Annotated in this window: 211 protein-coding genes, 4 tRNA genes, 1 other RNA gene, 2 pseudogenes and 1 riboswitch (1 of these 219 running past the window's edge); of the genes and pseudogenes, 103 read left to right on the plus strand and 115 right to left on the minus strand. The window is 73.1% G+C overall.

Going from position 1 to position 223,660, the window contains the following annotated elements:
• Positions 1–187: 187 nt before the first annotated feature.
• Positions 188–838: a TetR/AcrR family transcriptional regulator gene (locus tag ACIQVZ_RS00475; RefSeq protein WP_402445894.1), complete on the minus strand. Its 651-nt coding sequence runs from the start codon at positions 836–838 to the stop codon at positions 188–190.
• A 164-nt stretch (positions 839–1,002) separates the two neighbouring features.
• Positions 1,003–2,613, minus strand: coding sequence for an MFS transporter (locus ACIQVZ_RS00480; protein ID WP_402445897.1), 1,611 nt, complete (start codon positions 2,611–2,613; stop codon positions 1,003–1,005).
• A gap of 279 nt (positions 2,614–2,892) precedes the next feature.
• Between ACIQVZ_RS00480 and panB the strand changes: the two genes are divergently transcribed.
• Positions 2,893–3,762, plus strand: a complete 870-nt coding sequence (panB, locus tag ACIQVZ_RS00485) for a 3-methyl-2-oxobutanoate hydroxymethyltransferase (protein WP_350885090.1) — start codon at positions 2,893–2,895, stop codon at positions 3,760–3,762.
• 143 nt (positions 3,763–3,905) lie between these two features.
• On the opposite strand, the gene ACIQVZ_RS00490 is transcribed toward panB, so the two are convergent.
• From ACIQVZ_RS00490 to ACIQVZ_RS00505, 4 genes are all read right to left on the minus strand, one after another.
• Positions 3,906–4,751: a GNAT family N-acetyltransferase gene (locus ACIQVZ_RS00490; protein WP_363622313.1), complete on the minus strand. Its 846-nt coding sequence runs from the start codon at positions 4,749–4,751 to the stop codon at positions 3,906–3,908.
• Between the two features lie 84 nt (positions 4,752–4,835).
• Entirely contained in the window at positions 4,836–5,033 is a 198-nt protein-coding gene (locus ACIQVZ_RS00495; protein WP_363622315.1) for a hypothetical protein, read from the minus strand.
• A 2-nt stretch (positions 5,034–5,035) separates the two neighbouring features.
• Positions 5,036–6,154, minus strand: a complete 1,119-nt coding sequence (locus ACIQVZ_RS00500) for a radical SAM protein (protein WP_402445901.1) — start codon at positions 6,152–6,154, stop codon at positions 5,036–5,038.
• A 73-nt stretch (positions 6,155–6,227) separates the two neighbouring features.
• Entirely contained in the window at positions 6,228–6,872 is a 645-nt protein-coding gene (locus ACIQVZ_RS00505; RefSeq protein ID WP_363622319.1) for an ATP-binding protein, read from the minus strand.
• A gap of 547 nt (positions 6,873–7,419) precedes the next feature.
• Between ACIQVZ_RS00505 and ACIQVZ_RS00510 the strand changes: the two genes are divergently transcribed.
• Positions 7,420–8,355, plus strand: a complete 936-nt coding sequence (locus ACIQVZ_RS00510; RefSeq protein ID WP_402445904.1) for a hypothetical protein — start codon at positions 7,420–7,422, stop codon at positions 8,353–8,355.
• On the opposite strand, the gene ACIQVZ_RS00515 is transcribed toward ACIQVZ_RS00510, so the two are convergent.
• The gene (locus tag ACIQVZ_RS00515) at positions 8,356–8,889 is read right to left on the minus strand and encodes an NUDIX hydrolase (protein WP_350885084.1); all 534 of its coding nucleotides are present in this window, start codon (positions 8,887–8,889) and stop codon (positions 8,356–8,358) included. It lies immediately after the preceding gene.
• 346 nt (positions 8,890–9,235) lie between these two features.
• On the opposite strand from ACIQVZ_RS00515, the gene ACIQVZ_RS00520 reads away from it, so the two are divergent.
• Both ACIQVZ_RS00520 and ACIQVZ_RS00525 read left to right on the plus strand, forming a co-directional pair.
• Positions 9,236–10,258 carry an ATP-binding cassette domain-containing protein gene (locus ACIQVZ_RS00520; protein WP_350885082.1) on the plus strand — a complete coding sequence of 341 codons (1,023 nt, stop codon included), beginning with the start codon at positions 9,236–9,238 and terminating at the stop codon, positions 10,256–10,258.
• The gene (locus ACIQVZ_RS00525) at positions 10,255–11,067 is read left to right on the plus strand and encodes an ABC transporter permease (protein ID WP_350885080.1); all 813 of its coding nucleotides are present in this window, start codon (positions 10,255–10,257) and stop codon (positions 11,065–11,067) included. The genes ACIQVZ_RS00520 and ACIQVZ_RS00525 overlap by 4 nt, the downstream gene beginning before the upstream one ends.
• Before the next feature lie 108 nt (positions 11,068–11,175).
• Here the strand turns inward: ACIQVZ_RS00525 and ACIQVZ_RS00530 are convergent, their stop codons facing one another.
• Positions 11,176–14,568 (minus strand): AfsR/SARP family transcriptional regulator, encoded by a 3,393-nt coding sequence (locus ACIQVZ_RS00530; RefSeq protein WP_402445909.1) that lies wholly within the window; start codon positions 14,566–14,568, stop codon positions 11,176–11,178.
• A gap of 181 nt (positions 14,569–14,749) precedes the next feature.
• On the opposite strand from ACIQVZ_RS00530, the gene ACIQVZ_RS00535 reads away from it, so the two are divergent.
• Entirely contained in the window at positions 14,750–15,565 is an 816-nt protein-coding gene (locus ACIQVZ_RS00535; RefSeq protein WP_350885076.1) for a site-2 protease family protein, read from the plus strand.
• A gap of 23 nt (positions 15,566–15,588) precedes the next feature.
• On the opposite strand, the gene ACIQVZ_RS00540 is transcribed toward ACIQVZ_RS00535, so the two are convergent.
• A complete protein-coding gene (locus tag ACIQVZ_RS00540; RefSeq protein ID WP_063347357.1) occupies positions 15,589–15,786 on the minus strand; it encodes a hypothetical protein in 198 nt (65 codons plus the stop codon).
• Between the two features lie 114 nt (positions 15,787–15,900).
• Positions 15,901–16,593 carry an NADPH-dependent F420 reductase gene (npdG, locus tag ACIQVZ_RS00545; protein ID WP_350885074.1) on the minus strand — a complete coding sequence of 231 codons (693 nt, stop codon included), beginning with the start codon at positions 16,591–16,593 and terminating at the stop codon, positions 15,901–15,903.
• 47 nt (positions 16,594–16,640) lie between these two features.
• On the opposite strand from npdG, the gene ACIQVZ_RS00550 reads away from it, so the two are divergent.
• Positions 16,641–17,246, plus strand: a complete 606-nt coding sequence (locus ACIQVZ_RS00550) for a hypothetical protein (RefSeq protein WP_402445913.1) — start codon at positions 16,641–16,643, stop codon at positions 17,244–17,246.
• A gap of 137 nt (positions 17,247–17,383) precedes the next feature.
• Complete coding sequence (locus ACIQVZ_RS00555; RefSeq protein WP_402445916.1) at positions 17,384–18,751, plus strand: MFS transporter; 1,368 nt, start codon at positions 17,384–17,386, stop codon at positions 18,749–18,751.
• Between the two features lie 105 nt (positions 18,752–18,856).
• Here the strand turns inward: ACIQVZ_RS00555 and ACIQVZ_RS00560 are convergent, their stop codons facing one another.
• The gene (locus ACIQVZ_RS00560; protein WP_063347360.1) at positions 18,857–19,090 is read right to left on the minus strand and encodes a hypothetical protein; all 234 of its coding nucleotides are present in this window, start codon (positions 19,088–19,090) and stop codon (positions 18,857–18,859) included.
• Positions 19,091–19,194: 104 nt separating this feature from the next.
• On the opposite strand from ACIQVZ_RS00560, the gene map reads away from it, so the two are divergent.
• The gene (map, locus tag ACIQVZ_RS00565; RefSeq protein WP_063347361.1) at positions 19,195–20,040 is read left to right on the plus strand and encodes a type I methionyl aminopeptidase; all 846 of its coding nucleotides are present in this window, start codon (positions 19,195–19,197) and stop codon (positions 20,038–20,040) included.
• 18 nt (positions 20,041–20,058) lie between these two features.
• On the opposite strand, the gene ACIQVZ_RS00570 is transcribed toward map, so the two are convergent.
• Positions 20,059–20,760: a bifunctional DNA primase/polymerase gene (locus ACIQVZ_RS00570; RefSeq protein WP_350885067.1), complete on the minus strand. Its 702-nt coding sequence runs from the start codon at positions 20,758–20,760 to the stop codon at positions 20,059–20,061.
• Positions 20,761–21,175: 415 nt separating this feature from the next.
• Between ACIQVZ_RS00570 and ACIQVZ_RS00575 the strand changes: the two genes are divergently transcribed.
• Both ACIQVZ_RS00575 and ACIQVZ_RS00580 read left to right on the plus strand, forming a co-directional pair.
• Positions 21,176–21,406, plus strand: a complete 231-nt coding sequence (locus ACIQVZ_RS00575; protein ID WP_350885065.1) for a hypothetical protein — start codon at positions 21,176–21,178, stop codon at positions 21,404–21,406.
• Positions 21,407–21,458: 52 nt separating this feature from the next.
• Positions 21,459–21,656 carry a hypothetical protein gene (locus tag ACIQVZ_RS00580; protein ID WP_350885114.1) on the plus strand — a complete coding sequence of 66 codons (198 nt, stop codon included), beginning with the start codon at positions 21,459–21,461 and terminating at the stop codon, positions 21,654–21,656.
• A 40-nt stretch (positions 21,657–21,696) separates the two neighbouring features.
• On the opposite strand, the gene ACIQVZ_RS00585 is transcribed toward ACIQVZ_RS00580, so the two are convergent.
• Entirely contained in the window at positions 21,697–22,353 is a 657-nt protein-coding gene (locus tag ACIQVZ_RS00585; RefSeq protein WP_350885063.1) for a PadR family transcriptional regulator, read from the minus strand.
• A gap of 187 nt (positions 22,354–22,540) precedes the next feature.
• Here ACIQVZ_RS00585 and ACIQVZ_RS00590 point away from each other — a divergent pair, with 187 nt between their 5' ends.
• Both ACIQVZ_RS00590 and ACIQVZ_RS00595 read left to right on the plus strand, forming a co-directional pair.
• Positions 22,541–22,939 (plus strand): ACT domain-containing protein, encoded by a 399-nt coding sequence (locus tag ACIQVZ_RS00590; RefSeq protein WP_350885061.1) that lies wholly within the window; start codon positions 22,541–22,543, stop codon positions 22,937–22,939.
• Positions 22,940–23,039: 100 nt separating this feature from the next.
• Positions 23,040–23,297 carry a Prokaryotic metallothionein gene (locus ACIQVZ_RS00595; protein ID WP_402445923.1) on the plus strand — a complete coding sequence of 86 codons (258 nt, stop codon included), beginning with the start codon at positions 23,040–23,042 and terminating at the stop codon, positions 23,295–23,297.
• A gap of 212 nt (positions 23,298–23,509) precedes the next feature.
• Here ACIQVZ_RS00595 and ACIQVZ_RS00600 read toward each other — a convergent pair.
• A pseudogene (locus tag ACIQVZ_RS00600) lies at positions 23,510–23,647 on the minus strand (3-oxoacyl-ACP reductase); the annotation flags it as partial.
• On the minus strand, positions 23,644–24,546 hold the full coding sequence (locus tag ACIQVZ_RS00605; protein WP_402445925.1) for an NAD(P)H-binding protein: 903 nt from the start codon (positions 24,544–24,546) through the stop codon (positions 23,644–23,646). The gene ACIQVZ_RS00605 and the pseudogene ACIQVZ_RS00600, both read right to left, overlap by 4 nt.
• A 68-nt stretch (positions 24,547–24,614) precedes the next feature.
• Here ACIQVZ_RS00605 and ACIQVZ_RS00610 point away from each other — a divergent pair, with 68 nt between their 5' ends.
• On the plus strand, positions 24,615–25,424 hold the full coding sequence (locus ACIQVZ_RS00610; protein ID WP_402445927.1) for a LysR family transcriptional regulator: 810 nt from the start codon (positions 24,615–24,617) through the stop codon (positions 25,422–25,424).
• 463 nt (positions 25,425–25,887) lie between these two features.
• On the opposite strand, the gene rnpB is transcribed toward ACIQVZ_RS00610, so the two are convergent.
• From rnpB to ACIQVZ_RS00630, 4 genes are all read right to left on the minus strand, one after another.
• Positions 25,888–26,284: RNase P RNA component class A (gene rnpB, locus ACIQVZ_RS00615), an RNA gene on the minus strand.
• 13 nt (positions 26,285–26,297) lie between these two features.
• Positions 26,298–27,785: an MFS transporter gene (locus tag ACIQVZ_RS00620; protein WP_402445929.1), complete on the minus strand. Its 1,488-nt coding sequence runs from the start codon at positions 27,783–27,785 to the stop codon at positions 26,298–26,300.
• 102 nt (positions 27,786–27,887) lie between these two features.
• Positions 27,888–29,345: an RNB domain-containing ribonuclease gene (locus ACIQVZ_RS00625; protein ID WP_402445932.1), complete on the minus strand. Its 1,458-nt coding sequence runs from the start codon at positions 29,343–29,345 to the stop codon at positions 27,888–27,890.
• Positions 29,346–29,456: 111 nt separating this feature from the next.
• The gene (locus ACIQVZ_RS00630; protein ID WP_402445935.1) at positions 29,457–29,837 is read right to left on the minus strand and encodes a Fic family protein; all 381 of its coding nucleotides are present in this window, start codon (positions 29,835–29,837) and stop codon (positions 29,457–29,459) included.
• Positions 29,838–29,849: 12 nt separating this feature from the next.
• Between ACIQVZ_RS00630 and ACIQVZ_RS00635 the strand changes: the two genes are divergently transcribed.
• On the plus strand, positions 29,850–30,212 hold the full coding sequence (locus ACIQVZ_RS00635) for a DUF3995 domain-containing protein (protein ID WP_402445937.1): 363 nt from the start codon (positions 29,850–29,852) through the stop codon (positions 30,210–30,212).
• Positions 30,213–30,297: 85 nt separating this feature from the next.
• Positions 30,298–31,083 (plus strand): peroxide stress protein YaaA, encoded by a 786-nt coding sequence (gene yaaA / locus ACIQVZ_RS00640; protein ID WP_402445939.1) that lies wholly within the window; start codon positions 30,298–30,300, stop codon positions 31,081–31,083.
• A gap of 38 nt (positions 31,084–31,121) precedes the next feature.
• Here yaaA and ACIQVZ_RS00645 read toward each other — a convergent pair whose 3' ends face one another.
• The 3 genes from ACIQVZ_RS00645 to ACIQVZ_RS00655 are packed head-to-tail and all read right to left on the minus strand — an operon-like array spanning position 31,122 to position 33,866.
• The gene (locus ACIQVZ_RS00645) at positions 31,122–32,258 is read right to left on the minus strand and encodes a bifunctional RNase H/acid phosphatase (protein WP_350885038.1); all 1,137 of its coding nucleotides are present in this window, start codon (positions 32,256–32,258) and stop codon (positions 31,122–31,124) included.
• A 4-nt stretch (positions 32,259–32,262) separates the two neighbouring features.
• On the minus strand, positions 32,263–33,006 hold the full coding sequence (locus ACIQVZ_RS00650) for a C4-type zinc ribbon domain-containing protein (protein WP_350885036.1): 744 nt from the start codon (positions 33,004–33,006) through the stop codon (positions 32,263–32,265).
• A 23-nt stretch (positions 33,007–33,029) separates the two neighbouring features.
• Positions 33,030–33,866, minus strand: coding sequence for a Nif3-like dinuclear metal center hexameric protein (locus ACIQVZ_RS00655; protein ID WP_350885034.1), 837 nt, complete (start codon positions 33,864–33,866; stop codon positions 33,030–33,032).
• A gap of 624 nt (positions 33,867–34,490) precedes the next feature.
• Between ACIQVZ_RS00655 and ACIQVZ_RS00660 the strand changes: the two genes are divergently transcribed.
• The 6 genes from ACIQVZ_RS00660 to ACIQVZ_RS00685 all read left to right on the plus strand — a co-directional run bounded on the left by ACIQVZ_RS00660 (position 34,491) and on the right by ACIQVZ_RS00685 (position 44,135).
• Complete coding sequence (locus tag ACIQVZ_RS00660) at positions 34,491–37,691, plus strand: lanthionine synthetase LanC family protein (RefSeq protein ID WP_402445943.1); 3,201 nt, start codon at positions 34,491–34,493, stop codon at positions 37,689–37,691.
• Positions 37,688–39,685: an alpha/beta fold hydrolase gene (locus tag ACIQVZ_RS00665; protein ID WP_350885030.1), complete on the plus strand. Its 1,998-nt coding sequence runs from the start codon at positions 37,688–37,690 to the stop codon at positions 39,683–39,685. Before ACIQVZ_RS00660 ends, ACIQVZ_RS00665 begins: the two co-directional genes overlap by 4 nt.
• Before the next feature lie 251 nt (positions 39,686–39,936).
• Positions 39,937–40,080, plus strand: coding sequence for a VenA family class IV lanthipeptide (locus ACIQVZ_RS00670; protein WP_159398410.1), 144 nt, complete (start codon positions 39,937–39,939; stop codon positions 40,078–40,080).
• A gap of 145 nt (positions 40,081–40,225) precedes the next feature.
• Complete coding sequence (locus tag ACIQVZ_RS00675) at positions 40,226–41,881, plus strand: ATP-binding cassette domain-containing protein (protein ID WP_402445946.1); 1,656 nt, start codon at positions 40,226–40,228, stop codon at positions 41,879–41,881.
• Positions 41,882–42,087: 206 nt separating this feature from the next.
• Positions 42,088–43,794, plus strand: a complete 1,707-nt coding sequence (locus ACIQVZ_RS00680; protein WP_402445948.1) for an ATP-binding cassette domain-containing protein — start codon at positions 42,088–42,090, stop codon at positions 43,792–43,794.
• Positions 43,795–43,961: 167 nt separating this feature from the next.
• The gene (locus tag ACIQVZ_RS00685) at positions 43,962–44,135 is read left to right on the plus strand and encodes a hypothetical protein (protein ID WP_350885024.1); all 174 of its coding nucleotides are present in this window, start codon (positions 43,962–43,964) and stop codon (positions 44,133–44,135) included.
• A gap of 92 nt (positions 44,136–44,227) precedes the next feature.
• Here ACIQVZ_RS00685 and ACIQVZ_RS00690 read toward each other — a convergent pair whose 3' ends face one another.
• Positions 44,228–45,319 (minus strand): alcohol dehydrogenase catalytic domain-containing protein, encoded by a 1,092-nt coding sequence (locus tag ACIQVZ_RS00690; RefSeq protein WP_402445950.1) that lies wholly within the window; start codon positions 45,317–45,319, stop codon positions 44,228–44,230.
• Positions 45,320–45,495: 176 nt separating this feature from the next.
• Here ACIQVZ_RS00690 and ACIQVZ_RS00695 point away from each other — a divergent pair, with 176 nt between their 5' ends.
• The 4 genes from ACIQVZ_RS00695 to ACIQVZ_RS00710 all read left to right on the plus strand — a co-directional run bounded on the left by ACIQVZ_RS00695 (position 45,496) and on the right by ACIQVZ_RS00710 (position 49,623).
• Positions 45,496–46,152 carry a class I SAM-dependent methyltransferase gene (locus tag ACIQVZ_RS00695; protein ID WP_350885020.1) on the plus strand — a complete coding sequence of 219 codons (657 nt, stop codon included), beginning with the start codon at positions 45,496–45,498 and terminating at the stop codon, positions 46,150–46,152.
• A gap of 167 nt (positions 46,153–46,319) precedes the next feature.
• Complete coding sequence (locus ACIQVZ_RS00700) at positions 46,320–47,510, plus strand: hypothetical protein (RefSeq protein ID WP_402445952.1); 1,191 nt, start codon at positions 46,320–46,322, stop codon at positions 47,508–47,510.
• 7 nt (positions 47,511–47,517) lie between these two features.
• Positions 47,518–48,516 (plus strand): N-acetylmuramoyl-L-alanine amidase, encoded by a 999-nt coding sequence (locus ACIQVZ_RS00705; protein WP_402445955.1) that lies wholly within the window; start codon positions 47,518–47,520, stop codon positions 48,514–48,516.
• A 195-nt stretch (positions 48,517–48,711) separates the two neighbouring features.
• The gene (locus tag ACIQVZ_RS00710; protein ID WP_402445956.1) at positions 48,712–49,623 is read left to right on the plus strand and encodes a hypothetical protein; all 912 of its coding nucleotides are present in this window, start codon (positions 48,712–48,714) and stop codon (positions 49,621–49,623) included.
• Between the two features lie 111 nt (positions 49,624–49,734).
• On the opposite strand, the gene ACIQVZ_RS00715 is transcribed toward ACIQVZ_RS00710, so the two are convergent.
• The 3 genes from ACIQVZ_RS00715 to ACIQVZ_RS00725 all read right to left on the minus strand — a co-directional run bounded on the left by ACIQVZ_RS00715 (position 49,735) and on the right by ACIQVZ_RS00725 (position 52,977).
• The gene (locus tag ACIQVZ_RS00715) at positions 49,735–50,796 is read right to left on the minus strand and encodes a prenyltransferase (RefSeq protein WP_350885009.1); all 1,062 of its coding nucleotides are present in this window, start codon (positions 50,794–50,796) and stop codon (positions 49,735–49,737) included.
• Positions 50,793–51,542 carry a methyltransferase domain-containing protein gene (locus tag ACIQVZ_RS00720; protein ID WP_363372252.1) on the minus strand — a complete coding sequence of 250 codons (750 nt, stop codon included), beginning with the start codon at positions 51,540–51,542 and terminating at the stop codon, positions 50,793–50,795. The genes ACIQVZ_RS00715 and ACIQVZ_RS00720 overlap by 4 nt, the downstream gene beginning before the upstream one ends.
• A 124-nt stretch (positions 51,543–51,666) precedes the next feature.
• The gene (locus ACIQVZ_RS00725) at positions 51,667–52,977 is read right to left on the minus strand and encodes a glycosyltransferase family 4 protein (RefSeq protein ID WP_402445958.1); all 1,311 of its coding nucleotides are present in this window, start codon (positions 52,975–52,977) and stop codon (positions 51,667–51,669) included.
• 254 nt (positions 52,978–53,231) lie between these two features.
• Here ACIQVZ_RS00725 and ACIQVZ_RS00730 point away from each other — a divergent pair, with 254 nt between their 5' ends.
• From ACIQVZ_RS00730 to ACIQVZ_RS00755, 6 genes are all read left to right on the plus strand, one after another.
• Positions 53,232–53,861, plus strand: a complete 630-nt coding sequence (locus ACIQVZ_RS00730; RefSeq protein ID WP_063351068.1) for a TetR family transcriptional regulator — start codon at positions 53,232–53,234, stop codon at positions 53,859–53,861.
• A gap of 92 nt (positions 53,862–53,953) precedes the next feature.
• Positions 53,954–54,028, plus strand: a riboswitch (cobalamin riboswitch).
• Positions 54,029–54,145: 117 nt separating this feature from the next.
• The gene (locus tag ACIQVZ_RS00735; protein ID WP_402445960.1) at positions 54,146–55,387 is read left to right on the plus strand and encodes a prenyltransferase/squalene oxidase repeat-containing protein; all 1,242 of its coding nucleotides are present in this window, start codon (positions 54,146–54,148) and stop codon (positions 55,385–55,387) included.
• A complete protein-coding gene (locus ACIQVZ_RS00740) occupies positions 55,384–56,208 on the plus strand; it encodes an SCO2322 family protein (protein ID WP_402445963.1) in 825 nt (274 codons plus the stop codon). Before ACIQVZ_RS00735 ends, ACIQVZ_RS00740 begins: the two co-directional genes overlap by 4 nt.
• A gap of 48 nt (positions 56,209–56,256) precedes the next feature.
• Positions 56,257–57,360 carry a CbiQ family ECF transporter T component gene (locus ACIQVZ_RS00745; protein ID WP_350884997.1) on the plus strand — a complete coding sequence of 368 codons (1,104 nt, stop codon included), beginning with the start codon at positions 56,257–56,259 and terminating at the stop codon, positions 57,358–57,360.
• Positions 57,357–58,967, plus strand: coding sequence for an ABC transporter ATP-binding protein (locus tag ACIQVZ_RS00750; protein WP_402445966.1), 1,611 nt, complete (start codon positions 57,357–57,359; stop codon positions 58,965–58,967). The genes ACIQVZ_RS00745 and ACIQVZ_RS00750 overlap by 4 nt, the downstream gene beginning before the upstream one ends.
• Positions 58,964–59,872: an ECF transporter S component gene (locus ACIQVZ_RS00755; protein ID WP_402445969.1), complete on the plus strand. Its 909-nt coding sequence runs from the start codon at positions 58,964–58,966 to the stop codon at positions 59,870–59,872. Before ACIQVZ_RS00750 ends, ACIQVZ_RS00755 begins: the two co-directional genes overlap by 4 nt.
• A gap of 26 nt (positions 59,873–59,898) precedes the next feature.
• Here the strand turns inward: ACIQVZ_RS00755 and ACIQVZ_RS00760 are convergent, their stop codons facing one another.
• Positions 59,899–60,726 (minus strand): helix-turn-helix domain-containing protein, encoded by an 828-nt coding sequence (locus ACIQVZ_RS00760; RefSeq protein WP_402445970.1) that lies wholly within the window; start codon positions 60,724–60,726, stop codon positions 59,899–59,901.
• A gap of 428 nt (positions 60,727–61,154) precedes the next feature.
• On the opposite strand from ACIQVZ_RS00760, the gene ACIQVZ_RS00765 reads away from it, so the two are divergent.
• Positions 61,155–61,547, plus strand: a complete 393-nt coding sequence (locus tag ACIQVZ_RS00765; RefSeq protein WP_402445972.1) for a hypothetical protein — start codon at positions 61,155–61,157, stop codon at positions 61,545–61,547.
• 186 nt (positions 61,548–61,733) lie between these two features.
• Here ACIQVZ_RS00765 and ACIQVZ_RS00770 read toward each other — a convergent pair whose 3' ends face one another.
• Together ACIQVZ_RS00770 and ACIQVZ_RS00775 are read right to left on the minus strand one after the other, a co-directional pair.
• On the minus strand, positions 61,734–62,018 hold the full coding sequence (locus ACIQVZ_RS00770) for a hypothetical protein (protein ID WP_402445975.1): 285 nt from the start codon (positions 62,016–62,018) through the stop codon (positions 61,734–61,736).
• 101 nt (positions 62,019–62,119) lie between these two features.
• The gene (locus ACIQVZ_RS00775; RefSeq protein ID WP_402445978.1) at positions 62,120–63,334 is read right to left on the minus strand and encodes a helix-turn-helix domain-containing protein; all 1,215 of its coding nucleotides are present in this window, start codon (positions 63,332–63,334) and stop codon (positions 62,120–62,122) included.
• 288 nt (positions 63,335–63,622) lie between these two features.
• Between ACIQVZ_RS00775 and ACIQVZ_RS00780 the strand changes: the two genes are divergently transcribed.
• From ACIQVZ_RS00780 to ACIQVZ_RS00795, 4 genes are all read left to right on the plus strand, one after another.
• A complete protein-coding gene (locus ACIQVZ_RS00780; protein WP_402445981.1) occupies positions 63,623–64,174 on the plus strand; it encodes a flavoprotein in 552 nt (183 codons plus the stop codon).
• Positions 64,175–64,737: 563 nt separating this feature from the next.
• Entirely contained in the window at positions 64,738–65,913 is a 1,176-nt protein-coding gene (locus ACIQVZ_RS00785; protein WP_402445983.1) for a macrolide family glycosyltransferase, read from the plus strand.
• A 118-nt stretch (positions 65,914–66,031) separates the two neighbouring features.
• Complete coding sequence (locus ACIQVZ_RS00790) at positions 66,032–66,679, plus strand: M15 family metallopeptidase (RefSeq protein ID WP_402445986.1); 648 nt, start codon at positions 66,032–66,034, stop codon at positions 66,677–66,679.
• Between the two features lie 145 nt (positions 66,680–66,824).
• Positions 66,825–66,953: a hypothetical protein gene (locus tag ACIQVZ_RS00795; protein ID WP_402445988.1), complete on the plus strand. Its 129-nt coding sequence runs from the start codon at positions 66,825–66,827 to the stop codon at positions 66,951–66,953.
• Between the two features lie 76 nt (positions 66,954–67,029).
• Here ACIQVZ_RS00795 and ACIQVZ_RS00800 read toward each other — a convergent pair whose 3' ends face one another.
• Positions 67,030–67,359, minus strand: coding sequence for an antibiotic biosynthesis monooxygenase (locus ACIQVZ_RS00800; protein WP_350878069.1), 330 nt, complete (start codon positions 67,357–67,359; stop codon positions 67,030–67,032).
• 228 nt (positions 67,360–67,587) lie between these two features.
• Entirely contained in the window at positions 67,588–68,343 is a 756-nt protein-coding gene (locus tag ACIQVZ_RS00805) for a helix-turn-helix domain-containing protein (RefSeq protein ID WP_402445991.1), read from the minus strand.
• Between the two features lie 370 nt (positions 68,344–68,713).
• Here ACIQVZ_RS00805 and ACIQVZ_RS00810 point away from each other — a divergent pair, with 370 nt between their 5' ends.
• The 3 genes from ACIQVZ_RS00810 to ACIQVZ_RS00820 all read left to right on the plus strand — a co-directional run bounded on the left by ACIQVZ_RS00810 (position 68,714) and on the right by ACIQVZ_RS00820 (position 69,781).
• Positions 68,714–68,854, plus strand: coding sequence for a hypothetical protein (locus tag ACIQVZ_RS00810; RefSeq protein WP_402445992.1), 141 nt, complete (start codon positions 68,714–68,716; stop codon positions 68,852–68,854).
• Complete coding sequence (locus ACIQVZ_RS00815) at positions 68,841–69,044, plus strand: hypothetical protein (RefSeq protein WP_402445995.1); 204 nt, start codon at positions 68,841–68,843, stop codon at positions 69,042–69,044. The genes ACIQVZ_RS00810 and ACIQVZ_RS00815 overlap by 14 nt, the downstream gene beginning before the upstream one ends.
• A gap of 548 nt (positions 69,045–69,592) precedes the next feature.
• Positions 69,593–69,781 (plus strand): hypothetical protein, encoded by a 189-nt coding sequence (locus ACIQVZ_RS00820; RefSeq protein WP_363580777.1) that lies wholly within the window; start codon positions 69,593–69,595, stop codon positions 69,779–69,781.
• A gap of 84 nt (positions 69,782–69,865) precedes the next feature.
• Here the strand turns inward: ACIQVZ_RS00820 and ACIQVZ_RS00825 are convergent, their stop codons facing one another.
• On the minus strand, positions 69,866–70,276 hold the full coding sequence (locus ACIQVZ_RS00825) for a cupin domain-containing protein (protein ID WP_402445997.1): 411 nt from the start codon (positions 70,274–70,276) through the stop codon (positions 69,866–69,868).
• Between the two features lie 63 nt (positions 70,277–70,339).
• Here ACIQVZ_RS00825 and ACIQVZ_RS00830 point away from each other — a divergent pair, with 63 nt between their 5' ends.
• The gene (locus ACIQVZ_RS00830; protein WP_402446000.1) at positions 70,340–70,864 is read left to right on the plus strand and encodes a MarR family winged helix-turn-helix transcriptional regulator; all 525 of its coding nucleotides are present in this window, start codon (positions 70,340–70,342) and stop codon (positions 70,862–70,864) included.
• 40 nt (positions 70,865–70,904) lie between these two features.
• Positions 70,905–71,945: a S41 family peptidase gene (locus ACIQVZ_RS00835; RefSeq protein ID WP_402446002.1), complete on the plus strand. Its 1,041-nt coding sequence runs from the start codon at positions 70,905–70,907 to the stop codon at positions 71,943–71,945.
• Between the two features lie 22 nt (positions 71,946–71,967).
• Here the strand turns inward: ACIQVZ_RS00835 and ACIQVZ_RS00840 are convergent, their stop codons facing one another.
• Positions 71,968–74,040 (minus strand): MFS transporter, encoded by a 2,073-nt coding sequence (locus tag ACIQVZ_RS00840; protein WP_402446005.1) that lies wholly within the window; start codon positions 74,038–74,040, stop codon positions 71,968–71,970.
• A gap of 378 nt (positions 74,041–74,418) precedes the next feature.
• On the opposite strand from ACIQVZ_RS00840, the gene ACIQVZ_RS00845 reads away from it, so the two are divergent.
• Complete coding sequence (locus tag ACIQVZ_RS00845; protein WP_402446008.1) at positions 74,419–75,540, plus strand: peptidoglycan-binding protein; 1,122 nt, start codon at positions 74,419–74,421, stop codon at positions 75,538–75,540.
• Between the two features lie 17 nt (positions 75,541–75,557).
• Here the strand turns inward: ACIQVZ_RS00845 and ACIQVZ_RS00850 are convergent, their stop codons facing one another.
• The 4 genes from ACIQVZ_RS00850 to ACIQVZ_RS00865 form a co-directional block, all read right to left on the minus strand.
• Positions 75,558–76,148, minus strand: coding sequence for a TMEM165/GDT1 family protein (locus ACIQVZ_RS00850; protein WP_350878273.1), 591 nt, complete (start codon positions 76,146–76,148; stop codon positions 75,558–75,560).
• A 294-nt stretch (positions 76,149–76,442) separates the two neighbouring features.
• Positions 76,443–77,204 (minus strand): ABC transporter permease, encoded by a 762-nt coding sequence (locus ACIQVZ_RS00855; protein ID WP_402446010.1) that lies wholly within the window; start codon positions 77,202–77,204, stop codon positions 76,443–76,445.
• A gap of 5 nt (positions 77,205–77,209) precedes the next feature.
• Positions 77,210–78,826 (minus strand): phospholipid carrier-dependent glycosyltransferase, encoded by a 1,617-nt coding sequence (locus ACIQVZ_RS00860; RefSeq protein ID WP_350878080.1) that lies wholly within the window; start codon positions 78,824–78,826, stop codon positions 77,210–77,212.
• Between the two features lie 232 nt (positions 78,827–79,058).
• Positions 79,059–80,363, minus strand: a complete 1,305-nt coding sequence (locus tag ACIQVZ_RS00865) for an MFS transporter (RefSeq protein WP_402446013.1) — start codon at positions 80,361–80,363, stop codon at positions 79,059–79,061.
• Between the two features lie 147 nt (positions 80,364–80,510).
• Between ACIQVZ_RS00865 and ACIQVZ_RS00870 the strand changes: the two genes are divergently transcribed.
• Positions 80,511–81,071, plus strand: coding sequence for a MarR family winged helix-turn-helix transcriptional regulator (locus ACIQVZ_RS00870; protein ID WP_402446016.1), 561 nt, complete (start codon positions 80,511–80,513; stop codon positions 81,069–81,071).
• Between the two features lie 160 nt (positions 81,072–81,231).
• On the opposite strand, the gene ACIQVZ_RS00875 is transcribed toward ACIQVZ_RS00870, so the two are convergent.
• The 3 genes from ACIQVZ_RS00875 to ACIQVZ_RS00885 form a co-directional block, all read right to left on the minus strand.
• Positions 81,232–83,061: a glycosyl hydrolase family 18 protein gene (locus tag ACIQVZ_RS00875; RefSeq protein ID WP_363580760.1), complete on the minus strand. Its 1,830-nt coding sequence runs from the start codon at positions 83,059–83,061 to the stop codon at positions 81,232–81,234.
• 350 nt (positions 83,062–83,411) lie between these two features.
• The gene (locus ACIQVZ_RS00880) at positions 83,412–84,047 is read right to left on the minus strand and encodes a hypothetical protein (protein WP_402446019.1); all 636 of its coding nucleotides are present in this window, start codon (positions 84,045–84,047) and stop codon (positions 83,412–83,414) included.
• Between the two features lie 159 nt (positions 84,048–84,206).
• Entirely contained in the window at positions 84,207–84,767 is a 561-nt protein-coding gene (locus ACIQVZ_RS00885) for a DoxX family membrane protein (protein ID WP_350878085.1), read from the minus strand.
• Positions 84,768–84,967: 200 nt separating this feature from the next.
• Between ACIQVZ_RS00885 and ACIQVZ_RS00890 the strand changes: the two genes are divergently transcribed.
• Positions 84,968–85,600 (plus strand): MarC family protein, encoded by a 633-nt coding sequence (locus ACIQVZ_RS00890; protein WP_350878086.1) that lies wholly within the window; start codon positions 84,968–84,970, stop codon positions 85,598–85,600.
• Between the two features lie 31 nt (positions 85,601–85,631).
• On the opposite strand, the gene ACIQVZ_RS00895 is transcribed toward ACIQVZ_RS00890, so the two are convergent.
• Together ACIQVZ_RS00895 and ACIQVZ_RS00900 are read right to left on the minus strand one after the other, a co-directional pair.
• Positions 85,632–86,177, minus strand: a complete 546-nt coding sequence (locus ACIQVZ_RS00895) for an NADPH-dependent FMN reductase (RefSeq protein WP_350878087.1) — start codon at positions 86,175–86,177, stop codon at positions 85,632–85,634.
• An 83-nt stretch (positions 86,178–86,260) separates the two neighbouring features.
• Entirely contained in the window at positions 86,261–86,704 is a 444-nt protein-coding gene (locus tag ACIQVZ_RS00900; protein WP_350878088.1) for an Lrp/AsnC family transcriptional regulator, read from the minus strand.
• A gap of 215 nt (positions 86,705–86,919) precedes the next feature.
• Here ACIQVZ_RS00900 and ACIQVZ_RS00905 point away from each other — a divergent pair, with 215 nt between their 5' ends.
• From ACIQVZ_RS00905 to ACIQVZ_RS00915, 3 genes are all read left to right on the plus strand, one after another.
• On the plus strand, positions 86,920–87,750 hold the full coding sequence (locus ACIQVZ_RS00905) for a tryptophan 2,3-dioxygenase family protein (RefSeq protein WP_350878089.1): 831 nt from the start codon (positions 86,920–86,922) through the stop codon (positions 87,748–87,750).
• Positions 87,751–87,764: 14 nt separating this feature from the next.
• Positions 87,765–88,991 carry a kynureninase gene (gene kynU / locus ACIQVZ_RS00910; protein ID WP_402446025.1) on the plus strand — a complete coding sequence of 409 codons (1,227 nt, stop codon included), beginning with the start codon at positions 87,765–87,767 and terminating at the stop codon, positions 88,989–88,991.
• Positions 88,992–89,117: 126 nt separating this feature from the next.
• The gene (locus ACIQVZ_RS00915) at positions 89,118–89,348 is read left to right on the plus strand and encodes a hypothetical protein (protein WP_350878091.1); all 231 of its coding nucleotides are present in this window, start codon (positions 89,118–89,120) and stop codon (positions 89,346–89,348) included.
• A gap of 197 nt (positions 89,349–89,545) precedes the next feature.
• On the opposite strand, the gene ACIQVZ_RS00920 is transcribed toward ACIQVZ_RS00915, so the two are convergent.
• Entirely contained in the window at positions 89,546–90,994 is a 1,449-nt protein-coding gene (locus tag ACIQVZ_RS00920; RefSeq protein ID WP_402446027.1) for a choice-of-anchor A family protein, read from the minus strand.
• Between the two features lie 284 nt (positions 90,995–91,278).
• Here ACIQVZ_RS00920 and ACIQVZ_RS00925 point away from each other — a divergent pair, with 284 nt between their 5' ends.
• The 3 genes from ACIQVZ_RS00925 to ACIQVZ_RS00935 all read left to right on the plus strand — a co-directional run bounded on the left by ACIQVZ_RS00925 (position 91,279) and on the right by ACIQVZ_RS00935 (position 93,594).
• A complete protein-coding gene (locus ACIQVZ_RS00925) occupies positions 91,279–91,986 on the plus strand; it encodes a 4'-phosphopantetheinyl transferase family protein (protein WP_402446030.1) in 708 nt (235 codons plus the stop codon).
• Positions 91,987–92,139: 153 nt separating this feature from the next.
• Positions 92,140–92,622, plus strand: coding sequence for a DUF2269 family protein (locus ACIQVZ_RS00930; protein WP_063347418.1), 483 nt, complete (start codon positions 92,140–92,142; stop codon positions 92,620–92,622).
• Positions 92,623–92,757: 135 nt separating this feature from the next.
• Positions 92,758–93,594, plus strand: coding sequence for a helix-turn-helix domain-containing protein (locus ACIQVZ_RS00935; RefSeq protein WP_402446035.1), 837 nt, complete (start codon positions 92,758–92,760; stop codon positions 93,592–93,594).
• Between the two features lie 7 nt (positions 93,595–93,601).
• Here the strand turns inward: ACIQVZ_RS00935 and ACIQVZ_RS00940 are convergent, their stop codons facing one another.
• From ACIQVZ_RS00940 to ACIQVZ_RS00965, 6 genes are all read right to left on the minus strand, one after another.
• On the minus strand, positions 93,602–94,072 hold the full coding sequence (locus ACIQVZ_RS00940; protein ID WP_402446037.1) for a hypothetical protein: 471 nt from the start codon (positions 94,070–94,072) through the stop codon (positions 93,602–93,604).
• Between the two features lie 172 nt (positions 94,073–94,244).
• Complete coding sequence (locus ACIQVZ_RS00945) at positions 94,245–95,123, minus strand: amidohydrolase family protein (RefSeq protein ID WP_402446040.1); 879 nt, start codon at positions 95,121–95,123, stop codon at positions 94,245–94,247.
• Positions 95,120–96,754 carry an acyl-CoA dehydrogenase family protein gene (locus tag ACIQVZ_RS00950; RefSeq protein ID WP_402446042.1) on the minus strand — a complete coding sequence of 545 codons (1,635 nt, stop codon included), beginning with the start codon at positions 96,752–96,754 and terminating at the stop codon, positions 95,120–95,122. The genes ACIQVZ_RS00945 and ACIQVZ_RS00950 overlap by 4 nt, the downstream gene beginning before the upstream one ends.
• Entirely contained in the window at positions 96,738–97,529 is a 792-nt protein-coding gene (locus ACIQVZ_RS00955) for a TetR/AcrR family transcriptional regulator (RefSeq protein ID WP_402446045.1), read from the minus strand. Before ACIQVZ_RS00955 ends, ACIQVZ_RS00950 begins: the two co-directional genes overlap by 17 nt.
• A 140-nt stretch (positions 97,530–97,669) precedes the next feature.
• Positions 97,670–99,160, minus strand: a complete 1,491-nt coding sequence (locus tag ACIQVZ_RS00960; RefSeq protein ID WP_402446048.1) for a S28 family serine protease — start codon at positions 99,158–99,160, stop codon at positions 97,670–97,672.
• 280 nt (positions 99,161–99,440) lie between these two features.
• On the minus strand, positions 99,441–100,355 hold the full coding sequence (locus ACIQVZ_RS00965) for a serine protease (RefSeq protein WP_402446051.1): 915 nt from the start codon (positions 100,353–100,355) through the stop codon (positions 99,441–99,443).
• Between the two features lie 225 nt (positions 100,356–100,580).
• Here ACIQVZ_RS00965 and ACIQVZ_RS00970 point away from each other — a divergent pair, with 225 nt between their 5' ends.
• The gene (locus ACIQVZ_RS00970; protein ID WP_402446053.1) at positions 100,581–101,456 is read left to right on the plus strand and encodes a metallophosphoesterase family protein; all 876 of its coding nucleotides are present in this window, start codon (positions 100,581–100,583) and stop codon (positions 101,454–101,456) included.
• Positions 101,457–101,510: 54 nt separating this feature from the next.
• Here ACIQVZ_RS00970 and ACIQVZ_RS00975 read toward each other — a convergent pair whose 3' ends face one another.
• The 5 genes and pseudogenes from ACIQVZ_RS00975 to ACIQVZ_RS00995 form a co-directional block, all read right to left on the minus strand.
• A complete protein-coding gene (locus ACIQVZ_RS00975) occupies positions 101,511–104,084 on the minus strand; it encodes an ATP-dependent Clp protease ATP-binding subunit (RefSeq protein WP_402446383.1) in 2,574 nt (857 codons plus the stop codon).
• A gap of 89 nt (positions 104,085–104,173) precedes the next feature.
• Positions 104,174–104,869 (minus strand): VIT family protein, encoded by a 696-nt coding sequence (locus ACIQVZ_RS00980; RefSeq protein ID WP_350878105.1) that lies wholly within the window; start codon positions 104,867–104,869, stop codon positions 104,174–104,176.
• A gap of 167 nt (positions 104,870–105,036) precedes the next feature.
• Complete coding sequence (locus tag ACIQVZ_RS00985) at positions 105,037–105,363, minus strand: putative quinol monooxygenase (protein ID WP_350878106.1); 327 nt, start codon at positions 105,361–105,363, stop codon at positions 105,037–105,039.
• A gap of 440 nt (positions 105,364–105,803) precedes the next feature.
• Positions 105,804–106,082 (minus strand): annotated as a pseudogene (locus ACIQVZ_RS00990) (transposase family protein); the annotation flags it as partial.
• Positions 106,083–106,154: 72 nt separating this feature from the next.
• Positions 106,155–107,900: a peroxidase family protein gene (locus tag ACIQVZ_RS00995; RefSeq protein WP_402446058.1), complete on the minus strand. Its 1,746-nt coding sequence runs from the start codon at positions 107,898–107,900 to the stop codon at positions 106,155–106,157.
• A gap of 279 nt (positions 107,901–108,179) precedes the next feature.
• Here ACIQVZ_RS00995 and ACIQVZ_RS01000 point away from each other — a divergent pair, with 279 nt between their 5' ends.
• From ACIQVZ_RS01000 to ACIQVZ_RS01020, 5 genes are all read left to right on the plus strand, one after another.
• On the plus strand, positions 108,180–109,220 hold the full coding sequence (locus ACIQVZ_RS01000) for a ferritin-like protein (protein WP_402446061.1): 1,041 nt from the start codon (positions 108,180–108,182) through the stop codon (positions 109,218–109,220).
• A 161-nt stretch (positions 109,221–109,381) separates the two neighbouring features.
• Positions 109,382–109,717 (plus strand): hypothetical protein, encoded by a 336-nt coding sequence (locus ACIQVZ_RS01005; protein WP_402446064.1) that lies wholly within the window; start codon positions 109,382–109,384, stop codon positions 109,715–109,717.
• A 100-nt stretch (positions 109,718–109,817) separates the two neighbouring features.
• On the plus strand, positions 109,818–110,147 hold the full coding sequence (locus ACIQVZ_RS01010) for a hypothetical protein (RefSeq protein WP_402446067.1): 330 nt from the start codon (positions 109,818–109,820) through the stop codon (positions 110,145–110,147).
• Entirely contained in the window at positions 110,144–110,875 is a 732-nt protein-coding gene (locus ACIQVZ_RS01015) for a hypothetical protein (protein WP_402446069.1), read from the plus strand. The genes ACIQVZ_RS01010 and ACIQVZ_RS01015 overlap by 4 nt, the downstream gene beginning before the upstream one ends.
• Positions 110,876–111,105: 230 nt before the next feature.
• Complete coding sequence (locus ACIQVZ_RS01020; protein WP_402446071.1) at positions 111,106–111,402, plus strand: hypothetical protein; 297 nt, start codon at positions 111,106–111,108, stop codon at positions 111,400–111,402.
• 825 nt (positions 111,403–112,227) lie between these two features.
• On the opposite strand, the gene ACIQVZ_RS01025 is transcribed toward ACIQVZ_RS01020, so the two are convergent.
• Positions 112,228–112,299: transfer RNA gene (locus ACIQVZ_RS01025), tRNA-Val, on the minus strand.
• 162 nt (positions 112,300–112,461) lie between these two features.
• Here ACIQVZ_RS01025 and ACIQVZ_RS01030 point away from each other — a divergent pair.
• Positions 112,462–113,829: a hypothetical protein gene (locus ACIQVZ_RS01030; protein ID WP_402446074.1), complete on the plus strand. Its 1,368-nt coding sequence runs from the start codon at positions 112,462–112,464 to the stop codon at positions 113,827–113,829.
• An 85-nt stretch (positions 113,830–113,914) separates the two neighbouring features.
• The gene (locus tag ACIQVZ_RS01035) at positions 113,915–114,145 is read left to right on the plus strand and encodes a zinc ribbon domain-containing protein (RefSeq protein ID WP_063347431.1); all 231 of its coding nucleotides are present in this window, start codon (positions 113,915–113,917) and stop codon (positions 114,143–114,145) included.
• Between the two features lie 16 nt (positions 114,146–114,161).
• On the opposite strand, the gene ACIQVZ_RS01040 is transcribed toward ACIQVZ_RS01035, so the two are convergent.
• The 3 genes from ACIQVZ_RS01040 to ACIQVZ_RS01050 form a co-directional block, all read right to left on the minus strand.
• Positions 114,162–115,019 (minus strand): HAD family hydrolase, encoded by an 858-nt coding sequence (locus tag ACIQVZ_RS01040; RefSeq protein ID WP_402446078.1) that lies wholly within the window; start codon positions 115,017–115,019, stop codon positions 114,162–114,164.
• Positions 115,019–117,457: a phosphoribosyltransferase gene (locus tag ACIQVZ_RS01045; protein WP_402446080.1), complete on the minus strand. Its 2,439-nt coding sequence runs from the start codon at positions 117,455–117,457 to the stop codon at positions 115,019–115,021. Before ACIQVZ_RS01045 ends, ACIQVZ_RS01040 begins: the two co-directional genes overlap by 1 nt.
• 133 nt (positions 117,458–117,590) lie before the next feature.
• On the minus strand, positions 117,591–118,787 hold the full coding sequence (locus tag ACIQVZ_RS01050; RefSeq protein ID WP_350878111.1) for an HpcH/HpaI aldolase/citrate lyase family protein: 1,197 nt from the start codon (positions 118,785–118,787) through the stop codon (positions 117,591–117,593).
• Between the two features lie 373 nt (positions 118,788–119,160).
• Here ACIQVZ_RS01050 and ACIQVZ_RS01055 point away from each other — a divergent pair, with 373 nt between their 5' ends.
• On the plus strand, positions 119,161–120,342 hold the full coding sequence (locus tag ACIQVZ_RS01055) for a TerD family protein (protein ID WP_402446083.1): 1,182 nt from the start codon (positions 119,161–119,163) through the stop codon (positions 120,340–120,342).
• 14 nt (positions 120,343–120,356) lie between these two features.
• Here the strand turns inward: ACIQVZ_RS01055 and ACIQVZ_RS01060 are convergent, their stop codons facing one another.
• Positions 120,357–121,103 carry a Tellurium resistance gene (locus ACIQVZ_RS01060; protein WP_350878113.1) on the minus strand — a complete coding sequence of 249 codons (747 nt, stop codon included), beginning with the start codon at positions 121,101–121,103 and terminating at the stop codon, positions 120,357–120,359.
• A 373-nt stretch (positions 121,104–121,476) separates the two neighbouring features.
• Between ACIQVZ_RS01060 and ACIQVZ_RS01065 the strand changes: the two genes are divergently transcribed.
• Complete coding sequence (locus ACIQVZ_RS01065) at positions 121,477–122,640, plus strand: DUF2637 domain-containing protein (RefSeq protein ID WP_350878114.1); 1,164 nt, start codon at positions 121,477–121,479, stop codon at positions 122,638–122,640.
• Positions 122,641–122,710: 70 nt separating this feature from the next.
• Here ACIQVZ_RS01065 and ACIQVZ_RS01070 read toward each other — a convergent pair whose 3' ends face one another.
• The 5 genes from ACIQVZ_RS01070 to ACIQVZ_RS01090 all read right to left on the minus strand — a co-directional run bounded on the left by ACIQVZ_RS01070 (position 122,711) and on the right by ACIQVZ_RS01090 (position 126,788).
• On the minus strand, positions 122,711–123,814 hold the full coding sequence (locus tag ACIQVZ_RS01070) for a DUF475 domain-containing protein (RefSeq protein WP_350878115.1): 1,104 nt from the start codon (positions 123,812–123,814) through the stop codon (positions 122,711–122,713).
• Between the two features lie 157 nt (positions 123,815–123,971).
• Positions 123,972–124,550 (minus strand): TerD family protein, encoded by a 579-nt coding sequence (locus tag ACIQVZ_RS01075; protein ID WP_350878116.1) that lies wholly within the window; start codon positions 124,548–124,550, stop codon positions 123,972–123,974.
• A gap of 265 nt (positions 124,551–124,815) precedes the next feature.
• Positions 124,816–125,391: a TerD family protein gene (locus ACIQVZ_RS01080; protein WP_350878117.1), complete on the minus strand. Its 576-nt coding sequence runs from the start codon at positions 125,389–125,391 to the stop codon at positions 124,816–124,818.
• Positions 125,392–125,599: 208 nt separating this feature from the next.
• On the minus strand, positions 125,600–126,058 hold the full coding sequence (locus ACIQVZ_RS01085) for a peroxiredoxin (protein WP_402446088.1): 459 nt from the start codon (positions 126,056–126,058) through the stop codon (positions 125,600–125,602).
• Positions 126,059–126,347: 289 nt separating this feature from the next.
• A complete protein-coding gene (locus tag ACIQVZ_RS01090) occupies positions 126,348–126,788 on the minus strand; it encodes a DUF3052 domain-containing protein (RefSeq protein ID WP_350878118.1) in 441 nt (146 codons plus the stop codon).
• Between the two features lie 517 nt (positions 126,789–127,305).
• Between ACIQVZ_RS01090 and aceE the strand changes: the two genes are divergently transcribed.
• Entirely contained in the window at positions 127,306–130,056 is a 2,751-nt protein-coding gene (gene aceE / locus ACIQVZ_RS01095) for a pyruvate dehydrogenase (acetyl-transferring), homodimeric type (protein ID WP_350878119.1), read from the plus strand.
• 193 nt (positions 130,057–130,249) lie between these two features.
• Here aceE and ACIQVZ_RS01100 read toward each other — a convergent pair whose 3' ends face one another.
• Positions 130,250–131,854, minus strand: coding sequence for an MFS transporter (locus ACIQVZ_RS01100; protein WP_350878120.1), 1,605 nt, complete (start codon positions 131,852–131,854; stop codon positions 130,250–130,252).
• Between the two features lie 213 nt (positions 131,855–132,067).
• On the opposite strand from ACIQVZ_RS01100, the gene ACIQVZ_RS01105 reads away from it, so the two are divergent.
• The 7 genes from ACIQVZ_RS01105 to ACIQVZ_RS01135 all read left to right on the plus strand — a co-directional run bounded on the left by ACIQVZ_RS01105 (position 132,068) and on the right by ACIQVZ_RS01135 (position 139,299).
• On the plus strand, positions 132,068–132,757 hold the full coding sequence (locus ACIQVZ_RS01105; RefSeq protein WP_402446092.1) for a TetR family transcriptional regulator: 690 nt from the start codon (positions 132,068–132,070) through the stop codon (positions 132,755–132,757).
• Between the two features lie 138 nt (positions 132,758–132,895).
• Entirely contained in the window at positions 132,896–134,200 is a 1,305-nt protein-coding gene (locus tag ACIQVZ_RS01110; RefSeq protein ID WP_402446095.1) for a sensor histidine kinase, read from the plus strand.
• Positions 134,197–134,871, plus strand: a complete 675-nt coding sequence (locus ACIQVZ_RS01115; protein ID WP_063347446.1) for a response regulator transcription factor — start codon at positions 134,197–134,199, stop codon at positions 134,869–134,871. Before ACIQVZ_RS01110 ends, ACIQVZ_RS01115 begins: the two co-directional genes overlap by 4 nt.
• 199 nt (positions 134,872–135,070) lie before the next feature.
• Entirely contained in the window at positions 135,071–136,204 is a 1,134-nt protein-coding gene (locus ACIQVZ_RS01120; RefSeq protein ID WP_402446099.1) for an alpha/beta hydrolase, read from the plus strand.
• A gap of 32 nt (positions 136,205–136,236) precedes the next feature.
• A complete protein-coding gene (locus ACIQVZ_RS01125) occupies positions 136,237–137,466 on the plus strand; it encodes an acyltransferase (protein WP_350878123.1) in 1,230 nt (409 codons plus the stop codon).
• Between the two features lie 110 nt (positions 137,467–137,576).
• On the plus strand, positions 137,577–137,924 hold the full coding sequence (locus tag ACIQVZ_RS01130; protein ID WP_350878124.1) for an MmcQ/YjbR family DNA-binding protein: 348 nt from the start codon (positions 137,577–137,579) through the stop codon (positions 137,922–137,924).
• A gap of 160 nt (positions 137,925–138,084) precedes the next feature.
• On the plus strand, positions 138,085–139,299 hold the full coding sequence (locus ACIQVZ_RS01135) for an alpha/beta hydrolase (RefSeq protein ID WP_402446103.1): 1,215 nt from the start codon (positions 138,085–138,087) through the stop codon (positions 139,297–139,299).
• 8 nt (positions 139,300–139,307) lie between these two features.
• On the opposite strand, the gene ACIQVZ_RS01140 is transcribed toward ACIQVZ_RS01135, so the two are convergent.
• Entirely contained in the window at positions 139,308–140,291 is a 984-nt protein-coding gene (locus ACIQVZ_RS01140) for a WYL domain-containing protein (RefSeq protein ID WP_350878126.1), read from the minus strand.
• A 101-nt stretch (positions 140,292–140,392) separates the two neighbouring features.
• On the opposite strand from ACIQVZ_RS01140, the gene ACIQVZ_RS01145 reads away from it, so the two are divergent.
• Positions 140,393–140,971: a TIGR03086 family metal-binding protein gene (locus ACIQVZ_RS01145; protein ID WP_402446107.1), complete on the plus strand. Its 579-nt coding sequence runs from the start codon at positions 140,393–140,395 to the stop codon at positions 140,969–140,971.
• A gap of 52 nt (positions 140,972–141,023) precedes the next feature.
• Here the strand turns inward: ACIQVZ_RS01145 and ACIQVZ_RS01150 are convergent, their stop codons facing one another.
• A complete protein-coding gene (locus ACIQVZ_RS01150; RefSeq protein WP_350878128.1) occupies positions 141,024–142,037 on the minus strand; it encodes an aldo/keto reductase in 1,014 nt (337 codons plus the stop codon).
• 39 nt (positions 142,038–142,076) lie between these two features.
• Positions 142,077–142,553 (minus strand): MerR family transcriptional regulator, encoded by a 477-nt coding sequence (locus ACIQVZ_RS01155; protein WP_350878129.1) that lies wholly within the window; start codon positions 142,551–142,553, stop codon positions 142,077–142,079.
• Positions 142,554–142,674: 121 nt separating this feature from the next.
• Here ACIQVZ_RS01155 and ACIQVZ_RS01160 point away from each other — a divergent pair, with 121 nt between their 5' ends.
• Entirely contained in the window at positions 142,675–143,508 is an 834-nt protein-coding gene (locus ACIQVZ_RS01160) for a serine hydrolase domain-containing protein (protein ID WP_402446112.1), read from the plus strand.
• Positions 143,509–143,518: 10 nt separating this feature from the next.
• Here the strand turns inward: ACIQVZ_RS01160 and ACIQVZ_RS01165 are convergent, their stop codons facing one another.
• Positions 143,519–144,295, minus strand: a complete 777-nt coding sequence (locus tag ACIQVZ_RS01165) for a pirin family protein (protein WP_350878131.1) — start codon at positions 144,293–144,295, stop codon at positions 143,519–143,521.
• A 228-nt stretch (positions 144,296–144,523) separates the two neighbouring features.
• Between ACIQVZ_RS01165 and ACIQVZ_RS01170 the strand changes: the two genes are divergently transcribed.
• The 5 genes from ACIQVZ_RS01170 (at position 144,524) to fabF (ending at position 149,545) form a co-directional block, all read left to right on the plus strand.
• Positions 144,524–145,699 carry a CdaR family transcriptional regulator gene (locus ACIQVZ_RS01170; RefSeq protein WP_063347457.1) on the plus strand — a complete coding sequence of 392 codons (1,176 nt, stop codon included), beginning with the start codon at positions 144,524–144,526 and terminating at the stop codon, positions 145,697–145,699.
• A gap of 90 nt (positions 145,700–145,789) precedes the next feature.
• Positions 145,790–146,740, plus strand: coding sequence for an ACP S-malonyltransferase (locus ACIQVZ_RS01175; RefSeq protein WP_402446116.1), 951 nt, complete (start codon positions 145,790–145,792; stop codon positions 146,738–146,740).
• Positions 146,737–147,768 (plus strand): beta-ketoacyl-ACP synthase III, encoded by a 1,032-nt coding sequence (locus ACIQVZ_RS01180; RefSeq protein ID WP_350878134.1) that lies wholly within the window; start codon positions 146,737–146,739, stop codon positions 147,766–147,768. The genes ACIQVZ_RS01175 and ACIQVZ_RS01180 overlap by 4 nt, the downstream gene beginning before the upstream one ends.
• Positions 147,769–147,850: 82 nt before the next feature.
• Complete coding sequence (locus ACIQVZ_RS01185; RefSeq protein ID WP_063347460.1) at positions 147,851–148,099, plus strand: acyl carrier protein; 249 nt, start codon at positions 147,851–147,853, stop codon at positions 148,097–148,099.
• Positions 148,100–148,279: 180 nt separating this feature from the next.
• Entirely contained in the window at positions 148,280–149,545 is a 1,266-nt protein-coding gene (gene fabF / locus ACIQVZ_RS01190) for a beta-ketoacyl-ACP synthase II (RefSeq protein ID WP_350878135.1), read from the plus strand.
• A gap of 102 nt (positions 149,546–149,647) precedes the next feature.
• Here the strand turns inward: fabF and ACIQVZ_RS01195 are convergent, their stop codons facing one another.
• Together ACIQVZ_RS01195 and ACIQVZ_RS01200 are read right to left on the minus strand one after the other, a co-directional pair.
• The gene (locus tag ACIQVZ_RS01195; protein WP_063347462.1) at positions 149,648–150,142 is read right to left on the minus strand and encodes a DUF3145 domain-containing protein; all 495 of its coding nucleotides are present in this window, start codon (positions 150,140–150,142) and stop codon (positions 149,648–149,650) included.
• 351 nt (positions 150,143–150,493) lie between these two features.
• Complete coding sequence (locus ACIQVZ_RS01200; protein WP_402446122.1) at positions 150,494–151,519, minus strand: NADP-dependent oxidoreductase; 1,026 nt, start codon at positions 151,517–151,519, stop codon at positions 150,494–150,496.
• A 105-nt stretch (positions 151,520–151,624) separates the two neighbouring features.
• On the opposite strand from ACIQVZ_RS01200, the gene ACIQVZ_RS01205 reads away from it, so the two are divergent.
• Both ACIQVZ_RS01205 and ACIQVZ_RS01210 read left to right on the plus strand, forming a co-directional pair.
• On the plus strand, positions 151,625–152,089 hold the full coding sequence (locus ACIQVZ_RS01205) for a MarR family transcriptional regulator (RefSeq protein ID WP_350878138.1): 465 nt from the start codon (positions 151,625–151,627) through the stop codon (positions 152,087–152,089).
• Between the two features lie 120 nt (positions 152,090–152,209).
• Positions 152,210–153,751, plus strand: a complete 1,542-nt coding sequence (locus ACIQVZ_RS01210) for an LCP family protein (RefSeq protein WP_402446125.1) — start codon at positions 152,210–152,212, stop codon at positions 153,749–153,751.
• A gap of 22 nt (positions 153,752–153,773) precedes the next feature.
• Here the strand turns inward: ACIQVZ_RS01210 and ACIQVZ_RS01215 are convergent, their stop codons facing one another.
• The 9 genes from ACIQVZ_RS01215 to ACIQVZ_RS01255 form a co-directional block, all read right to left on the minus strand.
• Positions 153,774–154,682, minus strand: a complete 909-nt coding sequence (locus ACIQVZ_RS01215; protein ID WP_402446128.1) for a 1-aminocyclopropane-1-carboxylate deaminase/D-cysteine desulfhydrase — start codon at positions 154,680–154,682, stop codon at positions 153,774–153,776.
• Between the two features lie 66 nt (positions 154,683–154,748).
• Positions 154,749–155,399, minus strand: coding sequence for a response regulator transcription factor (locus tag ACIQVZ_RS01220; RefSeq protein ID WP_350878143.1), 651 nt, complete (start codon positions 155,397–155,399; stop codon positions 154,749–154,751).
• 4 nt (positions 155,400–155,403) lie between these two features.
• On the minus strand, positions 155,404–156,681 hold the full coding sequence (locus ACIQVZ_RS01225; RefSeq protein WP_402446131.1) for a sensor histidine kinase: 1,278 nt from the start codon (positions 156,679–156,681) through the stop codon (positions 155,404–155,406).
• A 2-nt stretch (positions 156,682–156,683) separates the two neighbouring features.
• On the minus strand, positions 156,684–157,469 hold the full coding sequence (locus tag ACIQVZ_RS01230) for an ABC transporter permease (protein WP_350878144.1): 786 nt from the start codon (positions 157,467–157,469) through the stop codon (positions 156,684–156,686).
• A 62-nt stretch (positions 157,470–157,531) separates the two neighbouring features.
• The gene (locus ACIQVZ_RS01235; RefSeq protein WP_350878145.1) at positions 157,532–158,434 is read right to left on the minus strand and encodes an ABC transporter ATP-binding protein; all 903 of its coding nucleotides are present in this window, start codon (positions 158,432–158,434) and stop codon (positions 157,532–157,534) included.
• A 229-nt stretch (positions 158,435–158,663) separates the two neighbouring features.
• A complete protein-coding gene (locus ACIQVZ_RS01240) occupies positions 158,664–159,308 on the minus strand; it encodes a GPP34 family phosphoprotein (RefSeq protein WP_350878147.1) in 645 nt (214 codons plus the stop codon).
• Between the two features lie 37 nt (positions 159,309–159,345).
• Positions 159,346–159,573 carry a hypothetical protein gene (locus ACIQVZ_RS01245; RefSeq protein WP_063347470.1) on the minus strand — a complete coding sequence of 76 codons (228 nt, stop codon included), beginning with the start codon at positions 159,571–159,573 and terminating at the stop codon, positions 159,346–159,348.
• Between the two features lie 9 nt (positions 159,574–159,582).
• Positions 159,583–160,536: an SPFH domain-containing protein gene (locus ACIQVZ_RS01250; protein WP_350878149.1), complete on the minus strand. Its 954-nt coding sequence runs from the start codon at positions 160,534–160,536 to the stop codon at positions 159,583–159,585.
• A 282-nt stretch (positions 160,537–160,818) separates the two neighbouring features.
• Positions 160,819–160,892: transfer RNA gene (locus ACIQVZ_RS01255), tRNA-Ile, on the minus strand.
• Positions 160,893–161,081: 189 nt separating this feature from the next.
• Between ACIQVZ_RS01255 and ACIQVZ_RS01260 the strand changes: the two genes are divergently transcribed.
• Together ACIQVZ_RS01260 and ACIQVZ_RS01265 are read left to right on the plus strand one after the other, a co-directional pair.
• Positions 161,082–161,960, plus strand: a complete 879-nt coding sequence (locus ACIQVZ_RS01260; RefSeq protein WP_402446138.1) for a trypsin-like serine peptidase — start codon at positions 161,082–161,084, stop codon at positions 161,958–161,960.
• 107 nt (positions 161,961–162,067) lie between these two features.
• Complete coding sequence (locus tag ACIQVZ_RS01265; protein ID WP_350878153.1) at positions 162,068–162,820, plus strand: trypsin-like peptidase domain-containing protein; 753 nt, start codon at positions 162,068–162,070, stop codon at positions 162,818–162,820.
• 116 nt (positions 162,821–162,936) lie between these two features.
• Here the strand turns inward: ACIQVZ_RS01265 and ACIQVZ_RS01270 are convergent.
• Positions 162,937–163,009, minus strand: a tRNA-Asn gene (locus tag ACIQVZ_RS01270).
• 61 nt (positions 163,010–163,070) lie between these two features.
• Positions 163,071–163,143 (minus strand) — tRNA-Asn (locus ACIQVZ_RS01275).
• Positions 163,144–163,377: 234 nt separating this feature from the next.
• Here ACIQVZ_RS01275 and ACIQVZ_RS01280 point away from each other — a divergent pair.
• The 4 genes from ACIQVZ_RS01280 to ACIQVZ_RS01295 all read left to right on the plus strand — a co-directional run bounded on the left by ACIQVZ_RS01280 (position 163,378) and on the right by ACIQVZ_RS01295 (position 168,279).
• Positions 163,378–163,683, plus strand: coding sequence for a hypothetical protein (locus ACIQVZ_RS01280; RefSeq protein ID WP_350878155.1), 306 nt, complete (start codon positions 163,378–163,380; stop codon positions 163,681–163,683).
• 107 nt (positions 163,684–163,790) lie between these two features.
• Positions 163,791–165,224 (plus strand): FGGY family carbohydrate kinase, encoded by a 1,434-nt coding sequence (locus tag ACIQVZ_RS01285; protein ID WP_350878157.1) that lies wholly within the window; start codon positions 163,791–163,793, stop codon positions 165,222–165,224.
• 142 nt (positions 165,225–165,366) lie between these two features.
• Positions 165,367–166,770, plus strand: a complete 1,404-nt coding sequence (locus ACIQVZ_RS01290; RefSeq protein ID WP_402446143.1) for a glutamate decarboxylase — start codon at positions 165,367–165,369, stop codon at positions 166,768–166,770.
• A gap of 420 nt (positions 166,771–167,190) precedes the next feature.
• Positions 167,191–168,279 (plus strand): DUF2690 domain-containing protein, encoded by a 1,089-nt coding sequence (locus ACIQVZ_RS01295; RefSeq protein WP_402446146.1) that lies wholly within the window; start codon positions 167,191–167,193, stop codon positions 168,277–168,279.
• A gap of 13 nt (positions 168,280–168,292) precedes the next feature.
• Here ACIQVZ_RS01295 and ACIQVZ_RS01300 read toward each other — a convergent pair whose 3' ends face one another.
• The 5 genes from ACIQVZ_RS01300 to ACIQVZ_RS01320 form a co-directional block, all read right to left on the minus strand.
• Positions 168,293–169,465, minus strand: coding sequence for an RNA polymerase sigma factor (locus tag ACIQVZ_RS01300; RefSeq protein ID WP_402446149.1), 1,173 nt, complete (start codon positions 169,463–169,465; stop codon positions 168,293–168,295).
• 136 nt (positions 169,466–169,601) lie between these two features.
• Entirely contained in the window at positions 169,602–171,506 is a 1,905-nt protein-coding gene (gene dnaG / locus ACIQVZ_RS01305) for a DNA primase (protein WP_350878164.1), read from the minus strand.
• 103 nt (positions 171,507–171,609) lie between these two features.
• Positions 171,610–172,923 carry a deoxyguanosinetriphosphate triphosphohydrolase gene (locus ACIQVZ_RS01310; RefSeq protein WP_402446152.1) on the minus strand — a complete coding sequence of 438 codons (1,314 nt, stop codon included), beginning with the start codon at positions 172,921–172,923 and terminating at the stop codon, positions 171,610–171,612.
• 126 nt (positions 172,924–173,049) lie between these two features.
• Entirely contained in the window at positions 173,050–174,015 is a 966-nt protein-coding gene (locus ACIQVZ_RS01315; protein WP_402446155.1) for an SGNH/GDSL hydrolase family protein, read from the minus strand.
• Positions 174,016–174,190: 175 nt separating this feature from the next.
• On the minus strand, positions 174,191–175,135 hold the full coding sequence (locus ACIQVZ_RS01320) for a PAC2 family protein (protein ID WP_350878170.1): 945 nt from the start codon (positions 175,133–175,135) through the stop codon (positions 174,191–174,193).
• Between the two features lie 645 nt (positions 175,136–175,780).
• Here ACIQVZ_RS01320 and ACIQVZ_RS01325 point away from each other — a divergent pair.
• Both ACIQVZ_RS01325 and ACIQVZ_RS01330 read left to right on the plus strand, forming a co-directional pair.
• Positions 175,781–176,509, plus strand: a complete 729-nt coding sequence (locus ACIQVZ_RS01325; RefSeq protein ID WP_350878172.1) for a GNAT family protein — start codon at positions 175,781–175,783, stop codon at positions 176,507–176,509.
• A gap of 277 nt (positions 176,510–176,786) precedes the next feature.
• Positions 176,787–177,782: a hypothetical protein gene (locus ACIQVZ_RS01330; RefSeq protein WP_402446159.1), complete on the plus strand. Its 996-nt coding sequence runs from the start codon at positions 176,787–176,789 to the stop codon at positions 177,780–177,782.
• 44 nt (positions 177,783–177,826) lie between these two features.
• Here ACIQVZ_RS01330 and ACIQVZ_RS01335 read toward each other — a convergent pair whose 3' ends face one another.
• From ACIQVZ_RS01335 to ACIQVZ_RS01360, 6 genes are all read right to left on the minus strand, one after another.
• Entirely contained in the window at positions 177,827–178,342 is a 516-nt protein-coding gene (locus ACIQVZ_RS01335) for a ribonuclease (protein ID WP_402446162.1), read from the minus strand.
• Positions 178,343–178,608: 266 nt separating this feature from the next.
• Entirely contained in the window at positions 178,609–181,317 is a 2,709-nt protein-coding gene (gene ppdK / locus ACIQVZ_RS01340) for a pyruvate, phosphate dikinase (protein WP_402446164.1), read from the minus strand.
• 564 nt (positions 181,318–181,881) lie between these two features.
• Entirely contained in the window at positions 181,882–183,051 is a 1,170-nt protein-coding gene (dusB, locus tag ACIQVZ_RS01345) for a tRNA dihydrouridine synthase DusB (RefSeq protein ID WP_402446167.1), read from the minus strand.
• Between the two features lie 114 nt (positions 183,052–183,165).
• Positions 183,166–183,954, minus strand: coding sequence for a DUF4097 family beta strand repeat-containing protein (locus tag ACIQVZ_RS01350; protein ID WP_402446169.1), 789 nt, complete (start codon positions 183,952–183,954; stop codon positions 183,166–183,168).
• Between the two features lie 2 nt (positions 183,955–183,956).
• Complete coding sequence (locus ACIQVZ_RS01355; protein ID WP_350878186.1) at positions 183,957–184,601, minus strand: response regulator transcription factor; 645 nt, start codon at positions 184,599–184,601, stop codon at positions 183,957–183,959.
• Positions 184,589–185,815, minus strand: coding sequence for a histidine kinase (locus ACIQVZ_RS01360; RefSeq protein WP_402446173.1), 1,227 nt, complete (start codon positions 185,813–185,815; stop codon positions 184,589–184,591). The genes ACIQVZ_RS01355 and ACIQVZ_RS01360 overlap by 13 nt, the downstream gene beginning before the upstream one ends.
• A 135-nt stretch (positions 185,816–185,950) precedes the next feature.
• Between ACIQVZ_RS01360 and ACIQVZ_RS01365 the strand changes: the two genes are divergently transcribed.
• Positions 185,951–186,595, plus strand: a complete 645-nt coding sequence (locus ACIQVZ_RS01365) for a hypothetical protein (RefSeq protein ID WP_402446176.1) — start codon at positions 185,951–185,953, stop codon at positions 186,593–186,595.
• Complete coding sequence (locus ACIQVZ_RS01370) at positions 186,592–186,978, plus strand: hypothetical protein (protein WP_350878192.1); 387 nt, start codon at positions 186,592–186,594, stop codon at positions 186,976–186,978. The genes ACIQVZ_RS01365 and ACIQVZ_RS01370 overlap by 4 nt, the downstream gene beginning before the upstream one ends.
• Positions 186,979–186,993: 15 nt before the next feature.
• Here the strand turns inward: ACIQVZ_RS01370 and ACIQVZ_RS01375 are convergent, their stop codons facing one another.
• Entirely contained in the window at positions 186,994–187,881 is an 888-nt protein-coding gene (locus ACIQVZ_RS01375; protein WP_402446179.1) for a helix-turn-helix transcriptional regulator, read from the minus strand.
• A gap of 102 nt (positions 187,882–187,983) precedes the next feature.
• Here ACIQVZ_RS01375 and ACIQVZ_RS01380 point away from each other — a divergent pair, with 102 nt between their 5' ends.
• Positions 187,984–189,453 carry an MFS transporter gene (locus tag ACIQVZ_RS01380; RefSeq protein ID WP_402446182.1) on the plus strand — a complete coding sequence of 490 codons (1,470 nt, stop codon included), beginning with the start codon at positions 187,984–187,986 and terminating at the stop codon, positions 189,451–189,453.
• Positions 189,454–189,614: 161 nt separating this feature from the next.
• On the opposite strand, the gene ACIQVZ_RS01385 is transcribed toward ACIQVZ_RS01380, so the two are convergent.
• Positions 189,615–190,205, minus strand: coding sequence for an alpha/beta hydrolase (locus tag ACIQVZ_RS01385; RefSeq protein ID WP_402446185.1), 591 nt, complete (start codon positions 190,203–190,205; stop codon positions 189,615–189,617).
• A gap of 104 nt (positions 190,206–190,309) precedes the next feature.
• Positions 190,310–191,260, minus strand: a complete 951-nt coding sequence (locus tag ACIQVZ_RS01390) for a phosphatidylinositol-specific phospholipase C (RefSeq protein WP_402446187.1) — start codon at positions 191,258–191,260, stop codon at positions 190,310–190,312.
• Positions 191,261–191,465: 205 nt separating this feature from the next.
• On the opposite strand from ACIQVZ_RS01390, the gene ACIQVZ_RS01395 reads away from it, so the two are divergent.
• The 6 genes from ACIQVZ_RS01395 to ACIQVZ_RS01420 all read left to right on the plus strand — a co-directional run bounded on the left by ACIQVZ_RS01395 (position 191,466) and on the right by ACIQVZ_RS01420 (position 196,482).
• Positions 191,466–191,699 carry a hypothetical protein gene (locus ACIQVZ_RS01395; protein ID WP_402446190.1) on the plus strand — a complete coding sequence of 78 codons (234 nt, stop codon included), beginning with the start codon at positions 191,466–191,468 and terminating at the stop codon, positions 191,697–191,699.
• A gap of 4 nt (positions 191,700–191,703) precedes the next feature.
• Positions 191,704–192,774: a methyltransferase gene (locus tag ACIQVZ_RS01400; RefSeq protein WP_402446193.1), complete on the plus strand. Its 1,071-nt coding sequence runs from the start codon at positions 191,704–191,706 to the stop codon at positions 192,772–192,774.
• Positions 192,775–192,882: 108 nt separating this feature from the next.
• Complete coding sequence (locus tag ACIQVZ_RS01405) at positions 192,883–193,584, plus strand: hypothetical protein (RefSeq protein WP_402446197.1); 702 nt, start codon at positions 192,883–192,885, stop codon at positions 193,582–193,584.
• Positions 193,585–193,643: 59 nt separating this feature from the next.
• Positions 193,644–194,222, plus strand: coding sequence for an NADAR family protein (locus tag ACIQVZ_RS01410; RefSeq protein ID WP_402446200.1), 579 nt, complete (start codon positions 193,644–193,646; stop codon positions 194,220–194,222).
• The gene (locus ACIQVZ_RS01415) at positions 194,219–195,325 is read left to right on the plus strand and encodes a hypothetical protein (RefSeq protein ID WP_402446203.1); all 1,107 of its coding nucleotides are present in this window, start codon (positions 194,219–194,221) and stop codon (positions 195,323–195,325) included. The genes ACIQVZ_RS01410 and ACIQVZ_RS01415 overlap by 4 nt, the downstream gene beginning before the upstream one ends.
• Positions 195,326–195,393: 68 nt before the next feature.
• Positions 195,394–196,482: a hypothetical protein gene (locus tag ACIQVZ_RS01420; RefSeq protein ID WP_402446205.1), complete on the plus strand. Its 1,089-nt coding sequence runs from the start codon at positions 195,394–195,396 to the stop codon at positions 196,480–196,482.
• A gap of 90 nt (positions 196,483–196,572) precedes the next feature.
• Here the strand turns inward: ACIQVZ_RS01420 and ACIQVZ_RS01425 are convergent, their stop codons facing one another.
• Entirely contained in the window at positions 196,573–197,955 is a 1,383-nt protein-coding gene (locus ACIQVZ_RS01425; protein ID WP_063347506.1) for a glycine--tRNA ligase, read from the minus strand.
• A 191-nt stretch (positions 197,956–198,146) separates the two neighbouring features.
• Between ACIQVZ_RS01425 and ACIQVZ_RS01430 the strand changes: the two genes are divergently transcribed.
• Genes ACIQVZ_RS01430 through ACIQVZ_RS01445 form a run of 4 tightly spaced genes read left to right on the plus strand, consistent with a single transcriptional unit; the run spans position 198,147 to position 201,345 of the window.
• Complete coding sequence (locus ACIQVZ_RS01430; protein WP_402446208.1) at positions 198,147–199,139, plus strand: metal ABC transporter substrate-binding protein; 993 nt, start codon at positions 198,147–198,149, stop codon at positions 199,137–199,139.
• 15 nt (positions 199,140–199,154) lie between these two features.
• A complete protein-coding gene (locus ACIQVZ_RS01435; protein WP_350878204.1) occupies positions 199,155–199,919 on the plus strand; it encodes a metal ABC transporter ATP-binding protein in 765 nt (254 codons plus the stop codon).
• Positions 199,916–200,899, plus strand: coding sequence for a metal ABC transporter permease (locus tag ACIQVZ_RS01440; RefSeq protein WP_402446211.1), 984 nt, complete (start codon positions 199,916–199,918; stop codon positions 200,897–200,899). The genes ACIQVZ_RS01435 and ACIQVZ_RS01440 overlap by 4 nt, the downstream gene beginning before the upstream one ends.
• A gap of 35 nt (positions 200,900–200,934) precedes the next feature.
• Positions 200,935–201,345 carry a Fur family transcriptional regulator gene (locus ACIQVZ_RS01445; protein ID WP_350878206.1) on the plus strand — a complete coding sequence of 137 codons (411 nt, stop codon included), beginning with the start codon at positions 200,935–200,937 and terminating at the stop codon, positions 201,343–201,345.
• A gap of 76 nt (positions 201,346–201,421) precedes the next feature.
• Here ACIQVZ_RS01445 and ACIQVZ_RS01450 read toward each other — a convergent pair whose 3' ends face one another.
• The 4 genes from ACIQVZ_RS01450 to leuA form a co-directional block, all read right to left on the minus strand.
• A complete protein-coding gene (locus ACIQVZ_RS01450; protein WP_063347509.1) occupies positions 201,422–202,261 on the minus strand; it encodes an isoprenyl transferase in 840 nt (279 codons plus the stop codon).
• Positions 202,262–202,265: 4 nt separating this feature from the next.
• Entirely contained in the window at positions 202,266–203,012 is a 747-nt protein-coding gene (gene recO / locus ACIQVZ_RS01455; RefSeq protein WP_063347510.1) for a DNA repair protein RecO, read from the minus strand.
• Positions 203,013–203,234: 222 nt separating this feature from the next.
• Entirely contained in the window at positions 203,235–203,777 is a 543-nt protein-coding gene (locus ACIQVZ_RS01460) for a TerB family tellurite resistance protein (RefSeq protein WP_350878207.1), read from the minus strand.
• Between the two features lie 360 nt (positions 203,778–204,137).
• Positions 204,138–205,934, minus strand: coding sequence for a 2-isopropylmalate synthase (leuA, locus tag ACIQVZ_RS01465; RefSeq protein ID WP_350878208.1), 1,797 nt, complete (start codon positions 205,932–205,934; stop codon positions 204,138–204,140).
• 330 nt (positions 205,935–206,264) lie between these two features.
• On the opposite strand from leuA, the gene ACIQVZ_RS01470 reads away from it, so the two are divergent.
• Together ACIQVZ_RS01470 and ACIQVZ_RS01475 are read left to right on the plus strand one after the other, a co-directional pair.
• On the plus strand, positions 206,265–207,287 hold the full coding sequence (locus ACIQVZ_RS01470; protein WP_350878209.1) for a M4 family metallopeptidase: 1,023 nt from the start codon (positions 206,265–206,267) through the stop codon (positions 207,285–207,287).
• 134 nt (positions 207,288–207,421) lie between these two features.
• Positions 207,422–207,688 carry a protealysin inhibitor emfourin gene (locus ACIQVZ_RS01475; RefSeq protein ID WP_063351090.1) on the plus strand — a complete coding sequence of 89 codons (267 nt, stop codon included), beginning with the start codon at positions 207,422–207,424 and terminating at the stop codon, positions 207,686–207,688.
• 101 nt (positions 207,689–207,789) lie between these two features.
• Here the strand turns inward: ACIQVZ_RS01475 and era are convergent, their stop codons facing one another.
• From era to hrcA, 14 genes are all read right to left on the minus strand, one after another.
• Positions 207,790–208,719, minus strand: coding sequence for a GTPase Era (gene era / locus ACIQVZ_RS01480; protein ID WP_063347514.1), 930 nt, complete (start codon positions 208,717–208,719; stop codon positions 207,790–207,792).
• A 59-nt stretch (positions 208,720–208,778) separates the two neighbouring features.
• On the minus strand, positions 208,779–208,937 hold the full coding sequence (locus ACIQVZ_RS01485; RefSeq protein ID WP_350878210.1) for a hypothetical protein: 159 nt from the start codon (positions 208,935–208,937) through the stop codon (positions 208,779–208,781).
• A gap of 141 nt (positions 208,938–209,078) precedes the next feature.
• On the minus strand, positions 209,079–209,432 hold the full coding sequence (locus ACIQVZ_RS01490) for a cytidine deaminase (RefSeq protein WP_402446221.1): 354 nt from the start codon (positions 209,430–209,432) through the stop codon (positions 209,079–209,081).
• Positions 209,433–209,463: 31 nt separating this feature from the next.
• A complete protein-coding gene (locus tag ACIQVZ_RS01495) occupies positions 209,464–210,009 on the minus strand; it encodes a DUF4383 domain-containing protein (RefSeq protein WP_350878211.1) in 546 nt (181 codons plus the stop codon).
• Positions 210,010–210,053: 44 nt separating this feature from the next.
• On the minus strand, positions 210,054–210,290 hold the full coding sequence (locus ACIQVZ_RS01500) for a hypothetical protein (protein WP_063351092.1): 237 nt from the start codon (positions 210,288–210,290) through the stop codon (positions 210,054–210,056).
• Positions 210,291–210,323: 33 nt separating this feature from the next.
• Positions 210,324–211,649 (minus strand): hemolysin family protein, encoded by a 1,326-nt coding sequence (locus tag ACIQVZ_RS01505; protein ID WP_350878212.1) that lies wholly within the window; start codon positions 211,647–211,649, stop codon positions 210,324–210,326.
• Positions 211,650–211,668: 19 nt separating this feature from the next.
• Positions 211,669–212,163 (minus strand): rRNA maturation RNase YbeY, encoded by a 495-nt coding sequence (ybeY, locus tag ACIQVZ_RS01510; protein WP_063347517.1) that lies wholly within the window; start codon positions 212,161–212,163, stop codon positions 211,669–211,671.
• A gap of 14 nt (positions 212,164–212,177) precedes the next feature.
• Complete coding sequence (locus ACIQVZ_RS01515; protein WP_402446227.1) at positions 212,178–213,296, minus strand: PhoH family protein; 1,119 nt, start codon at positions 213,294–213,296, stop codon at positions 212,178–212,180.
• Between the two features lie 176 nt (positions 213,297–213,472).
• Positions 213,473–214,396 carry a ribonuclease Z gene (locus ACIQVZ_RS01520; protein ID WP_350878213.1) on the minus strand — a complete coding sequence of 308 codons (924 nt, stop codon included), beginning with the start codon at positions 214,394–214,396 and terminating at the stop codon, positions 213,473–213,475.
• Between the two features lie 5 nt (positions 214,397–214,401).
• The gene (locus ACIQVZ_RS01525; protein WP_350878214.1) at positions 214,402–214,755 is read right to left on the minus strand and encodes a histidine triad nucleotide-binding protein; all 354 of its coding nucleotides are present in this window, start codon (positions 214,753–214,755) and stop codon (positions 214,402–214,404) included.
• Between the two features lie 117 nt (positions 214,756–214,872).
• On the minus strand, positions 214,873–218,109 hold the full coding sequence (locus ACIQVZ_RS01530; RefSeq protein ID WP_402446230.1) for a PDZ domain-containing protein: 3,237 nt from the start codon (positions 218,107–218,109) through the stop codon (positions 214,873–214,875).
• A 70-nt stretch (positions 218,110–218,179) separates the two neighbouring features.
• Positions 218,180–218,929, minus strand: a complete 750-nt coding sequence (locus tag ACIQVZ_RS01535) for a 16S rRNA (uracil(1498)-N(3))-methyltransferase (protein WP_363620285.1) — start codon at positions 218,927–218,929, stop codon at positions 218,180–218,182.
• 115 nt (positions 218,930–219,044) lie between these two features.
• A complete protein-coding gene (gene dnaJ, locus ACIQVZ_RS01540) occupies positions 219,045–220,184 on the minus strand; it encodes a molecular chaperone DnaJ (RefSeq protein ID WP_350878218.1) in 1,140 nt (379 codons plus the stop codon).
• Positions 220,185–220,260: 76 nt separating this feature from the next.
• Positions 220,261–221,295: a heat-inducible transcriptional repressor HrcA gene (hrcA, locus tag ACIQVZ_RS01545; protein ID WP_063347523.1), complete on the minus strand. Its 1,035-nt coding sequence runs from the start codon at positions 221,293–221,295 to the stop codon at positions 220,261–220,263.
• 263 nt (positions 221,296–221,558) lie between these two features.
• Between hrcA and htpX the strand changes: the two genes are divergently transcribed.
• From htpX to ACIQVZ_RS01560, 3 genes are all read left to right on the plus strand, one after another.
• Positions 221,559–222,479 carry a zinc metalloprotease HtpX gene (htpX, locus tag ACIQVZ_RS01550; protein ID WP_350878219.1) on the plus strand — a complete coding sequence of 307 codons (921 nt, stop codon included), beginning with the start codon at positions 221,559–221,561 and terminating at the stop codon, positions 222,477–222,479.
• 70 nt (positions 222,480–222,549) lie between these two features.
• Positions 222,550–223,134 (plus strand): hypothetical protein, encoded by a 585-nt coding sequence (locus tag ACIQVZ_RS01555; protein WP_350878220.1) that lies wholly within the window; start codon positions 222,550–222,552, stop codon positions 223,132–223,134.
• Between the two features lie 24 nt (positions 223,135–223,158).
• On the plus strand, positions 223,159–223,660 hold the 5' portion of the coding sequence (locus ACIQVZ_RS01560) for a DUF3097 domain-containing protein (protein WP_400332343.1). Its footprint extends 326 nt past the window's final position; only the first 502 of its 828 coding nucleotides appear in the window; its start codon is at positions 223,159–223,161; the stop codon falls past the right edge of the window.

Raw genomic sequence — 223,660 nt, forward strand, 5'->3', positions numbered from 1 at the left:
GCCGGTTTGATCGGATACCCGGCTCAGCCTATGCCGGGACAGACGCGGGGCCGTCGGAGCGGGTTCCGGCGTGGCCCGGTTTGGTGAGCCAGGCCACGCCGGACGCGGGTCGGCGCAGGTCGCACGCAGGTCGGTGCGGGTACGGAACCGGGGCGCGGGGTCCGGGGTCCGGGGCGCGGGAGCGCGTTCAGCCGCGGGAGCCGGAGGCCGCGTGCGGCGCCAGGCCTTCGAGCAGCGAGTCGACCATCCGGCGGGCCAGGTCCGGGTCCTCCAGGTCGGAGTCGTCCCAGAGGATGCTGCGGTACAGGATCGGGCCCATCAGCATGTCGCCGAGGAGTTCGACGTCGAGGTCGGTCCGCAGCACGCCCTCGTCCATGGCTCGGCGGATCAGGGTGAGTCCCGCCTCCCGGCGCGGCTTGATCACCCGGTCGCGGTACGCGCTGTGCAGGTCGGGCAGGCTCTGCATCTGGCCGAGGGCGGCCTTGAGCACCCAGCGGGAGCGCTTGGCGAGGCCGCGCCGGCGCATGTAGTCGACCATCTCGATCAGGTGGTCCCGGGCGGTGCCGTCGGTCGGCACGGGCATCGCGACTTCCAGCCGGCTGACCACGTCGACCAGCAGGGCCTCCTTGTTGGGCCAGCGCCGGTAGATGGTGGCCTTGCCGACGCCGGCCGCGGCGGCGATGCCCTCGATGGTGAGCTCGGACAGCGCGGTGCCGCCGGCCATCAGGTCCTCGACGGCGGCGAAGATGGCCTGCTCGGCGGCCTCGCTGCGCGGGCGGCCGCGGCGTACGGCGGCGCAGGGCTGTCCGGCCCCGGCGGCCGGGGTGTCCGTCTTCATCCCCGCTGTACTCCCTCGCTGTCCGCGTGGCGCACGGGCGCCGTTCCGTTTCCGATGGTGGTCCGTGGACCGGGCCGGGCGGCGCCCGTCGTCCTGGACCTCGGCCCTGCCGCCCGGGGGTTCACCCGGGTGACAGGGCCATTGTCGCTCAGCGCGATCGCGGGTCAGGCGTCCGCGGCCACGGCCTTGCGGCTCTGGTCGGGCTGCTCTGCGGCCTTCCCGGCCGGGCCGCCGGGGGCCGCCGACCGGCGCGGCAGCAGGAACCAGGCGATCAGCGCGCCGACCACCGTGATGCCCGCGGAGAGCGAGGCCACCACGTGCATGGCGCTGACGAAGGCGTCGTCGGCCGGGCCGATCAGCGCGGCGCCCTTGGGGCCCATCCGCTCGGCGATGGCCAGGGTGGCCTCCAGCGACTCGCCGGCCTTGCCGCGCAGGTCGTCGGGCAGTTGGTTGAGCGTGTCGGTCATGCCGTCGCGGTAGACGGTGGAGAGCACCGCGCCGAGCACGGCGACGCCGAGCGAGCCGCCGACCTGGCGGAAGGTGTTGTTGACGGCCGAGCCCGCGCCGGCCTTCTCGCGGGGCAGCGAGGCCATGATCGCGACGGTGACCGGCGGCATGACGTGCGCCATGCCGGTGCCCATCAGCAGGCCGAGCACGACCAGCACCCAGATCGGCGTGTCGACGCCCAGCAGGGTGTAGCCGACGAAGCCGACGGCGATCAGCAGCATGCCGACGGCGGCGGTGGCGGCGACGCCGAAGCGGTCGACCACCAGCCGGGCCCGCGGCGCGAACAGCAGCTGGGCGACGGCCAGCGGCAGCATCAGCAGGCCGGCCTGGAGCGCGCTGTAGCCGCGCACGCTCTGGATGTAGAAGACGCCGAAGAAGGAGACGCCCATCAGCGCGAAGAAGACCACGCCGACGACCACGACGGAGGCGCTGAACACCTTGTTGCGGAACCAGGTGACGTCCAGCGCGGGGAAGCGGGTGCGGCCCTCGAACCAGACGAAGGCGGCCAGCGCCAGCACGCCGACCAGCGTCGGCACCCAGGCCTCGGCGGCGGTGAAGTCGGCCAGCTCGCCGCCCTTGATGATGCCGTAGATCAGCGCGACCAGGCCGATGATCGACAGCAGCACGCCTATCGGGTCGAGCTTGCCGGGGTTCGGGTCCTTGGACTCGGGCACCAGGACGATCATCGCGATCACCGCGATGATCACGATCGGGACGTTGACCAGGAAGACCGAGCCCCACCAGAAGTGCTCGATCAGCAGGCCGCCGGTGATCGGGCCGATGGCGATGGCCAGGCCGACCGCGCCGGCCCAGATGCCGATCGCCTTGGGCTGCTCGGAGCGCTCGAACACGTTCATGATGATGGCCAGCGTGGCGGGCATCGCGAGCGCGGCGCCGACGCCCATCAGGGCGCGGTAGCCCACGAGTTCACCGGGCGAGGCGGCCAGCGCGGAGAGCAGCGAGGCGATGCCGAAGACCACCATGCCGCCGAGCAGCGCGCGCTTGCGGCCGAAGCGGTCGCCGAGCAGGCCGGAGGTGAAGAGCAGCCCGGCGAACACCAGGGTGTAGGAGTTGATCGACCACTCCAGGTCGCTCTGGCTGGCGCCGAGGCCGACCGGCGCGGGGGTCGCGATGGTCTTCATCGCGACGTTGAGGATCGAGTTGTCGAGGACGACGACGAGCAGGGCGAGCACCAGGGTGCAGAGGATCGCCCAGCGTCGGCGGTGGATGGCTTCCGGCACGCGGGGTGGCGCGGCTGCGGTGGTCATTGGTCTTCCCGTCCGTGGTGGTGTGACACTGGCGGGCAATTCCGAGCCATGGTCGTCTCGTAACCCCCCGGCACCAGAGTAGCGGCCATTACGATACGAGACGAATCCGTTTCGTAAAAACGCGGCAAAGCCCGACCGGCCGGCGGCCACCGGTGTGCCGCAGATCGCACCCGCGCGCCTGCACGCCCCTTTGCGCCCACGCCGGGGCGTGCAAGCATGGAGGTGATCCGGGGACGCCGTACGGCGCCACGAGACGACAACCCTTCAGGAGTCCGTTCGATGAACGCTTCTTCGCCTTCGCCTGCCCAGAACCAGGCGGCGACCGCCACCCTCTACGGCGGGGTCACCAACCGCCGCATCACCGTCCGCGACCTCGCCAGCGCCAAGCAGCGCGGCGAGAAGTGGTCGATGCTCACCGCCTACGACGCCCTCACCGCCGGGGTGTTCGACGAGGCCGGCATCCCCGTCCTGCTGGTCGGCGACTCCGCCGGCAACTGCCACCTCGGCTACGAGACCACCGTTCCGGTGACCATGGATCAGATGGTGATGCTCTCCGCCGCCGTCGTCCGCGGCACCAAGCGCGCGATGATCGTCGCCGACCTGCCGTTCGGCTCCTACCAGGAGTCCCCCGCACAGGCCATGCGCAACGCGGCCCGGCTGATGAAGGAGGCCGGGGTCGGCGCGGTCAAGCTGGAGGGCGGGGAGCGCAGCGCCCGCTCGATCGAGCTGCTGGTCGAGGCCGGGGTCCCGGTGATGGCGCACATCGGCCTCACCCCGCAGTCCGTGCACGCCTTCGGCGGCTACCCCGTCCAGGGCCGCGGCGACGAGGCGGCGCACCAGCTGCTGCGCGACGCCAAGGCCGTCCAGCAGTCGGGCGCCTTCGCGGTCGTGCTGGAGGCCGTGCCGGCCGAGCTGGCCGCCCAGGTCACCGAGCAGCTGACCATCCCGACCGTCGGCATCGGCGGCGGGCCCGACACCGACGCCCAGGTCCTGGTCTGGACCGACATGGCCGGCATGACGGCGGGCCGGGTGCCCAAGTTCGTCAAGCAGTACGCCGACCTGCGGACCGTCCTCGGCGACGCCGCCCGCGCCTTCGCCGAGGACGTCCGCGGCGGCGCCTTCCCGGCCGCGGAGCACAGCTTCCACTGACGGCCTACCCGCACCGTCGCCCGTCGCCGCTTCGGCATCGCCGAAGCGGCGACGTTGCCGGTCGAAAAGGGCAGGGCCCCGCGGTTCCTTCGTCGGCCGCGGGGAGACAGGACGAATCCCGGCCTCGTCAGAGCTCGATCCGCTCAGATGTCGGAGACGCAGACGACCCCCAGGTCGGCGAGTCCTTCGCTCTGGCAGAGGTGATCGGACGCGCCGCCGACGGCGGTCTGCAGCAGCTGGTAGTCGGCGCCGTGCGCCCGGCCCCAGTGCATGGCGGCCCGCCACAGTTGCCGCCCCAGGCCGAGTCCGCGGTACTCCGGCAGGACTCCGAAGTACTGGGGCAGGAGGCGGACTCGCCCGATCGGGTCAGCCATCGTCTCCATGGGGCCGATGGCACCGGCCACCCGCCCGTCCCGCACCTCGATCAGAACGGGGCCGACGGTTTCGAGCCTGGAGTGCAGGAAGGCGAACCCCTCGCCGGCCAGCTTCTCGGCGAAGGCCTCGAAGGTCTTCGCCACGTCCGCGGCTGTTCCGGACAGGGCCTCGACTCCGTCGACAGCGGGAACGCGGCTGTCGAAGGTCCTGAGCTGGACGCGGGTGGATGCGGCCAGAGGCTCCGGGGCCTCCTGGAACCACACGACGCGGGCTTTTGCGACTCCGCGCAGGGTGGCGAGTCCGGCGGCGTTCTCGCGGGCTCCGGGCAGGCACTCCGAGGCACCGTAGAGGTGGAGCCGCAGGATCCCGCGGTCGGTGATCGTCGGGATCAGGGTGTGCTCGCGGTCCTGGACGATGTCGTCCACCAGGACCCGTTCGCCCTTGCGGTCCGACCAGCGCCGGTCCTTGTCGTGGGACAGGAACCGGCCGGTGCCGGCGACGGCGAACACGTCGTTCAGAAGTTCCGGGCCCATCACGTCGGGGTGAACGGGGCCGAGTGCCGGCACGTACGGCACGGAGATGCGGGGTTGCAGCCAGTCCCAGCGGAATCCCATGCGCCCACGCTACTCGGCTGCCACGCCGGGCTCAGGCCCTGACGCGAACCGCGTCAGGGCCTGAGCATCACCGACCGATCGCGATCAGTGCGGGTTGTCGTCACCTGCGGAGCACGAGCACTTGATCGACTCCATGGTGTCGTCCAGGTCGGCGACGGTGGTGATCTCGGTGACGGGCGGGACGGAGACGCCCAGGGGCCGCGTCAGGTACGGCAGGCGCTGGGTCGGGCCGTCCCCCGGCAGCGGACGCCTCGGGGAGATCTCGATGGCAACTGCGGTCATGTTCATCCTGCTTTCTTGATGCCGTGTTGGCAGTAGGAACCGAGTGGTGCCTTCGCCTCCTGGTAGTGCTTGGCCAAGGGTCGGCACACCGTGCACGACCCGAAGAGCTGGCAGCCGGAGCAGCCACCGGTGCGAAGCATGAGGCGGTCGGCGATGACACCGAGCCGGGCAAGGCCGTCGATCCCCTCAGCGGGCAGACTGATCTGGTCGTCACGGCCGATCTTGCAGATGGACACCAGACCGTGGGGATCGGTGTGGAAGAAGCTGTGGCCCGCGTTGCACCCGGCGAACGGCTTGCGCATGCGCAGGTGCTCTTTGGACTGCGCGGTCAGGGACTCGGCACCGCCGTAGATCGTCGGCGTCATGTTGGTGAAGACGTTGTACTCCAACCCCCACGACCGGCAAAGGTCGATCATCGCCTGCTCCTCGTGCGCGTTGTCGTCGGTGACGACAACGCTCATCCGTAGCGGGAGCCGGGCGTGGCGCGCGGCGTTCATCCCCTGGACGAACAGGTCCCAGGCGCCCGGCCGTTGCGTGAGCTCGTCGTAGCTGGCTTTCGTGGCGCCGTACATCGACACCGTGACCCGGTAGGGCGGGCAGTCCCGGAGGAGGCCAAGCAGGTTCTCGCGCCACAGTAGCGAGGCGTTCGTCGAGACCGTGATCATCATGCCCAGCTCGAAGGCGGTCCGATAGGACACGAGGAAGTCCTTGTCCACGGTGGGCTCCCCACCGGTGATCTGGAGCCACAGCACGCCGGCTTCGGCCATGATCCGCAGACACGCCAGCTTGTCGGCCAACGGCATGCCGGAGTTGACCTTGAGTCCCAGGTAGCAGTGCTTGCACGTGTAGTTGCAGCCGAGGTTGATCTCCCACGACGCCCTGGAGTAACCCCACGGGGAGGGCTCGCGGACGAACAGGAACTCGCCCACCGGCCGGCCGGTGACCTCCAGGTCGGCCCACTGGGTGCCCACGGCGTCCACGAGCCAGGAGGGAGCCGCCTCGGCCGGGTCATGGGCACGCAGGTCCTCGTAGTAGGAGTGCGGGAGCCGAAGGCCGCCACGGCTGCCCGGCCGCACCAACAGGTACTCGCCCAAGAACGGACTGGCGATGAGGTTGTGCATGTTCCCTCCTTCACTGAGCAATTCGGAAGGCGCCGCCGACGGCGGGCCGAAGTGCCTGGGCGGATCCAGGCGGTCAGGCGCCGGGGTAGCGCAGGTACGCCTCAGCGGACGCAAGGGTGTAGAAGCGCCTGATCCGGTGCGGATCGCCCAACGCGCGCAGGTACTCGTGCCGCTCGCGGTCGTAGATCCCCCAGCACTCCAGCAACAGGAAGTGCGGGCTGCAGGAGTCGATCGGGCGAATCTCGTATCGAGACGAGGGAGAGGAGACGGTCGCCCCACGACCACTGGCCGGATCGACCCCCGTCACGGCTCGGTCGGGGGCCGCTTCGAACCACACCACCTTTCCCTTCTCCACCGGGTGCCAGCCCCAGGAGTGAGCCAGTGCCTCCACCAGCAGGAGGCCACGGCCGTTGGTGGCCATGTCGTCGGCCTTGCTCCTGACCGGCGGCTGCGGACTCCGGTCAGCGATCTCGACCCGCAGGCGGGCGCCAGTCCACAGCACCGTGATGCGGCAGCACTCCTGTCCGTACTCGATGGCATTGGCCAGCAGCTCGCCCGCGCACAACTCCGCATCCCACAAAGCGTCGTCCGTCAACGGAACCCGCCAGGAAGCGGCGAGGTGCCGGATCAGTCGACGTGCCGGCCGGATGGTCGCCGGGTTCGGCTCGACATCCCAGGAGTGCGGCTTCGGGATCGTGGCAGCGTCGGTGCGGTTCATTGGCGGGGCCGTCTCAGTCGGGTACTCCTCCGGGCATGTATCCGGAGGAGCACCAGAATCCCGAGGCGGCGGCTTCGAGGTAAGGCCAGCGTGTGTACCCACGATGGGTAAACTTGCGGTCAGTTATCTCAAGTGACGCTGAGCGATGATCCTTTGCTGCAGGGGGCCGGTCGTGAGTGAGCCAATGGGGCCGCCCGGGCTTCCGCGTCGCCTGCTCGCGGACCCCGAGATGAGGGCGGCCTGCGCGGATCGAGACTTCGCAAGAATCTTCCAACTCGCCAAGCGCAAAGGGGGGTTCCACCCTTCACGCATCGCACGGGCCTGTGAGCTGACGCCCAGCAGGGTGGGGGAGGTGATGAAGGGGCGCCCGAAGATCACCAACATGGTCGTCATCGAGCGCATCGCGGATGGCTTACGGATTCCCGGCCGCATGCTCGGGCTTGCGGATCGTAGCTGGGAAGGTCCACACCCCCGCGCAGGGTCACCAGTGATGGTTGACCCTGCGTATACCTCGAGACCGGCCAGGGACGCGCCAACAGAGAACACCTTGGATGACATCCTGGCCATCGCAGCCGGATCCAGGGCCACACCGAATGTCCTCCGCTCCCTTCAGGTGTCCATCGAGGACTACTGGCGGCGCGACGATCAGCACGGCAGTGAGGCGCTCCGACCTGCGGTGATCGGTCAACTGAGGTACGTCATGGGCGTCATACGGGACGCTGTCGACCCGAACTACCGGCGCAGTCTCCACGGCATCGCGGCCGAGCTCGCCCGCCTTGCCGGCTGGACGTACTTCGACGCGCGGCAGTACAGCGCGGCGCAGGGCTACTTCACCGAATCACTTCGGTTCGCGCGGGAGATCGACGACCGCACGTTCATCGCCAACGTACTTGCGTGCCTCAGCCTCCAGGCGACCTACCAGGACAAGCCTCAGGACGCGATCACGCTCGCCCGGGCCGCGCAGGACAACGCACGCTCTGCCGGAGGTACACCGAGACTCCTGGCGATGCTGTCGGTGCGGGAAGCCTTCGGTCACGCGAGTGCGCACGATCGGGAGGCAGCCCATCGCGCGATCACCGAGGCGCATCGCCACTTCGGGTGCATCGCCGATGGTGACGGCGACCCCGCCTGGGTTCGGTATTTCGACCACACCAAGCTCACCGTGGATACCGGCATCGTCCTCGGCCGGCTGAATGAAGCCGGGGCTGCCGAGCCGCTCATCGCCGAAGGATTGAAGGCGGAGCCGATGGCGAACCTCAGAGGCCGCGCGTTCCATACCTTCTGGCTCGCACGGACCCAACTCCAGCGGCGAGAGGTCGAATTGGCATGCGCCACCGCTGGGGAGGCCCTCGCCCTGACCGCAGCCATCGAGTCCCCCAGGGTGGTCGCCCATCTCCATGAGTTCTGCCGACTCCTGAGGCCCTACCGCAGCAGCGCCTCGGCCGCGGAACTGTCCGACCGGATCACCGGCATGGCCGAGTGATCAGTGACCGGCCTCGTCAAGCAGCAGGTACAGCACTCCCACGAGCGTGCCGCTGCTGACGATCTCGCGGCGGTCGATCATGCCGCGAAGCTCGGACAGGGGAATCCACTCGACTCGGTCGGACTCGTTGCGCTCGGTCGGCGGGCCCACGTACTCGACAGCGTCGGCCCGGAAGACGAAGTGCTCCGAGTCCGTGATCCCGTTGGCCGGCTGGGCGTAGATCAGCGGCTCGACCCCAGCGACCTTCCAGCCGGTCTCCTCCAGTGTCTCGCGGGCTGCCGCCTCTGCCGGGCTCTCGTCCGGCTCGATGAGCCCCATCGGGAGTTCCCAGGCCCAGGTATTGGTGATGAAGCGGTGCCGCCACATCATGAGGACCTGCTTCCGGTCGTTCACGACAGCCGCCACAGCGAGGTGCCGCAGCTTGACCACGTGGTGTTCCCAGCGGTGGCCGTCGGGCTGCTCGATGTCGGCCAACCACAGGTTCACCCATGGGTTCTCGTAGATCGGACGTTCCCCGTGGATCTTCCACTGCATTGCTGAAGCCTCCCTCGATGGACCCTCAGCATCTCAGAGGTCGGCGCCGCGGGCAGGCCCCTCCGACTAATTCGCGTCAGACTGACGAATAGTGGTGATATCGGCAGACAGTTGCCAAGTCCCCCTTCATTCCGAGCCCGGTCCCTCCCTGTTCGTTCAGAATTTTTTCTTTCGGTGGCGCCTCCTCGTCCGAGGAGGCGCCACCGATTAAAAATCTTTTCTTTTGGTGTTGAAATAATTTGGATGCCGCATCCCCGTACGCCGGTGACAGCCGGGTGACAGCGGCCTGACAGCGAGCGGCGCCGGCCGACAGGGGGCTGACAGCCGGGCCGGACAGCCTGGGGGCATGACACGAATCGCCACCGCCCCGAACGACCGGGGGACCGCCGCGGGCAACGCCGTCGAAGTCCGCGGCATCGTCAAGCACTACGGCACCACCAAGGCCCTCGACGGGGTCGACCTCACCGTCCGCGAGGGCACCGTACTCGGCGTGCTCGGCCCCAACGGCGCCGGCAAGACCACCCTGGTCCGGGTCCTCTCCACCCTGATCAAGCCCGACGCCGGCACCGCGTTCGTCGGCGGCTACGACGTCCTGCGCCAGCCCAAGCAGCTGCGCCGCACCATCGGCCTCACCGGGCAGTACGCCTCCGTCGACGAACTCCTCTCCGGGTACGAGAACCTGTACCTGATCGGCCGGCTGCTCGACCTCCCCAGCCGCGAGGCCAAGGCCCGGGCCACCGAACTGCTGGAGCGCTTCTCGCTCACCGAGGCCGCCAAGCGGACCGCCAAGACCTACTCCGGCGGCATGCGCCGCCGCCTCGACCTGGCCGCCAGCATGATCGGCCGCCCCAAGGTGCTCTACCTGGACGAACCCACCACCGGCCTCGACCCGCGCACCCGCAACGAGGTCTGGGACGAGGTCCAGCGGATGGTCGCCGAGGGCAGCACCGTGTTGCTCACCACCCAGTACATGGAGGAGGCGGAGCAGCTCGCCGACGAGCTGACCGTCATCGACCGCGGCCGGGTGATCGCCAACGGCGGCGTGGCCGAGCTCAAGGCCAAGGTCGGCGGCCAGACCCTCCAGATCCGCGCCGTCCACCCGGCCGAGCTGCCCGAGATGGCCAGGTGCCTGCGCGACCGCGGCATCACCAGCGCCACCGTCTCCACCGACACCGGACTGCTCGCGGTGCCGATCACCGACGACGAGCAGCTGACCACCGTCATCGGGGTGCTCGGCGGCCGCGGCTTCGCGATAGCCGGCATCGACACCAAGGTGCCCAGCCTCGACGAGGTCTTCCTCGCCATCACCGGCAAGCCCGCCGACACCGCGGACGCCACCCCCAGCCTCGTCAAGGAGCCCGTCGCATGACCACCGCCACCATCGCCCCCTCCCGGGTGGAGGACTCCCGGATCGGCCTGTCCGGCACCTTCCGCCACGTCGGCGCACTGACCCGGCGCAACCTGATGCGGATCAAGGCCGACCCGGAGTCGATGTTCGACGCCGTGCTGATGCCGGTCATCTTCACGGTGCTGTTCGTCTACGTCTTCGGCGGCGCCGTCTCCGGCAACCAGGACTCCTACAAGCAGTACATGATCCCCGGCCTGCTCGGGCAGACCGGCCTCACCCTCGCGATGGCCGTCGGCACCGGCCTGAACAGCGACTTCCAGACCGGCGTGATGGACCGCTTCCGGACCCTGCCGATCGGCCGGGCCTCCGTCCTGCTCTCCAAGATCGCCGCCGAGACCTGCCGGGCGCTGCTCTCCTTCGTGATCCTGATCGGCTTCGCGATGTGCATCGGCTTCGAGGTGAAGACCGGTCCGCTGGAGGTCGTGGCCGCGGTCGGCCTGTCGCTGGTGTTCGGCATGTCGATCGTCTGGGTCTCGATGCTGCTGGGCATGGCGCTGCGCAGCGCCCAGGCCGTCCAGGGCGTGGCCATGCTGGTCCTGATGCCGATGCAGTTCGGCAGCTCGATCTTCGCGCCGACCGACACCATGCCGGGCTGGCTCCAGGCCTTCACCAAGGTCAACCCGCTGTCGGCGCTCGCCGACGCCTCCCGCTCCCTGCTCAACGGCCAGGGGCCGCTGGCCCACCCGGTGATGGTCGTGCTGATCTGGTCGGTGGCCACCACCGCGATCTTCGCGCCGCTCGCCGTCGCCCGCTTCCGCAAGCGGACCTGAGAACGGCCGCCGGCCCTCCGCGGGGGAGGGCCGGGGGGCGACCGGCCGGCACCAGGGGACGGGGCCGGCCGGCGGAACGGCTGACCGGCGACCAGGGACGGGCGTCGGTCAGCCGATCCACTCGTACATCCGCTCCCGGACCTGTTCCGGGTTCAGGCCCTCGCCGGCGGCGTGGGCGGCCTCGAACGCGGCGTCGCCCAGCTGGGCCCGCAGGTCCGCCGCCGCCCTGCCCCGCTCGACGCGGTCCAGGTAGCCGCCCTTCGGGCCGTTCAGCACGTGGTGCGCGCCGTGCAGCACGGTGGCCTGCCGGGCCCGCTCCAGGTCGCCGTCGCGCTCGGCGAAGGCACGCAGCACCCCCACCACCGCGGGAACCACCATGACCGTCATCTGCTCGCCGAAGCCGCTCGTGCGCGACGTCTCGCGGAGCAGCGTCCGCCCCTCGCGCAGCATCGCGAGCCCCTCGTCCGGCCGGCCCGCCCGGGCGGTGATCCAGCCCCGCGTGGTGATCAGCATCCCGGTCACGATCCCCGGGGCGAAGCTGCCGACGCTGGTCGCCTCCATCCGGTCCAGCTCGGCCAGCGCCTGCCCGTACTCGCCGCGCAGCATGTGGACGCCGCAGAGCGTGAGGCCGCCGAACAGCAGCGCGCCGGTGGAGGAGTGGTCCGCGCTGTGCTGGTCCAGCCCTTCCAGCGTCTCCCGGATGATCCGCTCGCCGTGCTCCATGTCCTGCTCCAGCAGGGCGGAGCCGAGGTTCACCCGCAGCATCGGCACCTCGTGCGGCGTCCCCAGCTCCTCGGCCAGCTCGATCGCCCGCTCGTACGCGACGGCGGCCGCCTCCGGATCGCCCCGGTTGGCCAGCGACTCGCCCTGGGCGGACAGGGCCTGGGAGACTCCCCAGAGGTTGCCGGCCTGCTCGAACAGCTCCAGCGAGCGCTGGCCGTCCAGGATTCCCTGGTCGGCCCCGCCCGGCCAGTCGTTCAGCATCTTGGCCCGGAGCTGCAGGATGAACGCGAGGTCGTTCGGCCCGCCGTGCTCCTCGCAGCCGCGGACGGCGTCGTCCAGCAGGCTCCTCATCATCTCCAGCCGGCCGGCCAGGAACGCCCCGAACACCCGCATCAGGCCCGGGAACCGGTAGGCCTGCGGCAGCTCCGGGGTGTAGACGTCCAGCAGTTGCTCCGCGACGGCGATCGCCTCCGGGTTGCCGAGCACGTCCAGGTTCCCCTCGAACATGCCCATCAGCCGGTACATCGCGAGCAGTCGCCGGGCCTCCTCGACGACCCCTTCGGGCATCGGCAGGCCGTAGGAGAGCACGTCCCGCTCCAGCGGTACGGGCGGCTTCGGGCCGAACGGATCCGGCCCGAGCGCCGCGACGGCCTCGTACCAGCCGCGGGCCTCCATGCTGTAGCCGCGCAGCGACCAGTACCAGCTCATGCCGAGGGTGAGGGCCAGCGACTGCTCCTCGTCCCCGAGGTCGATGGCGCGCCTCAGCGCGGCCCGGATGTTGTCCAGCTCGCGCTCCAGCACCGTCAGCCAGTGCAGCTGCTGGGGGCCGTGGATGTTCAGGAAGGCGGTGGCCGCGATGGTGCGGAAGTGCGTCAGGTGGCGGGCCCCGGTCGCGTCGCGCTCCTCCTCGGACTCGGCGAGGCGCTCGGTCGCGTACTCGTGGATGGTCTCCAGCATCCGGTAGCGCGGCAGGCTGCCGTCGTCCAGGTCGGCGACCAGCAGGGACTTGTCGACCAGCGACAGCAACAGGTCGGCGACCTCCCCGCCGACCACCTCGACGCCGTCCGCGCAGATCGCCTCGGCGTCCTCCAGCTGCCAGCCGCCGGCGAACACCGAGAGCCGGCGCAGCACCGCCCGTTCGCGCTTGCCCAGCAGGTCCCAGCTCCAGTCGACCACCGCGCGCAGGGTCTGCTGGCGCGGCAGCAGGGTGCGGCTACCCGCGGTGAGCAGGGCGAACCGGCCGTCCAGGCGGTCCGCGATCTGGCGCGCCGTCATCACCCGCAGCCGGGCGGCGGCGAGTTCGATGGCCAGCGGAAGGCCGTCCAGGCGGCGGCAGATCTCGGCGCAGGCCGCCGGGTCGGTGTCCGGGTCGAAGCCGGGTCGGGCGGCGGTGGCGCGCTCGGTGAGCAGGCGCAGCGCCACCGGGTCGGGCAGCGGCTCGACCGGCAGCACGGTCTCGCCGGGCACGCCGAGCGGCTCCCGGCTGGTGGCGAGCACGGTCAGCTCGGGGCACTCGGTGAGCAGGATGTCGGCGAGGTCGGCGGCGGCCTGGATCAGGTGCTCGCAGTTGTCCAGGACGAGCAGCATCCGGCGGTGGCCGCAGTGCTCGACCAGTCGGCGCACCGGGTCCTCGGCGCGCTTCTCGATCACCTCGGCGACCATGCCGCCGCTGTGCAGCACGATCTCGCGCAGGCCGAGCGCGGAGACCACGGCGGCGGGCACCGCGTCCGGGGTCTCCAGCGGGGCGAGTTCGGCCACCCAGACGCCGTCCGGCCAGTGCCCGGCGGACTGCTCGGCGCGGCCGGCCTCGATCGAGAGCCTGGTCTTGCCGGAGCCGCCGGGGCCGGTCAGGGTGACCATCCGACGCTCCGTCAATGTCCCGCGCAGGGCGGCGAGATCGCTCTCACGACCGACGAAGCTGGTCAGCCTGCCGCGCAGGTTGCCGCCGACCCGCGGGGGTTGGGGCGCAACCCCGGACCGACCGGCGGCCGGCGGGGTCGGCGGGGCCGGTATGGACTCCGGCGCGGGCCCGGGCTCCGCCGCCGCGGGTGCCGGTTCGACCTCGGCCGGGGTCAGCAACGTGGCGTACAGGGACTGGAGTTGGCGCCCCGGGTCGACGCCGAGCTCCTCGGCGAGGGCGCGCCTGGTCCGCTCGTAGTGGCGCAGCGCCTCGGCGGTGCGGCCGCTCTCGTGCAGCGCCCGGATCATCAGCTGCTGCAACGGCTCGTCCAGCGGCTGCCGTTCGCAGAGCTCGGTGAGTTCGGCGACCAGTTCGGCGGCCCGGCCGAGCCCGAGCTCGGCGGTGATCCGGTGGCGGCGGGCCTCCTCGCGCTGGGTCTCCAGCCGGGCGGCCGGGCCGCCGCGGTCCGGCAGGTCGGCCAGGGCGGGGCCGCGCCACAGCGCCAGGGCGGCGCGCAGCCGCTCGGCGGCGAGCGCGTGGTCCCCGGTGTCGAGGGCACGGCGGCCTTCGGCGCCGAGCCGCTGGAACTCGGCGAGGTCGGTGGCCGGGTCGGTCAGCCAGTACCCGGCCGGGCCGGAGCCGATCTCGCCCCGGCCGACGGTCCGGCGCAGCCGGCCGACCAGGGTCTGGAGCGCGGCGGAGGAGTCCTGGGGCGGCTCGGCCTCCCACACCTCGTCCACCAGCAGGTCGGCGGGCACCGGGCGGCCCTGCCGGAGGGCGAGCGCGGTGAGCAGTGCCCGTAGCCGGGCGCCGCCTAGCGGCACCGGGGTGCCGTCGTCGTGGTGGGCCGTCGTGGTCCCGAGGATGCCGTAGTACACCGGTCCATTCTGGTCGATGGGCGGCGATCGGGGCGCACAATTGTGCAGGGGCCCCTCACCGGCGGCGGAACCCGGACGGGGCCTTCGGACGTTCACCCGGGACGGCTTGTCCGGTCACCGGCCCGCCCGGCATGATCGATCCCCTGCCCGCTTTCCCTCGGACACCCGGAGCACCCACACCATGACCTTCGCCGCCACGCAGCGCTCACGCAGCGAGGACCGCCGGATCAGCCCGGTGTTCTGGGTGCTCCTCGCCGTCCTCGCCACCTCCGGCTGGGCGGTGTACTCGGGCTACGGGAACGCCGCGTTCGGGGTGTTCCTGTTCGTGGTGGCGGGCTGGATGGTCTCGCTGTGCCTGCACGAGTACGCGCACGCCCGCACCGCGCTGCACGGCGGCGACATCACCGTCGGCGCCAAGGGCTACCTCACGCTCAACCCGCTGAAGTACACCAACGTGCTGCTCAGCTTCGTGCTGCCGATCGTGTTCGTGATCATGGGCGGCATCGGCCTGCCCGGTGGCTCGGTCTGGATCGAGCGGGACCGGATCCAGGGCCGGCTCAAGCACAGCCTGATCTCGGCGGCCGGGCCGCTGGTGAACCTGGCGTGCGCGGCCCTGCTGCTGATCCCGATCGGCGCCGGCTGGCTGGACGACCCGACGGTGCATGCGGTCTGGAACGGCTACGAGCTGAACGTCTCGCCGTTCGCGGCCGCGCTCGGCTTCCTCGGCCTGCTCCAGCTCAGCGCCGCCCTGCTGAACCTGCTGCCGGTGCCCGGGCTGGACGGCTACGGGATCGTCGAGCCCTGGCTGTCGTACAAGACCCGGCGCGCGGTCGAGCCGTTCGCGCCGTACGGGCTGCTGGCCGTGTTCGCGCTGCTGTGGCAGCCCTCGGTGAACTCGTTCTTCTTCGGGGTCCTCCACGACCTGATGAACCTGTTCGGCGTGGACCAGGACTACGCGACGCTCGGCCGGTACCTGTTCAGCTTCTGGAACAACTAGCCGGCTCGGCCGGGCTCAGGACACTAGCCCTGCTCGGCTGCCGCGGCGGCCGTGGCCTCGGCGATCTTCGCGCGGCGGCGGTTCATCCAGAGCACGTTGCTCGCCACACCGGCCATCGGGAGCCAGATCAGGCCCAGCCAGAAGCCCTGGGTCAGCGAGACCACGGCGGCCGCCAGCGCGAGGACGACGACGATCAGGGCGAAGAGGGACGTGCGGGGCATGGCGGGAGGCTCCTAGGGCCGGGTGCGGTCGGCCGGGTTGCGGCCGCACCCATTGTCGCCGACCTCACCTCCGGAGCCGGTCCAGGGGTGAGGCCGACACGGCTCCACCGGATCTCAGACGTCCGTCACCCGCAGGCCCGCGTGGGCCTTGTAGCGGCGGTTGACCGAGATCAGGTTGGCCACCAGCGACTCCACCTGGTGCGCGTTGCGCAACCGGCCCGCGAAGATCCCCCGCATGCCGGGGATCCGGCCGGCCAGCGCCTGCACGATGTCGGTGGCGGCCCGCTCCTCGCCGAGCACCATGACGTCGGTGTCGATCTGCTCCACCGACTCGTCCTGGAGCAGCACCGCCGAGAGGTGGTGGAAGGCGGCGGTGACCCGGGAGTCCGGCAGCAGCGCGGCGGCCTGCTGGGCGGCGCTGCCCTCCTCCGGCTTCAGCGCGTACGCGCCCTGCTTGTCGAAGCCGAGCGGGTTGACGCAGTCGACCACGATCTTGCCGGCCAGTTCCTCGCGCAGCGCGGTCAGGATCGCGGCGTGGCCGTCCCAGGGCACCGCGACGATCACCACGTCGCTCTCCCGGGCGGCGGTGGCGTTGTCGGCGCCGCGCACGCCGAGGCCCAGTTCGGCGGCGGAGGCCTCGGCCCGGGCCGCGTCGCGCGAGCCGATGATCACCTGCTGGCCGGCCTTGGCCAGCCGCAGGGCCAGGCCGCGCCCCTGGTCGCCGGTGCCGCCGAGGACACCGATCACCAACTGTGAGACGTCCGGCAGTTCGTGGGCCGGGTTTGTCGCTGAATCGAGGGAAGTCATGGGCCGATCCTGTCAAACCCCCGGCCGGACGCGACATTCTGGGCCGCATGGACACGGTGAGAGTTTCGGCACTCCGGCAGCACCTGGCGGGCACCGGCTGGCTGGAGGCGGTCGGCGGCTTCGCCGGATCGCTGCGGCGCTCGCTGTCGCGGCGCGGGGCCGGCGAACTGCTGCTGATCGGCACCGAGGCGTACGAGCCCTGGCATCTGGCCGCGCACCTGGCCGACGAGGCCGCCTGGTCGGCCGTCCCCCGACTGGCGCCCACCCTGCTGCGGCACGCTCCGCCGGCCGGCGCCCCGACGCACCTCGCGCACGGCCTGGGTCGGCTCACCGCGGCCGGGCGCGGCGCCACCGTCCTGGTGGTGGCGCCGGAGGCGGCCGACGCGCCGCTGCTGGAACGGGTGCGGGACGCCCGCCGGCACGGCGCGACCGTGCTCGCGCTGGACGGCGCCGCCCCCGCCGAGCCGGGTGACCTCGGCGGGCTCGCGCACGAGCGGCTCGCGGTCGGCACCGCCGACGAGGAGCCCTTCGACCTCGCCCAGCACCTGGTCAGCGCCGCCGCCGGGCGGCCCCCGGCCCGCCGCACCGCGCTGGACCGGCTCGCCGAACTCGCCGGCCGGCTGACCGCACCGCCCGCGATCAGCCGCTGGTAGCCCGGGCCCGACCCGCCCCGACCCGCCCCGGCCCGCCCCGGTCCGACCGCGACGGCCGGACGCCGACCGTGACAGCCGTGTGTCGGGCTGAAAAACCCTTTGCGAACCCGGCGGCCCGCGTTCGAGGATGCTGGTTCGTGAACGACGACGAACCCCCGCATCCCCCCGGCACCTCCGGACGGCTGCGCACGCTGGTGCGCTCGCTCGCGCCCGACCTCTCGCCCTGGCGCGCCTCCCGCGACTTCCGCTTCCTCTGGCTCTCCGGCTGCGTCACCAGCTTCGGCAGCTACCTGACCTACGTCGCCGTGCCGATGCAGATCAAGGAGCTGACCGGCTCCTCCTTCGCGGTCGGCCTGATCGGCGCCTTCGAACTCGTCCCGCTGATCGTCTTCGGCCTGTGGGGCGGCGCCCTCGCCGACGCCCTGGACCGCCGGAAGCTGGTGCTGCGGGCCGAGGCCGGGCTGGGTCTGCTCGCCGGCCTGCTGCTGCTCAACGCGCTGCTGCCGTCCCCGCTGCTCTGGCCGATCTACCTGGTCGCCGCGCTGGTCGCGGCCTGCGACGGGTTGCAGCGCCCGGCCCTGGACTCGCTCACCCCGCGGATCGTCCCGCACCAGCACCTGACCGCCGCGTTCGCGCTCAACTCCCTGTACCGCAACGCCGCTTCGGTGGCCGGTCCGGCGCTGGCCGGCGTCGTGGTGGCGTTCTCCGGGGTGGGGACGGCGTACGCGCTGGACGTGCTCACCTTCGCCGCCTCGCTGCTGCTGCTCGTCCGGATCCGGGCGGTGCCGCCGGCCACCGGCGCCGAGCGGCCGTCGGTGCGGGCGGTGCTCACCGGCGTCCGGTACGCGTGGAGCCGCAAGGACCTGCTCGGCACCTACACGATCGACCTCTGCGCGATGCTGTTCGCCTTCCCGGTGGCCGTCTTCCCCTTCCTGGCCTCCGAGTTGGGCGCGGACTGGGCGCTCGGCCCGATGTACGCGGCCTCCGCGGCCGGTGCCCTGCTGGTCGGGGCGACCAGCGGCTGGACGTCCCGGATCCACCGGCACGGCCGGCTGCTGGTGGTCGCCGCCGTGGGCTGGGGCGCGGCCATGGCGCTGGCCGGCCTGTCCGGGAGCATCTGGCTGGTGCTGCTCGGCCTGGCGCTGGCCGGCGGCGCCGACGAGATCAGCGGGCTGGCCCGCTCGACCATGTGGAACCAGTCCATCCCGGACGAGGTGCGCGGCCGGATGGCCGGCGTCGAACTGCTCAGCTACTCCGTCGGCCCGCAGCTCGGCCAGGTCCGGGCCGGCACCATGGCCGGGCTGGTCGGCGTCCGCGCCGCGGTCTGGAGCGGCGGCCTGATCTGCGTCGCCGCCGTCCTCGCGGTGGCCGCCGCGCTGCCCAAGCTGCTCGCCTACGACGACCGCACCGACCCGCACACCGCCGCCGTCCGCGCCGGGCACGAGCGCGCGGAGCGCGAACGGGAGCAGCAGCGCGAACGGGAGGCCGCCCCGGCGACGGACTGACGGCGGCCGGCCGGCGGCGGCTTGGACGGCGACGGCTTGGACGGCGGCGGCTTGGATGGCGACGGCTTGACGGCGGAAGCCGGCCGCCGGGCGCCGCCCCGGCCGCTACTCGCCGCCGCCGTCCTTCGGCGTGTCGTTCCAGCGCTCGTCCCCCTGCCGCCACTCCCGGTTGCGCTCGTCGGCGAGTTGCAGGGCGTGTGCGGCCTCCTCCGGGCTGTCGTACGGGCCGAGGCGGTCCTTGGCGGGGCACTCCGGCCCCTCCTCGACCTTGCCGTGCTTGATGCAGTAGAACCACTCGCCGGGCTTGCCGGTCGGCTTGCGGTGGAATCCCAGGGGCATGGTGCCCTCCCGTCGATGCGATGGGGTCGTACCGATCATTCCCCGGCCGGGGCCGCCACGCACACCGCCCGGGCGCGCCGGGGGCGGCCGATAGACTCGCGGCCATGGCTCTCGTACCCGGCATCCAGTCCCCCACCCGCAAGGTCCCGGCGCACATCGCGCGCCCCGAGTACGTCGGGCGGCCCGCCCCGACGCCGTACACCGGGCCCGAGGTGCAGACCGCCGAGACGATCGAGAAGATGCGGATCGCGAGCCGGATCGCCGCCCAGGCGATGGCGGAGGCCGCCAAGCTGATCGCCCCCGGCGTCACCACCGACGCGCTGGACGCCGTCGCCCACACCTACATGTGCGACCACGACGCGTACCCGTCCGACCTCGGCTACCGCGGCTTCCCCAAGTCGGTCTGCACCTCGATCAACGAGGTGATCTGCCACGGCATCCCGGACTCGACCGTGCTCCAGGACGGCGACATCGTCAACATCGACGCCACCGCGTACATCCACGGGGTGCACGGCGACCTCAACGCCACCTACCTGGTCGGCGACGTCGACGAGGAGTCCCGGCTGCTGGTCGAGCGGACCCGCGAATCCCTCAACCGGGCGATCAAGGCCGTCAAGCCCGGCCGTCAGATCAACGTGATCGGGCGGGTCATCGAGTCCTACGCCAAGCGCTTCGACTACGGCGTGGTGCGGGACTTCACCGGGCACGGCATCAACACGTCGTTCCACTCCGGCCTGATCATCCCGCACTACGACAGCGAGCGGGCCACCGAGGTGATCAAGCCGGGGATGACCTTCACCATCGAGCCGATGCTCACCCTCGGCACCTACGACTACGAGATCTGGCCGGACGGCTGGACGGTCGTCACCAAGGACCGCAAGCGCACCGCCCAGTTCGAGCACACCCTGGTGGTCACGGCGGACGGCGCGGAGGTCCTCACCCTGCCGTGACCCCGGCCGGGCGCCGGTTCAGCCGATGAGCCACTGCTCCTCGGCGACGGCGCCCACCTCGGTGCAGGCGTCGGTGAGCACGTCCAGGACGCGCAGCGGGTCCGGCAGCGGCAGCTCGGGCCCGCGCAGCCACCGCACCTGCGAGCCGTCCGGCAGCGCGGCCGGCGGCAGCAGGGTGTACGAGCCGCGGCAGTGCCAGCGCAGGCCGGGGTGCTCGGACATGGTGTCCGGGGTGGAGTCGAGGACGCTCGGCCACCACTCGTCCTCGTCCTGCGGGGTGCCCCTGGTGGCGGTGAAGAACAGGTAGCGGTCCTCGCCGACGGCGGCGACCGGGCCCTCGACGCCCCGCTCGGTCAGCCGCTCCAGGGCCAGCCGGCCGGCCTCGACCGGGACGTCCAGGACGTCGTGGGCGCGGCCGGTGGCGGTGATGAAGTTGGTCTGCGGATCGCGGGCGAGCCAGCGGGCCAGCTGCTCGGGATCGGTCGTGGCCTGGGTCTGCCAGGCGAAGGAGACCGGGTGCTGGGCGGGAGCCGGACAGGCCACCCGGTCACAGGAACAGCGGTAGCCGGCCGGATGCGCGGCCGGCGCTAGCGGGAACCCGGCGCGCACCGCGCCGAGCAGCTGATCGAGCCGGGCGGCGGGGCCGTCCGCCTCACCCGACCGGGCCCGCTGACGCTCACGCTTCTGCCACCAGGTCGTCCACCTGCCGCCGGCTTCCATCGGGCCCCTTCCGCGCACTGCCGTACCTGGTGCGGCACAGCGTTCGACGTACCACTCCGACGCAACGCACAGCGCCCCCCGCTGCTTCCCGGGGCGGTGCTCGGCCCTGCTGTCCACGCCCTGCCGACCGGGAACCGGGGTCACCGGAGGGCCGACGCCCGGGTCACGGTACGCAGTCGCGGCAGCACGCTGTCCGCGCCAGGTCGGCCGGAGGGCGCGCGGATCCGCGCCCCGCCCGGCCCGTACGGGGCCCGCTGACCCGGGTGAACCCCGGGGGCGTAACAGGAAGGATAAGGGTGCGCGGGGCCTCCGGATGACCGGGGGCGGTGCCTCTCCGGTCACACTCCCCGCGCCCGGCCGGAGGGCTCCCCGGCGTGTGCGCCGGTCACCCGTACGGAGGTGAGACCCTGGTGGGGTGAAGAGCGCGGACACCGAATTCGTCGGCGGCCCCCTGGACGGCCGCATCCTCCCCATCCCGCTGGGGCCGATGTTCGGCGTGCCCAAGACCTACAAGGTGCCGGTCCCCGCGCACGGCGCCTCCCCCGCGCGCACACTGGTGTACGTCCGGTCCAAGCAGGTGCGGGGCATCAGCTGGCACTGGCGCTACGAGTTCGACGAGGCGGCCACCGCCCGCGCGTCCGGCTGACGGCCGCGCCGACCGCACCGGCCGCCGCCCCCAGCCTCCCCGGGAGGACGGCATGGCGAGAACGGCACGGCACCCCCGCAGCCGCCCCCAGGCGGTCGCGCACCACAACCGGCAGGTCGCCGGTGTCACCGGGGCGCTGCTGGTGGCGGTGTGCGTCTACACCGTGGTGATCGGCCCCGACGGCTGGCTCTGGTTCGGCTGGGCGGTGCTGCTGCTCGCCTGCGTGGCCCTGTTCACGGTCCACCCCTGACTGAACAGCCGCACCGCCCGTGCCCAGCCCCCCACGGCGGTCAGTCCTCCTCGGCGAGGATCAGGTACAGCTTCTTGCGCGCCTCGGTGAGCACCACCAGGCCCTTGGCGCGCTGTGCCTCGGTGCCCGTCGCCATCACCTGGCGGATCGCCTGGTCGACCGCGGCCAGCGCCTGGCCGACCTCCTGGACGGCCTCCCAGTCGACCTCCCGGCCGGCCTCCGCCCACGGCTCGGCGGGCCCCGCCTCGGCCTCGGCCCGGCCGGCCTCGGTGAGCGACACCAGCCGCTTGCCGCCGACCTCCTCCGCGGTGATCAGGCCCTCCTCCTCCAGCAGTTGGAGGTTGGGGTAGATCGAGCCCGGGCTCGGCCGCCAGGCCCCACCCGTCCGCTCGGAGATCTCGGCGATCATCTCGTAGCCGTGCATCGGCCGCTCCTTGAGCAGCGCCAGCAGCGAGGCCCTGACGTCCCCGCGCCGCGCCCGGCCGCCGCGCCGCCCGTGCGGACCGCCGCGGCGCCCGCCGTGCCCGCCGAAGCCGTGCCCGAACGGGCCGCCCATCGGCCGCCCGGGGCCACCACCGCCGAACGGCGGCGGGCCGAAGCCGCCGAAGGCCTCCCGGCCCTCGAACTCCCGGCCTTCGAAGTCCGGCCCCGGCCCGCGGCGCCAGCCACCGCGCGGACCCTCGCCGCTGAACCGCATTCCCGGATTTCCTCGGTTTCCTGAGCGCATGGCGCTCACCTCCTCGTTCACCGAGCCAGTCGAGTTACTGTCTCGATAGCTCGACGATATATCGGCGACTGTCGCTCGTCAACGGATTCCGACACGAACGGCGCATCGGCACCCCACCCCGCCGCCCAGGCCCCGTCCGCCCGCTACGGTGACGGGCATGGCCGGTGAAAGAGACCTCGCGAAGCTGCTGCACGGGATGCGCCCGCTGCTCAACCCGGGGCGGTACGTCTACTGCACGCTGCCCGCCAAGGTGCCCGCGGGCATGCGGCCGGTGGTGACCGTCGCCGAACCCGAAGGGGTCACGGTCGTCGTCGCCCAGGAGGAGGCCGACGCCCTCGGGCTGCGCTACGAGTACGTGGCCGCCTGGATCACCCTGCAGATCCACTCCGCCCTGGAGGCCGTCGGCCTCACCGCGGCCGTCGCCGGGCGCCTCGCCGAGGAGGGGATCAGCTGCAACGTGGTCGCCGGCTTCCACCACGACCACCTGTTCGTCACCGCCGACGACGCCGACCGCGCCGTCCGGGCCCTGGAGGAACTGGCCGCCCGGCCCGCCTGACGACGCCGCCGAGTGGCCACCCCCGCACGGCCCTCCGACACTGGGAACGGCTGCCCGGCCACCCCGGCCGACCGGCCCCCACCGGAAGGAGACGGCCGCCATGGCCACCTGCGTCACCTGCGGCAACGACTACTGGCTCGCCTTCGAGATCAAGACCATCACCGGCGACACCTACACCTTCGACAGCTTCGAGTGCGCGATGGAGAAGCTCGCGCCGCGCTGTGAGCAGTGCCAGGTCCGCATCGTCGGCCACGGCGTCGAAGTGGCCGGCCGCTTCTTCTGCTGCGCCAACTGCGCCCGCGTCAACGGCGGCCTCGGCGACCAGATCCGCGACGCCGTCGGCGCCCACCCCGCGTAACGGCGAGCGGGCGAAACAGCCGGCCCGCACCCCCGGCTCTTCCTCCCGGAGTGCTCGCGCGACGGGGGCGGCCCCACGACGAAGGCCCCCTGAGCCGCGATTTCGCAGCTCAGGGGGCCTCCACGACATCCGGGATCGCAACGTCCTTGGTCTCCCTGCAGAAGACCGCCCCGGCCTACTTGGTCGACCATGACCCGGTCCCTGGAGGCCTAGGCCAGGCCGTGGAGAGCGGTGCGGCGACTGCCCCGGACGGTTCCGATGACGTTCCAGCCGCGGTGCGCGTACTCGGTGGCGAGGCCGAGCCCGAGGTTGCGGGATGCCCCGACGATGAGAGCGGTCCTGGCGCTCATGCCTGGACCCGGACCGCGGGCTCCAGGACCTTCTCACACCATGTGCGGAAGGTGGTCGGACTCGCGGTCTCAGGGGTGCGCTGCACGCCGTCGTCGAGGCCGTCGTCCTTGGCGCGCATCATGTCGACGTAGCCTTCGACGAGCGCGTCCCCGAAGCCGTGTCCGGTGAGTGCGGCGCGGAAGTCGTCGAGCGACTGCCGCTCGTAGCGGACCGGGCGGCGGAGCACGTCGGTCATGATGCGCGCCATGTCGTTCGCCGAAAGGTCCTCGGGGCCCAGCACCGGGACCTCGCCCGTCCCCGTCCATGAGCGGTCGAGCAGAAGGCCGGCTGCGGCCGCGGCGATGTCCCAGGTGGCGGCCGCCGGTGCTTTGCGGTCGGCGGCGACGGTGTCCGTGAACACGCCGTCGTCGCGGATCGAAGCCACCTGCCGTAGCAGGTTGTCCATGAAAGTGGGGTTCGCGAGCGCCCGGTAGGCCACGCCCGTACTCGCGATGAGGTCGTCCATGGCCAGCGACGCCGTGACATGTCCGGCGCGGCCGACGACGGGTGTGCCGCGGCCGAGCGCCGAGACGCCGACGACGTGTCCCACCGCGTGGGCCGTGAACGCCTTTGCGGCGGCGCGGGTGAACCCGGAGTACGCGGCGTCCAGAGTCGGCGCCTGCGGGTCCGGCGGAGCCAGCCAGAAGGCGGCGTCCGCGCCGGCGACGGCCCGGTCGACGACCTCGGGGTCGTCGTGCGAGCCGGTGACGACGTCGACGCGGGCACGGACCGCGTCGGGGAGTTTCCCGGGGTCGCGCACGATGACGCGCAGTTCTTCGCCACGAGCGGGAGCCTCGTCGAGCAGGATGCCCAGGAGCCGGCTGCCGATCCGGCCGGTGGGGGCGGTGATGACGATCATGTTTCGAGTCTCGGGGCAGCCGCCTGCGGCGTCCAATACTCTTCCTGGGCAATTGATACCCTAAAGGCATGGATCTTGATCTGCGCAAGCTCCGCTACTTCGTCGCGGTGGCCGAGCACCGGCACTTCGGCCTGGCGGCGCAACAGCTTTACATCGCCCAGCCGGTTCTCAGCCGTCAGATCAAGGCTTTCGAGCAGGAGTTGGAGTGCACTCTGCTCGTACGGACCACCCGCAGCGTGGAGCTGACCGCTGCCGGAAAGCAGCTCCACAAGGAGGCACAGGCAATCCTCGCGTTCGTCGACACGGCGGTGCGGCGCGTGCGCGACGTCGATCGGGGCATCCCGCGGCTCACCGTCGCCTTCTCTCCCGGACTGCACGTATCGGACGTGATCCGGGCGTTCACCGCGCGCCACCCGGCCATCGAAACCGACGTCGTCCCGGCGCGCTGGTGGGAGCAGGACGCGCCGCTGCGGGACGGCCGGGCTCAGGTCGGGTATCTGCGTCGGCCGTTCGACGACTCGGGGCTCCGCACCATCTCCATCGGCCACGAGCCCACGGTCGCCTGCATGCCCGCGGCGCACCCGCTGGCGTGCCGTGCCGAGCTCACCTCCGCGGACCTCGCCGACCAGCGGATACTCGACACGCCGACCCGGCGGACATCTTCACTCGAAGAGAAGTTCGAACTCATCGCCTCCGGGCAGGGTATCGCGCTCGTCCCGCTGAGCGTCGCGCGCTCCTACTCCCGCCCCGACCTCGCCCACCTCCCCGTCACGGACGCCCCCGGGACCGAGACGTGCCTGGCCGTCCTCGCCGACCGGCACGAGAAGCTACTGCGCGACTTCCTGGAGATCGCCACCGCCACGCTGCTGCCCACCTGAGCGATCAGCGGGCAAGATCGCGGACGGCACCGCGCCGGAGTGGATGGCGGCATCGGCGGTTCCGGCCACCGTGTCGGCTTACCGGACTACCACCCCCTGACGACTCGCCAGAGGGTGCCGCAGTAAACGCCGGATTTACTGCGGCGAACCCTCTGGTCGGGGGCGTTCCAGACGGCCGGGCCCGAGAACATCTCGCACTTCGTCCGCGTGTTCGCTGCTCTGCGGGACCAAGCCGTGTTCGGCGCTGCGGCCCGGAGCGAGATCGAAGCGGCCCGTGGCCGTCTTCAAGGGACCTGAGGAGCGGTGATCAGCCGACGGCGCCGCCACACCATCGCCACAGAGCGCCGAGAAACGGCCCCGAACGGGCAGAACCACCCTGGATCGACAACCCGGGGTGGTTCAAAGGTGAAGGCCCCCTGAGCTGCGGTTTCGCAGGTCAGGGGGCCTTCCCTCAGGTCGGCGACGGAAGAGTCGGCCTGTACGCCGGGTTCTGTCTCCCGGGGTGCTCGCGCGGCCCGGGGAGGCGGCCATCCATCTAGGGCTGCCGTTGCCGACAGCCTCGTGCGGTCTACCCGCGGACTCGGGCGAGCAGCCCTCGGTCATCCGCGCACGGCGCCCGAGGGCACCGATCTTGACCTTGCTCCAGGTGGGGTTTACCGAGCCGGCCGAGTCACCCCGGTCGCTGGTGGTCTCTTACACCACCGTTTCACCCTTACCCGCCGCCGAAGCGGTGGGCGGTCTGTTTTCTGTGGCACTGTCCCGCGGGTCACCCCGGGTGGGCGTTACCCACCACCCTGCTCTGTGGAGCCCGGACGTTCCTCGGCGGGTCAGGGACCCGTCGCGACCGCCCGGCCGGCTCTTCCGCCGTAGTGGTCATCGTAGCCGCTCGGGTGGGGCCTCCCGTACACCGGAGCGGACCGCGGGCGGCTCGCCGCCGAGGCGGGCGGCCACCCGGACGGCGGTCGCGGTCGCCCACGGGGTGGTGGTGACCAGGCCGAGGAGGAGGATCGCGCCGCCCAGACCCACCAGGATCCACCAGCCGGCGTGGCTGGCCGGGGCGAAGCCCGTCGCCACCGGGCCGACCACGGCCGAGGTGACGACCGTGCCGATCACCGCCACCCCCAGCGACTGGCCGATCTGGCGGCTCGTCGAGGCGACCGCCGCGGCCACCCCCGCCTGGGCGCGCGGCATGCCGGAGACGGCCGCGTTGGTGATCGGCGCGTTGACCATGCCGAAGCCGAAGCCGAACAGCGCGTACGCCGCCAGCAGCAGCGCCGCCGGGGAGTCGGCGGCCAGCCTGGTCAGCAGCAGCCCGCTCGCGACCAGGCCCAGCCCGGCCGCGACCAGCGGCCCGCGCGGGCCCCCGCTGGCGACGATCCGGCCGGACAGCGGCGCGCAGACCAGCATCATCGCGGCCATCGGCAGCGTCCACAGGCCCGCCTCGAACGGGTCGTAGTGCCGGACGTTCTGCAGGTAGAGCGTGTTGAGGAAGAGGAAGCCGCCCAGGGCCGAGAAGGCGCAGACCGCGGTGACGGTGGCGCCGGTGAACGGCGCGCTGGCGAAGAACCGCGGGTCCACCAGCGGCTCGGCCACCCTCCGCTCCCACAGCGGGAAGGCGACCAGCGCGACCACGGCGACGGCCGCCAGGGCGAGGATCAGCGGGGACGTCCAGCCGCTGCCCGGGCCTTCGATGATGGCCGCGGTGCCGCAGCCCAGCAGGACGATCATCAGCAGCTGGCCGACCGGGTCCAGCCGGCGCGGCCGGGGCGAGCGGGACTCCGGGACGTAACGGGCGGTCAGGAGCATCGCGACCACGGCGACCGGAACGTTGATCAGGAAGATCGACGGCCAGCCCGCGCCCTCCACCAGGAAGCCGCCCAGCAGCGGGCCGAGCGCCATCGAGATGCCGACCACGCCGCCCCAGACGCCGATCGCCCGGGCCCGCTCCTTCGGGTCGGTGAAGGTGTTGGTGATGATCGACATCGCCACCGGGTTCAGCATCGAACCGCCGACCGCCTGCAACGCCCGGAACGCCACCAGCCACTCCAGGCTCGGCGCCAGACTGCACAGCAGCGAGCCGAGCGCGAAGCACAGCAGCCCGGTCTGGAACACCCGGCGGCGGCCGAAGCGGTCGGCCACCGAGCCGAACAGCATCAGCAGCGAGGCCAGGACCAGGGTGTAGGCGTCGATGATCCACTGCAGCCCGGACGCCGGGGCGTCCAGGTCCCGCTGGATCGCCGGCAGGGCGATGTTCACCACGGTGTTGTCCAGACCGACGATGAACAGGCTCAGACAGCAGATCGCCAGGACGAGCAGTCGGCGGCGGCGCCCCGGGGCGCCGGAGGGCTGGGCTTCGGGCACGGGACCGATCCTCCCACCTGGGCGGTGCTCGGGGGCCGTGTGACGGACCGTCCGGGTGGCGGCGCCGGGGGGAGCGCCGGGGGCGCGTGGAAGCCCGGGGGGTCAGACGGCGGCGAAGCGGACGGTGCGGGTGACCGGGTCGGCCTGCGTCAGCCGGACCCGGATCAGCCCGCCGAGCGGCAGCACCGCCCCGGGATCGGCGCCGTCGCAGCGGGCCCGGACGGCGGGCCGGCGCAGCTGCACGGTGCCGGCCGCGGGCCGCCGCTCGTCCACGTCGATCACCACGGCGGTGAAGTCCTCGCCCTCCCGGCCTGCCAGCAGCTCCGCCTCCACCAGGTCCACGCAGGCCCGTTCGACCTCGGCCGCGCGGCGGTCCCCGCTCGCCATCAGGCCCGGCACGGCGGGCAGCGCCTCGCGCGCCCAGTCCGGCACCTCCTCCCCCGCCGCCACCGCCGCGCACACCTCCTGCGCGAAGCGGTCGCCGAGCCGGCGCAGCGGCGCGGTGCAGTGCGCGTACGGCGCGGCGAGCGCGGCGTGGCCCGGGTCGGCCGGGGCGGGCAGGCCCCGGGACTCGTCGAAGGCGTGGTAGCCGGCGCCGCGCAGCAGGCCGGTGCACGCGTTGAGGAAGGCGGCGTCCATCGGCGTGTCCGGGTCCAGCGAGCGGATCAGCTCCGGGTACGGGAGCGTCTGCGGCCAGTCCACGTCCAGCGCGGCGGCGATCCGGCGCAGCCGCTCGTACGCGGCGGCGGGCGCGGCGGGCAGGGTGCGCAGCAGGCCGACGCCCGCGTCGAGCATCAGGTCGGCCGCGGCCATGCCGGTGAGCAGGGAGATCTGCGCGTTCCAGCCGTCGGCGGGGCCGGGCGCGCGGTAGCCGAGGACGTAGCCGTGCAGGGTCTCCTCGACCTCCTGCTCGGGCACCGGGAGGCTGATCCCGCCCCGCGCGCGCTCCCGCTCCTCGCGCAGCCGGCCGACGGTGGCGAGCAGGGCGAGCTGTTCGTCGGCGCCGCCGAGGTCCACCGCGCGCTGGACGGCCGCGTAGTCGAGGCGGCGGTGCGAGCGGACCAGGGCGCGGCGCAGGTCGGCGAGCACCACGGCGCCGTCGGCGTCCAGGTCCAGCTGCCAGAGCAGGGCGGGCCGGGGCTCGCCGGGCAGCAGGCTGGCGGCGTCCTCGGAGATCCGGGTGGGGTGCAGCGGGACGCGGTGGTCCGGGAAGTACAGGGTCTCGACCCTGCGGCGGGCCTCGGCGTCGATGGCGCCGCCCGGGCGGACGAACGCGGCGACGTCCGCGATCGCGTAGTACACCCGGTAGCCGCCGCCGGGGCGGTGGAGCAGGTGCATGGCCTGGTCGAGGTCGCGCGAGCCGGGCGGGTCGACGGTGAACAGCGGCAGGTCGGTGGCGTCCTCCTCGGGCAGCCGGGGGCGCTCGGCCGCCTCCTCCGCCTCGGCCAGCACCGGCTCCGGCCACTCGGTGTGGATCTCCAGGCGGGCGCGGAGTTCGGTCAGTTCGGTGTTGATCCGGGCGGAGTCGGCGGCCTTGACGCGCAGTTTTCGGCGAGGCATGCAGGCAGCGTAGGGCGAATCGGGTGATTCCGGACGCATCACCCCGCCGGACGCGCCGGACGCCGGGCCGCCGGTGCCACCGGACTGCCGGTGCTGCCGGTGCTGCCGGGCTCAGCGCCCCAGCAGCGACTTCAGGTCCTTGCCCGCGAGCACGACGGCGTCGTCGTAGCCGCCGGTGGCCAGCCGGAGCATGAAGGCGACCGCGTCGTCCGGGTGCGGGTCGGCGTACGGCTCGCCGTTGTAGTCCAGGAACAGCAGCATCGCCTCGAAGGCGGTGCGCTTGTTCCGGTCGATCAGCGGGTGGTTGCGGGCCAGGCTCTGGCCGAGGGCGGCGGCCTTGGTCCACCGGGCACGGGCGGGGTGGGGCCCGGGTGTGAGCGCTCGTAGGGTGGGGGCGAGTTGTCGTTCACGGAGGGGGTTCGGGCGATGGGTGTGGTGAAGGCGACCGGGGCTGCGGTGTCGGGGGTGTTGGCGGCGACGGGGGCGCTGCACGTGGTGTGGGCGGTGACGCCCTGGCCGCTGCGGACGCCGGAGGAGTTCGCGGACACCGTGGTCGGCGCGGGTGACGGGGTGCCGTCCGCGGCGGCCTGCGTCAGGGTGGCGGGGCTGCTCGGGACGGCCGCGTACCTGGTGGGGGCGGAGGCCGGGGTGCTGCCGGCGGTGGGGCCGCGGCGGCTGCGGCGGGCCGGGGTGCGGGCGGTGGCCGGGGTGATGCTGGCGCGCGGCGTCGGCGGCCTGGTGCTGTTCGGGAGGGTCGTCGAGCGGTCGGAGCGGTTCAAGCGGCTGGACACCCGGTACTACTCGCCGCTCTGCCTGGCGCTGGGGGCCGGGGCGGCCGTGGTCGCGGGGGCCGGTGGCGCCGGGTAGCCGGGGCCGGACGGGCCGCCCGGGGCGGGCCGGTTTTGCGTAGGGTGGCGGGGTTCATCCGCCACAGAGTGTTGAGGAGTCCGCTGTGCTGGTGCTGTTGCCGCCTTCGGAGGGCAAGGCCGCGTCCGGGGACGGGGTGCCGGTGGCGCTCGACCGGCTGTCGCTGCCCGGGCTGACGGCCGCGCGCGGCGAGGTGCTGGACGCGCTGGTCGGTCTCTGCCGGGGTGACGAGGACACCGCCGCGGAGGTGCTGGGGCTCAGCCCCGGGCTGCGCGGCGAGATCGCCCGCAACGCCGGGCTGCCGGCGGCGGGTGCCCGGCCGGCGGGCGAGGTGTACACCGGGGTGCTGTTCGACAACCTGGGTCTGGCCACGCTGGACGCGGCCGCGTACGGCCGGGCCGAGCGGTCGCTGCTGGTCTTCTCGGGCCTGTGGGGCGCCGTGCGGATCTCCGACCGGATCCCGCCCTACCGCTGCTCGATGGGCGTGAAACTGCCCGGCCCGGGGGCGCTCGGCGCGTACTGGCGGGGCGCGATGGCGTCGGTGCTGCCGGAGGTGGCGGACGGGCTGGTGCTGGACCTGCGCAGTTCGGCGTACGCGGCGGCGTGGAAGCCGGTCGGCGAGGTGGCCGCCCGGACGGCGACCGTCCGGGTGCTCCAGGAGCGCAACGGCAAGCGCACGGTCGTCAGCCACTTCAACAAGGCGACCAAGGGGCGCCTGGTGCGGGACCTGCTGGTCGCGGGGGTCGAGCCGAAGACGCCGGGCGAGCTGCTGGACGCGCTGCGGGGGCTGGGGCACCGGGTGGAGCTCGCCGCCGAGGGCACGGCGCGCAAGCCGTGGCAGCTGGACGTGGTGGTCACCGAGGTGCACTGAGCCTGCTCCGGGAGGGGGCACCCCCCGGAGCCGGGCGTTCAGCGCAGGTGCGAGGTGTCGTTGAGCAGCCGCACCGAGGCGTTGCCGTCCGCGTAGTACTGGACGGCGCAGAACGAGGCGGCGGACAGCTCCATCCGGTACAGCGCGTCCGGCGGGGCGCCGAGCGCCAGCCGGACCAGCGTCTTGATCGGGCTGACGTGGGAGACCACCAGCACGGTCTTGCCGGGGTGCCGGGCGATGATCTTGTCCCGAGCGACGCCGGCCCGGTGGGTGAGCGTGGTGAAGCTCTCCGTGCTGCCGGTGGGCTTGGCCTTCGCCGAGCCGAGCCAGGCCGCCAGGTCCTCCGGGTGGCGCTCCTGCACCTCGGCGAAGGTCAGGCCCTCCCAGGCGCCGAAGTCGACCTCGCGCAGCCCGTCCTCGTACCGGACCTCCAGGCCGAGCCGGGCGGCGACGATCTCGGCGGTCTCCCGGGTGCGGCGCATCGGCGAGGCCACCACGGCCTGGATGCTGCCGCGGGCGGCCAGTTCCTCGGCGGCCCGCGCGGCCTGCCAGCGGCCCTTGTCGGACAGTTCCGGGTCGCTGCCGCCGCTGCCGGAGAAGCGCTTCTGCGGGGTCAGCGCGGTCTCGCCGTGACGGAGCAGGACGAAGGTGGTCGGGGTGCCGAGGTCGGCGGGGGCGGCCCAGCCGACCTTGGGGGCGGCGGTCTCCAGCGGCGGCTCGTCCACCACCGCGGCGGCCCGCGGCCGGGGCTCCCACTGGCGGCCGGCCTTGCCCGCGTCCATCGCCTCGTTGGCGAGCCGGTCGGCGTCCTTGTTCCGCTCGCGCGGGATCCAGGTGTACGTCACCCGGGCGCGCGGGAGAATCGTGCGGGCCTCGGCGGCGAGCGGCTGCATGTCGGGGTGCTTGATCTTCCATCGCCCGGACATCTGCTCGACGACCAGCTTGGAGTCCATCCGGACGTCCACCGAGGCGTCCGGGTCGAGCTCCCGGGCCGCCTTGAGGCCGGCGATCAGGCCCCTGTACTCGGCCACGTTGTTGGTGGCGTGGCCGATGAACTCGGCGGCCTCGGCGATGATCTGCCCGGTGTCGCCGTCCCGGACCACCGCGCCGTAGCCGGCCGGCCCCGGGTTGCCCCGGGACCCGCCGTCCGCCTCGACGATGAAGCGAGCCGCCACCGGGTCAGGCGCCCGAATCGGCGGTGCGGACCAGGATCCGCGAGCAGTTCTCGCAGCGGACCACCTTGTCGGCCGGCTCGGCCTTGATGGCGTTGAACTCGGTGATGGAGAACTCGGTGCGGCAGCCCTCGCAGCGGCGCTGGTAGAGGCGGGCCGCGCCGACGCCGCCCTGCGTCTGGCGCAGCTTGGTGTAGACCTTCAGCAGGTCGGCGGGGATGACGGCGGCGACGGTCTCGCGGTCCCGCTTGACCTTGTCGGCCTCGGCGTCGATCTCGGCGAAGGCGGCGTCCCGGCGGGTCTCGGCCTCGGTGAGGACGACGGTGGAGTGCTGGAGGCGCGCGGTCAGCTCGGTGACCCGGGTCTGGGCGCTCTCCAGCTTCTCCATGACCTCCAGCACGATCTCCTCCAGGTCGCCCTGGCGCTTGGCCAGCGAGCCGATCTCGTGCTGGAGGTTCTCCAGGTCCTTCGGCGAGGTGATCGCGCCGGAGTCCAGGCGCTGCTGGTTGCGGGCGGACCGGGTGCGGACCTGCTCCACGTCCTGCTCGGCCTTGGTCAGCTCGCGCGTGGTGTCGCCCTGCTGGGCCTCGGCGGCGACCACCAGGTCCTTGAGCGCGGTGTGGTCGGCGGAGGCCTTCTCGATCTCGGCGTGCTCGGGCAGGCTCCGGCGCCGGTGGGCCAGCTGGTCGAGCTTCGAGTCGAAGGCCTGGAGGTCGAGCAGGCGGATCTGGTCGGCGGGCGCGGCGTTCAAGGGGAAGGCTCCTGTGAATCGGGTCAGGCGGTGAAGGACATGGGGGCGTGCGCGGTCCACGGGTCGGTGACCCGGTGGGAGACCTTGGTCTCCACGGCCCAGCCGCGCTGGTCGGCGGCGGCGTGCAGGGCCCGCTCGGCCAGGGCGAGCCAGGGCCACTCGGTGGCCCAGTGCGCGGCGTCGACCAGGGCGACCGGCGCCGCCTCGGCGGCCTCGGACGCGGGGTGGTGGCGCAGGTCGGCGGTGAGGTAGGCGTCCACCCCGGCCGCCCGCACCTCGGCGAAGAAGCTGTCGCCCGAGCCGCCGCACACCGCGACCCGGCTCACCAGCCGGTCCGGGTCGCCGGAGACCCGGACGCCCGTGGCGGTGGCCGGCAGGCCCTCGGCCACCTGCGCGGCGAAGGCCGACAGGGGCAGCGGGGGCTCCAGCAGGCCGATCCGGCCGGTGCCGCGGCGGCCCAGCGGGTCGGTCGGGTCCGGCACCAGCGGGCCGGTCACCCTCAGGCCGACGGCCTCGGCGAGCGCGTCCGAGACGCCGGGGTCGGCGTGGTCGGCGTTGGTGTGCGCGACGTGCAGGGCGATGCCGTTGCTGATCAGCGTGTGTACGACCCGGCCCTTGAAGGTGGTCGCGGCGACGCTGGTGGTGCCGCGCAGGTAGAGGGGGTGGTGGGTGACCACCAGGTCGGCGCCCCACTCGACGGCCTCGTCGACGACCGCCTGCACGGGGTCGACGGCGAACAGCACGCGGCCGACCTCGGCCTGGGGGTCTCCGCAGACCAGGCCGACGGCGTCCCAGGCCTCCGCCCACTGCGGCGGGTAGACCTCTTCGAGCGCGGTGATGACGTCGGACAGTTTCGGCACCTGTCGAGACTACCGTGCGCGCGGGGGCGGTCGGGCCTCGGCCGTTCGGCGACCCGGGCGGCGGCGGGGCGGCCGGCGCGACGAGGATGCGGCGGCGGCGAGGCGGCGGCGAGGCGGCGGCGGGGTTCGGACACGGGTGCCGATGGCGTACGGGCGCGCGTCAACCTGCGGCGGGGGCGCCCGGGAGGGGCCGGCGCCGGTCGCACGCGCCCGCGCGCCCGGCGCCCACTGCTCACACGGGAGCCCTCGCATGAATTCGAAACCGCCTCCTGATCACCCTTAAGAGTGAAGTGACCGGCTCTGCGTTGAGCCACTCCCGCCTCGAAAGTAACTTCAGTCCTGCGAACGGGAGTTGCCCCGACAGTTGCCCCGACCGGGGGTCGGGAAGGCGCTCCGCCGGACACGGGCCCTGGCGAGACCGGGCCCGGGGCGGGCGCGGCCGGGGCACCTGCCCCAGGCGCGGCGCCGCCGTACCAGGGCGGTGCGCCGCACCGGGGCGGCGCTCCTGTTCAGGGGCGGCACTCCCGCTCCTTCCGAGGGAACCGATCAGGCCGGGCCGCACGCCCGGGTGCCGGAGCAGTGGGCACCGCGAGCGGCGGACGAGACGAAGGGATGTGGTGGCGGATGGCGGCGGGCACATCGCTGCGTACGGCCGGGGGCGGGGAATCGGCGGGCCACGGGCCGGATGCGGCCGGACCGTGGCCGGAGACGACGCGGGCGGCGCTGGCGGACGCCGGCGGCCGGGGAGGCGGCGGCGACTGGGAGGTCACCGCCGGGGGCTTCTGGTGCACGGCCAGGCCGCCCGCGTCGCCTCCACTCCCGGAGCAGGGCTGGAAGCTCCACGTCAGCGCGGCCTCGGCGGCGGGCGAAGCGGTGCTCGCCGCCGTCGTACGGGCTCTGGCCGACGACCCGTGCCCGTTCAAGTTCGCCGCCGGGGAGCAGCGGCTGCGCGAGCTCAACTCCCGTAACAGCGATCGGGGTTCGGCGGGCAAGTTCATCACCGTCTACCCGGCCGACGACGCCCAGTTCCGGCGGCTGGCCGCCGGACTCGACCGGGCCACCGCCGGACTGCCCGGACCCGTCGTGCTCTCCGACCGCCCCTACCGGCCCGGCAGCCTGGTCCACTACCGGTACGGCGCCTTCGCGGCCCGCGCCGAGCTCGGCCACGACGGGGAGTACCGCTCCGTCCTGCACGGGCCGGACGGCGAACGGGCCGAGGACGTGCGCGGCGCCTCCTACCGGGCGCCGTCCTGGGCCAGGGACCCGCTGGCGACCGGTGCGGCCCGGCCGGGGGCGAAGCGCGGCGCGGGCGTGCTGCTCGCCGAGCGGTACGCGATCACCGCCGCCGTACGGCACAGCGCCAAGGGCGGGGTCTTCCTCGGCCGGGAGGCCGCGAGCGGCGCCGAGGTCGTGGTCAAGCAGGCCCGCGCGCACATCGAGATCGACCGGGCCGGCACCGACGCCCGCGACGCCCTGCGGCACGAGGCCGCCCTGCTCACCCGGCTGGACGGGCAGGGCCTGGCGCCGCACCCGATCGAACTGATCGAACGGGACGACTCCCTCTTCCTCGTGCAGGAACGAATCGCCGGACAGCCGCTCGGCGCGTGGGTCGCCGCCCGGCTGCGGCGCGACGGCAGCCCCGACGTCGACTGGGCCGACGCCGAACCGGTCGCGCACGCCCTCCTCGACCTCGTCGAGCGGGTGCACGCCCAAGGGCTCGTCCTGCGCGACCTCTCCCCCGGCAACGTGATGGTCCGCCCCGACGGCCGCCTCCGGCTCGTCGACCTCGAACTCGCCGCCGAAACCGGCCGCCCCGCCGGCTCCGCCGGCACCCCCGGCTACCGCGCCCCCGAACAGGGGCCCGGCCGGCTCGGCCTCGTCCACGACGGCACCTGCGTCGCCGACCCGGCCGTCGACCTGTACGCCCTCGGCGGCCTGCTCTTCCTCCTCGCCACCGGCCACGACCCGCTGCTGCCGGACGACCTCCCCCGGGCCCGCCCGGTCGCCGAGCGCCTCGGCCGCTGGCTCACCCTCGCCGCCCGCACCGGCACCACCGCCCGCCGCCTCGCCCCCGCCGTCCTCGGCCTCCGGGCCGAGCAGCCGGGGCAGCGCTGGAGCCTCGCCCGGGTCAGGGCGGAACTCGCGGGCGGAGCCACTGCGGGCGCCCGGCGCGGCGGCGACACACGCCCGGGCGAGGCCCCCGGCGCCGCGCACGGCCAGGAGACCACCGCCGCCGTCACCCCCCTGTGGCAGGCCCCGAACCGGCGAACCGCGCACACCGGGCACCCCGACGACCCGCAGGCCGCCCGCGCGACCGGTGCCGCCGCCACCGCGCCCCCACAGCGAGCCGCCGACGGCAGTACCGCGCCCGCCAGGGCCGGTGCCATGCGGGCCGCCGCGGCTCCGCCGCGGCGCGCTGCGGGCCACTGGGCCACGCCCGCCGAGCACTCCGGCGACGCCCACGACGACCGTTCCGCGACCGCCGCGACCGCCCCGGCCGACGGCCTCCGGGCTGCCGTCCGACCCGACGGCGCCGCGGCGGACGCCGCCCGCCGCGCGTCGGCCGGCCTCCTCGACCGGGTGCTGTGCGACGGCCTGCGGCAGCTGGCCGCCACGGCCACGCCGCTGCGGCGGGACCGGCTGTGGCCGGTCGTGCCCGCCGGGGAGCGGACGGATCCGTGCAACGTGCAGCACGGCGCCGCCGGGGTACTGGCGGTGCTGGCGCGGGCGGTGGCGGCGGAGGGCCTGCCGGGCGGGGTCCGCGCGGAGGCCGCGCGCACGGCGCGGACGGCCGCCGGGTGGATCGAGCGGCACCTGGCCGCCGAGCCGGTGGTGCTGCCCGGGCTGCACTTCGGACGGTCGGGGACGGCCTGGGCGCTGCTGGACGCCGCCCGGGCGCTGGGCGACGACGGGCTGGCCGTTCGGGCCGCCGCGCTCGCCCGGCGGATCCCCGTCGAGTGGCCCAACCCCGACGTCTGCCACGGCGCGGCCGGCTCCGGGTTCACCCAACTCCGCTTTGCCGCAGAAGACTTCACCGCCAAAGCCGTCGGCGACCCGGACTTCCCCGACCGCGCCGCCCACTGCGGCCACGCCCTGCTCGCCGCCGCCCGGCGCGAGCCGTACGGGACGGTGTGGCCGGTGCCGGCGGACTTCGACTCGGCGCTCGCCGGGATCACCCATCTCGGCTTCGCGCACGGCGTGGCCGGCGCGGGCGCCTTCCTGCTGGCCGCCGCCGAGGCGACCGGCGACCGCGCACTGCTCGCCGGCGCCGTCGAGGCCGGGCACACGCTCGCCACGACCGTCCGCTGGGACGCGCCGCGCGAGAGCGCCTGGTGGCCGCAGAGTGCGGGCGATCCGGACCGCGTCCGGCTGTCGCACTGGTGCAGCGGCTCGTCCGGTGTGGGCACCTTCCTGCTGCGACTCTGGCGGGCCACCGGCGACGCCACCGCGCACGGGCTGGCGCTGGCCGCCGGGCGGGCCGTACTGGCCGGGCGCTGGCACGGTGGGGTGAGCGCCTGCCACGGCCTGGCCGGCGACGGCGAGTACCTGCTCGACCTCGCCGAAGTCGCCGCCGAGCCAGAATTCCGTTCCGGCGCCGAGGAGTTGGCGCAGCTGATCGCCGCCCGGTCGGCGCTGCGGGGCGGCCTGCTGGTGCTGCCGGACGAGACCGGGACGGGCTGCGCGGCCGGCTACGGCACCGGCGCGGCGGGCGCGCTGGCCTTCCTGCTGCGGCTCCGGCACGGCGGCCCCCGGCTCTGGGTGGATCCGGTGCCGCCCGCCGTGCGCCGGCTCCGGGGCGCGGGCAGCGGGGTGAGCGGGGCATGAACGTGGCCACCCGGACCGTCGCGCAGGCGCTGCGCCGGCTGAGCTTCACCTTCGCCGCCGACGGCGGTCACGCCGCCTGCCTCGCCTCGGCCGCCGACGGCGGCTGGTACGTGGAGAGTTGGCGGCTGCCGTCGGACGGCGGGCCGGCCACTCCGCTGGCGTTGCCGCTGCCCGGCAACCGGTCGGAGAGCCTGCGTTCGCAGCTGGTCGCGCTGCCGGACGGCTCGGTGCTGGTCTGCCGGCACGACGGCGAGCGGCACGACCTGGTCCGCCTCTCGTACGGAGAGAACGGCGCCGTGGAACAGCAGATGGCCACGATCCGGATGCCCGGGCTGCGGCTGCTGCCGATCCCGACGCACCACGGCGCCGGTCCGCGGACGCCGGTGGCGCTCGCCCTCGGGACGGACACCCGCCCGGCGACCACCGCCTGGCTGCTGCGGACGGACGGCAGCGAGCCCGAACGGGTCGCCGAGATCCCGGGGTTGCACGGCGGCGGCGCCTGGCTGGACCACGCCGGGGCGCTGCTGGCGCTGGACCGGGTGAACGCGGGGCTCGTCCGCACCGTGGTGCTGGACCTGCGCAGCGGCACGACCACCCCGCTGCTGGAAATCGGCGAGCGCAGCAACGACCGACTGGTGCTGTTCGACCCGGACAGCCGGTTCGCGATGGTGCGCAGCGACGCGCCGGGCACCGACCGGCTCGGCTGGGGCGTGCTGGGCGGCGGCGAACCGCTGCGGTTCCCGGAGTGCCTGCACGTCGCGGGCATGTTCCTGCGGCCGGTCGCGCTGCGGCGGACGGCGGACGGCCCGCAGGTGGCGGTGCAGGTCGACCACGGCGCCGGCTCCGCGCTCGCCCTGTGGCGGGCCGCCGCCGGGCGGCTGGACCAGCTGCCGGTGCCGCCCGGCCGGCTCGGCGCGGTCGGGCACTGGGGCGGGGCGGCGCTGCGGCTCCCGTACTCCTCGCCCGACCACCCGGCGGCGCTGGCCGCCCTGGACGTGGACGCGCTGCTGGCGCACGGCCCGGCGAAGGCCGGGTCAGGCCCGATGCCGATGCCGCTGCCGCTGCAACTGGCACCGTTGGGCTCCGGCCTGCCCGGCCCGTGGCGGGACACCGTGCCGCCCTGGCAGCCCGGCGGTCCGCGCACCTCCCGCACCCCGCCGCCGGGTTGGCGGGTGGACGGCAGCACCGCACCCGGGGACGGCGGCCGCTGGCAGCCCGCGCAGAGCCTCGAACTCGCCGGCCCGGCCGGGCCGTTGGAGGCCGTGGTGTACGGCGGGGACACCTGGCTGAGCAGCCCGCACCTGGTGCTGGCGCTGCACGGGGGCCCGGCGGACGCCTGGCGGCTGGAGTTCGACCCGGCCCTTCAGCGGATGGCCGCCGAGGGCCTGGCCGTGATCGCACCGAACCAGCGCGGCTCCACCGGCTACGGGGTGGCGCACGCGATGGCCATCCGGGGCGCCTGGGGCGGGCCCGACCTGGACGACGTGCTGTACCTGCTGGACGGCATCGCCGGCCAGCGCGCGGCACTCGGACTGGAGCCGCCGGCCCTGTTCGGGGTCAGCTACGGCGCGTTCCTGGCGCTGCTGGCGGCCGCGCACGCGCCGGCCGAGCAGGTGTCCCGCTGCGCGGTGGTCGCGCCGTTCCTGTCCGGCGCCCGGCTGCTGGCCGAAGCGGCGCCCCCCGTACGGGCGCTGACCACCCGGCTGGCCGGCGACGAACCGGTCACCGACGCCCGCGGCCCGCGCGACGTCCTCCAGCTGGCGCACCGGCTGAGCGCCCCGCTGCTGGTGGTGCACGGCAACCGGGACGAGGTCGTGCCGGTGAGCCAGTCCCGTTCGCTGCGGCACGAGTTGCTGCGGATCGGCCGGGTCGAGGGCGCGGACTTCCGGTACGTCGAGGCGGCCGGATCGGGCCACGAGGTGCTCGCCGAGGAGGGCGCGGCCGTGCTGCACGAGCTGCTGGCCGCGTTCCTGCGGACCGGCCGACCGGGCTGACCGGAGCCCCGGCGCCTCGCCACACCGACACCTCGACCCGTCAGGACGTCGACTCCTCGAATCCTCGACACCTCAACACCTCGACTCCTCGACTCCTCGACATCAGGACGTCGACACCTCACCACACAGACTCCCGGGCCCGACGCGGCCCGGGGCACCACCCCGGCGCGGCGGACCGAGCCGCCCGGGGGCGACACCCGATGCCCGCAGGCAGATCGCGGCGGGCGTAGTTCCAGGGGAGGAACCCGATCATGGAGAACATGGTGGACTTCGAGACCGACCTCGCGGCGCTGCAGGACCTGCCGGAGACCGAGTCCGTCGAGCTGACCGGCCACGGCGCCGGCTGCCAGTACACCTGTCTCATCCTCACCTGCCTGATCTTCACCAACAGCTGATCCAGGCGGTGAGCCGTGGGTGCCGTCCCCGCCTGTCCGGACAGGCGGGGACGGCACCGTCCGTTTCCCTGCACGTGCCTGCCCCCCGACCCCTACCCGACGTTCCGACGTTCCGACGTTCCGACGTTCCGACGGGAGCTCCGACTTGCCCCGCCGCCCCACCGGCTGGACCCTCGCACTCGGCATCGCCCTGCCGGTCGGGGCCGCCACCACGCTCGCCCTGCCCGCCGCCCTCGCCGCGGCCGTCGACGCCGCCCTCGGCCACCGGCCCGGGCCCGGCGCCTTCGTACGGCTCGCCCTCGTCCTGGGCGTGGCCGCCGCGGCCGACGCCACCGCCGCCGCGGCCGGCCCGGCCTGCTCCGCCGAGGCCACCGCCGCCCTGCGCGGGCGCCTCGTCCGCCACCTGCTCGCCCTCGGGCCCGGCGGCCGGCTCCGCCACGGACCACCGCCCGGCGACCTCGCCGCCCGCCTGCTGGGCTCGGCCGGCGACGCGGGCGGCCGGCTGCCCGCCGTCCTCGGCGCGGCCACGGCGCTGCTCACCTCGGCGGGCGCGATCGTCGGGCTCGGGCTGCTGTCGCCGTGGCTGGCGCTCGCCTTCTTCGCGGGCGTCGTCCCCGGCGTGGTGCTGATCCGGCTCTTCCTGCGCGAGGCCGGACCGGTGTTCGCCCGCTACCAGGAGGTCCAGGCCGACCTTGCCGCCCGGCTCAGCGGCGCCCTCGCCGGACTGCCCGGCATCCACGCCGCCGGCGCCGAACAGCGCGAGGCGGCACGGGTGTTGGCGCCGCTGCCGGAGCTGTCCGCCGCCGGGCAGGCGCTCTGGGCGGCGCAGCGGCGCACCGCCTGGCAGGCCACCCTGCTGATCGCGGCGGTCGAGGTCGCGGTGCTCGCCACCGCCGGGTCGCTCCTCGCCGACGGCGCCCTGGCCCCCGGGGCGCTCGCCGCCGCGGCCGGCTGGGCGGCCCTCGGCGCCGGGCTCTTCGAGCAGGTCGAGGCGCTGGTCGCGGTGGCGCACGCCCGCGCCGGGCAGGCCCGGGCCGACGAACTGCTGGCCGTCCGCCCGACCGACCCCGGCCTGGCGGCCCTCCCCACCGGCGGCTACGGGGAGGTCGTCCTGCGCGGCGTGGTGGTGCGCGACGGCGACCGGGTGCTGCTCGGCCCGCTCGACCTGACGATCCCCGGCGGCCGCACGGTCGCGCTGGTGGGGCGCTCCGGCTCCGGCAAGTCCCTGCTGGCCGCGCTGCCCGGGCGGCTGCGCGACCCCGACGAGGGCACCGTGCTGATCGACGGCGTCCCGGTGGACACGCTGGCCCCGTCCGAACTGCGGCACGCGGTCGGCTACGCCTTCGCCCGGCCCGCCCTGGTCGGCCGTACGGTCCGCGACGCGCTGGCCGGCGCCGGCCCGGCCGAGGCGGCGGCCGCCCGCGCGGACGGCTTCCTCCAGCGGCTGCCCCGGGGCTGGGACACCCCGCTCGACGAACTCCGGCTCTCCGGCGGCGAACTGCAACGCCTCGGCCTGGCCCGGCTCCTGGCCCAGCCCGCCCGGGTCGTCGTCCTCGACGACGCCACCTCGGGCCTGGACCTCGCCACCGAGTACCAGGTCACCGAGGCCCTCGATCGCGCGACCCTCGGCCGCACCCGGCTGGTGGTCGCCCACCGCGCCGGCGTCGCCGCCCGCGCCGACCTCGTCGCCTGGCTCGACGCCGGCCGCCTGCGCGGCCTCGCCCCGCACACCACCCTCCTCGCCGACCCCGACTACCGCGCCGCCCTGTCGGACACCGCCCTCCAGACGGCCTCCGCCTGATGGCCCGCCACCGCACCCCGTCCGACGGCGGCGCAGGACGTCGGCCCGCTCGACTTCCCACGCAACCGCCCGCCCCGCCCGGCACGAGAAGTCGGCATCGCCGACGGCCCGCAACAGCCGGAGCCCCGCACCGGCCCGGCGCGGGCCGACCACCCGGCACCGGAAGTCGGCGACGCCGACTTCCCGCGCTCGCCTCCCCCGGATGGGTGCTGCTGTTCCGGCAACTGGCCGTCACCCGCGGGCCGCTGCTGCGGCTGCTCGCGTGGTCCGGGGTGGAGGCGCTGCCGCCGCTGCTGTCCGGGCTGCTCGTCTCGGCCGCCGTCGACCAGGGGTTCCTGGCCGGGCGGCCGGGGGCCGGGGTGGCCTGGCTGGCCGGGTTCGGCGCCGCGATGGCCGTCCGGGCGTACGCGGCGCGGGCCGGGTTCCCGCACCTGGCGGGGGTGGTGGAGCCGTTGCGGGACGCCCTGGTCGAGCGGGTGGTCCGCAGCGCGCTCGCCCGGCCGTCGGCGGATCCGGCCGAGGTCGCCCGGCTCACCGAACAGGTGGAGTCCGCGCGACAGTTGACCGCCACCCTGCTGCGCACCCTGCGCGGCGTCGGGGTCACCCTGGTCGCCGCCCTGGCCGGCCTGGCGCTGCTGGCGCCCGCCGTCCTGCCGCTGGTCCTGCTGCCGCTGCTCGCCGCCGGGTTCCTCTTCGCCCGGCTGCTGCGCCCGCTGGTGGCGCGGCGGCACGCGGTCGTGCTCGCCGAGGAGCGGCTGGCCGCCGAGGCGGGGCGGGCGCTGCACGGGTTGCGCGACGTGCAGGCCACGGGCACCCGGGAGCGGGTCGCCGAGGCGCTGACCGGGGCCGCCCGGGCGAGCGCCGCCGCCTCCCGCGCCCTGGGCCGGGCCTCGGCCCTGCGCGCGCTGGTCGTGGCCCTCGGCGGCCGGCTGCCCGTCCTGGCCGTCCTCGCCGCCGCGCCCTGGCTGCTCGCCCGCGAGGCCCTGACCCCCGGCGAACTGCTCGGTGTCGCCACCTATCTGCTGCAGCAACTCGACCCGGCGGTGCGGACGTTGGCGGGTACGGTCGGCGGCTGGCTGCTCAACCTCGCCGTCGTCCTGGACCGCCTGGCCGCCACCACGAGCGACCTCCCGGCGGACGCGGCCCCGAGCACACCGCCCGCGAGAGCCGCGGGGCCGGAGCCGGAGGTCCTGGTCAGCGGGTTGAGGTACGGGCACGGCGGGGCCGGGGCTCCGGTGCTGGAGGGGCTGGAGGTCGGCTTCGGCCCCGGGGAGCACGTGGCCGTGGTGGGGGTGAGCGGGGCGGGGAAGTCGACGCTGGCGGCCCTGCTGGCCGGGGTGCTGACGCCGACGGGCGGGGCCGTGTCGGTGGGCGGGGTGCGGCCGGACGGGCTGGCGGGGGCCGCGCGGGCGCGGCTGGTGGCGCTGGTGCCGCAGGAGGCGTACGTGTTCCCGGGGCCGGTGCGGTCCAATCTGACCTGGCTCTCCCCGGAGGTCACGGAGGAGCAACTCGCCCGTGCCGTCCGCGTGCTGGGGGCCGATCAGGTGGTCGCGCGGCTGGGCGGACCGGAGGCCGTCCTGCGCGATCCGGGCGTGTTGTCGGGCGGGGAGCGGCAGTTGCTCGCGCTGGTGCGGACGTATCTGTCGCCGGCTCCGGTCGTGGTGCTGGACGAGGCGACCTGCCATCTGGACCCGCGTGCGGAGGAGCGGGTCGAGCGGGCGTTCGCCGCCCGGCCGGGGACTCTCGTCGTCGTCGCGCACCGGATCAGCTCGGCCCTGCGCGCGGACCGGGTGCTGCTGCTGGACGGCGGGCGGGGGGTGCTCGCCCGGCACGGCGATCTTCAGGTGCTGTCCCCGCTGTACCGCGAGTTGGTCGGTCACTGGCTGGGTTCGACGGCGGGTCGCGCGTCATGATCTCGATAGGATCTCGTCCGTTCCGGCCGTTATGGTGGCCGGGGCACGGGCCGCGATCACCGGCTGTGGCGCGTACCGAGCGCCCGATCGGGGACCCGACCGCGCGCCGCCAAGCGCCGGCCGGGCGCCGATGACCTGCACCCTCCGCACGGAAAAGACGATTTCTGATGTCCGACACCCTCACCGACACCACCGGACCCACGGCCAACGGGACCGACGCCGACGAGAGCACCGCCGGGGACACCTCGTCGCACGGCCGGCACCGGGGCCGTTCCGCCGCCGACGACAAGCCCGAGGCCGACCCGCACGGCCGGCACCGCGCCGCGGCGGACCGGGGCTGAGCACGCCCGCACCGGGAGGGCCCGTCGGGGGGAGCACCCCCCGGCGGGCCCTCGTCGCATCCCGGGTCGCGGGTTCGGGGAGGGCGCGCGGCTCAGCGCCCCAGCGTCACGACCGTCCGCAGCGCCTCGCCGCTGCGCATCTGGGCGATCGCCTCGTTGACGTCCGCCAGGTCGACGCGGTGGCTGATCATGCCGTCGAGGTCGATCCGCCCGGCCCGCCACAGGTCGACGACCAGGGCGATGGTGCGGGCCACCGGCGCCCCGCCGTAGAGCGAGGGCAGCAGGCGCTTCTCGTTGAAGAACAGCTCGCCCATGGTGAACTGCGCGAGGTCGTCCTGCGCGCCGGCGCCGATCACCACGACCGCGCCGCCGCGCCGGGCCGCGTCGTAGCCGGCCCGGACGGTGGCGGACCGGCCGACGGCCTCGAAGACGTAGTCGAAGCCGCCGCCGGGCAGGCCCTTCGCCGTCGCCTTGAGGTCCTCGGGGGCGATCGCCTCGGTCGCGCCGAAGGCCAGGGCCCGCTCGCGGCGCGAGACGACCGGGTCGACGACGGTGATCCGGGCGGCGCCGCAGACCCGGGCGCCCTGCACGGTGGCGACCCCGACCCCGCCCGCGCCGATCACCGCGACGGAGGCGCCGGGTTCGACCCGGGCGGTGTTGACGGCGGCGCCGACGCCCGTGGTCACCCCGCAGCCGATCAGCGCGGCGGCCTCGTACGGCAGGTCGGCGGGCACCTTGATGACGGCGTCCGCGGCGACCACGACCTCCTCGGCGAACGCCCCGGTGCCGTAGAACCCGGAGGCCTCGACCGCCGCGCCGCCGTCCTCGAAGCGGAAGCCGGGCGCGCCGAGCCGCCGCAGGCTGGCGATGCACAGGTGGCCGCGGCCCCGCTCGCAGTGCGCGCAGCGGCCGCAGGGCGCCATCCAGCAGAGCACCACGCGGTCACCGGGGGCGAGGCCGGCCACGCCCTCACCGACCTCCACGACCTCCCCGGCGCCCTCGTGCCCGGGGACGAACGGCGCGGGCTGCGGCAGGACGCCGCTCATCGCCGAGAGGTCGGAGTGGCAGAGGCTGGCCGCGCGCATCCGGACCCGTACGGCGCCCGGCCCGAAGCCGACGGCCGTCACGTCCTCCCGGACGTCGAGGGTCTCCTGGCCGGTCTTGTGCAGGACGGCTGCGCGCATGGGGCTGCTCCCGGTGTGCCTCGTGTGCTCGGTTTCCACGGTCGGGCCCGATTCTGACACGGGCGCCCCGACCCGACTAGAACACGTTCCAGGGCCGCTGTGGTCCGCCCCTCTACCGTCGAGTAGGGTCCGGGGCGAACGCGTTCGCGCACGTCCCGAGCCCGAGGAGCACCGTGATGTCCGACCTGCTGGAGAGTGTCCGCCCGGCGGCCGAGGTGCTGGCGGCGTTCGAGGCGGCCACCGGATTCATGCCGGTGGACGAGGGGCTGGCGCTGTACGCGGCGGCGGTGACGGCGGCGCGGCGCACCGGGCTGCCGGTGCTGGAGATCGGCACCTACTGCGGCCGCTCGGCGGTCCTGCTGGCGGCGGCCGCCCGGGAGACCGGGACGACCGCGCTGACGGTGGACCACCACCGCGGCTCGGAGGAGCAGCAGCCCGGCTGGGAGTACCACGACCCGACGCTGGTGGACCAGGAGGTGGGGCTGATGGACACCCTGCCGCGCTTCCGCCGGACGCTGCACGCCGCCGGGCTGGAGGAGCACGTGGTGGCGCTGGTGGGCCGCTCGCCGCGGATCGCGGCGCTGTGGGGGCGGCCGCTGGCCCTGGTGTTCATCGACGGCGGGCACACCGACGAGCACGCGACCGGCGACTACGAGGGCTGGGCCCCGCACCTGGCGCCGGACGGGCTGCTGGTGGTGCACGACGTGTTCCCGGACCCGGCGGACGGCGGCCAGGCCCCGTACCGGGTGTACCTGCGGGCGCTGGCCGAGGGCTTCGAGGAGGTCTCGGTGACGGGCTCGCTGCGCGTCCTGCGCCGGACCGCCGCGAGCTGACCGCCCGCCGATCCACCGCCCGATCCGCCCGCCGATCCGCCGAGCGGCCCCACAGCCCCGCACGGATGCTCTAACGTCGTGCCGGAGCTGTCGGGCGGAGGTTCGAACGGTACGGTGTCCGCGCAGCACCAGGCAGAGCATCGGCGGACGGTGGGGGCTAGCGGCACATGACGGACCAGCACAACACCGCTCCGGCAGTCTGGGATCCCACCGCGCGCGGCGGCGCGGGCGGCTGGGTGCGCGGCCCGCAGCGACCCGCCGGGCCCACCCCGGCTCAGCCCACCCCGCCGCAGCCGAACCCGGCGCAGCCCACCCCCGCTCAGCCCGCCGCCGGCGCCGCCGGGGACCAGGGCCCCCCGCTGGGCGCCCGCCCGTACCTGGCCGCCCCGAAGCCGCCGTCCGTGCCGCCGCCGGCGCCGTTCCCCTCCCACGCGTCCGCGCAGAACCCGGGGCCCGGCTACGTGTCCGGCGAGGCCCCCGGCCCCGGCTACGTGTACCCGCCGCAGCCGCCCGCCGGCCCGCAGCAGCCCCCGTACGTCCCGTACCAGGGACAGCCCGACTACCCCTCCGGCTACCCCTCCGACTACCCCTCCGGCTATCCCGCCGGCTACGAGGACCCGGACGACGAGGACCGTCCGAAGAACCGGAAGGCGCCGCTGCTGATCGGCTTCGCGCTGCTCCTGGTGGTGGCGGTCGGCGGCGGCCTGCTGGTGGCCGCCCGGAACAGCGGCGACAAGAAGGACCAGGCCTCGCCCGCCCCGCCGTCCGCCTCCGCGACGTCCACCGGGAACCCGCCGACGGGCCCGGCGCCCACCGGTACGGACGCCGCGCCGAACGGCGCCACCGACCCGGCCTCGTCCGCCGCGGCGCCGTCCCCGACCGCGAGCGGTGCCGGCGCCGACGCCAAGACGCAGGCACAGGCCCTGGACGGCCTGCTCACCGAGGGCGAGAGCGCGAAGGCCCCGATCGGCAGCGCGGTCGCCAAGGTGAGCAGCTGCCCGGCGAAGGCCGACATCGAGAGCGCGGCGCAGGTGTTCGACAACGGCGCCAAGCAGCGCGACGGACTGCTGCGCAAGCTCGCCGGGATGAGCGCCTCCGACGTGCCGGGCGGCGCGGACGCGATGGCGTCGCTGAAGTCCGCCTGGCAGCTGTCGGCCGACATCGACCGGGCGTACGCGAACTGGGCGCGGGCGGTCGCCGGCCAGGGCTGCTCGGGCTCGGCCCCGAACACCGCCGACAAGAAGCGGGCCGACGAGCTCAACCCGCAGGCCACCCAGGCGAAGAAGGACTTCGCGGGCAAGTGGAAGCCGATCGCCGACACGTACGGCCTCACCCCGCGCACCCAGGACAGGATCTGATCCACCCGTGACCGGCCCGAACGCCCGAACGCCCCGCCGTTCCACCCTGCTGCGCGCCACCACGGCGGTGGGCGCGGCCGTTCCGCTCTGTCTGGCGGGCTGGCTGGGCTGGCAGTCCCTCGGCCACTCCGCGGCGGTGGGCGGCACCGCCGCGCCGGCCACCTCCCCGGCCGGAACCGCCACCCCGGGCACCACCGCACCGGGAACCCCGGCCCAGACGCCGACGACCCCGACGACCCCGGCGCCCTCGACAACTCCGGCGACGCCCGCCCCGTCGAACACACCCGCCCCGTCGAACACACCCGCCCCGTCGGACACCCCGGTCTCCCCCACCGCGCTCACCGGCCGCACCATCCTGCTCGACCCCGGCCACAACCCCGGCAACTCCGCGCACACCGCCGAGATCAACCGCCTGGTCGACATCGGCAACTCCCGCAAGCAGTGCGACACCACCGGCACCGAGACCAACTCCGGCTACACCGAGGCCGAGTACACCCTGGACGTCTCCCGCCGGGCCCGCGCCATCCTGGCCGCCCGCGGCGCGACGGTGGTGCTGGCGCAGGACGGCGACCGCCCGTGGGGCCCCTGCGTCGACGAGCGCGCCCGGGCCGGCGCCGACGCGCACGCCGACGTGGCGCTGTCGGTGCACGGGGACGGCGGTCCGGCGGGCGGCAGCGGGTTCCACGTGATCCTCCCGGCGAAGGTGGTGGCCGGGAAGGCGGACAACGCGGCGATCGTCGAGCCCTCGCGCCGGCTCGGCCTGCTGCTGCGCGAGCACTTCCGCGCCGCGACGGGCGAGCCGTACGCGGACTACACCGCGAGCGACGGCCTGGACACCCGCTCCGACCTGGGGGGTCTGAACCTGTCCACGGTGCCGAAGGTGTTCATCGAGTGCGGTAACATGCGCAACCCGGTGGACGCCAAACGGATGACGGATCCTCAGTGGCGGCAGCGGGCGGCCCAGGGCATCGCCGACGCGCTGACGGCGTATCTGACCACCCGGTAAGGGAGTTGGGCCGGGGCGGCCGGCGGCGTGCGCGCCGCCCGGGTCGTGCCTTCGGCAACGACTTCGCCCCATTCCCGGTCCCGCCGTGCACCGGCGGTGCGGTTGGGCCTAGGCTTCTGGTCCGTTCGGGAGTTTCGGCCGGTCAGCCCGACCGCACGAACCGCCGTCCACGACACGTCAACGAGGGGAACGTTAGTGAATCTGCGCGCTCTCACCAGGGGAGACGCCGCCGTCGCCGGCGCGGCCGTCCTGCTCTTCATCGCCTCCTTCCTGCCCTACTGGACGGTGGACTGCACCGGCCGGTACTGCGGCGACACGTCGCAGAACGCGTGGAGCACCCAGCTGTTCCCCATCCTGCCTTCGATCTACCTGCTCGGTATCGCCTCCGCGGTGCTGATCCTGCTGCACCGCTTCCAGGGCGAGGCCGCGGCCGGGCGCCAGGTGCTCGGCCTGCGGCTGGACCAGTGGGGTATCTCCTTCGCCGTCGTCGCGCTGTGGACGTCGCTGTGGTCGCTGGCCGGCGGCCCGGCCGGCGGCAGCTTCGGGCACGGCTTCGGCGCCTGGCTCGGCCTCATCGCGCTGATCGTGCTGGCCGGTGCGGCCGCGGCCGCGCCGCTGGTGCCCGCGCTGAAGGCCCCGCTGGTCGCCGACCGTCCGGCGGCCGTCCCCTACCAGGGCGGCTACCCGGCCCCGGGCCAGCCGGTGCAGCCCGGCCAGTACGGCTACCCGGCCCCGGGCCAGGACCCGAACCAGGCCCCGGCGTACGGCGCCCAGCCCGGTGGCTACGGCTACCCGGCGGCCGGCCAGCCGCAGCCGGCGCAGGCCGGTCAGCCGCAGGACGCGGCCGCTGCCCCGCAGCCGGTCCCGGCCGCGCAGCCGCAGCCGACCCCGGCCGCCCCGGCGGCCGACTTCGCACCGTTCTGGTTCGCCGTCCCGGCCCCGCGTTCGCTGGCGTCGAAGGACAACCCGGCGGGCGCCCCCGTCGGCGAGCTGGTGCCCGGCACCTGGTACCTGGCGGTCGAGCAGCGCGGCAGCGCGCTGGTCGCCCAGCTGCAGGACGGCACCGTCGGCCTGCTGGCCGACACCTCGGGCATCCAGCGCGGCTGACGCCCCCGCCGGTACGACGAAGGGGTGGGACCGGATCTCTCCGGTCCCACCCCTTCGCGTTGCCCGTACGGGCCTCAGCCGTCCTACGGGCCTCGGCCACGGCCACGGGCCTCAGCAGCAGTCCTGGACCACCAGCCCGGCGGGCAACTGCTCCCCGCCGAAGACCGCGACCGTCGCCGGGTCGCCGCCGAGCGCGGCGACCGCGAGCAGCAGCGCGCCGGCCGTCCAGGTGGTGCGCTCCTCCGGCCAGACGGCGTCGTCCTCGAAGACGTACCCGGTCCAGTAGGAGCCGTCCTCGTGCCGCAGGTGCTTCTGGATCCAGCGCAGGATCTCCACGGCGCGGTCGGATCGGCCGATCGCCCAGAGCGCGAGGGCGAGTTCGGCGCTCTCGCCGCCGGTCACCCACGGGCGGTCGCTGACGCAGCGCACGCCGAGGCCGGGGACGACGAAGCGGTCCCAGTCCCGGTCGATCCGTTCCAGCGCCGCGTCGCCGCGCAGTCCGGTGCCGAGCACCGGGTAGTACCAGTCCATCGAGTAGCGGCCCTTGTCGAGGAACCGCTCGGGGTGGTGGGTGATGGCGTGTCCCAGCCGGCCGGCGGCGAGTTCCCAGTCGGGCTGCGGCTCCTCCAGGTACTCGGCGATGGCCAGCCCGCAACGCAGCGCGTGCAGCATGCTGGACGAGCCGGTGAGCAGCGCCTCGTCGGTGGCGGTGCCGTCCTCGTCGAGGCGCCAGGCGATCGGGCCGCCGGGCAGCCGCTGGCCGACGATGAAGTCCAGGGCGCGCCGGACGACGGGCCAGATCCACTCCAGGAAGGCGTCGTCGCCGGCGCTGAGGTGGTGGTGCCAGACGCCGACGGCCACGTAGGCGCAGAAGTTGGTCTCCTTGGCCCGGTCGGTGACGGCGCCGTCGGTGTAGGCGGCGTACCAGGAGCCGTCCGGGTTCTGGGTGGCGGCGAGCCAGCGGTAGGCGGCCTCGGCGGCGGCGTGCTCGCCGGCGGTGTCGAGGGCCATGGCGGCCTCGGTGTGGTCCCACGGGTCGAGGTGGTGGCCGGCGAACCAGGGTATGGCGCCGTCGGGGAGCTGTTCGGCCAGGATGCTGCGGACGGTGCCGGCGGCCTGCTCGGCGTCGAGCACCCCGTCGAGCAGCAGTGCCTCGGGGACGGCGGCGGTCATGCGTCCACGCGCCCGGGCTCGGTCCGCCGCGGCTTGGACGCGTAGGCGACGAAGCTCTTGCCGATGACCGGGTTGAGCGCCCGTTCGGCGGCCTTGGTGAGGGTGCTGATCACCGGGGTGCCGACGATGTCCCAGACCAGCAGCTGGTGGTAGGCCTTGACCGGCAGCGCCTTGTCGTTGTTCACGCCGACCGCGCACTTGATCCACCAGTACGGCGAGTGCAGCGCGTGCGCGTGGTGGGTGCCGTAGGGCTCCAGGCCGGCGTCCTTGAGCTTGCCGAGCAGTTCGTCGCCCCGGTAGATCCGGATGTGGCCGCCCTCGACCTCGTGGTACTCGTCGGACAGCGTCCAGCAGATCTTCTCGGGCAGCCAGCGCGGCACGGTGACGGCGAGCAGCCCACCCGGCTTGAGCACCCGGAACATCTCGTTGAGCACACCCTTGTCGTCCGGTATGTGCTCCATCACCTCGGAGATGATGATCTTGTCGAAGTAGTCGTCCTCGAACGGCAGCGCCAGCGCGTTGCCCTCCATCGCGACCGCCGACGCGCCCTCCGGGGCCTCACCGGCCTGCTCCATCGCGGCGAACCACTTCTGGACCTCGGCGATCTCCTCGGCGTTCTGGTCGAGGGCGATCACGTTGGCGCCGCGGCGGTAGCACTCGAACGCGTGCCGGCCCCCGCCGCAGCCCAGGTCGAGCACCCGGTCGCCGGGGGCGAGCGGGAAGCGCGAGAAATCGACGGTCAGCACTGCAGGGCTCCCATTCCTTTTGCTACCAAGCGAACTTGACGCCGCGTCAGTTCGATCCCGCTACCGCTCCGGACCGGGCGGCCGGGGCCGCCGGGCGGGCGCCGCGCAGGGCGGCCGGAGCGGCTCAGGGCACGTACCGCCAGCCCGGCCCGGAGCGGGCCCGGGCGCCGGCGCCGGTGGCGATCGCCGCCCGGTAGGCGTCGGCGGTCAGCTCGGCGGCCCGCGCCCAGGTGAACCGGGCCAGCACCCGCTCCCGGCCGGCCGCGCCGAGCCGGGCGCGCAGTCGCGGGTCGTCCAGCAGCCGGCCGAGCGCCGCCGCCAGCCGGTCCGGCTCCCCCGGCGGCACGGCCAGGCAGGTCTCCCCGTCCGGCCCGGCCACCTCGGGGATCGCACCGCCGGTGGTGGCGACCAGCGGGGTGCCGGTGGCCATCGCCTCGGCGGCGGGCAGCGAGAAGCCCTCGTACAGCGACGGCACGCAGGCCACCTCGGCCGAGCGGTAGAGGTCGACCAGCTCCTGGTCGGTCAGACCGCTGCGGAACTCGATGTGGTCGGCCAGCCCGAAGCGGCGCACCGCCTCCGCCACCGGGCCGTCCTCCTTCTGCGGCTTGCCGACCACCACCAGGTGCGCGGGGCGCTCGGTGCGCACCTTCGCCAGCGCCTCGACCAGGAACACCAGGCCCTTGAGCGGGACGTCCGCGCTGGAGGTGGTGACGATCCGTCCGGGGACGCGGGCGATCTCCTCGGAGGGCGACCAGAGCCGGGTGTCGGCGCCGATCGGCACCACCGAGATCGCGCCCGGCGCGGCGCCCAGGTGCTCGGCGATCTCGCGCTGCGAGGTGCCGGAGACGGTGATCACGTGGTCCAGCCTGGCGGCGACCCGGCGCTGCATCCGGGTGAAGGCGTACCAGCGGCGCAGCGACAGCCGCTTGCCCCGGGTGGTGGCCGCGTCCAGCTCCAACTGCCGGTCCACGGTGATCGGGTGATGGATCGTGGTGACCAGCGGGAAGCCGTGCCGGGCCAGGCCGAGCAGGCCGTAGCCGAGCGTCTGGTTGTCGTGCACCACGTCGTAGCGGCCCTTGTGCCGGGCCAGGTACTGGCGGGCGCGCAGCGAGAAGGTCAGCGGCTCGGGGAAACCGCCGGTGCGCATGGTGGCGAACTCCAGCACGTCCACCGGACTGCGGAACTCGCCGCGGGCGGGCGTGCGGAACGGGTCCTCGGCGCGGTAGAGGTCCAGGCTGGGCAGCTCGACCAGGCGCACCGAACCGGGGCCCTCGACCTCGTCCAGCACCGGGTACGGCTGGGCACCGATCACGTCCACGTGGTGGCCGAGCCTGGCCAGCTCGCGGGAGAGGTGGCGCACGTACACGCCCTGACCGCCGCAGAAGGGGTCCCCGCGGTACGACAGCAGGGCAATCCGCAGCGGCTGCGCGGTCATCCTCGGGCCCTCATCTCTAGCTGCTATTCCTGTGCTGCTGCTGTCTCTGCGTTGGCGACGGCGCTGCCGCCGGTCGCTAAAGTAGATCAGGTTTCAGTGGCTGTGGAACTCGTCATCGACCATGTGAACAATGAGAGACCTCGAAGATACCGGCCCGTAGCTTTCCCTCAGGAGCCAGGGCTGGTGATTCCCGCCACGCCGACCCTGCCGACCTTGTGGAGCACGCCGCCACCCACGCGCCCCGGGAGCACTCCTTGCCGCCGCCGACCACCTCCACGAGCCCCACCACCCCGCCCCCCGCACAGCCGGGCGAGCCCCCGCTGACCGCCCGCCAGGCCGAACGCCGGCGCCGGATCCTGCGGGCCGCCACCGCCCTGGCCGCCCGGGGCGGGTACGAGGCGGTGCAGATGCGGGAGGTCGCGGAGACCGCGCAGGTCGCCCTCGGCACGCTCTACCGGTACTTCCCGTCCAAGGTGCACCTGCTGGTCGCGGTCATGCTGGAGCAGTTGCAGGGCCTCCAGGAGCACATCCGGCGCCACCCGCCGACCGACCCCGAACCGGCCCCGCGGGTCGCCGACACGCTCACCCGCGCCTTCCACGCGCTCCAGCGCGAACCGCTGCTCGCCGAGGCGATGGTCCGGGCGCTGTCCTTCGCGGACCGCTCCGTCGGCGCCGAGGTGGACCAGGTCAGCACCGCCACCGGCCAGCTCATCCTGGACGCCATCGGCCAGTCCGGGCCACCCAGCGAGAGCCAGCGCGCGGCCGTCCGGGTGATCGAGCACACCTGGCACTCCGCCCTGGTCGCCTGGCTCTCCGGCCGCGCCTCGATCGCCGAGGTCCGGGCCGACCTGCACACCGCGGCCAGGCTGCTCACCCTGCCCTGACTGGAACCTGTTCCTGCCCGGGCAGGAGGGGCCGGCCGCGCCCGGCGGTTAAAGTCGACGGACAGCACAACTTCATCCCGTCCCTCCCCCGGGGGAAGCCGGTGCGAATCCGGCGCTGACCCCGCAACCGTGAGCCCGGCCCCGTGACGGCCCGGGCGAGTCGGACCGCCCGTGGAGGGGCGAGCGGCCAGCCCGGGCCCGCCACGCGCACCGCCCGGCACCGTCGAGGACTACGGAACGGCCCCGCCGGGCCACCACCGCTCACCGAAAGGCACACCCCCACCATGCTCACCGCCGCCCGCCTGGGCGCCGCCGCCCTGTCCGCCGCGCTCCTCGCCGGCGCCGCCGCCGGACCGGCCCTCGCCGACAGCCCCGCGCCCACCGCCGCCGCCGTCCCCGACGGCCTCTACGGCAAGGGCGACCCGACGTACGACGGCGTCTGGCGGCAGTCCCTCGCGCTCACCGCGCTCGCGGCGGCCAAGGCCACCCCGGCCGACTCCGCCGTCGGCTGGCTCACCGGACAGCAGTGCGAGGACGGCGGCTGGCCCTCCTTCCGGGCCGCCGGCGCCGCCTGCGACCCCAAGACCGAGGACAGCAACGCCACGGCCGTCGCCGTCCAGGCCCTCGTCGCCCTCGGCGGGCACCAGGAAGCCGTCGACAAGGGCGTCCAGTGGCTCAAGGCCACCCAGAACGCCGACGGCAGCTGGCCCTACAACCCCGGCGGCCCCGGCGACGCCAACTCCACCGGCCTCGCCGTGAACGCCCTCTTCGCCGCCAAGACCGACCCGGCCGGCGTCGCCAAGACGGGCAGGAACGCCTTCGACGGGCTCGCCCTCTTCCAGCTCGGCTGCACCGCCCCCGCCGACCAGCGCGGCGCCTTCGCCTACCAGCCCGACCCGTCCTCCGGTGCGCTCGCCCCCAACGCCCTCGCCAGCGCCCAGACCTCGCTGGCCGCCGCCGGCGGCCACCTCCCGGTCGCCACCACCGCCCGCACCGACGCCGCCCCCAAGGCCCTCGGCTGCGACTCCGCCTCCGCCGCGGCTACTCCCGTCGCGCACGCCGACTCCGGCGAGGCCGCCGGGGCGTACCTCACCGCCCAGCTCGCCGCGGGCGGCAACCACCTCACCCTCACCACCCCCGGCGCCGCCCCCACCCCCGACTACAACGCCACCGCCTGGGCCGCCCTCGGCCTCATCCAGAGCGGCCACCCCCAGCAGGCCGCCGGCGCCGTCGACTGGCTCGCCAAGGAAGGCGCCGGCTGGACCAAGGGCGGCACCGACGCCGCCGCCACCGCCAGCCTCCTGCTCGTCACCCAGGCCGCCCAGCGCGACACCGCCCCGCTGACCGCCGAGCTCACCGCCCTCGGCCCGGCCCTCAAGGCCACCGCCGGCCCCGCCCCGACGACGGCGGCGGCCAAGAAGGACGACGGCATCGGCCAGTACTGGCTGATCATCGTCGGGCTCCTCGTCGGCCTCGGCGGCGGGCTCCTCCTCAGCCTCCAGCGCAAGCGCGGCCAGAGCCTGTGACACCCCGCCCCGCGTACCTGGGCCGTCTGGCCCGCCGCCGTGGCCGCCGCGCTCTCGGCTCGCTGCTCGGTGCGGTGCTCGGTGCGGTGCTCCTGCTGGTCGCCTCCGCCGGGGCGCCCGCGGAGGCGGCGACGGGGTACCGGTACTGGTCGTTCTGGCGTGCCGGCGGCGACGGGTGGCTGTACCAGCAGCAGGGGCCGGCCGTCGCCGTGCCGCCGGACGGGGCCGTCGACGGGTGGCGGTTCGCGGTGAGTCCGGACGGCGGGCAGGATGCGGCGCGGCCCCGGACGGCGGGCGACTTCGCCGCCGTCTGCGCGGACACGCCCGCGCAGACGGGCCGCAAGCGGGTCGCGGTCGTACTGGACTTCGGCACCGCCGCCGACTCCGGTTCGGGTTCGGGTTCGGGTTCGGGTTCGGGTTCTGCCTCCGGCTCCAGCTCCAGCTCCAGCTCCGGATCGGGTTCTGGCTCCGGCTCCGGCTCCGGCTCCGGCTCCGGTTCCGCCGAGGCTCCGCCCGAGCAGCGGAGCGCGTGCGCCAGCGTCGTCTCGAACGCCACCTCGGCCGAGGTGCTGGCCGCCGTCGCCCCGCCGCTGCGCTACGACGCCAACGGCCTGCTCTGCGCCATCGCGGGCTTCCCGAAGGCCGGGTGCGCCGACCAGCTCGGGTCGGCGGCCAAGCCGGCCGGCCCGTCCGGCGACGGCGGCGGCTCGGACTCCGGCCCGGACTCCGGCCCGGACGTCGGCCTGATCGCCGGTGGAGCGCTGATCGCCGTGCTGGCCGGCGGTGCCGTCTGGCAGGCGCGCCGCCGCCGCACCTCCTGAAGCCTCCCGAGCCGCTCCCCCTCCGGCCCCCTCCACCTGGACTGACCCATGAGCACCGCCCGCGCCACCCGCCCGCCCACCGGACCCCGGCAACTGCACCCCGGGGCCTGGTGGTTGTGGGCGCTCGGACTGGGCGCGGCGGCGACCCGCACCACCAATCCGGTGATCCTGCTGCTGCTCGCCGCCGTCGCCGGGTACGTGGTCGCGGCCCGACGCGGCGACGCGCCCTGGTCGCGTTCGTACGGCGCGTTCCTGCGGCTGGGCCTGCTGGTGCTGGGCATCCGGCTGGTGTTCGCGGTGCTGCTCGGCTCGCCCGTCCCAGGCACGCACGTGCTGTTCACGCTTCCCGAAGTGCCGCTTCCCACCTGGGCGCAGGGGGTGCGGATCGGCGGCCGGGTGACCGTGGAGGGACTGCTCGCGGCCCTGTACGACGGGCTGCGCCTGGCCACCCTGCTGGTCTGCGTGGGCGCCGCGAACGCGCTGGCCAGCCCGGCCCGCCTGCTGCGCGCCCTGCCCGGCGCACTGTACGAGGCGGGCGTGGCGGTGGTGGTGGCGATGACCTTCGCGCCGAACCTGGTCGCGGACGTCCGCCGGCTGCGGGCGGCCCGGCGCCTGCGCGGCCGCACCGACCGGGGGATCGCCGCCGTGCTGAGCGTCGGACTGCCCGTCCTGGAGGGCGCGTTGGAGCGTTCGGTGGCGCTGGCCGCGGCGATGGACACCCGCGGCTTCGGCCGCACTGCGGACGTCCCGCGCCGGCTCGCCCGGGCGACGGCCGCGCTCACCCTGGCCGGCCTGCTCGGGATCTGCCTGGCCGCGTACGGGCTGCTGACCGCCGGCGGTGCGGGCTGGGCACCGCCGGTGCTGCTGCTGGGGCTGGCCGCCGCCTTCGCCGGGCTGCTGCTGGGTAGCCGACGCTCCGTCAGAACGCGCTACCGTCCCGATCCCTGGGCGCTGCCCGAGTGGCTGACCGCCGGATCGGGCGCCGCCGTCGCCGGGTTGACCATCTACCTGTCCACGCGCGACCCGGCCGCCTTCGCGCCCACCGTCGTCCCGCCGACCGTCCCCGCGCTGCCGCTGGCCGCCGTGCTGGCCGTACTGCTCGGCCTGGTACCGGCGTTCGCCGCCCCGACCCCGCCCCGGAGGGCTTCGTGATCACCTTCGAGCAGGTCTCCGTCCGGTACGCGGACGCCGCCGCCCCCGCCGTCGCGGACGTCGACCTGACCGTGCCCGAAGGGGAACTCTGCCTGCTGGTGGGCCCGTCGGGCTCCGGCAAGTCCACCCTGCTGGGCGCGGTCAGCGGGCTCGTCCCGCACTTCACCGGCGGCACCCTGCACGGCCGGGTCACGGTCGGCGGCCGGGACACCCGCGAGCACCGGCCGCGCGAACTCGCCGACCTGGTCGGCACGGTGGGCCAGGACCCGCTGGCGCACTTCGTCACCGACACCGTCGAGGACGAACTCGCCTACGGCATGGAGTCCCTGGGCCTGCCCGCCGACGTGATGCGGCGCCGGGTCGAGGAGACCCTCGACCTGCTCGGCCTCGCCGACCTGCGCGACCGCGCCCTCACCTCCCTCTCCGGCGGCCAGCAGCAGCGCGTCGCGATCGGCTCGGTGCTCACCGTGCACCCGCGCGTCCTGGTCCTCGACGAGCCCACCTCGGCGCTGGACCCGGGCGCCGCCGAGGAGGTGCTGGCCGTCCTCCAGCGGCTCGTGCACGACCTCGGCACCACCGTGCTGATGGCCGAGCACCGGCTGGAGCGCGTCGTCCAGTACGCCGACCAGGTGCTGCTGCTCACCCCGGGCGCCCCGCCCGTCCTCGGCGAGCCCGCCGAGGTGATGGCGCACTCGCCGGTGCACCCGCCGGTGGTCGGCCTCGGACGGCTCGCCGGCTGGCGGCCGCTGCCGCTGTCCGTCCGCGACGCCCGCCGCAAGGCCGCCGGGCTGCGCTCCCAGTTGGACGGTCTGCACCCGGACGCGGCCCCCGTTCCAACCGTTTCGACCGCCGCACCGATCGCCGCCGCCGAACGCCTCGCCGTCCGGCGCGGCCCCGTCCAGGCCCTGCGCGGCGTCGACCTGGCGCTGCACGCCGGCGAGATCACCGCCCTGATGGGCCGCAACGGCGCCGGCAAGTCCACCCTGCTGGGCAGCCTGGTCGGCCTGCACACCCCCGCCTCCGGCCGGGTGACGGTCGGCGGCCGCACCCCGCACCGCACCCGCCCGGCCGAACTGATCCGCCAGGTCGGCCTCGTCCCGCAGGACCCGCGCGACCTCCTCTACGGCGAGAGCGTCACCGCCGAATGCGCCGCCGCCGACACCGACGCGGACGCCACCCCCGGCACCTGCCGCGCCCTGGTCGAACGACTGCTGCCCGGCATCGCCGACACCGCCCACCCGCGCGACCTCTCCGAAGGCCAACGGCTCACCCTCGCGCTCGCCGTCGTGCTCACCGCCCGGCCCCCGCTGCTGCTGCTCGACGAGCCGACCCGAGGCCTCGACTACGCCGCCAAGGCCCGGCTGGTGGAGATCCTGCGCGACCTCGCGGCACAAGGCCACGCCGTCCTGCTCGCCACCCACGACGTCGAACTCGCCGCCGAACTCGCCCACCGCACGGCGATCCTGGCCGAGGGCGAGATCGTCGCCGACGGCCCGACGGCCGACGTCGTCGTCTCCTCCCCCGCGTTCGCCCCGCAGGTCGCCAAGGTGCTGGCACCCGGCCCGTGGCTCACCGTCCGCCAGGTCGCGGAGGCGCTGAGCGCATGAGCCACCCCGTTCCTTCCGGTGTTCCCGCCGGTCGCCCCGCTCCTTCCGCCGTTCCCGCCGGTCGCCCCGTGCCCCTCGGCCGCCGATCCGTAACGGTCCTGCTCCTGACCTCCCTCGTCGGGGTGACGGCCTTCGGCTGGCCGCTGCTCGCCTCCACCAAGTCCGCCCTGGTCGGCCACGCCACCGACGCCCCCTGGCTGTTCGCCCTGCTGCTGCCGCTGCTCCTCGCCGTCGTCATCGCCCAGATCTCCGAGGGCCGCACGGCGGGCGGCGGCGCGCCCGGCCTGGACGCCAAGTCCGTGGCCCTGCTCGGGGTGCTCGCGGCGGCGGGCGCGGCACTGCGGCCGCTCGGCGCGGGCACGGCGGGGCTGGAGCCCATGTTCTTCCTCATGGTGCTGTCCGGCCGGGTGCTCGGGCCGGGCTTCGGCTTCGTCCTCGGTTCACTGTCGATGTTCGCGTCCGCGCTGCTCACCGGCGGCGTCGGGCCCTGGCTGCCGTTCCAGATGCTCGCCATGGGCTGGGTCTGCCTCGGCGCCGGCCTCCTCCCGGGCGCCGCACGTCTGCGCGGCCGGCCCGAGCTCTGGCTGCTCGCGGGCTACGGCGCGCTGGCCTCCGTCCTCTACGGCACGATCATGAACCTCCAGGGCTGGCCGTACATCGCCGGGCTCTCCGGCTCCATCTCCTTCGTCCCCGGCGACCCGCTGCCCGCCAACCTGGTCCGCTTCGCCGCCTACTGCCTCACCACGTCGCTGGGCTGGGACCTCCCCCGCGCCGCCCTCACCGTCGTCCTCTGCCTCACCCTCGGCACCGCCGTCCTGCGTGCCCTGCGTCGCGCCACCCGCCGGGCCGCCTTCGACGCGCCGGTGGCGTTCCGTCCGCCCGAGTCCCGGCCGCCGGGCGGGTGAACTCCGCCTCCCCACCCCGGGGCCGACTACGGCAGGGCCCGCGACACCCTCGGAGCCCGGCACTCCCCGCACACCTGCCCGACACCCGCGACGGGCCGCCCGCACAAGCCGTCCCGCCCGGGGCACTCATGCCGACGCGGCCCCGGCCCGCCGCCGCCCGGCGGAGTCGACGGAACGGGCGGCACCTTCGCCAACCGCCCTGCCAGGACCGCCCCCACGCTGTGCGTGACCCTCTCCGGCAAGGGCGCGGCCAGAATCCCCGCCAGCGCCTCCCCGCTCCACCCGCCCGCGAGGAGCCCCTCCACCCGCGCGGCCTGATCGCACAGCGGCTTGCCCGCCAGCGCCATCCTGGGATCCCTGCGCCCGAGTTCGAGCAGCAGCGCCATGCCCGCCGTCAACTTCCCGGACGGAGGGACGGAGGGAACTTCCGCTTCCTTCACCCTCACCTTTCCGGAAGGGCTTCCCGCCTTCCCGTCGCCCGCCACCCCAGCTCCGGGCCCACCGGCGGCCGGGGACACGGGAAGCGGCGGCACGGTGTGAACCGCCTTGCCCGTCACCGGCACTTCGTGCACCGAGACGATCGTCCGCACCTGCCCCGTCACCGGATCCCGCTGCGTCCGCCGCACGTAGTGCCCGGCCGCTTCCAGCTCACGGAGTGCCCGCGCCACCGTCGCCCGCCCCTCGACGCTCTTCGCCGCCAGCGTCCGGATGTCCTCCCGCGCACCGTCCGGCAGGCTGAGCAGGTAGCTGAGCAGCCCACGCGCCGTCCAGCTCAGCGAGTGCTTCCGGACGACGTGGCCGTTGTCGAGGATCGTGTACCCGGGTGAGTGCTTCGGGATACGATGAATGTGCATTCGGGAGCCCTTTACTCCTAGTGCCATTCCCCGGGGTGTTAGCGCACCGCCGGGGCTCACTTGTGCCGCGCAAGGGTCGTTTCTCCGAACCCCCGCGCCGACCCAATGATCACCGTAATGCGCTAACCAAGCGTCAAACTCCCCACCACCGCACCCAAACGGGCGGCGCGAGCGCGCACACCCCAGCGCCCCCCAGGCTCACACGCCCGGGACGCGCCCCACCTCATGGGCGAGTTGCTACGTTCGACTCATGGCTGACCACGAAACCGCGTTCCGGCCACTGGACGGCACGGAACTGCTCGGCACGGTCACCCCTCCCCAACTCCCCCAGTGGCACTCGCCGTTCGCACTCACGGTGCCGGCATCACCCGCGAAGAGGGCGGCTTCACCTCGACCCCGAAAGGCTCTGCGCCGACGCGCAGTCGCCAGTGCTCATCGTCCACGGAACGAAGGACACCTTCGTCGACGTCGAACTGTCCCGCCGGTTCGCACCTCTGTTCGGCGCCGGAGCCGAACTGTACGAACCCGACGGCGCACAGCACGGCTTCGCCGTGCACGACGACCCCACGTACGCACACCCGCAGTCACAGGCGTGGCAGCGCGAGGTCGTCGCCAAGGTCGCCGACTTCCTCTCCCTCCAGCCTCCGCCATGTATGCCCATGCGCTTCTCCTCTCGAAGTCCTTGCCAAGATCAGATATTGCTCGGGTTGAGACAAGAGGGCCGCCCTCACGGGCCGCCGAAACAGAGCGCCAGCAGCATCGCCGCGAGCGCGGCCGCTCCCGCAATCGACACCGCGCAGGCGGCGAAGAATGCTTTGTGACGGCGGCCATCGAATGAATCACACCTCACCGGTGTGCGCTCCGATGGTGGCGACGCATCAGCACGCGGGCGTCAACAGCACCGGAGTAGTCGAACCGGGCCACGGACTCCGCCTCCCGAACGTCCAGTTCGGCGCATTGCTCACAGTCGCCGACCGGCCCCGGAGCGGTATCGCGCCCCGCCTCCATCAGTTCCACCGGGACACCCAGTTCGCCTCACGTACGCGGGCCTCCAGGTGCTCACGCCGCAACCGCAGCCACTCGCCGTTCGCGGCCTCGAACCGTACGAAGGCCCGAATGGTTCCGTCGCCGTCCCGCAACCACTCGCCGCCCTGCTCGTCACGTACGCGGTAGCAACGCGCCGCCGGGTCCCAGCGGATGCCGTACCCGTGCGTGGCGGCCGGATCCAGCTCCCGCACCGCCTGCCGTGACAGCCTGGCCGCCCTCGCGACGGCGACTCCGTCCTGCGCCATTCGCACACTCCCTTACGCACCGAACCCGCAACGTCACTCGACGCTACGGGTTCGTCACTGTGCGAAGGGGTAGGGTTTCTGCCACCAACTCCGGCAGCCCTCTATGCGGCCATCCCGATCGACTCGGCGAGTCGACGCCCGGCCTCCTGGACCGGCGAACGGCCATCAATCAACCCTCGGACCATGGCCCGCGTCTCCTCGTTCCACCGGGCCGTCTCGGGCGCGACCGCAACGGCGTCCGTGAGCAGTTCCACCACGGACGCCGATTCCCCACGAAGGGCGTGTGCCCGCGCGACCTCGATCAGATGGCGACCACGGCGCGGAATCGCCGTGACCTCGGCCACCGGCAACCGTCGAGCCCACCGAAGCGCGGTACCGGTCTGGCGAAGCTCGACCGCCACAGTGACCGAGTGCAGCCCGACCGCCTGACGGGAGCCCGACGTCGGGGCGCTCCAGAAGCCTACGGGAAGGCGCTCGGCAACGGCTGCCGCACGGTCGATCCAGCCCCAGGCCTCACCGGCCTCACCGGCGACCGCATGCGTGATGGCGGCGTGGAATGCCATGTCCGCCCACGCCGAGGCCAGTTCCGGCGAATCCCCGCGGACGGGGTCGAGCAGGCGAAGAGCTTCCTCGGTCAGCGACTGGGCGCTGTCCCACTGGCCGGACTTCCGGAACGCCTCCACCAGGAACCAGCACGCCCGCGCGATCGCCCGCCGGTCGTCCGACGCCCGTGCGGTGGCCAGCGCCCGTTCGGCGACCCGCCAGACCAGGTTGCCGTCCCCTTGGAAGGCCGCATACATCTGCGTCAGGTTCAGTGCGCTGGCGTACATCACCTCCGCCCGACGCCGGTCGGCGCAGTCCTGATGCGCAACCGCCAGGGAGGCCGCCGACACGAGCGCCGGCAGCAACTCCGCCAAGGCGGTCCGATGGTCGCCTCTGGTCGTCCTGGTCCGCCAGGCGTTCGCCAGCTGAACCTCGATGTGGTCGAGGTTGGGTACCGGCCCACCGGCCGACCCGAGCTGCACACCGTCAACCGCCCGCCGGACGGAGTCCAGCGCCGCGTGTTCCACGCCCGAGTACAGCGCCCTGGGCATGCTGACGTCGCCCGTCAGCAACGAGAGATCATCAACCCCCAAGTGCTGAGCAATGCGCACGAGCATCGGCAGGCGCGGCGGCAGCAACGCCCCGTTCTCCACCTGCTTCAGCCAACTCGGCGACCGCCCCAGCAGCGCGGCCAACACCGGACGAGACTTCCCGGCGCGCTCCCGGTAGTACTGGATGCGCCGGCCAACGGGCAGAGCGGGATCCACAGCCATGCCATCAGCGTAGGGCCGCCGGGTCGATCAAGGCAGCCGGAGAACGGAATTGGGCACGCTCCGAATCCAGGCCACCGGAGGACGGGGTGACCCCTCCCGCACCGACGTATCCCCGATCCAGAGCGACGGGTCGAACTCTGGGTGGGGTCCGCACGGGCGTACAGCCGACACGGCAGACTGGCCATGGAACACAGGGCGCTCAGAATCGCGAAGAGCTGTGCGCCGGAAGACATCCGTCGGCGCCGTCCCGGAACTTCGCCGCTTCTGCCAGGAATTGGGAGTCCGGACTTGACCGACCAACGCGAGCCGTTCCTCTACGTCGTCGTCTGCGCCTCGGGCATCGCGGACGACGTCGGCACCTTGATCAGCGCCGCCCAGGCCGAAGGCTGGCAGGTCGGCGTCATCGCCACCCCCCATGGGCTCGGGTTCATCGACCCGGAAACCGTCGAGCGCCAGACCGGCTACCCGATCCGCTCGGCTTGGCGCACTCCCGGAGTCCCCCAGCCGCTTCCCCCGGCGGACGCCATCGCCGTGGCGCCCGCCACGTTCAACACCATCAACAAGTGGGCCGCCGGGATATCCGACACCCTTGCGCTCGGCATTCTCTGCGAGGCGTACGGGCTCGGCATCCCCACTGCCGTTCAGCCCTACGTCAACTCGGCCCAAGCAGCCCATCCCGCGTACGGCGAGAGCCTGGAACGACTCCGCTCGATGGGCGTCCTGATCGGCGACTACATCCCCCACAAGCCGAAGTCCGGCGGAGGCCGCGACAAGTACAACTGGACCCACGTCCTCGACCTGCTCCGCCCCGTGCTGACCTCGGTCACAGAGCAGAACTGACAACGCGCCGAGCCCGTCATCCGCTACGAAGCGACCAGGCCGGTCACAGCCATCGACGAGTGGCCATGACTGGCTCGGTCATCGTTCGAGGCCCGGCTCGTATCGCCCACTTCACCGTCGTAGCGCCGAGAACCAGGCAAGGGCTTCCATGTCCTCGCGACCCCCCAGGTGCCGGCGCACCGGGCGTAGTCGCCCACCCGCCCCGCGCCGGCCGCCTGGAGAGCATCGATCACCTTCTCGACATGACTCTCCGGGACAGATATCCCGATCTTCAAACGCGCCATGCCCGGCCCCTGACAACCAGTGCCGGCCAACACTTTCGCAACAGGCCCTGGATCCCGAGATCCAGCCGCCCTGCGAGGCGGCGGCTCCGCACCGCGTCGTCACGCGCCGTCCGCGAGGTCGCGCAGCGTCTGCCGCCGGACCCACCAATCTTCGGCCGAACCGTATCCCCCGTCACAGCGGCGATGGAAAACGTTACGTACTGTGCTGACAGGCGAGTTGACGCTAAGTCAGCCAGCCGAACGCAGGACGCCTAACGAGATACGAGGAGAGGGTCCGACATGTCCCGACCAGCACACATCGCCATGGTGAACATCCCGGCGCACGGCCACGTCAACCCCAGCCTGGAGGTGATGCGGGAGCTGGTCGCCCGCGGCCACCGGGTCAGCTATGTCAACGACCCGTCGTTCGCCGAGCAGGTCGAGTCCACCGGCGCCCGACTCGTACCCCACGACACGACCCTGCCGATCGTCAAGGGCGGGGTCGACCCCAACATCGGGGCCGGCGTGCACACCATGATCTTCGAGGAGGCGCAGGCCATGCTGCCGCGACTGCGCGAGGCCTTCCACGACGACCGGCCCGACCTCGTCCTGTACGACTTCATGGCGTACGCGGGCCGGGCGCTGGCCGACGGCTGGGGCGTGCCGTCCATGCTGATCTCACCGTCCATGATCATCCGGGAGGACTCCCACCTGGCGCGCTTCGAGATGGCGCGGGAGGCCTTGGAGACGGACAAGATCCCGGAGCGGTTCGCCCAGTGGCTCGCCGACAACGGCGTGCCGGCGGGCGAACCGTTCGGGTACATGCTGCGCCCGGATCGCGGGCTGGCGCTCATCCCCCGGGTGCTACAGCCCGAGATCGAGCTGGTCGATCCCCAGATCTTCTCCTTCGCCGGGCCCTGCCTCGGCGCCCGCGAGCACCAGGGCGGTTGGACCCGCCCGAAGGACGCGCAGAAGGTGCTGCTGGTCTCGCTCGGCTCCACCTTCACCCACCAGCCCGACTTCTACCGCGCGTGCCTGGAGGCCTTCGGCGACCTGCCCGGCTGGCACGTCGTGCTCCAGGTCGGCCGGGCAACCGACCCGGCCGACCTGGGTACGATCCCGGCCAACATCGAAGTGCACCAGTGGGTGCCGCAGTTCGCCGTACTCCAGCAGGCCGACGCGTTCGTGACCCACGCCGGAATGGGCGGGTGCAGCGAGGGCCTGTACTGCGGGCTGCCGATGGTCGCGGTACCGCAGGCCGCCGACCAGTTCGACAACGCCGACCGGCTGGTCGAACTCGGCGTCGCCCGCCGGCTGGACACCCCCCAGGCCACCCCGGAGGCGCTGCGCTCCGCCGTACTGGAGCTGACCGGCGATCCGGCGGTGGCCGCCCGGCTGGCCGAGCTCAGCCGCGAGGTCCGCGCCGGCGGCAGCGCGGCCAGGGCCGCCGACCTGGTCGAGGCCGCGCTCGTCTGACCACCCGTCCGCCACCGCCCCGACACCCGGGGCGGTGGCGGACGCCGCACCGGCCACCAGGGCGCGCACAAGGCGACCGACCCGCGCCGCCGTTCCCTCCGCCCCCCAGGAGAACCTGTTGACCGAGATCATCCTCATGTCCGACCCGCAGGTGGCCGCCGTCCCCGTCCAGGACTGCGGCGACCGCCTCCTGGACGTACGCGAGCACGAGCTCCTACTGGACGACCGCAAGCGCGACGATGCCGGAGCGTTCGCCTACCTGCGGTCCGGCGTCCTCGACCGGCTCCTCGACGCCCAATCACACCTCCCGGACGGCCTGCGGCTGCTCTTCGTCGAGGGCTACCGCCCGCCGGCCCTCCAGAGCCGTTACTTCGACCAGTACGCCGCCGAGTTGCGCGCCGCACACCCGGACTGGCCGGCCGCGCGGCTCCGATCGGCCGCGAGCCGCTACGTCTCCCCGCCCGAGATCGCACCACACAGCGCCGGCGCCGCCGTCGACCTCACCCTGGCCGACGCCGACGGCCACGAACTCGACCTCGGCACCCGGGTCAACGCCAACCCGGAGGAAAGCGCCGGCGCCTGCTACACCGACGCCGCCAACCTCTCCCCCGAAGCGCGCACCAACCGGCAACTCCTCAGCCGCACCCTCACCCGCGTCGACCTCGTCAACTACCCCACCGAGTGGTGGCACTGGTCCTATGGCGACCGCTACTGGGCCCTCACAACAGGCGCACCCGCCGCCCTCTACGGCCCCGAACACCTATAACCCTCACGCGGCTGCCCTCCCATGCCCGGAGCGAGGACGTCATGGCCGCCTACCTCCTGTTCAGGAAGAGCAACCAGGCGACGGCCCGCCGCAACGCGCAGCAGGCCGTCGGGCTGGCACGCGCCGCCCAGCGTTCACCCTCGGCATGGCCGGGTACACGAAGAACGGCGTCATCGGGCAGCCCTCCCTCGGAACGTCGGCGAAGGGCCGCGCCCTCCTCGACAGCCTGTCCCGATCTGCCGCCGCGCATCTCTCGATCCTCGCGGGCGGCTGAGAGGCACTTCGGGCCCTTCCCCAGCTGGGGAAGGGCCCGAAGGAAAAGAGGAGACAACCGCGGGGTGGCCTGGGCGTCAGGCCTTGGGGCCGGCGGACTGGACGACCTCGAAGGACCAGAGGGTGGACCCGGAGGCGGCGGGGCGCTTGGGGGCCTCGCCGTCCGGGGCGGCGGGGCGGTGGGCGGCCTGCATGGGGCCCTCCATCCACGCCTTGAAGTCCTCCTCGCTGCGCCAGCGGGTGTAGACGAGGTACTGGTCGGTGCCCTCGACGGGGCGGAGGAGCTCGAACCACTCGAAGCCGTCCGAGTTCTCCACCGCGCCGGCGCGGGAGGCGAAGCGCTGCTCCAGGACCTCCCGCTGCTCGGCGGGAACCGTCAGTACGTTGATCTTGACGACGCTGCTCATATGACACCTCTCATCACTAGGCCCTCTACCTGGGCACTCAACCTTGACCACGTGCGAGCAGTCTCCTACATACGACAGTCAAAGAAGCGTGAGGACGTCCTCCAAGGCTGTCCTAAGCCCTGTTAATGGGCGTTGCGACTGCCCCCAGCGCTACTGAAGGAGCCCACACACCGTCCCGCCCTGTCGGGTGAGGTCAGATGCGGGGGCTCTTCGCCGTGCGGAGACGGGCTACGCCTCCGGCGGCACGCTGTAGCGGCTCCGGACGTCGTCAGCCGTGGACTTGTCCAACAGGCGCAGCTCCCACGGCCCGGAGTTGACGTCGAAGTCCTTGCCGAAGCCGACCCACTTGCCGGCCATGCGGCGGCCGGTCGGGTCGACCAGCAGCTGAATGGCGCCGTGGTATCTGGCCCCCTGGTAGTAGCCGTCCTGAGCGGTCTGTTCCACCCAGGAGCCCGTAACGATGTTCCGATCGACAGTGAGATCGAATGACAGTGGCGAGTCAGGATTGGACGACGCGCCGGGGAGGGAGCGACCCGTGATCCGGTTCCCGTTCTGGGACAGCACGACGTGATGCAGGCCGGTGAACGTGTTCTCCCGACTGCTGCTGTAGAACTCGTAGTGGCTGACCCATACCCCCGAGTAGTCCTCACCCGTGGGAGCGGGCGCAGCCTGCACGGGCACGCCCGGTTCATCACTGGTCACGTCGTGCCCTCCCGTACCGTCCACGCTGACCCTTGACGGCAACTGTGGCGAGTCGAAGCCGAGGCGGTCAACGGGAATCTTGGTGACAGCCTCAAGGGCTCGAACGTACACCGGGCGGGGAAACCTCACCTCCCCCGACTCCCAGCGCTGAACCAGCCGCTTGCTGGCGTCGTTCGGCTCCCCCCGCTCCTCCCCGACTGCCCGCAGCCGCTTCGCGAACTCGTCCTGGCTGAGACGGAGCCCGAGGCGTACGGCCCGAAGGGTCTCATTCGGCGTAGTCATGACTAGAAGATAGGCCCAAACATCTTCCAAAGACGCCTAAATGACGTCTTGCCAGACCTCCGGAGTGACGCCTTCACGCCGTCGCAATGGTTCGCGGGATCGGTGCACGATCGGTCTGCTGACAGTCGGAGGATTTACGGGACCGGAGTCGGGGAGCGGTGACGATGACACGCGAGGAACATGAAGCCGATCGGCACAGGCGACCGCCCGGCGAGCGCGCCGGCCCGGCCTTGATCGCCGCTTGCCGCGCCGACTACCGCCAGGCCAAGGCGGACGACGGCCGGCGGCCCCCGGACCCCTTCAAGTACTCCCCGCTCGGGTGGGAGGACGTGACCCAGTGGCACCGTCTGACAGCCGGCCGAGGTGCGCCGTGTGCGCGTCCTTCGACAAGATCGCCCGCGCGTTCGCGGAATCGCCCCAACTTCCGGATCAGTCGGTGCTGCGCGAGATCGAGCTTCGCCGCCTGGCGCACGAACTCACCTGTAAGGCGGTGGCGCGTGTCGCTTCGTGAAATCGCCCGGCGGACACCGGACACGCCCGCCCCGGACGCCGACCAGTGCCCCGGCTGCCAGTACTTCGACTTCGCGCAGGCGCAATACCCGACCGAGGATTTCCCCACGATCGCAGGGAACTTGGCACGTGGACGGGCGCAGCACATCGCGGACGGCGAATGCCTGGTGGCGCGCGATGCCGACGAGTGAGCCGGAGTACCTACCGCCGGACTGGGCGAGCTTCCTGGGCGGGCCGGTGCCGTACCCGGTTGACCAGGGCGACCAGGACAGCACCGAGAAGAACTCCTTGCCGCCCTTGGAGCCCGTCCCCGACTCGCCGACCATGGCCCGCCTCAGGATTGCGGTGGCAATCGCCAACGCCCGTTCTCGCTGGGGAATTTGAGACTGCCACCCCGAGGGGGTGGGGCCGCAAGGAGGATCGCGAGAGAGGACAGTGCCATGACCGCCCGTCCCGAATTCGAGTTCGTCACCATCGCGGCGCGCCACAACACGGTGCGCAAGGCGTGCCCGCAGGTGGCCACCAACATCCCGGCGTCGTCGCCTTGCGCGACAGCGAGCGGCCGCCGGTCCGGTGACTGTCTGCGGTCAGCAGTCTCCTGCACCTCACACCGCGCGGGTCGGGCGATCCGGGGTCTGCCGATCGTGGCGCTCCGCGGCAACTGGCCCGAAGTGCAGGCGGAGAGGGGGCGTGCAAGCCTGGTTGGAGAACCCGAAATCCAACCGAATGGGGCACAGCCATGGGTATCGGCGACAAGTTCCGGGACAAGGCCGAGCAGTTGGAGGAGGAGGCGAAGTCGCGCCTCGGCAGTAAGCCCCCGAAGGGGGACGACGCCCAGCAGAAGGCCGCCCAAACCCAGCAGCAGGGCCAACAGCAGGGTCAGCAGAACCTGGACGACCTCCAGGACGACATCGACGACCGGAAGTAGCGGCGAGGACCGGGCGGGGACGGTCAGGGGTAGGCCCCCGACCGTCCCCGTACCCGTGCCCGGACCGCCGGACCGCCTCGCGGGTCAGGCGATCCACGGCGGGAGGAGGCGCTCGGCGTCGCGGGGGGCGAGGCCGCAGGCGCCTTCGGGGGTGACGGCGTCGGGGTTGTAGACGTGGGCGGGGGACGGGCCGGCGACGATGGCGGTGAAGCCGTCGGCGGTGGTGATCTGGCGGGCGAGGTCGGCGGGGAGGGCGAGGGTGTCGCCGGCGGTGAGGGGCACCGGGCCGTCGGGGAGGGTGACGGTGGCGGTGCCGGTGAGCAGCGTCCAGATCTGTTCGACGTCCATGGCGTGGAGCGGGCCGCTCTTGCCGGCCGTCATGTCGACCTGCCACAGGGCGAGGGCGGTTGAGCCCTGGGTGGGTGAGGCGTAGGTGGTCATGACGGCGTTCGGCGTCTCGGTGCGACGGGCGTCGGCGTGGCGGATCACGGGCATGGCGAGGGAACCCCCTAAGATGGTCAATGACGTTGTCTATATGGTCAATGAGGTTGTCTACCCATGTCAAGCGAGCCCGCGAGCACACCCACCGGCACACCCACCGGCACCCCCGCGAGCGAACCCGCCCCGCCCGGCTTCGAGTTGCCGCTGCGCCTGCTGCTCGCCTTCCGGACGATCATCGACGAGCTGCACGAGCGCATCGCCCGCGAGGGCCACCCCGACCTGCGGCCCATGCACGGCTTCGTCTTCCAGGCGATCGGACCGCACGGCACCACCGCCGTCGACCTCGGCCGCCGGCTCGGCGTCTCCAAGCAGGCCGCCGGCAAGACCGTCGAGAACCTGGAGCAGCTCGGCTACGTCGAGCGCGGCGGCGACCCGGCCGACGCCCGCCGCAAGGTGGTCCGGCTGACCGCCCGCGGGGTGGACTGCCTGGTCCGGTCGGCCCGGATCTTCGACGAGCTGCGCGCCGAGTGGTCCGCCACCCTGGGCGAGGAGCGCCTGCGCGAGGTGGAGACGGCCCTGCGCCTGCTCGCCCCCGGCGACCCGTTCCGCCTCGACACCCCTCGCTGGTTCGGCGGTCCGTGAGGAACAATCAGGAGTGGTAGGAGTCATGAGGGGGCAGCGGATGAGACGACTGGGGCGGACGGTCGCGGCGGCGGCCGTACTGGTGCTCGCGGCGTGCTCCTCGCCGGCCCCCGAGTCACCGACTCCCGGGTCACCACCCCCCGAGCACATGTCCCCCGAGGCCCGCGGCTACCTCTCGGAGGCCCTGGACCTCATCCAGCAGAAGTCCCTCAACGCCGCGAAGGTGGACTGGCCGAAGCTCCGCACCCAGGCCTTCGCCCAGGCGGCCACGGCCCGCACCCCGGCCGACACCCACGCCGCGATCAGGGCCGCCGTCACCGCCCTCGACGACCACCACAGCCGCTTCTACCCACCCGACCAGGCGGCGGAGGTCGACGCCGACCCGGAGGCCGTGAACGCCCCGACCGCCCGGCAACTCCCCGGCCGCATCGCCCAGTTGACCCTCCCGGCGGTGAACGGGTCGGAGCACACCTACGCCGAGTACGTCTCCCGCGGCCGCGCCGCCGTCGCCGGAGTGAGCGCCTGCGGCTGGGTGGTGGACCTGCGCGGCGAGACCGGCGGCGGGATGTGGGCCCCGCTGGCCGTCGCGGCGCCGATCCTCGGCGACGGCCCGCTGGGCGCCTTCGTCACCGCGGACGGCACCCGCAGCACCTGGTCGGTCCGCGACGGCGTGCCGTACCTGGACGACGCCCCGCAGGCTTCCCCCGCCACCCACCACGACGAGGCGGCGCCCACCCACCACGACCAGGCGCCCGAAACGCCCGTCGCCGTCCTCACCGGCCGCGCGACCGGCAGCGCGGGCGAGGCGGTCGCCATCGCCTTCATCGGCCGCCCGGCCACCCGCAGCTTCGGCCGGCCCACCTACGGGGTGCCCACCGGCAACGCCGCCCACCGGCTGTCGGACGGCGCCGTCCTGCTGCTCACCGGCGCCGCCGAGGCCGACCGCACCGGCAGGGTCCACGAGGGCCCGATCGAGCCGGACGAGGCGGTCGACACGGCCGACCCCCGCAAGGACGACGATCCCGCGCTCGCCGCCGCCGTCACCTGGCTTTCCGACCAGACCCCCTGCAAGGCAGGCTAGGCCCTGCCCGACCGGACAGGGCCTAGAACGACCGCCCCTCACCCCGGTACGGCGGCTCGTGGGCCGCACGGTCGGGGCGGTCTCGCCGGTCGGCGCAGAGGGTGGAGCTGAGGCGGGTGAGCAGGTCGGCGAGGTCGGCGTACTGCTGCTCGTCCCAGTCGCCGAGCAGGTCGGCGAGTTGCGCGCGCCGGGCGGCGACCAGCTTGACGGCCGCCTCCGCCCCCGGTTCGGTGAGCCGCAGCGGCAACCCGCCGCTGCGGGCGGCGAGGCCCCGGCCCTCGACTTCCCGGACGGCGCTCTCGATGACGGCGATCGGGATGATCCGCCGCTCGGCGAGTTCGGCCGGCTCGACCGAGCCGTGGTGGTGCATCTGCAACAGCAGCCAGCTGGAGGCGGGTTGGAGGTCCAGCCCGGCCCCCTCGGTGATCCGCCGGAAGAGGTCGCGCCGGGCCTCGCGGGAGCTCAGTACCGAGAGCGCGCGGGCGATCTCGTCCAGCGACGAGCGCTGGACGGGGTTGACGCCGATGGATTCGCTCAGGTCGGGTGCGGTGACGGTGGAGCGCAGCTTCTGCTCGCGCAGGAACAGCGACAGCACGAAGGCGACCAGCGCGACGGGCACCGCGTACAGGAACACCCTGGTGATCGACTCGGCGTACGCGTGGTGGACGGCCTCCTGGGCGACGACGGGCAGCCGGGCGATCACCCGCGGGTCGGAGGTGATGGCCTCGGGGTGGAAGCCGGGCGGCAGCGGCAGGCCGGTGAGGGCGTCGGCGAGCCGGCTGCGCAGCCCGCCGGCGAACAGGGTGCCGAAGACGGAGACGCCGAAGGAGGCGCCGATGGAGCGGAAGAAGGTGGCGCCGGCGGTGGCGACGCCGAGGTCCTGGTAGCCGACGGAGTTCTGCACGATCAGCACCAGTACCTGCATGACCAGGCCCAGCCCGAGGCCGAAGACCAGGAAGTAGAGGCTCATCTCGGTGGTGCTGCTGTGCTCGTCGAGCCGGGAGAGCAGCAGCAGGCCGACGGTGGTGACGGCCGTCCCGGCGATCGGGAAGATCCGGTAGTGGCCGGTGCGGGCGACGATCTGGCCGGAGCCGATCGAGGTGAGCAGCATGCCGAGCACCATCGGCAGCATGTGGATGCCGGACAGGGTGGGCGAGACCTGCATGACGACCTGGAGGAAGGTCGGCAGGTAGGTGAGGGCGCCGAACATCGCGAAGCCGACCACGAAGGAGATCACCGCGACCAGGCTGAACGTCCGGGAGCGGAACAGCCGCAGCGGCAGCACCGGTTCGCCGGCCGTCCGCTCGACCAGGACGAAGGCGACCAGCAGCACCAGGCCGAGCACGCCGAGCCCGACGATCTGCCAGGAGGTCCAGCCCCAGGTGGTGCCGCCGAGGGAGGTCATCAGCACCAGGCAGGTGGCGACGGCGGCGATCAGCACGGTGCCGAGGTAGTCGATCCGGTGCCGGCGCCTGACCTCCTGCCCGTGCAGGACGGCGGCGATCACCACCAGGGCGACGACGCCGATCGGCAGGTTGATGTAGAAGACCCAGCGCCAGCTGAGGTTGTCGACGAACAGGCCGCCGAGCAGCGGCCCGAGGACGCTGGTCACGCCGAAGACGGCACCGAAGAGGCCCTGGTACTTGCCGCGGTCCCGGGGGGAGACGAGGTCGCCGACGATGGCCTGGGTGAGCACGATCAGCCCGCCGCCGCCCAGGCCCTGCAGCGCGCGGAAGGCGATGAGTTCGCCCATGTTCTGGGCGATGCCGCAGAGTACCGAGCCGAGCAGGAAGATCACGATGGAGGCCTGGAAGAAACGCTTCCGGCCGTACATGTCGCCGAGCTTGCCCCAGAGCGGGGTGGCGGCGGTGGAGGCCAGCAGGTAGGCGGTGACCACCCAGGAGATGTGGTCCAGGCCGCCGAGGTCGCTGACGATGGTGGGCAGCGCGGTGGAGACGATGGTCTGGTCGAGGGCGGCGAGCAGCATCGCCAGCAGCAGGGCGCCGATCGGCACCCAGAGGTTGGGGACGGTGACCTCCGGCGGGCCGGGCTCGTGCGCCGGGCTGCGGTCGGACGCGGCGCGCGAGTCCGTCATGGCGGCTCCGTAGGGTCGCGGGCCCGGCCGAGGCGGCGGGCCCGTGCGGATGATCACTCCCAGCTCACCATGCTGTCAGAAATGCCCCGGTTTGCTCCCTCGGGTTGAGCCGAACGTAGCCGCCGGGCCCGCGACCCAGGACGCACCGAGCCGAGCCGACCGCACCCGACGCACCGACCCGACCGCCGGCACCGGGGACATCCGCCGCTCCCCGACCGTTCCTCGGGAAACAACCGCCACCAACCGGCACAACACCCCCGCCCGGGTCCGGACGCCCCTGTCCCCCCTCCGGGACGTCCTGCATAATCAGGCGCGATCGTGAGCCCGGGAACCGCCCCGGGGCGCGGAGACCACCCGAGAACCGAGGAGGGCCGGCCGATGCCGGACCAGCACTGCCCGACGTGCGGCACCGCACGCTCCACCGGGTGCGGCTGCGTCCCGGACCCGAGCCTCACCGAGACGGCCGTCCTCCCGCACCTCGAAGGCCCGCCGCTGGTCCGCCCGTACGTGCCGCAGGCGGTCGGCCAGGTCGCCGAGGAGCCCGTGGCGGACGTCCCCGCCGTCGACCCGTTCGCGACCACCGTCCTGCCGCCGGTCGCCCCGGGACAGCCGGCCCCCGTCCACCCCGCCGCGCCCCCGTCCGTCGTTCCCCCGCTGGGGCCGGACGCCGACGCCTACGCCACCACCGTGCTGCCGCCGGTGCCCGCCTCCGGGCCGGGCGCCTACGCGGCGGCGACGGCCCCGCAGGCCGCGTCCGGCGGCGACCTCGGGGTCTTCCCCTTCGACCACGCGACGCCCGGGCCCGAGCCTGAGCCCGTCGGCGGCCGGGCCGCGCGCAGAGCCGCCGAGCAGGCCGCGCAGAACCCGCTGGCCCGGCACAAACTGCTGCTGGCCGGGGTGGGCGCCGGCCTGGTCGCGCTCACCATCGGCATCGCGTACGCGGTGACGCCCTCGCCCGCGCCGACGACCCGGCAGGCGCAGCCGCTGCCCACCACCCTGGCGCCCGCGCCGGTGGAGCCGACCGCCCCGGCACCGACGGACCCGGTCACGCCGCCGCCGACCAGCGAGGCGCCGAGCCCGACGTCGCCCCCCACCCGCAAGCCGAGCCCGACGAAGACGGCCACCCCGGCGCCGACGCAGACCACCCAGGCCCCGGTCGCCGCTCCCCCGGCCCCGGCCTCCGTCCCGAGCGCGCCCCCGACACCCACGCCCACCCCCACCACCGCGACGCCCACCCCGACCCCGACGCCCACTCCGACGCCGACCCCGACCACCCGGGTACTCCAGTTCGGGATGACCGGAGCGGACGTCAAGGACATGCAGCAGCGGCTGTGGGCGGCCGAGTGCGGATACGTCGACAAGTCGCTGATCACCGGCAACTTCGACTACTGGACCGGAACGGTGCTCAGCGACTACCAGACCAGCAACCGGATCAAGGGTGAATTCCGCGTCTACGGCCCGAAGACCCGGGCCGCCCTGGAGGCCGACCCGGGCTGCTGAGCCACGGCCAACCGGGGTCAGCCGGTGATCGCCCCGAAGATGCTGATGCCCGCCAGCACCACCATGATCGCCGCCGCGACCCGGATGATCAGCTTCATCGGCACGTACTTGAGCAGCTTCTGCCCGCCCACGATGGCGAGCCCGCCCACCGCGCACAGCGCCAGCCACGCGCCGAGGCCGACGGCCAGCGGATCGGCGTACTTGGCGGCCAGGTTGGCGGTCATGATCTGGGTCAGGTCGCCGAACTCGGCGACCGCGACGACCACGAAGCTGGCCCCGGCCACCTTCCAGAAGCTGTTCGAGGACGGCTCCTTGGCGGCGTGCCCCTCCTCGTCGTCGCCCCCGCCGTGGAACAGCAGCATGGCCGCGCCGGCCAGGAACAGCACGCCGGTGACGCCCTCCACCCAGCGGTGCGGCAGCAGCGAGAGCAGGTGTCCGGCGGCGAGCGCGAGGACGACCTGAACACCCATCGCGGCGGCGACACCCGCGAAGACGTAGCTAGCACGGTACTTGGTGCCGAGTACGAGGCTGGCCAGCGCGGTCTTGTCCGGCAGTTCGGCCAGGAAGATGATGCCGAACGTCAGCGCGGCCACGGTCAAACTCATCAGAAAGGGTCCCTCGGTCGGGCTGCCCGGCCTCCGCAGGTCCGTCAGGGGACGCTTCGGCCCGACAGCACTGGTGATGGTCACAGCACTGCGGCCGAAGGTCTCGCCGGCACCGACCCCGGAGGATCGGGTGCCCCGGGCGCCGGGCCCGTGAGGGCCAGTATGTCGACGGTCCGGTGGAGGGCTACTCCCCTTCAACGTGCTCAAGGGTACCCGACCGCGTCCGGTCCCCAAGGCGGCCCGGTCCCCCAGCACTCACCAGCCCGCGCTCACCGCCCCGCGCTCACCACCCCGTGCTCACCAGCCCGTGCTCACCAGCCCCCGGCCGACCAGCTCCAGCACCACCACGATCGCCACCGACTCCACCGCCAGCAGCCCGACCAGCACGAACAGCTGCACCGCCCCCGCCTGGACGGGCGAGGCGCCGCCGAGCAGCATGCCGACGAAGGCGCCGGGGAGGGTGACCAGGCCGACCGTCCGGGTCTGGTCGAGGGCGGGCACCAGCGAGGTCGCGGCGGCGGTGCGGCAGATCTCCAGCCGGGCGTCGCGCTCCTCGAAGCCGAGTGCCAGGGCCGCCTCCACCTCGCCGCGGCGCTGCCGCAGCTCGTCGAGGGCGCGCCGCCCGGCCAGCGAGGTGGCGGTGAGCGCGCCGCCGATCAGGATGCCGGCGACGGGGATGACGGACAGACCCTTGGCCGGCAGCAGCCCGACGGCCAGCAGCAGGGCGAGCACCGGCAGCACACCGGCACCGATCGGGGCGGCCGCCCAGACCCAGCCCGGGCCGGGGGTCATCCGCCGCCCGGCGGTGCGCACCGCGACGCTGAACATCAGCAGGACGAACAGCGCCGACCACCAGAGCGAGCCGACCACCCAGCTGATCACCGCGGCCACGGCGGCCAGTTGCACCACCGCGCGCAGTCCGGCCCGCAGCACCGCGTGCCCGTGGCCGAGCAGGCCCCGGCCGGCCACCGCGACGGCGGCCAGCAGCAGGGCGGCGGTGACCACCCCGAGCACCGGGGTGACGGGCAGCAGCTGGCCGCCCGCGGCGGACAGGGTCACCGGTGTCAGATCCAGCTGGTGAACCACATCCGGTCCTGCCAGGACGTCATCGGGATCACCTCCGCCGTGTACAGCGGGTAGAAGAAGGCGAAGCAGGCGACGATGGCGAGCACGATCAGCCCGGCGCCGGCCGCGCCGATCCGGCGGCGTTCGGGGCTGCACCCGGCCGGGCCGAGGATCGCCCCGAGCATCTGCGCGACGGCCAGGCACAGGAACGGCACCAGGACGACCATGTAGAAGGAGAAGACGGTCCGCTCCTGGTACTGGAACCAGGGCAGGTAGATCCCGGCGACGGCGCACAGCACGGCGCCCGAGCGCCAGTCCCGGCGGAAGAACCAGCGCCACAGCAGGTAGACCAGGGCGAAGCAGGCCGTCCACCAGAGCAGCGGGGTGCCGAGGCCGAGGATCTGGGACGCGCAGCCGCCGGTGGCGGTGCAGCCGTGCTGCCCGTTCGGGACCTGCTCCCAGTACATGGAGACGGGGCGGCCGACGACCAGCCAGCTGAAGGGGTTGGACTGGTAGGTGTGCGGGGTGCTCAGCCCGGTGTTGAAGTCGTACATCTGCGAGTGGTAGTGCCACAGGCTGCGCAGCGGCGCGGGCACCCAGCTCATCGACACCTGCGGCAGCGGGACGCCGAGGAAGGTGTCCGGGGACAGGCCGGGGCGGCCGTCGGCCCAGTGCCGGTCGTACCCGCCCTCGCCGTTGCCGCCGCTGGCGAGCCACCCGGCCCAGGCGCCGACGTACACCACCAGGGCGGAGCCGACCATGGCGAGGAAGGCGGGGACGGCGTCGCGGCGCAGCATCGAGCGCCAGGGGCGGCGGGCGCCGGCCCCGCGGCGGCCGGACTGGTCCCACAGGACGGTCAGCAGGCCGAAGGCGGCGAGGATCATCGCGCCGTTCCACTTGACGGCGCAGGCGGCGCCGAGGAGCACCCCGGCGGCGATCCGCCAGGGGCGCAGGCCGAGCCGGACGCGGTCGCCGTCGGTGACGCCGGCCAGCCGGGCGCGGACGTGGTCGCGGTCGATCAGGAGGCTGCCGAAGGCGGCGAGCACGAAGAACATCTGGATGCCGTCGAGCAGCCCGACCCGGCTCATCACCAGTTGGAGGCCGTCGACGGCCATCAGCAGGGCCGCGGTGCAGCCGACCAGGGTGGAGCCGAAGAGCCGGCGGCCGATCCGGGCGAGCATCAGCACGGTGACGGTGCCGAGCAGGGCGGTCATGAACCGCCAGCCGAAGGGGTGCAGGCCGAACAGCTGTTCGCCGACCGCCATCACCCATTTGCCGAGCGGCGGGTGGGCGATGAACTCGGGCGCGGAGGTGAGCGGGATGTGCTGCGGGACGGCCAGGACGTCGGCGTTGGCGTGGTCCGGCCAGCTGCCCTCGTAGCCCTGCCGCAGCAGCGACCAGGCGTCCTTGGGGTAGTACGTCTCGTCGAAGACGAAGGCGTTGGGGTAGCCGAGGTTCCAGAACCGCAGCAGTCCGGCGAAGAGCGCGACGCCGATCGGCCCGAGCCAGCCGGACCAGTCGGCCGGCAGGCGGAGCAGCCGGCCCCGGGCCGGTGCCGGGGCGGCGGGGGCCGGGGCCTGGGCCGCCGGGGGGTGCGTGAGCGCCGCTTGCGTCATTGCCTCGCCGATTCGCCTGTCTCCTGTGCCGGCCGGGTCTCCTGTACCGACCGGGCCGGGCGGCCAACAGCCACTGACACTATGTGGCGGTGGTCGCGAAGCCAAGCGCGACGGGCGCCGACCAGGTGACCCGGTCGGCGCCCGTCGGCACGCCTGTTCGATCGGCGGTCACGCCGCCGTCCGCAACTCCCCGTCGGCGGTCGCACCACCGCCCACAGCCCCCCGTCGGCGGTCACGCCGCCGTCTGCAGCTCCCGGACGACCGTGGTGCGGACCACGGCCGGGGCCGCGTTGTCCTGCTCCGGCGTGAGGTACGGGCGCAGCCGCAGCGCCAGGACGACGACCAGCAGCGTGGAGCCCGCCATGGCCGCGAGGTAGAGCGGCCAGGTGCCGGAGCCGACCAGCAGCACGCCGACGGCCGGGCCGACCGCGATGGCGATCTGCTTCACCAAGGCGTACCCGGAGTTGTAGGTGCCGAGCAGCCGGGCCGGGGCGAGGTCGGCGACGATCGGGCCCATGGTGGGCGCGAGCAGCGACTCACCGACGCCGAACAGGGCGTAGATCGAGACGATCGCGACCGTGGCGGCCATGGTCTCGGTCCGGATCAGGCCGGCCACCAGGGCCATCGCCCAGGCGCCGAGCCAGACCACGCCGGCCGCGGCCATCGCGGTGGTGCGGCGGCGGCGCGCGGTGATCCGCACCATGAACATCTGCAGGACGACGATGGTCAGCGCGTTGGCGCCGATCGCGAAGCCCAGGGTGGAGGGCGCGGTGCCGACGGTGTCGGTGGCGAAGGCCGCGACGCCGGACTCGAACTGGCCGTAACAGGTGAAGAAGATCAGCCCGGCGAGCACGCAGAGCCGCAGCATCGCCTTGTCGGCGACCAGCGCGCGCAGGCCGGTCGGGCCGTCGCTCTTCTCCTGGAGGGGGATCAGCGGGTTGGCCGGCATCCGGGCGGTGCCGGTGACCAGGGCCAGACCGAGGAAGGTCGCCGCCTCGATGGTGAACAGCCGGGTGAGGCTGGCCGGGTCGGCGACGTTCACGATCTGGCCGCCGACCAGGGCGCCGATGCCCATGCCCAGGTTGACCAGGGTGAACTGGAGCGCGAAGGCGTGCGAGCGGGTCGCGGCCGTCGAGCAGCGGACGATCATCGTGGCGAGCGCCGGCTGGCAGGTGGTGACACCCGCGCCGAACAGGAAGGAGGAGACCAGCAGGGCCGGGGTGCCGGTGGCGTGGCCGAAGGCGAACGCGCCGGTGGCGGCGAGCGCCGTGCCGGCCAGCAGGACCGGGCGGGGCCCGTACCTGTCGATGCCGCGACCGGTGAACGGGAGGACGACGAGCGCCGCCAGCGCGAAGACGGTGAACACCATCCCGGCCGCCAGCGAACCCAGCCCGCGCACCTGATCCACGTACACGAACATGTACGGCATCGTGAAGCCGCTGCCGAACGCGCTGAGCGCGTTGCCGATCTGGACGCGGCGCAGCGGGCCGCCCGCCCCGCGTCGCTGCTGCCTCTGCTGCTTCACCGTGCCGGTCACCGTGCACATCCCTTCCTGGATTCAACTGGATACTCTTAAGGTCCAGAAGATTTCAGAGCTAAAGTTTGACAAGATAAAGTCTTAGCACCGGAAGAGTGTCGAGTCAAAGGCTTAAGGGATGCACGCCTCCGTGCGACACTGGTCCGCATGACTACGGACAAGCCCGCGCCGGCCACCGCCAGGGAGCTGGGCATCGCCGAGCAGGTGGCCGTCTACCAGCGGGAATTCCCCACCGTGGACCCCCAGGTGGAGACCATCGTGCAGACCCTGTCCCGGGTCGCCCGGCGGATGGGCGTGGCCTACGACCGGCAGCTGACTGTGCTGGGAATCACGGCCGCCGAGTGGGAGGTGCTCAAGGCGCTGGTGGTCTCCGGCAGCCCGTACCGGCTCGGGCCGGGTGAGCTGGCCAAGCGGCTCGGGCTCACCCCGGCCGCGATGACGCACCGGATCGACCGGATGGTGACCGAGGACCTCGTCACCCGGGAGCGCGACGAGACCAACCGGGTCCGGGTGATCATCGAGCTGACCGAGAACGGCCGCGACAAGTGGCTGGAGTCGATGCGGATGGCGGCGGTGTTCGAGGAGGAACTGCTCCAGGACGTCACGGGCGAGGAGCGGACCGTGCTGTCCGCGATCCTGGCGCGGATGCTGCGGCGGATCGAGGAGAGCCAGCCGGACGCGCTCGGGCGCACCGCCGACCTGGCCTGAGCCGCGCGCCCGGATCACGCGCCCGGGTCGCGCACCCGAAACGCGACGAGTCCGAAACGCGACGAGTCCGGCCCGCCGGGGGTGCTCCCCCGGCGGGCCGGACTGCTCGGTTCAGGTGCTGCGAGGGTCCGTCAGGCCCTCAGCTCATGCTGCCCGAGGGTCAGCAGGCGCCGTTGTCGGTCCAGACGCCCCACTGGCCGCTCTGGCTCGGGTCGTCGCCCTTGGTCCACCACTTGTTGGTGTAGTAGTGGCCCTTCCACGAGACCTTGGTGCCGCCGGCCGCGTAGGTGGTGTTGGCGTCCCAGCTCGGGGCGGCCGGGCAGCCGGCCGGCGAGGTCGGGGTGCCGGTGGGGGTGCCGGTCGGGGTACCCGTGGGGGTGCCGGTCGGCGTGCCCGTGGGCGTGCCGGTCGGGGTCTGGGTCGGGGTCGCCGTGCTGCTCGGGGTGCCGGTCGGCGGGGCCGGGCAACCGGCGGCGGAGCCGTTGGTGGCGTTCACCATCGTGTCGAACAGGCCGGTCTTGGTGCCCAGGTCGTACAGCGAGAAGGCGAAGGAGCCGCCGAGGCCGTTGCAGTGCGCGTAGTCGAGCTTGGCCTGGATCGACCGGGTGTCCTCACCGCTCCAGAAGGTGTTGCCGTCGTAGAAGTACGTGGCCTTGGCATCGTCGTCCCAGAAGGTCCTGGACGGGTTGTCGACGAAGCCCGCGAGCTCCTTGTACATCTGGATGCCGGGGACGTTGCCGGACATCGCCGCGCCGGTCGCCGGGCTGGCGGCGGGCTGGAACAGACCGTTCTTGCCGTTGTTCTGGACGCCGGTCCAGCCGCGGTAGTAGAACGGCACACCCATGTTGATCTTGTTGGCGGGGAAGCCGCCGGGGATCCCGTAGTCCGCGTCGCCGACCGTCCACGCCTTGATGGCGTTGTCGATCGAGTACTTGCCGTGGCCCGGCTTGACCGGGGTCGACGGGTCGTTCGGGCCCGCGTAGAGCGCGGCCTGGTGGTTGGTCGGCCCCTGGGCGTCCCAGCCGCCGTGCATGTCGTAGGTCATGACGTCGAGGAAGGTGAGGTACTGACCGATCTTGTCGGTCTCGACGTTCATGATCTTGTCCTGGCCGGCGCCGACCGCCGCCGACAGGGCGTAGGTCTTGTTGTCGGCCTTGCCCTGGGCGTCCAGCTGGGTGCGGAACTCCTTCAGCAGCGCCGTGAAGTTCTGCTTGTCGGCCGGGCTGGAGATGTTGCCGGTGTGGCCGCCGCCGCCCGGGTACTCCCAGTCGATGTCGATGCCGTCGAAGATGCCGGCGCCGGAGCCCGGGCCGCCGTAGCCGGCGTCGCTCGGGAGGTTGCCCTTGATGAACATGTCGAGGCAGGACGAGACCAGGTGCTTGCGCGAGGCGTCCGTGGCGGAGGCCGGCGAGAAGTACTTGGAGTAGGTCCAACCACCGATCGAGAGCAGGATCTTGAGGTTGGGGTTCTTCGCCTTCAGCTTCTTCAGCTGGTTGAAGTTGCCCGCGATCGGCTGGTTCCAGACGTCGCCGACGCCGTCGACCGAGATGTCCGCGCCGAAGCTCTTCTGGTAGTCGGCGAACGCGTCGGCCGCGCCGTCACCCGCGTTGGGGTTGTTGTCGTTCGTGTCGGCGGCCTTGGTCGCCTCGAAACAGCCCAGGTCGGTCGGGTGGATGTTCGCGAAGTCGTAGATCAGGTAGTCGAGCTTCCCGGCCACGCCGGTGTCCTGGATCGTCTTCGGGTAGTACGCGTTGGCGTAGACCGACCACTGGTCGTAGTAGGCGACCTTGATGCCGCCGCTGGTGGCGGCCGCGCCGGTGGTGTTGGTGGTCGCGGCGTTGGCCGCGGCGCCGCCGGTCAGCGCGAGGCCCGCGCCGAGCAGCACGGAGGCGGCGGTGCCGGCCGCGACGGCGGCCAGGCTCTTCGGGCGGCGTCGACGGCCGCCCGTCGGAGCCGGGGTCCCGGCCCTTTCAATGCGTGAACGCAGCATGGGTGCGTGACTCCTGGTTGTGGGGGATTTCCGTCGTCCCGTGGGGGTGCGCCCGAGGTGGGGTCGGACGACCGGGACATGACAGCTCAGTGCGGGGAATCGTGCGGGGAAGTCGAGCGGGATCAGCGGGATCGGGCCTGGACGGACACCGGGATGTGCCGAACCGGCGCCCGCGGCACGAGGCCGTTGACGCCGGTTCAGGGGCTCCCTGCACCTGGGCAATAAAAATGGACTAGACCAACTCCCCCGTCAAGGGGTCCCGTTGGGCCTTGAGCCGCGCTTAAGGTTCGGCCCCCGCCCGACACCCGCGCTGACCTGGGAACCAGCAGCGGAGAACCAGCAGCGGGAAGTCAGTAGCGCAGCGCGTTCGCCACCACGGCCTTCAGGCTGCCCGAGAGGTCCCGGTTGCTGCGCGCGGTGGCCTGGGCGCTCCGGCCGGCCGCCACGTCCTGGACCGTCACCGCGGTCGCGTCCTGCACCGTGCCGGAGTCGTCGGTGAAGTCGACCTGGATCACGTACCGGTACGACTGCTGCCCGTGGTTGGTGATGGTCAGGTCCACCTGCGCCCTGCCGTCCGAGCCGGTGCTCACCGCCCCGACCGCCACGTCCGCCTTGGCGTCCAGCCCGCCCTTGATCCCGGAGACCGCCGAGGAGGCCGCCGACACCGCCGCCGAGGCCCGTGCCTCCGCCGAGGCGATCACCGCCCCCGCCCCACCCGCCACCGAGGCTAGCGCCGAGGCGGCGGAGGCCGCGGCCGAGGCGCCCCGCTCGATCGCGGCGGAGGCCGAGGTGGCCACGCTGCTCGCGCTCTTTCCGGAGGAGCAGCCCGCCAGCGCCACCGCGGCGACCATGGTGGCGGCCAACACCCCGGCCACCGCCCGGCGTTGGCGGCGCACCGGCGGCGCGTCCAGGTGCCGCGCGGTGACCCGCGGCCTCGCATCGGTCCGGGTGAGCGGCTGGCGGTCCATGCGGTCCAGGCGGTCCATGCGGTCCCTCGTTTCTGCCCCGGCGCCGGGCTGCCCGGCACGCCTTCCCGACCACCCTCCGAGGGCCGCCCGGGGGCCGCCAGCAGGACTGGTCCCTCCGGGTGACCGGGGCGGGCCGGGCCGGACCGGACCTGGGACAGCCCGGGGACCGCCGACGCCTCAGGACAGTCCCGAACCCTCCTGCTCGTCCGCCTCCATCGCGGCCCGCTCCTCGCGCAGCCGCACCACGTGCCGGCGCCGCGCCACCACGCCGTACGCCCCGGCGACGGACCCCGCGAAGGCCACCAGGCCCATCCACGGCTGGTCGAGGACGTGGCAGGTCAGGTGGTCCAGCGAGTACCGCCCCGGACCGGCCAGGCCAAGCGCCAGCCCGGCCGCGCCGAGGAAGGCCGGGTACTCGTAGCCGCCGGAGGTCGCGAAGAAGCCCCCGGGGGTGTGCACCGCCACCGCGCCGGCCATCGTCCCGGCCACCACCGCGCCGGCCGCGCCGGTGGCCAGCCCGGCGACCAGCAGCACGCCGCCGCCCGCCTCACCGGCGCCCGCCGCGATGGCGCTCTGCCGGCCGGGGTGGAAGCCCATGTGCTCCATCGCCTGGGCGGTGCCCTCCAGGCCTCCGCCGCCGAACCAGCCGAACAGCTTCTGGGTGCCGTGCGCGATGAGCACCCCGCCGACCGCGCCGCGCAGGGCCAGCAGGCCCAGGTCCTTACGGTTCAGACACATGTCGCATCCTCGTTCCCGGGGAGGTGATCCGACTTCCATGGGAGCCGAGAGCGCGCACCCGTTCGAGCCGGGACGGCCATCCGGGCGAATTCGTCGGCGACCGGGAATGAACCGCCCCCGGGCGAGATTCGCGCCACGCCCGACCGCGGGGCGTGGCGTGGCGGAGCGGCCGCACCGGCCGCCGCGGTCATGCTTGGCGCATGTTCGTCTTCAATCTGAGCAGCGCCTTCATCACCTTCTTCGCCGTGGTCGGCCCGCCCAAGGTCCTGCTGGCCTTCGCCCGGCTGGCCTCCACCCGGAGCACCCGGGAACTGCGACGGCTGGCGGCGTGGAGCACGATCATCTCGGCGGTGATCGGCCTGGTGCTCGGCTTCACCGCGGACGAGGTCACCACGCTCTTCCACATCAGCGACCAGTCGCTGCAGCTCGCCGGCGGGACGATCTTCTTCATCTACGCGGTCGCGCTGGTCTTCGGCGTCCACCTCGGCGGCGAGAACGAGGACGACGACCACCTGCCGAACCCGATGGTGGACGGCATCCGCGAACTCCTGCTGCCGTACATCGCCAGCCCGCTCGCGGTCAGCGCCGTGCTGGTCGCCTCGCTCGCCCGCAACGACTGGAGCTGGAAGGCCACCATCGGCGGGGCCTACCTCGCGGTCGTGGTGATCAACTACGTCTGCGTGGCCCTGCTGGCGCCGCTGATGCAGCGCACCCACCGCACCTCGCTGGAGGTGCTCTCCCGGCTGCTCGGGCTGCTGCTCGCGGCGGTCGGCGTGGAACTGTTCCTGACCGGCCTGGCCGGGCTCGGGGTCCACCTGCCCGAAGGGCACTGAGCCGGGCCGCCGCCCGTCGGGCCGCCACTCGTCAGACCGCGGCCGCCGCCAGCCGGGCCAGCACCTCGCCGATCCGCTCCCGCACCAGCGGATCGGCGACCAGCCCGTCCGGGCCGACCGCCCCGCGGTCCAGCGGGATGCGAACGCAGGCGCCGTCCACCACCGCCGCACCGGTGTAGCCGAGGACGGTCCGCAGGGTGGCCTCGGCGCCCTGGCCCCGGCCCGGGCCGGCCGCGTTGATCCAGCCGGCGGGCTTGTCCGCGATCTCCGTCCCGCCGACCGTCCAGTCCAGCAGGTTCTTGAAGGAGCCGGGCAGCGTCCCGGCGTACTCGGGGGTGCAGACCAGCAGCGCGTCGGCGGCCTCGACGGCGGCGCGCAGGGCGGCCACCGGCCCGGGCAGCGGGTCGGTGTCGTGGTCCGGGTTGAAGTGCGGCAGGCCGGCCAGCCCCGCGTAGTAGGTGGCCCGCAGGCCCGGGGTGGCGGCGGCCACGGCGGCGGCGGTGCGCAGCACGGTCTCGTTGGCGGAACCGGCCCGCAGGCTCCCGGGCAGCAGCAGGATGTGACGCTCGTTCGGCATGCCGAGGAACCTACCGTTCCGGCCCCGGGCCGCTCCTTGGTCGCGACGGCGCCGCGCCGCGCCGGGGCGACGGCTCCCCGGCGCTACGTCCCGGCGGGCGCGACCACCGGCCGCCAGGGCACCGGGCTGGAGAGGATCATCGAGCTGGACGGCTGGCCGTAGCCGCCGAGCCGGTCGCACAGGGCCTCGAAATCGGCCATCGTGGGCACCGCGACCAGCAGCGCGCAGCAGGCCCCGCCGGTGACCCGGTGCAACTGGAGCACCTCCGGCCAGGCGGCCACCTGGGGGTCGCGCAGCACGCAGCGCGGGCCGTAGCACTGGATCTGGACCAGCGCGGTGATCGGCAGTCCGGCCCGGCTGAGGTCCACGTGGGCGTGGTACCCGGTGATCACGCCGTCGGACTCCAGTCGGCGGACCCGTTCGGCCACCGCGGGTGCGGACAGGCTCACCCGGCGGGAGAGTTCGTTGTAGGAGAGTCTGGCGTCGGTCTGCAACTCGGCCAGCAGGCGGCGGTCGACGGCGTCCATGACGGCTCCCGGAGTGACTGGAACGGGTGGTTTCGCGACCGTAAAGCGAATCGGCCGAACGCCTCGCGAACGACAACCCGGATCGCGGTTGCGGTGTCCGTCGACCATTCAACCGGGGGGTCGCACCGCCGCACAATGGGCACCCCGGTGGAACCAGGCCGTCCGTCTGGTCGCCGGTCCGGGCGACGGGCCCGGGTGGATCAGGAGGAATCGGGATGGGGCACGACACGGTGGAGACGCCCAGCCTGTCGTTCGATCGGCACGGGGAGCCGGATCGGGGCACCCCGTACGCCCGCTACGTGTGCCTGGACGAGCTGCACAGCCTGCAGCACCCGCGCAGCAAGGTGCCGGCCGAGCTGTCGTTCATCGTCACCACGCAGGTGATGGAGCTGCTGTTCGACCTGCTGCGGCACGAGTGGACGCTCGCCCAGCGCGCGCTGCGGGAGGACGACCTGCCCGCCGCACTGGCCGCGCTGCGGCGCGGCACCCACGTACAGGACGTGCTGGTGGAGTCCTGGGACCTGCTGGCCACCATGACGCCGCAGGAGTTCAACGGCTTCCGCGCGGCGTTCGGCCAGGCCTCCGGCTTCCAGTCCGCGGCCTTCCTGCACCTGGAGTTCCTGCTCGGCAACAAGAACGCCGCACTGCTCGCGATGTACGACGGGATGCCGCGGACGCAGGCCGAGCTGACCGAGGCGCTGCGCTCCCCCGGCCTGTACGACGACGCGCTGGCCCTGCTGGCCCGGCGCGGCCTGCCGCTGCGCCCGGAGCCCTCCGAGCAGCGCTACCGCGCCGGCGACGAGGTCGCCGCGGCCTGGCGCCTGGTCTACACCGACCCGGAGCACGCCGACCTGCAGCCGCTCGCCGAGGCGCTGCTGGACGTCGCCGAGCGGGTCACCCGCTGGCGCCAGCGCCACCTGTCCGCGGTCAAGCGGACCATGGGCGGCAAGCCCGGCTCGGGCGGCTCCAGCGGGCTGAGCTGGCTGCGCAGGTCCGCCGAGCAGGACGTCTTCCCGGAGCTGTGGACGATCCGGGACGAGCTGTGAACGAGGGGATGGGCATGGTCACGCGCGAGGAGTGCGCGGCGCTGGACGCCGTCGACCCGCTGGCGGCGTTCCGCAAGGAGTTCGCCCTGCCGGACGGGGTGGTCTACCTGGACGGGAACTCGCTCGGCGCGCTGCCGGTGCGCACCGCGGAACGGGTGCGGCAGGTGGTCGAGGAGGAGTGGGGCCGGGAGCTGATCCGCAGCTGGAACGACGCCGGCTGGTTCGAGCAGCCGTACCGGCTGGGGCGGCGGATCGCCCCGCTGGTCGGGGCCGGGCCGGAGGAGGTGGTGGTCTGCGACACCACCTCGGTGAACCTGTTCAAGGTGCTCGTCGCCGCGCTGCGGCTGCGCCCCGGGCGGCGCACGGTGCTGGGCGACGGCGAGGCGTTCCCGACCGACCTGTACATCGCCGAGGGCGCCACCGGCCTGGTCGAGGGCGCGCGCAGCGTGCTGGTCCGGCCCGAGGAGCTGGACCGGCACCTGGACGGCGACGTCGCCGCGGTCGTCCTCTCGCACGTGGACTACCGCACCGGCGAGCTGCTGGACCTGCCCGGGATCACCGCCCGGGTGCAGGCCGCGGGCGCGCTGATGATCTGGGACGTCTGCCACTCGGTGGGCGCGCTGCCGGTCGAACTCGGCGCCGCGGGCGCGGACTTCGCGGTCGGCTGCACCTACAAGTACCTGAACGGCGGCCCCGGTTCGCCGGCCTTCCTGTACGTCGCCGAGCGGCACCTGGCGGCCGGCCCGCGGCAGCCGCTGAGCGGCTGGTTCGGGCACGCCCGCCCGTTCGCCTTCGAACCCGGGTACGACCCCAGGCCGGGCATCGGGCGCTTCCTGACCAGTTCGCCGTCACTGCTCGGGCAGGCCGCGCTGGGCGCGAGCCTGGACGTCTGGGAGCGCGCCGACCCGGCCGCCGTCCGGGCGAAGAGCCTGGCCCTGACCGACCTGTTCATCGGGCTGGTCGAGGGGCTGGACGGGATCGAGGTGGTGACCCCGCGCGAGCACGCCCGGCGGGGCAGCCAGGTCGCGCTGCGGCACGCCGACGGCTACCCGGTGGTGCAGGCACTGATCGCGCGCGGTGTGATCGGGGACTTCCGCGCGCCCGACCTCATGCGGTTCGGCTTCACCCCGCTGTACCTCTCGTACACCGACGTCTGGGACGCGGCCCGGGAGTTGGCCGAGGTGCTGGCCGGCGGGGAGTGGCGGGAGGAGCGGTTCTCCCGCCGCGGCGAGGTGACCTGAGGCCCGGCGCCGCGGCGCGGCCCGCCACGGGACAGTGACGCACGCCATGCCCAGGTCAAGTTCGACTCCCATCGCCCTCGGGAAACCTCTCGATTGACTCATCGTCAGTCACAAGGGGAGGTTTGCGTGAACATCGAACTCGGACCACTTTCGCCCGAACCCTTCATGCTGGCCCTGGGGTTGACCCTGTTCTTCCTGATCACGTGGACGCTGGGCCACCGCATCCTCCCCCGCGTCGAGCGGGTCCAGACCGAGCGGTGGGACGCGACCGAGGGCCGCACCGAACGCGCCGAGGCCATCCGCGCCGAAGCGCCGCCGACCGGGCCCAGGCCGCCGAACAACTCCGGCAGGACGTAGGGGAGTTGGCTGTTACGCTGGCCGGCCGGGTGGGCGGTGAACCGGTGCACGCCGTCGCCGCCGGCCGCCGCACGGTGGACCGCTTCTTCCGCTCCCGCTGAGCCGCCGTCGGCCCCTCGCCCGTGCTGGGCGAGGGGCCGACGCATGTCTGGGCCGTTGTTGCTGTTGTTGCGGTTGCTCGTTGCCCCGGGCAGGACCTAGCTGTGGCGGCCGCGACGGCGGGCGGCCAGGACGGCGAGACCACCGAGGCCGAGCAGGCCGACGCCGGCCAGACCGAAGACCATCGGGGCGTTGCCCGCGCCGGTGGAGGGCAGCTCACCACCGCCACCGGGGTGGTGGCTGGTCGGGTGCTCGGACGGGTGGTGGCTGGTCGGGGCCGGGCCCGAGCTGGACGGACTGGCCGAGGGCGAGGAGGACGGGGACGACGACGGCGAGGAAGAGGGCGACGAAGAGGGCGACGCCGACGGCGAGGAGGACGGGGAGGACGAGGGCGACGAGGAAGGCGAGGAGGACGGGGACGACGACGGCGAGGAGGAGGGCGACGACGACGGCGAGGTGGACGGCGACGGGCTCGGCGTCGTCTGGCAGTCCGGCAGGTCCCCGTCGAACGGGTAGCTGTGGATCTCGTAGCCGCCGGTGCCGGTGTGGATCAGGTTGCCCGCGAGGTACACCCGGCCGTTCATCCCGGGCTGGGCGATGGTCGTGGTGCCGCCGGGGTTTCCGGCCAGGACCGAGCCCTGGAACTGGGCGCTGCCGAGGATCTGCGCCGAGGTCGCGGTCGGGAAGTTGTACATCAGCTTCGACCGCATGTCGGTGGTCTGGTCCCCGGGCTGGCCGGTGCCCGTGTAGGTGTTGATGATCGGGCTGTCCCCGAGCATGTTCACCACGACGGTGGCCCCGGCCGGGATGTTGTTGAAGACCAGTCCGATCTGCCCGCCGCTCGGCGAGGCCAGGTTCTGGGAGACGTTGAAGACCTGTTTCAGGCTGGTGCCGTCACCTGTGAAGGTGGCCTCGCTGTTGGTGACGGCGACGGTGCCGGTCGCGGCGGCCTTGCCGACGCAGTCGGAGATCTCCTCGATCTGGGTCAGTACGTCCTGGTAGGGGGCGGCGGCGTTCGGGTCCTGGATCGACTGGCCGGTGGGGTCGATGTTGACGGTGCCGGTGACGCTGCCCGCGTGGCGCAGGTTGCCGAAGGCCGGGCCGTGGGAGTCGCTGCCGCCGATCAGGATCGAGTTGCCGCTCACGGCGTCGACGTTGCCGCCGGTGGTGACGAAGTCGCTGCCGTTGGGCGGCACGACGCGCGAGCCGACGCCGACGACGCCCATGTTGTAGATGCCGCCGCCGTTCTTGTCGACGGTGAGGTTCCCCAGCGCGACGATCTTGCCCTCGGCCTCGGCCGCACGGCCGTTGACGGTGTAGTTGCCACCGGTGAAGACGTTGATGCTGGCGTCCCGGCCGGGGAAGTCGCCGTTGTTCGGCGGCGGCCAGGTGGCGGGGCAGTCGGGGCCCGTGCAGGCGCCCAGCGGCGGGGCGAGCGGCGCGGCCGAACCGACCGTCAGCACGGCCGCCAGCGGCAACACCGCGACGACGGTCGCCACGGCGACCCGGACGGTCCGGCGCCTGCGGGTGGCGGGTTCTCTTCTCACGGCGGTCGTTCTGTGATCCGGCGTACCGGTGCCCTGACCCATCGACACATTCCTCCGCGCATAGGAAAAGGAGCAGGTATGCACAACCTGCCCCGTTCGTACTATCTGCTGGCGATCCCGCAGATCCGGGACATCCAACCTCAAATCGGGCGATTCCTACCCTACAGATCCTCAGATCCGATCCGAAAATCCACCGCGCGGCGCAGCAGTCACCTCCCACCGGCCCTGCCCGGACGACCTCCGCGCCGCCCCCGCCCGACGTCCGCGCCCGTTAGGTTGGAGCAATGACCTCCGAGGCCCAGGACCAGAGCACGCCGCTCGTCGCCGTCGCGTCCGCCGACGCCGTACTGCGGCACCCCGAAGCGGGCGAGCACCTGCTCACCCCCCTCGAACTCGAACGCGCCGCCCGCTTCCGGCACGAGTCCGGGCGGATCGACTTCACCGCCGGCCACGTGCTGGTCCGGCTCTGCGCCGCCCGGCTGCTCGACGTCCCGGCGGCCTCGCTCACCCTCGCCCAGCAGTGCCCGGACTGCGGCCTGGCCGACCACGGCAAGCCGTACCTGCCGGACCACCCCGAGGTGCACGTGAGCCTGTCGCACACCCGGGGCGTGGTGGCGGCCGGAGCCGGCCGCCAGCCGGTCGGGGTGGACGTCGAACTGGCCGCGCGCGGCGGATCGCTGGGCGCGGTCGCCCGCCGGGTGCTCTCCCCCGCCGAACTGCGCCTGGTGGAGGCGGCACCGGAGCCGGACCGGGCGTTCCTGCGGCTGTGGGTGCGCAAGGAGTCGCTGATCAAGATCGGGCGGGCCACCCTGGACACCCTGGCCTCCGTCGACCTGTCCGACCTGCCCCTGGACGTCCCGCCCGGCGCCCCGCTGCGCAGCCGCCACCAGGACCTGCACCTGCTCGACTGGGCCGACCCGGAGCACGGCGCCGCCGTCGCGGCGGTCAGCACCGCCGCGCCGAGGATCGTCCAGCTGACGACGGCGGGCTGACCAGGGCGGAGCTGCGCCGCGCTGCGGAACGAGCACGCCCACCCGCACGGCGAGCCCCCGGATAAGCGGTGTTAGCGTGCCTGATCGCGGGCGCGCCGCCACCGGACGCCCGCCGCACCAGCTGCCCACCGCCGGATTAAGGGTGTCCCCGCCATGGCCAAGTTCCTGCTGAGCCTGCACGTCCTCGCGTCGGTCCTGTTCATAGGCCCGGTCGCGGTGGCCGTCAGCATGTTCCCGCGCCGGGCCAAGGCCGCGCTGGCCGGCGGGCCGGATCAGGCCTCGGACGCGGGCGTGCTGCGGATCCTGCACCGGATCACCCAGGTCTACGCCCTGCTGGGGGTCGCGGTGCCGGTGATGGGCATCGGCCTCGCCCAGGTGATGGACGTGCTCGGGCAGTCCTGGATCATCGTCTCGATGGTGCTCACCGCGATCGCCGCGCTCTCGCTGCTGCTCTTCGTCCTGCCCGGGCAGCAGGCCGCGGTGGACGCGCTCGGCGCCGACACCGCGCCGGAGCAGCACGCCAAGGCCGTCCAGGGCCTGCGGCTGCTGCCGATGACGGCCGGGGTGTTCAACCTGCTGTGGGCGGTGGTCGTGGTGCTGATGGTCATCCGGCCGGGGTCGAGCACCGGCGTCTGAGCCGGGCCCCCGAAGCCGTACCGAAGCCGTAGCGAACGAGGGACTCCGCCGCCCGGCCGTGCCGGCCGAAGCCACGCCGACCGGGCCGAAAGGCCTTCTCCCCCGGAGCTGGCCCGGTCCAGTACCGTCCTGGCCATGACGATCATGGCGGGCATGGGCAGCCCGACGGGTACCGGAGTCGGTCCGCTGCTGCGCGGCTGGCGCGAACGGCGGCAGCTCAGCCAGTTGCAACTGGCCCTGCGGGCGGACTCCTCGACCCGGCACCTCAGCTTCGTCGAGAACGGCCGCTCCCGGCCGAGCCGGGAGCTGGTGCTGCGGCTCGCCGAACACCTGGACGTCCCGGTCCGCGAGCGCAACACCCTGCTGCTCGCAGCCGGCTACGCCCCGCACTTCCCCGAGACGCCGCTGGACGACCCGTCGATGGACGCGCTGCGCGGGGGCCTGGAGCGGCTGCTCGCCGCCCACGACCCGTACCCGGCGCTGGTCGTCGACGGGACCTTCCGCGTGCTGGCGGCCAACCGCTCGCTCGGGCTGCTCCTCGACGGCGTCGCCCCGCATCTGCTGGAACCACCGCTCAACGCGATGCGGATCGCCCTGCACCCCGAGGGGCTGGCGCCGCGCATCGTGAACCTGCCGCAGTGGCGGCGGCACCTGCTGGAGCGGGTGGAGCACCGGACCGAGCTGCTGCGCGGCGAGGCGCTGCGGCGGCTGTACGAGGAGGTCGCCGGCTACCCGACGACGGCGGACGCCCCGGGCCCGGGCGGGGAGCAGGCGGACGGCGCCGGGCTGTTCCCGTTCGCGCTGCCGATGCGGATCCGGCACGAGGGGCGGGTGCTGTCGTTCCTGTCCACCATCACGACCTTCAACACGCCGCTGGACGTGACGGTCTCCGAGTTGGCCATGGAGACCCTCCTGCCGGCCGACGCGCAGACGGTGCGCTTCCTCCAGGACGCGGTCGGCCCGGAACGCTGACCCCGGTTCAGGTGCGGCGCCCCTCGGTGCCACCACCGACGCCCCCGGCCCGACCGTCGCGGCCGTCACGTCGGCGCAGCGCGGTGAACTGGAGCACGACGAACAGGGCCACCACCACCGCCTGCAACGGGATCCAGACGACGCCGGCCGTGGTCGGCTCCAGCCAGGCCGCCATCGCCACCAGGCTGAGCACCACCCAGACGGCGTTGAGGTCGATCACCGCCCGCACCGCGAGCCGCGGCGGCCGCCGGCGGGCGGCCAGGGCGCCGACCCCGAGGGCGTAGCCGGTGAGGAAGAGCCCGAGGGCCGGCAGCACGCCGCGGCCGACCCCGAGCAGTTCGCCGACCGGGCCGGCGAAGCCCAGGTAGACGAGGCCGTTGCCGCCGGTGACCAGGGCGTCCAGGGCGAGCACGCCGCGCACCGTCCACAGGGGGGAGGCGGGGCCGGGGCGGGCGGGCGTGAGGGCGTTCGCGGACATGGCGGATCAGCCTCCTGACGGGGACGGGGACGGGGCCCGGCGGCGGTGACGCCGGCCGGGCTCCCCACCCTGCCCGCCCGGCCGCCGGGCGTCGATTACCCCGCAGGTAAGGGCCCGCGGCCGAGACCGGTCGCCGGGGTGCTCAGGGCCGCGCCCCCGGCGACCGGCCGACTCAGCCCGGCAGCCCGAAGAGCGCGGCGGCGTTGTCGTGGCAGACGGCCCGCAGCCACTCCTCCCCCAGGCCCACCCCGGCCAGCGCCTCCAGCTGGTGCACGTACCGGTACGGGATGTTGGGGAAGTCGCTGCCGAGCAGGACGCGGTCCCGGAGGGCGCGCAGGCGCGGCAGTTCGGCGCGCGGGAACGGGACGTCGGCCTCGGCGAAGTCCGTGAAGGCGATCGTGGTGTCCAGCCGGACGGCCGGGTGGCGCTCGGCGAGGTCGAGGAAGTCGCGGTACTCGGGCATGCCGAGGTGGGCGACCACCAGGACCAGTCCGGGGTGGCGCTTCAGCACCTCGCCGATCGGGCCGGGGCCGGTGAACTCGCCCGGCACCGGTCCGGACCCGCAGTGGGTGACCACCGGCGTGCCGGTCTCGGCGAGCAGCCCCCACACCTCGTCCAGCTGCCGGTCCGCCGGGTCGTAGCCGCCGACCTGCACGTGCGCCTTGAACACCCGGGCGCCGTCCTCGATCGCGCGGGCCACGTAGCCGGGCGCCTCGGGCTCGGGGAAGAACGTCGCGGTGTGCAGGCACTCCGGGGTGCGGGCGGCGAAGTCGGCCGACCAGGCGTTCAGCCAGCCGGCCATGCCGGGCCTGTGCGGGTAGAGCATCGAGGTGAACGCCCGGACTCCGAAGTCCCGCAGCCGCTGGACGCGCTGCTCCTCGGCCTCGCGGTAGGTGATCGGCCAGGGCCGGTTCACCAGCGGGCCGGCCGCGTCGAAGTACGCCCACACCTTGTCGAGGACGTTCTTCGGCATGAAGTGGGTGTGCACGTCGATGAGGCCCGGCAGGCCCAGGGCCTGCCAGAACGCGCGGACCTCCTGGGATTCGCTCACGCCGGCACCGGGCGGGCCCGGTCGATGATCCCGGCGGTGTCGACGCCGGACGGCAGGGTGCCGAAGGCGGAGCCGCGGTCGCCGGCGAGGCGGGTGGCGCAGAACGCGTCGGCCACCGCCGGGCTGCCGTGGCGGACCAGCTGCGCGCCCTGGAAGGCCAGCGCCATCGACTCGACCAGCCGGCGCGTCCGGTACTCCAGGTCGGCCTGGTCGGTGAGCTGCTTGCGCAGGTCGGCGACGGCCGCGTCCAGCCGGCGGTCCGCCCCGGCGGCGGCGTCGAGCTCGCCGAGGAAGGCCTCGACCGTCTCCGGGCGCTTCGCTATGGCGCGCAGCGCGTCCAGGGCGGCGACGTTGCCGGAGCCCTCCCAGATCGACACCAGCGGCGCCTCCCGGTAGAGCCGGGGCATCCCGGACTCCTCGACGTAGCCGTTGCCGCCCAGGCACTCCAGCGCCTCGGCGGCGTGCGCCGGGCCACGCTTGCAGACCCAGTACTTGGCCACCGCCAGGCCCAACCGCCGTACCAGCGCCTCGGGTTCGTCCCCGGCCAGGGCCAGGTCGGTGCTCCGGGCGAGCCGCATCGCGACGGCGGTGGCCGCCTCGGACTCCACCACCAGGTCGGCGAGCACGTTGCGCATCAGCGGCTGGTCCACCAGCGGCCGGCCGAACGCGCGCCGGTGCAGGGCGTGGTGGACGGCCCGGGTGGCGCCGTAGCGCATGCCGGAGGCGGCGCCGACGGTGCAGTCCAGGCGGGTCATGTTGACCATCTCGATGATGGTCGCCACCCCGCGCCCCTCCTCGCCGACCAGCCAGCCGACCGCGCCGTCGTACTCCAGCTCGGCGGAGGCGTTGGACTTGTTGCCGAGCTTGTCCTTGAGGCGCATCAGCTGGAGGCGGTTGCGGGTGCCGTCCGGGAGGACGCGCGGCAGCATGAAGCAGCTGAGCCCGCCCGGAGCCTGGGCGAGCGTCAGGAACAGGTCGGACATCGGCGCCGAGGTGAACCACTTGTGGCCGGTCAGCCGGTAGGTGCCGTCCGGGTCCGGGGTCGCGCTGGTGGTGTTGGTGCGGACGTCCGAGCCGCCCTGCTTCTCGGTCATCGACATGCCGGCGATCAGCCCGCGCTTGGTGCGCGGCTCGCGCAGCCCGAAGTCGTACGTGGTGGCGGCCAGCAGCGGCTCCAACTCGCCCGCCAGGGAGGGGTTCGCGCGCAGGGCCGGGACGGCGGCGTACGTCATCGAGATCGGGCAGGTGTGGCCGGCCTCGACCTGCCCCCAGACGAAGAACTTGGCGGCCCGGGCGGAGTGGGCGCCGGGCCGCTCGTCCCGCCAGGGCGCGGCGTGCAGGCCGTGCGAGACGGCGGTGCGCATCAGCTCGTGCCAGGCCGGGTGGAACTCGACCTCGTCGACGCGGTGGCCGAAGCGGTCGTGGGTGCGCAGGACGGGCGGGTTCTCGTTGGCCAGCCGGCCCCACTCGGCGGCCTGCTCGGAGCCGGCCAGGCGGCCGAGCTCGTGCAGTTCGGACTCGGCCCAGCCGGCGCCGGCCCGGTGCAGGGCGGCGAGCAGGGTCGGATCGGCGGCGGTGTCGTGTCCGTACGGCAGGGGCACCTGGTTGGTGACCTCATGCGTCGCTGTCATCGCGTCCTCCCAGGGCACGCAGGGTGAAGGAGACCAGGGCGGGGACCACGTCGGTGGTGCCCGCCGACTTCGTGGGCGCGGCCGTCCGTGCGGGCGCGGCCGTTGGCTCAGGCGCGGGCGCGGCCGTCCGTGCGGGCGCGGCCGTTGGCTCAGGCGCGGGCGCGGCCGTCCGTGCGGGCGCGGCCGTTGGCTCAGGCGCGGGCGCGGCCGTCCGTGCGGGCGCGGCCGTTGGCTCAGGCGCGGGCGCGGCCGCGAGCGGGCCGGCCAGCGCCTCGCCGACCGCACCGACCAGCGCGGCGGCGGTCAGCACCGGGTCCTGCTCGGGGAGTTCGCCGCTCGCCACGGCGGCGGCGATCTCGGTGGCGATCACGTCCCGGAACGCCCGGCGGAACACCAGGCGCTCGCTGTCCACGACCGCGTCGGCCGGCTCGACCAGCAGCGCGTACGCCAGCCGGGGCGCGCGCAGGGCGCGGGCGGCGAAGGTCTCGACGACCGCGGCGACCCGCTGCCGCGGGCCCTCCCGGAGGGCGACGGCGGCGTTGACGGCCGCCATCTCGCGGGTGACCACCCGGCGGAACAGCTGCACGGACAACTCGGCCTTGTTGGCGAAGTGCTGGTAGAGGCTTCCGGTGGCGATCCCGGCGCGGTCCGCCACGGCGGCCATCGTGCAGCCGCCGTAGCCGCGTTCGGCGAGCAGCAGGGCGGCCGCCTGCAGCACGGCCTCGCGCTGGGTGTCCAGCCGGGCTTGGACGGCGGGCGTGCGTCGGTAGGCCATAAAAGTATTGAAGCACTGATTCAGTGCTTCAGACAGGGGTCGGCCCCGCCGTATGCGCGAGGAGGCCGCCCCCGGCTGGGGACGGCCTCCTCCAAGGCGTCACACGGTGTCACGGCCCGCCGGTCACAGCGGGTGGCGCTCTACAGCGGGTGGCGCTGCGACTCCAGCTTCAGGCCCTCCTCGTCGAGCGGGCCGAACGGCGGGATCTGCTGCTTCTTGCCGAGCGAGCGGGCGGCGTCCTGGTCGCCCAGGCCGGCCCACTCCAGCACCTTGGCGGTCGCCTCCGCCGACTGCGCGGCCGGCAGCTGGCCGATGTTGGAGCCGTGGTTGCCGCCCGGCACGGTGTACACGTAGCTGTCGTCACTGCCCCGGCCGAGCTTGAACGGCTTGGCGCCCCACGGGTCGTTGCCGCCGTAGACGTACATGATCCGCTCGGCGTCGTGCTTCACCCAGCGGTCGATGTCCCGCATCGTGTTCGGGTTGAAGGAGATCGGGATGTCCTTCGGCACGTACGACCGGGCCGAGTACAGCTCCTTGTAGTCGTAGTGCAGCACGCCCTTGAGGTGCGAGACGTCGAAGAACGGCGCGCCCAGCTCGGTCGCGGCCTGGTAGTAGTACGCGGTGTACTTCGCCAGCGACTGGTCGCTGTTGCCGGTGATGCCGGACTGCGAGTCGAACCACGCGTACAGCGCGTCGTCGGTCGCGGTGGCCGCGGCCGGGACCTTGGCGCAGTCCGCCTCGGTGCTGTACTGCCAGAACGCCCAGACCACGTCGAGCACGCCCGCCTCGTACGCCCGGTCCGGCGTGCCGAGGGTGTTGAAGGTCGAGCCGGCGGCCTTGTTGTCGGCCACGTAGCGGGTCTCCAGGCGGTCGCGGCGCACCAGCAGCTCGCGCTGGGCGGCGTTCAGCGCGGCCCGGCACTCGGGGGTGCCGACGGTGCGGAAGAAGTTGGTGTAGGCCGCGTAGTCGTTGACGTCGGTGTTGTTCGGCGCCACGTACGCGATCGTGCCCGCGACGTCGTCCGGGTAGAAGCGGCGGAAGTAGGTGGAGGACATGCCGCCCTTGCTGGCGCCGGTGGAGAGCCACTCCTGCTGGTAGATCCGCTTGAGCGCGGTCACCAGCCGGTGCGAGTCGGCGGCCTGCTGGCGGATGCCGGCCTTGGACCAGTCCGCCGGCTCGGGGCGCGACGGGGTGAAGTACCGGTACTCGATGGACACCTGGTTGCCGTCCACCAGCCGGGTCGGCTCGGTGCGGGACGGGTTGGTGCCCAGCGTGTAGCCGTTGGTGTAGAAGACGGTCGGGCGGTCGTAGCCCCGGTGCAGCACGCTGAAGCGCTGCTGGAAGGTGCCCAGCCAGGGGCGGAAGTGGTCGATCGGCTGGGTGTAGGTGAGCAGGAAGTAGCGGTGGCCGGTGGTGGTCGGCTTCTCCTCGGTGATCTTCACCCCGGGGATCGCCGCCAGCCGGTCCTTGATGTCGGCATTCGGGTCGTCGGCGGGGCTCCGGCCGTGGGCGGCCCCGGCGGCGTCGGCGCCCTGGGCACCGGCGGCCAGCGCCGGGGTCGCCAGGCCGCCGAGCGCGAGCAGCGGTATCAGCAGGACGGAAACCAGCAGCCTTCGCAGCGTGGTGGTCATCAACTCTCCATTGGTCACACGGATATGACTGCCGCCCTGTCGGGACCGACAGTGCGGCGCGGGTGGTGCGGCGGCCGTCCGGTGGACGGCCGAATGGGCCACCCGCCGTTCATGGGTGGCCCATCGGGGATCGGTGCTGGTCAGCGGGGTCGCCCCCGTTCCGTCACGTCGTGACGGCCGGGCGCGGGGTGGCGGTCAGCTCAGGTCGGCTCAGGCCAGCTCAGGCCAGCTCAGGCCAGGGCCGTCGCGGCGATCGGGTCAGGCCGTCGCGACGGTCGGGTCAGGGCCGGACCAGGGTGCAGCCGGGCAGGGTGAGGTCGAAGCGGTTGCCGGCGGCGAAGCAGGCCGGGATGCCGTAGGTCTCCTGGGCGTAGCCGATGCCCTGGTGCACCGTCACCGAGCCGTTCTCGTCGACCTCACACGGGTTGTCGAGGGTGCAGGACTCGCCGTTCTCGTTGATCGTGTTGTTGACCGCGACCACCTGCCCGGTGTTCGCGTCCACCACCGGCGAGCCGGAGGTACCACCGATCACGTTGCAGCCGGAGGTGTAGCGGACCGAGTCCTTGAAGGTCCAGTCGGCCTCGTTCAGCTGGTAGGCGAAACCGTCGATCGAGCAGGAGTAGATCTTCTTCCAGTAGCCCGAGACGACCTTGATCGAGGTGCCCTGCGTGGGGTGGGCCGCGGAGATGGTCAGCGGGGCGATCCCGTACCGGGACTGGATCGAGGCGTAGCTGGTGTTCAGCTGGTAGATCGACACGTCGGTGTCGGTCATGGCGCCGTAGACCACCTTGGTCGCGCGCAGGGTACCGAGCCCGCTGCCGCTGGAGCTGAGCAGGGTGAAGGTCCGGCTGGAGGGCTGGTTGAGGATCACCTCGCCGGGGCCGGGCATCCCGGACTCCAGGCAGTGGCCGTTGGACAGGACGAGGGCCGGGTCGCTCGCGGCCGAGCCTGGCATCCGGACCAGCGAACCGGAACAGTTGTTGAGGGCCACCGTCCCGGCGAAGTTGACGGCGCGGGGGGCCGCCTTGGTGTCGGTGACCTGGGCCTGGGCGCTCAGGGACTGGCCGTCCTGGGCCGCGGCGGACACGGCGGCGGGGGCCTCCGCGGTGGCGGCCTGGGCCGGGAGGGCGCCGGCGAGGGCGGTTGCTCCGGCGACCAGGACGGTGGCGAGCATGCCTATGAGCGGCTTCTTCATGAGAGACCTCTCGGTGTGGGGGTGCACCAAAGCTGTCGCGGACATGACTCACTGTCAAGAGTCAAGACGACACCAAGAAAGCACTTCGGCCGCAATGGCTCGTTCGCGCGGTGGCGGCGGTGCGCCGGCCCCTCCCTTCGCACCGCCGATCGCGTCAACCCGCCCCACGGCCCCCGTCCGCCACGTACTGTGGCGACATCGGACGGGTGACCACAGGGGGCAGGAGTGACTACCGAGTACCGCAGCGACGCGCCGTCGGAGCCCACGGGGGCGGGTGGGCGGTTGCTCGCCGTGAGCGACCTGCACATCTCCTACCAGGAGAACCGCGACCTGGTGGAGAAGCTCCGGCCCACCAGCCCCGACGACTGGCTGCTCGTCGCCGGAGACGTCGCCGAACTCACCACCAGCATCGAGTGGGCGCTCGGACTGCTCGCCGAACGCTTCGCCCGCGTGGTGTGGGCCCCCGGCAACCACGAGCTGTGGACCCACCCCGAGGACCCGGTGCAGCTGCGCGGCGTGGCCCGCTACGACCACCTGGTCGACCTCTGCCGGAGCCTCGGCGTGCTGACCCCCGAGGACCCGTACCCGCTCTGGCAGGGCGCCGGCGGACCGGTCCGCATCGCCCCGCTCTTCCTCCTGTACGACTACTCCTTCCGCGCGCCGGGCACGACCACCAAGGAGGAGTCCCTGGCGGCCGCCTACGAGAGCGGCATCGTCTGCGCGGACGAGCGGATGCTCCACCCGGACCCGTTCCCGGACCGCGACTCCTGGTGCCGCGAGCGCGTCCGGCTGACCGAGCGGCGGCTGGCGGCCTGCGACCCGGACGTACCGCTCGTCCTCGTCAACCACTACCCGCTGGTCCGCCACCCCACCGAGATCCTCTGGTACCCCGAGTTCGCCCAGTGGTGCGGCACCGAACTGACCGCGGACTGGCACCGCCGCTTCAACACCGCGGCGATGATCTACGGCCATCTGCACATCCCCCGCAAGACCAGCTACGACGGCGTCCCGTTCGAGGAGGTCTCGCTCGGCTACCCGCGCGAGTGGCGCAAGCGCGGGCTGCCGGAGCCGCTGCTGCGCGAGGTCTTCCCGCAGGCGTAGGTACGCGCTGCCCCGCCGCCCGAGCGTCCGGCGGCGGGGCGGATCTCCGACGGATCAGGCCCCCCGCGCCTGCTCCCCCGCCTCGTCCCCTACCTTCTCCCCTGCCTTCTCCTGCGCCTTCTCCTGCGCCTCCTCGAAGGTCGCCGACGCCTCCGGCCGGGCGAGCGTGACCACCAGGTCGCCGTCGCTCACCTCCGCGATCAGCGTGTCGCCCTCCCGCACCGTGCCGTCCAGCAGCAGGTTGGACACCCGGTTGTCCAACTCCGACTGGATCGTCCGGCGCAGCGGCCGGGCCCCGAACTCCGGCTGGTACCCGCGGTTGACCAGCCACTCCTTGGCCGCCTCGGTGACCTCCAACCGCACGTCCTGCGCCTTGAGCCGCCGCCGGCTGCGCTCCAGCAGCAGGCCGACCACCGACAGCAGGTCCTTCCGGGTGAGCGCGTGGAAGACGATCACCTCGTCGATCCGGTTCAGGAACTCCGGCCGGAACTGCTGGTGCAGGTCGCGCATCAGGTCGCCGCGGATCTCGTCCACGTTCCCGGCGTGGTCGAGGATGCGCTGCGAGCCGATGTTGCTGGTCATGATCACCACGGTGTTGCGGAAGTCGACCGTACGCCCCTGGGCGTCGGTCAGCCGCCCGTCGTCCAGCACCTGGAGCAGCAGGTTGAAGACGTCCGGGTGCGCCTTCTCCACCTCGTCGAAGAGCAGCACGCTGTACGGCTTGCGGCGGACGGCCTCGGTCAGCTGCCCGGCCTCGTCGTAGCCGACGTACCCGGGCGGGGAGCCGACCAGCCGGGAGACGGTGTGCTTCTCCTGGAACTCGCTCATGTCGAAGCGGATCATCCGGTCCGGGTCGCCGAACAGCAGCGCCGCCAGCGCCTTCGCCAGCTCGGTCTTGCCCACGCCGGTCGGCCCGAGGAAGAGGAAGGAGCCGGTCGGCCGGTCCGGGTCGCCCATCCCGGCCCGGCCGCGGCGCACCGCCTGGGCGACCGCGGTGACCGCCTCGTCCTGGCCGATCACCTTCTCGTGCAGGTGCTGCTCCAGCTTGAGCAGCCGCTCCCGCTCGGTCGCGTTCAACTCCGCGACCGGGATGCCGGTCCGGGACGACAGCACCTGCGCGATGTCGTCGGCGGTCACGTCGACGACCTCCTCCCGGGACTCCGCGACGGCCGCCAGCTCGTCCTCGGTCTGCCGCAGCTCGGCCTTCAGGTTGGCCGCCCGCACGAACTCCTCGTCCGAGACGGCCTCGTCCAACTCCCGCTTCAGCTTGGTGATCCGGTCCTGCACCCCGGTCGCCTCGGTCGAGCCGCTCAGGCTGCGCAGCCGCACCCGGGCACCGGCCTGGTCCAGCAGGTCGATCGCCTTGTCCGGCAGGAAGCGGTCACTGACGTACCGGTCGGACAGCGTCGCCGCCGCGTCCAGCGCCTCGTCGGTGAACCGCACCTGGTGGTGCGCCTCGTACGCGTCCCGCAGCCCCCGCAGGATCTCGACCGTCTCCTCGACGCTCGGCTCGGGCACCAGCACCGGCTGGAAGCGGCGCTCCAGCGCGGCGTCCTTCTCCACGTGCTTGCGGTACTCGTCCAGCGTCGTCGCACCGACCACGCTCAGTTCGCCGCGTGCCAGCGCCGGCTTGAGGATGTTGCCAGCGTCCATCGAACCCTCGCCGCCCGAACCCGCGCCGACCACGGTGTGCAGCTCGTCCAGGAACAGGATCACGCTCTTCTCGGCCGCCGTGACCTCGTCGATCACCTTCTTCAGCCGCTCCTCGAACTCGCCCCGGTACTTGGAACCGGCCACCAGGGCCGTCAGGTCCAGGGTGACGACCCGCTTGTCCCGCAGGCTCTGCGGCACGTCCCCGGAGACGATCCGCTGCGCCAGCCCCTCCACGATCGCGGTCTTGCCGACGCCCGGCTCGCCGATCAGCACCGGGTTGTTCTTGGTCCGGCGGGAGAGGATCTCGACGGTCTGCTCGATCTCCTCGGCCCGCCCGACCACCGGGTCCAGCCGTCCCGAGCGCGCCGCCTCGGTGAGGTCCAGCCCGTACTCGTCCAGCGTCGGCGTCTCGCTCGGGTGCGCGCCCGTACTGCTGCGCTCCCCGCCGACGCCGCGCCCCTCCAGCACCGTCTTCAGCGCCTCCTGCGAGGGCGCCGCGTTGCGCAGCGCCGTCCCCGCCCCGGATCGCTCCTGGTCCAGCAGCGCGCCGAGGATGTGCTCCGGCCCGATGTACGAGGCCCCGGCCGCCTGCGAGCGGGCGTGCGCCGCCAGCAGCGCGCGCTTGGCCGACGGCGTCAGCGCGGGCTGCCCGTCGTCCACCGCCGCCGGGTCCCCGGACGGCAGCGACCGCTCCAGGTCACCGGCCAGCTGGTCCGGGTCGATCCCCGCCCGCTCCAGCATCCGTCGCGACGGCTCCACCCGGGTGGCCGCCCAGGCCAGGTGCCCGGTGTCGAGGTCGCTGGTCCCGTCCTCGCCGGCCCGGTGCGCGGCCAGCCCCAGCAGCTCCTGCGAGGACTCGCTCAGCAACCGCCCGATCGGCACCCGCTGCACGGCGGGCGGAGAGGCCATCGGGCTCATCCCGAAGAAGCGGCTGAGCAGATCGGAGAACGGATCGCTCGATCCGAACGGGGGCATGGTCACGGAGGATCACCTCTCCCAAGCAGTGTGCAGCCACCCAAACACAGCCCGCCCCACCCCGCCTCCCGAGCCGGCCCAGGCCCACCTCACCCCGTGAACCGCTCCAGCAGCACGCCCCCGCTGTACGTCACCGCCATCGCCGCCAGCCCGCCCGCGACATTGCGCAGCACCGCCCGGCCCGGTCCGGCCCCGCCCAGCCGGGCACTGACCCACCCCGACAGCGTCAACGCCGCCACCACCGCCGCCACCGTGGCCGCCACCCGCCACGACTCCGGCGGCAGCAGCACCGCCAGCAGCGGCACCAGCGCGCCCAGCGTGAACGCGGTCGCGCTGGCCAGCGCCGCCTGCCACGGGTTCGTCAGCACCTGGGGATCGATGCCGAGTTCGCTCTGCGCGTGCGCCGCCAGCGCGTCCCGCGCGGTGAACGCCACCGCCACCTCCCGGGCCAGGCCGTCCGTCAGCCCGCTGTCCCGGTAGTAGTCGGTCAGCTCGTCGAGCTCCCCCTCCGGGTCCTCCGCCAGCTCCCGGCGTTCCTTCGCCAACGCGGCGCGCTCGGTGTCCCGTTGGGTGCTGACCGACACGTACTCGCCCGCCGCCATCGACATCGCCCCCGCCAGCAGCCCGGCCACCCCCGCCGCCAGCAGCACCGCCCGCGACTCGGCCGCCCCCGCCACCCCGGTCACGATCCCGGCCGTCGACACCACCCCGTCGTTCGCCCCCAGCACCGCCGCCCGCAGCCAGTTCAACCGCGCCGACAACTCCGCCCGAGCCTGCCCGCTCACCGCACACCACCCCTCGGGGCCCACCGTCTCCCCCGATCCTCACCCACCCCCACCACCCCTGCCACCCGCGACCGCCCGACGCCGGGCCGGAGCCTTCCCGGGCCCCCGGACGGAGTACGGCCGGCCGATCTGCGGGGATCGGCCGGCCGTTGCACAGGAAGCGAAGGTCACCGAGGGGTGATCTCGCCCATCTCCCCCCAGCCGTCCATGCCGGGGATCTCGGTCGAGACGATCTGCGGCTTGGCGGCCACCGCGTACGACATGTCCTCCATCGCCTTCACGAAGTGCGCGGACTCCACGTGCGCCTTGCCCGCGTCACCGTCGCGGAACGCCTCGACCAGGACGAACTCGTTGGGGTCGTCGACGCTGCGGGACCACTCGAAGAAGATGTTGCCGGGCTCGTCGCGGGTGGCCCGGGTGAAGCCGTCGACGAGGCTGAGCCATCCGTCGGCACGCTCGGGGCGGACCGGGAACTTGACGGTGATGAAGATCATGGGACTTCCTTTCGTTCCACGTGCGCACGTGGCCATGCGGGCAGCGGCGGCCGTTCAACGAGCACAAGTGGCCATTGTCCCAGGTCAGACGAGGGGTCAGAGCTCGCTCTTGTGATCGGCGGTTCGCGGAGTCCACCGGGACGCGGGGAGGTACCCGCGGTCCACCTCCTCCCCGGTGGCGGACCTGCGCATGGCCGGTGCCGTCTGTGCGGGTGAGCGCGGCGGGCTCCTCCCGCAGCTCCAGCGCGGCCAGGCGCCTCTCGACACGCTCGGCGAACGAGTGCGGGTGGTACGAGCCCGTTCTCGATGCGGCCGATCGTGGTGAGACCGTCCGCGCGTGTACCGAAACTGCGAGCACGACCGCGGCCCAGGTCGGGATCATGATCCTGACCTGGGCCGCGGTGGACGTTTCAGCTGTTCACGGGGTGGGCGCGGACGGCTTCGAGGGCCAGGAGCGGGCCGCGGCGCTGGACGGTGCGGCACACCGTCGCCGAGGAGATCCCGAACAGCGGCGCCAACTGTTGCACGGTCAGATTGGTGTGGCAGTAGACGGCGACCGGCAGGATCCGGTCCGGCAGCGGCAGGCGCCACGGCCAGCCGCCGCCCGGACCGTTGCCGCCCCGCTCACGCACCACGCGCACCAGACTCTCGAACTGCCGCAACCACAGCCCCGTGAACGTCTCCACCCACACCTGCTCAGCCCGAAGCACCCCACCCATACCGGAGGAATGCCCCGCACCAGACCTTCTGGAACGAGCTTCAGCGCCGCCCGCCGGACCGCCGGCCCGTGGTCACACGAGTCCAGCGATGCGCACGAGGTCCGACATGTAGAAGGTGCCGGGAGTCTCGCCGAAGGTCGGCGTCCACTTCTTCGTCGGGTTCTTACCGTTGTAGGTGAGGTACGAGTCCGGGTCGGTCTTGACCAGTGCGGCGATCACCTCGCCGACGATGGCGCTGCCAACGGTGCCGAGCTTGAGGCTGCCGACTTTCGAGTTCTCTTCGAGCGCGCCTTCGCCCAGGATGTAGTACCAGGGCGGTACGTGGTCGAAGTCCTTCAACTCGAAGTCTGCCGGCTTGTAAGGGTCGTGGCCCGAGGGGTACTTCACGTACACCTCCTTGGCGATGTCCTCTCCGGAGGGCATCCCCTTGCTGCCGTCCTTGCGGACAAAGGTGTTCGCACGGAGCAGGTTCCGGATGGCGATGGAGAGCAGCGGCGAGTAGAGCTGGTCCGCGTACGGGTTCCCCTCCGGAAGCTTCTCCTTCTTCGTGGAGTCCTCCAGCCAGGTCAGGGGGCTGTCGATGGGCGGCGGCATCTGGAGGAAGGCGTGGATGATCTTCCGGTCGAACCTCCTCGCGTACTGGGGCTGCTGGGCTCCCGGAATCACGAAGAACTGCCGCCAGTCGATGATCTGGTCGGTGCGCAGTGGAGCGAACGGTTTGCGGAAGTGGAAGAGGTGGCCGGCCGTGTGCTCGTTGAGGCGGTACTCCTCGACCGGCAGCGAGTGCAGCCGGTAGGCGGCGGTGGTGAACTCCAGCGGCAGGGTGACCGGCTTGCCCTGCGGGGGATTGAAGAGCAGGAAAGGCGTGCTCGGGTTCTCGGCCGCTGCCTTGACCTTCGCGTACACCGTGTCCTTCACGATCCTCGGGAGCCAGTCGTTGAGGATCATCCACTGGTAGTGCCAGACGACCTGTCGCTTCGCGGTGTCGAAGAGCATGACGTCCGGGACGGACCCCTTCAGCATGTCGACCACGGCGTTGTGGAACAGCATGAAGGCGTGGTGGATCTGGATCGAGATGATGGTGTTGTCGTTGCGCGGGTCCGCGATGACCGGGACACCCTGAGGGTTACGGGGAACGTCGTAGTCGTGGTACGGGTCGATCCAGAACTTGCCGACGTCGAGGTTGTCGTAGAACGCGAACGACTGGGTCTTGGGACCGAGTCCGTAGACGTGCGAGAGGTCGACCCTGGCTCCGCGGAAGTTCGTCGTGTCCCTGATGGTGTTGCTGTCGAAGGTCACGTCGGCCTGGAACGTGATGTTGTGGTCGAGGAACTGGCCGAGATAGGTGTAGCCCGCCGGGATGCCGGAGTCGGCGGGCGCCTTCGGCTCCTTCACCGTCGGCTTCGCCAGGTATTTGTCGTCGATCTTCTCGCCGAGCTCGGCGCACTTCTTGGGCGGGGTGGGGGGATTGAGGTCCAGCGGACCGCCGGGGGCCCCGAGCTTCTTGATCAGCTCGTCTTTGGGTGCGTACGCCTTCAGGTCGGGAAGCAGCCACATGTAGGTGCCGGTCTCCACCACCGCGTCCGTGAACGCGATCGTGGTGTTCGGCGCCGGGGGGCCGGCGCCGTTGGCCAGGTCCAGGCGCAGCGGGCAGCCATGGCCGGTGAAGGTCGGGTCGGCGACCCGGAGGCCGTCCGGATTCAGGGCGGACTGCCCGTCGTGGCCCAGGAGTTGGTCGAGGAGCCGGGTGCGGGCCTCCTCCCGGAGGGTGGCGACGTCGGCGGCGGGCGGGCCGGCGGTCGTGGTGTCCGTGGTCATCGGTGGGGTATTCCTTCCGTCTTCCGGGTGACGGCGCGGCGCCGGGGGCGCCCGCACACGGGGCTTCACGGCCGACTCGCTCCCGGCCGCCCCGTACGCATGCCCGCGGTCCGCCGTACGGGTAACCCCGGCCGCCGAACAGCACCGCAACGGCCCGGTCCTTTGACCCGGGCAGCCCGCCTGGGCTGGTGGACGGCCGCTGGTCGGCACACGATCGAACGAACACCCGGGCGGGCCGAGAGCGCTTTGCCGGGGCAGCCGACCACGCAGGAGGACCGGATGACCACCACCATCGTCGGGACGTCGTTCACGGAACGGATCGCCGACTTCGTCCTGTTCGATGTCCCCGGGAAACCGGTGGACGTGATCAAGAAGCAGCTCCAGTTGGCGATCGAAGTGGAGTTCGCCACCATCCCGGCGTACCTCTGCGGCCTGTGGTCCATCAAGGACAGCGGCAAGGACTCCAAGGCGTACAAGCTGATCAGGAGCGTCGTCGTGGAGGAGATGCTTCACATGGGGCTGGCCTGCAACATGCTCACCGCCGTCGGCGGCACACCCGTCATCAAGCCCCCGGTGTACCCCACGGTCCTCCCGGGCGGGGTGGAAGCGGGCCTGACTGTCAGGCTCCGAGGGCTGACCAAGGAGTACGTCGAGAAGACCTACATGGTCATCGAATCCCCGGAAGTCCCGTCCCTGCCGCCGCTCGTGACCGGGCCCCCGGTCACCATCGGCGCCTTCTACGACGAGCTGCTGCAGAAGCTGAGGCGCTACTGCCCGTTGCTGACGACGCAGAACCAGTTGGAGGACGAGGGGCTCGGGCTCTACAAGATCCAGGGCTTCGCCGACATCGAACGCGCGATCACCGAGATCAAGGCGCAGGGCGAGGGCACGGCCAGCCTCCCGGGCATCTCCGACGAACCGGACGAACTGGCCCACTACTACAAGTTCGCCCAGGTCGTGGCGGGCGGAGAGCTCATCAAGAAGGGGACGGGGCGCTGGGAGTACAGCAAGGAGCTGCCGGTTCCCTTCCCCGAGGCCTGGCCGATGGCCGTGGTCCCCAAGGGCGGCTACGCGAAGGACAAGGCGGCGTACGACGTGACCCCCGAAACCCAGGCGAAGCTGACGGCATTCAACACCGCGTACATGGAGACCGTCCGGCTTCTCCAGGCCGCATGGACGCCGGGCCAGGGCGGGCAGGCGAAGCTGACGGAGGCGGAGAATGCCATGTTCGGCCTGAAGAAGCTGGCCGCCCCGCTCTACGCGACGGTGAACCCGAAGGACAAGGCGCAGAGCTTCGGCCCGGAGTTCCTCGGCACGTGAGCCCGCGGGCGCCCGGTCACTCCGGGTGTCCACCCTGCCCCGGTTTGCGATCGCGAACGTGGCGATGTGCACTGGAAGTACGCGAACCATCAGCCGGCCGAACTTCCCGGCGGTGCAGCATTCCCCCTGAAGAATTAGGCGTCTTTCTGGAGGACAGGCCCATGGGAATAGAATTCACGGTCATCGAGGCGGTCCCGTACGAGCACGGGCGCAGCACGGAGCCGCTGACATGGCATGGCACCGCCACCTTCAGTCACCCCGTCAAGAATGCCGAAGCCGCGATCCAGGCCTTCTCCCTCGAATTCCTCAGAGGCCCCTACAATCCCGGCGAGGCCCCCTACGGCAAGGAGCACGTCGAGTGCTCCGTGGGGAAGCTGACCGGTAATACTGCAGCGGTCCAGGTGACGTTCCTGCTGCGTCCGCGGGACGCCGGGCCCGACTACAATTTCCAGGCATCGGCGCGGATCATGGTCATCGCCGAAACGGGCGGGATGTAGGCGAATCGGGGCGGATGCCCGCCGCAGCCGGCGGGCATCCGTTTCCGGCAGACCCTTTGGGCGGCAGCCCCGCAGAGGGCGGGACGAGGAAGGAAAAGTCATGACCGGAGTGAGTACGGCGCCAAGCATCCAGGTCGAGCAGCTCTATTTCGAATTCCCGAGCTCCGGCGACGGGACCATCAGGTACCTGACGAAACCGTTCTCATTCGAGCAGTGCGTCAACAGGGCGGTCGCCGTCGTGTCCGGTTATTCCGGGCACTACACCGACAGCCAGTACCTGAAGATCGGAAGGATCCACGTGAAGGCGGATGCCAGCATCGAGGACGCCCAGAAGGGCCAGGTACTGGTGACGTGTGAATGGGCATTCGACCCTCAGGTCAACAACTACCCGTCGGCCGGGCAGGTCTGGGTGACCGTGCTGGGCTGGTGAGCGGCGTGGAGGCCGGAGGCGGCGGGGGCCGGCTGGATGTGACGGCCGAGGATGTCCAGGCCGACCCCGGCTCCGTGGTCACCGCCGCGTTCCGGGCGGTCGACCGGCGGGAGGAGGGGGTCGCGAGCGCGGACCTCGTCCTCACCGCCGATCCGGGGCTGACGTTCGAGGAGGACGGGGTGGGCTTCAGCCGGAACGGAGGCCGGCCGGGGAGCTTTCCCGGCGAGCGGTCGTCGGGAAACTCCGTCCTGACGTGTGCGAACGCCCGCCTCGACGTCTACGACAGCGGGGACCGGATCGAGCTTGACGTCACCGTCCGCGTCGGAAGCGCACCCTCCTCCGGGGACCCCAAGGTGCGGCTCGCCATCGAGAGCCCGCCGAACTGCCGTCCGGAGACCTACGGGGCCGCAAGCGTGACCATTCACGTCAAGCACCTCATTCCCCATATCGACAGGATCGACCCCCAGGACGTGCAGGAAGGGGGCCCGGTCACTTTCGAGGGCAAGAATCTCGGCCTGGTGCGCTGGGCGATATTCGCGGACGAAAACGGCAGGACGGTCATCACGACCGCCGAAGGCAACAATGTCGGCTACCTGGCGAAGTCGAAGCGCCCTCCGGGGCTCGCCAAGGGGCACGGAACCGTCTGGCTCTCCACCGCCGATACACAGAGCGAGATCGGGACGGGCAACACGAGTAACGGTGTCGGCATCGTATTCGAGGACCCGTAACGGCATCGCCGAGTGCGGCATCCGCATTCCGCCCAGGAGGACATTCTACCAATGGTTCTCAACCGAAGCATCTTGGAGGTGGAATTATTGATGCATTTGCATGGAACCGGGATTCCCGGTCGAATGGGGTTGCCCGGCCGTCGGCGAGCTTCTAGTTTGGATTCAGGCCTTACTCCATTGGGGCTGATTCCGACCGACGGCACACATGAGAAAAGAGGAGGAGATTCGGGATGACGATGCACATTGACGCTGCTTACCCCGACCAGGTCGAGGCGGGCGGACCGGTTCACCTGGAGGGCAGCGGCCTCGGCCTGGCCCGATGGGCGGTGTTCACGGACGAGGACAGCAAGCACAGCCTGACCGTGGCCGCGACCGGGCAGGACGTCGGCAGGGCGGCCGACTCGGTGCGTCCCGATGGCCTCGACATCGGACACGGGACGGTCGTCCTCTCGGACGCCAAGACGAAGGAGCAGATCAGCCGGTCGAACACCAGCAACGCGATGCCCATCGACTTCGTCGGTCAGTGACATCGCGCCCCGCGTACGAAAAGCGCAGGGTGATGCCCGTCCGCCCGCCATCCCGAGATGGCGGGCGGACGAGTCAGTGCGCGACGAAGTCCAGGGGAAGGGGCCGCTCGTGCCGGCCGGTGCGATGCCGGACTTCTCCTTCGCGTTCGAGAGGCGGACCGTCCCGCGCCCGATGGCCAGACCGGTGGGACGGACGGATTCGGCCGTCAGGCCGAGGTCCTAACCCGGGCCGGATGTCGGCGATGCAGGCGCCGAGGGGTTGCACGGTCTCGGCCGCGAACTCCACCCTCGTCCGCGCACCAGACTTCTGAGCCCGTGACACACCGTCGAGGCTTCGCGACAACCGGCACGACCCGAAGTTCAGAACGGCGCTCACCAACCTCCCCGCGCCGGTCAGGGGGCTCGGGCACCCCCGAGAGCCGCCCGATCCGAGTGGCCGTCTCCCGCCCCCACCGGTGCTGGCCCGCGAAGTAGCCGCCGATCCGCCCCTCCACGAAGCCGGTCCTGCGGTCGGCCGGTTTCGGGTGTCGCACCCACTCTGACCTGCGACTTCACATTGGTCCACATGGGTGAGCCTCACCCAACGGAGGCAGAGATCACCCAACGCAGTCGACCGGTCAGAGAACCCACTCCGACCTGCGGTTTCTTCAATGAGAGTCACGAGGGGGACGCGAGTGCCGCCTCCGCGAAGCAGATGTCACCAAGAGTGCAAAACGCCTCTGACCTGCGGCGATACCGGAGAGCTGCCAGGGAAGCCGAAAGTGAGGATGCGCAGGATAAGCGCCCAACTTGTCCGCTTCGACCTGAAATTATGTCCGTTATGGGTGGGCGCGGACGGTTTCGAACCGCCGACATCTGCTTTGTAAGAGCAGCGCTCTACCACTGAGCTACGCGCCCCCTGTCGTGGCCCGGTGGGGGCGCGACGACTGCCTAGGGTACCTGGTCCCGGGGGGTGCTGTGGTGCGGGTGGTCGGGGAGTGGGACGGGTGGGGGTGCCGGTGGGGTGGGGTGATCGGGAAGAATGGGGGTGGATCAGCGGGTCGGAGCAGGGAGCGCGCAGTGACGGTGGCCGGCGGGAGCGGGCGGGGGTGGCGTCGGGCGGGGAGTGCGCTGGCCGACGCACTGGTGGCGCCGGTGGTGCTGGCGGGTGCGCTGGGTGCGCTGGGGCTGGCCTCGGCCGGGACGGGCGGCTGGTGGGGCCGGCGCGGCGGGGAGGGCGGGCGGGCGGACGCCAAGGCGGCCCGGGACGCCGCGCAGGAGGCCTTCTACGAGCTGGACTCGACGCAGCGCGAGGTGCAGTTGGCGGTGGAGACCGTCCGGGCGGCCGAGGACGAGGCGACGGCCCGCCGGGCGCTGGCGGACCTGGCGGGGATCACCGGCCGGGTGGACCAGGTCACCGTGAACTACCTGGCCGCGCTGGACGCGTACAACCTGGACGACGAGGCGCTGGACGCCGGCACCGCGGCGCGGGCCCGGCGTCAGCTGGAGGACGTGAAGGGGCAGCTCGGCTCGGCCCGGACGGAGCTGAACGACTTCCTCCAGCGGCTGCAGCCGATCCTCCAGCGCGCCGAGCAGCAGCTGATGCGGGTCACCCCGGCGGTGGAGCAGGCGAAGCGCGCGCTGCTCCAGGCGAGCAACGCGCTGGACGCGGTGCGCGGTGCCGGGCTGCGGGCGGACGACCTGGCGGCCCGGCTGGCCGAACTGGCGCCGGAGCTCGGGCTGCTGAACGAGGGGCCGGCCCGGCACGGGGTGGCGCCGACGCTGCGGCGCGCGGACGACGTGCGGCAGCGCGCCGAGGCGATCGCGGCCGACGCCGGGCAACTGCCGGAGCGGGCACGGGAGATCGACCGGCGGGTGGCGAGCCTGCGGACCCGGATCCAGGCGCTGGAGACCAAGGCGGAGACGGTCGAGCCGGCGCTGAGCGAACTGCGCCGCCGGTTCAGCGCGGCCTGCTGGCAGGACCTCCAGCGGGTGTCGGAGCAGGTCGCGGAGACCGGGCGGGCGGCGGAGCGCAAGCTCGCCGAGGCCGCCCGGGCCCGGGACGAGCAGCGCTGGGCGGACGCGACGGGCGCGATCGGTACGGTGCGCGCGCTGCTGGACACCGCGGACGGGTCGGTGGTCGCGGTGAACGAGCGGCTGCGGCAGCTGAACGAGGTGCAGCACGACCCGCACCGGGAGGTGGAGCGGGCCCGCTTCGCCCTGCGCGACGCGCAGCGGCTGGCGATGACGGGCCGCAGCGCGCCGGACCCGCGGCACGCCGCCCCGCTGGACGAGGCGGTGGCGCGGCTGGACCGGGCCGTGGCCACCCTGGAGGCGGCCGGCCGGCACCCCGACTACTGGCACTTCCTGACCGAGCTGGCGGGCGTGCGGGAGACGGCGGCGCAGGTGATCGGGCTGATCCGCGGCGATCTGGGCGGGCACCGGTAGCACCGGCCGGGCAGGACACCGGCAGCACCCACCAGCAGAACACCGGTAGGGCGCAGGCGGGGCACCGCGTGGGTACCCTGCCGGTATGCCACGCTACGACTTCCGCTGCCGCTCCTGCGGCGCCACCTTCGAACTCCGCCGCCCGATGGCGCAGGCCGGCGCCCCCGCCGTCTGCCCGCAGGGCCACGAGGACACCGTGAAGCTGCTGTCCGCCGTCGCCGTCACCGGCTCCGCTTCGGGCGGCGCCCCGCGCCAGGCCCCCTCCGGCAACGGTGGTGGCGGAGGAGGCTGTTGCGGCGGCGGCTGCTGCGGCTGACCGCCCCCGCTTCCGCTCAGGAAGCGACGGGCGCGGTGGGCGCGGTGGGCGCGGCGGCCACCCGGGCGAGGAAGCGTCGGACGATCTCCTCCCCCGCCGCCACCCCCACCTCGTCGAGGGCGGTGACGCCGGGGGCGGTCCAGCCGCCGTCGGCGAGTTCGCCGTGCCCGGGCCGCCAGGCGGCGTCGGCGGCGAGCAGCAGGTCGGCGTCGAGCAGCGAGTCACCGGCCGCGAGCACGGTGCTCGCGCCGGTGCGCCGGACGGCTTCGGCGAGGGCGGCGCTCTTGCTGAGCGGCCCGGGGACGGCGTAGACCTTGCGGCCCTGGAGCGAGACCGCCCAGCCGCGTTCGGCGCACCAGCCGGTCAGCTCGTCGAGCCAGCCGGCGGGCAGCGCGGCGCGCTCGACGACGAGGTAGGCGAACAGCCCGTCGGCGACGCGGCGCTTGTGCGTCCACTCCGGGTCGGCGCTCAGGGCGAGCTGCCGGACGACCTCCTCCAGCGGGGCCGCGCCGGAGGCGAGCCGCGCGGTGATCTCGGTGCGCCAGTCCTGGTCGGGCACGCCGTCGACGAGCAGGTGCCCGCCGTTGCCGCAGATCGCGTACGCGGGGACCCAACCGGGCGTCGGGCCGGGCAGGTTGATCCGCTCGTACTGGGCGAGGGTGCGGGTGGTGGCGGGGACGAACCAGGCCTGCCGGACGAGTTCGACGAGCAGCGCGGCGGCCTGTTCGGTCATGAACGAGAGCGCCTTGCCGTCGTGCACCTCGACGGAGAGCAGCCGGGGCGCGAGCCGGTCGGGGACGTCCAGGGCGAGGGCCCGGTTGGAGTAGACGAGCGTCCGGTCGAGGTCGCTGGCGACGAGAACATCGGCGTTCATCAGGACTCCTTCACCACAACGGTCCTACCGGAGGCCCCGGTCGCTCCTCGACTGTAGCGGGGGTGGATGAGGCCGACGCACGAGTACGGCAGGCCGTCCACCTCCTCGACCTCGACGCCGCGCTGGGCGGCGAGCAGCCGGACGTGGTCGAGGTCGGCGCCGGCGCCGCGCCGGGCGAGGACCCGCCAGGGGACGCGGCGCAGCAGCACCCGGGTGGTCTCGCCGACACCGGGCTTGACCAGGTTGACGCTGTCGATGCCGTACTCGGTGCTGATCCGTTCGACGGCGGCCCAGCCGGCCCAGTCGGGCGTGCGATCGGGGGCGGTGGACAGCCGGTCGGCGGCGGCGACGGCCTCCGGGCGGACGGCGTCGAAGTGGTCGGCGACGGTGTCGAGGAAGGCGGCGGAGACGTCCGCGCCGGCCAGTTCGGCGTAGTGCTTGGCGCCGTGGAAGTCGTCCGGGCCGATCAGGCCGGGCCGCAGCACGGTGCGCGAGACCAGGCCGGAGACGGTGGAGTTGAGGCAGGCGGAGGGGATCAGGAAGTCGTCCCGGGTGCCGTAGGTGCGCGCGCAGCGGCCGGGGTCGGCGAGGACGGCGAGGTCCGGGTCGAAGCCGGTGCCGGCCAGGGCCTCGGCGAGTTCGCGGGTGATCGCGCCCTTGCCGGTCCAGCCGTCGACGAACACCACGTCGCCGGCGCGGTGGTGGGCGGCCAGGTAGCGCAGCGCGACCTGGTCGATGCCGCGGCCGCGGACGATGGAGACGGCGTAGTGCGGGGTGTCGAGTCCGTGGGCGTGGGCGAGCCAGCGGCGGATCAGGATGCCGACGGGCGTGCCGGCCCGGGCCAGCGAGGCGAGCACCAGGCCGGGGCCGCGCTCGCGCAGCAGGGTCTCGGCGACGGTGCCGGCGGCGAGCGCGATGCGGCGGGCGGAGGCGCGCAGCGCCTGGTGGAACAGCTCCTGGTACTCGGGGCTGGGCTGGTACTCGACCGGCAGCGACTCGGCGTAGTGCGCGCCGCCGTTCTGGACGGCCTCCTCGCGCTCCTCGGTGGGGGCTTCGAGCGGGACGCCGGAGAGGTCCTTGAGCAGCCAGGCCACCTCGTCGGGGCGGTAGGAGGAGAACGCCGGGCCGTACAACGGGGACGGCAGCTGGGGCGACTGGAGCGAAGGCCGGTGGGAGGGCAGCACCGCGAGCACCACCTGGTCGGTGACCTGCCGCAGCTGGCCGAGCAGGGCGCGCTCGCCCTCGCGCAGGGCGGGGGTGTCGGCGACGTCGTCGACCACCAGCACGACCGCGTCGAAGCGGCGGGCCGGGTCGCTGCCGGGGGCGACGTTGTAGGCGTAGCGCTCGCGCGAAGCGTCGTCCTGCGGGTCGTCGTGGGCGGGGAAGGCGAGGCGGGTGCGGATGGCGTAGCCGGGGTCGTCCACGGCGAGGACGGGCGAGCGGGTGGTGGTGGAGTAGCGGACGCGGTCACCGCCCAGCCGGTCGGCGAGTGCGCCGGCCAGCCGCAGCGGGGCGTACATCAGCTCCTCGAAGCCGAGGACCAGCACGCGCCGCGCCGTGGCGGGCAGCGCGTCGGCCAGTTGTCCGGCCAGGCGGGGCAGGGCGGCGTCCAGTCGGGCGCGGTCGTGGGCGGTGAACCCGTGCCGGCCGCCGTCGGGGAGCCCGGCGGGCCAGTCCAGGTCGACCCGGGCGAGCGGTGCGGGCGTTCCGGGGGGCGCGGCGGGGGCGGGGGCGGCCTCGGCTATCAGCCGCTCGGCGCGGTCCTGGACGTCGGCGGGCAGCTGGACGGCGCCGCTGGCGGTGGCCACCAGGTCGAGCCGGACGCCGAGTTCGGCGGCGGTGTCGGCGAGCCGGCGGCGGTCGGCGGCGGAGCGCAGGTCGACCAGGGCGACGACGACGTAGTGGTCGCGGGGGTGGCGGGCGTGCAGGTCACGGATGGTGTTGAGGACCGTGCGGCCGGTCGAGAACTCGTCGTCGACCAGCACCAACGGGCCTTCACCGGTGAGGAGTTCGGGATCGGCGGGGAGCAGTAGGTGCGAGGTGGCGTGCGAGTGCTCCTCCTCGAAGCCGCCGAGCGGGGGCACACCGGCCACCGGGCGGCGGGTGGAGTGCAGGTACGGGGCGTCGAGGCCGTCGGCGACGCTGTGGCCGAGGCCGGTGGCCGTCTCCGCGTAGCCGAGGACGACGGCCCGCGCGGCGGCCTCGCCGCCAAGCAACTCGCGTACCTGCCGGCCGAGTTCGAGTCCGGCACCGTGGACGACGGCAGGCCGCTGCGGGACGTGCTTGCCGAGCACGGTGGAGACCAGCAGGTGGGCGCGCTTCGGGTTCTGGGAACGCAGGGCCAGGCCCACGAGTTCGGGGAGGCGGTCCGATCCGGTCAGGGCGATGCCGGCCCGGTCGGCGACCCAACGGCCGGTCCACGTCTGCTGTGCTGTCACTGCTGGTCCTGCCTTCGCATGGTGCGGTGGTGCGGTCTTCGGATCAGTCGGATAGGTCGGACAGGTCGGGCCGTTCAGGTCAACCGCGCGCAGCCCCCTCACCCCCCGCACAGGCAGGCCGCGCGCAGCCCCCTCACCCCCCGCACAGGCAGGCCGCGAGCAGCTCCGCGAAGCTCACGTCCTCCCGGGCCACCCCGAACACCTCCGCCCGCAGCAGCACCCGCTCCGCCCAGGCCCGGTGCGGCCGGGCCTCGTTCATCTTGTTGGTGTACGCCGAGCGCAGGACCCCGCCGCCGTCCCGCTCCTGCCGGAGGATGTCCCGGGCGTCGCAGTACTCCTCGTGCGTGACCACGGAGAGGGCGTGCACGGCGGGGACGTGGCTGGGGTGGATGCAGGTCTTGCCGAGCAGGCCGTTGGCCCGGTCGAGTTCGACCTCCCGGATCAGCCCGTCCAGGTCGTGCTCGATGATCCGCCGGCGGACCTCCTCGCCGGAGGCCCTGGACGTCCCGGGGGTCTCGGCGAACGGCGTGCGGCGCAGCTGCGGCTTGAACATCCGCTCCTGGACCGGGAAATACTCCCAGACCGGACCGGTGACGGTGTACCCGGTGCCGTCCGCCCGGCCGAGCACGTTGACCACGTCGCCGATCACCGCCGAGACCAGGGCGACGTCGTACGCGGTGAGGTCGGGCGAGCGGCGCAGGCCGTACGCGGAGCAGAGGTCGGTCACGCCGAGGCGGACGGCGAGCACCCGCTCCCGGTGCCCGGCGAGCAGGTCGGCGATGCCGAAGAGCTGCTGGCGCCTGGTCTCCAGGTGGGCGAGTTCGGGTGACTCCAGGACGGGCATGGCGAACAGCCGGCGCCCGGTGGCGGCCTCGGCGGCGGCCAGGGCGGCCAGGTACGCGCCGCCGGTCTCCGTGGTGAACTTCGGCAGGACGAACCCGCTCAGCAGCTCGACGGCCGGCCCGAGCCGCTCGGCCAGGTCGAGGATCTGGGAGGCGGCTCGAACTCTGATGAAGAGCAGGGGGTGGCCTTGTGTGCAGTCGGTGAAATCCCTGACCAGGTCATTCAACTGCTCGATCAGGTTCCGCTCCCCCGCGTCCACCTCGTGGTCGGCGATCGCGTCCTCCAGGCAGAGCACCATCGACACCACGCCCCGAGCAGCCTGTTTGCGGATGTCGGCGGCCAGCGCGGGCCGGGTGGCGGGGCTGTAGAGGGTGCCGCCGAGGGCGGTGGCCAACACCGCGGCCTCGCTCCGCGCGGTGAACGGCCGGGGCGGTTCGAGGAAGAGGCGACCGCGTACGTCGTCGGCGAGGTGGCCGAAATGGCGCAAGGTGCTCTCCTCAGAGGTTTGACGGCCACCGGTCCGTTGCCGGGGCGCGCGACGGCGCGGGACGACACCGCGATCCAGCGGTGCGACACCATGGTCAACCGGTCCACGGGGCTCCGTGGTTCCCGGACGGACGCCGGCGGGCCCCCCTCCGCCCGACCCCGGCGGGCCCGTGGACCGCCCATCGTACGGACGGATTCCGGCCGTCCCCGGTTCCTCGGCACTGAACTCCCGGAACATCGCCGTCCAGATCACCGACCACCGGTCGAGCACCGGCAAACCCCCGGCAAGCGCAAGTCTTGGCAAAGTTCGACCCGGTTCCGACGGTCCCGGTCACGTTGTCCGAAGGGGTGGCGAACGGGCAGGATGGTCGGCTATGACGCACGTGATGGCCAAGGGCGCCAACATCGCACTGCCGGCTGCGGCGGTCCGCGCCGTGCTGCGCTGGAGCGCCACGCCCGGTGCGCCGGACGTGGACGCGTCCGCGCTGCTGCTCGGCGCCACCGGCAAGGTCCGTTCGGATGCCGACTTCGTCTTCTACAACCAGCCGCGGCACCCCTCAGGCCTGGTGCGCCACCTGCCCAAGCAGCAGACCTCCGGCGGCGCCGAGATCATCGACACGATCGAGGTCGAACTCGCCAAGCTGCCCGCCGACGTCGACCGGGTGGTGCTGGCCGGCTCCTCCGAGGGCGGCTCCTTCCGCGCGGTGCCCGGGCTTCGCCTGCTGCTCTTCGACGCCACGGCCGGGGACGGCACGCCCGCACTCGCCGAGTTCGCGATCTCCGACGGCGAGAACGTCACCGCGCTGGTCGCGGGCGAGCTGTACCGGCGCTCCGGCGCCTGGAAGTTCCGGGCGATCGGCCAGGGCTACACCTCCGGCCTGATCGGCCTGGCCACCGACTTCGGCATCACCGTCGACGACGAGGCGGAGGCCGAGGCGGCCCCGGCGGCGGCCTCGACGGCCACCCCCACCGTCACCCCCACCGCCGCCGTCGACCCGCGCAACACCCCGCTGCCCGCCCCCCGCCCGACCGCCCCGCCCGAGCCCGGCACCTTCACCCTGGCCCCGGCCGTCCCGCAGCCGCCGGCCACCCCCCGGCACCGGCCCCAGCAGCAGCCCGCCGCGGCCGCCCCGGGCACGGTGCCGCCCCCGCCGACCGCGCCGCCCACCGTTCCCCCGGCCGCGCCGCCGGCCCCGACCGCACCCCCGGCCCACCAACCCGGCACCGGGTACGGCTACCCGCAGCAGCCACAGCCCCACCAGCCGCCCGACACCGGCTACGGCTATCCGCAGCAGCAGCCCGGTACCGGCTACGGGTACCCGCACCCCACCCCCCAGCCGTACCCGCAGCAGCAGGGCACCGGCTACGGCTACCCGCACCAGCAGCAGCCCGCCCCGCAGCAGCACCCCGGCAGCTACGGCTACCCGCACGCCGGCACCGGCCAGCAGCCGCCGGCCCAGGCCCCCGCGCAACCACCGGCCCAGGCCCCGGCCCAGCCGCCCACCGGCGAGGAGTTCGCCCTGCCGCCGCAGGGCCCGCAGTTCCAGCCCCGCTGATCGGCGGGGCCTAGCTAGTCGGAGCCGCCCTGGCTCTTGTACCCGCGCTGCCACTGCATCCCGAACCCGTACAGCCGGTCGATGTCCGCCTGGAACCCGTTGACGTACCGCACCTCACGGCGCACCGTCAGCTGGTTGTCCCCCGCGTTCTCGATCAGCACCACCGCGCACGAGCGCGCCGCCCGGGCCCGTTCGTCCAGCTTGATCTCGATCCGCGGCCCGGTCTGCGGCACGATCGTCACCACCGCGTGGGACTGCTCGAAGGCCGGCGTGCCGTCGTAGATGTAGACGAAGATCAGCAGCCGTTTGAACTTGTCCTTCTTCTCCAGGTTGACGTACATCGTCTCGCCGGACGGCGCCCCGTACTGGTCGTCGCCGCTGAGCTTGATGTACGGCGGTTGCCGGAGGTCGCCGAAGTAGCCGCCGAGCGGCTGCACCACGCCGCTGCTCCCGTCGGACAGTTCGTACATGCACGCCAGGTCGAGGTCGACGTTGACCTGCTCGTTCTGCACCGAGTCCGGCTCCAGCGGGCGCAGGATGCGGGGGCTGAAGAGGCGCTTGGCGCGTTCGCGGGCACTCGGCCGGACGGCCCCGGAGCGGGTGGTCCAGTGCAGGTTGACGTAGAGGTAGCCGGTGGTGGCCGCGGACCCGGTGATCGCGTGCTGCGGGGTCGACTTGGTGAGTATGACCTTGTGCTGACCGCCCGGGTTGTCGAAGGTGTAGTTCCGCTCCCCGCGCAGGTACTCCCAGATCGAGACCATCCCGCCCTCTCCCCCTGCTCCCGTCAGTCGATCTGACGGTCCGCCGCTCCATGATCGGGCATCAGCCCGGCCCTCGGATACCCAAACCTTCCCCTCCCCTACCCCGTCGGGCCCCCCCGCGCTCACCGCCGGGTCGACGAGTGGAGCGGCCGGTGGGTCGACTGGCGGGAGGAAGCCCCCCTCCCGTAACATGCCGCCCCTTCGGACGCGATATCGTCTAGCCGCACAGGTGTCCCGTCCGCCCCTGCGCGGGTGCGGCGGGTACGCCGTGCGGCGACGAACGAACCGTCAGGCGCGACCCGAGTACCGGGAGCTGACCGCCTGTGTCGCTCTGTGAACCCGTCCCCTGCGGAAACCCGAGGCCCGACCCGCAATGAACCTGACCTCCATACAGCTGGTCTGGACCGTCGTCGGCGGCGCAGCCCTGCTGTTCGTCGCCGTCCTGCTGGCGACGCTGCGTTTCAAGAACACGAAGAAGGAAGAGGCCGGCGACTCCTGGGAGCGCAGCGAGGAGCGTCGGCGGCGCAAGGAGATGATCTACGGCATCTCCTCCTACACGCTGCTGTTCTGCTGCGCCGGTGTCGCGGCCGCGCTGTCCTTCCACGGCCTGGTGGGCTTCGGCAAGGAGAACCTGGGGCTGTCCGGCGGCTGGGAGTACCTCGTCCCGTTCGGCCTCGACGGTGCCGCGATGTTCTGCTCGGTGCTCGCCGTGCGCGAGGCCAGCCACGGTGACGCCGCGCTCGGCTCCCGTCTGCTGGTCTGGGTGTTCGCGATCGCCTCGGCCTGGTTCAACTGGGTCCACGCGCCGCGCGGCGTGTCGCACGACGGCGCCCCGCAGTTCTTCTCCGGCATGTCGATCTCGGCGGCGATCCTGTTCGACCGCGCGCTGAAGCAGACCCGCAAGGCCGCGCTGCGCGAGCAGGGGCTCGTGCCGCGCCCGCTGCCGCAGATCCGGATCGTCCGCTGGCTGCGCGCCCCGCGCGAGACCTACGCGGCCTGGTCGCTGATGCTGCTGGAGAACGTCCGCAGCCTGGACGAGGCGGTCGAGGAGGTGCGCGAGGAGCGCCAGGCCAAGCTGGACGCCAAGGTGCGGGCCCGCACGGCCGACCGCCGCGAGCGGGCCGAGCTGAAGGCCATCTCCCGCCAGGGCGGCATGCTCGCCCGGGCCCGCGGCGGCCGCCAGGTGCCCGCGCTCACGGCTGCCGGCGACGGCCAGACCGCTACGGAGCCTGCCCTAGCCGCCGAGTCGGACACCGCCTCCTCGCACCAGGCCGCCTCGGGCCCGCTGGAGCCGGCCGCGCTGGACGCCGGCCGCCGCCCGCGTGCCGCCGTCGGCTCGTCGTACGCGCCGTCCTCCTCGGCGTCCTCCTCGTCCTCGTCCTACTCGTCGTCCTACTCCTCGTCCGCCGGATCGGCCTCGGGCTCGTCCTACCGCAGCTCGGCCATCGACCTGACGGCCGACGACGACACCCTGTCGATGCCCAAGCTGGACTCGCTGGAGCGCAAGCTGCGCGCGATCGAGCAGCAGCTCGGCTGAGCGGGCGCACCGCGACGCGAAACGGCCGCCCCCGGATTCCCGGAGGCGGCCGTTTCGCGTACCCGGCGGGCTACTCGCCGGTACTCGTACTCACCAGTTCCGGTTCGTCCCGCGCATCCTCGCGCCGGTTGCGCAGGATCGACGAGCCGAGCGCCAGCCCGATGAAGGCGACGCCGATCAGGCCGGTGACGATCTCCGGGATGTGGTACTTGATCCCGACCAGCAGGATCACCGAGAGCGCGCCGATCGCGTAGTGCGCGCCGTGCTCCAGGTAGACGTAGTCGTCCAGGGTGCCCTTGCGGACCAGGAAGACGGTCAGCGAGCGGATGTACATCGCGCCGATGCCCAGGCCCAGGGTGATCTGGAAGATGTCGCTGGAGATGGCGAACGCGCCGACCACGCCGTCGAAGGAGAACGAGGCGTCCAGGACCTCCAGGTAGAGGAAGAGGAAGAACGCGGCCTTGCCGCCGACCTGGAGGATCGACTTGCCGGACTTCTCGGCCTCCTCCTCGCGCTCGGCGTCCTCCTCCAGACCCGATTCGAAGATCGAGGAGAGGCCGCCGACCACGAGGTAGGTGATCAGGCCGAGGACACCGGCGAGCAGAACGGTTTCAGCGTGCTCCCCGGCGAAGAAGTTGGAGGCCAGCACCAGCACGACCAGCGCGACGACGCTGGAGAAGGCGTCCAGCTTGCCGACCTTCTCCAGCGGGCGCTCGATCCAGCCCAGCCAGTTGTGCTCCTTCTCGTCGTCGAACACGAAGTCGAGGAAGATCATGAGCAGGAAGACGCCGCCGAAGGCCGCGATGGCGGGGTTGGCCGCCTCCAGGTACTGACCGTAGGTCAGGCCGGCGTGCGTCTTGTCGGAGTGCAGCGCGAGGTCGATGACCGTCGCGGGGTTGAGCTTCGCGGTGAGGCCGACCACCAGCAGCGGGAAGACCAGCCGCATGCCGAAGACGGCGATGAGCACGCCGACGGTCAGGAAGATCTTCTGCCAGTACGGGTTCATCCGCTTCAACACCGTGGCGTTGACCACCGCGTTGTCGAACGACAGGGAGATCTCCAGGATGGAGAGGATCAGCACGATGCCGAATCCTTGGGCCCCCCAGAGCAGTCCGGCCGCGATCAGGCCTAGGACGGTGATCGCGAACGACCAGCCGAAAGTGCGGAGGAACACGGGACTTGGTTACCTTTCGGGTTTCGGGCCGTGCCGGGGGCGGCCTCGTCCCGAGACGCCCTGACCGGGCCGGGCCCGGTCAGGTCACCCCCGCACTGCCTTCTGTTCTCATGATCGTAGGTTGGGTGCGATTGTTCTGATTTTCGCCTTTTCGCCCTTACTGTACGTTTACGCCGAAATCGAGGGCGATGCCGCGCAGGCCGGAGGCGTAGCCCTGGCCCACCGCGCGGAACTTCCACTCGCCCGCGTAGCGGTACAGCTCGCCGAAGATCATCGCGGTCTCGCTGGACGCGTCCTCGGACAGGTCGTAACGGGCGATCTCCTGGCCGTCGAGGGAGTTGGCGACCCGGATGTAGGCGTTGCGGACCTGCCCGAAGTTCTGCAGCCGCGCCTCGGCGTCGTAGATCGACACCGCGAAGACCACCTTGTCCGCCTGCGCCGGCACCAGCTCCAGGTTGACCAGGACCACCTCGTCGTCGCCGTCGTCCTCGCCGCCGGTGAGGTTGTCACCGGTGTGCTCGACCGAGCCCTCGGGGCTCTTGAGGTTGTTGTAGAAGACGAAGTACTCGTCACCGAGCACCCGGCCGCCACCGCAGATCAGGGCGCTCGCATCGAGGTCGAACGGTGCGCCCGTGGTCGAACGGGCGGACCAGCCGAGGCCGATCTGGACCTGCGTCAGGTTCGGCGCGGCCTTGGTGAGCGAGACGTTCCCGCCCTTGGCGAGCGTGACCACCATGACTGTTCTTCCTCCCTTGCCTTCTCCCGGGGCGCGCCTACAAGGTGTAGTCCCCCACGGCCCGGGCCGGCCCCGTTTGGCCGGCTGAACTTCCTGAACTCACATCCTCGCAGCGCACGGAGCCGACACGAAGCCGGGGCGGCCCCGGACCTCTGAAGGTCCGGGGCCGCCCCGTACAAGGCTCCCGCGCCGGGCGGCCGGCCGTCGTCCGCCGCCGCCGCCCCGTGTCGCGTCGTGTCGCCCGGTGTCGACCGGTGTCGTCCGGTCAGACGTTGACGCCGAAGTCCTGGGCGATGCCGCGCAGGCCGGAGGCGTAGCCCTGGCCGATGGCCCGGAACTTCCACTCGGCGCCGTTGCGGTACAGCTCGCCGAAGACCATCGCGGTCTCGGTGGAGGCGTCCTCGGAGAGGTCGTAGCGGGCCAGCTCCGTGTTGTCGGCCTGGTTCACCACGCGGATGAACGCGTTGCGCACCTGGCCGAAGTTCTGGCCGCGGCTCTCGGCGTCGTAGATCGAGACCGGGAAGACGATCTTCTGCACGTCCGCCGGGACGCCGACCAGGTTGACCTTGATCGCCTCGTCGTCGCCCTCGCCCTCGCCGGTGCGGTTGTCACCGGTGTGCTCGACGGAGCCGTCCGCGCTCTTCAGGTTGTTGAAGAAGACGAAGTTCCCGTCCGAGGCGACCTTGCCCTGCTCGTTGCAGAGCAGCGCGCTGGCGTCCAGGTCGAAGTCCGTCCCCGTGGTGGTCCGGACGTCCCAGCCCAGGCCGACGACCACGGCCGAAAGCCCCGGGGCCTCCTTGGTGAGCGAGACATTGCCGCCCTTGCTCAGGCTGACACCCACTTGTCCTCCAAGAATCGGGAGGCACGCCCTGGTGCCCCCGTGGTGCGGTTCGAGGCGCCGGCCGGCGAGCGGCTCACGTGCCCCACCCGACCAACGGACCGAGCGTAGTGCGCGGTTCCCGTCCGGACGCGCGAACGGGTCCGGCGCGGCTGTTCGAAGTTCGCGGGGCCGGGCCCGCGGCCACCGCCACGGGCCTCCACGCGGGGCCTCAGAGGGCGCCGAGGGCCTTCAGGTACTCCTGCTCGTCCCGGGCGTCCGGCAGGTCGTTGACGACGCTCCAGCGCACCGTGCCCGCCGTGTCGATCACGAAGGTGCCGCGCACGGGGCAGCCCTTCCGCTCGTCGAGGACGCCGTAGGCGCGGGCGACCTCGCCGTGCGGCCAGAAGTCGGCCAGCAGCGGGAACTCCAGGCCCTCCCGGTCGGCGAAGACGCGCTGGGTGAACTGCGAGTCGCAGGAGACGCCGAGCACCTGGACCCGGTCGTTCTGCAGCTGCGCCAGCTCCCGCTGGACGGCGCCGAGCTCACCGGTGCAGACGCCGGTGAAGGAGAACGGGTAGAAGACCAGGACGACGTTCCGCTCGCCCCGGAAGTCGGAGAGGCGGACCGCTTCGCCGTGCTGGTTGTTGAGCTCGAAGTCCGGAGCCTCGGTGCCGACCTCGATGGCCATGAACGTGACCTTTCTGACGCGACCGCGCCGCGCGGGCGGCGCGGCCAGCGCCATCCTCGCATCCGTTCGGGCACGTTCCGCCGAATGGATGAGGGCGGTACCCGCGCGCTCCACCGCTTTCGCCCTGGGCGAACGCGTTTCCGGACCGGCCCCGGGGGCGGACACGACCCAGGCGACCACGCTCCGTGACGACGAGGGCGACGCCGCCCCCGGCGCCGGACCCGGAAAACGACCGGGCCCCGCCGGAGGGATCCTCCGGCGGGGCCCGGTGCGGGGCCTCAGAGCCCGCTCAGCGCTTGCCGGCCGGCTTGGCCGTGGACTTGGTGGCGAGCCGGGTGGCCGCCCAGTCCTTGGCGACCGCGATCGAGCTGGTCTGGGAGAGACCGGCGGTGCGGGCCGCGTCCGCGATGTCGGACGCCTCGATGTGGCCGTCGCGCCCGGTCTTGGGCGTCAGCAGCCAGATCAGCCCGCCTTCGGCCAGGTACTCCAGGGCGTCGACGAGGGAGTCGGTGAGGTCCCCGTCGTCGTCGCGGTGCCACAGCAGGACGGCGTCGGCGACGTCGTCGTAGTCCTCGTCGACGAGATCCGTCCCGGTGAGCTCCTCGATGCCTTCGCGGAGATCCTGGTCAGTGTCGTCGTCGTACCCCAGCTCCTGGATGATCTGGCCCGCTTCGAAGCCGAGACGGGTCGCCGGGTTGGACTTGTCCGCGGGGTCCGCGGTCGCGCTCACGGGAATAACCTCCAGTATTCGGCCCGGCGTCCATGCCGAGGCTGTGGCCGTAGTCCACACGGGCGCGGCGGTTCGCGCAAGTACCCGACCCCCGATCCCCCCCAAAGGTTGACGTGCCACAGCGGGGACACGCCGTTCGATGTGTCGGGAATCACACCGATTTGCCCTTCTCTGCATGAGACAAGGATGCTTCGGGTGGTCCCGGCCCACAGGGCGTACGGATGCCCGAGATACGAACGGCATTCGGGTCCGCGCGTGCGCGGGCGTAGAGTCTCCTGTTGGCCCTCACCCCGGCCGCCCGCCATCGGGCGGACGGGACACCAGGTCGGACCACCTCTGTACGTAGCACCCGGGGGTGTGCGGGGCGGGCGAAGTCGCCCGGACCGCGCACCGCCAGACCGTCCCGCCCACCAGGCGGAACGGTTACCGATCGGTAGAGATGACGGATCTCCGAGCGCGGTAGCACGATGGAGGCGGCGCGACACACCTCAGTTTCGACCGACAGTGAAGGAACAGCGTGGCTTCCGGATCCGATCGCAACCCGATCATCATTGGCGGCCTTCCGAGTCAGGTCCCGGACTTCGATCCCGAGGAGACCGCGGAATGGCTGGAGTCGCTTGACGCGGCCATCGACGAGCGGGGGCGCGAGCGCGCCCGCTACCTGATGCTCCGCCTGATCGAGCGCGCCCGCGAGAAGCGTGTCGCCGTGCCCGAGATGCGCAGCACGGACTACGTCAACACCATCGCGACCAAGGACGAGCCGTTCTTCCCCGGCAACGAGGAGATCGAGCGCAAGATCCTCAACGCGACCCGCTGGAACGCGGCCGTGATGGTCTCCCGGGCGCAGCGCCCGGGCATCGGCGTGGGCGGGCACATCGCCACCTTCGCCTCCTCCGCGTCGCTGTACGACGTCGGCTTCAACTACTTCTTCCGCGGCAAGGACGCCGAGGGCGAGTCCGGCGACCAGATCTTCTTCCAGGGCCACGCCTCCCCCGGCATCTACGCCCGCGCGTTCCTGCTGGACCGACTGTCCGAGCAGCAGCTCGACGCGTTCCGCCAGGAGAAGTCGAAGGCCCCGTACGGCCTCTCCAGCTACCCGCACCCGCGGCTGATGCCGGACTTCTGGGAGTTCCCGACCGTGTCCATGGGCCTCGGCCCGCTCGGCGCGATCTACCAGGCCCGGATGAACCGCTACCTGGAGCACCGCGGGATCAAGGACACCTCCGACTCGCAGGTCTACGCCTTCCTCGGCGACGGCGAGATGGACGAGCCGGAGTCGCTGGGCCAGCTGTCGCTGGCCGCGCGCGAGGGCCTCGACAACCTGACCTTCGTGGTCAACTGCAACCTGCAGCGCCTGGACGGCCCGGTCCGCGGCAACGGCAAGATCATCCAGGAGCTGGAGTCCCAGTTCCGGGGCGCCGGCTGGAACGTGATCAAGCTGGTCTGGGACCGCAGCTGGGACCCGCTGCTCGCGCAGGACCGCGACGGCGTTCTGGTCAACAAGCTGAACACCACGGTGGACGGCCAGTTCCAGACCTACGCCACCGAGACCGGTCAGTACATCCGCGAGCACTTCTTCGGCAGCGACCTGCGCCTGCGCAAGATGGTCGAGAGCATGACCGACCAGCAGGTCCAGCACCTGGGTCGCGGCGGCCACGACCACAAGAAGATCTACGCGGCGTTCAAGGCGGCCCGCGAGCACCAGGGCCAGCCGACGGTCATCCTCGCCCAGACGGTCAAGGGCTGGACGCTCGGCCCCAACTTCGAGGGCCGCAACGCCACCCACCAGATGAAGAAGCTGACGGTCGAGGACCTGAAGCGCTTCCGCGACCGGCTGCACCTGCCGATCACCGACAAGCAGCTGGACGAGGGCTACCCGCCCTACTACCACCCGGGCCGCGACTCGGAAGAGATCCAGTACATGCACGACCGCCGCAGCGAGCTGGGCGGCTACGTGCCGACCCGCAAGGTGCGCCCGCGTCAGCTGGAACTGCCCGGCGACGACGCGTACAAGGCGGTCAAGAAGGGCTCCGGCAACCAGACCATCGCCACCACCATGGCGTTCGTCCGGGTGCTCAAGGACCTCATGCGGGACAAGGGCATCGGCAACCGCTTCGTGCCGATCGCGCCCGACGAGTACCGCACCTTCGGCATGGACTCGCTCTTCCCGTCGGCGAAGATCTACAACCCGCTCGGCCAGACCTACGAGTCGGTCGACCGCGACCTGCTGCTGGCCTACAAGGAGTCGCCGACCGGCCAGATGCTGCACGACGGCATCTCCGAGGCCGGCTGCACCGCCTCGCTGATCGCCGCCGGCTCCTCCTACGCCACCCACGGCGAGCCGCTGATCCCGGTGTACGTCTTCTACTCGATGTTCGGGTTCCAGCGCACCGGCGACCAGTTCTGGCAGATGGCCGACCAGCTGGCCCGCGGCTTCGTGATCGGCGCCACCGCCGGCCGCACCACGCTGACCGGCGAGGGCCTCCAGCACGCCGACGGCCACTCGCACCTGCTGGCCTCGACCAACCCCGGCGTCGTCGCGTACGACCCGGCGTACGGCTTCGAGATCGCGCACATCGTCCAGGACGGTCTGCGGCGGATGTACGGCACCAGTGCCGAGCACCCGCACGGCGAGGACGTGTTCTACTACATGACCGTCTACAACGAGCCGATCAAGATGCCGGCCGAGCCCGAGAACGTGGACGTCGAGGGCATCCTCAAGGGTCTGCACAGGTACGCGCCGGGCACCGCCGGCCAGATCCCGGCCCAGATCCTCGCCTCCGGCGTGGCCGTGCCGTGGGCCCTGGAGGCCCAGCGCATCCTCGCCGAGGAGTGGAACGTCAAGGCCGACGTCTGGTCCGCGACCTCCTGGAACGAGCTGCGCCGCGACGCGGTGGAGGCCGAGGAGTTCAACCTGCTGCACCCCGAGGAGCAGCAGCGCGTGCCGTACGTCACCCAGAAGCTCCAGGGTGCCGAGGGCCCGGTCGTCGCCGTGTCCGACTGGATGCGCGCGGTGCCGGACCAGATCTCCCGCTGGGTGCCCGGTCAGTACCAGTCGCTGGGTGCCGACGGGTTCGGCTTCGCCGACACCCGCGGTGCGGCCCGTCGCTTCTTCCACATCGACCCGCAGTCGGTCGTCCTGGGGGTTCTCACCGAGCTCGCCAAGCAGGGCAAGATCGACCGCAGTGCGCTGAAGGACGCGATCGACCGCTACCAGCTGCTCGACGTGGCCGCGGCCGACCCGGGCGCCGCCGGCGGCGACGCCTGATCACCCGCTAGACCCTGAAGGGCCGGGCCTCCGTACGGAGGTCCGGCCCTTCGGCGTATCCGGGCCCTGTCACCTGCCCGCGGCGGCGGATGACGGCACGCAGCGGCCCCGGACTCCGTCGAGTCCGGGGCCGCTGGTCGTCGCCCGTCGGTCGTCGGTCGCCGATCGCGCGGGGATCAGCCGTGGCGCGGGATCAGATGTGGACGGCCGGGCCCGCGTCGACGGTGCCCCGGCGGGTGAGCAGGCCGAGCACGGCGGCGCCGAAGGCCACCACGGCGGCGACCGCGAAGGCGAGCGACATGCCGCTGACGAAGGAGTCGTGCACGGCACCGGCCATCGCGTCCACCGCCTGCTGCGGGGTGCCGGCCGGGGCCGGCGGGGCGATGCCGAGCTGGGCGGCCTGCTTCAGGCCCTCGCCCGCCGCGCCCTCGACCGGCGGCAGTCCGGCCTTGGCCCAGTTGCCCGGCAGCACGTCGCCGACCTTGGCGGCCATCAGGGCGCCCAGCACGGCGGTGCCGAGGCTGCCGCCGACCTGCATCGCGGCCTGCTGGAGGCCGCCGGCCACACCGGACAGCTCCAGCGGGGCGTTGCCGACGATCACCTCGGTGGCGCCGACCATGACCGGGCTGATGCCGAGGCCCATCAGGACGAACCAGAGCGACATCACGCCGGTGCCGGAGCCCGCGTCCAGGGTGGACATGCCGAACATCGCGGCGGTGGTGATCAGCATGCCGGCCACGATCGGGATCCGCGGGCCGAGCTTGCCGATCGCGATGCCCGCCACCGGCGAACCGATGATCATCATGCCGGTCATCGGCAGCAGGTGGACGCCGGCCGACACCGGCGACATCCCGTGCACGTTCTGCAGGTAGAAGGTCACGAAGAAGATCGCGCCGAAGAACGCGAAGGCCATCAGCACCATCAGCAGGGTGCCCGCCGACAGCGGCACCGAACGGAACAGGCTGAGCGGGATCAGCGGCTCCTTCGCCCGGGCCTGCCAGAACGCGAAGAGCACCATCAGGACCACCGCGCCGCCCAGGAACAGCAGCGTGCGGGCGTCGCCCCAGCCCCACTCGGGGGCCTTGATGATGCCGAAGACCAGCGCGAACATCGCGACCGAGAGCAGCGCGATCCCGGGCAGGTCGAAGGACTTGGCGGCCTTCTCGGCCCGCACGTCCTTGAGTATCCACAGGCCGAGGCCGAGCGCGATCAGGCCGACCGGGATGTTGATGAAGAAGACCGACTCCCAGTTGACGTGCTCGACCAGCAGGCCGCCGACGATCGGGCCGGCCGCGGTGGAGGCGCCGATCACACCGCCCCAGATGCCGATCGCCATGTTGAGCTTCTCGGCCGGGAAGGCGCCGCGCAGCAGGCCGAGCGCGGCCGGCTGGAGCAGCGCGCCGAACAGGCCCTGGAGCACCCGGAAGGCGATCACGGTCTGAATGTTGCCGGCGAAGCCGATCGCGGCCGAGGTGGCGGCGAAGCCGACGGCGCCGACCAGGAAGGTGTTCTTGTGGCCGAAGCGGTCGCCGATCTTGCCGGCCGTGATCAGGAAGACGGCCAGGGCCAGCAGGTAGCCGCTGGTCACCCACTGGATCTCGGAGGGCGCGGCCTTCAGGTCCGCCTGGATGACGGGGTTGGCGATGGCGACGATCGTGCCGTCCAGGGCGACCATCATCACGCCGACCGCGACGGTCAGCAGGGTCAGCCAGGGGTGCCCCTTGAGCCCTCCCCCGCCCGGTGGCGTGCGCTGCGGCGGGACGTCCGCCTTGGCGTTCTTGACGACGGACTGGCTCATCTGGGGCCCTCCGGGGGCGTGGCAGAACGGAACGTGGGCGTGGCGCCGCGACCCACCCGTCCCCACGAGTGCCCGGTCGGCGAGCGCCACTTCCGGCAGATTATGTCAGCCACTGACATTCGGCAAACACTGACTTCTGACTCTGACTGACATTTGTCAGAGCGCTAAGGTTGTGCTCCTCACCCCGCCCGCACGCGCTCGGAAGGCCCCGCCATGGCCGCTCGCACCACCACCCCCACCGCCGCCCCGGGCACCCCCGAACGGCTGCCAGGGCTGCGCGAGCGCAAGAAGCAGCAGACCAGGGACGCCCTCGTCCAGGCCGCCCACGTGCTCTTCCTCGGCCAGGGCTTCGCCCGCACCACCGTCGACGAGATCGCCTCCGCCGTCGAGGTCTCCCAGCGCACCTTCTTCCGCTACTTCGCCAACAAGGACGAAGTCGCGCTCGCCGTGATGGCGGACGCCGAGGACTACTTCATCGAGTGCCTGTGCCGCCGCCCGGCCCACGAGTCCCCGCTCCAGGCCCTGCGCGCCGCGATCGTCCAGTCCTGGCGCGAACTCGGCGCCGAACACCGCAGCGGCCCCCGCTCGATCACCACCGCCCTCGAACTGATGCGGATGATCGAGGAGACCCCCACCCTGCTCGCCACCCACCTGCGCCGGGTCACCGAGCAGGAACGGGTGGTCGTCCGGGTGCTCGCCGAACGCGAGGGCCTCGACCCGGTCGAGGACCTGCGCCCCACCGTGCTCGCCGCCGTCTTCGGCAGCGTGCTGCGCGCCGCCCACCTGTCCTGGACCCCCGACCAGGAACCCGCCGGGCCCGAGGGCATGGTCGCCGTCATCGAGCGCCACTTCGACCAGCTCGGCCCGGCCCTGGCCGGCCACTGGCGCACCGGTCCGCGGTAGTACCGCGGGCATTACTCCCGGCCCCGGAACCGTGCCGGGAGCAGTAGTACCCGGGTAGCACCCCCTACTCCGGTAGCACTCCGATGTTCGACCCCAGTGCGACGACGGGCGGACAGCACCCTCCTAGGCTGGCCCGCGATGAAGACGATCACCACGACCGAAGTCCGCGCGCAGGCCCTCCGTCTGCTCCGCTCGCTCCGGCACCACCTCACCACCCCGACCGGCGGGTCCACCCCGCTGCTCGGGGACTCGCCCCGCGCCTGGCTGCGCCGGCTTCCGTACGTCGTCGCGCTGATCATGCAGGCCTCGCTGATCCCCACCGGGATCGCCGCCCTGGTCGACTTCTACGGCGTCGCCGTGCCCATCGCCGGCGCGCTCACCATCGCCCAGACCGCGCCCCTGCTGCTCGCCATCACCCGGCCGCTGGCCGCCTGGTGGATCAGCGCGGCCGCCCTCGTCACCACGGCCTCCATCACCGCCCGGCACCACCAGTTCGGCGGCACCTGGCCGTGGACGGCGCCGATGGTCCTGGCGTACGTCTTCCTGCTGATCGCGCTCGCGCTGCGGGAGAGCCGGGCCACCCTGATCGCGGTCTGGATCGCCACGATCCTGCTCACCCTCCTCACCACCACGCTCGGCTTCCCGCACGCCGACGACGGCACCACCATGCTGCTGGTCGCCCTCGGCGGCGCCGCCCTGCTGCTCGGCTGGGCCGTCCAGGACCGCACCGAGGCCCGCCGGCTGCTCGCCGAGCAGGAGCACATCAGCGAGGCCGAGCGCGAGCGGCGCACCCTGCTGGAGGAGCGCGCCCGGATCGCGAGGGAACTGCACGACGTGGTCGCCCACCACATGTCGGTGATCGCCGTGCAGGCGGCCAGCGCGCCGTACCGGATCACCGGCGTACCGGCCGCGGCCACCGAGGAGTTCACCGCCATCGCCGGCACCGCCCGCGAGTCGCTGACCGAGATGCGCCGGCTGCTGGGCGTGCTGCGCAGCGAGGAGTCCGCCGCCGAGAAGGTGCCGCAGCCCGGGATCGAGCAACTGCCGCAGCTGATCGAGACGGTGGGGCGGGCCGGGGTCCCGGCCGAACTGACGGTGGACCCGGGACTGGCCGAGGCGGTGCCGAAGGCGGTCGGCCTGTCCGCGTACCGGATCGTGCAGGAGGCGCTGGCCAACGTGGTGCGCCACGCGCCCGGTTCGCGGGCCCGGATATCCCTGGTCGACGAGGGCGCCACCCTGCTGCTGACCGTGGTGAACACGCCCCCGCCCCAGCACACCGAGTCGCTGGAGGCCTCCATGGAGGGCACCGGACAGGGACTGATCGGAATGCGGGAACGCGCCCGGCTGGTCGGTGGCAGGCTGGAGACCGGCCCGATGCCGGACGGCGGCTACAAGGTCGCCGCCGTCCTGCCCCTCGAAACCCCCCGGGAGAAGCCCGCATGACCATCCGCGTGATCATCGTCGACGACCAGGCCATGGTGCGGGCCGGCTTCGCCGCCCTGCTCAACGCCCAGAGCGACATCGACGTGGTGGGGGACGCGGCGGACGGCGCGCAGGCCCTGGAGGTGAGCGGCCGTACCCACCCGGACCTGGTGCTGATGGACGTCCGCATGCCCGTCATGGACGGCCTGGAGGCCGCCCGCCGACTGCTCGACCCCGCCGTCCCCGGCGCGCACCGGCCCAAGGTGATGATGCTGACCACCTTCGACGTGGACGACTACGTGTACGAGGCGCTGCGCGCCGGGGCCAGCGGCTTCCTGCTCAAGGACGCCCCGCCGGCCGACCTGATCTCCGCGGTCCGGGTGGTCTCGGCCGGCGAGGCGCTGCTCGCCCCCTCGGTGACCCGCCGGCTGATCGAGGACTTCGCCCGCAACCGGCCGGCCCGGCGGCGGGACCCCAAACTGCGGCTCAACGGCCTCACCCCGCGTGAGACCGAGGTGCTGGAGCTGATCGCCCGCGGCCTGTCGAACCAGGAGATAGCCGGCCGGCTGGTCCTGGCCGAGCAGACCGTCAAGACCCACATCGGGCGCATCCTCGCCAAGCTCGACCTGCGCGACCGCGCCCAGGCCGTCGTCCTCGCCTACGAGTCCGGCCTCGTGACGCCCGGCCAGTAGAACCCGTTCGGGCCGGTGGTCCCGGCCGCCCCCGCCCGGGCGCCCCCGCCCGGGCGGCACCCCCTGTGGTATCCGAGCGATACCCCGAGTAGTACCCCGGTAGCACCCGGGAGTTGGCCCCGCGGTGTGACGTCCGCGGGGCCGTCGCATTTCTACCTTCCTTTCCGTCGGAGTCGAACGGACGAGGGAGGGGCCGGACATGGGGAAGTTTCGGGTCAAGAGAGCCATCGCGGCCAGTACGGCGATGCTGGCCGCGGTGCTCGGTCTCGGCGGCTTCTCCACGGACGCCCAACAGGCCGTCACCGGCCCGCCGCCGGGCAGCGCCGCCTGGGTGGCCGACACCGCGCTCGGCGTCCACCCGCCCGACCCGACCACCGCCACCCCGGCCGAAGTCGCCTCGTTCTTCGCCGAGTTGACGCCCGCCCAGCAGGACGCGCTGGCCGTCCGGCACCCGCTGGTGGTCGGCAACCTGGACGGCGCCCCGATCCGACTCCGGTACCGGGCCAACACGCTGGCCCTCACCGCGGAGCTCGGCCGCGAACTCGCCCGGACCACCGACCCGGCGCTCACCCCGCAGGACCACGAGCAGGCCCGCACCCGCGCCGAGCGCTACCGCGCCCTGCTGGGCGGCGACCGCCGGATCCTCGTCTTCGACCCGCGCGGCCGCGGCGAGGTCGCCGAGGTCTTCGGCGACCTCGCCACCGCCCCCCGCACCGCCGTCGTCGTCCCCGGCTCGGACAACGACCTGCAGAACTTCGACCGCTCCCCCGGCTCCTACGGCACCCCCGCCGGCATGGCCCGCTCGCTCTACCAGGCCACCGACCGGCAGACCGCCGTGATCGCCTGGACCGGCTACACCACCCCGGTCGGGATCGGCCTGGGCGCCGCCACCGAGGACCTGGCCCGGGCCGGGGCCGCACGGCTCACCCGGCTGCTCGACGGACTCGCCGTCAGCACCCGCCCGCAGGCCCCGGCCACGGTGTTCTGCCACAGCTACGGCTCGGTGGTCTGCGGGCTGGCCCGCCCCGGACCCGACCAGGCCTCCGGCGTGGTCGTCCTCGGCTCGCCCGGGATGGGCGTCGGCTCGGCCGCCGCCCTCGACCCGCGCGTCCCGCTCTGGGCCACCGCCCGCAACGACTCCGACTGGATCGGCCGGGTCCCCTACGTCTCGGTGCTCGGCCTCGGCCACGGCGCCGACCCCACCGCCCCCGGCTTCGGCGCCCGCCCACTGCCCGCCACCGGATCCGAGGGCCACGCCGGCTACTTCGCCCCCGGCACCGCCTCGCTCACCGCCTTCGCCGCCATCGCCCTCGGCCTCGGCCTCGACCGCTGACCGCTGACCGCCTCACCGAAAGGAGCACCGCCATGGCCCACCCGCTGACCGCCCTGCGCCGCGCCGCCCACCAGGTCGACGCCCGCACCCCCGAGACCCGCGACCGCGCCCTGGACGGGCTGCGCGCCCTCGCCCTGCTCGCCGTGCCGGTCGGGCACTGGCTGCTCGGCGGCTTCACGCTCTCCGCCGACGGCGCCCTGCACAACGCGAGCCCGCTCTCCTCACTCGGCGGCCTCGCCCCGATCAGCTGGGTGCTCCAGATGCTCGGGGTGTTCTTCCTGGTCGGCGGCCACTCCTCGGTCCAGTCGCTGGAGCGGGCCCGGGCCAAGGGCGTGACGTACCTGGGCTGGCTGCGCGGCCGGTCGGTGCGGCTGCTGCGCCCGGTGCTGGGGGTGACGGCCGTCTGGGCACTGCTGATCGCGCTGCTGCCCGCGCTCGGCGTCCCCGGGGACACCGTGCGGACCGGCGCGACGCTGGTGGTGCAGCCGCTCTGGTACATCGCGGTCTACCTGGGGCTGACCGCGCTCACCCCGCTGTGCGTGGCGGCCGGGCGCCGGCTGGGCGGCTGGTCGGCCGGCGTCCTGGTGGCCGCCGTCGCCGCCGTCGACCTGCTGCGGTACGGGCCGTGGGCGGAGGCGGTGCCGTCCTGGGTCGGACTGCTGAACATCCTGCCGGGCTGGCTGTTCGGCTACCAGCTGGGCGTGCTGTGGGCGCAGGGCCGGCTCGGCCGCCCGGTGGCCCGGGTGCTGCTGGTCGGCGGCGGCGCGCTGTTCGCCACGCTGCTGCTGGCGTTCCACTACCCGGCCAGCATGGTCGGGGTGCCCGGGATGGAGCGGACCAACTCGCACCCGCCGTCCCTGCTGGTGCTGGCCCTGGCGGCGACGCAGTGCGGCGCCGCGGTGCTGCTGCGGGAGCGGCTGGGCCGGCTGCTGACCCGCCGTCCGCTGCTGTGGCTGCCGGTGGTGGTGGTCAACCTCTCGGCGATGACGATCTTCTGCTGGCACCAGAGCGCGATGCTCGCGGTGGCGGTGCCCGGCGCAGCCGGCCTGGGTGCCGTACCGGGGCTGACCACCGCGCCGGACTCGATCGGCTGGGTGGCCGCCCGGGTGGCACTGCTTCCGCTGTTCGCGGCCGTGCTGGTGGCGATCGGGTGGTTCACCCGGCGGTTCGACGGGCCGTGGACGGCCTTCTCCCGGGCCGGGAAGGCGCTGGCCGCGGCGGGCGCGGCACTGTTCGCCGCGTACGCGCTGGGCATGGTGTGACCTGCGCCGGAGAGTGAGGCACGGGAGGGGCGCGGACCGATCGGTCCGCGCCCCTCCGAGCCCCCTGCCCGGGCCCGCGCGCTGTCGGCCCCCTGCCCTACGCTGCGGGCATGGTGACGTTCGAGGAGTTCCGCGCGATGGCGCTCGCCCTGCCGGAGGCCGCACAGGAGCCGACCTGGGACATCGAGACCCTGCGGATCCGCGGCCGGATCTTCGCGATGGGCGCGCCCGGGGGTCGGTCCGTCACCGTCAAGGCCTCCCCGGCGGACCAGGCCGAACTGCTCGCCGCCGAGCCCGAGGTGTTCTCCAGCGCGCCGTACGTCGGGCGGCACGGCTGGGTGAGCGTCCGGCTGGACCTGGTCGATCCGGAGGAACTGCGCGACCTCGTCATCGAGGCCTGGCGGCGCACGGCGCCCAAGCGGATGGTGCGCGAATTCGACGTGCGGGCCACCCTGTGACGCTGAAACGACACCGCCGGTTCATGTGAGCCATCCCACAGTTTGGGCGGGCGCGTCGCCTCTCCGGGCGCCCTACGCTTGCGCAGGGAAGCAGGCAGTCTTGTCGCACCCTCCGGGCACCGCCCGAGAAACGGTGACGGGCCCTAAGGGAGTTGGTGCGGTGCGCAACCGTCGGCGCTGGAAGCGGGTACTGATCGGGGCGTTCGCGGGCTGTGCCGTGCTCGCCGACGCCGGCGCCGCGGCGGCCCAGGCGGCCGCCTCCACCGAGCAGCTGGCGATCTCCACACCCCCGGCCGGCAGCGCCGCCTGGGTCCAGGACCACAGCTTCGACCGCACCCTGCCCGACCCGGCCACCACCACCCCGGCCGCCGCCGCCGCGTTCTTCGCCTCGCTCGCCCCCACCGAGCTGGACCGGCTGATCCGGGACTACCCGCTGGTCGTCGGCAACTTCGACGGCGCCCCGCTGGACCTGCGCTACCGCGCCAACAAGATCGCGCTGGCCGCCGAACGCGACAGCGCCCGGGCCCGCGCCGCCGACCACAAGCTCGACGCCGACACCCGCGAACTGGCCGTCTCCCGCGCCAACGACGTCGAGCACCTGCTCGGCCCCGACCGGCAGATCCTCGCCTTCGACCCGCGCGGCCGCGGCCTGATCACCGAGGTGTGGGGCGACCTCGCCGACGCCGAGCGGATCTCCGTCGTCGTCCCCGGCTCGGACGCCGACCTCGGCCACTTCGACCAGGCCGCCGAACCGCTGCGCTCCCCGGCCGGCATGGCCCGCGCCCTGCACGCCGAGGAGCAGCGGCAGTCGCCCAACACCCGCACCGCGGTGATCGCCTGGACCGGCTACGTCACCCCGTCCGGCCTCGGCCCGGACGCCGTCACCTCCCGGCTCGCCGACGTCGGCGCGCCCCGGCTGCAGCGGCTGCTCGCCGGACTCAAGGAGACCACCCGGCCGGACGCGCCCCCGGCCCTGCTCTGCCACTCGTACGGCTCCGTGGTCTGCGGCAACGCCGCCCCCGAGATCCCGCGCGCGGCCGCCTCCCCCTCCGACACCTCCGGGATCACCGACCTGATGGTGTTCGGCAGCCCCGGCATGGGCGTGCAGAGCACCAGCGAGCTGGGCACCGGCGTGCACGTCTGGGCCACCCGCAACCCCACCGACTGGATCGGCAACGTCCCGTACCTGGAGGTCGGCGGCCTCGGCCACGGCGCCGACCCGACGGCCGGCGGCTTCGGCGCCGAGCAGATCTCCTCGGCCCGCGCGGCCGGCCACAACGGCTACTTCACCGAGGGCACCGACAGCCTGCGCAACTTCGCGGCGATCTCGCTCGGCCACTACCAGGACGTCGTCCGGCCCGCCCCGAGCTCCTAGCGCCCGACCTACTCCTGGTACAGCCGCAACGCGTCCGCCGCCGCCCGGGCCAGCTCGCGGCGGGCCGCGGGCGGGGCCAGCACCTCGGCGTCCGCGCCGAAGGCGAGCAGCGCGCGGACGGCCGCCGGCGCCGGGAAGACCATCGCCACCTCGACCCACTCCTCGGCCGGCCCGGCGCCCGCCTCCGGCGGCGGCGCGGTGACCCGGCCGCCGTGGATGCGGACGAACATGTCCAGCCGCCCGCGCCGCACCCGCACTCGGACCGGCAGTTCCTTCGGCAGCCGCTCCACCTGCTCGCGCAGCACCGCCCAGGCGTCCCCGAGCCCCACTCCGGCGCGGCGGCGCACCCCCTCGTCGGTGGTCTCGGCGGCCAGCACCCGGTCGGCCCGGAACAGCCGGGGCTCGCCGTGCAGGTCGGCCACCAGGTACCAGACCCCGGCCTTGCTCACCAGCCCGTACGGGTCCACGGTGTACTCCACCGGCGCGGGCGTGCCGCTGTGCCGGTAGCGCAGCCGCAGCCGCCGGTCGGCGAACACCGCGTACTGCAGCTCGCCCAGTTCGGGGCCGGTCGAGGCGCCTGCCGCCGGGCCGCTCTGCAGCCAGCGGGCCGGGTCGACCAGGATCCGCTCGGTGATGCGCTCGGCGGCCGGGCGGTGCGGGGCCGGCAGCGCGGCCATCACCTTGCGCAGCGCCGAGCCGAGCGCGCCGTCCAGTCCGAGGTCGCTGTGCGCGCCCTGGGCGGAGAGCACGAACAGCGCCCGGGCCTCGTCCGCGGTCAGTCCGGTGACGTCGGTGCGGTAGCCGGGCAGCAGGCTGATGCCGCCGTGCCGGCCGCGTTCGGTGAACACCGGCACGCCGGCGGCGGAGAGCGACTCCACGTCGCGGTAGATGGTGCGGACGGACACCTCCAGGCGCCCGGCCAGTTCGGTGGCGGGCACCCGGCCGCGGGTCTGGAGCAGGAGCAGGATGGAGAGCAGGCGGTCGGCCTTCATGGCAGCAGAATCCCAGCAATCCTGACGGCGGTTGTCAGGTTTTACTGGGAGATTGCCGTCCGAGCCCGAAAGCCCGCACCACCCCAGGGAGCTGATTCCACGTGAACTCCGTCCAGGACGCCCGCCCGCAGTACCTGCTCGCCCTCGGCCAGCTGGAGAAGCTGTTCGCCGAGATCACCCCGGACGCCCTCGACCGGCCCACCCCGTGCAGCGCGTTCACCCTGCGGGAGCTGCTGAGCCACGTGGTCGGCGGCATCCACCGGTTCGCCTACCTGGGCGAGGGCGGCCGGGCCGAGGACGTCGTCGCCGCCACCGGGGACCTGGCGGACGACGCCTGGCCGGGCGCGCTGGACCGGGCCCGCGCCCGGGCCGCCGCGGCCTGGGCGGACGGCGCCGCGCTGGACCGCCCGACCCACGCACCCTGGGGCGTGGTGCCCGGTCGGGCCGCGGTCGGCGGCTACCTGATGGAGACGGTCGCGCACACCTGGGACATCGCCCGGGCGCTCGGCTCCCGGCAGCCGCTGGACGACGCCTTGGCGCATGCCGCGCTGGCCGTCGCCCAGGCCGTCCTGTCGGCCGAGCACCGCGGCGGGCCGGTCCCGTTCGGCGAGGTGCGCCCGGTCGCCCCGGACGCCGACGTGCACACCCGGCTGGCCGCCTGGCTGGGCCGGGAGGTCTGAGCAGGCACCCGGGGCGGGGGGAGCGGCCCGGGCGGCCGCTCCCCCGACGCCGCTACTCCCGGCCGACCTGGGTGAGGCGCATGTCCGGGTAGCGGTCCCCGGCGACCTCGCCCGCCACCGGCTCCAGCAGGGCCAGTTCCTCGGCGGTGAGCCGCAGCGTGGCGGCCGCGGTGTTCTCGGCGAGCCGGCTGCGCTTGCGGGTGCCGGGGATCGGCACGACGGTGAGCCCGTGCACCTCGGCCCGCTGGTGCACCCAGGCCAGCGCGACCTGCGCGAGGGTCACCCCGCGGGCCGTCGCGATCTCCCGCAGCGGCGCCAGCAGTTCGACGTTGGCCGCCGCGTTGGCGCCGGTGAAGCGCGGCTGGGTGCGCCGGACGTCGTCCGCCGCGAGCTGCTCGGCGGCCTGGAACGCGCCGGTCAGGAAGCCCCGGCCGAGCGGCGAGTACGGCACGAAGGCGACGCCCAGTTCGGCCGCGGCCGGCACCGCCGTGCGCTCGACGTCCCGGGCGAACACCGACCACTCGGACTGCAGCGCGGCGATCGGGTGGATCGCGTGCGCCTCCCGCAGTTCGGCGCCCGTCACCTCGGACAGGCCCAGCCGGCGCACCTTGCCGGCCCGGACCAGCTCGGCCATGGTGCCGACCGAGTCGGCCAGCGGCACGGCCGGGTCGCGGCGGTGCATGTAGTAGAGGTCGATCTCGTCCACGCCGAGGCGGCGCAGCGAGGCGTCCACGGCGGCCCGGATGTACGCCGGGTCGTTGCGGATGCTGCGGCGGCCCGGGTCGTCCTCCGTGCGCTCCAGGGCGAACTTGGTGGCGAGCACCACCCGGTCGCGGTTGGCGCGGACGAAGGGGCCGATCAGCTCCTCGTTGCGGCCGAAGCCGTAGGCGTCGGCGGTGTCGAACAGGGTGACGCCGGCTTCCAGGGCGGCGTCCAGGGTGGCGAGCGCCTCGGGCCGGTCGGTCGGGCCGTAGAAGTCGCTCATGCCCATGCAGCCGAGGCCCTGGATGCCCACGAACGGGCCGTCGGTGCCGAGTCGGGCGGTGGGGAGGACGGGTGCGGTCATCGCTCTGCTTCTTCCTCTACGTGCGGCGTGCTGACGGGACTACTCGTGGCGGCGGACGGCCGGTTCGTCGGACGCGGCGATCCGGCCGGAGTACAGGTCGATCTTGTGGTCGAGGACGGCGAGGGTGGCCTGGAGGTCGGCGACCCGCTGGCGGACCTCCTCGCGCTGGTCGACCAGCAGTTGGCGCCGCGCCTCGTAGGTCCGCTCACCCTCGCGGGCCAGCTCCACGTAGCGGAGCATGTCGGCGATCGGCATGCCGGTCAGCCGCAGCCGGCCCAGGAAGGCCAGCCGGTGCAGGTCGGCGTCGCAGTAGCGGCGCTGGCCGCTGGCGGAGCGGTCGACCGGGTCGAGCAGGCCGATCCGCTCGTACCAGCGCAGGGTGTGCGCGGTGAGCCCGCTGGCCACGGCGACCTCGCTGATGGTGTGCCGCGGGGTCCGGTCCGGATCTCCGACCGGGAGCTGGTACACGTCGGCGCAGGTCCGCAGGTCGAGCTGGACGGGTGCGAGCGTGGCCATGATCGGTACCCCCTGTGGTGAGCAGTGACGACGACGCTATCGAGTTGGAGTGCACTCCAAGCAAGCCTCGCACCCGGGTGCTCCCGCCACCCCTTTTCGGGCCTTCGTTAGAGTCGGGCGCATGGAGAGCTTGCGGATGATCGAGAACTGGCCGGTGCCCCACGCCGCGGCGGCGGTGGTCCGGGGGGCGGACGGCGCGGTGCTGGGCACGTACGGGCCGCAGCAGCACCTGTTCCCGCTGGCGTCGGTGACCAAGCTGCTCACCTCGTACGCGGTGCTGGTCGCGGTCGAGGAGGGCGTCTTCGAGCTGGACGACCCGGCCGGGCCGGCCGGCTCGACCGTCCGCCACCTCCTCGCGCACACCTCCGGCCTGGGCTTCGACGAGGACCGGGTGTTCGCCGAGCCCGGCAACCGCCGGCTGTACTCCAACGCGGGCTTCGACGCGCTGGCGCGGGCGCTGTCCGACGCCGCCGGGATCGAGTTCTCCCGGTACGCCGCCGAGGCGGTGTTCGAGCCACTGGGCATGCACGACACCCTGCTGAACACCGCGCACAGGTCCCCGGCCGGCGCCGGCGGCCTGTCCACCGTCGCGGACCTGGTCCGGTTCGCCGCCGAGCTCCAGTCCCCGAAGCTGCTGGACCCGTCCACCGTCCGGCAGGCCACCCGCGAGGTCGCCTTCCCCGGCACCAGCGGCGTGCTGCCCGGCTACGGCCACCGCCGGCCGAACGACTGGGGTCTCGGCTTCGAGATCCGCGACGGCAAGGCCCCGCACTGGACGGGCACCGCCAACTCGCCCGCCACCTTCGGCCACTTCGGCCAGTCCGGCACCTTCCTGTGGGTCGACCCGGAGGCCGGCGTGGCCTGCGTCGCGCTCACCGACCGGGACTTCGGCCCGTGGGCCGTCGAGGCCTGGCCGGCCTGCTCGGACGCGATCCTGTCCGAACTCGACAGCTGAAAGCGAGGACCTACCCGTACGAGACCGGCGAGTGCATCTCCCAGAGCAGGAGTTCGGCGCCGGTCTCGCCGGCCGTCGGGTCGGCGAAGGCGTCGCCGGTGATCCGCACGCTGTCGCCCGGGGCCATCGAGCGGCCGCCGCCCTTGGGCCCCGGGATCGTCCGGTAGCCGAGCGAGCCGGTGGTCAGGTGCGCGTACCGCCAAGCGGCCTCGGGCAGTACGGGCAGCGGCTGCCACGGCCCCGCCGTCACCAGCCACAGCGCGGCGTCGCTACGGCGCAGCCGCAGGGCGTCCGTCCCGGCGTCGCGCTCCAGCCCGGAGGCGAGCAGCGTCAACCCGCCGTCGGCCGGTTCCACCTTGCGCAGCCCGTACGCCGGGGGCGCGTCGAACACGTCCGGCTGGAGCCACATCTGGACGAAGCGGACCGGGCCGGCGGCCCCGCCGACGTTGCGCTCGGTGTGGGTGACGCCGGAGCCCGCGCCGAGGTGCTGGACCATCCCCGGGCGGACCACCCCGCCGTGCCCCTGGGAGTCCCGGTGCGCCAGCGCGCCCTCCAGCACCCAGGTGAGGATCTCGGTGTCCCGGTGCTTGTGCTCCTCGTACCCGGCGCCGGGGGCGAGGAGTTCCTCGTTGCACGCGAGCAGCGCGCCGAAGTGCGTGTTCTTCGGGTCGTAGTGGCCGGAGAAGGAGAACGCGTGTCGGGTCTCGACGCCCTCGGCCGGGGTGGAGAGGTAGCGCTCGGCGGTGCGGCGCAGGTCGGCGCGGGGGCGGGCGGCGTCGTCTGTCACGGGCCCCACGGTAGTGGGTGTGACCGGCACCACCGTGCCGCTGCACCGGGGGGTGTGCACGAGCAGTCACTCGCGTGAGGCAGTCTTGTCCTTGTGCCAGCCGCTTCCGCGAACTCCAAGAGCGAACCCAGTCCCACGGCCGAGCCGACCGGGAAGAGCCCGGCCCCCAGGGCCGGCCGCGACCGCCCCGGCCGGGCGGCGCCCCGCCTGACCGCGCAGGAGCGCAGAATGGCCGCCGAGCGGGCCGAGCGCCGGGCCGCGACACTCAAGCGGCTGGAGAAGTCCTCGGGCAAGCTGGCCACCGCCGCGATCTCCCGGATGGACGACCAGCTCGGCTGGTACCGGCGGATGCCGCCGGAGCACCGCTCCTGGATCGGCCTGGTCGCCCAGGCCGGCATCGCCGCCTTCACCGAGTGGTACCGCCACCCGGACGCCGCCCAGGCGATCTCCACGGACGTCTTCGGCACCGCCCCGCGCGAGCTGACCAGGGCGATCACCCTGCGCCAGACCGTCGAGCTGATCCGCACCACGATCGAGGTGATGGAGGAGGCCATCGAGGAGGTGGCCGCCCCCGGCGACGAGGCGGACATGCGCGAGTCGGTGCTGGTCTACGCCCGGGAGATCGCCTTCGCGACCGCCCAGGTGTACGCCCAGGCGGCCGAGGCGCGCGGCGCCTGGGACGCCCGGCTGGAGGCGCTGGTGGTCAACTCGCTGCTGTCCGGCGACGCGGACGAGGGCGTGCTGTCGCGGGCCGCGGCGCTCGGCTGGGGCCAGCCCAGCCAGGTCCGGGTGGTGATGGGCAGCGCGCCGGACGGCGACAGCGAGCTGGTGGTCGAGGCGATCCGCCGGGCCGCCCGGTACGCCAAGCTGCACGTGCTGACCGGGGTGCTGGGCAAGCGCCTGGTGGTCGTGGTCGGCGGCGACAAGGAGCCGGTGCACGCGGCCCGGGCGCTGATCGGCCAGTTCGCGCCGGGCCCGGTGGTGGTCGGCCCGACCGTGCCGGACCTGCTCTCGGCGACCCGCTCGGCGCACGCCGCCGCGGCCGGCCTGCGCGCCTGCGCCGCCTGGCCGGACGCACCCCGCCCGGTGCTGGCCGACGACCTGCTGCCCGAGCGCGCGCTCGCCGGCGACCAGGCCGCCCGCCGCCAGCTGGTGGAGGAGATCTACACACCGCTGGACGAAGCCGGCTCGGCGCTGCTGGAGACGCTGAGCGTCTACCTGGAGCAGGCCTCCTCGCTGGAGGGCGCCGCCCGGATGCTCTTCGTCCACCCCAACACGGTGCGCTACCGGCTACGACGTGTGACCGACGTCACGGGGTACGCCCCGTCCGACGTGCGTTCGGCGTTCACGCTGCGGATCGCACTCGCCCTCGGCCGACTCACCGCGGCCGGGGAGCCGAGCTGAACCGCCTGTAGGGACCTTACAATCCCGGATGGTTTTCTTCGTTACCGTCGCCTACCCGCCCCTGGGCGCCTGGCGAGAGAGGGTTGAACCGTGCTCGTAATCGTCGCCCCTGGACAGGGTGCCCAGTCCCCCGGTTTCCTCAGCCCCTGGCTGGAGCTGGACGGTGTCGCCGACCGCCTCCACGGCTGGTCGGAGGTCGCCGGGCTCGACCTGGTGCACGCCGGGACCGAGGCCTCCGCAGAGGAGATCAAGGACACCGCCGTCGCCCAGCCGCTGCTGGTCGCGGCCGGTCTGATGACCGCCCGCGAGCTGTTCCCGGACGAGGACGTCGCCCGCAAGCTGGTCGGCGCCGTGGCCGGCCACAGCGTCGGCGAGATCACCGCCGCCGCCAGCGCCGGGGTGCTCAGCGCGCACGACGCGCTGACCTTCGTCCGCGAGCGCGGCCGGGCGATGGCCGCGGCCGCCGCCGTCACCGAGACCGGCATGATCGCCGTGCTCGGCGGCGACCCGGAGGTCGTCGCGGCGAAGCTGGCCGAGCACGGCCTGACCGCGGCCAACAACAACGGCGGCGGCCAGATCGTCGCCGCCGGCACGCTGGCCCAGCTGGAGACGCTGAAGGCGGACCCGCCGGCCGGTGCCAAGCTGGTCGCCCTGAAGGTGGCCGGCGCCTTCCACACCGAGCACATGGCGCCGGGTGTCGAGCGGCTGGCCGCGCTGGCCCCGACGCTGACCGTGGCCGACCCGCAGGTCCGCTACGTCTCCAACAAGGACGGCGAGGTCGTGGCCTCCGGCGCCGAGGTGCTCACCCGCCTGGTGTCGCAGGTCTCCAACCCGGTCCGCTGGGACCTCTGCATGGAGACCCTCGGGCAGCTGGGTGCGACCGCCGTCATCGAGCTGTCCCCCGCGGGCACCCTCACCGGACTGGTCAAGCGCAACCTCAAGGGTGTGGCGACGCTTGCCCTCAAGACCCCCGCCGACCTGGACAAGGCCCGCGCGCTCGTCGCGGAGCACGGCGGTCAGGATCAGGAGACCCAGGCATGACGAAGCCGCAGATCCGCCCGTCCGAGGGCGCGCAGTACGCGCGCATCCTCGGCGTGGGCGGCTACCGCCCGGTCCGGGTGATCCCCAACGCCGAGGTGCTGGAGTGGATCGACTCCTCGGACGAGTGGATCCGCACCCGCAGCGGGATCGCCGAGCGCCGCTGGGCCGGCCCGGAGGAGAGCGTCGCCGAGATGTCGGTGCAGGCCTCCGGCAAGGCCATCGCCCAGGCCGGGATCACCCCGGACCAGATCGGCGGCGTGATCGTCGCGACCGTCTCGCACCTCAAGCAGACCCCGGCGATCGCCACCGAGATCGCCGAGCGGCTCGGCTGCGGCACCGCCCCGGCCTTCGACATCTCGGCCGCCTGCGCGGGCTTCGGCTACGGCCTGGGCCTGGCCGACGGCATGATCCGCGGCGGCAGCGCCGAGTACGTGCTGGTGATCGGCGTCGAGCGGCTGAGCGACCTGACCGACCAGTCGGACCGCTCGACCGCGTTCATCTTCGGCGACGGCGCCGGCGCCGCGATCGTCGGCCCGTCCGACACGCCCGGTATCGGCAAGCTGATCTGGGGCTCGGACGGTTCGCAGTCCGACGTCATCTCGCAGACCCAGGCCTGGGACACCGCCTTCGCCAAGCCCGACGCCGTCAACGGCGTGGGCGAGGAGGCCAAGTGGCCGGCCCTGCGGATGGACGGCCAGCCGGTCTTCCGCTGGGCGGTGTGGGAGATGGCCAAGGTGGCCCAGCAGGCGCTGGACGCCGCCGGGGTCACCGCCGACCAGCTCGGCGCGTTCATCCCGCACCAGGCCAACATGCGCATCACCGACGCCATGATCAAGGCGCTCAAGCTGCCCGACTCGGTGCCGGTCGCCCGCGACATCGCCGAGACCGGCAACACCTCGGCGGCCTCCATCCCGCTGGCGATGGAGCGCATGCTGGAGAGCGGCGAGGCCCGCAGCGGCGACCTCGCACTGATCATCGGGTTCGGGGCGGGTCTCGTGTACGCCGCGGCAGTCGTTACGCTCCCCTAGGCGCGTTTCGCCCCACTCATTCCGCAAAGCCTGCGTCCGGCCGCCGGTCGGACGCGTTCAACACCGAAGAGGAGCAGCCAGTATGGCTACCAAGGACGAGGTTCTGGAAGGTCTCGCCGAGATCGTCAACGAGATCGCCGGTATCCCGACCGAGGACGTCGAGCTCGAGAAGTCCTTCACGGACGACCTGGACGTCGACTCGCTGTCCATGGTCGAGGTCGTCGTGGCCGCCGAGGAGCGCTTCGACGTCAAGATCCCGGACGACGAGGTCAAGAACCTGAAGACCGTCGGCGACGCGGTGAACTACATCCTCACCAACGCCGCCGCCTGAGCGATCGACCCGTTCGATCCCTCCAGCACGTCCGGCGTTCTCGACGCCTCGGACGGCTGACTCGTCGGCCCGGCTCCCCCGAGCCTGGCCGACCCGCCGGCCGGGACGCCCCACCGGGCGCCCGGCCGGGCCCTTCCTCGGCTCGCCGCCGACCCCACGATCGTGAGAGAAGAAGAACCAGTGACCGCTGAAAACCGTACCGTGGTCGTCACGGGTATCGGCGCCTTCACGCCGCTGGGCGGCGACGCCGCCACCACCTGGGAGAACCTGGTCGCAGGACGCTCCGGAGTGGCGGCCCTGACCGAGGAGTGGGCCGCCGAGCTGCCCGTCAAGATCGCCGCCCGCACGGCCGTCGAGCCGGGCGAGGTCCTCCCCCGGCCGCTGGCCCGCAAGCTGGACCGCTCGGCCCAGTTCGCGCTGATCGCCGCCCGTGAGGCCTGGGCCGACGCCGGCTACGAGACGCCGGCCACCGACGACTCCTCCAAGCTCGCCCCCGAGCGCCTCGGCACCGTCATCGCCTCCGGCATCGGCGGTGTGACCACCCTGCTCGACCAGTACGACGTGCTGAAGGAGAAGGGTGCCCGCAAGGTCTCCCCGCACACCGTCCCGATGCTGATGCCCAACTCCCCGGCGGCCAACGTCGGTCTGGAGGTCGGCGCCCGCGCGGGTGTGCACACCCCCGTCTCCGCCTGCGCCTCCGGCGCCGAGGCGATCGGCTACGCGATCGAGATGATCCGCACCGGCCGCGCCGACGTCGTGGTGGCCGGCGGCACCGAGGCGGCGATCCACCCGCTGCCGATCGCCGCGTTCGCCAACATGATGGCGATGTCCAAGAACAACGACGACCCCGAGGGCGCCTCCCGCCCGTACGACAAGGGCCGGGACGGCTTCGTGCTGGGCGAGGGCGCCGGCGTGGTCGTGCTGGAGTCGGTCGAGCACGCCGAGGCGCGCGGCGCCCGGATCTACTGCGAGGCCGTGGGCCAGGGACTGTCCTCGGACGCCCACCACATCGCCCAGCCCGAGCCGACCGGCGCCGGCGTGGCCCGCGCGCTGGCCGACCTGTTCGACCGCAACGCCCTGGACAAGGCCGAGATCGTGCACGTCAACGCGCACGCCACCTCGACCCCGCAGGGTGACACCGCCGAGCTGAAGGCGCTGCGCAAGGAGCTCGGCGACGACCTCGACCACATCGCCATCTCGGCCACCAAGTCGATGACCGGCCACCTGCTGGGCGGCGCCGGCGGCATCGAGACCGTCGCCACCGTGCTGGCCCTGTACCACCGGATCGCCCCGCCGACCATCAACGTCGACGAGCTGGACGACGACGTGGACGCGGACATCGTGCGCGGCGAGGCCCGCCCGCTGCCCGAGGGCCGGATCGCGGCGCTGAACAACTCGTTCGGCTTCGGCGGCCACAACGTGGTGCTGGCCTTCCGCTCCCGGTAGTCCGCACGCACCGACCCGGTACGCACCGGGTCCGAACGCACCGAGAGGGGTCGGCGCTCACCGTGAGCGCCGGCCCCTCTCGCGCGTCGTGCGCCCGCCGGCTCAGACCACCTGGTGCAGCCAGCGCACCGGTGCGCCCTCGCCCGCGTAGCGGAACGGCTCCAGCTCGTCGTCCCAGGGCTTGCCCAGCAGCCGGGAGATCTCGGCCTCCAGATCGGCCCCCTCGCTGCGGGCCCGCAGCAGGACGGCGCGCAGCCGGTCCTCGGGGATCAGGATGTCGCCGTGGATGCCCGTGACGGCGTGGAAGATGCCGAGCGAGGGCGTGCTGCTGTACCGCTCCCCCTCCGCCGTGGCGCAGGGCTCACTGGTGACCTCGTACCGCATCAGCTGCCAGCCGCGCAGTGCGGAGGCCACCTTCGAGGCCGTACCGGGCTCCCCTTGCCAGGAAAGCTCGGCACGCCAGTGTCCGGGCGAGGCCGGCTGGCGGATCCAGTCCAGGCTCACCCGCACACCCAGCACCCCCGCGACGGCCCACTCGACGTGCGGGCACAGCGCGCGGGGCGCGGAGTGGATGTAGAGAACTCCACGTGTCGTCACCGGGACCTCCAGGCTGTGGACGAGGGTCGCCTTCCCCAGCTGCCTCGTGCCTGCAGTTGATCCACAGTTACCCACGTTAGCCGACATTAAGCTACTAAATTGAGCAAAACGGACAGGCTTTCGCTCAATGCTAGTCGAATCCTCAACGAGGTCTACCCCTCGGCCGGATCTCTCCCCCGAACGGCCCCATCGCCAGGTGGGACCCACCGTACCGCGCCGCCCCGCACCGCGGATGACGCGCTTTCGGATCCGGCCGGAATGCGGTAGTGCGGCCGATTCCCCCGCGCCCGTACGCAAACCGCCCCGCACGCCCGGTGGGGGCGGCGGGGCGGTCAGCGGGCTGACGGAGGGTCAGCTGTCCAGGCGGACCACCATCTTGCCGGTGTTGACGCCGCGCAGCAGGTCGAGGAAGGCGTCCGCGGTGCGCTCGAAGCCGTCCACCACGGTCTCCTCGTGGCGCAGTTCGCCGGACGCCAGCCAGCCGGCCACGTCGGCGACGAACTGCGACTGCAGCGCCGCGTGGTCGCTGACCAGCATGCCCTCCAGGCGCAGCCGCTTGCCGATCGCGAGCGCCAGGTTGCGCGGGGCGGCGGGGGCGGTGGTGTCGTTGTACTGGGCGATCGCGCCGCAGAGCACGGCGCGGCCGTGCACGGTGAGCGCGCCGATCGCGGCCTCCAGGTGCTCCCCGCCGACGTTGTCGAAGTAGAGGTCGATGCCGTCGGGGGCGGCCTGCGCCAACTGCTCGTGGACCGGGGCGTCCTTGTAGTTGAAGGCGGCGTCGTAGCCGTAGACGTCCACCAGCTTGGCGACCTTCTCCGCCGAGCCGGCCGAACCGACCACCAGCGAGGCGCCCTTGAGCTTGGCGATCTGGCCGACCATGCTGCCGACCGCGCCGGCCGCGCCGGAGACGAAGACCTTGTCGCCCTTCTTGAGGGCGCCGACGGCGAGCAGGCCGGCGTAGGCGGTCAGGCCGGGCATGCCGAGCACACCGAGGTAGGCGGAGAGCGGGGCGGCGGCCGGGTCGACCTTGACCGCGTGGCGGGCGTCCAGGGTGGCGTACTCGCGCCAGCCGAGGCCGTGCAGGACGGCGTCGCCCGGGGCGAAGCCCTCGGCCCCGGAGGCGACCACGTAGCCGACCGCGCCGCCCTCCATGGCCTCGCCCAGCCGGAACGGCGGGGCGTAGGACTTCACGTCGTTCATCCGGCCCCGCATGTACGGGTCCACCGAGAGGAAGGCGTTGCGGACCAGGATCTCGCCCGGGCCCGGGGTCCGGACCGGGGCCTCGACCAGGGCGAAGTCGGTCGGCACCGGCCAGCCCTGGGGGCGGGCGGCGAGGTGCCATTCACGGGCGGTCGCGGGTGCGGCCTGCTCTGCCATGGGAGTCGCTCCTTAGGTGGTTCCGATGCATGAAAGGTTGAGCTACTGAAGTAACGATGGGCATGAAAGGTTCATGTTGTCAACTTTTCAGGTAGACTCTCGGACATGGACACCCAGTCGACCCGGGCCGCCACGCCGCAGTCCGACGAGATCACCCGCGAGGTCGTCGATCTGATGGCCAACCTGGTCGCGCTGTTCCATCGCGAGTACGAGGAGGCGGCCGCCGCCCGCTCGCTCACCGGCGCCCAGGCCAAGGTGCTCGCCCTGCTGCGCCGAGGCCCCATGCCGATGCGCCAGATCGCCCAGACGCTCAGCTGCGAGCCGTCCAACATCACCGGCATCGTCGACCGGCTCGAAGCCCGCGGCTTCGTCACCCGGGAGGCCGACCGGCAGGACCGCCGGGTCAAGCTGGTCGCCGCCACCGACACCGGCGCCACCGCCTCCGAGGAACTGCGCGAATCACTGAACTTCGCCCGCGAGCCGCTGGCCGCCCTCGGCCAGGACGAGCGGGCCGTCCTGCGCGACCTGCTCCGCCGGATGGTCACCGGCGCCGCCGACCCCGGGGCGTGATCAGCATCACAGCCCCGGAGCCGAATCCGGGCCACCGCCGGAGGTAACCGAACCGCCCGTCGAAACGTCTAATGTTCGAACATCGAACACGAGAGACGGAAAGACGGGGGGACACGGAGGATGGGCAGCAGCACGCGCAGGCGCCGCTACCTGCGGACAGCCATCGGCCTGGCCGCCGTGCTGGTGCTGTCCGTCGTGGGCGCCGGGGCCTGGTTCTACCACCGGCTGGACAACAACATCACCACCTTCGACCCGGGCGGCATCGCCACCGAGCGCCCGCCCGCGCCCGCCCCGGTCACCCCCGGCGCCCAACTGCCGGTGAACATCCTGGTGCTCGGCTCGGACACCCGCGACGACGGCAACAGCGCGATCGGCGGCGGCGACGAGGGCGTCGGCCACTCCGACACCGCGATGCTGGTGCACGTCTACGCCGACCACAAGCACGCCGTCGGCGTCTCCATACCCCGGGACACCCTGGTCACCATCCCGTCCTGCAAGCTGCCGAGCGGCACCTGGACCAAGCCCCGGAACAACCAGATGTTCAACTCGGCCTTCACCATCGGCGAGTTCCCCAAGGGCAACCCCGCCTGCACCCAGAACACCGTCGAGACGCTCACCGGGCTGCGGATCGACCACACCATCGTGGTCGACTTCAAGGGCGCCGCCGCGATGGCCGACGCCATCAACGGCGTGGACGTCTGCGTCCCCAACAACGTCGACTCGCACGGCATACACCTCCAGAAGGGCATGCAGAAGCTCTCCGGCCAGCCCGCCGTGGACTACCTGCGGGCCCGCTACGGCTTCGGCGACAACTCCGACATCGGGCGGATGAAGCGCCAGCAGGCCTTCGTCTCCTCGATGATCAAGAAGGTGCAGGGCCAGGGCTTCTCCCTGCCCACGCTGCTCCCGCTCGCCGATGCGGCCACCCGCTCGCTCACCGTGGACGAGGGGCTGGGCACCGCGATGAAGCTGGTGGACTTCGCCCGCTCGCTCCAGGACATCAAGCTGGCCGACATCACCTTCGTGACCGCGCCCTGGCGCTTCGCCGGCGAGCGCGTCCAGCTCGTCCAGCCGGACGCCGACACGCTGTGGCGGCTGCTGCGCGAGGACCGCACCCTGGACGGCCAGAGCACCTCCGGCACCGACACCCCGGCGCCCTCCCCCACCGCCCCCGGCGCCGACGGCGCGACCCCGGGAGCCGCGGCCGACCCGTCCGCGCCGCTCACGCCCGAGCAGGCCGCGGCCCCCGTGCTGGTGGTCAACGGCGTCGGCACCCCCGGCCTGTCCACCTCCGGCGGGGAGGCACTGCGGGCCCGGGGCTTCCAGAACGTCACGCTCGGCAAGCCCGCCGGCGGACGGATGCAGACCGAGATCAGCTACGACCCGGCCCTGAAGGCCGCCGCCGACCAGGTGGCCGCGCTCTTCCCGGGGTCGCGCACGGTCGAGGAGCCGGGCTCCGAGGGCATCACCGTCACCCTGGGCCGCGACTACCGGCCCAGCCCCGCCACCAAGCTGGACGCGGTCGGCAGCGGCCCCGGCGCGAAGCCCTCCGCCCCCGCCACCGCCGACCCGAGCGGCGTGCCCAGCGGCGTGCCCACCGGCATAGCGGAGAACACCCGCGGCGCCGACACCGACCCGTGCGCCGACCTGACCTTCGGATGAGTCGTTCCGGCCCGGTCCGGCGCTACTGCGGGTCGGGCAGGCCGGTGACGACGGCGGTGAGCCGGGTGCCGCGGGGGAAGGCGCCTGCCGCGGCCAGGTCGGTCAGCGCCGCCAACAGCTTGGCCACGTAGCGGCGTTCCAGCGGGACGCCGTGGCGGGCCTCGAACCGCTCGGCGAAGGCCGCCAGCTCGGCCGGAACCTTGCCGTAGCCGCCGCCGTGGTGCGCGTGGTCGATCCGCCAGTTGCCGAACTCCCGCCCGTAGGCGGCCCGGTGGAGCCGGGTGACCTCGTCCTCCAGGTAGCCCTCGCCGCCGCGCAGCACGGCCACGCCGAGCGCCCGCGCGCCCGGCGGCAGGCCGGCCGCGATGCCCGCCAGGGTGCCGCCGGTGCCGACCGGGCAGCAGACCACGTCGCGCCCGCCCAGGTCGGGCAGTTCGGCCGGGATCGCCGCCGCGCCGGTCACCGCCAGCGCGTTGGAGCCGCCCTCCGGGAGCACCAGGCAGGGGCCCCAGCGCGCCTGCGGACCGGCCGTGGGGCCGGCGTCGGCGCGGCCGGTGGCCTCCCGGTACTCGGCGCGGGTCAGGAACTCCAGCCGCATCCCGGCCCGTTCGGCCGCCCGCAGCGACCAGTTGCGCGGCCGGTCGGCCAGTTCCTCGCCGCGGACCAGCCCGACGCTCTCCAGGCCGAGCGCCCCGGCGGCCGCCGCGACCGCCCGCAGGTGGGTGGAGTACGCCCCGCCGAAGGTCAGCAGCCGGGTGTGGCCCTGGGCGACGGCGGCCGCCAGGTTGGGCGCGAGCTTGCGCCACTTGTTGCCCGGGACGCTCGGGTGCAGCAGGTCGTCCCGTTTGAGCCGCAGTTCCACCCCGGCCCGCGCGAACACCTCGTCGGTGCAGTCCACCAACGGGGTCGGCAGCAGGGCGGGTTCGAGCATCCGGCCAGCTTAGACCGACCGGCACATGGCGGGTGGCGTCGCGTGCCCACCATGTGCCGGCCGGTCCTACGGCCGACCGGTCGGGGTGAGCAGTCCCAGGTTGTACGCGGCGGCGACGGCGGAGGCCCGGTCCTTGACGTCGAGCTTGGCGTAGACGTGGATCAGGTGGGTCTTCACGGTGGCCTCGCTGATGAACAGCCGGGCCGCGGCCTCCCGGTTGGTGGCCCCGGAGGCGACCAGTTCCAGCACCTCCAACTCGCGCGGGCTGAGCGGCTCCCGGACGGGCGCGCGGACCTGGCCGAGCAGCTTGGCGGCGACGGTCGGCGCGATCACCGAGGCGCCGCGGGCGGCCTCCCGGACGGCGTGGAACAGCTCCTCCCGGGCCGCGTCCTTGAGTAGGTAGCCGGTCGCGCCGGCCCGGACGGCGGGCAGCACGTCGGCATCGGTGTCGTAGGTGGTGAGCACCAGGACCCGCCCGGGCAGGCCGCGTTCGGCCATCTCACGGATCGCGGTGACGCCGTCCATCCGCGGCATCCGCAGGTCCATCAGCACCACGTCCGGGCGCAGCGCGGCGACCAGGACCAGCGCCTCGGCGCCGTCCCCGGCCTCGCCGACCACCTCGAAGCCGGGGGTGGCGGCGAACATCCCGCGCAGCCCGTCCCGGACCACCGGGTGGTCGTCCACCAACAGCAGTCTGATCGTCGTCGCGTCGCTCACGGTTCTACTCCTCCATGCTGATCGCCGGCAGGGTCGCGGACACGGTCGTGCCGGCGCCCGGTTCGGTCTCCAGGTCGAGCCGCCCGGCCAGGCGCTGCACGCGGCGGCGCATCACGTCCAGGCCGTAGCCGCCGCCGGTGGCCCGGGAGGCGGGCTCGGCGGCCGGGTCGAAGCCGACGCCGTCGTCCCGGACGTCCAGGGTGACCAGGCCGGGCATGTACGAGAGGGTGACGCCGACCCGGGAGGCCCGCGCGTACTTGGCGGCGTTGGCCAGCGACTCCTGGGCGATCCGCAGCAGGGTCACCTCGACCTCGGGGTGCAGCGGGCGGGCCTCGCCGGTGACGGTCAGCCCGGCGGCGGCGTCGTTGCGCTCCCGCCACTGCTCGACCAGCTCCGCCAGCGCCTCCGGCAGCGCGGCCCGCTCCAGTTCGATCGGGCGCAGCGCGTGGACGGCGCGGCGGGCCTGGGTCAGGCTCTCCCGGGCCAGGGCCGCCGCGTTCGCCTGGTGCCGCTCGGCGGCCGCGGCGTCCTGGGCGCGGGTCTGGTCGGCGGCCTGGAGCTGGGTGACGATCCCGGCCAGGCCCTGGGCGACGGTGTCGTGGATCTCCCGGGCGAGCCGGCGGCGTTCGTCCGCGGCCCCGGCCTCCCGGGCCTGGACGAGGAGTTGGGCGTGCAGTCCGGCGTTCTCGGCGAGCGTCTCGGTGAGCAGCCGGTTGGCCTCGGCGAGTTCGGCGTTGGCGGCCTTGCGGCGGGCGCTCAACCGGTCGGCGACCTCGCGGAGCGCGAACAGCAACCCGACCACCATCAGGTTGAAGGCGACGACGGTCAGCAGTCCGCCGAACGCCACCGGGCTGTCGGGCAGGGCCCCGCCGATCTGGGAGAGCGAGGTGGGGACGGTGGCCGCGGCCGCGCCCGCCATCCGGGCCCGGCCCCACAGGTACTGGGCGGCGTGCAGGTAGCCGGTGAAGGCGAAGAAGCCGAAGATCGGGTTGTCCAGCACCAGCACGGTGGTCAGCACCAGCAGGACGACGAAGTGGGCGCCGGCGTACCGGGCGCGGCCGTCCGACCCCGGCGCGCGGTCGAGCACCGAGCGCAGGACCAGCCACAGGAACGCGGCGGCCGCCACCGGGAGGGTGGCAGCCGCGGAGCGCGCGGTCGGGACGGGGACCAGCAGGGCCAGAGCGGTGGCGAGCAGCAGGGCGACGAAGCAGAACGGGCCGATCAGCCGGTCCAGCCGGTCCAACCAGTCGCCGAGCGCGCTCTCGTCGGCCGGTGGCCGCATGATCATTCCCACCGGAACAGCCTGGCAGCCCCGGCCCCCGCGAGCACCGCGTACGCCGCGAGTGTGAGCAGGCCCACGGCGTGCGGGAAGTGCCCGGACCAGGCGTCCTGCAAGGTCTGGACGGCGGCGCCACTGGGGGTGAAGTCGCCGATCCGGTTGAGCAGGGCCGGCGAGAACTCGCGCGGCAGCCAGATCCCGGAGAAGAACATCATCGGGAAGAAGGCCAGCGCGCCGACCGCGTTGCCGGCCTTGGCGGACGGGACGACCGCGGCGAGCAGCAGGCCGACCGACAGCAGCGCGGCGGCGGCCAGCAGGAATGCCAGCAGGAACCCCAGCGGCTGACGCGGCAGCGACACCCCGAGCAGCGGACCGGCCGCCACCACCAGCAGCACCGAGACGACGGCGACGCCCAGGTACAGCGGCAGCAGCGCGCCGAACAGCAGCGCCGGGCGGACGGGGCTGGCGGACATCCGGCGCAGCACGCCGCGTTCGCGGTAGGCGGCGAGCAGCGAGGGCAGGCCGTTGAGGCCGAGCAGCAGCAGGGTGAAGACGGCCAGGATCGGCGCGTACAGCTGGATGGTGCTCATGCCGTGCATGTCGGGCGAGGTCTTGCGCAGGGCCGGGACGGAACCGAGGACGAGGAACAGCACGACGGGGAAGGCGAGGCTGAACAAGGCGGTCAGCGGGTCGCGGAGGAACAGGCGGGCCTCGGCGACGGCCAGGCGGCGGACGGCGTGGGCGGTGCGGTGCGCGGTGCGGTGGGCTGTGTGGTGCGCGGTGCGGTTCACGGTGGTGGCCCCCTCGGGCGTGGTGACGGGCGCGGTGGTGGCGGATCAGACGTCGTGGCGGGTCAGACGTCGTGGCGGGTCAGGGCGAGGTAGGCGTCGTCCAGGCTGTGCTCGCGGATCCGCAGCCCGGTGACGACGATCCCCTCGCGGGCGAGCAGGCCGGTGACCTCGTCGGCGAAGTCCCCGACGCCGCGGACCTCGACCCGGCCGTCCCGCTCCTCGACCCCGGTGACCCCCGGCAGGGCCGCCAGCCGGGCGGTGTCCAGCGGCCCGGTGGGGCGGAAGCCGAGCGTGCCGCCGGTGCCGGAGCGGGCGATCAGCTCCGCGGGGGTGCCGGTGGCGACGATCCGTCCGCCGTCGAGGACGGCGGCCCGGTCGCAGAGCGCCTCGACCTCGTCCATGAAGTGCGAGACCAGGACCACCGTCACGCCCTCGTCGCGGATCCGCCGGATCAGCTCCCAGGTGTCGCGGCGGCCCTGCGGGTCGAGCGCGGTGGTCAGCTCGTCCAGGAAGGCCACCTCGGGGTTGCCGATCAGGGCGAGGGCGATGAGCAGCCGCTGGCGCTGGCCGCCGGAGAGCTTGTCGAACGGGGTCCGGCGCTGGTCGGCGAGCCCCCACTCGTCCAGCAGCTCGCGCCAGTCCCGGGGGTCCGGGTAGAGCGCCGCGTACAGTTCCAGCGCCTCGCCGACCCTCAGCGCGCCCTGCAACTGGGCCTGCTGGAGCTGGATGCCGATCCTCGGCCGCAGCCGGTGGGCGTCCTTCACCGGGTCCAGGCCGAGGACGCGGACCGTCCCCGCGTCGGCCCGGCGCAGGCCCTCGCAGCACTCCACGGCGGTCGTCTTGCCCGCGCCGTTCGGCCCCAGCAGGCCGAACACCTCGCCGCGCTCCACGCCGAAGGAGACCCCCTCCAGCACCTGGCGCCGCCCGTAGGCCTTGCGCAGCCCCGCCACCTCGATCACGGCCATCGCGCCGCTCCCTCCCGCTGGTCCGGCCGGTTCCTCCGGCCTGCGACGAGCTTCCCGCGCGGGGCCCCGGCCGCGGATCGACCGGACGGTCAGAGCTGCGGGCGGGCGTGGTGGAGGGCGGATCAACCGATCGGTGGATGGGGTGCGGGCGCGGGCAGGCGCCAGGAACGCCGGAGGCCCGGCCGCCGTGTCGGCGACCGGGCCTCTCGTTCGGATCACACCGGGTGGGTCAGACCACCGAGGCGTCGGCGTTGCGGGTGTTGATGGCCCGGCGCAGGGCGCGCGGGACGGGGCCCGCGGCGGGGGCCAGCTTGTCGATCCGGGTGCGGAACTCGCGGCTCTGGCGCCACGGCAGGACGGCTCCGAGCCGGGCCGCGTCGACCAGCGCGACCAGCGCGGCGTCCGCCGGGTCGACCCGGCTGAGCGGCGCCTTCAGCGCCGAACCCACCGACGCCACGAGCGACTTGCGCAGCCGCTGCTCCGGCAGGACGACCCGGGTGCACGGGAACAGTCCGAGCGCGCGGCGCTGTTCGAGCCGGATCCGCCCGGACGCCGCCAGCCCGTCCCGGACCACCCGCGCGGCGCGGGCCGCCGGGCCCTGGCGGCGGCCGACCCAGCTCTGCCAGCTGCGCCGCCGGCCCTGCCGGATCTGCTCCAGCATCGCGGCGGAGAGCGGGTCGAGGCCGTCGGCCGGCGCTCCGTCGACGGCGGCCGGGTGCCGGCCGTCGTCGCGGATCAGCGCGCGCCGCAGGAGTTCGGCGAGCGCGGCGGCCCTCAGCACCAGGTCGAGCCTGGCGGTGGCGGTGAGCCGCTCGCGCTCGGGGTTGTAGGCGAGCAGGTAGAGCTTCTCCGGCAGGGTGATGGGCAGGTCCACGATGGACTCCAAGCAGATGGACGGTGGATGGGCCCGTTCATCCGGCGTCGGAACCGCCGGTCTCCGGGTTCTCCTTGGGCGGTCGGCCGCGCCGGGGAAGACGGGCCGCGTCGCCGGGCATCCGGCCCGCGTCGCTGAGGGCACGGCGAAGGAGGAACTCGATCTGCGCGTTGGCACTGCGCAGCTCGTCCGCGGCCCACCGGGCCAGTGCGTCGTGGACCGCCGGGTCCAGTCGCAGCAGGATCTTCTTCCGCTCCGTCGCCAACGCCGCGCCTTACTGGTAGAGGGAGCCCGTGTTCACGACGGGCTGGGTGCCCCGGTCGCCGCAGAGCACCACCAGGAGGTTGCTCACCATGGCGGCCTTGCGCTCCTCGTCCAGTTCGACGACGTCGCGCTCGGCGAGCCGGTCCAGCGCCTCCTCGACCATACCGACGGCGCCCTCGACGATCAGCCGCCGTGCCGCGACCACGGCCCCGGCCTGCTGGCGCTGGAGCATCACCTGGGCGACCTCGGGCGCGTAGGCGAGCCGGGTGATCCGGGACTCGACGACCCGCACCCCGGCCGAGACGACCCGGGCCGCGATCTCCGCGGAGAGCATCCGGCTGATCTCCTCCGCGCCGTCGCGCAGCGACAACTGGCCCTCGCGGTGGGCGTCGTACGGGTAGCTGCTGGCGATGTGCCGGACGGCGGTCTCGGTCTGGATGGCGACGAAGTCGCTGTAGTCGTCCACCTCGAACACGGCCTTGGCGGTGTCCTCGACCTGCCAGACCACCACGGCGGCCATCTCGATCGGGTTGCCGTCCGCGTCGTTGACCTTGTTGGTCTCGGTCTCGTGGTTGCGGATCCGGGTGGAGATCCGGCGGCGGCTGGTGAACGGGTTCAGCCAGGTCAGGCCCTCGGCGCGGATGGTGCCGCGGTAGCGGCCGAGCAGCTGGACCACCCGCGCCTGGCCGGGCGAGACCACGGTCAGCCCGCACAGCAGCAGCAGTGCGCCCAGGACGGCCAGCGGCCCGACGGTCAGCAGGGTGATCCCCAGCGCCTTGGACCCGCCCGCCAGTTGGAGACCGCCGGCGATGGTCGCCCCGATCCCCGCGAGCAGGCCGAGCAGCGTCCCTCCGAGCACCGGCAGCCCCGCGGCACCAGTGATGACCCGCTCGGTGATCTTGGGGGCCGGAAGGTCGAGGACGGGGCCGCCTTCGACGTCGACGGCAGAACGCGGTGTGGTCATGAGACCAGCTCCTCCAGCGAGTGTTTCCGATCCAGCTGTCAAAGTGATATCACTTTTTGCGCCGACGACGCCAGGGGTCCGACCGCATTCGTCCGGGGGCGAGGCGAACCGGCCCGCCCCGGGCCGTGTCCACTCGATGTCCACTGGTGGGTGAATCTCAGCGCGCCGAGCCCTGAGCGGCTGGCCGATGCTCTACAGTTCCGACCGGAACTGGAGCCGTTCTGCCAGATCAAGCCACTGTTTTGTCTGATGATCGATCCAACGATCGATCAGTGGCTGAGGTGGGGCGGGTGGGACTCGAACCCACGACCAAGGGATTATGAGTCCCCTGCTCTAACCGGCTGAGCTACCGCCCCGGTTCGCCGCGTGCGCCGGTCGTCGACCACGGCAGCAGCAGACGGCCCCGAAAGGACGTCCCGCGCAGCATAGCCGGTCGATCACCCGTGGTGCGCGCCGGGGGCGCGCACGGGTGCGCACAGGCGTGCGCCTGTCCTGATTGCGCAGTTCGGGTGGCGCCCGGACGGCCGCACGGGCAGCCTGGACGGATGACGACACGTGGGACGGGAGCCGCGGCCGGGGCGCTCGCGGTACTGCTGGCCGCGGCGGGCTGCACCACCTCGGCCGGGCCCGGCGGGGGCGCGCCGACGGTCAGCTCGGCCCCGGCCACCCGCTCCGCCCGCCCCTCCGGATCCGCCTCGGCCTCCGGCGGCGGCCACGGCTGGAGCCGACAGCGGCTCAGGGGCGCCGTCGCCAGGCACACCGGGGTCACCCGCACCGCCCGGGCCACCGTGCTCAACGGCCTGGTCGGCGCCGTCTTCACCCGCAACGCGGACGGCGACCACTTCTGCACCGCCAGCGTCGTCGACAGCGCCGGGCTCAACCTCATCGTCACCGCCGCGCACTGCGTCTGGGACCCCCAACTCGGCCAGCGCGGCGACCTCGTCTTCGTCCCCGGCTACCGCAACGGCGACACCCCCAGCGGCGTCTGGCCGCTGATCGCCGTCACCGTCGACGACGACTGGAAGGACCACGCCGACCCGGACGTGGACGTCGCCTTCGCGGTCGTCCAGGCCCAGAACGGGCAGCAGGTGCAGCAGGTGCTCGGCGCCAACAAGCTGGGCGTCGGCCTCGGCTACCAGCTGCCCGTGCGGATCACCGGCTACCCCGGCACCAGCGACGTCCCGATCACCTGCGCCAACAACACCACCGAGCAGAGCTCCACCCAGCTGCGGATCGACTGCCCCGACTACACCGGCGGCACCAGCGGCAGCCCCTGGGTGACCGACTTCGACCCGAACACCAGGACCGGCACCGTGGTCGGCGTGATCGGCGGCTACCAGCAGGGCGGCGACAGCCCGGACACCTCGTACAGCAGCTACTTCGGCGACCGCGTCCAGGCGCTCTACGACCGGGCCACCGGCTGACCGGAGGGGCGGCGGTGGCGCCGCCGGGCACGGCCTGATAGATCTTCCTCTCGAACGGCGGAACGCACGGACCCGGTGCCCGCCCCGAGGAACGAGACGGAGCCCCGATGGCCCCCCGCCCGGCACGGCCCCCGCGCGCCGCACGGACGGTCGCGCTGGCGGCCCTGCTGCTCGCCACCGGTACCGCGTGCGAAGGCGGTGAGCAGGACCAGGCGCCCGCCGCCGAGGTCGCGCAGCAGACCAGCACCCGCGACCGGATCGGCACCCTCTCGGTCCGCACCGCGCAGGGCCCCCGGGCCTGCACGGCGAGCGTCGTCCGCAGCCCCGGGCACAACCTGCTGGTCACCGCCGCGCACTGCGTGCAGAACCGCCGGATCGGCCTGCTGGACGGCCTGGTGTTCACTCCCGGCTACCGCAACGGCTTCATCCCGTACGGCAGTTGGCCGGTGAAGTCGATCACCGTCGACCCGCGCTGGGCGGACGACGACGACCCCGAGTACGACGTGGCCTTCGTCACCGTGGGCACGGTCGGCGGCAAACAGGTCGAGGACGCCGTCGGCGGCAACCCGATCGCCACCGGCCAGGGCTTCGGGCTGGCCGTCTCGGTGACCGGCTACCCGAACGAGCGCGACGAGCCGATCACCTGCGCGGCCAGGACCCGCTCGCAGAGCCCGACCCAGGAGCGCTTCGACTGCGAGGGCTACACCGACGGCACCAGCGGCAGCCCGTGGGTGACGGACAGCGGCGCGGTCGTCGGCGTGATCGGCGGCTACCAGGAGGGCGGCGAGACGGCCGGCACCTCCTACAGCGTCACCTTCGACCAGCGGGTCTCCGCGCTCTACCGGGAGGCGACCGCCTGAGCCCGGGCGGCGGCCGCCCGAAGCCGGGCGGCGCGAGGTGACGAAGGCAACACGAAGGCCCCCCGGTCATCCGAGGGGCCTTCGCTCTGAGCAGTCACCGGGCGGACCCGATGAAGCTCCCGCATTTGGACTCGAACCAAAAACCTGCCGGTTAACAGCCGGCTGCTCTGCCAATTGAGCTATGCGGGATCGCGGTACCGAACTGCCGTACCACGGACGGGAGGAGGCCTCTTGCAAGACCTCTCCCGAGCTCCCCCAATTGGACTCGAACCAATAACCTGCCGATTAACAGTCGGCTGCTCTGCCAATTGAGCTATGGGGGATCGGCTTCCGCCTCGGCCCCCGGTTCCCCGGGCTCCTCGGCGCTCGCTGCGGGACATACATTAGCGCACTCGGGGGGGTGGTCCGCCAATCGCTTTCGCCGGACCGCCCCCCGGGCTCCCACCCGGCGTGCCCGGCGCGCGCCCGGCACGGCCCCCGGGGATGCTGGGGGGCACGGACGGTTCGCCGTCCCGACGGACGGGTAGGGCAATGCGGCAGAAGGCCGCCAGGAGAGGGTGGATCCGATCATGTGGAAGCTGTCGTTGGCCGCGGGGTTCGCGGCCGGCTACGTCCTGGGCTCCCGGGCCGGGCGCCGGCGCTACGACCAGATCACGAAGGTCACCCGGCAGATCGCCCAGAACCCCACGGTGCAGGGCGCCGCCGACCGAGCCAGGCAGCAGGCCGGCGCGGTCGCCGGGAAGGCCGCCGGCGCCGTCGCGGACAAGGTCGGCGACCGGCTGCCGAACGCCGTCACCGACCGGGTGCCGTACTTCAACCGCTCCCGGGCCGAGGACGACGGCTGGGGTACCTTCCGCCCGTGACCGGGCGGTGACGCCAGGGTGTACCGGGGCCCTGCGTCTCGTCCCGAACGGGCAACACCTCACCCGGCCCGGACGCGTCCCGGGCCGGGCTGAGGCATGATCTCGGCATGGCCATCGTCGCGGGGATAGACAGCTCGACCAACCGCACCCGGATCGTCGCGTGCGACGCCGACACCGGCGCCGTCCTGCGCTCCGGCAAGGCGCCGCACCCCGTCCCCGAGGACCCTGACACCCGCCCCGGCGAGGCCGACCCGCAGCTGTGGCTGCACTCGCTCGGCGACGCCGCCGCCGGCGGCCTGCTGGAGGGCGTCCGGGCCATCGGCGTCAGCGCGCAGCAGCACGGCATGATCGGCCTGGACGCGGGCGGCGTGCTGGTCCGGCCGGCGATCCTCTGGAACGACCCGCGCGCCAGCGGCGCCGCCGCCAAGCTGCTGGACGCGCTCGGCGGCCCGGCCGCCTGGACCGCCGCGATCGGCGCCGTTCCCAGCCCGACCTACACCATCGCCAAGCTGCGCTGGCTGGCCGAGTTCGAGCCGGCCAACGCCCGCCGGGTGGCCGAGGTGCTGCTCCCGCACGACTGGCTGGTCTGGCAGCTCCTCGGCCACCCCAGGCGCCGCACCACCGACCGGGGAGACGCCTCCGGCACCGGCTACTGGTCCCCGATCACCGGCGAGTACCGGCAGGACCTGGTCGAGCTGGCGCTCGGCCACGAGCTGCGGCTGCCCGAGGTGCTCGACCCCGCCGAACCCGCCGGGCACACCCCCGAGGGCCTGCTGATCTCGGCCGGCACCGGCGACAACATGGCCGCCGCGCTCGGCCTCGGACTGCGCCCCGGCGACGCGGTGGTCTCGCTCGGCAGCACCGGAACGATCTTCGCCGTGCACGACCGGGCCGTGGTCGACGCCACCGGGCTGATCTCCTCCTTCGCCGACGCCGCCGGCCGCCACCTCCCGATGGTCGCCACCCTCAACGCCGCCCAGGTGCTCCGCGCCACCGCCGCCGTGCTCGGCCGGGACCTGGACGGCCTGAGCGACCTCGCCCTGCACTCCTCCCCCGGCGCGTACGGGCTGGTGCTCCTCCCCTACCTAGACGGCGAGCGGACGCCGGCCCTCCCGCACGCGGCCGGCACCCTGACCGGCCTGCGGGCCGAGTCGATGACGCCGCAGCACCTGGCCCGGGCCGCCGTCGAGGGCATGCTGTGCAACATCGCGGACGCGCTCGACGTGCTGCGCGCCCAGGGCGTCGCGGTGCGGCGGGTGTTCCTGCTCGGCGCGGCCGGGCGGCTGCCCGCCGTCCGGCACATCGCCCCGCCGCTGTTCGGTGTCCCGGTCGTGGTGCCCCCGCCGGGCGCCCACGCCGCCCGCGGGGCCGCCCGGCAGGCCGCCTGGGCGCTGGCCGGCACCCCGGAGCCGCCGGAGTGGGAGCTGCCGGACGCCGAGACCGTCGAGCCGGACGGGGAGCAGGACCTGGCGATCGGCTCGGCGGTACGCCAGCAGTACCGCGCCGCCCGCGAACAGATCCACCCGGAGACGGCGGCCTGACCCCGGCTGCGGCGGCCTCACCGGCCGGGGACGGCGGCGCCCGGCCCCGGCCCCGGCCCCGGCCGGTGAAGATGCGTCACCCGGCGGCCGGTGGCAGCGTGGGACGGGACACGGCCACCGGCGTGAAGGGCGGCAGGACTCCATGGCGCTGCACAAGGGGGCCGGCAACGACCGCCGGCTGAGCATCGGCCCGCTCGTCGGAGCCGCCGACCCACTGGGCTCGATGAAGCTGGCACCACCGCTGCACCGGCTCGGCGAGGGGCCCGTCACGGCCGACACCGCGTACCAGCTGATCCACGACGAGCTGATGCTGGACGGCAACGCCCGGCTCAACCTGGCGACCTTCGTCACCACCTCGATGGAGGCGCAGGCCACCCGGCTGATGACCGAGTGCCTGGACAAGAACATGATCGACAAGGACGAGTACCCGCAGACCGCCGAACTGGAGCGGCGCTGCGTGGCGATCCTCGCCGACCTCTGGCACGCCCCCGACCCGGACGCCGCGGTCGGCTGCTCCACCACCGGCTCCAGCGAGGCCTGCATGCTGGCCGGCATGGCGCTCAAGCGCCGCTGGATGCGCCGCAACGCCGAACGCTACGCGGCCGGGGCCCGGCCCAACCTGGTGATGGGCGTCAACGTGCAGGTGTGCTGGGAGAAGTTCTGCACCTTCTGGGAGGTCGAGGCCCGCACCGCGCCCATGGAGGGCGAGCGCTTCCACCTCGACGCCGAGCACGCGGTCGCGCTGTGCGACGAGGACACCATCGGCGTGGTCGGCGTCCTCGGTTCCACCTTCGACGGCTCCTACGAGCCGATCGCGGAGATCTGCGCGGCCCTGGACGGCCTCCAGCAGCGCACCGGCCTCGACGTCCCGGTGCACGTGGACGGCGCCTCCGGCGGCATGGTGGCGCCCTTCCTCGACCACCAGGTGGTCTGGGACTTCCGGCTCCCCCGGGTCGCCTCGATCAACAGCTCCGGGCACAAGTACGGCCTGGTCTACCCCGGCGTCGGCTGGGCCCTGTGGCGCGACCAGGAGGCGCTGCCGGAGGAACTGGTCTTCCGGGTCAACTACCTCGGCGGCGAGATGCCGACCTTCGCGCTCAACTTCTCCCGCCCCGGCGCCGAGGTCGTCGCGCAGTACTACGTCTTCCTGCGGCTCGGCCGGGACGGCTTCCGGGCCGTCCAGGGCGCCTGCCGCGAGGTCGCCATCCACCTGTCCGAAGCGATCGGGCAGCTGGGCGGCTTCCGGCTGCTGACCCGCGGCGACCAACTGCCGGTCTTCGCCCTCACCACCGCCGACGACGAGCCGTTCGACGTGTTCGACGTCTCGCGGCGGCTGCGCGAGCGCGGCTGGCAGGTGCCCGCGTACACCTTCCCCGCGAACCGGACGGACCTGTCGGTGCTCCGGGTGGTCTGCCGCAACGGCTTCTCGCTGGACCTCGCCGACCTGCTGCTGGCCGACCTCTCCCGGCTGCTGCCGGAGCTGCGGCGCCAGCCCGGCCCGCTCAAGGAGCTCGGGGTGCCGGCCCGGTCGGGCTTCCACCACTAGCGCGTGGGCCCGCCGGGGCGTGAACGCGGTGGGGCGTGATCACGGTGGGGAGGGCGCGGCGAAGCGCCCTCCCCACCGTGTGTCCCGGACGAACCGGGGCAGCCTCCCCCCGCGAGGCTGCCCCGGTCGGTGGGGGAATCGGGACGTGCTGCCGGAGCGGGGACCGGTGACCGGTCCGCGTCCGAACGACGCCGTCGGGCGGCGAACCGCGCCGACCAGAGAACTGTGCACGACGGACACGTGCCCATGCGAGCCTCCCCGGGGGTTGTGAGACACTTCCGTCCGTCTCAGCGCCATGACCTGGGGTTTGGGACGCCGGACCGATGGGTTTGGAGAAGCGGAGACACCCGGACGGCCCCGGCCGGAGCCCGTTCCGCTCTCCCCGTCCCCCGTTCCCGTCCCGCATCGTTGGAAGGCCCCATGGGTTCCGCCTGGAAGAACCTGCCCGAAGAGCTGTCCGGACCCGCCCGGCTCCTGGCCGAGGAGCTCCGGGTCATCAAGGACACCGCCGGACTCTCGCTGTCCGAGCTGGCCGCCCGGACGCACTACAGCCGGGCCTCCTGGGAGCGCTGGCTGAACGGCAAGCGAGTCATCACCGGGCAGGCCCTGGAGGCGCTGACCAGGGCGGTGGACTGCGACGGGCCGGCCCTGCGGGCGCTGTGGGAGCGGGCCGTGGCGGGGCCCGAGGAGGACGGCGGGCCCGCCGCCCCGGAGGAACCCGCCGCGCGGGCGGCCCCCGAGCAGGCGGCCCCCGAGCAGCCCCCGGCGGCACAGCCCCCGACGGACCGGACCGGGGCGCCCGCGCCCTCCGACGCACCTGCCGCCTCCGACGTGGCCGACGTGACCGACGTGCTCGACCTGACCGCCGCACCCGGCGAGCCCGGCGGCGCCGTGCCGGCACCCGCGGCGTGGTGGCGGCGCCCGGCGACGCTGCTGACCGGCGCCGCCCTGCTGGCGGCCCTGCTGGTGCTGGTCGGCCTGCGGGCCACCCGGCACCAGGAGCAACCGCGGACCGTCGCCGAGCCCGTCCCGACCGCCACCACGGCCAAGCCCGTCCCGGGCGCTTCCGTCTGCCAGGCCGTCGGCTGCGCGCACAAGGACCCCAAGGCCACCGGCTGCGGCAAGGACGCCCGGACCCTGCAGACCGACGTCATCGGCAAGGTCGTCGTCTACCTCCGGTACAGCCAGACCTGCCAGGCGGCCTGGGCGGCGATCACCGAGGGCGAGCCGAACGACTACGCGACCATCACCGACGACTCCGGCCAGAGCGAGACCGCGCTCATCCACTGGGGCTACGACAACTACTCGTCGATGCTGGACGCGGCCGACCCGGCCGTCACCTTCCAGGTCTGCGGCTACCAGCCGGCCGGACACGTCTGCACCTCGCCCGTCTCCGGTCTGGCCGCCGTGGTGGCCTCCACCCCGATCCCGATCGGCCCCGCCTCACCGCCCCCGGGCACCGGCCCGGACGCGGCGGCCACCGACCTGCCGTCCCCGAGCCGGCCCTAGGGCCCTGGGCCCCTCAGTCGAGGTACCCGCGCAGCTGCGCCGCGAAGGCGTGGTCGCGGAGCTTGATCAGCGTCTTCGACTCGATCTGGCGGATCCGCTCCCTGGTCACGCCGAACACCGTGCCGATCTCCTCCAGCGTGCGCGGGCGGCCGTCGTCCAGCCCGTAGCGGAGCTGGACGACCTGGCGCTCCCGCTCGCCCAGGGTGGCCAGGACCGCGTCCAGGTGCTGGCGCAGCAGCAGGAAGGTGGCGGACTCCGAGGGTGAGGCGGCGTCGGCGTCCTCGATCAGGTCGCCGAGCGCGACGTCGTCCTCCTCGCCGACCGGGGTGTGCAGCGAGATCGGCTCCTGGGCCAGCCGGAGCAGTTCGCGCACCCGCTCCTCGGTCAGCTCCAGGACGGCGGCGATCCCGGCCGGCGTCGGTTCCAGCCCGCGCTCCTGCAGCAGGGCGCGCTGCACCCGGATCACCCGGTTGATCAGCTCGACCACGTGCACCGGCACCCGGATCGTCCGGGCCTGGTCGGCCAGCGCCCGGCTCATCGCCTGCCGGATCCACCAGGTCGCGTACGTGGAGAACTTGTAGCCGCGGGCGTAGTCGAACTTCTCCACCGCCCGGATCAGGCCCAGGTTGCCCTCCTGGATCAGGTCCAGCAGGGTCAGTCCGCGGCCGACGTAGCGTTTGGCGACGGACACCACCAGCCGCAGGTTCGCCTCGATCAGCCGGCGTTTGGCGATCCGGCCGCGCACCACCAGGGTGTCCAGTTCGCGGGCCGGCGGGTCGGGCGGCGGGGGGTCGCCGTTCAGCCGCTCCTCGGCGAACAGGCCGGCCTCGACCCGGCGGGCCAGCTCCACCTCCTCGGCGGCGGTGAGCAGGCGGACCCGGCCGATCTCGCGCAGGTACTGGCGGAGCAGGTCCGGCGCCGGGCCGGCGTCGCCCTCGGCCGGCGGGCGGGGCTCCTCCTCCTCGTCCCCGTCGTCGGGCTCCGGATCGTCGGCGTCGGGGTCCGTCTCCGGGGCCTCGGGGTGGCCCTGCGGCACGCCTCGGGCGCCGTCCGGGGGCGCGGCCCCGGCCCGGCCGTGGTCCGCCTCCCGTTCCCCGGGCGGTGCGGCGCTCAGCGCGCCGGGCGGTGCGGCTGTCGGTGCGGCGGTCGGGCTGGAGGTCGCGGCAGAGCCTCGGTCCACGGGCATCCCTCGGGGCGGGCGCGACTCTGGCGGACCCGCGCTGAACGGAGGTGGGACGCCCTCCAGTGTGCGGTACGCCACACTCCGTGGCCGAGACTCGTGCGCCGACTTTTCCGGGCCGCTCCGACGGCCCCGCGCGCTCCTACAGCCCCGCCGCGCCCTGGCTGCGGAGCTGCTGGCCGTACTGCTGGAGCTGCCACAGCTCGGTCTGCACGGCGTGCTGCTGCTCGGCGTCGGCCCGGTGGCCGAGCCGCTGCAGGTAGCCGCGGACCTCGGCGATCCGCCGGTCCACCGCCAGCAGGCGCAGCTTGACCAGGAACTCCCCGGCGTAGACCGCGTCCACCTTCCGGCGGGAGCGCACCGGCTCGACGGTCAGCTCGGTGACCAGCGAGCGCACCTGGTCGTCCGGGGCCGCCTCGCGCACCGCGCTGGTGAAGTCGGGCAGCGTCGCCCCGTACGCGGCGCCGCCGGCCTTGGCGATGGCCTGCCGGACGGCGGTGTACGGCAGGGTGGGGAACTCGTCCTCGCCGTAGTGGTCGAAGGCCGGGCTGACCAGGTCCGGGTGCTGGAGTGCCAGCTTGAGCAGTTCCCGCTCGACGAACTGGGCCGGGTCGCGCGGGTTGAGCCGGAACGCGGGCTGCGCCGGGCGCACCGGCGCGGGCTCGACGCGGCGGCCGCGGTCGGCGCCCCGGGGGTTCTGCTGGCGCTCGCGGTCCCAGCGGGCCAGCTGGGAGACCCGGCGGACGACGAAGGGCTCGTCCAGGATGCCGAGCATGCCGGCCAGGCGGACGGCGTACTCGTGCTGGATCGAGCGGTCCTTGATCTTGGCGACGATCGGGGCCGCCTCCTCCAGGGCCGCCGACCGCCCCTCCGGCGTCTCCACCCGGTGCTTGGACACCGCCGAGACCAGCGCGAACTCGAACAGCGGGACGGGGTTGTCGATCAGCTGCTTGACCGCCTCGTCGCCCTGGGCCAGGCGCAGTTCGCACGGGTCCATGCCGCCCGGGCTGACCGCGATGGAGGTCTTGGCGGCGAACTTCTGGTCGTCCTCGAAAGCCCGCAGGGCGGCCTTCTGGCCGGCCGCGTCGCCGTCGAAGGTGAAGACCGTCTCGCCGCGGTACTGCGAGGTGTCCATCAGCAGCCGACGGATGATCTTGATGTGGTCCTCGGCGAAGGCCGTACCGCAGGTGGCCACCGCCGAGGTGACCCCCGCCAGGTGGCAGGCCATCACGTCGGTGTAGCCCTCCACCACGACCGCGCGGCCCGACTTGGCGATCTCCTTCTTCGCCAGGTCGATGCCGTACAGCACGTGCGACTTCTTGTAGATCGGCGTCTCCGGCGTGTTCAGGTACTTCGGGCCGTTGTCGTCCTCGCGCAGGCGGCGGGCGCCGAAGCCGACCACCTCGCCCGCGATGTCCCGGATCGGCCAGACCAGCCGGCCCCGGAAGCGGTCGATCAGGCCGCCGCGCTGGCCCTGCGAGGCCAGGCCGCCGAGCAGGATCTCCTTGTCGGTGAAGCCCTTGCCGCGCAGGTAGCGGACCAGGTGCTCCCAGCCCACCGGGGCGTAGCCGACGCCGAAGGTCTTCGCGGCCTCCTCGTCGAAGCCGCGCTCGGCCAGGAAGCGGCGGCCGATCTCCGCCTCCGCCGAGGCCAGCTGCTCCCGGTAGTAGGCGGCGGCCACCTTGTGCGCCTCGACCAGGCGGGTCCGCTCGCCCTGCTGGTGGCGGGGGCTGTAGCCGCCCTCCTCGTAGCGCAGGGTGATGCCGGCCTGGGCGGCCATCCGCTCGACGGCCTCGGCGAAGGTGAAGTGCTCGATCTTCATCAGGAAGGCGATGGTGTCGCCGTTCTCCTGGCAGCCGAAGCAGTGGAAGACGCCCTTGGCGGGGTTCACGTAGAACGAGGCGGACTTCTCGTCGTGGAAGGGGCAGACGCCCTTGTACTCGCCACCGCCACCGTTGGTGAGCTGAACGTAGTCGCCGACCACGGCGTCGATCGGCAGTGCGCTGCGCACCGCTTGTACGTCTTCGTCCCTGATCCGCCCGGCCACCCCGGAAGTCTACTGGGGTGGCCGGGGTTTCCCGGCGGTCCGGTCGCGCCGGGACCGGTCCGAACGGCCGCGCCTGATCGGTCGGGCGCCGGGCGCCGGGCGGTCAGGCCCAGGAGGCGCCGACGAGCCTGGCGTGCAGGGCGAGGGCGGAGGCGTCGGTGAGGGTGGCGATCTGGTCGATGACCGCGCGCAGCGCGGCCCGGTCGTCCTCGGCCTCGCGGTAGAGCGCGCCGAACACCGGGTCCAGGCCCTCGGGGGCGCGCTGGGTGAGCACGTACGCCAGCTCGGCGATCACGATCCGCTGGCGGGCCCGCAGCTGGGCCTGCTCGTCGCGCTGCATCACGTAGCGGACGGCGACGGCCTTGAGCACCGCGACCTCCAGCCGGACGCCCCGCGGCACCACCAGCTCGGCCGTGTACCGGGTGAGCCGGCCGGGGCCGTAGCGGGCCCGGGTGGCCTGCTCGGCGGCCAGGCAGAAGCGGCCGATCAACTGGCTGGTGAGGTCCTTCAGCCCGGCCCGGGCGCGGGCCGTGCCGTCGTACTCCTGGGGCCACCGCTCCTGGGCGAGCAGCCGGTCGAGGGCGGCGGCCAGCTCCTCCGGCTCGGCGTCCGGGGCGTAGCGCTCGGCGACCTTGAAGAGTTCGGCCCGCTCGCTCGGCGCCCGCAGCGCGGCCGGGTCGATGTGGCCGGCCTGGAGGCCGTCCTCGACGTCGTGGGTCGAGTACGCGACGTCGTCGGACCAGTCCATGACGGTGGCCTCGAAGCACTTGCGCCCGGCCGGGGAGCCGGCTCGCAGCCAGCGGAACACCGGCAGGTCGTCGGCGTAGACGCCGTACTTGGGCGAGGCCGGGTCGGTGGGGTGGGCGCCGCGGGTCCACGGGTACTTGGTGGCCGCGTCGAGGGCGGCGCGGGTCAGGTTGAGGCCGACGCTGCGGCCGGGCCAGGGAGCGAGCCGGGCGGCGGGGTGCTCACCCTCCGGGGCGAAGCGCTTGGGTTCGAGCCGGGTGAGGATGCGCAGCGACTGCGCGTTGCCCTCGAAGCCGCCGCAGGCCTCGGCAGCCTGGTCGAGCGCCTCCTCGCCGGTGTGGCCGAACGGCGGGTGGCCGATGTCGTGGGCCAGGCAGCCGGCCTCCACGAGGTCCGGGTCGCAGCCCAGGGCGGCACCCAACTCCCGCCCCACCTGGGCGCATTCGAGGGAGTGGGTGAGCCGGGTGCGGGGGAAGTCGCTGCGCATCGGGGCGACCACCTGGGTGGTGCCGGCCAGCCGCCGCAGCGCCGCCGAGTGCAGCACCCGGGCGCGGTCGCGCTGGAACGCCGTGCGGCCGGGGCGCTTGTCCGGTTCGGGGACCCAGCGGGCCTCGGCGGCGTGATCGTACGGGAGCGGGGCGGCGGCGAGGCGGTGCGCGGTGTCATCCATATGCCCCTCACGGTACGCCGCGCCCCCGACAGCCGGGGTGTGCCGCGCACGAAGGGGCGTGGGCCGGAGCGTGAATCCTGCGGTACGCGCTGGTGTCCGCCCCGGCCCGCTGCCTGCCGTACGGCCTCAGCCGCGAACGGCCTTGAGGACGACGGCGGCCACCGCCTCCTGCCCCTTGGCGTTGGGGTGGATCGCCGCCAGGCCCGGGGCCGGGAAGGGCGGTTCGACCCAGCGGGTGGCCTCGCCCGCGCACATGTCGTGCCCGGCCGAGGGGGCGGCCGCGTCCACGAACACCGCGCCGGCGCCCTCCGCCCGCCGCTTCAGCATGCCGTTGAGCTGCTGCTCCTTCTCCGAGAGGAAGCCCAGGTCCCCGGCCGCGACCGCCTTGCCCAACACCTTTCGGCAGCCGGCCGGGTCGGACGGGAGCAGCGTCGGGTACCCGATCACGTACACCCGGGCCTGCGGGGAGCGGTGCTTGATGTCCTTCAGGATCCGGCCGAGTTGCTCACCGGCCGCGTCGACCTTGCGCTGCACCTCGTCCGTCCCGCCGGAGGCGTAGTGCTCGCGGCAGGGCGAGGACGCGCGGGTGGCGCCGACGATGCCCTTCACCGCGTCCACCAGGTTCTCCTTGGCGCACTCCTTGACGACCTCCATGAAGCCCGCGTCGTTGCCGCCGATGCCGACCGTCACCAGGCGGGTGGCCGCGGTCAGCGCGTCCAGCTGGGGCGGGTTGGTGCCGTGGTCGGTCTCCTGGGCGCCGGTCAGGTCCCCGGTGCGGGCGCCGCTGCAACTGACGTCCTGGAACTGGCCGGCCGGCAGCCCGAGCCCCTTCGCCACCAGGGACGGGTAGTTGGCCCCCGAGCGGGAGCAGCCCTTCGGCTCGCCCACCTGCGGGGCGAGCTTCAGACCGGCGGTGTACGAGTCGCCGAGCGCCACGTACGGGCCGTTCGGCGGTGGCGTGGACTTGGCGTTCTTGGCGGGCAGCGCGCCCGCGAAGCCGTCCGTCCCGCCGTCCGCGGGGGTGCACCCGGCGAGCAGCAGCACGGCGAGCCCGGCCGTCAGGGCGACGGCCGGGCGGAAGGTCCTGGACATGGTCGTGGGCATGGCATCCCCCCGGGGGATTAGGCGTCACGGGCAGCTCCGTACGGCGGCGCGTCCCCCGACGCCGCCACCACCAACGAACGGGGCCCGCGAATGACTCCCGTGACTCCCGGCCGCCACCGACCCGGCCGGATCCCGCCCCTGCGAGGCCGATTCCGCGCCGGGCCTACTCCGCGCCGCGTTCGTGCTCGGCCAGGAACTGCTCGAAGCGCCGCCCCAGCTCGTCCGCCGACGGCAGGTCCACCGGCTCGGCCAGCAGGCTCTCACGGCCCTCCGACCCCGCCACCGCGTCGTACTGGCCCTCCATGCCGCGGATCGCCGAACGCAACTCGCCGTCCCCGTGCGCCAGCTGCTCCTCGATGTCGGCGTACACCTCGCCGACCCGCTCGCGCAGCCGGGTGCCGGGCAGCACCAGGCCGGTGGCGGACTGCACCGCCTCCAGGATCAGCACGGCGGCCGCCGGGTACTCCGAGCGCGCCACGTAGTGCGGGACGTGCACGGCGAAGCCCAGCACGTCGTGCCCGGCCTCGGACAGGCGGTACTCCAGCAGCGCCTGGGCGCTGCCCGGGACCTGCGCCTGCTCGAACCACTGCGGGTAGCCGGCCGCCAGGTCGAGCCGGTTGCCGTGCGGGGTCAGGCCGACCGGGCGGGTGTGCGGCACGCCCATCGGGATGCCGTGGAAGTCCACCGCCAGCCGGACCTCGAAGCGCTCCACCAGCTCGCGCACGGCGCCGGCGAAGCGCTCCCACTCGACGTCCGGCTCGGGGCCGGTGAGCAGCAGGAACGGCGCGCCCGCGCCGTCGCGGACGAGCTGGAGCAGGATCTCCGGCGGCTCGTAGGACGCCCACTGGTCCCGGTCGAAGACCATCACGGGGCGGCGCGCCCGGTAGTCGACCAGGCGGTCGTGGTCGAAGCGGGCCACCACCTGCGGCGAGCCCGTCTCCAGGAGGTGGGCCACCACCTGGCCGCCGGCCTCGCCGGCGTCCATGAAGCCCTCGAAGTGCTGGAGCAGCACGAGGCCCGCACCGGTGTCGCGCAGCTCCGCGGTGGCCGCGGCCACCGCGGCCACGCCCTGCTGATCCAGCTCGTACAGCGCCTGGAAGTCACGCACCGCGCACCCAACCCCGTTCTCTACTCGTCACGACGTACCGGCTTCTCGTCCTCTCCAGCGTGCCGGGCGCCGCCGGAATTCCCGACCCGCCCGGCGGCGGGTCCGGCGGCCTCGCCGGACCGCTCCGGACCATGATCGCACCCGGGTGGAAAGCCCCTGGTCACGGGTGTTCAACGGCCCGTCCGAGGGCGGGTCGCAGCGACCCGCACCGCCATTCGCGTGCCGCGAAGTGACGCACCGCCTTCTGACGGGTATCGTCCTCTCGCTGCCTCGCATCGTCGCGTCGTCGTCACGTCGTCCCGTAACGCCGTCGGCCACGTCCCGGACCGGTGCTCGGCCAGCCCACACGACGCATCTTGCCTTCATCTGGCCGCCTGTTTCCTTCGCGCTCCCGTTTCCTCATCGGCCATCTCGCGGACGCACACTGTCCCCTCGCTCATCCCCGCCGGACCGGTCCGTGGACCCGAGTCCGTTCCGGCACCGCGCTGCCCGCCTCCGGGCCGCCGCCCCCGCCCCGCCCGACCGGCTCTCCGGCGTGCGCGGGTACCGGCGGGCGTGCTCCGGGGCCGGGGCGACTGTCCCTGCCTCCCGCGCCGTACCCCGGCACGGGAGGCACCCTCCGACCGATGAAGGACCGAAGGTTCCGTGCCCGTACCTGTCATCCTCACCGGCCGCACCGTGCGGCTGGAGCCCCTCGCCGCGCACCACGCCTCGGCCATCGCCGAGGCCGGCGCCGAAGACCGTACGACCTACGCCTTCACGCCCGTCCCGCACGGCCTCGAAGCGGCCCGCGACTACATCGCGCGCGCCCTCGCCGACCAGGCCGCGGGCCGGTCGCTGCCGTTCGCGACGGTGAACGTGGCAAACGGCCGGGTCGTCGGCTCCACCCGTTTCCTGGAACTCGACTACTGGCAGGGGCCGATGGTCTGGCCACCGGTGCCCGGGGTGCCGTTCGGCGACCCGGCCACGGCCGTCCCGGACGCCGCCGAGATCGGCAACACCTGGCTCTCGCCGCGTGCCCAGGGCACCGGTATCAACACCGAGGCCAAGCTGCTGATGCTGCGCCACGCCTTCGAGACCTGGGGGGTGCAGCGGATCTCGCTGCGCGCCGACGCCCGCAACCAGCGCTCGCGCACCGCCATCGAGCGGCTCGGCGCCACCTCCGAGGGCGTCCGCCGGGCCCACTCGCGCGGGCTCGACGGGGTGGTGCGCTCGACCGCGTTCTACTCGATCCTCGACGACGAGTGGCCCGCGGTGCGGGACATCATCGAGCTGCGGATCGCCGCCGCCACCTCGCCCAGCGCCCCGGATCCGGCGATCAACCAGGAGTGCCTTAGACACGGCGGCGGCCCCGGGCACCTGATCACGGCCTGAAGGACGCCCGCCCGCCCCGCACCGCCGCCCAGCGGTCGCGGGTCGGTTCCTCCCGGACCGGAAGGTCCTCGACGACCGCACCCGGTCGTCGAGGGCCTTCCGGCGTTGCGGCCGGGACGCCACTACCCCACGGCTGCCTCACGGCTCCCCCGAGAGAGCGTGCGCGGCACTCTCCGGCTCAGCGGTTCGACCGGCGCCCCGTCAACCTCATTCTCACAGGCTCCCCCGACGAGGGATGTTTCGCATACACCCGACCCTGGTGGGCAGCACCCCGGGCATGACCCGCGTGAACCCGCTCGACCCCGTCGTGCTGCTCGGCGCCGACCAGCAGCACATCGCCACCCGGGCGCAGCTGCGCCGGCTGGGCGTACCGTCCGGCACCATCGCCCACCGGCTGCGCCCCGGCGGGCCCTGGCAACAGGTGCTGCCCCGGGTGATCTGCCTGCAGTCCGGCCGGTTGACGGCGCATCAGCGGCTGCGCGCCGCGCTGGCGTACGCGAGCCCCAAGGGGCGGGCGCCGCAGGCCGGGGAGGTGCTGCTGACCGGGGACGCGGTGCTGGCCGACGCGGGGCTCCCGAGCGCCGGACACCCGGCGGACCTGGCCCGGATCGACGTCCTGATCCCCGCCCGGCGCCGCGTCGGCGACCGCGAGTTCGTCCGGATCCACCGGTCGGCCGGGCCGCTGCCGGGCGGCTTCGAGCGGGACGACGGGCTGTGGAGCACCACCGTCGCCCGGGCGCTGGCCGACCTCGCGCCGGGCGAGACCGGGCAGCGCCGGTTCCGGGCGCTGTGCGCGGAGGCCGTCCAGCGGCGGCACTGCGAACTCGGCGAGCTGCTGGACCACTTGCTGGCCCGGCCGGGCGCGCTCGGACTGCCGCAGGTGGCCCGGGTGGTGGAGGACCTCACCGCCGGAGTGCGATCGGTGGTGGAGGGCGAGGCCCGCGAACTCCTCGCGCACGCGGGCCTGCCCGAGCCGCTGTGGAACCCGGTGCTCTTCCTGGACGGCCGTTTCCTCGCCGTCCCGGACGCCTACTGGCCGCACGCCTGCGTGGCGTTGGAGATCGACTCCCGCGCCTGGCACCTGCGCCCCGCCGACCACGAACGCGGTCTGGCCCGCGCCAACCGGCTGACCGCCGTCGGGCTCCCCGTGGTCCGCACCACCCCGGTCCAGCTCCGGCGCGACCCCGTCCCGGTGTTCCACGAGCTGACCGCCCTCCTCACCACCGGCCCGCACGGCCCCCACCGCCGGATCAGCTGGCGCCGGGCCCGGTGAGGGGCGAGGGGTGCGGGGTGCGGGGTGTCACGCGGCGTGGGGTGTCAGCAGCGCGGGTCGATCTCCTGGAAGGTCGCGTAGTGGTCCGGCGACCAGTACTGCTCGCCGGAGCCGCCGGTGACCACGCGGCGGGTGCCGCGGTCGTTGGAGCCCGGGGTGACCACGGTGAACTCGTGGTAGTAGCCGCCGGACTTCTTCGGCAGGCGGCTCTCGCGGTTCTCGAAGACGATGCCGTCGCGGTTGTACGGGTACGGGCCGTTCTTGGCGATCAGGCCGAGGGTGTCCTGGGCCTGGCTGGGGAGCTTGCTGCGGCAGACGTCGGCGAGCGCCGGGTCGGCGGGCACCCAGGTGCCGCTCGGGGCGGGGGTGCCGCCGGCGGGCGGGGACGGCTTGGGGGCCGAGGACTTGGCGGCCGAGGCGCCCGCCGAGGTGGCGGCGGAGCTCGCGGCGGCCTGGGGGTGGCTGCTGCCGCCCTTGCCGGCGAGCAGGTACCCGATGCCGGCGACGAGGGCCAGGATCAGGACGGCCACGACGACGAGCGGGCTTTTACGTCTGGTCATGCGCCCCAGCTTGGCAGGCCCGCGGGCACCGCCCGGCCAGCTACACACGTGGCCGCCGCCACATCCGGCCGGCCGGGGAACGCCGGCCGGCAAGCGGGGCCGGGCACAGACGGACGGCCGGGCGGGGACGGACGCCGTTGTCCGTTCCCGCCCTGCCGTTGTTACGTACGCCGGTTCTCCTGCGCCGAGCTCCGGTGTACGCCCTCCCGACGGGGAGGGAAGCGGTCAGTCCGGCCCGCGGCCGAGGAGGGGATGCCTACCCTCTCTCAGCGCGGGTCGCTGCCCGCCGTCTCGATGGCGGCGCGGCCTGCCTCCAGGCGCGCCACCGGGATCCGGAAGGGGGAGCAGGAGACGTAGTCCAGCCCCACCTCGTGGAAGAAGTGGACCGAGTCCGGGTCGCCGCCGTGCTCGCCGCAGACGCCGAGCTTGAGGTCGGGGCGGGTGGCCCGGCCGGCCTCGACGGCGTGCTTGACGAGCGCGCCGACGCCGTCGCGGTCGATGGTCTCGAACGGGGAGACCCCGAAGATGCCCTTCTCCAGGTACGCGGTGAAGAACGAGGCCTCCACGTCGTCCCGGGAGAAGCCCCACACGGTCTGGGTGAGGTCGTTGGTGCCGAAGGAGAAGAACTCGGCGGCCTCGGCGATCTGACCGGCGGTGACCGCGGCGCGCGGCAGCTCGATCATGGTGCCGAGCTTGATGTCCAGCTGGACGCCGGTGGTCTGGGCGACCTCGGCGAGCACGCGCTCGCACTCGTCGCGGACCAGTTCCAGCTCCTGGACGGTGCCGACCAGCGGGATCATCACCTCGGGGCGCGGGTCCCCGCCGGCCAGCCGGCGCTCGGCGGCGGCCTCGGCGATGGCGCGGACCTGCATGCCGAACAGGCCGGGGATGACCAGGCCGAGGCGGACGCCGCGCAGGCCCAGCATCGGGTTCTGCTCGTGCAGCTTGTGCACCGCCTGGAGCAGGCGCAGGTCGTTCTCGTTCGGGTCCTTGCGGGCCTCGGCGAGGGCGACGCGCACCGACAGCTCGGTGATGTCGGGCAGGAACTCGTGCAGCGGCGGGTCGAGCAGCCGGACGGTGACCGGCAGCCCGTCCATGGCCTGGAAGAGCTCCAGGAAGTCGCCCTTCTGGAGCGGCAGCAGGGTGGAGAGGGCGAGCTCGCGGTCCTTGTCGTTGTCCGCCAGGATCAGGTGCTCGACCTCCTTGCGGCGCTCCTCGCCGAGGAACATGTGCTCGGTGCGGCACAGGCCGATGCCCTGGGCGCCGTAGCGGCGGGCGCGCCCGCCGTCCTCGGCGTTGTCGGCGTTGGCGCGCACGGCGAGCCGGCGGCGGACGTCGGCGTGCGCCATCAGCCGGTGGACGGCCTGGACGAGCCCGCCCTGGACGTCGGCGCCGGCGTGCAGGGTGCCCTCGAAGTACTCGACGACGGGGGACGGCAGGACGGGGACCTCGCCGAGGTAGACCTTGCCGGTGGCGCCGTCGATGGAGACGACGTCGCCCTCCTCCAGCACCAGGCCGGCGGCGGTGGTCATCCGGCGGCGCTTGGTGTCGACCTCCAGCTCCTCGGCGCCGCAGACGCAGGTCTTGCCCATGCCGCGGGCGACGACGGCGGCGTGCGAGGTCTTGCCGCCGCGCGAGGTGAGGATGCCCTCGGCGGCGATCATGCCGTCCAGGTCGTCCGGGTTGGTCTCGCGGCGGACCAGGATGACCTTCTCGCCGGAACGGGACCACTTGACGGCGGTGTAGGAGTCGAACACGATCTTGCCGATGGCGGCGCCGGGCGAGGCGGCGAGGCCCCAGGCGATCTGCTGGGACTCGGCGTTCGGGGCGAAGCGCGGGAACATCAGCTGCGAGAGCTGGCCGCCGGTGACCCGCATGAGGGCCTCGTCCAGGTCGATCAGGCCCTGGTCGACCAGCTGGACGGCGATCCGGAAGGCCGCGGCGGCGGTGCGCTTGCCGACGCGGGTCTGCAGCATCCAGAGCTTGCCGCGCTCGATGGTGAACTCGATGTCGCAGAGGTCGCGGTAGTGGTTCTCGAGCGTCTGCATGATCGTCATCAGCTCGTCGTACGACTTCTTGTCGAGCTTCTCCAGCTCGGCCAGCGGCAGGGTGTTGCGGATGCCGGCGACGACGTCCTCGCCCTGGGCGTTGGACAGGTAGTCGCCGTAGACGCCCTGGGCACCGGTGGAGGGGTCGCGGGTGAAGGCGACACCGGTGCCGGAGTCCTCGCCGAGGTTGCCGAAGACCATGCTGCAGACGTTGACCGCGGTGCCGAGGTCGTTCGGGATGCGCTCCTGCCGGCGGTACAGGCGGGCGCGGTCGCCGTTCCAGGAGTGGAAGACGGCGTGGATGGCGAGGTCCATCTGCTCGCGCGGGTCCTGCGGGAAGGCCCGGCCGGTCTCGCGCTCGACGATGCCCTTGAACACCTCGACGAGTGCCCGGAGGTCGGAGGCGTCCAGGTCCAGGTCGTCGGCGGTGCCCTTGGCGTGCTTGGCCTCGTCCAGGGCCTCCTCGAACAGCTCGCCGTCGACGCCCAGCACGGTCTTGCCGAACATCTGGACCAGGCGGCGGTAGGAGTCCCAGGCGAAGCGCTCGTTGCCGGACTGGGCGACGAGACCGACCACCGAGGCGTCCGAGAGGCCGATGTTCAGGACGGTGTCCATCATGCCGGGCATGGAGAACTTGGCGCCCGAGCGCACCGACACCAGCAGCGGGTCGTCGGGCTGGCCGAGCTTCTTGCCCATCTCCTGCTCGAGCGCGTCCAGGTGGGCGCCGATCTCCTGGTGCAGCGAGGCCGGCTCGCTGCCGGTCTCCAGGAAGACCTTGCAGGCCTCGGTGGTGATGGTGAACCCCGGAGGGACGGGGAGGCCAAGGTTGGTCATCTCGGCCAGGTTCGCGCCCTTGCCGCCGAGAAGGTCCTTGAGGTCCTTGTTTCCTTCAGTGAAGGAGTAAACAAACTTCTGCTGGGACGGCACGGGTCGGTCTCCTCGTACGCGGTTGCCCTGACGCCGGAGAACATACCCATTTCGAAGGTTCTTCTCTGCCCCGAATAGGCCGTACGAGGCCGGTACCCGGGGGTAACCCGATAGATCGAATGCACATAAAGGCGTTCACCTCTGTTGGTGAAATCGTCCGGATGACGCTAGCCCGCCTTCAAGTCTTGAACGAATGGAAACACGAAGATCGCACGATTCGGACGCTGGGTAGCGGTCGCGGGTCACCCGCGTCGCCCCGGCTTGATTTCCTGCACTCGGATCGGCCGATCACCGGCCCACCGGCTTCGGGAAGCGATTCACAGTCGACCTGTCCATTTCGTCCACCGGCCCGCCATCGGGCGCCGCCACATGTGGCAAGCGTCACCAGCGCATCTCACCGGTCGAACGTAGTCCGCCTCCGCCGATCGTCGCACTCCGTCCAGAAACGTGCCCGTTCCGTGACATCGGACCGCCAAAAAGGAGCCCTCCTGTCCAGATTGGACAAGAGGGCTGGGACCGAGTGGCAGTGGGCCCCGGAGGGGCGATTTCGCCACTACGGACAGATCATCCGCCAGAGGTGTCCGATTCGGCGTCCGCCCCCGGTCGGGCGCAGTCGTACGGATCGTCCAACCAGCCCTCGGGCAGCACCACCCGGTTGTTGCCGGCCGTACGCCCGCGCGGCCCGTCCGCACCGGCCGGCCAGGCCTGGGACTGCTCCACCAGGGCGAGGGTTTCGGCCAGTTCGACCAGGGAGGAGGAGTTGGCGAGCTTCACCCGCAGCTCCGAGCCGACCGAGAAGCCCTTGGTGTACCAGGCGACGTGCTTGCGGAAGTCGATCACGCCGCGCGCCTCGTCCCCGATCCACTCGCCGAGCAGCTGCGCGTGCCGCACCATGGCCCGCGCCACGTAGCCGAAGTCCGGACGGGCGTAGTCGACCTCGCCCTCGAAGATCGAGACCAGGTCCCTGAACAGCCACGGCCGGCCCAGGCAGCCGCGGCCCACCACGACGCCGTCGCAGCCGGTCTCCCGCATCATCCGCAGCGCGTCGTCCGCCGACCAGATGTCCCCGTTGCCCAGCACCGGGACGTGCGCCGGAACGGACTCGCGCAGCCGGGCGATCGCCGACCAGTCGGCCGTACCGCCGTAGTGCTGGGCGGCGGTGCGCCCGTGCAGGGCGATCGCGGCCACGCCCTCCTCGGCGCCGATCCGGCCGGCGTCCAGGTAGGTGAGGTGGTCGTCGTCGATGCCCTTGCGCATCTTCATGGTGACCGGCAGATCGCCCGCGTTGGCCACGGCCTCGCGCAGGATCTCGCGCAGCAGGTTGCGCTTGTACGGCAGCGCCGAGCCGCCGCCCTTGCGGGTCACCTTGGGGACGGGGCAGCCGAAGTTGAGGTCGATGTGGTCGGCCAGGCCCTCGTCCGCGATCATCCGGGCGGCCTTGCCGACCGTCACCGGGTCCACGCCGTACAGCTGGATCGAGCGCGGCTTCTCGCTGGCGTCGAACTTGATCAGCTGCATGGTCTTGGCGTTGCGCTCGACCAGGGCCCGGGTGGTGATCATCTCGGAGACGTACAGGCCCTTGCCGCCGCTCTGCTCGCGGCAGAGGGTGCGGAACGGCGCGTTGGTGATGCCGGCCATCGGCGCCAGCACGACGGGCGGCCACACCCGGATCGGGCCGATGTCCAGCGGCGCGAACTCGGCGTCGGGCGCGGTGGGTGCGGGCGTGGCTGTCATGCGCGGCTGACCTCGGGGCAGGGGAACGGGACTCTCCATTGTCCCCCACTCGGGTCAGCCCCGGTTTCCGGGCCGCTCCAGGCCGCTCCGGGCCTCCCAGGGCCCCAGACCTCTCTAGGCCGGGTCGATCGTGATCGAGCCCGAGGTGACCGAGCCGTGGATCCGGTTCGGGCTGGCCGGGTCCGCCAGGCTCGGGTCGATGTGGCGGCTGCCGCTGCCGACCTCGCCGCTGAAGGCGTAGTGGGAGTCCTGCGGCAGCGCCAGCTTCACCGAGCCCGACCCGCTCCTGGTGTCCACCGACCGCGGCGCCTTGGAGAAGGCCAGGTCGACCGCCCCCGAGGTGGTCTCCGCGTACACCTGCTCCGAGCTCAGGTCGGTGCCCTGCACCATCCCGGAGGTGGCGTGCGCATACACCTGCCCGGACGTGCCGATCAGTTTCAGCTCGCCCGAGGTGAGGTCCATCCGGACGCCGCCGCTCAGGCCGTCCACCTCGACGCTGCCCGAGCTCACCTGCCCCGAGACGTCGGTACCGGCCGGCACCTCCAGCTCGATCTGGGCACCGCAGCCGAAGTCGGCGAACGGCAGGAACGTCCGGCACTCCATGCCGACCGTGAGCACGTCACCGTCGAAGGTGGTCGACACCGACGGCTTGCGCACCATCCAGTCCAGGTTCTGCCGGACCACCACCCGGCCGTCGCGGCCCGCCCTGATCCGCACCGAGGCGCTGCCGGTGTCCAGCCGGAGCTTGTGGACGACGACGTTGTACGACTGCGTCGAGGTCGTCTGCTGCTGCACCACCATCGCCCAGGTCTGCATCCCGGCGCCGATCATGACGATCGCGATCGCGAGCGTGCCGGTGGTCCGCCAGGCCTTCCGCCCCCACGCCTTCGTCGGTCCGCCCACGGCTACCCGACCTCCAGGAACCGCAGCACCGCCAGCACCCGGCGGTGGCTGTCGTCGGCCGGCGGCAGGTCGAGCTTGGTGAAGATCGAGTTGATGTGCTTGGCCACCGCGCTGTCGCTGACCACCAGGGCGGCCGCGATCGCGGCGTTGGAGCGGCCCTCCGCCATCAGGCCGAGCACGTCCCGCTCGCGCGGGGTCAGCTTCTCCAGCGGGTCCCGGTGGCGGCGCACCAGCAGCTGGGCCACCACCTCCGGGTCCAGCGCGGTGCCGCCCGCGGCGACCCGCTGCAGCGCGTCCACGAAGTCGTCCACGTTGGCCACCCGCTGCTTGAGCAGGTAGCCGACGCCGCTGGTGTTGGTGGCCAGCAGGTCGGCGGCGTAGCGCTCCTCCACGTACTGGGAGAGCAGCAGCACGGCGACGTCCGGCCACTGCCGGCGGATCATCAGCGCGGCCTTCACGCCCTCGTCGGTGAAGCCCGGAGGCATCCGGACATCCGCCACCACCACCTTCGGGCGGTGCTCCTCGACGGCCGCCAGCAGCTCGGTGGCGTCCCCGACGGCGGCGGCGACCTCGAAGCCCACCGCCTCCAGGACCTTGACCAGGCCGACCCTCAGCAGGACCGAGTCCTCGGCGATCACAGCGCGCACGGCAACTCCACGGTGATGGTGGTGGGGCCCCCGAGGGGGCTGAGAACGGACAGCGTGCCGTCGACGGAGGCGGCGCGCTTGCGCAGGCCGGTCAGCCCGGTACCGCGGGAGGCGTCCGCACCGCCCACGCCGTCGTCGCTGATGACCAGGCGCAGCCGGCCGCCGACCGTCCGCACCGAGAGGTCGACCCGCTGGGCGCGGGCGTGCTTGGCCACGTTGGTCAGGGCCTCGGAGACGGTGAAGTAGGCGACCGCCTCGACGGTCGGGACGACCGGCTCGGCGAGGTGCACGTCCAGGCGCACCGGCAGCGGGGCGCGGGCCGCGATGCCGGACAGCGCCGCGTCCAGGCCGCGGTCCTCCAGGACCGCCGGGTGCAGGCCGCGGACCAGGTCGCGCAGCTCGTCGATGGCCGCCTGCGCCTCCTCGTGCGCGTCCACGATCACCTGCATGACCTCGGGCGGGACGTCCTTGAGGGTGCGCCGGGCCAGGCCCAGGTTCATCGCGAGGGAGGTCAGGCGCTGCTGGGCCCCGTCGTGCAGGTCCCGCTCGATCCGGCGGCGCTCGGCGTCCACCACGTCGACCAGCCCGGCCCGGCTCTCGGCGATCTCCTCGACCCGCCGCTCCAGCGCCTCCGCCCGGTTGGGGCCGAGCAGCAGCTGGGCCGTGCGCACCTCCAGCCAGGCCGCCAGCGCCGCCAGCCAGGGCATCACGGCCAGCAGCAGCACCCCGGCGACCGTGATCAGGACGTCCAGCCCGGCCAGCTCCGAGCGCAGCGGGCTGCCGGCGGGCATCAGCCAGACCCAGCCGTACACGCCGGCCATCACCACGCCGGCGCCCCAGGCGTACAGCACCACCAGCGCGCCCGCCGCCAGCAGCGGGCCGGCCAGCAGGTGGTGGACGCTCTGGCGCCAGGTCAGCCCCAGCAGCAGCCGGCCCGGCAGCCAGGCCCACGGCTCGCCCGGGCGCGGCGGCGACACCTCCACCCCGCGCAGGGCGCGCAGCCGGCCGCGCTGGGCGGCGGTGAGCGGGCGCGTGCAGACGAGGACCAGGACCGTCATCGGGAAGAGCAGCCTGGACTCGGTGACGGCCAGCCAGACCGGCAGGGCCATCGGGAGGCCGGCGGCTATGAAGCGGGTGTCCCGCCAGGCCTCGGGCGACCACGGGGGGCGCCGAAGGCTCCTGACGAGCGCTCGGCGCAACGTGGTGGAGGGCATGACCGACAGCGTAGGGCGCGATGATCAACGGCCGCCATGAAGGGGGGCTCACGGTCGGGGTGTAGCCAGGTACACCCCGGATTCGGAGCACGGCACCACCGACAGCGGCCCGTGATCGACGGGAAGCTGGACGGCATGACGAGCACCGCATCGCACTCCGCCACCCCGCCGCACCGGCGGCCCGTCCCCGGGAGCCACGGGGGTGTTCCCGGGGACGCGCTCCGCCGGACGGCGGGGCCGGAGGGGACGCTGCCGGTCGGGGCCGGGCCCTGGTCGGTCCGCAGCCTGGTCGGCCGCCGCGGCCGGGCCGCGCTGGAGGTGTACCAGGACGGCGAGTTGGCCGATGTCCTGGTCGCCGCCCGGCTCACCCCGCAGCTGCTGCGCGGTGCTCGGCGCAGCCCGGCCGGCGGGCGGGCGCACCACGTGCTCGCCTGGGGCCGGCTGGCGGCCGACGGTGGTGCGCCCGCGGTGGCGTTCACCGCCGGGCGGCTGGCCGGGCCGCTCGGGTTCGTGCGGCCGTTCCGGTCCGTGCGCTCGCTCTGGTCCGTACGGTCGCTCCGGTCCGTGCGCTCGCTCCGGTCGGCCGGGCCGTTCCGGTTCGAGCGGCCGGCCGTCGGCGCCGAGGTGGTCACCGTCGCCGGGCGGTTCTGGCTCGCCTGGGCCGAGGGCCCGTACACCGGGGTACTGGTCCGGCACCCCGGCGCGGACACCACCGAGCGGCAGCCGCTGGAACGGGTGCGGCGCCGGGGCGAGGCCGCGGTCGTCGGAGGGGCGGCATGAGCACCGCCGTCCTCGCCGGCCGCCCGGCCGCCGCCCTCGTCCTGCCCGCCCGCTTCGAGCGGGTGCCCGCCGTGGCCGCCGTCGCGCTGCTGCCCTGGCTCGCGGTCCTCGCCGCCTGCCACGAGACCCCGTGGGTGGTGCTCGACCTGCTGGAGTTCTCCGCGCTGCTCTCACTCGACGCCCTGCTGCGCCGACGCAGCGCCGCCGCCGGCTGGGCCGGCGCAGCGGTGGCCCTGCTGCTCGCGGGGGACGCGCTGGCCGACATCGCCTGCGCCGGCCCGGGCCACGCGGTACTCGCCGCCCTGGTGATGGCGCTCGGCGTCGAACTGCCGCTCGCGGTGGTGTGCGTGCTGCTCGGGCGTGCCGTCCTCGCCCCTCGCTAGAAGCCGTCGGGCCGGCTAGCAGCTGCTGGGCAGTCGGTTCATCAGCTCGCGGGTGTCCTCGTCCAGCGGGGTGTACGTGATCATCCGCGTCCCGAGTCGGGGGCCGAGCCAGAAGCTGGTGTACTCGCAGCGCAGCAGTCCGACGCCCGGCACCTGGAACCGTTTGATCCCGTTGCTCGGCCCCATCACCTCGTGCCGCTGCCAGACCTCCGCGAAGTCCGGCGAGGTCTTGAGCAGCCGGGCCAGCAGCGCCTTCCAGGCGGGCTCCGCGCTGTGGTCGGCCATCGCGGCGCGGAACCGGGCCACCATGCCGAGGCGTTCGGTCCGGTAGTCGATCAGCACCTCGCGGAACCGCGAGGGGGCGAACGCCAGCCACATCAAGTTGCGGTCCTCGGGCGGAAGTTCGTTGAGATCACCGATGATCGCGGTGTACTGGGCGTTGTACGCGAGCACGTCGTAGCGGGCGTTGACGGCCACGGCCGGGTACGGCGCCATCTGCTCCAGCACCAGCCGCACGCTCGGGGTGACCGAGGGGCACTCCTTCACCGGCGCCGGATCCTCCGCGCCGGCCAGGGTGAACAGGTGCGCGCGCTCGCTCGGGTCCAGCAGCAGGGCGCGGGAGACCGCGTCCAGCACCTGGGTGGACACCTGGATGTCGCGCCCCTGCTCCAACCACGTGTACCAGGTCACCCCGACGGCGGCGAGCTGCGCGACCTCCTCGCGGCGCAGCCCCGGCGTGCGGCGGCGGCCGGTCGGGGGCAGGCCCACCTGGTCGGGTGCGATCCGCTCGCGGCGGCTGCGCAGGAAGGCCGCCAGGTCGTGCCGGCGGGCGTCGTCGGGGGCGGTCCGGGCTTGCGCCGCCGAGGCGGACCGGGCTTGCGCGGCCGGTGTGGTGAGGCTCATGGTTCCTAGCATGCGCCAGCCCGGAGCCTGTTGCCAGGTACTTCTTATACCTGGATAACCACACTCTGGTACCAGGGTACGACCAGGCGGATCGTAGGACCCGTGACCCAACAACTCGCCGTCGCCCCCGACCCGGTCCGCACCGCCACCACCCCCGGCACCGCGACCGCGACCGCCGCCCGCACCGCCGCCCCCTCCCTCGGCACCGCCGGGCTGGTCACCGTCCTGCTCGGGGCCTTCCTGCCGATGCTCGACTTCTTCATCGTCAACGTCGCGCTGCCCACCATCGACCACGACCTGGCCGCCGGGCCCGCCGTCCTGGAACTCGTCGCCGCCGGCTACGGCATCGCCTTCGCCGTCCTGCTCGTCCTCGGCGGGCGCCTCGGCGACATCTTCGGCCGCCGCCGGCTCTTCGTCGTCGGCGCCGCCGCCTTCGCCCTCACCTCGCTCGCCTGCGGCCTCGCCCCCGGCGCCTGGACGCTGGTCGCCGCCCGCGCCGCCCAGGGCGCCTCGGCCGCGCTGCTGATCCCGCAGGTCCTCGGCACCATCACCGCCGCCACCGACGGCGCCCGGCGCGGCCGCGCCCTCAGCATCTACGGCGCCGTCGGCGGCATCTCCGTGGTGATCGGGCAGGTGCTCGGCGGCATGCTCGTCGCCGCCGACCTGTTCGGCACCGGCTGGCGCTCCGTCTTCCTGCTCAACGTGCCGTTCGCGCTGCTCGCCATGGTCCTCGCCGTCCGCTACGTCCCGGAGAGCCGGGCCACCCAGGCCGCCCGGGTCGACGTGCCCGGCACCGTCCTGCTCACCGCCTCGCTGCTCGCCCTGCTCGTCCCGCTGATGGAGGGCCGCGCCGCCGGCTGGCCGCTCTGGTCCTGGGTGCTGCTCGGGCTGTTCCCCGTCCTCGCCGCCGCCTTCGTCCTGGTCGAGCGCCGGGCGGAGCAGCGCGGCGCCACCCCGCTGGTGCCGCCGTCCCTGCTGCGCATCCCCGAGATGCGGCGCGGCCTCGGCATCGCCCTGCCCTACTTCGCCGGCTTCGGCGGCTTCATGTTCGTCATCGCCGTCGCCCTCCAGCAGGGCCTCCACCTCGGTCCGGTCGCGGCCGGCTGGGCGCTCGTCCCGATGGCCGTCGGCTACTTCACCGCCTCGCTCTCCGGCCCCCGCCTGATCGGCCGCTACGGCAGCCGGGTGCTGAGCGCGGGCGCCGTCATCCAGGCCGCCGGCCTGGCCACCCTCGCCGTCACCGTCCTCGCCGACTGGTCGCACTTCTCCCCGCTGCGGATGGCGCCCGGCGTCGCCCTCGCCGGCATCGGACAGGGCCTGATCGGCACCCCGCTGTTCCGCGTCGTCCTCGCCAAGGTGCCCGCCGCCCGGGCCGGCGTCGGCAGCGGCGTCCTGGCCACCGGCCAGCAGTCCAGCCTCGCCCTCGGCGTCGCCACCCTCGGCACCCTCTACCTGTCGCTCTCCCCCGGCCTCGGCATGGACCGCGCCCTCGCCCTCTGCCTGGGCCTCCAGCTCATCGGCTCCTTCGTCATCCTGTACCTGACCACCCGCCTCCCCCGCTCCATCGGCTGAGCCCACCGGCCCCACGGGCCACGGCGACGGCAACGGCAACGGCCCCGCGATCGGCACCCGATCGCGGGGCCGCCGCCACGCCGCGGGGCACCTCCTGCGCAGCCCGCCACCCGGGAGGCGTGGACCGCGCCGGCACCCCGGGGGAACCGGCCGGCCGCCCGCTAGATTTCGAGTGAGCCGACGAAGCGGTCCAGCCGCGAGACGACCTGCCGCAGCACCCCGACCGACCCCACGGGATCATCCGCCAGCTCAAGGGAGTGGTCCGCCGAGGGCACTTCCAGGACCTCGTGCCCCACCGATCCGGCGACCTGCCGATCCCACAGCTTGTCGGCGCTCCCGCCGACAAGGAGCGTCGGCGCTTCGGATCGGCGGAGGGAGCGCGCCACCTGGTCGAAGGTCAGGACGGGCGTCAGCCAGGCCGCCGCCATCCTCCGATCGGCCGCGATGCCACAGGCGAGCGAGCCCAAGGACTTGCCGACCAGAAGACGGCAGGCCTCCCCCTCGGCGGCGACGGCCCCGCCGACCTGCCGCTCGACCCAGGCGATCCGATCGTCCACGGTCAGCTGGGGAAGGTCGTGCGGGGCCTGCCACCACAACTCCTGCACGGTCCAACCGTGGTGGAGCAGTACGGCACGGGCGAAGTGGAGCAGCGGCCTCGCGGGCGAGTAGCCGCCCCCGGGAATGACGAGTGCGACACGGTCGGGGTCGCCGTCGAAACGGGTGGGGAGCGCGAAGGGGGAGGGAGCAGGCATGCCGGCAGGCTACCCAGCGACGGGGAGCCTGCAACGGCGAGTCGGCGGGCCGGTTCGGGGGGCCGGTTCGGGGGGCCGGTTCGGGGGGCCGGTTCGGGGGGCGGTCAGCGGCCGATGAAGTTCTTGTCGATGAGCAGTTGCAGGACGTCGGTGTGGAAGTCGGGGAAGTCCATCGGGACGATGCCGAAGTGGGCGGGCTGCTGGCGGCGGGCGTTCAGGTAGTCGCGGACGGGGGGCACGATGGCGGCCGCGTTGACCTTGGGCCAGCCGCCGTTGGCGTAGCTGGTGAAGTTCACGTACATCCGCGGGGAGCCCTGGTCGAGGAAGGCCCGGTCGAACCAGTCGGTGACGGCCTTGGACTTGGCGGCGAGGCTGATGCCCTGGAAGGTGTCCTGGGTGGCGAACCAGGTGTTGGTACCGCTGGACCACTGGATGACGGACCACGAGTTGGCGAAGTCGGCGGCGAGGACGACGCGGCCGCGGGCCTGGCCGAGGGTGGGCCACCAGGGGTTCGTCCAGAACAGGCCCCGGTAGCCGAGGTCGTCCAGGTAGTGGTTGATCCGGCGCTGGAACTCGGCGTCGTCGAGCCGGTTCCCGCCCGCGTACTCGTTCCTGACGCGCATGACCAGGCCCTCGCCCGGGTTGGCGGCGAGGAAGGCGCGGCACTGGTCGAGGACGTCCTGGAGGCGGACGTACTGGTAGTTGTCGCTGTGGTAGATGCCGAGTTCGTCGGCCGTCCCGGCGAGCCCGTTGCAGCGGATGTCGAGGAAGCGGATGCCGCGCTGGAGCTGTTCGGGCACGCCCCAGTTCTGGGTGTGGGACCACTCGGTGCCGTGCAGCGGGTCGGTGCAGCAGGAGTCGTGGGTGCCGGGGATCGTCAGGGCGGTCAGCGGCGTGGCGTCGTCCAGGGCACTCATCCAGGCGGACGGGCTGACGGCTGCGGCCGTGGCTGCGGCTTCAGCTGCCACCGCGTCCGGGCCGAACGCGGCGGCGGCCAGGAGGGCGCCGCCGGCACCGGCTCCCCAGCGCAGGACGTCACGACGGGTGGGGCTCATGCGGGCTCCTCACATCGACCTCTGGAAGGGGGAATTGTCATGCCCCCTTCCCGATCTGCTCGATGGGAGGGGCCCCGAAACCCGTGGCGCGCGGCACGAGAAATCGGCCTGGTCGACCTCCCGTGCGGCGGGTCGGTGGAATTGACCCTTCCGTGGAGATGGTTCGTCATGGGACGATCCAGGCCCGGGGGAAAGGTGAGACCTCATGACCTTCGTCATCGCGTTCCTGGTCGCGCTCGTGGCCACCATCGTCGGCACGACCGCCTTCCTGAGTCGCCGAGAGCGCGCCCGCAGCGGCCACTCGGACGACACCGCTGGACTGCTGATCGAACACCAGCGAACCGCCCACGCCGCCCAGCTGCGCGGGACCTACTCCAGCCAGGCCGTCCACCACGGCACCGGGCTGATCACCGACGACCTGCACAAGCACTACTCCTAGGCCCATGACCCCGGACACCGCCGCCGCCCGCCGTGCGCTCGCCGACCGGCTCGAGGCGGTCGGCGCCCTGACCAGCCCGGCGCTGCGGGCGGCCGTGGAGGCCGTGCCCCGGGAGCCGTTCCTGCGACCCGGGGTGTTCGTGCCCGCCCGGCGCCGCTGGCGGCCGGTGACCGAGCGCGGCGCCGACCCTGCCGAGTGGGTCGAACTCGCGCACAGCAACCGGTCGTTGGTCACCCAGCTCGACGGGCATCTGACCGCCGACCAGGTCTCCGCGCCCGTCCGGGGCTTCCCCACCGCCTCCACCACCGCCCCGGCCCCCACTGTCCGCATGATCGACGCCCTGGACGTCGAAAACGGGCACACCGTGTTGGAGATCGGCACCGGCGCGGGCTACTCGACGGCCCTGCTCCGCCACCTCCTCGGCGAGCGCGACGTCAGCACCGTCGAGGGCGACCCCGAGGGCACGCACGACCGGGTGATCGCCACCCACGCGGTGCGCCGCATCCCCTACGCCTGGGTCCAGCGAACCAGGCCCGGCGGCGCGATCCTGGCCACGATCGGCACCTGGCCCGAGGGCGCCGGCCTGGCCAGGGTCACCGTCGCCGCCGACGGCACCGCGGACGGCCGGTTCATCGACCGCTCCACCCTCCCTCCCGCCCGACCCGATCGCCCGGCGTCCCCGGTCGGCACCCTCGCGACCCGGGCGGGGGCGGCCGCGCCGACGCGGCCGGCGCACGTCTCCCCCACCCTCCTCAACGAACCGACACCGGCCCTCCTCATCCAACTCGCCTTCCCCAGAGCCAAGTTCGCCGTGTCGATCGGAGCGGACCTGGAGTCGATCCACTACCTGGCCACCCCCGAATCCGTCGCCGAGGTCGCCGACGACACCTACGGCTGGACGGTCCACCAGAGCGGCCCGGTCGCCCTGTGGGACGAGGTCGAGCGCATCCTCACCGCCTGGCAGGAGGCAGGCCGCCCCGACCTCACCGCCGTCCGCCTGCGGATCACCGACCGGGCGACCCGCTACTGGATCGACGACCACCCCGCCCTCTGCTGGGAGCACTGCGCCACCTGACGCCCCGACAGAACATCTCCGGGAATCGGGCGATCCCCAGGACGGCGGAGCCGACCGATGGAATGCTGTGGCTCGATCCGACCGCCGCACCCACCCGGGGAGCCACCCATGCCGCTGTTCGGCAGCCGCAAGAACCTTCCGAGGCCGCTGTGCGACGAGCACGGCCCGTGCCAGGCGCTGGCGAAGATCTCGGTCTTCGAGGTCCGGGACCGGCTGCGGCTCCTGATCACCAGGAGCCGTGGCCTGGGGCCCGATCCGATGGCGCGGCAGATCGACGACGAGCTGTCGGTCGTCCTCTGCGTGGACGCCGGCAAGCGGGCCGGCAAGGCCGAGGCCCTGTCGATAGCCGAACACGCCGCCGGCCAGTGGAGCATCAGCCGGGCCGAGCTGTGGGAGCGGGCCTTCGCGAACCTGGCCACCGAGCAACTCAACCGGCAGGTCTTCGACGCGTCCAACGGCGACACCGTCCACACCGTCAACGGGATGGGGGCCTGGCCCGGCGCCGCCCACGCGCTGCGCCTGGAGAACGCCATCGGAGGGGGCATCGAGCTGCCCAACGGCGCTCTGGTCGCCCTGCCGACGAACAACGCGCTCTGCGCGGTGCCGATCCGCACCAGCCTGTCGCTGAACGCCATCCGCTTCCTGATCGACCTGTCGAAGGAGCTCGCGGCCGGCGATCCGGCCCCGCTGACCCCGTCGCTCTTCTGGTACCGGGACGGCTGGATCGAGAACCTCAACGTCGGCTCGGACGGCATGATGCGCGTGTCGCCCCGCTTCCGGGACATGGCGAACGCGCTGCCCGCCGGCTGACCCGACCGGTCACCGAAAACCCGCTGGCCCGACGGCCCCCTTTACGTCAGAATGACGATATGAGCGAGATGCGTGTGGGGGCCTCTGCCGACGTCCGTAGCCGGGCGGAGCTGGCGGCGCTGATGGCCACCGGGGTGCGGCCGAAGTGGCTGATGTTCTGGGGGCACACCGAGCGGAAGGGCGGGGGGACGCGGCGGGAGTGCCTGAGCCAGTGGTGGCCCGGGGAGTTCACCGTCGACGGGGTCGCGTACGCGTCCGCCGAGCACTGGATGATGGCGGGGAAGGCCCGGATGTTCGGGGACGAGGCCATCGAGCGGCAGGTGCTGGCGGCCCGCACGCCGGCCGAGGCGAAGAAGCTGGGGAGGCTGGTCGAGGGGTTCGACGACGCGGCCTGGACGGCCGGCCGGTTCGAGCTGGTCGTCGAGGGGAACGTCGCGAAGTTCGGCCAGGACGAGGCACTGCGCGCCTACCTGCTGGGCACCGGCGACCGCGTTCTGGTCGAGGCCAGCCCGGTGGACCGGATCTGGGGCATCGGGCTCGCGGCCGACGACATCCGCGCCGAACGGCCCGACGAGTGGCGGGGGTTGAACCTGCTCGGCTTCGCGCTGATGGAGGCGCGGGCCCGGCTGGCCGGATGAGGGCGGTCGGCCCGGTGCTGGACGGCACGGTGGTGGTGTCGGCCGCCGCCGCGCTGGCCCTGGCGCCCGGGGTGTGGCGGCGGGAGGTCCGGCCGGGGCGCGGGGGGCGCTTCGGCCCGGAGGGGGTGCTGGCCCTGGTCGTGGCGCTCGTCTACCTGAACCAGGTGCTGTTCGCCGTGTACGTGCAACGGGTGCGGGGCGGGAGTACGGCGTTCATCGCCCGCTACCTGCCGCCCGGGTGGTTCGACGTGCCTCGCGGCAACCCGGCGGTCGACTGGCTGGCGGCGCACTTCCCCGCGCCCGAGCTGCTCGCGCCCACCGTGCTCCGCGTCCAGGCGTTCCTCGAACTCCCGCTGGTGCTGCTGGCGTTCGCCGCCGTACTGCGACGCCTGGACCACGGCCTCTACGTCCGGGCGGTGCGCTCGCCGCTGACCGGGCTCGCGGCCGCCTCGTACACGGTGGCGTTCTGCGCCGTGGAGTGGGACCTGCGGAATCCGTACACGGTGGACGACATCGTGCTGCGGACGGCCTCGGCGCTCGTCACACCGCCGCTGCTCGTCTGGCTGGCCTCTCGCGAACGGGCCCGGCCACCCCGCGGCCCGCTGCTGTTCACGCTCGACCTGTGGGCGTTCGGCACGCTGATGCTGACGCTGTACGACACCGCGCTGCTGTACGACCTGGCCCGGCTCGGCGACCATCTCGCCGGCGCGCTGGTCGCGTTGGCGGTCCTGGCCGCCACCCGGTTCGCGCCGTGGAGCGGCGGTCCGGCCGGGGCGCACACCACCGCGCTGACCGACACGCTCGGGCGGGCCCTCGTCCTGTTCTTCGTCCCCGCGCTGGCCGTCCGCTACGGCGTCTCCTTCGGCACCCCCGAACTGGCCGCCGCCGCGGGGCTCGTGGTGCTCCTGCCCGCGGTGCGGACGGTCCGACTGATCCCCGCCGCCCTGGTCGGGGCGGCCGTCGGGTACGCCGTCGCCGTGGTCGCACCCGGCTCGTACTACGAGGCGACCCTGCTGCGGAGCGCGACCGGCGCACTTCTCGCAACGACCGCCGTCTGCGCGCTCCTTGACACCAGTCGCGCACGACTGGACGTGCTCCCTTAACTCCCCCGCCACATAGCGACGCCAGGATGTCCCGCAGTCAGGGGAGAGATGGACGGGGTGGGGCGATCATGCGCATGCGGCCGACGGCACGAGATGCGGGCCAGGACCCGGAGGGCGAGCAGCAGGCGTACGAACTCCGGGCGGAGCTGGACGAGTTACTGCGCGCGAGCCGCTACGCGAGCCAGCGGGAGCGGCGGTTGAACGAGGCGATCCGGGCGGCGCCGGGCCGCCAGCGGCCGGACGGGGACCTGCTGCGGCAGCTGGCCCAGGCGCGCACCCTGCGCGAGGGCCTGGGCGCCCGCTGCCTCCAACTGAGCGATCGGCTGGAGGCGTTGGAGAACCGGCTGCGGAGCCGACAGTCGGAGTCGCAACCGGCCCAGGCCCCGCCGCCCCAGGACCGACCCGCCCGACCCGCCCGACCCGACATCGGCGCCCTCGCCGAGCGGGTGGCGGCCCTGCACCGCGCTGGCGCCATCGCCGAGGCGACGGAGCTGCTGTCCCGGGCGGCCACCGGCCTCGACCCGGCGGACGCCGCGCTGCTGGCCGGCATGCTCTCCCGGCGCGGTCCGACGGGCGCGTCCCTGCACCTAGCCAGGAGCGCCGCGCGGTGCGCCCCCGAGCAGGCGGTGGCGATGCTGGCGGAGTTGCGCGAGCTGGGGCTGGCGGAGGAGGCGGCGGAACTGTTCCACGCGTTCTGGGGCTATCCGGCGTCGGCCCTGCCCGCCCTGCTGGCCGCGCTGGAGCGGGCCGGGCAGGGCGCGGACGGCGCGACGCTGCTGTGGGAGTGGGGTTCGGCCCCGACGCAGGAGCTGACGGCGCTGGCGACCGGCCTGCGCCGCACGGGCCGGCACGCCGACGTGCGGACGCTGCTGCGCCAGGCGGCCGGCCGGCCGACGGCGGAGCTGGCCGCGCTGGCGGCGGAGCTGCCGGCCGAGCTCGCGACCGTCCTGCTGTACGAGCTGGCGGCGCTGCGCCCGCCGATGGAACTGGTCAAGCTGGCGGCCGCGTTGGACACCAGCCCGGAGCTGTACGGGCGGTTGCTCGCCGCGCTGCTCGCCGACGGCGCCCGGCACCGGGCGACGCTGGCCGCCCTGCGCAGCGCCGGCCTCCCGACCGAACCGGCCGCGGCCCCCCGGTCCCGCTGGGGCAGGCGGTAAGCGGGGGCGGAAACGGCGGGAACACGCGGGAGCCCCCGCCCGCCCCGGAAGGACCGGGGCGGACGAGGGCTCCAGACGGGCGGAGCCGGCTCAGCAGCCGATCAGCCGCGCGCCCAGGTACGCCTTGACCTGGTCGAGCGAGACGCGCTCCTGCGACATGGTGTCGCGGTCGCGGACGGTCACCGCGTTGTCCTCGAGGGTGTCGAAGTCGACGGTGACGCAGAACGGCGTGCCGATCTCGTCCTGGCGGCGGTAGCGCTTGCCGATGGCGCCGGCGTCGTCGAACTCGACGTTCCACGCGGTGCGCAGGTCGGCGGCGAGGCCGCGGGCCTTCGGCGAGAGGTCGGCGTTGCGCGACAGCGGCAGGACGGCGACCTTGACCGGGGCCAGGCGCGGGTCGAGCCGCATGCCGACGCGCTTCTCCATGACGCCCTTGGCGTTGGGCGCCTCGTCCTCGAAGTAGGCGTCGATCAGGAAAGCCAGCATGGCGCGGTTGAGGCCGGCCGCCGGCTCGATGACGTACGGGAAGTACCGCTCGCCGCTCTCCTGGTCGAAGTACTTGAGGTCCTGGCCGGACGCCTCGCTGTGCACCCGCAGGTCGTAGTCGGTGCGGTTGGCGACGCCCTCGAGCTCGGAGTACTCGCTGCCACCGAAGTTGAAGCGGTACTCGATGTCCACCGTGCGCTTGGCGTAGTGGGAGAGCTTCTCCTTCGGGTGCTCGAAGAAGCGCATGTTCTCGGTGCGCAGGCCCAGGTCGACGTACCAGTCCCAGCGCTGCTGGAGCCAGTACTCGTGCCACTGCTCGTCCTCGCCCGGCTTGACGAAGAACTCCATCTCCATCTGCTCGAACTCGCGGGTGCGGAAGATGAAGTTGCCGGGGGTGATCTCGTTACGGAAGCTCTTGCCGGTCTGGGCGATGCCGAACGGCGGCTTCTTGCGCGACGTGGTCTGGACGGCCTTGAAGTTGGTGAAGATGCCCTGGGCGGTCTCGGGCCGCAGGAAGGCCAGGCCGCTGGCCTCCTCGGTGACGCCGAGGTGGGTCTTCAGCATGCCCGAGAAGTCCTTGGGCTCGGTGAACTGGCCCTTGGTGCCGCAGTCGGGGCAGTTGACGTCCTTGAGGCCGTTCGGCGGCGGGAAGCCGTGCTTGGCCTCGTACTTCTCCTCCAGGTGGTCGGCCCGGTGGCGCTTGTGGCAGGAGAGGCACTCGGTCAGCGGGTCGTTGAAGGTGGCGACGTGGCCGGAGGCCTCCCACACCTCGCGCGCGAGGATCACCGACGAGTCGAGTCCCACGACGTCCTCACGGGCCTGGACCATCGCGCGCCACCACTGGCGCTTGATGTTCTCCTTGAGTTCGACGCCCAGCGGCCCGTAGTCCCAGGCGGCACGCGTGCCGCCGTAGATCTCGCTGCAGGGGTAGACGAAGCCACGGCGCTTGCTCAGGCTGACGATCGTGTCGATCTTGTCGGCGGCCACAGTGCTCTCTTCAGTACGTACGGCACGGTCAGGGCACGGCTGGTTGCGCGTACCCGAATACCTCAGGTTACCGGCCATATGGGTACGGGGTTCAAATCGGTATCGTCCGGCCCCTCCCAGCCACGGCCACCTGCCGTTCACCCGTCCGAGTGAGTTGACAATCATTTCCAGATAAGATGAGAATGATTGTCATGATGATCGGACGACGTACCCGCAGCTCCATAGCCATCGCCGCCACCGCCCTCACCGCCTCCCTCGTCCTGACCGCCTGCGGTGGCAGCAGCAGCGCCCAGGGCGCCGACGGCAAGCTGAAGGTCGTCGCCTCCTTCTACCCGATGGAGTACCTGGCCCAGCAGATCGGCAAGGAGCACGTCGCGGTCACCGACCTCACCGCGGCCGGTGTCGAGCCGCACGACCTGGAGCTCACCGCCAAGCAGGTCGCCACCGTGCAGAAGTCCGACGCGATCATCTACCTCAAGGGCCTCCAGCCCACCGTCGACCAGGCCGTCGGCCAGTCCTCGGCCAAGTACAAGATCGACGCCACCGCCGCCAGCCCGCTCGTCGACCACCACCTCGACGAGGGCACCGAGGCCGACGGCCACCAGCACGAAGGCCCGGCCGGCGACCCGCACATCTGGCTCGACCCGACCCGCTACGCGGCGATCGCCAAGAGCGTCGGCGACGGGTTCGCCAAGGCCGACCCGGCCCACGCCGACGACTACCGCAAGAACACCGAGGACCTGGTCGGCCGGCTGACCACGCTGGACCAGGAGTTCCGGGACGGCCTGAAGGACGCCAAGTCCAGGACCTTCGTCACCAGCCACGCCGCCTTCGGCTACCTCGCCGACCACTACGGCCTCACCCAGGTCGCCATCAACGGCGTCGACCCCGAGTCCGAGCCCACCCCGGCCCGCCTCGCCGACGTACAGAAGGCCGCCAAGGACAACGGCGTCACCACGATCTTCTTCGAGACCCTGGTCAGCCCCAAGCTCGCCGAAACCGTCGCCAAGGACCTCGGCCTCAAGACCGCCGTGCTGGACCCGCTGGAGGGCGTCAAGGACCCGGGCAAGGAGGACTACCTCTCGGTCATGAAGCAGAACCTGGCCAACCTCCAGGCCGCCCTCGGCGCCACCCCCGCCGCACCCGGCGCCACTCCCACCGCGACCGGCACCCCCACCAGCTGACGGGACGACAGCACCATGACCCACCCGATACCCCCGGCCGTCCGCCTCCGCGACGCCGTCGCCTCGCGCGGCGGTCGGCCGGTGCTGCGCGGCGTCGACCTCACCGTCCAGCCCGGCGAGGTGGTCGCCCTGCTCGGCGCCAACGGCTCCGGCAAGTCCACCACCGTCAAGGCCGTGATCGGCTCCGTCCCGCTGGGGCAGGGCACGCTGGAGCTGTTCGGCATCCCGTACGCCGGCTTCCGCGCCTGGCACCGGATCGGGTACGTCCCGCAGCGCACCACCGCCGCCTCCGGCGTGCCGGCCACCGTGCGCGAAGTGGTCTCCACCGGACGGCTGCCGCAGCACCGGCTGCTGCCGTTCCGCCGCCGGGACCGCGCGGCGGTGGACCGCGCGCTCGCCGCCGTCGGCATGCTGGAGCGCGCCGGGGACGGCGTCGCCGACCTGTCCGGCGGCCAGCAGCAGCGGGTGCTGATCGCCCGCGCCCTGGTCGGCACCCCCGACCTGCTGATCATGGACGAGCCGATGGCCGGCGTGGACGCCGCCAGCCAGCAGGTGCTCGCCGACACCCTGCGCGCCGAGGTCGCCCGCGGCGCCGCCGTCCTCCTCGTGCTGCACGAACTCGGGCCGCTGGAACCGCTGATCGACCGCGCCGTGGTGCTGCGGGACGGCTGCGTCGCACACGACGGCCCGCCCGTGCCCAACACCGGCCTGCACGCGCTGCCCGGCCACGACCACGTCCACCCGCACGCCGACCACACCCCGCCGAGGCTGCTGGCATGACCGAGATGCTCTCCTACGACTTCATGCAGCGCGCCCTGCTCGCCGCCGTCCTGGTCGGGATCACCGCCCCGGCCGTCGGCATCTACCTGGTGCAGCGCCGGCAGGCCCTGATGGGCGACGGCATGGGACACGTCGCGATGACCGGCGTCGGCCTCGGCTTCATCTTCCAGACCAGCCCGGTCTGGATGGCCGTGCTGGTCTGCGTGCTCGGCGCCGTCACGATGGAACTCGTCCGCTCGCGCGGCAACCAGCGCGGCGACATCGCCCTGGCGATGCTCTTCTACGGCGGCATGGCCTGCGGCAAGCTGCTCGTCTCGCTCTCCGCCCAGGCCGGCGCCGGCTCGCTGGAGAGCTACCTGTGGGGCTCCATCCTCACCGTCGCCCCGACCGACCTGATCACCATCGCGGTGCTCGGCGCGGTGGTCGTCGCGGTCACCATCGGCCTGCGCCGACAGCTCTTCGCGATCTGCCAGGACGAGGACTTCGCCCGGGTCACCGGCCTGCCGGTGCGCACGCTCAACCTGCTGCTCGCGGTGATGGCCGCCGTCACCGTCACCGTCGCGATGCGGGTGGTCGGACTGCTGCTGGTCAGCGCCCTGATGGTGGTCCCGGTGGTCGCCGCCCAGCAGCTCACCCGGTCGTTCGCCGCCACCCAGGCGGCCTCGATCGCGCTCGGCGTGGTGGTCTCGCTGGCCGGCGTCACCGGCTCCTACCACCTCAACGTGCCCTCCGGCCCGGCCATCGTGCTGCTCGCCATCGCGGTCTTCGCGGTGTTCAGCCTGCTCGCCGCGCCGCTCGCCCGGCGGCGGCACCGCAGGGGCGTCACGGACCCCGGACCGAAGGTCTGCGACGTCGCCCTGCCGGAACAATCCCCGGATCACATCCCGGATCACATCCCGGGGCAGATCCCGGGGCAGATCCCGGGCCGCGGTTCCTCCGACGCGATCACTCCGGAGCGGGGGGCGGGGCTGGCACAATGAGGTGCGAGACGCCCACCACCCCAGGAGGACCCACGGTGACCACCGCAGGCCCGTCGCCGCGCGCCCGCTCGACCCGGCAACGTGCCGCCGTCTCGGCGGCCCTGGACGAGATCGAGGACTTCCGCAGCGCGCAGGAGCTCCACGACATGCTCAAGCACCGCGGGGACTCCGTCGGTCTGACCACGGTCTACCGCACCCTCCAGTCGCTCGCCGACGCCGGCGAGGTGGACGTGCTGCGCACCGCCGACGGCGAGGCCGTCTACCGCCGGTGCAGCAGCGGGCACCACCACCACCTGGTGTGCCGGCACTGCGGCGCCACCGTCGAGGTGGAGGGCCCGGCGGTGGAGCGCTGGGCCAACGCGGTCGCCGCGGAGCACGGGTTCAGCGACATCGCGCACACCCTGGAGATCTTCGGCACCTGCGCGGAGTGCGCCAAGAAGGCCTGAGCAGCGGAGCGGCGGTACGGCGAAGGGCCCGTGGGAGCGATTCCCACGGGCCCTTCGCCGTACCGCCGCCGTACCGTCAGCGCTGGGTGGGCAGGTCCAGCGCCTCGGGCACCTCGTTCGGGATCGCCCCGCCGAAGCGGCGGTCGCGCCGCGCGTACTGCTCGCAGGCGCGCCACAGGTCGCGGCGGTCGAAGTCCGGCCAGAGCACGTCCTGGAACACGAACTCGGCGTACGCGGACTGCCAGAGCAGGAAGTTGGAGGTACGCTGCTCGCCGCTGGGGCGCAGGAACAGGTCCACGTCCGGCATGTCCGGGTGGTACATGTACTTGGCGAGGGTCTTCTCGTTGACCTTCTTCGGGTCCAGCTTCCCGGCGGCGACGTCGGCCGCGAGGGCCGCCGCGGCGTCCGCGAGTTCGGCCCGGCCACCGTAGTTGACGCACATGTAGAGCGTGACGGCGTCGTTGTCCTTGGTCTGCTCCTCGGCGACCTGGAGCTCCTGGACGACGCTCTTCCACAGCTTCGGCATCCGGCCCGCCCAGCGGACCCGCACGCCCATCGCGTCCATCTCGTCGCGGCGGCGGTGGATGACGTCCCGGTTGAAGTTCATCAGGAACTTCACCTCGTCGGGCGAGCGCTTCCAGTTCTCGGTGGAGAACGCGTACAGCGAGATGTTCTTCACGCCGAGCTCGATCGCGCCCTTGAGGACGTCCAGCACGACCGACTCGCCGACCTTGTGGCCCTCGGTGCGGGGCAGTCCACGCTCCTTGGCCCAGCGACCGTTGCCGTCCATCACGATGGCGACGTGTTCGGGGACCAGCTCGCCGGGAATCTTCGGGGGCTGTGCGCCGCTGGGGTGCGGGGTCGGGGGGAGGTACTCCCTCTGCTTGCCGCCGCCGAAGAGCCGTCGCGCTGCCATGTGCTCACTTCTCCACGTATCTCATCGAGCGGATGCCCCGCTCCAAATGCCACTGCAGATAGGCCGCGACCAGGCCGCTGCCCTCCCGCCAGTACCTCGGCTCGCAGGAATCGGCCGTCTGCCAGTCCCCTGACAGCAGCGCCCCGAGCAGTACCAGCGTCTCAGGGGAGGGTACGGCACATCCGGGCACTCGGCAGTCCGGGCAGAGGACCCCGCCCGCGGGAAGGGAGAAGAAGCGGTTCGGCCCCTCCAGCCCGCATTTGGCGCAGTCCGTGAAGCTCGCGCCGTACCCGTTCACCGCGAGCGAGCGCAGCAGGAAGGCGTCCATCACCAGGTGCGACTCGTGCAGCCCGGCCGCCAGCGTGCGCAGGGCGCCCACCAGCAGCAGGTACTGCTGGACGGCCGGTTCGCCCTCGTTCTCGGCGAACCGCTCGGCCGTCTCCAGCATCGCCGTCCCGGCGGTGTAGCGGCCGTAGTCGGTGACGATCGAACCGCCGTACGGCGCGATCGTCTCCACCTGGGTGCACAGCGGCAACCCGCGTCCGATCAGCTCACTCCCCCGGCTGAAGAACTGCACGTCCACGTGCGAGAACGGCTCCAGACGGGCGCCGAACTTGGACTTGGTCTTGCGCACCCCGCGCGCCACCGCCCGCACCTTGCCGTGGTGCCGGGTCAGCAGGGTGATGATCCGATCGGCCTCGCCGAGCTTCTGCGCCCGCAGCACGACGCCGTCGTCCCGGAAAAGACTCATGGGAGCCATTCTCCCCCACGGCGCGCCCCGGCCGCCGACAGCCGTGTTGCCCGCACCGAGTCCGTGGGGGAGGACCGAGCGGTGCGGGTCACGGCGGGCCCGGAGGGGGATTTCGGGCCCGTTCTGTGGGGGATCGGAGATGGCTCGGGGGTTGCGCGGCAGGCCCGGCACCGCGGAGCGGGCCCGGTACTGCGCAGGAGGTCCGGTTACTGCGGAGAAGGCCTAGTACGGAGCCCTGGTCGCCGCCTCCAGCAGCGCCCCGACCCGCGACTGCGGTAGATCCAGACAGCGCCCGACCGCGGCCAGCGCCTCGCGCTCCTGCGGCAGGTAGCGCCCGTCGGACAGGGCGATCGCCGCGCCCTGCAGCAGCAGCCGCTCCCGGCCCTGGTGGGCCAGGTGCGGGGCGAGCGGTTCGAGCACCGCGTGCAGTTCCACGGCCAGGCCGCCGGCCATCCCGTGGGCGTCGTAGAGTTCGCCGCCGAGCCCGGACAGCGCGGCGAGCGCGGCCAGCACCTGGGCCTCGCCGCAGTCCTCGAACCCGGCCTCGCGGACCGCCGTGCAGGCCGCCTCGCGGGCCGCGCGGTGCGCGGTGCCGCCGGCCGCGAGCAGGGCGAGCGCGATGGTGTACTGCGCATCCCGCAGCATCGCGCCGAGCCGTACGGAGGTGGGCTGTTCCAGGCTCTCGACGCCGTAGCGGCCGTGGCAGCTGGTGCACTGCACGCTGCCGATCACCGGGCCGAGCGGGGCCACCGGGGTCCCCAGCAACCGCAGCCACCGCCGACCGTGCTGCCGGCGGTAGTTGCGGTCCCCGCCACAGCCCGGACAGAAGAAGTCACCGAGAACGTCAGTCCGCCACCGCGGGCGAACACCCCACAACCTGGTCACGGCGCCACTCCCCAGACATGGCAGACGGCCTGCACAACAATGGGCAGGTCACGCGACCGGACACCGAGGCCGTCCCACCGACCCGGCTTTCCGGTGGATCGATGTTGCCATGGTTACCGGCACGTGTCAGTACCTCGAACGGCTTCCGACCCGAAAAAATGTGGCGCAGGACACAACTGGCCCCAGGCGCGGCGAAGGGCCGCCCCGGAGGACGGCCCCGCCACATCTCACTCGTACGAACTACCCGCGCTGCGCCCGGTTGACGGCGCTGATGATCGCCTTCAGCGAGGCCAGCACGGTGTTGCCGTCGATGCCGACGCCCCACAGCACCTTGCCGTCCACCGCGCACTCGACGTACGCGGCGGCCTGCGCGTCGCCGCCCTCGCTCAGCGCGTGCTCGGCGTAGTCCAGGACGCGGACGTCCAGGCCGATCCGGGCCAGCGCGTCCGTGAAGGCGGAGACCGGGCCGTTGCCGACACCGGTCAGGGTCACCGGTACCGAGTCGACCAGCGCGCCGGCGATCAGCGCGTCCCGGCCGTCCTCGGTGGTCAGGGTGCGCGAACCGCTCAGCGAGATCCGGCCCCACGGGTTGTCCGGGGTCGGCAGGTACTCGTCCTCGAAGACCCGCCAGATCTCGGCCGGGGTGACCTCGCCGCCCTCGGCGTCGGTCTTGGCCTGGATGATCCGGGAGAACTCGATCTGCATCCGGCGCGGCAGGTCCAGCTTGTGGTCGTTCTTCAGGACGTACGCCACACCGCCCTTGCCGGACTGGCTGTTGACCCGGATGACCGCCTCGTAGGTGCGGCCGACGTCCTTCGGGTCGATCGGCAGGTACGGCACGCCCCAGGTGTGCTCCCCCACCGGGACGCCCGCCGCCGCGGCGTCCGCCTCCAGGGCGTCGAAGCCCTTCTTGATGGCGTCCTGGTGCGAACCGGAGAAGGAGGTGTACACCAGGTCGCCGGCGTACGGGTGGCGCGGGTGCACCTCCATCTGGTTGCAGTACTCGGCGGTGCGGCGCACCTCGTCGATGTCGGAGAAGTCGATCTGCGGGTCGATGCCCTGCGAGAACAGGTTCATGCCCAGGGTCACCAGGTCGACGTTGCCCGTCCGCTCGCCCTGGCCGAACAGGCAGCCCTCGATGCGGTCCGCGCCCGCCATGTAGGCCAGTTCGGCGGAGGCGACGGCGGTGCCGCGGTCGTTGTGCGGGTGCACCGACAGGCAGACGAACTCGCGGCGCGACAGGTTGCGCGACATCCACTCGAACTGGTCGGCCTGCACGTTCGGGGTGGCCCGCTCGATGGTGGCCGGCAGGTTCAGGATGATCTCGCGGCCCTCGCCCGGCTGCCAGACGTCCATGACCGCCTCGCAGACCTCCAGCGCGAAGTCCAGCTCGGTGTCCACGAAGATCTCCGGCGAGTACTGGTAGCCGAAGACGGTCTCCTCGCCCAGCAGCTTCTCGGCGTACTCCATCACCAGCCGGGTGCCGTCGGTGGCGATCGCCTTGGTGGCGGCCCGGTCGTTGCGGAACACCACCCGGCGGAACAGCGGCGCCGTCGCGTTGTACAGGTGGACCGTCGCGCGCGGGGCGCCGACCAGCGACTCGACGGTCTTCTCGATCAGCTCCTCGCGGGCCTGCGTCAGCACCGAGATGGTGACGTCCTCGGGGATCGCCCCCTCCTCGATCAGCGACCGCACGAAGGCGTGGTCGGTGGCACCGGAGGACGGGAAGCCGACCTCGATCTCCTTGTAGCCCATCGCGACCAGCAGGTCGAACATCTTGCGCTTGCGGGCCGGGGACATCGGGTCGATCAGCGCCTGGTTGCCGTCCCGCAGGTCGGTGGAGAGCCAGCGCGGCGCCTTGGTGATCACCTTGCTCGGCCAGGTGCGGTCCGGCAGGTCGACGGTGTCGAACGGCAGGTAGCGCCCGTACCGCATGCCGGAGGGCAGCTGGCGAACGGACGCGGCGGTGATCGGGGTGGGGCGGTCGACGAAGGCGCGACCGGCGGGGATGGGCGCGGCGGAGCTCTGCTCGGTCATGGAATGACTCTCGGCTTCCTGTGATGCGTGGTGCGGGGGCGGGTCGGGGTGGTCAACACCGACTGGCCGGCAGCTGCCGCTCGCGATCCTCCGTTGGATCGCCGGATGACGCGCACAGCTCGATCCCCGCGGCGAGGGAGCCGGCCCTGTGGACTACAGGCCCTCGACGCGGCAGCTAAGAAGAAGCAGCCCGTTGCGCATGATGGCCCCAGCGTAACCCAGGGGCGCGCGCCCCCGAAGTGATCCGGGCCACCGTTCCACCCCTTGAGACACCGACCGGTCACGCCGAGAGTGGTGACAACCGGTCATCGAGGCCTCACCCTGGGCCACATGACTGCAGCAGTTCCGATCTGTGCGATCGTCCCGCCGTACGTCCTGGACCGCCTCGCCGAGGCCGGTCACGAGCCCGCCGTCCGCTCCCTCCTGCTCGACACCGCGCACCGCGCGGCCCGCCTCGCCCCCGCCCCGCCCGTCAGCACCGGCCCGACCCCCAGCCGGCTGATCGCCGACACCGCCCACAGCCAGCGGCTGCCCGGCCGCACCGTCCGCACCGAGGGCCAGGCCCCGGTCGCCGACCAGTCCGTCAACCACGCCTACGACGGCCTCGGCGACACCTTCGCCCTGTACGCCACCGTCTTCGGCCGCCGCTCGATCGACAACCGGGGGCTGCGCCTGGACGCCACCGTGCACTACGGCCAGGACTACGACAACGCCTTCTGGAACGGCCACCAGATGGTCTTCGGCGACGGCGACGGCGAGATCTTCGGCGACTTCACCGCCTGCGTCGACGTCATCGGCCACGAACTCACCCACGGCGTCACCCAGTTCACCGCCGGCCTGCAGTACCAGGACCAGCCCGGCGCGCTCAACGAGTCGGTCTCCGACGTCTTCGGCTCGCTGGTCAAGCAGTACTCGCTGGGCCAGGACGCCGCCCACGCCGACTGGCTGATCGGCGCCGGCCTGCTCGCCCCCGGCATCCAGGGCGTGGCGCTGCGCTCGATGAAGGCCCCCGGCACCGCCTACGACGACCCCAAGCTCGGCAAGGACCCGCAGCCCGCGCACATGCGGGACTACGTGGACACCACCGACGACAACGGCGGCGTGCACATCAACTCCGGCATCCCCAACCACGCGTTCTACCTGCTGGCCACCGCCCTCGGCGGCCAGGCCTGGGACCGCGCCGGGCGGATCTGGTACGACGCCCTGACCGGCGGCCAGTTGGCCGCCGACGCCGACTTCACCGCCTTCGCCCGGGCCACCGTGGCCGCCGCCAAGGCCCGCTACCCCGGCCAGTCCTCGGTGGCGGACACCGTGACGGCCTCCTGGGCGCAGGTGGGCGTCAGCCCCGGCTGAACCCCTCAGACCTCGACGACGGCCCCGACGACGGCCCCGATCGAGGACCGGTTGAGACCGGGTTGAGCCGCGCTTAAGGTCACGGTCCGGGAAAAGACCGGCAAACTCCCTCCCCTGGTAGCACCATGGACACCATGCGTATCCAGGTGACCCGGACCGGCGGCTTCGCGGGGATCGTCCGCCATGCGGAACTCGACACCGTCGACCGCACGGACGCCCCGCACGTCCACGCGCTCGCCCGCGAGGCCGTCGCGGGCGGGCTGCGGGCGCCCTCGTACGGGGTGCCGGACGGCTTCCACTACGAGATCACCGTCGACGGCCGGACGGTCTACTGCGCCGACCCGAAGCTCACCGACTCGCAGCGCGAACTGGTGTCGCTGGTCCTGCGCGAGGGCGCTTGATCCTGCCCGACCCCGCTTGATCCCGCTCCGCCGGCCCCCGGACACGCCGAAGGCCCGCCCGATCGACAGATCCGGGGCGGGCCTTCGCTGGGAACCAGGGCTCAGAAACCGAGCTTGCGCAGCTGCTTCGGGTCGCGCTGCCAGTCCTTGGCCACCTTGACGTGCAGGTCCAGGAAGACCGGCGTGCCGAGCAGCGCCTCGATGTGCTTGCGGGCGGTGGTGCCGACGTGCTTGAGCCGCGCGCCCTTGGCGCCGATGACGATCGCCTTCTGGCTCTGCCGCTCGATGTAGACGTTGGCGTGGATGTCCAGCAGCGGGCGGTCCGCCGGGCGGCCCTCGCGCGGGAGCATCTCCTCGACCACGACGGCCAGCGAGTGCGGCAGCTCGTCCCGGACGCCCTCCAGGGCGGCCTCGCGGATCAGCTCCGCGACCATGATCTGCTCGGGCTCGTCGGTGAGGTCGCCGTCCGGGTAGAGCGGCATGCCCTCCGGCAGCAGCTTGGTGATCAGGTCGCCGACCAGTTCCACCTGCTTGTCGCCGACGGCCGAGACCGGGATGATCTCGGCCCACTCGATGCCCAGTTCCTCACCGAGCTGGTGGATGGCGATCAGCTGCTCGGCGAGCCGCTTGGAGTCGACCAGGTCGGTCTTGGTGACGATGGCGACCTTGGGGGTCTTCTTGACCTCGGCGAGTTCCTTGGCGATGAACTTGTCGCCGGGGCCGAGCTTCTGGTCGGCGGGCAGGCAGAAGCCGATCACGTCGACCTCGGCCCAGGTGCTGCGGACCAGGTCGTTGAGGCGCTCGCCGAGCAGGGTGCGCGGCTTGTGCAGGCCGGGGGTGTCGACCAGGACGAGCTGGGAGTCCGGGCGGTGCACGATGCCGCGCACGGTGTGCCGGGTGGTCTGCGGGCGGTCGGAGGTGATCGCGACCTTCGTCCCCACCAGAGCGTTGGTCAGGGTCGACTTGCCCGCGTTGGGTCGGCCGACGAAGCACGCGAAGCCGGAGCGGTACGAGGAGGAAGGGGCACTCATGTGCTCCATTCTCCCTGATCACCGGAGTCGCGCTGTCCGGGCCCGTCCGCATCGCCCGATCAGCCCTTGCGACCGCCCCGCGAGACCACCGACATCACCACCAGCAGCACCAGGAAGGCGATCGAACCCCAGAGCCAGTACGGCGAGCCGGTCTCCTGCCACTTGCCCATCCCCATCACGAACAGCAGCAGCCCGGCGAAGAACGCCACCGCCCCCATGTGCCCAGCCCCCTCACCGAGTTCACTCCCCCGGTGAGACTATCGGCTCGGTTCGGGCAGGTGTTCGCCAGGCCGCCGCCATCCCCCGCCGCAGCGGGCCCCAGCAGACCCCCGGCGGGCCCCAGCAGGCCCCGGCAGCCCTCAGCGGGCCTCGGCCGCCACCCGCAGCGTCCCGTCCACACCGACCAGCAGCACGGGCGTCCCGGCCCCGCCGAGATCCCGGACGGCCGCCAGGTCGGCCTCGGCCGGCTGCTCCGCCTCGCTCACCACGGCCGCCGCCTCCAGCGACTTCGCGCCGCTGGCCACCGCCATCGCCACCGCCGTCTGCAGCGCGCTCAGCCGGAGCGACTCCAGCGCGACCGTCCCGGCCACGTACGTCCGGCCGGTCTCGTCACGCACCGCGGCCCCCTCGGCGACGCCGTTGCGGGCGCGGGCCGAGCGGGCCAGGGTGATGATCTTCTTGTCTTCGGGGTCGAGCTCGACGATGTCACTCATGCCGCCGAGCATAGGCGGCCCCCGCGGCCGCTCAGTGGCCGACCGGGTGGGTCGGACCGGGGTTCGGATTGAGGACCTTGACGAAGGTCTTCGGCCCGGACGGCCTCGCCGTCTCGTGCTCCGTGCGCTCACGCCAGAACGGATTGTCGTGCGGCAGGTGACTGCTCACCCGGCCGTACATCCCGAAGGTCGTCAGGATCACCCCGAAGATGAAGGCGAACAGCACGTTCGACATCCGGAAGTTCAGGATGTTGGCGTCCGGCCGCCCGAGCACCGCCAGGCCGTAGAAGCCGGACAGGACGAACAGCACGCCGACCACCATGTTCAGGTTGGACGCGAAGTTACCGCCGATCACCGCCCCCGCCACCAGGATCGCGCCCGCCACGATGGACAGGATGCTCAGCGCCCCGTTGGTCGACAGCCCGGCGATCCGGTCACCGTGGGTGGCCAGGAAGCCCGGGTGGTCGGCCAGCCCCAGGCACCCGAACACGATCAGGAAGATCCCCCCGAGCCCCGCCCCGATCCGCCACACCGTGGCGAGCCGGCTGTTCACGGGCAGTTCGTCTTGCAGCTTCATGGTGACCTCCACCATGGCCTGGCCGGCCTGCCGGCCACGCCGGCCTAGCTGTAGGGATGGCTCCCCTGCATGTGCGGCACCTCGTGCATGTAGAGCGAACCGCACTGCTGGCAGCAGCGCAGCCCGGTGCCCCACTCCTGCTCGGGCCGCGTCTCGGCGTCGTCGGCCAGGCTGCGGCCGCAGAGCGCCGTCGCGGGGTCGCCGTCGCGCACCACGTGCCAGACCTTGACCCCGCCGGTCGCACCCTGCGGGCCGTACTCCGCGCGAAGTTGATGCGTCATGCTGTCCATGGTCGCTCCGCCGGGGCGCGACCGCTACTCGCCGGGCTCCGCCCCGGCCTCCGCGGCCTTGCGGACCGGGGTCGCGACCATCGAGCCGATCCGGTTGCGGCGCCCGGCCGAGGACTCGGCGGTCAGCAGGATGCCGGTCAGCCCGGTGCCGGCGGGCTCGGGCAGCGGGATCTCGCAGGCCGAGCCGGGGATCGGCACCCGGCCGAGGTGCTTGGCCAGCAGGCCGCCGACGGTCTCGACGTCCTCGTCCTCCAGCTCGATGCCGAACAGCTCGCCCAGGTCCTCCACCAGCAGCCGGGCGGTGATCCGGTACGAGCCGTCGCCGAGGTCCTCCACCGGCGCGATCTCCCGGTCGTACTCGTCGGTGATCTCGCCGACGATCTCCTCCAGGACGTCCTCGATGGTGACCAGGCCGGCCGTGCCGCCGTACTCGTCGATCACGATCGCCACGTGCGAGCGGCGCTGCTGCATCTCGCGCAGCAGGTCGCCGGCCGGCTTGGAGTCCGGTACGAAGACGGCCGGGCGCATCACCGCGCCGACCTCCTCGGACTCCGCCTCCCGGTTGATGTGGGTGCGCCGGACCAGGTCCTTCAGGTAGACGATGCCGACCACGTCGTCCTCGCTGTCCCCGACCACGGGGATCCGCGAGAAGCCCGAGCGCAGTGCCAGGGTGAGCGCCTGCCGGACGGTCTTGTGCCGCTCGATCATCACCAGGTCGGTGCGCGGCACCATCACCTCGCGGACGATGGTGTCGCCCAGCTCGAAGACGGAGTGCACCATCCGGCGCTCCTCGTCCTCGATCAGGTCGTCCTTCTCGGCGAGGTCGACCAGCGCCCGCAGTTCGGCCTCGGAGGCGAACGGCCCCTCCCGGTAGCCCTTGCCCGGGGTCAGCGCGTTGCCGAGCAGGATCAGCAGCCGCGGGATCGGGCCGAGCACCGCGGCCAGCGGCAGCAGCACGAAGGAGGCGGCGGTCGCGGTGGTGAGCGGGTGCTGGCGCCCGATCGTGCGCGGCGAGACCCCCACCGCGACGAAGGACACCAGCACCATCACGCCGAACGCCAGCAGCACGGCCTGCCAGACCGGCTCCACGTTGCGCACGCACACCACGGTGACCAGGACGGCCGCCGCCATCTCGCTGGCCACCCGGATCAGGGTCGCCAGGTTGAGGTAGCGGATCGGGTCGGAGGCGACGGTCAGCAGCCGGACCGAGCCGCGCCGCCCGGCCCGCACGGCCTCCTCCGCCCGGAACCGGGAGACCCGGGAGATGCCCGCCTCGGCGCACGCGGCCAGCCAGCCGAGCACGACGAGGAGCACGGCACCGAGGATGAAGCTCGTACTTTCACCACTCACAGGGGTTCGGGCTCCGCGCTCAGTGGGTGGTGGGGGCCGGGGAGAGACCACCGAGGCCCCGGCCCGCCCGCCAGTCGTCCAGGATGCGCTTCTGGAGGGCGAACATCTCCTCCTCCTCCTCGGGCTCCTCGTGGTCGTACCCGAGGACGTGCAGCACGCCGTGGACGGTGAGCAGTTGGAGCTCCTCGTCCATCGAGTGCTTGGAGGGGGCCGCCTTGCCCTGCTGCTCGGCGACCTCAGGGCAGAGCACGATGTCGCCGAGCAGGCCCTGCGGCAGTTCCTCGCCCTCCTTGCCGGGGCGCAGCTCGTCCATCGGGAAGGACATCACGTCGGTGGGGCCGGGGAGGTCCATCCACTGGATGTGCAGCTCCTCCATCGCCGCTCCGTCCACCAGGATCACGGACAGTTCGGACTGCGGGTGGATCCGCATCTTGTCCAGGGCGAAGCGGGCGACGTCGAGGATGGCTTCCTCATCGGCGTCCCAACCGGACTCGTTGGCGATGTCGATCGACATGACGGGCTGCGTACTCAGCTTTCGGTGCGATGGGACTGGCGGGGTGCGCGGGAGCCGCGCCGTTGGGCCGGCTTGCGGGCGGGCGAGGGGTTCTCCTCGGCCTCCTGCTTGGCGTCCCAGCGTTCGTAGGCGTCCACGATCCGGCCGACCAGCTTGTGGCGGACCACGTCGGTGCTGGTGAGGACGGAGAAGTGGATGTCGGGCACGTCGGCCAGGATGTCCTGGACGACCTTGAGGCCGCTGCGGGTGCCGCCCGGGAGGTCGATCTGGCTGGTGTCGCCGGTGACCACCACCCGGGAGTTGAAACCGAGGCGGGTGAGGAACATCTTCATCTGCTCGGGCGAGGTGTTCTGGGCCTCGTCCAGGATGATGAAGGCGTCGTTGAGGGTGCGGCCGCGCATGTAGGCCAGCGGCGCGACCTCGATGGTGCCGGCCGCCATCAGGCGCGGGATGGAGTCCGGGTCCATCATGTCGTGCAGCGCGTCGTACAGCGGGCGCAGGTACGGGTCGATCTTCTCGTAGAGGGTGCCGGGCAGGAAGCCCAGCCGCTCCCCCGCCTCGACGGCCGGACGGGTCAGGATGATCCGGTTGACCTCCTTGGCCTGGAGGGCCTGGACGGCCTTGGCCATCGCGAGGTAGGTCTTGCCGGTGCCGGCCGGGCCGAGGCCGAAGACGATCGTGTGCTTGTCGATCGCGTCGACGTAGCGCTGCTGGTTGAGGGTCTTGGGGCGGATCGTGCGGCCCCGGTTGGACAGGATGTTCGCGGTGAACACCTGGGACGGCGCCGGGCTGTCCGGGTTCTCCGCGGCACCGCGGAGCATGGCGATGGAGCGCTCCACGGAATCCTCCGTCAAGGGCTGGCCGGTGCGCAGCACCAGCATCATCTCGGTGAAGAGCCGCTGCACGAGGGCGACCTCGGCGCGCACTCCGGTGGCGGTCACCTCGTTGCCGCGGACGTGGATGTCGGCGGCGGGGAAGCCCTGCTCGATCACGCGCAGCAGCGAGTCCGCCGTGCCGAGCAGGGTGACCATCGGGTGCTTCTCGGGGATGACGATCCGGGCGCTGACGCGACCGTCGTCGGCCGGTTCGGGGCGCGACTGTCCGTTCGTACGGGTCTGCGATGTGTCACTCATAGGTCGGCGCTGGGCCTGCCTCATCCCATCCGTGGTGTCGTGTGCCGATCGGTCTCTCCGGGGCACCAGGGTACGCCGCGCACGTGGTCGCCGCGGCGGGCGGCGGGGCCGCACCCGACGATGCTGCGGCAGATCGGGGGGCGGCGCGAGCGCTTTTCACGCGGTGCGGGCCGGGTTCACGGCTGGCGCCGGACGGGGACGGGCACCCGGGCGAGATCGGCGGCGAGCACCAGCTCGCCGTCGAAGTGCTTGCGGGCGTCGGCCAGGTGCTGGCCGAGGTCCGGGTAGCGCTGGGAGAAGTGGGTCAGCACCAGGGTGCGCGCGCCGGCCTCGGCGGCGGCCTTGGCCGCCTGCCCGGCGGTGAGGTGGCCGTGCTCCTCGGCGAGCCGGGCGTCGGCGTCGGTGAAGGTCGACTCGACGACCAGCAGGTCGGCGCCCTCGGCGAGTTCGTACACGCCGTCGCACAGCCGGGTGTCCATCACGAAGGCGAAGCGCTGGCCCGGCCGGGGCTCGCTGACCTCCTCCAGGGTGACCCGCCGGCCGTCCGCCTCGATCGCCCCCTCGTGCTGGAGGCGGCCGACCGCGGGGCCGAAGACGCCCAGCGCGGCGAGGCGTTCGGGCACCAGGCGGCGGCCGTCCGGCTCGGACAGCCGGTAGCCGAAGGACTCCACGGGGTGGGACAGCCGCACGGCGTCCAGCGCGAAGCGGGCACCGGGGGCGGGCAGCGGGCCCGGCTCGTCGATCGGCCGGGGCCGCAGGACGGCCGTCTCGTGGTAGGCGGTGGCGTGCCGCAGCCGCTCGAAGTAGACCTCGCCGGAGGCCGGGAAGTAGACGTCCACCGGGTGGGGGACGCGGTCCAGGTTGATCCGCTGGATCACCCCGGCGAGGCCCAGGCAGTGGTCGCCGTGGAAGTGCGTCACGGCGATCCGGGTGATCTGGGTGGCCGAGACGCCGGCCAGCAGCATCTGCCGCTGGGTGCCCTCGCCGGGGTCGAACAGCAGGCCCTCGCCGTCCCAGCGGAGCAGGTAGCCGTTGTGGTTGCGGTGCCGGGTGGGCACCTGGCTGGCGGTGCCGAGGACGACGAGTTCGCGCTGTGACACGTAGGTCAGACCATGTTCTCGGTCATCGGCTTGCCGCCGAGCACGTGGACGTGGGCGTGGAAGATCGTCTGACCGGCGCCGGCGCCGGTGTTGAAGATCAGCCGGTAGTCCTCGACGCCCTCGTCCCTGGCCACCGCGCCCGCCTCGGCGAGGAGTTCACCGGCGATCTCCGGCTCGGCGGCGGCCAGCGCGGCGGCGTTCGGGTAGTGGACGTGCGGGATGACCAGGACGTGCAGCGGTGCCTTGGGGGCGATGTCGCGGAAGGCGAGGACGCGCTCGGTCTTGCGCACCACGGTCGCCGGGATCTCGCCCGCAACGATCTTGCAGAACAGGCAGTCGGGCTGCGGCTCGCCGGCCATCGGCTTCTCCTCGGTTCGTGTCTGGTCTGGGCCGTACGGGCGCAGCCTAGCGGGAAGTCGGCCCGGCCGACCTCCCGTTCGGCCGCTCTCCCGCCCGCCGGGCGGCGGGGGCGCGCCCTACGCCCAGGGCATCGGCGGGGCCGTGCGGGGCGGGGCCGCGGCGAGCGCGGCGAGGGCGATCCGGACGCCCTCGGCCAGCTGCGGGTCCTCGCCGGCGGCCCACTGGTGCGGGGCCATCGGCACCTCGACGTCCGGGTCGACGCCGTGGTTCTCCACGCCCCAGCCGTAGTTCTCCAGCCAATACGCGTACTTGGGCTGGGTGACCAGGGTGCCGTCGACCAGGTGGTAGCGGCTGTCGATGCCGATCACCCCGCCCCAGGTGCGGGTGCCGACCACCGGGCCGATGCCGAGCGTCTGGATGACGGCGTTGACGACGTCGCCGTCCGAGCCGGAGAACTCGTTGGCGAGCGCGACGACCGGCCCGCGCGGGGCGTCGAGGGGGTAGGGCACCGGGTGGTCGGTGTCCCGGATGGCGTTCCAGCCGACGATCCGTCGGGCGAGCTTCTCGATCACCAGCTGCGAGGTGTGGCCGCCGCGGTTCTCCCGGACGTCGACGATCACGCCGTCCCTGGCCAGTTCCACGGCCAGGTCGCGGTGGATCTGGGCCCAGCCGGCCGACTGCATGTCGGGAATGTGCAGGTAGCCGAGCCGGCCACCGGACAGCTCGCGCACCGCGGCCCGCCGCCCGGCCACCCAGTCGTGGTAGCGCAGCGGCTCCTCGTCGGCGATCGGGACGACCACCGGGTGGCGCTGGTCGGTGCCGTCCTTGCCGGCCACGGTCAGCTCGACCGGCTGCCCGGCGGTGCCGGCCAGCAGCGGGGCCGGGCCGGTGACCGGGTCCACCGGGCGGCCGTTGACGGCGAGGACCGCGTCGCCCGGGCGGATCGCGGCGCCGGGTGCGGCCAGCGGCGAGCGGGCCCGGGGGTCGGAGGACTCGCCGGGCAGGATGCGGGCGATCCGCCACCGGTCGCCGTCCTTGGCGAGGTCCGCGCCGAGCAGGCCCTGGCGCCGGGCCGGCTCGGTGTACCGGCCGTACGGGACGACGTAGGCGTGCGAGGTGCCGAGTTCGCCGTGCACCTCCCAGAGCAGGTCGACCAGGTCGTCGTGCGAGCCGAGGCGTTCCACGAGCGGCCGGTAGCGGTCCAGCACGCCGGCCCAGTCGACGCCGCCGAGGTCGGGGCGCCAGAAGTTGTCCCGCATCAGGCGGCCGTTCTCGGCGTACATCTGCCGCCACTCGGCGGCCGGGTCGACGGTGACCCGCAGCCGGGCCAGGTCGACGCCCACCTCGTCGTCCTCGCCGCCCGCCTTGTGCTCGGCCGGGACGATCCGCAGCTCGCTCCCGTCCAGCACGGCCACCCGGGTGCCGTCCCCGCTGACCGCGAAGCCGTCCACGCCGTGCACCAGTTGCTCGACGCGGCGCTTCCTCAGGTCGAAGCGCTCCAGCACCGGCCGGGGCCGCTCGTCCTCGGGCGAGGCCGCCGCGTCGCCGAGTTCGCCGAGCAGCGGGGCGCGGGTCCACAGCACGCCGTCCTTGGCGGCCCTGAGCGCGTCGAACCGGCCGCCCTCGACCGGGAACGGGACGATCCGGTCCGCGATGCCGTCCAGGTCTACCCTGGTCGCCAGCGCGGCGTCGCCGGCGGCCTCCTCGCCGTCCGCCCTCCTGCCGCGCGGTTCGTCCTCCTCCCCGCCGAGCGGGCGCCCGGCCCGCTGCGGCCCGAACGGGGACGGCGTGTCGGCGGCCAGCGTGATCAGGTACGGGCGGCAGCCGTTGGGGAACGACAGGTCGAAGACGTGCGAGTCGTAGACCGGGTCGAGGTTGCGCACCGACAGGAACGCCAGGTAGCGGCCGTCCGCGGTGAAGGCCGGCGAGGTGTCGATGAAGCGCTCCTGGGTGACCTCGCCGACCGTCCGGGTCGCCAGGTTGGCCAGCACGATCTGGCGCAGCGAGTACGGGCCCAGCCGGTGCACCGGCCGCGACCAGGCCAGCCAGGCCGAGTCCGGGCTGAAGGCCAGCCCGCTGACCTCGCCGTCGGCGCTGCGGTCCAGCTCGTGCACGGTGCCGTCGGCGAGCGCGACCAGCAGGACCCGGCCGTCGTGCACGCCGAGCGCGGCCTGCTTGCCGTCCGGGGACACCGCCAGGGAGTTGACCCGGCCGATCCGCCCGGCGGCCAGCCGGCGGCGCTCGGCGCCCTGGGCGTCGGGGGCGAACTCCAGGGCGTCCTCGCCCTCGGCGTCGGACACCCACAGCACGCCCTGGGCGCCGTCCTCGCCCGGCACCACCCGGGCCAGCCGCCCGCGCACCCCCGGGGTCTCGTCCAGCACCCTGGCCGGGCCCTCGCGGTGGGTCAGCCAGTGCACGTCGCCGCGCACCACCACGGCGCCGGCCCGGCCGGTGCGGTCGGGGGCGGCGGACTCCAGCCAGTGCGCGGCGTGCACCGGGCGGGGGCGGCGGCCGCTGCGCGGGCCGGCCAGCCGGATGTCGAGGCGGCGGGGCGCGGCTCCCGCCAGGTCGTCCAGCAGCCAGACGTCGCCGGCCCGGTGGAACACCGCCCGGGTGCCGTCGGTCCCGGCGTTGCGGGCGTAGCAGCCGTCCGGGTCGGTGGTGTGGCGGCGCAGGTCGGAGCCGTCCGGGAGGCTGGAGTAGAGCTCGCCGACGCCCTCGTGGTCGGAGAGGAAGGCGATCCGGTCCCCCACCCACAGCGGCGAGTCGAGCTGGCCGTCCAACTCCTCGTGGACGCGGACGAATTCGTCCCGCCCGATCCACAACTTGCCCGCCCGGCCGCCCCGGTAGCGCTTCCACCAGGCCGGCTCGCGGTTGTTGACGGTACCCAGCAGCACGCGGTCGCCGCCCGGCTCGAAGGCGAGCCCGCCGACCGGCCCGTACGGCAGCCGCACCGGCTCGCCGCCGTCCAGCGGCACGGCGTGCGCCCAGCTGCGGCGCAGGGTCGCCTCGCCGGCGGTGGTGAGGGCGATCGGGCGCCCGTCGGCCGTCCAGCCCCGCACCTCGGTCTGCTCGCTGCCCCAGTGGGTGAGCCGCCGGGACGGCCCGCCGTCCACCGGCACCACGTGCACCTCGGGCGCGCCGTCCCGGGTGGAGGTGAAGGCGATGTGCCGCCCGTCGGGGGCGAACCGGGGGTGCCGGACGGGCAGGTGATCGGCCGTCAGCCGCCAGGCCCGGCCACCGTCCAGCGGGGCCAGCCAGACGTCGTCCTCGGCGACGAAGGTGACCAGGTCGCCGTGCAGATGGGGGTGGCGCAGGTAGGCGCCCGCAGAGGTGCTCAGGGGTTCCGTCACGCGGTCAGCGTAGGCACGTGCGCGTACCGCGCGGGCCGGTTCGGGCAGACTCCGACCGCACGGGCGCGGGCTACGACCAGCGGCCGGTGCGCCCCAGCAGCAGGGCGCCGGCGGCCACCCCGGCGGTGGAGGTGCGCAGCACCGAGGGGCCCAGCCGGTACGGCCCGGCGCCCGCCTCGGCGAACGCGGCCAGCTCCTCCGGGGAGACCCCGCCCTCCGGGCCGACCACCAGCACCACGTCCCCGGCCGCGGGCAGCGCGGCCAGCGCCAGCGGCTCGGCGCCCTCCTCGTGCAGCACGGCGGCGAACGCGGCCCCGGCCAGCAGCGGCGCCAGCTGCCGGGTGGTCGCCGGCTCGCGCACCTCGGGGAAGCGCAGCCGGCGGGACTGCTTGCCGGCCTCCCGGGCGGTGGCCCGCCACTTGGCGAGCGCCTTGGCGCCCCGGTCGCCCTTCCACTGCGTGATGCAGCGCGAGGCGGCCCACGGGACGATCACGTCCACGCCGACCTCGGTCATGGTCTCCACCGCGAGCTCGCCGCGGTCGCCCTTGGGCAGCGCCTGGACGACGACGATCCGCGGCGCCGGCTCGGGCTCCCGGCGGACGGCGGCCACCGTGACGTCGATCGCGTCCTTGCCGAGCACCGCGGCGACCGTCCCGTCCACCCCGAGGCCCAGCCCGTCGGCGAGGGTCACCGCCTCGCCGGCCGCCAGCCGCTTCACCGCGGCCGCGTGCCGCCCCTCCGGCCCGTCGAGGCGCACCACGGAACCGGGCGCGGCGGCGGCGATCCGCTCGGTCTCGACGACGAAGACGGGGGCGGTCATGCGGGGAACCTCCGGGGGGTGGGGCGGATCGGGAACGCGAAAGGGGCGCCGGGCGAACCCGGCACCCCCGCGCGGACGGCCAGGGCCTAGGGCCTTCGACGGCCCGGGCCAGGGCCTAGCGGCCGTTGAACGCGTCCTTGAGGCGCGAGAACAGGCCCTGCTGGCCCGGCGCGAACTGGCCGGACGGCCGCTCCTCGCCGCGCAGCACCGCGAGCCGGCGCAGCAGCTCCTCCTGCTCGGGGTCGAGCTTGGTGGGCGTCTGCACCTCGACATGCACTATCAGGTCGCCCCGGCCGCCGCCGCGCAGGTGCGTGATGCCGCGGCCGTGCAGCGGGATCGACTGGCCGGACTGGGTGCCGGGCCGGATGTCGACCTCCTCCAGCCCGTCCAGGGTCTGCAGCGGCACCTGGGTGCCGAGGGACGCGGCCGTCATCGGGATGGTGACGGTGCAGTGCAGGTCGTCCCCGCGCCGCTGGAAGACGGTGTGGGTGGTCTCGGCGATCTCGACGTACAGGTCGCCGGCCGGGCCGCCGCCGGGGCCGACCTCGCCCTCGCCGGCCAGCTGGATCCGGGTGCCGTTGTCGACACCGGCCGGGATCTTGACGGTCAGGGTGCGCCGGGCGCGGACCCGGCCGTCGCCGGCGCACTCCGGGCACGGGGTCGGCACGACGGTGCCGAAGCCCTGGCACTGCGGGCAGGGCCGGGAGGTCATGACCTGGCCCAGGAACGACCGGGTGACCTGGGAGACCTCGCCCCTGCCGCGACACATGTCGCAGGTCTGCGCGGAGGTGCCGGGGGCCGCGCCCTCGCCGCTGCACGTGGTGCAGGTGACGGCGGTGTCGACCTGGAGTTCCTTGGTGGTGCCGAAGGCGGCCTCCTCCAGGGTGATCTCCAGCCGGATCATGGCGTCCTGGCCGCGCCGGGTGCGCGAGCGCGGGCCGCGCTGGCCGGCCGCGGCGCCGAAGAAGGCGTCCATGATGTCGGAGAAGCCGAATCCGGCCGCGCCCGCGCCGAAGCCGCCCGCGCCCCCGCCGCCCGGCGAGAGCGGGTCACCGCCGAGGTCGTAGACCTGGCGCTTCTGCGGGTCGGAGAGCACCTCGTAAGCGGCGTTGATCTCCTTGAACCGCTCCTGCGTCTTCGGGTCCGGGTTGACGTCCGGGTGCAGTTCGCGTGCCAGGCGCCGGAAGGCCTTCTTGATCTCGTCCTGCCCCGCATCCCGTCGGACGCCGAGTACCGCGTAGTAGTCCGTGGCCACCAAATGCTCCGCTTGTTCCGCCTGTAGTAGTGCTGCGACTGGACACCGCCGTCAGAGGTTCCGACGGCGGCCTGTGCTACGACTCGGCCAGGATCTGGCCCACGTACCGCGCCACCGCACGCACCGCCCCCATTGTGCCCGGATAGTCCATCCGGGTCGGACCGATCACACCCAGTTTGGCCACGCTCTCGTCGCCCGAACCGTAACCGACCGACACCACCGAGGTGGAATTCAGCCCCTCGTAGGCGATCTCCCGCCCGATCCGGACCGTCATCGCGGCGTCCGCCGTCTCACCCAGGAGGCGGAGCAGGACGACCTGCTCCTCCAGGGCTTCCAGCACCGGCTGGATGGTCAGGGGGAAGTCGTGCCCGAAGCGGGTCAGGTTGGCCGTGCCGGCCAGCATGATCCGCTCCTCGTTCTGCTCGGCGAGCGCTTCGAACAGCGTCGCCAGGACCGTGCTGACGGTCGGGCGGTCCGGCGGCTCGAAACCCGCCGGGAGCTCCTCCAGGAACCCCGGCACGTCCGGCAGCCGCTGGCCGACGGCCCGCGCGTTGATCCGGGCCCGCAGGTCCGCCAGGACCGTCTCGCCGACCGGGCCCGGGCAGTCGACCATCCGCTGCTCGACCCGGCCGGTGTTGGTGATCAGGACCAGCATCACCTTGGTCGGGGCCAGCGCCACCAGCTCGATGTGCCGGACGGTGGACCGTGACAGCGAGGGGTACTGCACCACCGCGACCTGCCGGGTGAGCTGGGCGAGCAGCCGCACCGTCCGCATGACCACGTCGTCCAGGTCGACGGCGCCGTCCAGGAAGTGCCGGATCGCCCGGCGCTCGGGGGCGCTCATCGGCTTGACCTCGGCGAGCTTGTCGACGAACAGGCGGTACCCCTTGTCGGTGGGGATGCGCCCGGCGCTGGTGTGCGGCTGGTGGATGTAGCCCTCCTCCTCCAGCGCCGCCATGTCGTTGCGCACGGTCGCCGGGGAGACTCCGAGGTTGTGCCGCTCCACCAGGGCCTTGGAGCCGACCGGCTCCTCGGTGCCCACGTAGTCCTGGACGATCGCGCGGAGCACGGCGAGCTTGCGGTCGTCCAGCTGGCGAACCTCACCGGCCATGGGGCACACACCTCCGTCTTCGCACGTTGTCCGTTCGTGTCACGCATGCTGCTGCCCGCTCCGGGAGGATCCCGGCTCCGGCACCCGCTTTGGCACTCTGAACCTGTGAGTGCCAAAACCGTACCTGCCAGTGTAAGGCCCGGGCCCAACGGCAGGAACGGCCCGGCCGGAGTGATCCTGCCCGCAGTTCCCGGCGCGGGGGTGGTGCCGTGGGGCCGTCCGGGTGGCAGCATCGAAGACGACGGCGAATGGAGGAGCAAGCGATGTCGAGCTCGGGCCAGCACACCCGTTTCGCGCCCGACCGCGGCCTGACCGGCCGCATGGTCGTGACCATGTTCGTGATCGGGCTGCTGTACGTCGGTTTCACCGGTCTGCTGATCGTGCTGCTGCGCGGCGCCTGGCCACTGATCGTCCTGATCTCCGGCGGGCTGTTCGTGGCCCAGTTCTGGTTCAGCGACAAGATCACCGAACGGGCGATGGGCGCCCACCAGGTGACCCCTGAGCAGTACCCGCAACTGCACGGCACCATCGACCGGCTCTGCGCGCTGGCCGACATGCCCAAACCCCGGGTGGCGGTCGCCGACAACGACATGCCGAACGCCTTCGCCACCGGCCGCAACCCGCAGAACGCCGTGGTGTGCGTCACCACCGGCCTGCTGCGCCGACTGGAACCCGAGGAACTGGAGGGCGTCCTCGCCCACGAGCTGTCCCACGTCGCCCACCGGGACGTCGCGGTGATGACCATCGCCGGCTTCCTCGGCGTCCTCGCCGGGGCCATGACCCGGATCGCCATGTACGGCGGGTTCATGGGCGGCAACCGCAACAACAACGACCAGAACGCGGCCATCGTCGCCCTGGTCATCCCGCTGGTGTCGATGCTCGTCTACGCCATCAGCTTCCTGCTCACCCGGCTCCTGTCCCGCTACCGGGAACTCGCCGCCGACCGCGCCGCCGCCCAGCTCACCGGCCGGCCCAGCGCCCTCGCCTCCGCGCTCACCAAGGTCACCGGCCAGATCGCCGCCATCCCCAGCAAGGACCTGCGCCAGGCACAGCCCTACAACGCCTTCTACTTCGCCCCCGCGCTGAGCGCCCGGGAGACCGCCTCGCAGCTGTTCTCCACCCACCCGACGCTGGAAAAGCGGCTCGCGGAGCTGGCGAAGATCTCCGAGCAGCTCGGCCGCTGAGGCCCCGGCCCCAGCCGCCTTCCTGCGGCCCTCCCGACTCCTCCCGACTCCCTCCTCCGAAAGGACCGCCGTGGGAATCCTGGACACCCTGTTCGGGCGCACCAAGCCCGTCAAGCCCGACCTCGACCAGCTGTTCGGCGTCCCGTCCGCCGCTCTCACCCTGGAGGCCGCGGCCGGGTTCACCCCCACCGGGCTCGGCTCGGTCTGCTTCGCCGCCGTCGAGGGCGCGGCCTTCGGCCAGGTCGAACAGCAGGTGCGGGCGCTGCTCGACGCCGACACCGAGCGCGGCGGCGTCCCGGTGGAGGCCTCCAAGGACGGCTACGGCTACTCCTGGCTGCTCGCCCGGCACACCCCCGAGGAACTGCCGGACCTGGTCAACGACCTGCACGCGGTCAACAGCGAGCTGGAGGCGAACGGCTTCGGACCGCAGCTGCTCTGCTCGCTGGTCGGCTTCCGCAACCCGGACGGGCAGTCGCTGGCCCTGGTCTACCTCTACAAGCGCGGCACCTTCTACCCCTTCGCCCCGATGCCCGGCGGCGGGGAGCGGCGCAACAGCCCGCTGGAGCTCCAGGTCAACGCGATGCTCGGGAACGACCTCCGGCTGGAGAAGGACCTCAGCCGCTGGTTCCCGGTCTGGGGCGCGCCGGGCCTCTGACGGTCCGTCCGTATAGTCGCTTTCATGCGCAGCCGCCAGTACGGACCCGACCTGACCCCGCCGTGGAAGAAGCAGCAGCCCGCCCCGGAGGTGACCGCCGAACGGGACCTGGTGGTGGAGGAGGCCGCCACCGGCTTCTGCGGCGCGGTGGTGCGCTGCGAGAAGACCGCCGAGGGCTTCACCGTCACCCTGGAGGACCGCTTCGGCAAGCTCCGGGTGTTCCCGCTGGTGCCGCGCGGCTTCCTGCTGGAGGGCCGGACGGTCACCCTGGTGCGCCCGGCCGGCCCCGCCCCCTCCCGTACGCCGGGCCGCACCGCCTCCGGCTCGGTCGCCGTCCCCGGCGCCCGGGCCCGGGTCGCCCGCGAGTCGCGGATCTACGTCGAGGGCCGGCACGACGCCGAACTGGTCGAGCGGGTCTGGGGCGACGACCTGCGGATCGAGGGCGTGGTCGTCGAGTACCTGGAGGGCGTGGACGACCTGCCCGCGATCGTCGCCGACTTCGCCCCCGGCCCGGGCCGGCGCCTCG

The sequence above is a fragment of the Kitasatospora sp. NPDC098663 genome (assembly GCF_044760075.1).
GTDB lineage: Bacteria > Actinomycetota > Actinomycetes > Streptomycetales > Streptomycetaceae > Kitasatospora.

Coding starts and splice junctions, on each gene's coding strand:
- ACIQVZ_RS01020 (WP_402446071.1), top strand. CDS start 111,106: ATGACGATGCACATTGACGCTGCTTACCCCGACCAGGTCGAGGCGGGC.
- ACIQVZ_RS00820 (WP_363580777.1), top strand. CDS start 69,593: ATGGGTATCGGCGACAAGTTCCGGGACAAGGCCGAGCAGTTGGAGGAG.
- ACIQVZ_RS00625 (WP_402445932.1), bottom strand. CDS start 29,345: ATGCCTCGCCGAAAACTGCGCGTCAAGGCCGCCGACTCCGCCCGGATC.
- ACIQVZ_RS01060 (WP_350878113.1), bottom strand. CDS start 121,103: ATGGTCTCGATCTGGGAGTACCTGCGCGGGGAGCGGAACTACACCTTC.
- ACIQVZ_RS01105 (WP_402446092.1), top strand. CDS start 132,068: ATGGCCGCTCGCACCACCACCCCCACCGCCGCCCCGGGCACCCCCGAA.
- ACIQVZ_RS00525 (WP_350885080.1), top strand. CDS start 10,255: ATGACCACCGCCACCATCGCCCCCTCCCGGGTGGAGGACTCCCGGATC.
- ACIQVZ_RS01375 (WP_402446179.1), bottom strand. CDS start 187,881: ATGAGCCTCACCACACCGGCCGCGCAAGCCCGGTCCGCCTCGGCGGCG.
- ACIQVZ_RS01310 (WP_402446152.1), bottom strand. CDS start 172,923: ATGGATGACACCGCGCACCGCCTCGCCGCCGCCCCGCTCCCGTACGAT.
- ACIQVZ_RS01335 (WP_402446162.1), bottom strand. CDS start 178,342: ATGACCAGACGTAAAAGCCCGCTCGTCGTCGTGGCCGTCCTGATCCTG.
- ACIQVZ_RS01300 (WP_402446149.1), bottom strand. CDS start 169,465: ATGCCCGTGGACCGAGGCTCTGCCGCGACCTCCAGCCCGACCGCCGCA.
- ACIQVZ_RS00960 (WP_402446048.1), bottom strand. CDS start 99,160: ATGACCACCACGCTGCGAAGGCTGCTGGTTTCCGTCCTGCTGATACCG.
- ACIQVZ_RS01415 (WP_402446203.1), top strand. CDS start 194,219: ATGAGGGCGGTCGGCCCGGTGCTGGACGGCACGGTGGTGGTGTCGGCC.
- ACIQVZ_RS01075 (WP_350878116.1), bottom strand. CDS start 124,550: ATGGTGGTCACGCTCGCCAAGGGCGGGAACGTCTCGCTCACCAAGGCC.
- ACIQVZ_RS00900 (WP_350878088.1), bottom strand. CDS start 86,704: ATGGACGCCGTCGACCGCCGCCTGCTGGCCGAGTTGCAGACCGACGCC.
- ACIQVZ_RS00745 (WP_350884997.1), top strand. CDS start 56,257: ATGAGCACCGCCCGCGCCACCCGCCCGCCCACCGGACCCCGGCAACTG.
- ACIQVZ_RS00700 (WP_402445952.1), top strand. CDS start 46,320: ATGACGGACCAGCACAACACCGCTCCGGCAGTCTGGGATCCCACCGCG.
- ACIQVZ_RS00570 (WP_350885067.1), bottom strand. CDS start 20,760: ATGGAAGCCGGCGGCAGGTGGACGACCTGGTGGCAGAAGCGTGAGCGT.
- ACIQVZ_RS01010 (WP_402446067.1), top strand. CDS start 109,818: ATGACCGGAGTGAGTACGGCGCCAAGCATCCAGGTCGAGCAGCTCTAT.
- ACIQVZ_RS01155 (WP_350878129.1), bottom strand. CDS start 142,553: ATGGCCACGCTCGCACCCGTCCAGCTCGACCTGCGGACCTGCGCCGAC.
- ACIQVZ_RS01515 (WP_402446227.1), bottom strand. CDS start 213,296: ATGAGTGACACATCGCAGACCCGTACGAACGGACAGTCGCGCCCCGAA.
- ACIQVZ_RS01040 (WP_402446078.1), bottom strand. CDS start 115,019: ATGAACGCCGATGTTCTCGTCGCCAGCGACCTCGACCGGACGCTCGTC.
- ACIQVZ_RS00660 (WP_402445943.1), top strand. CDS start 34,491: ATGGCGGCGGGCACATCGCTGCGTACGGCCGGGGGCGGGGAATCGGCG.
- ACIQVZ_RS00785 (WP_402445983.1), top strand. CDS start 64,738: ATGTCCCGACCAGCACACATCGCCATGGTGAACATCCCGGCGCACGGC.
- ACIQVZ_RS00930 (WP_063347418.1), top strand. CDS start 92,140: ATGGCCAAGTTCCTGCTGAGCCTGCACGTCCTCGCGTCGGTCCTGTTC.
- ACIQVZ_RS01120 (WP_402446099.1), top strand. CDS start 135,071: ATGGGGAAGTTTCGGGTCAAGAGAGCCATCGCGGCCAGTACGGCGATG.
- ACIQVZ_RS01490 (WP_402446221.1), bottom strand. CDS start 209,432: ATGAGTGACATCGTCGAGCTCGACCCCGAAGACAAGAAGATCATCACC.
- ACIQVZ_RS00995 (WP_402446058.1), bottom strand. CDS start 107,900: ATGACCACGGACACCACGACCGCCGGCCCGCCCGCCGCCGACGTCGCC.
- ACIQVZ_RS01110 (WP_402446095.1), top strand. CDS start 132,896: ATGAAGACGATCACCACGACCGAAGTCCGCGCGCAGGCCCTCCGTCTG.
- ACIQVZ_RS00840 (WP_402446005.1), bottom strand. CDS start 74,040: ATGACGGACTCGCGCGCCGCGTCCGACCGCAGCCCGGCGCACGAGCCC.
- ACIQVZ_RS00500 (WP_402445901.1), bottom strand. CDS start 6,154: ATGCACAACCTCATCGCCAGTCCGTTCTTGGGCGAGTACCTGTTGGTG.
- ACIQVZ_RS01185 (WP_063347460.1), top strand. CDS start 147,851: ATGGCTACCAAGGACGAGGTTCTGGAAGGTCTCGCCGAGATCGTCAAC.
- ACIQVZ_RS01450 (WP_063347509.1), bottom strand. CDS start 202,261: ATGGCAGCGCGACGGCTCTTCGGCGGCGGCAAGCAGAGGGAGTACCTC.
- ACIQVZ_RS01470 (WP_350878209.1), top strand. CDS start 206,265: ATGACTGCAGCAGTTCCGATCTGTGCGATCGTCCCGCCGTACGTCCTG.
- ACIQVZ_RS01115 (WP_063347446.1), top strand. CDS start 134,197: ATGACCATCCGCGTGATCATCGTCGACGACCAGGCCATGGTGCGGGCC.
- npdG (WP_350885074.1), bottom strand. CDS start 16,593: ATGACTTCCCTCGATTCAGCGACAAACCCGGCCCACGAACTGCCGGAC.
- ACIQVZ_RS00735 (WP_402445960.1), top strand. CDS start 54,146: ATGCTCACCGCCGCCCGCCTGGGCGCCGCCGCCCTGTCCGCCGCGCTC.
- ACIQVZ_RS00940 (WP_402446037.1), bottom strand. CDS start 94,072: ATGTCCGCGAACGCCCTCACGCCCGCCCGCCCCGGCCCCGCCTCCCCC.
- ACIQVZ_RS00925 (WP_402446030.1), top strand. CDS start 91,279: ATGACCTCCGAGGCCCAGGACCAGAGCACGCCGCTCGTCGCCGTCGCG.
- ACIQVZ_RS00480 (WP_402445897.1), bottom strand. CDS start 2,613: ATGACCACCGCAGCCGCGCCACCCCGCGTGCCGGAAGCCATCCACCGC.
- ACIQVZ_RS00905 (WP_350878089.1), top strand. CDS start 86,920: ATGGGGCACGACACGGTGGAGACGCCCAGCCTGTCGTTCGATCGGCAC.
- ACIQVZ_RS01290 (WP_402446143.1), top strand. CDS start 165,367: ATGGCGCTGCACAAGGGGGCCGGCAACGACCGCCGGCTGAGCATCGGC.
- ACIQVZ_RS01495 (WP_350878211.1), bottom strand. CDS start 210,009: ATGAAGCTGCAAGACGAACTGCCCGTGAACAGCCGGCTCGCCACGGTG.
- ACIQVZ_RS00760 (WP_402445970.1), bottom strand. CDS start 60,726: ATGCACATTCATCGTATCCCGAAGCACTCACCCGGGTACACGATCCTC.
- ACIQVZ_RS01205 (WP_350878138.1), top strand. CDS start 151,625: ATGGACACCCAGTCGACCCGGGCCGCCACGCCGCAGTCCGACGAGATC.
- ACIQVZ_RS00540 (WP_063347357.1), bottom strand. CDS start 15,786: ATGCCCCGCACGTCCCTCTTCGCCCTGATCGTCGTCGTCCTCGCGCTG.
- ACIQVZ_RS00830 (WP_402446000.1), top strand. CDS start 70,340: ATGTCAAGCGAGCCCGCGAGCACACCCACCGGCACACCCACCGGCACC.
- ACIQVZ_RS00885 (WP_350878085.1), bottom strand. CDS start 84,767: ATGTGTCTGAACCGTAAGGACCTGGGCCTGCTGGCCCTGCGCGGCGCG.
- ACIQVZ_RS01370 (WP_350878192.1), top strand. CDS start 186,592: ATGAGCACCGCCGTCCTCGCCGGCCGCCCGGCCGCCGCCCTCGTCCTG.
- ACIQVZ_RS00490 (WP_363622313.1), bottom strand. CDS start 4,751: ATGGGATTCCGCTGGGACTGGCTGCAACCCCGCATCTCCGTGCCGTAC.
- ACIQVZ_RS01385 (WP_402446185.1), bottom strand. CDS start 190,205: ATGCCTGCTCCCTCCCCCTTCGCGCTCCCCACCCGTTTCGACGGCGAC.
- ACIQVZ_RS00725 (WP_402445958.1), bottom strand. CDS start 52,977: ATGACCGCGCAGCCGCTGCGGATTGCCCTGCTGTCGTACCGCGGGGAC.
- ACIQVZ_RS00935 (WP_402446035.1), top strand. CDS start 92,758: ATGACGATCATGGCGGGCATGGGCAGCCCGACGGGTACCGGAGTCGGT.
- ACIQVZ_RS00860 (WP_350878080.1), bottom strand. CDS start 78,826: ATGACGCAAGCGGCGCTCACGCACCCCCCGGCGGCCCAGGCCCCGGCC.
- ACIQVZ_RS00880 (WP_402446019.1), bottom strand. CDS start 84,047: ATGGACCGCCTGGACCGCATGGACCGCCAGCCGCTCACCCGGACCGAT.
- ACIQVZ_RS01215 (WP_402446128.1), bottom strand. CDS start 154,682: ATGCTCGAACCCGCCCTGCTGCCGACCCCGTTGGTGGACTGCACCGAC.
- leuA (WP_350878208.1), bottom strand. CDS start 205,934: ATGACCGAGCAGAGCTCCGCCGCGCCCATCCCCGCCGGTCGCGCCTTC.
- kynU (WP_402446025.1), top strand. CDS start 87,765: ATGGTCACGCGCGAGGAGTGCGCGGCGCTGGACGCCGTCGACCCGCTG.
- ACIQVZ_RS00825 (WP_402445997.1), bottom strand. CDS start 70,276: ATGCCCGTGATCCGCCACGCCGACGCCCGTCGCACCGAGACGCCGAAC.
- ACIQVZ_RS00610 (WP_402445927.1), top strand. CDS start 24,615: ATGGATCTTGATCTGCGCAAGCTCCGCTACTTCGTCGCGGTGGCCGAG.
- ACIQVZ_RS00595 (WP_402445923.1), top strand. CDS start 23,040: ATGGCCACCTGCGTCACCTGCGGCAACGACTACTGGCTCGCCTTCGAG.
- ACIQVZ_RS00590 (WP_350885061.1), top strand. CDS start 22,541: ATGGCCGGTGAAAGAGACCTCGCGAAGCTGCTGCACGGGATGCGCCCG.
- ACIQVZ_RS01535 (WP_363620285.1), bottom strand. CDS start 218,929: ATGACCGCCCCCGTCTTCGTCGTCGAGACCGAGCGGATCGCCGCCGCC.
- ACIQVZ_RS01440 (WP_402446211.1), top strand. CDS start 199,916: ATGACCGAGATGCTCTCCTACGACTTCATGCAGCGCGCCCTGCTCGCC.
- ACIQVZ_RS01390 (WP_402446187.1), bottom strand. CDS start 191,260: ATGAGCCCCACCCGTCGTGACGTCCTGCGCTGGGGAGCCGGTGCCGGC.
- ACIQVZ_RS00755 (WP_402445969.1), top strand. CDS start 58,964: ATGAGCCACCCCGTTCCTTCCGGTGTTCCCGCCGGTCGCCCCGCTCCT.
- ACIQVZ_RS00605 (WP_402445925.1), bottom strand. CDS start 24,546: ATGATCGTCATCACCGCCCCCACCGGCCGGATCGGCAGCCGGCTCCTG.
- ACIQVZ_RS01330 (WP_402446159.1), top strand. CDS start 176,787: ATGACCCGCGTGAACCCGCTCGACCCCGTCGTGCTGCTCGGCGCCGAC.
- ACIQVZ_RS01210 (WP_402446125.1), top strand. CDS start 152,210: ATGGGCAGCAGCACGCGCAGGCGCCGCTACCTGCGGACAGCCATCGGC.
- ACIQVZ_RS01100 (WP_350878120.1), bottom strand. CDS start 131,854: ATGAGCCAGTCCGTCGTCAAGAACGCCAAGGCGGACGTCCCGCCGCAG.
- ACIQVZ_RS00895 (WP_350878087.1), bottom strand. CDS start 86,177: ATGCCGAACGAGCGTCACATCCTGCTGCTGCCCGGGAGCCTGCGGGCC.
- ACIQVZ_RS00695 (WP_350885020.1), top strand. CDS start 45,496: ATGTCCGACCTGCTGGAGAGTGTCCGCCCGGCGGCCGAGGTGCTGGCG.
- ACIQVZ_RS01005 (WP_402446064.1), top strand. CDS start 109,382: ATGGGAATAGAATTCACGGTCATCGAGGCGGTCCCGTACGAGCACGGG.
- ACIQVZ_RS01395 (WP_402446190.1), top strand. CDS start 191,466: ATGACCTTCGTCATCGCGTTCCTGGTCGCGCTCGTGGCCACCATCGTC.
- htpX (WP_350878219.1), top strand. CDS start 221,559: ATGTCGAGCTCGGGCCAGCACACCCGTTTCGCGCCCGACCGCGGCCTG.
- ACIQVZ_RS01500 (WP_063351092.1), bottom strand. CDS start 210,290: ATGACGCATCAACTTCGCGCGGAGTACGGCCCGCAGGGTGCGACCGGC.
- ACIQVZ_RS00585 (WP_350885063.1), bottom strand. CDS start 22,353: ATGCGGTTCAGCGGCGAGGGTCCGCGCGGTGGCTGGCGCCGCGGGCCG.
- ACIQVZ_RS01420 (WP_402446205.1), top strand. CDS start 195,394: ATGCGCATGCGGCCGACGGCACGAGATGCGGGCCAGGACCCGGAGGGC.
- ACIQVZ_RS00975 (WP_402446383.1), bottom strand. CDS start 104,084: ATGCCCCCGTTCGGATCGAGCGATCCGTTCTCCGATCTGCTCAGCCGC.
- ACIQVZ_RS01150 (WP_350878128.1), bottom strand. CDS start 142,037: ATGACCGCACCCGTCCTCCCCACCGCCCGACTCGGCACCGACGGCCCG.
- panB (WP_350885090.1), top strand. CDS start 2,893: ATGAACGCTTCTTCGCCTTCGCCTGCCCAGAACCAGGCGGCGACCGCC.
- ACIQVZ_RS01265 (WP_350878153.1), top strand. CDS start 162,068: ATGGCCCCCCGCCCGGCACGGCCCCCGCGCGCCGCACGGACGGTCGCG.
- ACIQVZ_RS01525 (WP_350878214.1), bottom strand. CDS start 214,755: ATGGCCGGCGAGCCGCAGCCCGACTGCCTGTTCTGCAAGATCGTTGCG.
- ACIQVZ_RS01225 (WP_402446131.1), bottom strand. CDS start 156,681: ATGCGGCCACCGGCCGACGAGAGCGCGCTCGGCGACTGGTTGGACCGG.
- ACIQVZ_RS01180 (WP_350878134.1), top strand. CDS start 146,737: ATGACGAAGCCGCAGATCCGCCCGTCCGAGGGCGCGCAGTACGCGCGC.
- ACIQVZ_RS00845 (WP_402446008.1), top strand. CDS start 74,419: ATGCCGGACCAGCACTGCCCGACGTGCGGCACCGCACGCTCCACCGGG.
- ACIQVZ_RS01285 (WP_350878157.1), top strand. CDS start 163,791: ATGGCCATCGTCGCGGGGATAGACAGCTCGACCAACCGCACCCGGATC.
- ACIQVZ_RS01000 (WP_402446061.1), top strand. CDS start 108,180: ATGACCACCACCATCGTCGGGACGTCGTTCACGGAACGGATCGCCGAC.
- ACIQVZ_RS00505 (WP_363622319.1), bottom strand. CDS start 6,872: ATGAACCGCACCGACGCTGCCACGATCCCGAAGCCGCACTCCTGGGAT.
- ACIQVZ_RS01260 (WP_402446138.1), top strand. CDS start 161,082: ATGACGACACGTGGGACGGGAGCCGCGGCCGGGGCGCTCGCGGTACTG.
- ACIQVZ_RS00670 (WP_159398410.1), top strand. CDS start 39,937: ATGGAGAACATGGTGGACTTCGAGACCGACCTCGCGGCGCTGCAGGAC.
- ACIQVZ_RS00520 (WP_350885082.1), top strand. CDS start 9,236: ATGACACGAATCGCCACCGCCCCGAACGACCGGGGGACCGCCGCGGGC.
- ACIQVZ_RS00560 (WP_063347360.1), bottom strand. CDS start 19,090: ATGCCCCTGGGATTCCACCGCAAGCCGACCGGCAAGCCCGGCGAGTGG.
- ACIQVZ_RS01485 (WP_350878210.1), bottom strand. CDS start 208,937: ATGGGGGCGGTGGCGTTCTTCGCCGGGCTGCTGCTGTTCGTGATGGGG.
- map (WP_063347361.1), top strand. CDS start 19,195: ATGGCTCTCGTACCCGGCATCCAGTCCCCCACCCGCAAGGTCCCGGCG.
- ACIQVZ_RS00795 (WP_402445988.1), top strand. CDS start 66,825: ATGGCCGGGTACACGAAGAACGGCGTCATCGGGCAGCCCTCCCTCGGA.
- ACIQVZ_RS01065 (WP_350878114.1), top strand. CDS start 121,477: ATGAACCTGACCTCCATACAGCTGGTCTGGACCGTCGTCGGCGGCGCA.
- ACIQVZ_RS01055 (WP_402446083.1), top strand. CDS start 119,161: ATGACGCACGTGATGGCCAAGGGCGCCAACATCGCACTGCCGGCTGCG.
- ACIQVZ_RS01475 (WP_063351090.1), top strand. CDS start 207,422: ATGCGTATCCAGGTGACCCGGACCGGCGGCTTCGCGGGGATCGTCCGC.
- ACIQVZ_RS01085 (WP_402446088.1), bottom strand. CDS start 126,058: ATGGCCATCGAGGTCGGCACCGAGGCTCCGGACTTCGAGCTCAACAAC.
- ACIQVZ_RS00950 (WP_402446042.1), bottom strand. CDS start 96,754: ATGACAGCGACGCATGAGGTCACCAACCAGGTGCCCCTGCCGTACGGA.
- ACIQVZ_RS00580 (WP_350885114.1), top strand. CDS start 21,459: ATGGCGAGAACGGCACGGCACCCCCGCAGCCGCCCCCAGGCGGTCGCG.
- ACIQVZ_RS00955 (WP_402446045.1), bottom strand. CDS start 97,529: ATGGCCTACCGACGCACGCCCGCCGTCCAAGCCCGGCTGGACACCCAG.
- ACIQVZ_RS00835 (WP_402446002.1), top strand. CDS start 70,905: ATGAGACGACTGGGGCGGACGGTCGCGGCGGCGGCCGTACTGGTGCTC.
- ACIQVZ_RS01035 (WP_063347431.1), top strand. CDS start 113,915: ATGCCACGCTACGACTTCCGCTGCCGCTCCTGCGGCGCCACCTTCGAA.
- ACIQVZ_RS00515 (WP_350885084.1), bottom strand. CDS start 8,889: ATGCAGTGGAAGATCCACGGGGAACGTCCGATCTACGAGAACCCATGG.
- ACIQVZ_RS01250 (WP_350878149.1), bottom strand. CDS start 160,536: ATGACCACACCGCGTTCTGCCGTCGACGTCGAAGGCGGCCCCGTCCTC.
- ybeY (WP_063347517.1), bottom strand. CDS start 212,163: ATGTCGATCGACATCGCCAACGAGTCCGGTTGGGACGCCGATGAGGAA.
- ACIQVZ_RS01400 (WP_402446193.1), top strand. CDS start 191,704: ATGACCCCGGACACCGCCGCCGCCCGCCGTGCGCTCGCCGACCGGCTC.
- ACIQVZ_RS00775 (WP_402445978.1), bottom strand. CDS start 63,334: ATGGCTGTGGATCCCGCTCTGCCCGTTGGCCGGCGCATCCAGTACTAC.
- ACIQVZ_RS01410 (WP_402446200.1), top strand. CDS start 193,644: ATGAGCGAGATGCGTGTGGGGGCCTCTGCCGACGTCCGTAGCCGGGCG.
- ACIQVZ_RS01295 (WP_402446146.1), top strand. CDS start 167,191: ATGGGTTCCGCCTGGAAGAACCTGCCCGAAGAGCTGTCCGGACCCGCC.
- dusB (WP_402446167.1), bottom strand. CDS start 183,051: ATGACAGCCACGCCCGCACCCACCGCGCCCGACGCCGAGTTCGCGCCG.
- ACIQVZ_RS01405 (WP_402446197.1), top strand. CDS start 192,883: ATGCCGCTGTTCGGCAGCCGCAAGAACCTTCCGAGGCCGCTGTGCGAC.
- ACIQVZ_RS00985 (WP_350878106.1), bottom strand. CDS start 105,363: ATGATCTTCATCACCGTCAAGTTCCCGGTCCGCCCCGAGCGTGCCGAC.
- ACIQVZ_RS00665 (WP_350885030.1), top strand. CDS start 37,688: ATGAACGTGGCCACCCGGACCGTCGCGCAGGCGCTGCGCCGGCTGAGC.
- ACIQVZ_RS00800 (WP_350878069.1), bottom strand. CDS start 67,359: ATGAGCAGCGTCGTCAAGATCAACGTACTGACGGTTCCCGCCGAGCAG.
- ACIQVZ_RS00690 (WP_402445950.1), bottom strand. CDS start 45,319: ATGCGCGCAGCCGTCCTGCACAAGACCGGCCAGGAGACCCTCGACGTC.
- ACIQVZ_RS01140 (WP_350878126.1), bottom strand. CDS start 140,291: ATGAAGGCCGACCGCCTGCTCTCCATCCTGCTCCTGCTCCAGACCCGC.
- ACIQVZ_RS00550 (WP_402445913.1), top strand. CDS start 16,641: ATGGACACGGTGAGAGTTTCGGCACTCCGGCAGCACCTGGCGGGCACC.
- ACIQVZ_RS01200 (WP_402446122.1), bottom strand. CDS start 151,519: ATGGCAGAGCAGGCCGCACCCGCGACCGCCCGTGAATGGCACCTCGCC.
- ACIQVZ_RS00475 (WP_402445894.1), bottom strand. CDS start 838: ATGAAGACGGACACCCCGGCCGCCGGGGCCGGACAGCCCTGCGCCGCC.
- ACIQVZ_RS01435 (WP_350878204.1), top strand. CDS start 199,155: ATGACCCACCCGATACCCCCGGCCGTCCGCCTCCGCGACGCCGTCGCC.
- ACIQVZ_RS01360 (WP_402446173.1), bottom strand. CDS start 185,815: ATGCCCTCCACCACGTTGCGCCGAGCGCTCGTCAGGAGCCTTCGGCGC.
- ACIQVZ_RS01430 (WP_402446208.1), top strand. CDS start 198,147: ATGATGATCGGACGACGTACCCGCAGCTCCATAGCCATCGCCGCCACC.
- era (WP_063347514.1), bottom strand. CDS start 208,719: ATGAGTGCCCCTTCCTCCTCGTACCGCTCCGGCTTCGCGTGCTTCGTC.
- ACIQVZ_RS01365 (WP_402446176.1), top strand. CDS start 185,951: ATGACGAGCACCGCATCGCACTCCGCCACCCCGCCGCACCGGCGGCCC.
- recO (WP_063347510.1), bottom strand. CDS start 203,012: ATGAGTCTTTTCCGGGACGACGGCGTCGTGCTGCGGGCGCAGAAGCTC.
- ACIQVZ_RS00535 (WP_350885076.1), top strand. CDS start 14,750: ATGACCTTCGCCGCCACGCAGCGCTCACGCAGCGAGGACCGCCGGATC.
- ACIQVZ_RS01125 (WP_350878123.1), top strand. CDS start 136,237: ATGGCCCACCCGCTGACCGCCCTGCGCCGCGCCGCCCACCAGGTCGAC.
- ACIQVZ_RS01160 (WP_402446112.1), top strand. CDS start 142,675: ATGGAGAGCTTGCGGATGATCGAGAACTGGCCGGTGCCCCACGCCGCG.
- ACIQVZ_RS00805 (WP_402445991.1), bottom strand. CDS start 68,343: ATGACTACGCCGAATGAGACCCTTCGGGCCGTACGCCTCGGGCTCCGT.
- ACIQVZ_RS00685 (WP_350885024.1), top strand. CDS start 43,962: ATGTCCGACACCCTCACCGACACCACCGGACCCACGGCCAACGGGACC.
- ACIQVZ_RS00495 (WP_363622315.1), bottom strand. CDS start 5,033: ATGACCGCAGTTGCCATCGAGATCTCCCCGAGGCGTCCGCTGCCGGGG.
- hrcA (WP_063347523.1), bottom strand. CDS start 221,295: ATGGCCGGTGAGGTTCGCCAGCTGGACGACCGCAAGCTCGCCGTGCTC.
- ACIQVZ_RS00875 (WP_363580760.1), bottom strand. CDS start 83,061: ATGCTGCGTTCACGCATTGAAAGGGCCGGGACCCCGGCTCCGACGGGC.
- ACIQVZ_RS01130 (WP_350878124.1), top strand. CDS start 137,577: ATGGTGACGTTCGAGGAGTTCCGCGCGATGGCGCTCGCCCTGCCGGAG.
- ACIQVZ_RS00890 (WP_350878086.1), top strand. CDS start 84,968: ATGTTCGTCTTCAATCTGAGCAGCGCCTTCATCACCTTCTTCGCCGTG.
- ACIQVZ_RS00965 (WP_402446051.1), bottom strand. CDS start 100,355: ATGAAGAAGCCGCTCATAGGCATGCTCGCCACCGTCCTGGTCGCCGGA.
- ACIQVZ_RS01235 (WP_350878145.1), bottom strand. CDS start 158,434: ATGGCCGTGATCGAGGTGGCGGGGCTGCGCAAGGCCTACGGGCGGCGC.
- ACIQVZ_RS01315 (WP_402446155.1), bottom strand. CDS start 174,015: ATGTCCAGGACCTTCCGCCCGGCCGTCGCCCTGACGGCCGGGCTCGCC.
- ACIQVZ_RS00715 (WP_350885009.1), bottom strand. CDS start 50,796: ATGACCGCCGCCGTCCCCGAGGCACTGCTGCTCGACGGGGTGCTCGAC.
- ACIQVZ_RS01170 (WP_063347457.1), top strand. CDS start 144,524: ATGGCCGCCGAGCGGGCCGAGCGCCGGGCCGCGACACTCAAGCGGCTG.
- ACIQVZ_RS00770 (WP_402445975.1), bottom strand. CDS start 62,018: ATGGCGCAGGACGGAGTCGCCGTCGCGAGGGCGGCCAGGCTGTCACGG.
- ACIQVZ_RS00870 (WP_402446016.1), top strand. CDS start 80,511: ATGACTACGGACAAGCCCGCGCCGGCCACCGCCAGGGAGCTGGGCATC.